The sequence below is a fragment of the Streptomyces sp. NBC_01217 genome (assembly GCF_035994185.1).
Taxonomy (GTDB): domain Bacteria; phylum Actinomycetota; class Actinomycetes; order Streptomycetales; family Streptomycetaceae; genus Streptomyces.
In genome coordinates this window covers 1,894,577-2,125,262 of the sequence record NZ_CP108538.1, presented here as the reverse complement: position 1 = coordinate 2,125,262, position 230,686 = coordinate 1,894,577, and the positions used below count along the sequence as shown (strand labels likewise).

The window sequence follows — 230,686 nt, the reverse complement described above, 5'->3', positions numbered from 1 at the left end:
GCGGCCTGGACCCGGACGAACTGGCCCTGGCCGTACGCCGGGCGCTGGAACCTGCCTGGTCGGGTTCCGGCTCCCCGGAGGCCGGTCCTGCGGGCATCGAGAAGCTCCTCGGCGCCGACCTCGCCGCCGCCACCCTCCAGTGGCGCGCCCGGATCGCCCGTACGCTCCAGGAGTCCGTGGTAGCCGCCGTGCGGGCGGCGGCGGAGCCGGGCTTCCAGGTGCTGCTGCACGTCGACCCGGCGCCGTACCACTGTGGTGCGAACGTCGGTGTCGACCCGGGTCACATCCTGTCCGTGGCGGACGGCGTGGTGCTGCCCTGCACCGGCGGCGACGCGGCGCGCGAGGCCGTGCTCGGGCCGTTCGCCGGGCGCGAGGGCGTGCTCGCGGCCAACCTCACCGTGGTCACGGGGATGGGCGGCAGCCCCGCCACGCTGGAGCGGGACGCCGCGCACGCGGCATCGCTCGGCGCGAACCAACTGCGCCTGTACCACGCCGGACTGGCCTCGGGCCCGGACCTCAAGGCCGTCACCGAAGCGCTGTCACGCCTCGGTCGATGAAGGAAGCGGGCCGGTGGGGGCGCCCGTCAGCCGCCCCCGCCGGCCCGTGACCAGCAGCACCGCGGTCAGCAGCGCCGCCGCGCCGACCACCGGCAGCAGCACCCGGATGTCCACCAGCGCGACCAGCCCCGCACCGAGCGCCAGCGCCACCGCGTTGGGCACCGTCATCAGCGTGCCGGCACTCGCGGCCGTACGGCCCAGCACGGCATCCGGCGTCTCCCGCTGCACCGCAGTCATCGCGGCGATCAGCACACACGGCAGCCCGATCCCGACAGCCGCGCTCGCCGCCAGCGCCACCGCGTCGTACGGCAGCGCCCGCGCCCCCACCGCCACCGCGAACAGCGCGATCCCGGCCGCCGTGAACACCCGCTCCGGCAGCCGCCGCAGCAACGGCCCGGCCAGCAGCCCGGCGGTGACGGACCCGGCGCCCTGCACCGCGTACAGCACACCCGCGTACGTGGGGGAGTGCCCGAGCCCCTCGCCGACGACGGCATAGACCGCGGCGCCGTTGAGCCCCGCGCACAGCATCGTCGCCGAGCCCGCCAGCACGAGCGGCCGCAGCACCGGCGACCCCCACACCTGCCGCATGCCCGCGGTGAGTTCGCCGCGCCCCGGGCCGCCCGGAGCCCTCCCGGCGGACTCCCGTACCGGCAGCAGCGCGTACACCCCGGCCGCCAGCACGAACGACACCGCGTCCAGCAGCGCCACCGCACCGCCCCCGAAGCGGGCGTACAGCCCGGCGCCGGTCAGCGGTGCGAGCAGCTTCATGCCCTCGTTCGCCGTCATCCGAAGCCCGTTGAAGTCGCTCAGCAGCCGCTTGTCGACCGCCCCGGCGACCAGCGCCGACTCCGCCGCGTCCGTCAGCACGGAACTCGTTCCGTACAGGACGAGCACGGTGAAGAGGATCCAGATCCGCCCCGCCGAACCGACCGCGAGCAGCGAGGCCAGCAGCCCCGCCATCACGAGATTCGTCCCGATGAGCAGCGGCTTGCGGGGCATCCGGTCGGCGAACGCGCCGAGCACGGGCCCGAACAGCACCGGCAGCCACATCGCGAACACGGCGAGCGCCGCCAGACTGTCCGACCCGGTCAGCGACTTGACCCAGATCCCGGCCGCGAGCCACATCGCGGACGTGCCGAAACCGGAGACGACGACCGCCGTCAGAAACAGCCCCGCCGTACGGTCCCGCAGCACCCGTACCGTCGCAGACCCCGCCCTCGCGCCCACCGCAACCCTCCTGACCCGTGCCTTCGTCACGCGTCCAGGCTGCCGACCGAGGACACCCGGCGGCATCGGGCGGATGCCCTACCCCGTGCGCTGCACGGACCGCCCGCCCCGAGACGGGTGTACGGCACATGCCGGATGTCCGCCAAGTTCTTCTGCCAGAAGCGTTGACGAAACATTCGGCTCCGCCCTAACTTCAACGCGTCGTACTTCGTACGTCATATATGAGACGCGATATGCGAGATGTGAGAGCCCTTCACCCATGACCTTTGCGACGCCCACCCCGATTCCGTCCCGCACCCAGTTCGTGCTGGAGGCGATCAAGCACGCGATCCTCACCGCGCAGCTGAGACCAGGGCAGGCGCTCGTCGAGACCGAGCTCGCCGCGCAGTTCGGGGTCTCCAAGACCCCGGTGCGCGAGGCGCTCAAGACCCTTGCCGGTACAGGGCTCGTCGTCATGAGCCAGTACAAGGGCGTCACCGTGCGATTGGTCGACGCGGCCATGGCCCGGGAGGTGTACGACGTACGCCTGCTCCTCGAACCGGAGGCGCTGCGGCGCTCCATCACCCGCAAGGCCTCGCTCGACGCCGCACAGGAGGCCCTGGAGCGCGCCGACTCCGCCGGTGACAAGGTGGACAGGTCGCTCGCCAACCGGGACTTCCACCGGGCGCTCTACCTGCCCTGCGGCAATCCGCTGCTGGCCCGGATGCTCGACGAGGTCCGCGACCAGGCCGCACTCGTGTCGACCGTGGCCTGGGCGGCCATTCCGTCCTGGGAGCGGGAGGCGGCCGAGCACCGCGAGATCCTGCGCCTCGCGCTCGCCGATGACGCGGACGCCGCGGCCCGGGCCCTGCACGAGCACATCGCGTCGTTCGTCAGCCGCGCGTTCCCCGAGGAAGCGGAGACCGAGGGGGATCCGGCATGAACCACCAGCACACCGACGAAAGGCCTGTCCGCATGGACTTCTCAGCGCTGAAGACGGCCCTCGCTGATGTCGTGGCGATCCCGGTGACCCCGTTCGCCGAGGACGGCACGATCGACACGGCCGCTCACCGCGGACTGCTGCGGCGGCTGCTCGACGGCGGGGTGCGTACCCTCACCCCGAACGGCAACACCGGGGAGTTCTACGCGCTCACCCCCGAAGAGCGCCGCACCGTCACCGAGTTGACCATCGACGAGGTGGGCGCACGCGCCACCGTCCTGGTCGGTGTCGGGCACGACGTGCCGACCGCCGTCGCCGCCGCCGAGCACGCACGCGACGCCGGTGCCGAGATGGTGATGGTGCACCAGCCCATCCACCCGTACGTCTCACAGGACGGCTGGGTCGACTACCACCGCGCCGTCGCCGAGGCCGTCCCCGGGCTCGGCGTCGTCCCCTACATCCGAAACCCGCAGCTCGCCGGTGAACACCTCGCCGCGCTCGCCGACAGCTGCCCCAACGTCATCGGCGTGAAGTACGCCGTCCCGGACGCCGCCCGGTTCGCCGCCTTCGCCCGCGACGCCGGCCTGGACCGGTTCGTCTGGGTCGCCGGCCTCGCCGAGCTGTACGCCCCCTCCTACTTCTCCGCCGGGGCCACCGGATTCACCTCCGGACTCGTCAATGTCGCCCCCGGCGTCTCGCTCGCCATGCTGGAGGCGCTGCGGGCCGGCGACCACCCGGCCGCGATGAAGGTCTGGGAGCAGATCCGCCGCTTCGAGGAACTGCGCGCCGACCGGCAGTCCGCCAACAACGTGACGGTCGTCAAGGAGGCCCTCGCCTCGCTGGGGCTCTGCCGCCGCGATGTCCGCCCGCCCATCCGCGTCCTGCCCCAGGAGCGGCGCGCCGAGGTCGCCGCCGAGGTCGCCGGGTGGTCGATATGACGGGCCGGGACGGCGGAACCGGCCCCGAGGAACTGCGCAGCCATCAGTGGTACGGGACGGACGGGCTGCGCTCCTTCAGCCACCGGGCCCGCACGAGACAGCTCGGCTACCTCCCCGAGGAGCACCTCGGCAAGCCCGTCATCGCGATCCTCAACACCTGGTCCGACATCAACCCCTGCCACGTCCATCTGCGCGACCGCGCACAGGCGGTCAAGCGGGGCGTCTGGCAGGCGGGCGGCTTCCCGCTCGAATTCCCCGTCTCCACCCTCTCGGAGACGTTCCAGAAGCCGACCCCGATGCTCTACCGCAACATGCTGGCGATGGAGACGGAGGAGCTGCTGCGCTCCTACCCGGTCGACGGGGCCGTGCTGATGGGCGGCTGCGACAAGTCGACGCCCGCGCTGCTGATGGGCGCCGCCTCCGTCGACCTGCCGACCGTCTTCGTACCGGCCGGGCCGATGCTGCCGGGGCACTGGCGCAACGAGGTCCTCGGCTCGGGCACCGACATGTGGAAGTACTGGGACGACAAGCGCGCCGGGCTCATCGGAGACTGCGAGATGGCCGAGCTGGAGAACGGCCTCGCGCGCTCACCCGGCCACTGCATGACGATGGGCACCGCCTCGACCCTGACGGCCGCCGCCGAAGCGCTCGGTGTCACCGTGCCCGGCGCCTCGTCCGTCCCGGCCGTCGACTCCGGACACGACCGGATGGCGGCGCAGTCCGGACTGCGGATCGTCGAACTCGTCCGGCAGCAGCGGAAGTTGTCACAGATCCTCACGGCGGAGGCGTACGAGGACGCCGTCGCCACCGTTCTCGCGCTCGGCGGCTCCACCAACGCCGTCATCCATCTGATCGCGATGGCGGGCCGCTCCGGGGTCAAGCTCACCCTCGACGACTTCGACCGGATCGCCCGTACCGTTCCGGTGCTCGCCAACCTGCGCCCCGGCGGGAAGTACCTCATGGAGGACTTCCACTTCGCCGGCGGGCTGCCCGGCTTCCTGGCCCGGCTGACCGACGTACTCCATCTGGACCGGCCCACCGTCTCCTGCGACACCCTGCGCGAACAGCTCGACGGGGCGCTCGTCCACAACAGCGACGTCATCCGGGAGCGCGACAACCCCCTGGCCGAGGAGGGCGGCGTGGCGGTGCTGCGCGGCAACCTCTGCCCGGACGGCGCGGTCATCAAGCACATCGCCGCCGAGCCCCACCTGCTGCGCCACACCGGCCCCGCGGTCGTCTTCGACGACTACAGGCAGATGCAGCGCACCATCAACGACCCGGCCCTGGCCCTCACCCCGGACCATGTGCTGGTCCTGCGCAACGCGGGCCCCAAGGGCGGTCCGGGGATGCCCGAGTACGGCATGCTGCCGATCCCCGACTACCTGCTGAAACAGGGTGTGCGGGACATGGTGCGGATCTCCGACGCCCGGATGAGCGGCACCAGTTACGGGGCGTGCGTGCTGCACATCGCGCCCGAGTCGTACGTCGGCGGGCCGCTCGCCCTCGTCCGCACCGGTGACCCGATCACCCTGGACGTCGAGGCGCGTCTGCTCCATCTCGACGTATCCGAGGAGGAGTTGGAGCGGCGCAGGGCCGCCTGGACGCCGCCGCCCGCCCGGTACGGGCGCGGTTACGGGGCGCTCTACCACGACCAGATCACCCAGGCCGACACCGGCTGCGACTTCGCCTTCCTGGCCCGGCAGGGAGAAGTGCCCGACCCGTACGCCGGCTGAGCGGCGCCGCCGGATCCCCTCCGCACCGCTCGTCCGGTATGCCGAACGCCGTACGGCAAGCGCTTGCTCGCTCCACGCACCACCCCAGCACTTGAGAGAGAACGGAGACGTGTCATGGCCCGAGCCGCCGCTGTGGCCACACCGCCCAAGGTGCCCCCGGCGTCGCTCCGCGAGCCCCCGCGGGGCTGCTGATGCCGGGCTTCATCGCCTACCCGGTGATCAGCGTCTTCTACTACAGCCTGCAGAACTACAACGTCACCAAGCCGTGGCGCAACGGCTTCGCGGGCCTCGACAACTTCACCCGGATCTTCACCGAGGACGACCAGTTCTGGTCGACGCTCGGCTTCAGCGCACAGTGGAACTCGGCGGCAGTGGCATCGTCGACGACTGAGCCCACGGGTACTCGGATCCCTGTACGCGCACTGCCGTGTTGTGTACGTTTCCCGTCACTACCCACGGGGTGCGGGCGGGGCGCGGGCGTACCAGCGCACCCCGGAAGCGCTTCGGCGCGGGTGTGTGATCCCAGTGAGGCGTAACACGGCGAAAACCTGAAGACCCCGCGTCCGAAGGAACAATGCAGCCACCCCATCGAGGGGCCTTTCACGTACCCAGGAGCACCCATGCCGGAAAGTCCGGAAAACCCGGAAAGCGCAGTGCAACGCAACGCCTTCGACCGCTACTTCGCCATCAGCGAGCGTGGCTCGACCTTCGGACGCGAGATACGCGGCGGCTTCGCCACCTTCTTCACCATGGCCTACATCCTGGTCCTCAACCCGATCATCCTCGGCTCGGCCGAGGACAAGTTCGGCGCACACCTCTCCGGCCCCCAACTCGTCACCGTCACCGCCCTGGTGGCCGCCGTGATGACCGCGATCATGGGGCTGGGCGGCAATCTGCCGCTCGCGATCGCCGCCGGACTCGGCCTCAACGCCGTCGTCGCGTACCAGATCGCCCCGCTGATGAGCTGGCCCGACGCGATGGGGCTGATCGTCCTCGAAGGCCTGCTGATCTGCGTACTGGTCGTCACCGGGCTGCGCGAGGCCGTCATGCGGGCCATCCCGTCCGCGCTCAAGCAGGCGATCAGCGTCGGCATCGGGCTCTTCATCGCGTTCATCGGGTTCATCGACGCGGGCTTCGTCACCCGCATCCCCGGCGACACCGGTTCCGTCCCCGTGCAGCTCGGCGCCACCGGGCAGCTCTCTGGCTGGCCGGTGCTGGTCTTCTGCCTCGGCGTCCTGCTGACCGTCGCGCTGCTGGCCCGCAGGGTGAAGGGCGCCATCCTCATCAGCATCGTCGTGATGACGGTCGTCGCGATCGTCATCAACGAGATCGCCGACATCGCCCCGGCCGCGTGGGGGCTGACCGTCCCGGCCGTCCCCGACGACATCGTGGCCGCCCCGGACTTCGGCCTCGTCGGCTCCTTCAGCCTCTTCGGGGCGTTCCAGCAGGTCGGTGTCATCACGATCGTCCTGCTGGTCTTCACCCTGGTCCTCAGCGACTTCTTCGACACGATGGGCACTGTCGTCGGCGTCTCCAACGAGGCCGGACTCCTCGACGAGCAGGGCAAGGTGCCGCACCTCGGCCGGGTCCTGCTGATCGACGGCGCCGCCGCCGTGGCGGGCGGCGCGGCCTCCGCCTCCTCCAACACGTCCTACATCGAGTCCGCGGCCGGTGTCGGCGAGGGCGCCCGCACCGGCTTCGCGTCCCTGGTCACCGGCGCGCTGTTCGCCGTCGCCCTGTTCCTCACCCCGCTCGCCACGGTCGTCCCCGCCCAGGCCGCCGCGCCCGCGCTGATCGCCGTCGGCTTCCTGCTGATGGCACAGGTCCGGCACATCGACTGGGAGCGTTACGAGATCGCCATCCCGGCCTTCCTCACGATCGCCGTGATGCCCTTCACGTACTCGATCACCAACGGGATCGGGGCGGGCTTCCTCGCGTACGTCGTCATCAAGACCGTCCTCGGCAGGGCGCGCGAGGTGCACTGGCTGCTCTGGGGAGCCTCGGCGCTGTTCGCCGTGTACTTCGCGATCGACCCGATCGAGCAACTGCTCGGAGTGAAGTAGCAGCGGTGGGGCGGTGCGGCACTCCCCGCCCCACCGCCCCCCTCAGTCCTCTCAGTCCTTGAGCGCCGCCTTCATCATCTTCTGGGCGATCGGCGCCGCCAGGCCGTTCCCGCTGACCTCCGAGCGGGCCGCGCCGGAGTCCTCGACGATTACCGCCACCGCGACCTCCTTGCCGTTGGAGTCGTCCTTCGCGTACGAGGTGAACCAGGCGTACGGGGTCTTGCTGTTGCCCACGCCGTTCTGCGCGGTGCCCGTCTTGCCGCCCACCTCGGCCCCGTCGATCCGGGCGTTGGTGCCGGTGCCCTCCTCGACGACGGTCACCATCGCGCTGCGCAGCTGCTCGGCGGTGGACTGCGAGACGATGCGCTCGGTGTCCCCGTCGGCGAACGACTGCAGGGTGTTGCCCTTGGAGTCCGTCACCTCGGACACCATGTGCGGTGCGGCCAGTTCGCCGTCGTTGGCGAGGGCGGCGGAGACCATGGCGATCTGCAGCGGCGTCGCGGTGACCTCGAACTGGCCGATGCCCGTCAGCGCCGTCTGGGGCTTGTCCATGCCGGACGGGTAGACGCTCTTGGCGGCCCGTACCGGCACATCGAGCTTCTCGGTGTTGAAGCCGAACTTCTCCGCCATCGCCCTGACCTTGTCCTGGCCGAGGTCGGCGGCCACCTTCGCGAAGACGTTGTTGCAGGAGTACTGGAGCGCGGTGCGCAGCGTGGCGTCCTCGCAGGGGGCCGAGGCGCTCTCGTTCCTCAGGACCGTGCTGGTACCGGGCAGGGTGTACGGATTGGGGCTGTCCGTGCGCTCGTCGACGGAGCCGTACAGTCCGTTCTCCAGCGCCGCGGCCGCCACCACCAGCTTGAACGTCGAACCGGGTGCGAGCGGCTGCCGCAGCGCACGGTTGACCAGCGGCTTCTCCTCGTTGTCGAGCAGCTTCTGCCAGGCGTCGCCGTCCGTGGTCCCGCTGATCGTCGAGGGGTCGTACGAAGGGGTGGAGACCATGCCCAGGATCTGCCCGGTCCTCGGGTCGATCGCGACCGCCGCGCCTTTGTCGTCGCCGAGCGCCTCGTACGCCGCCTTCTGCACGTCGGGGTCGATCGTCGTCAGGACGTTGCCGGGGGAGGCCTGCTTGCCCGTCAGCACGTCCGTCGGGCTCTTCAGCCGGTCGTCGGTGCCGTCCAGCACATGGCTGTAGATCCCTTCGAGCTGGGTCGCGCCGTACGCCTGCGAGCTGTAGCCGGTCACGGCCGCGTAGAGCTCGCCCTGCGTATAGGTGCGCTTGTACGCGAGGTCGCTGCCCACCGTCCTCTTCGATCCGGTGACTGGGTTCCCGGCCACGATGATGTCGCCGAGCGGCTGCGCGTACTGCGCGATGGTGTTCCGCCGGTTGTGGTCGTCGTCTGCGAGCGCCCGTGCCTGGTACGCCTGCACCCAGGTCGCCCGCCCCAGCAGGGCGAGGACCAGCAGCAGGCAGAAGACCGAGGCGCGCCTGATCGTCTTGTTCATCCCATGGAAGGGACGAGCGGGGCGCCGCGCGGCGTTCCCGCTTGTGCCGCTTCTCACCGATTCCTCATGATCGGCCGTTTCGCGCCGGGGTCACGCGCAGGGGTCACCCCGACGGTTCACCCCGGCAGGGTGAACAGCAGCTCGTCGGTGTCCTCGCCGCGGGCGTACGAGAACCCGTGGTCCTCGCCGGTGACGGTGAATCCGCATTTCTCCAGCACCCGGCGCGATCCGGTGTTGTCGGCCGCGGCCCGTGCGTACAGCGGGCGTTCCGGTACGACGTCGAGCAGGGCCCGCAACGCGGCCGTCGCGAGCCCGCGGCCCCAGTGCGCCCTGTCGATCCAGTAGGTGACCTGGCGGTCGTCCGGCGGCCCGTACGCCCCGGCGCTGCCGACCACCGCACCGTCCGCGACCACCGTCCGTGTCACGACGGACCCGTCGGCCAGGATCCGTCGCCAATGGGCGTCGAACGCGTGGCGGTCGGTCGGGTCCTCGCTGGTGAAGGCGGCCGTCCTGACCGACTCCGGATCGGACATGAACGCGAAGAACAACGGCAGATCGCTGTCGTGTACCTCTCGCAGGGCAACTCGCATGATCAGAGCCTCCGGGTGGCCAGCGTCAGCCGGTCCCGCGCGTCGAACAGCGCGTCCTTCACCATCTGCTCGTGCGCGGGCGTGAGCCGGGCGACCGGCACCGAGCAGCTGATGGCGTCGCGCGCCGGGGTGCGGTACGGGATGGCGACGCCGAAGCAGCGCAGACCCAGGGTGTTCTCCTCGCGGTCCACGGCGTATCCCTGCTCGCGGATGAGGTGCAGCTCCTCGATGAGCTTCTCGCGGTCGGTGATGGTGTGCTCGGTCAGCGCGGGCAGCGTCTCGGGGAGCATCTTGCGGACCTGCTCGTCGCTGTGGGTGGCGAGCAGCGCCTTGCCGAGCGAGGTGGAGTGGGCGGGCAGCCGGCGGCCGACGCGGGTGAAGGGGCGCAGATAGTGCTGGGACTGCCGGGTGGCGAGGTACACCACGTTCGTCCCGTCCAGGCGCGCCAGGTGGATGGTCTCCGTCGTGTCGTCGGAGAGCCGGTCCAGGGTCGGGCGGGCCGCCGCGACGACCTCGTCGCCGTCGATGTACGAGGTGCCGACGAGCAGGGCCCGTACACCGATCCCGTACCGCGTGCCCGTCGCGTCGGTCTCCACCCAGCCCAGCTCGACCAGCGTGCGCAGCAGCATGTAGAGGCTGGACTTGGGATAGCCGACGGCCTCCTGCACCGCGGCGAGCGAGTGCATGCCGGGCCGCCCGGCGAAGTACTCCAGCAGTTCCACCGTCCGCACCGCGGACTTGACCTGTGCCCCACCAGACTCGGCAGCCGACATCGCCCTACGCCCCTTCCAGCCCACTTACGAAACCCTGTTCACGAAAGCCTGCGACTTCTTGCCAACACGGAACGCCCGGAAATAGAGTCGCTTCATATTCACGATCAGGAACTCTGTTCAGAATACCGAACAACTCCTGATGTGTGGCAGTGGAGCGGAAGGAATCACGGTGGCAGCAGCACCAGTCTGGAGCGTCGACCCCCGCACCGGGAACCCGCGTGAGCAGGTTGCGGTGGAGGCTACAGCGCAGGAGGTCGACCACGCGGTCCGGGCCGCCCACGCGGTACGGGCCTCGCTCGCCGACCGCACCGTGCGCGCCGCGTTCCTGCGCACCGCGGCCGAGCTGCTCACCGAGGCCGGGGAGCACGTCATCGAGGCCGCCGACGCGGAGACCGCACTCGGCCCGGCCCGGCTCACCGGCGAACTCGCGCGCACCGCCGCCCAGTTGAGGGCCTTCGCCGAGGTCGTGGACGAGGGCGCCTTCCTCGACATCCACATCGACCACGAGGACGCCACCAGGACCCCGCCCTGGCCCGACCTGCGCCGCTACAAGATCCCGCTCGGGGTCGTCGCCGTCTACGCGGCCAGCAACTTCCCGCTGGCCTTCTCCGTCCCCGGCGGCGACACCGCGAGCGCCCTGGCCGCGGGCTGCCCGGTCGTCGTCAAGGCCCACCCCGACCACCCCGCCACCTCCGAGCTGTGCGCCTCCGTGCTGCGCAGGGCGGCGGCGCGGGTCGGTCTGCCCGAGGACGTACTGATCCTGGTGCACGGCTTCGAGGCCGGCATCGAGCTGATCAAACACCCGCTCGTCGCCGCAGCGGGCTTCACCGGCTCGATACGCGGCGGCCGCGCCCTGTTCGACGCGGCGGCGGCCCGCCCCGTGCCCATCCCCTTCCACGGCGAGCTGGGCTCCCTCAACCCCGTCGTCGTCACCGAGGCGGCAGCCGCCGAGCGCGGCGAGCAGATCGGCGCCGGGCTCGCGGGCTCGATGACCATGGGCGTCGGTCAGTTCTGCACCAAGCCCGGCTTCGTCCTGGCCCCCGCGGGCGAGACCGGCGACCGGCTGCTGAAGACCCTGACCGCCGCCGTCAGCGACACCGAGGCGGGCGTCCTGCTCGACCACCGGATGCGCGACGCCTTCGTCGCAGGGGTACGCGAACGGGCCGAACTCCCCGACGTGGAGGCCCCGGTCACCCCCGGCGCAGGCGGCGAGCACACCGTCTCGGCCGGCTTCCTCACCGTACCGGCGCACCTCCTCACCACCGAGGGCCCGCACGACGCGCTCCTGGAGGAATGCTTCGGCCCCGTCACCGTCGTGGCCCGTTACGCCTCCGAGGACGAGATCACCGCCGTCCTCTCCCGGCTCCCCGGCAACCTCACCGCCACCCTCCAGACCGCCACGGACGGCAACGACGCCGACGCCCCCGGACTCCTCGCGGCTCTCACCCCGCTGGCCGGCCGGGTCCTCGTCAACGGCTGGCCCACCGGCGTCGCGGTCGCCCCCGCCCAGCACCACGGCGGCCCCTACCCGGCCACCACCTCCACCTCCACCTCGGTCGGCGCCACCGCGATCGAACGCTGGCTGCGCCCCATCAGCTACCAGACGACCCCCGAGGCCCTGCTCCCCCCGGAACTCCGCGAGGACAACCCCCTGGGCCTGCCCCGCCGAGTGGACGGACGCCGCGCATGACCCCGCACCTCCCCGAACTCCCCTTTGGACTGCACCCCTTCGGCCCCGAGACCGACTGGACGTACGAGAACGGCGCACTGACCGCCCGCGCGGGCGCCCGCCAGGACCGCTTCGTCCCGCCGGGCGGCGAATCCCTCGACCCCACGAGCGACGCACCCCGCCTCCTCGGCGCGGCCCCCCGGGGCGACTTCCAGCTGCTCGCCCGCGTGAAGGTCGGCTTCGCCGCGGCCTTCGACGCCGGGGTGCTCTACCTCCACGTAGGGGAACGGGAGTGGGCCAAGCTCTGCCTGGAACTCTCCCCGGACCGCCCCACCATCTGCACGGTCGTCACCCGCGGCCACTCCGACGACACCAACTCCTTCGTCGTGGACGGCGACACCACCTGGCTCCGCCTCAGCCGCACAGGCAACGCGTTCGCCTTCCACGCCTCGGCCGACGGCGAGAAGTGGACCTTCGTCCGCGTCTTCACCCTGGGCGGGCCCGAGCAGGCCGCAGAAGCGTCGATCGGCTTCCTGGTCCAGTCCCCGACGGGCGAGGGCTGCGAGGCGACATTCGACCGGATCACGTTCCGTCCGACGGGCCTCGCCGACCTGCGCGACGGCACCTGACCGCCCCGGCGGCCTGAGCCGTGGGCCCCGCCCCCCTCGGCTCAGGCTCCGGCCGCGTACCGCAGGAAGTGCGTCCAGCCGGTGCGGGTGAGTGCCAGGTGGGGGAGGGACGTGTCCTTCGAGTCGCGGACGAGGACGGCCTGTCCGGTGGCGGCGACCTCGACGCATGCGCCGCCTTCCCCGCTGCTGTAACTGCTCTTGAACCAGGTGAGTTTGGCGTCGTCGACGTTCTGACGGTTGCTCATTGTTCTCCCAGGATCGTCTCGATCAGCGTCAGGGACTTGCGGGGGCTGAGCGCCTGACCTCGGATGCTGCCGTATCGCGCCGACAGCATACGTACTTCCTCCGGGTCCGTGACCAGCTTGCTGGTGTTCTGGATCTCCAGGTAGCCGACCTGGGCACGCCTCTTCGGGGTGAGCAGGATGAACGGGCCGCCGAGGCTCGGGTGTTCCTCAAGGTGGGTCGGCATGACCTGAAGTTCCACGCTGCGCAGCCCGGCGAACTTGATGAGCTGCTCCAGCTGTCGGCAGTGGACGTCCCGTCCTCCGATGGGCCGCCGGAGTACGGACTCCTCAATGGTGAACGTCGTCAGCGGCGGTGGCCAGCTTGTCAGGATTTCCTGGCGCTCCAGTCGCGCCAGTACTCGTTGCTCGACGACTTCTTCGGGCAGCAGTGGCTGCCGACTGGCGAAGACAGCACGAGCGTGCTCCTCGGTCTGGAGCAGTCCGGGGAGCGCGAGTGTGCTGAAGTCGTGCAGCTCGACGGCCTGGAGTTCCAGCTTCGCATAGTCCTTGAACCAAGCCGGATGCTTCACGCGGGCCCGCGCCTTCGCCCGGGCCACCTCCTCCTTCGTGGCCCGCAGGAGCCCGCCCGCGTCCAGCAGGTCGTCCGCCGCGTCCAGGAATTCCGGCTGCGGGGTTCTGCGGCCCCGCTCCAGTGAGCGGATCAGGTCCTCGCTGTAGCCGAGGCGGTCGCCCAGCTCCCGCTGGGTGAGGCCGGCCCGCTCCCGTAGCAGCCGGACCTGGCTGCCGATCACGCGGAACAGGTCCGCGGCCTCCTCCGAGTCCTCGTCGCCACCGATCGCGCCGTCCAGCTCCATTGCTGCCCGCTTTCGTTCAAATGGGCCGACCGTGCGCCTCCCGTTACGGCGGACAACCGGTACCGGTTGCCGTGCGTACCGGTACATGCACGCTACGTACCGCTGTCGTTGCTGGTCAGCGTACGGTCACTTGGCCACGCTGAGTGGCGTGACGAGCGAATCCGTAGAGATCGAGAATCCACAACCGGCAACCACCGCACCTCAGTTCACACAGTTACTGAGTGCCACCCGCCGTGGTGCCCGCCTTGCCCGCCTGCTGGCCGTGGAGCAACTCGCGGCATGGGGCTGGCCGCGCGACGGCGAACGCATCGACGCGGCGACGCTCGTCGTCGCCGAACTGGCGGCGAACGCGGCCACGCACGGGCGGCTGGACGGGCGCGGGTTCCGGCTCGGGCTCGCCCTGCTCCCGGGGGGACGGCTGCGGATCGAGGTCACGGACCCGCGCGGCGAACGTCTGCCCACCGTCTCCGGGGAGGCAGTTGAGGGAGGCCGGGGGCTGGTCATCGTCGATGCCCTTGCCGAGGAGTGGGGCGTACACCCGTACCCGCCGTTCGGAAAGACGGTCTGGGCCGAGGTGTCGGCGACGCGACCGGGCAGCCGTTAGCCGACTCGATACGGTCCGTACCCCCACCGCGTACCGTGCCTTCTTGCGGCGGAAGGGGCGTGACATGCGACGTGTGGTGCGGGGCTTCTGGGGGCCCCGGGAGGAGTCGGCAAAGGCGCTGGCCCGGCGGTGGAAGCTCACCCTGGACGCGCTCGCCGAGCTCCTTCAGGTCGGCGGCTCGGGTGAGGCGTGGACATGGCGGCAGATCCACTCGTCCGGGCCCGCCACCGATCTGTTGCCGGACGAGGATTCCCTTCTCGCCGCTCTGCGCGCGGCCAGGGATGCCGACGGCTGGTCGGACCGGGTCGGGTTCGGACTGCGGCTCGTCCTCGCGGCCGGGCCTGGCTGGAAGATCGAGGTCAGCGGGAACGCGGGCGGCGTCTCGGAGTTCCTCCTCCAGTCGATGGTGATCGGTGTCAGATCGCCGGACACCGCCGAGATCCCCGACGCGCAACTCCTCGCCGCCGTCGCCGAGGCGTGGGAACCCGACTTCGGCGATGTCACCGACGACGACGTGCTCGACGCCCTGGAGGGTGACGCCGGGTTCGTCGTCGGTGAGCCCTGCGTCGGCTGGATCGGCTATCTCTCCCGGGGACGCGCGGCCCTGCTGCCCGAGGGCCTGACGGCCGGGCGCACGGAGCTCGGCGCCGGAGGCGTACTCCTCGTCATCGCCCCGTACGGCCAGGTGGACGACGTACGCCGCGCCCATCTGCTGCTCCGGGACGCCGGTGCGCTGCGGCCGCTGCCGTGCCCGATGGACCGGTCCGCGCTGTGACAGTCGGGGGGACTTCGAGTACATCCCTTTCCGGCCGTCCACGCATGCGCTCGGCCGGAAACCCCGGCCGAGCGCATGCGTGGACTCTTCGCCGCCTGATCTTCCGGGTTGCTCGTCAGCTGTCCGCGGGGTGTTCCAGCGTCACCTTGGGCAGCCGCCGGGCGAGCGGGGCGGGCAGCCACCAGGCCCACTTGCCGAACAGCTGCATGATCGCCGGAACCATCAGGCAGCGGATGACCAGCGCGTCCATCAGGATCGCCACGGCGAGGCCCAGGCCGAACTCCTGGAGCATCCGGTCGGCGCTCAGCATGAAGGCACCGAACACCACGATCATGATGGCCCCGGCTGCCGTGATGACCTTGCCGGTGGAGGCCAGTCCTTCGCGCACCGCGAGGGAATGGTCCTTCGTGCGCTCCCACTCCTCGTGCATTCGCCCGACGAGGAACACCTCGTAGTCCATGGAGAGCCCGAACACGATCGCGAAGATCAGCACAGGGAGGAAGGCTTCGATCGGTCCCGGCTGCACCCCGAACAAACCGTGCTGGAACACCAGGGTCATCGCGCCGAGCGCAGCGGTGATCGAGATCAGGTTCAGCAGAGCTGCCTTGACAGGAATCAGGATCGACCTGAAGACCAGCATCAGCAGCAGTGACGAAAGCCCGACCACGACGGCGATGAAGAGCGGCATCCGCTCGGAGACGGTCTCCGAGAAGTCCTGGGAGGCCGCGATGGCGCCGCCGACCAGGACCTTGGCACCGGTGTCCTGCTCGAGTTCCGGGGCCACGTCGTCGCGCAGATGGTGTACGAGGTCGGCGGTGGCCTTGTCCTGCGGTGCTGTCTCGGGGTAGACGATCACGGTGGACAGGGCGCCGTCCTCGGAAGGCATCGCGGGGCTGGCCGCGGCCACGCCATCGGTCTTGGCCAGGGCGGACTGCACGGCCTTGCCGGCGGCCTCGTCTCCTTGCGCCAGGACGACCAGCGGACCGTTGAAGCCCGCGCCGAAGCCCTCGGCGAGCAGGTCGTACGCCTGCCGGGAGGTCGTGGTCCTCGGGTCGTTGCCCGCGTCGGCGAAGCCGAGGCGCATGCCCAGAGCCGGTGCGGACAACGCCAGCAGGGCGATGACGGCAGCCAACAGGGCCGCCAACGGCCGACGCTGTACCGCTGAGGCCAGGGCCCGCCAACGGCGGCCTTCGGCCTTGCCCTTGGCGGCGGTCCTGGCTGCGTTCTTGAGCACATGGCGCTGGATGCGCCTGCCGAAGAGCGCAAGCAGTGCCGGCAGCAGGATCAGTGAGGCGGCCATGGTGGTCAGCACGGTCAGTGCCAGGGCGAGGGCCACGCCCTGCAGCGAGCCGAGGCCGAGCGCGACCAGACCGAGCAGGGCGATGATCACCGTGCATCCGGCGAAGAAGACCGTACGGCCGGCGGCGTCCAGGGCCTTGCGACAGGCTTCGTCCGGATCGGCGCCGTCGGTGAGCTCCTGCCGGTAGCGGTAGAAGATCAACAGGGCGTAGTCGATGCCGACCCCGAGCCCGACGAGCATCGTGATGGGCGGGGTGAAGTCGGCGATGGTGAAGACGTGCGAGGCGAGCACGATCAGGCCGAGGGCGGAGCCGACCGCGAAGAGGGCGGTGATCAGCGGCACAGCGGCCGCCACCAGGGAGCCGAAGAGCAGTCCGAGGATGATGATCGCGGCCGCGATGCCGGCCAGCTCCGCCGTAGGGCTGCCCTTTTCCTCGGCGCCGCGCACGGCATCGCCGCCGAGCTCGACCTGGAGACCGTCCGCCTCGGAACCCTTGGCGGTGTCGATGATCTCGGTGATCTCCTCCTTGGGCATGGCCTCGGCCTTGCCGTCGAGAATCACGGTGGCATAGCCGATCGTGCCGTCCTTCGACACGGCGGAGGCATCGGCGTACGGGCTGCGTACGTCGGCGACGCCCGGCAGCCCCTTCACCTCGGCCAGCATCTTCTCGACGGCGGCCTTGCGGCCGTCGATGCCCCGGCCGTCCTTCAGCACGATGTCGACGCTGTCACCGGCCTGGGCGGAACCGTGCTTGGTGAAGAGGTCGGTGGCGGCCTGGGAGTCGGTGCCCGGCAGGGCGAAGTCGTTCTTGTACGCGGAGCCTGCGGCCTGCGAGCCCAGCGTGACAGCGGCCAGGACGGCCACCCAGAGCAGCAGGGCGGCCCAGCGGTGACGCTGCGCCCAGCCGGCCAGGGCGCCGAACCGGCCGCCGCGTGGCCGATCTGGCTTGCCCGGTGCGGGCGGGGCAATGGTCGCGGCTGCGCCGCGGGTGGGAGACATAAAGGTGACTACCTCGGATTCGAGCGGGAGTTGCCGGGCATGAGGAACGCGCCCACCACGGCGCCGCACAGCGTGGGCACGCCGATCCCCAGGGCGGCAAACATCCCGCCGACCTCCAGGGCCAGGGCCCCGGCGGCCGTGACCAGAAGAATTCCGGCGGCAGCCCCGACGAGCGCACCGACAAAAGCGGCGGTGGCCCGCGAGGGGAAGGTGGGTGGGTTCATGCCCTTGATCGTGCACGCGCGGCAGGGCCGGGGTCGTCAGCCTCCGGCTGACACCCGGCGTACCCCAGCGGATGCAGGCTGCCGCCGCGTCGTACCCCAGGAGTTGCGCGGGGCCTGCTGCCGACGCTTCACGGGGTGGGCCGACTGCCCGCCGACCGGTCTACTCCGCCAGCCAGCCCGGATTGACCATTCCGGACTCGTACGCCAGCACCACGACCTGCGACCTGTCCCGTGCCCCCAGCTTCGACATGATCCGGCTGACATGCGTCTTCGCCGTGGACGGTGACAGCACCAGCCGCGCCGCGATCTCGTCGTTCGTGAGCCCCGCGGCCACCAACTGCATGACCTCGCGCTCCCGGTCGGTGAGGACATCGAGCCGGGGATCCGGCTCCGGGCCCTTCACCCGGCCCGCGAACTCGGCGATGAGCCGCCGGGTGACCGACGGGCTGATCAGGGCATCGCCCCGGGCGGCGACCCGCACCGCCTGCAGCAGTTCCTCCGGCTCGGTGTCCTTCACCAGAAAGCCCGTCGCCCCGGCGCGCAGCGCCCCGTACACGTAGTCGTCCAGATCGAAGGTCGTCAGGATGACCACCTTCACCGACGCCAGCTGCTCATCACCGGCGATCAGCCGGGAGGCTTCCAGACCGTCCATTCCCGGCATCCGGATGTCCATCAGGACCACGTCCGGCCGGAGCTCGCGGCAGGCCGAGACCGCGGCTTCCCCGTCCCCGGCCTCCCCCACCACCTCGATGTCGTCCTCGTCCTCCAGGATCGACCGGAACCCGGCCCGGACGAGCCGCTGGTCATCCGCCAGCAGGACCCTGATCATCGGTCACTCCGCTCCATCGGCTCTCCTGTGATTCCGTACGGCAGCCGGGCCCGCACCGCGAATCCGCCCTCCGGCCGCGGGCCCGCGGTCAGCTCGCCACCCAGTGCCCGCGCCCGTTCCGTCATTCCGGCGATCCCGCTGCCGCCACCCGCACCTGCGGGGCGGGCCGCCGAGCCCCGGCCGTCGTCCTCGACGGTCAGGGTCAACTCCCTGTCCCCGTACACGAGCCGGATCGTGACCCGCCCCGCGCCGCTGTGCTTGGCGGCGTTGGTCAGCGACTCCTGCACGATCCGGTAGGCGGCCAGGTCGACCGGGGCGGGCAGCGGGCGTTCAGCCCCGGTCCGCTCGATCCGCACCGCGAGCCCCGCCGGCTTCGCCGAAGCCACCAGCTCGTCCGCCCTGGCCAGCCCCGGCGCGGGCGCCGTGGGCGCCTCCTCGTCGACCCGGCGGAGAACACCGAGGGTGGCGCGCAGCTCCCGCAGGGCGTCCCGGCTTCCCGCCTTGATCGCGCCGAGCGCCTCCTCGGCCTGGGCGGGGTCCTTCTTCAGCCGGTGCAGCGCCGCACTCGCCTGCACGTTGATCATCGAAATGTTGTGCCCGATCACATCGTGCAGCTCGCGGGCGATGCGCAGCCGCTCCTCGGTGGCCCGCAGCCGCGCCTCCTCCTCGGCGTATGCCACCCGGCCGTACCGCACGCTGCCGAGGGCCACGACGGCGACCAGCCAGCCGGTGAGCATGAACACCGCCGTGCCGTTGACATCGCTGTTGCCCGCGAGGGTGCCCGCACCCATGCCGATGACCATGGCCGCCGCCATGGCGATGGCCGCCTGCAGCCGGCCCTGGGCCGCGACGGCGTACAACGCCACGATCGGAACCACGATCAGCGGGCCGTCGATGTCGCTCAGCAGATAGTAGGCACCCGTGGCCAGCACCGTGAACCAGCCCACCGCCACCGGATACCGGCGCCGGAACAGCAGCGCTCCGCACACCGCCGCGATCAGCAGCCAGGACGCGATCTGCGAGGGCATCGAGTCCCCGCCATGTCTCAGCCGCTGCCCCTCGGCACCGAGCGCCACCAACACGAATACCCCGCCGGCCAGCACGGCATCGGCGCGGGCACCACGGGGCAGCCGGAAACGGGTCAGTTCGAAAGGCGGCACCGGTCCATTCTGCCCGCGATGCCGATCGGAGGCCGGGCTCCGCGCAGGGTCACTCCGAGCCCCCCTCGCCCGGTCCGCCCCCTGCGGCGCCAACTCCCGCAGCGCGCCCGTCGCTTCGTGGGCAGGGAAATCGGTCGCGCCCCGTGAGGTGGGTCGTTAACCTCCGCCGGAGCGCAGCGAGGTATGACACACGACCGCGAAGGGGAACCGTTCATGGAGATCGAGGGCGTACGGACCGACCGTCTGGGCCTGCTGCTGGACCAGTTCGACAAGGCCAGGGAGATGGCCGGGGTGCGGCTGGCGGGGCTCGGCGACGAGGAGTATCTGTGGGAACCGGTGCCCGGCTGCTGGTCGCTGCGGCGACGCGCCGAGGCGACGACGCCGCGGGCGTTCGGGCCGGGGGAGTGGCTGCTGGACCTGGGCGCCGCGGACATCCCGGCGAGCGAGTACGCGGAGGTCGCCCGGCAGGCGGCCGGCGGCATGTCGGTGGAGAAGATCGCCGAGGACTGGAGCGTGACTGTCGAGCGGGTCGAGCAGATCCTGGCCCACACCGGCGAGCCGGAGCCGGACGCGACATCGGTCACGACCATCGCGTGGCGGCTGGGCCACCTGCACTACGAGTTCGCGGGCAACTGGGAGTGGACCTTCGGCGAACGACGGCAGGACCCGAAGCGGATGATCGACTTCTCCCCCTCGGCGGCCTTGACCCTGGAGCGCTTCTGGCCGGTGATCGACCGCTGGCGCGCCGACGTCGGCGCCCTCACCGAGGACCAGCTCGACACGGTCGGCCTCTCGCAGTACCCGTACGGCTCCGCCCCCGGGGAACCGTTCATTTCCGTGCTGTGGGGCGCCAACCTCGAATTCATCCACCACATGGCCGAGATCGCGCTGCTCCGCGACCTGTGGCGGACCCGCTTCACCACTCCCCGCTAGGCCCGGGCGCGCCATGGCGCTTCCGGTCCACACACCGACGAGCGGCTCGTGACCGGCCACGGTCACCGACCGGCCGTACGCAGCGGGGAATGACGGTGTCCGTTCTCGTGTTGTGTACGGGAGCGGAGGGTGCCTCCGTGCTGCCCGGGCCGTACGTACGAGAACACGGAGAGAAGAAGAGACATGCGCGTCGAGATCTGGAGCGACATCGCCTGCCCTTGAACCACGGGAACCATAGGTTACCGCGAAGCCCTGACCAGGGGCTATGGGCAGGCAGCACGAAGCCCCGCCCATGCGCCACGGGGGACGGACGCACGGACGGGGCAGCCGACACGCTGAGACTTGATTCGCCGTCGCTCAGCGGGCCGGGGTCTTGTTGCGCGGGTCCTTCGGATGGCCGTGAATCATGTGGTTGTGCATGGCGATCACGACCAGTCGGCCCATTACAGAACTCCGCGTACTGAGTGCCGCTCTCAGGCTTTCGCGCAGTCTGCCGCAGACAGGGCACGTTTCAGGGTCGACCCTGTCAGCGCGCGGCGTTGTCAGGTCTCCACCCATGAACATCAGGGGCGGCTGAATCACTCGCCACTCACCCCCTGATGCCGGGGACATGCCAGCGGACAGGGAGGCGACTTCGGGCCGGGGAAGTAGACCACCCCTGAGCGGCTGTCGAGTGCTCCCCCGTATTGCGTCCACCAGCCGTCAGGAGAGTCCGCGTACGGCCCTGACGGGTCATCTATGAGGCTGACTAACTCCGGGTCCGGTAAGGCACTCACACGGGCGCTGATGCGCTTCGCTGGGGCAGTCATGCCGGGCACTCATGGTGTTCGTAGCGGTCAGCCGAAGAACCCCCCGAAGCCCGTTCGATGGCCACCCGGCGGCAGGTCTCCAACGACTTGAACGGCTTACGGCAGTTCCGGCACTTCTCACCATGAGGCGCGTACGTCGTGTACTCGTGCTGTCGCGCATCCGTGGCGTTCGTCTTCGTCTGACTGGCCATGTGCCCGCCGTCCCCTCACGTGGTCCGAATGACAACCACGCTAGGAACAGCGGCACCCCAACTCACAGCCGATTGCACGAGATTGCACGCCAATCACCCCAGCGAGGTGACAGCCGCCCGGATCAGAGCATGGGCCTTCGCGCCGTAGACAGCAACGTCAGCCAGTGCGGCGAACGTGTCGGCATACGTGGCCACCTCTCGCGGCTGAGTGATCGTAAGGTATCCAGAAACTAGCTCGACATTCACCTGTGCTGTGTCGAATATCCAGAACCCCTCAACCGGCATTCGGGCACGGCCGATCTTCGTACGGACCACGCCCAAGCTGACGTTGGGCAGCGCGGAGACCGTGAGCAAATGCTCAAGTTGCTCAACCTGAGTATCTGGCTCACCGAGTGCATTTCTAAGAACTGACTCCTCTACCAGAAATGCGAAACGGCGCTGACCCTCAAAGAGCACGCGCTGACGTTCCATGCGTGCGGCCACGGCATCAGCAACGTCATCAACCTCAACACGGCGACGCTGCACGGCACGCAATACGTCTTCGGTATAGCCGTAGGTCTGAATCAACCCTGGGACAAGCCCCGGCGAGTAGCAGCGGAACCAGCGCGTTCGTTCGTACAGCGGCAAACGGGCTTCCTGCGCCTGTCGCAGCCCCGCCCGCTCCATCCGCCGCCATTCCACCCACATGCCCTCAACGGCGCGCAGAGAGGCAATCAGGTCCTCTGTCTGGTCTTCTGCGCCACAAGCGCGACACCATGCGCGGATGTCCTCAGCGGAAGGCGACGTTTTCGCGGACGAGATCCGCGAGACCTTGGCAGGGTGCCACCCGCACGCCTCAGCGAGCCGCTTACCGTCCAACCCGGCGTCCTTGCACATCTCCCGAAGGCGATCGGCAAGGACTTTCCGGGCGGCTTGAACACTTGATGATCCTGATGCGGGCATGGCGCTGGACCGGTTAGACCGGCTTGTACTCCTCATGAGACGTGGCCCGTTCCCAGACCGATTCGAATGCTGTACTCACCAGCGCCACGACGGGCGGTTCAGTGCACCACTCGCGGTCAACTACCTCCCCAATTCCAGAGAAGTAGGTGAACAGCACTGAGGAATTGTCGAACATCCAAAGGTCTGTCCCGGGTAGGGGAATATCGGCTGCCTTGCGCCGGGGCAACCAGCGGACCAGTTCACCCGCTGCGACGTTCGGAAACGTCACGTCGTACTCGTACTTGATGTAGTCCGTCACTGGCTCCGAGACAATCCGAGCACGGCGCATCACGACACCACGCGCTGTTGTCTCGGTTACCACGTCCAGAAACGGACGCCACCACGCCGACCGGTCAGCGGCAGGGTCAAGGCGCTTCCCGTTCTGCCACGCGATGAAATCAGGGTCGTTCGGCTGGTACGCGTCGCGCATTTCCAAGTGAATGGCTGAGTGACGCGCCTTTGCCAGACCCTCAAGTACGGGGTTCGTCATCGTTGCTACTCACTGTCGGGGCGGGGGATGTACTGAAGCATGACCTTCGGAAGCCTGATGATCGTCTCGTGATCCGGCACGTCTGTGGAGTGGCCCGGAATCGAGCCGATCTCTTGGCACGCCTTCACCTCCTCCTCAGTGGCCTTGTACGACTGGATCAACAGGTCTCCCGTCTCTTCGTCCAGCCAGATGGTTGGGGAGTCCGTGTCAGGCGTGTTCGGGATGATCCCCAGGAACCGTAGCGGCATGTCATGTCCCTCCGTCGATGCGATTGCGCCCGATTGCACGACCATCACCCGCCTGACGGATCACGTCAAGAGGGCATGTTCACGGGCCACTTGACGACAGCAGAGGCGACCATCTGACGCCCCGTCAGTTTTCAGAAACGAGAGAAACCCCGTACCGGCCACCAGTAAGGCAGCGGGTACGGGGCCATTGGACGCGGAAAGACTAGGGCGCACTGCCTTCTGTAACTCGTTTACGCTTTAGCCTCTTGCTGGTAAAACGGCGCACTGTTCCGTCATCGTCCAGTGACGCGCTGGCGGCTGTACTGAATTGATCGGCGCTTTTGGTCAATGTTTGCGCGGCTTCGTATAGATGATCTACCGAAGAGCTGTATTTCTCTAGCTCTCCTTCAAGCGTGTCGTCCTCTTCGTCCATGTAACTAACCCGCTCTTGCAGGTGACGAGTAATCGCCATCAATTCAACAACTCCTAGAGCATCGTCGCGGAGTCGTGAAGCAGCAGAAATAACCGGTTGAGGTCCTAAGAGGCTCACGTCAATCCAGCTTTCATGCACCGCCTTGATTAGCGCTTCTTCCTCGCTGAAAGTTGTATCTTCGTATCCGTCGTAAGCAACTCGCTCCTTGACAAGGAGGACTTTCTGAATGAAAACCCGATAGGTGTCATGGCGCGGTTGCCGCCTTTCCCTTCGGTGATCAGCTCTTGCGGAGATACGCGCGGTTTCGTGCTGCGCAAAGGCTGCCGCAACGCTGCCCATTGAGGCCGCTATAGCTCCAAGTACCGCCGCCAAACCAGCATCCATGCCCCGAGTGTCGGCATCTCTGGGCTGTATGTCCAGTGCCCCTGGCCGCGCAAACGCTCCAAGCTGCGGCGCTAGCTTTTTCCCTCCCTGCCGCGCTCCTGTCAGGCCCGGAGGGGGTCACCCCCCAGGGGGCAGGCATCAGAACGGCGGCTCTTCGGCCTCAGCGTCACGCTTCTCTGTCCAGTGCTGCCATTCACGCTGAGCCTGTGACTGTCTCCGCCTCTCAGCGACTACACCACCAGCCTGGTTACGGCCGGTCTCACGGTTATGGCAGCGCACACAAAGGGCTCTCAGCCCGGATCCACCGGCTGACCTCTGTGGACAACTTCTCCGGGAACGAGGAAGAGCCTTGTGACCTGCGATGATGGGAGTTCTTGAGGCTTCCAGCACGCACGATGACAAGGCTCTTCCGAGATGCAATCTTCCCATGCCGCCGTCCATGTCTCCGCACTCTTCGACGAGCCGAATCTGATCGCGGATGCGGGGCTGCTTCCGCTGATCGCGCTCGCCGAACGGGTCGGCCTGCCCGGTCTGGCCGCCCAGGTCCGCATCGAGGCGGCCGACAACAGCGGCGGCGCCCATCCGGCGGCCAAGGTGATGTCGCTGCTGGGCGCGATGTGCTCGGGGGCCGACTCCATCGATGATGCCGACCGGCTGCGGCACGGCGCAATGGACCGGGCCTTCGCCGGGATACGCGCCCCGTCCACGCTGGGCACCTTCCTGCGCTCCTTCACCCACGGCCACAACCGGCAACTCCACCGTGTGCACCGGGAATTCCTGGCCCGCCTCGCGACCCGTACCCCGCTGCTGCCCGGCGCCGGGCAGCTGATGTTCATCGACATCGACCCCACCCACCGCCGGGTCTACGGACGGGCCAAGCAAGGCGCCGAGCACGGGCGCCTGAAGGGGCAGCGCACCCTGCACCCGATCATGGCCACCCTGTCCACCCCGCTCGCCCGGCCGGTGATCGGTGCGGTCCGCCTGCGCCGCGGCAAGGCCGCCGACGTCCGCGGCGCGAAAAGCTTCGTCGCCCAGGCCCTGGCCATCGCGAAGGACGCGGGCGGAACCGGAATCCGGATGGTGCGGGCGGACAGCAAGTTCTACACCGCCGATGTGGCCGCCGCCTGCCACAGGTCCGGTGCCCACTTCTCCCTCACCACGGGCATGAACCCCTCCATCGCCGCCGCGATCGGCCGCATCACCGAGGACGCCTGGATCCCGATCCGCTACCCCGAGGCGTTCGTGGATCCCGACACCGGCGAGATGGTCTCCGACGCCGAGGTCGCCGAGACCGAGTACACCGCGTTCACCGGACGCAAGAAGGCCGAGCAGGTCACCGCCCGTCTGATCGTGCGACGGGTGCGACGCCTGAACCCGCAAGCAGCCACCGGGCAGGGCGAGTTGTTCGACTCCTGGCGCTACCATCCCATCTTCACCAACAGCCCCTTCGGCATGCTTCAGGCCGAACTGCACCACCGGCAACACGCTGTCGTGGAACAGGCGATCGCGGACGGGAAGTCCTCCGCGCTCGCCCACCTGCCCTCGGGAAACTTCCAGGCGAACGCCGCCTGGCTGATCCTGTGGGCCATGTCGCACAACCTGCTGCGGGCCGCCGGCGCCCTGGCCTCGGCCTTCCACGCCAAGGCCACCACCGCCACACTCCGCGCCCACCTGATCCACGTCCCCGCCCGACTCGCCCGCACCGCGAGGACCAAGCTGACCGCCCACCTGCCCGCCAACTGGCCCTGGCAGGCCGCCTACCAGGACTTGTTCGAGGCCGTCCATCACCCACCGTCGACACCCTGACGGCCTCCATCGACACCGCACCCTGACGGCCGCACCGGCCACCGGCACCACCGCCCCAGCCCCGACTCGCAAAACACCTCGGACAGGCCGCGACCCGAGCGCGGCGGGCGCCGCCCGCCCTCGAACCCAAGCCCCACACCACCATCAGCCCTCGGCGAGAAATCGGACCTCGGAAACATCAGCCGGTGGATCCGGGCTCAGGTGCTCATGCGCGTTCGGATCAGCGACGCGACGCTTAACCAGTTCCTTGCGGCTCAGCGGGTAATGGTCGGCAACCTTCGACGGCTGACCACACAACACACACCATGCATTCGTGTAAAGGAATGACTCACGCTTGCGCGGCCAATCCTTGCCGTATGCGCTGGTCCCCTTCTCGGCGCGTCGGGCAGTCAGCATGGGCACATGATCAGGGCAGGCCCGTTCCTTACCGCTGATGGAGTTAGGGCAGTTGGGTACGACAGGGCAGGGACGCCGGGGGCGGTATGGCATAGGGGGCACCTACGGATTTCCGGATGTGGTGGGTTAGCACCAGCACAGGGGGTAGCAACGTCGCTGTGCGAGATAAGGGCAGGTCAGAGAATGTGGCCATTTTCGCCGGCTCGGGGTGTGATCTTGCAGGAGCGAACGGCCATAGATACAGGAATAGCCCGGTCTCTCCTCCGACACGAACCCCAGCGGGGAAAGGAGAGACCGGGCTAGATCATGTGGCTACGCCATTACGACGAAGCATTCGTGATGCGGACGTGAGCACCAGCAACAGGCATGCCGAAAGCAACCCGCATGGTGCCTCGCACGCCGACACGGTCAGACGAGAAGTACGCCGAACGGTCAACGTCAAGGCGCGTGTCCTCGCGGGTGACCACAAGGAAATCGTCCTTGCTGATTCCGTAGACCACATCCGCCGGAACGTGCGGGCTGACGATGATCGGGCGGCCAAGAATGGTACGCCGACCATCAGCGGTCAGGTCCGGGTTTAGGAGCGCCTTGTTGGAACCGGTCGCATCCTTGAGCTTCGCAATCTCAAGGGCAGTGGCAGCGCCGGTAACCCAAGAGGTGATCCGGCCCCCGGCAGCCTCGCTGAGCGAAACGGCCTCTTCGAACGGGTCAAGGTTGGTGTACGTCACCGGAGCCCCGACCGTGGAAATACCGGCCAGCGAAGCAAAGCCAGCGGGGTTAGGCGAAGCCAGCGCATTGAATAGTGCGTTATCCACGCTCTTGGCAATCTGCCGCGCGATGCTACGGCCGATCTGGTCAGTGGCAGACGGGTTGGAGTCGTCGGCAAGCTCACGGCTGACGATCGTCAGGCCAGCGAACTTAGCCGGGGTAACCACCAGCTCATCAAAGTCAGCGTCGGAAGGCGTGATCTCCGCGCCCTCAACCACAGCGCCAACGGTCACGTCAGACGCGAGAATCGGAATGCGGTAATCGTGCGCCTGAGTGGTGACCTTCGTACCGGTCAGGTAGGCGACGGATAGAGCCTCAACGGGCTTCGTGACAATCTCCCCGTACTCCGGGGGTAGAACGGCACCGTTGGCAGGCGTAAGCATGGTCATTGCGAAAGTCCTTGTGTTTGGGCATGGGCGCGGCTAATGGCCAGCGCGTGAAAGGAAGCCCGCTGCACCTGGCAGCACGGGAAAGCGGGCACCTGGCCCAGACAGCAAGAAATCCGCCGCCCACCCGGGGCACTAGCGGATTCTCAGAAAGCACCTACGGAAATCCGTAGGTCGATATGCAGTTGTGTGGGAAGGCCCGGGACCATGCACAGTCCCGGACCCTTGTTAGCGCCCCTTGTACCGAAGCGCGTCATGCATCGTCGGGGCGCGTTCCGCTACTTCGCGGTGACCCCCACCCACATCACCCCACGGGCGATTGGGATTACCGAGACCAGGGCGCGTCTTGAGAAGCACCTCAACGGCAGCGTCAATGGTCTCCGTGTCGGGATTGCCTTCGGAATCCAGAAGGTCAGTCACGGCCACTTCGCCCAGCGTGAAGAGATCAGCGCCAACGGCTAGGGACTTCCCGGCGTGCGCCTCAATCTCCTTGCGTAGGAGCGCCGTGATTCGACCTTCGGCAGCCTCTAGCTTGCTTTCGGCTTCCCGTAGCCTCGTGCGGTACTTGGCCGCTTCCTTGTTGGCGCTGTTGCCTTCGCTTGTGGGCTCAGGCGTGAAAGTCTCCGCGCCACCCTCAGCGGTGCTAGGCGTTTCCGTCGTGGGTTCAGCCATTCGCGCTCACCCCTTCGTCATGGATGAACGTGAGGAGGTGCGCGGCCGGACCCGTACGCACGTAGGTGACAGCCTGAGAAGCGGTCATGTGCGAGCCGAACAGCTCATGCAACTCCGCTTCGTCAAGGAACAGGAGTTGTGCCAGCGCAGAAACGGGCAGCGGCGTAGCCGACTTATCCCGTGCCAGCGCTGCAACCGTCTGGCAGGCGGCAAACTGATCGTCGGCAAGCTGTGCAAGAAGTGACTTCACGTGCTGTGTCCTTTTCGTTGAATCCCTGCCGCTCAACCGGACCAGGACACGGAACCCGGGAGCGGCAGGGAAGAATGTGAGCCCGCCCCCGGCAGGTATCGCACCTGAGCGACCCGGGGGCGGGGACATGCGGGGTAACCAATCCCGCTTCTAGGAGTGGGCCATAGCCCTAACCGCTGAAACTGTCAGCGGAGCCCTTGACCACTTCCGAAATTTCGGAGGTCGTTAGTTCAGTGACCACCAGCCGCGTAGGCGCGCACCAGGCGGGCGTGAGTTTCGCGCTCAGCGCTGATTGGTGGCCTGCCGTAGCGATTGCCTAGACCCTTGTCCTGAGCGTCTAGAAAGGCGTATGCAGCCTTCGTGCTGGCTTCACGGGCCTGAGCCTCAATGGCGCGGCGTTCGGGGCTCACAGCGGCATACGCGGCTTTGATGAGCGGGGCAATGGCTTCGGCCAGTCCCTCACGCCCGACACGCCGGTAAGCCTGATCGAACTTGCGATGACAAGAGCGGCAGAGAGCCACGTATGACCGGCTGTTCTCAGACCACACGAAGCCCTCTTCGTTGCGCTCATCCGGATCGTTGTGCAGGTACGCCCACTGATCAGCGGTCAGGAGACACCAGGCGCAATTGTGATACTTGGCTGGTAGCCGTATCTCGTCAATCCGCCTGTGAGCCGCCCGGTACTCGGACGCGATAGAAGTCATGGGAAAGGGTCGCTTTCGCTGGGGTGCATAAACGACTAAAGGCCCGTTCCGAGGCTCAGCACGATGGGCACCCCTGCCAGTCGTGCGAGTCAACCCGGAACGGGCCTTTAGCGTGTACGGATTAGAAGCCCCCGCACGGGCGTATATGGGCAGACCTCAGAAAGGGTGCGGTCCGCAGCAAGAGCATCACTGCCCTTACAGGTTGGATCTAGTGAGTCGAATGCCAATCGGGCATCGAAAAGGGCGCGGTTTCGCTGCACCCCATCATTCCGTTATCAAGCCGTGACAATAGGGTGTGTAGAAGTGTAGGACTGAAGGTAGGTCCCGGTATTGCTTAGGAACTCCTATAGCTAAACCTGAGAGACGTGCATTTCTACACTTCTACATTCATGCAGGTCAGAGAGGGTGTTCTGACGGAGTGTCAGAAACCTTTCTACATCAGGGCGGTTTTCGCTCCGTTTCCCGCTGCCCCCTCAAGGCTCTGAGCGGCCACGTGAGCCCCTGACTACATGCCGCCGGTAGCCGGGACAGCCCAGAGACCTGAAAGCCCCTCAGCGCGGCTCACAGGGCAGCAGAAAGCCCCGCCGGGCATTGCTGCCTGACGGGGCCTGGTGGTGCTACGCGCTGAGTGCTTCCGGGAAGCCCTGTAGTGCAGCCTGCAAGGCTTCCAGCCGCCGTATGCGCTGCCTGGTGTACTCGGTGCCTTCCCCGGCCCTCACAGCGTCGTACAGGGCTTCGAGCTGACGCGTGATGTGTCGCCACTCCAACTCACGCAAGAACGCTGCCTCTTCTGCCTCGCACTGCGCTTCGAACTCCGTGCGTGTCATATCCTGGTGCCTTCCCTTGAGAGGGACACCAGCCCGGTCTACTCGCCAAAGTCCGGCCGGGCTGGTGCCAATTCGATTCTTTGACTCAGACAGCCGCTTGCGTGCGGCGCACTTCCCATCTGTCCCATGCGGCTTCTTCCGCTGGGTTCACCCTGTCGTCCCGCCATTCGGGAATCAGCCGGTCAAGGATCGGCGTGCGATCACCCCGGTACTTCGACGGAAGTAGAGTGATTCCCTTTGTGGCTGCCTTGAGTAGTGCGCGCTGTCCGCCAATTCCGGCACCCTGCCAAAGAGCGGCAAGCGACTCCGGGTCCATCAAGGGCGTCAGGTCGGTTTCCTCTGAAAGTTCCGCCGCTTCGGCTTTCAGCTCCGCAATCTGAGCGGCCACCTGTTCCCGAAGTCGGTCGTACTTGTCTTCGTCCATCCGGCCCAAGACGAAGAACTCTTTTTCCAGCTTCATTTCCCGGCCTACTGCCGATTCCAGAGCAGCGTTGACGTGAACCTTGCGTGCGTCGCGCTCAGGGTCCTGGTAGGACAGCCAGTCACGGGCAATGGCCATAATGGTGGGGGAGTCCGGGGCAAGACTGAGAACGTGGTTAAGCCACATGATCTCTACGGCCGAATCAACGCGGGTGCGCTCAGTAGAGACACCCTTGCAAGAGGATGCCCCTTCCGTCTGGCGTGCGTAGCAGCGGTAATTCACTCCGCCGTTGGCCATCGGCCCGTTGCAGAGCCCACAGCGAAGCGTGCCGGAAAGAAGGGCGACGATTTCCCGCTTACCGCGTGTCCTGTCACCAATGCTTGTTCCCGGCTGTGCACGTTCGGCCAGAATGGCATTGATCTTTACGTGCTCAGCGAAGGTCACCACGCCCTCACCACACGAGATTGGGTGTCCCTTCTTGTCCAGCAAAGGGCTTCCGCCGCGGTGGTACTTGCCAGTGTCGTTGCCGTTTTCGTCCAGCATCTTTTCCCGCTTTACCACCAGTCCGGCCCATGCCACGGAATGAGCAAGGCTGATGATTCCGGGGCCGGTCCACTTCTTCCCGTGGCGCGTAGGAATTCCCTCGCTGTTCAGCTTCTCCGCGATCCAGTTAGGCGTTTTGCGGTCCAGAAGGTATTCAGCGATGCGCCGCGCAATGGGGTACTCCGTCAGGTGGCGCGCTAGCTTGCCGGAACCCTTGGGGGAGTAGAGGCCGAAGGGGGTTACTCCGCCGGTCCAGCGTCCGTCAGCCTTGTTGCCATCAATGCCGATCTTCGTGAATTCGGCAATGTCGCTCGCTTGCTCCCGCGCCTGTTCACTGAGGATGGCAAGAATCATGCGCGATTTGGTGGAGTCAAGGTTCTCGGCAACGACGAAGATTCGTGCCGTACGCTCTTCGAACTTGTCCAGCAAGAGGCCAACCTGACCCATACCACGGCGGGAAAGGCGGCTGGTTTTGAAGACGTACAGCGTCTTGGAAAGCCCGGCGTCAGTAATAGCCGCTGTGGCCTTCTCGAATTCCTCACGCCGGACGTATGCCTTGCTGGCGCTCTTCTGTTCAAACCAGACGTGCCGGATTCGCTTTCCCTCGTAGTTGGCATGGGCGCACATCCGGCGCACCTGTTCCCGCAGTGAGCTAAGGGTGTCTTTCTTCTTGCTTCGCCTGACGTACATCTCTGCCAAGTCAGCCGGGCTGCCCGTCACCACTTCCCAGAGTCCCAGCGCCATGAGTTCGTCGTCTTCGAAGCCCAGTGCACGCAGGTTGGGCAGGTCTTCCCGCTCCATCGGTGTCCATTCGCCGTGGGGTCATCCGTCTCGGGTCCCTGTGAGCGAGTGGAATGCCTAGATTCCGCGTTTTCGCAGGTCAGAGACGGTCTGGTTCCCGTGGTTCATGGGTGCCCCTGGTGTTACATCGGGAAGGCCCGCTTCGAGAAGGGCCTGGCGGGGTTCGCCCACCGCGATGAGGTCGAGGTCGTGCACCGGTCCTTCGAGCTGGATCCCTCTTACGTCAAGGGCGACACCATGCAGGTGATCGACCTGCTGGCGCAGAAGTACGGGCGCACCCGCGAGGAGGCGAAGGCCATGGAGGCCAACGTCGCGGCCAACGCGCAGGCCGAGGGGCTCGGCTACCTCACCGAGGGCCGCGACCACGGCAACACCTTCGACATCCACCGGCTGCTCCACCTCGCCAAGGCCCGCGGCCGTCAGGACGAGCTGCTGAGCCTCGCCTACCGGGCGAACTTCGCCGAGGAGCGGTCCGTCTTCGACGGTGACGTGCTGGTCGAGCTGGCCGTCGAGGCCGGGCTCGACGGCGACGAGGCGCGTGCCGTGCTCGCCGACCCGGAGGCGTACGCCGCCGAGGTGCGGGCCGATGAGCGCGAGGCGTCCGAGCTGGGGGCCAACGCGGTGCCGTTCTTCGTGCTCGACCGGCGGTACGGGATCTCCGGCGGCCAGCCCGCCGAGGTCTTCGCCCAGGCGCTCGAACAGGCGTGGAAGGACCGGCCGCTGACCGCGATCGGCGGGGACGCCGCGGCGTGCGACGCCGACGGCGCGTGTGAGGTTCCGCAGACCGGCGGCAGCAACGCCTGAGCCCGGAGCCCGGTGCCCCGCTGAGCTGCATCCATAAGCGTTGCTTGAGTGTACCCCTTAACTCTTGGTAATTGACGATGAGTTAAGGGGGCCCCAGGCTTGGCACATGGAGACTACTTCGCTCAGTCGCACGGTGGACGACGAGTTCGCGCCGGAGACCGCCTACCTCAACACCTCCACCTGCGGGCTGCTGCCCCGGCGCACCGTGGACGCGGTGAGGGCGCTCGCCGAGTCGATCGCCACGGGCAGCAGGGCCGGTTCCGGGGACTTCGAGGCGGTGGAGGCGGCGCGGGCCGGCTTCGCCAGGATCGTCGGCATCGGTGCCGACCGGGTCGCCACCGGCAGCTCGGTCTCCGTACACGTCGGACTGATCGCGGCCTCGCTGCCCGCGGGGGCCGAAGTCCTGGCGCCCGAGGGGGAGTTCAGCTCCGTCGTCAGTCCGTTCGCGCTCCGTGGCGATCTCAAGGTGCGCTATGTCCCGCTGGACGGTCTCGCCGATGCGGTACGGCCCGGCACCGCGCTCGTCGCCTTCTCCTCCGTGCAGTCCGCCGACGGCCGGATCGCCGATCTGGACGCGGTACGCGCGGCGGCCGCGGCCCATGGCGCCAGGACACTGCTCGACGCCACCCAGTCGGCCGGCTGGCTGCCGCTGGACGCCGGGGCGTACGACTACACCGTCACCGGCGGTTTCAAGTTCCTGCTCTGTCCGCGCGGCGCGTCCTTCCTCACCGTCACCGAGGAGGCGCAGCGCACCCTGCCGCCCGTCTTCGCCGCGTGGGTCGCCGCCGACGACCCCTGGAACAGCACGTACGGCCCGGTCGGGCGGCTCTCCCCGACGGCCCGGCGCTACGACGAACCGCCCGCCTTCCTCTCGTACCACGGCGCCGAGCACTCCCTCGCGCTGCTGGACGAGGTCGGCATCGACGCCATCCGCACCCATGCCACCGGGCTCGCCGCCCGCATGCGGGCGGGACTGGCGGGGCTGGGTCACGAGGCCGTGCCGGGGGATTCGGCGATCGTCGCCGTGCCCGGGCTCGGCGGGCGGGAGGCGGAGCTGGCGCGGGCCGGGGTGATGGTCTCGAACCGGGCGGGGAGCCTGCGCGCGGCCTTCCACCTGTACAACACACAGGCCGATGTGGACCGGGCCCTGGACGTGCTCTCCGGCTGAAACCGCCCGCAGGGCCGGGATCAGCAGCTCTCGGGGCAGCCCTCGGTCCCCTGACAGAGGTTCGCCTCGACCTTGGCGAGCAGCCGGGCCAGCTCCTGGCGTTCGGCCGCGTCGAGCCCGGCGAGGGTGTGCTCCTCCAGATCCGACCAGGCCCGGTCGACGTCGGAGTGCAGCGCGCAGCTGTCGTCGGTGGCCTCGACCAGGACGGCCCGTCGGTCGCCCGGGTCGGGGCAGCGGCGGACATGCCCGGTCTGCTCCAGGCGCTGGAGCATCTTGGTGACGGTGGAGGGGTCGAGGTCGACGGCCTTGATCAGCTCGGACTGACGCACCGCACCCGCGTCCCACAGGCGCATCATCAGGAACTCCTGGCCGGGGTAGAGCCCCGCTCCCTTGAGCAGCTTGCCCGCGGCGATCCGGTGCAGCCGGGCGACCCGTGAGAGCGCATGGCTCACGGGGCCTTTGTGGGCGGCGCCCGGCAGCTCGGTACAGGCGGGGTCGGCGGATTCGGCCTTCACGGATTCGGCCTTCATGGGGACTCCCTCGGGGCGGCTCCCGCCGGCTCCGATGCCGGGGCGGCGGCTTTCTGTGAACTTTACATTGGTCGGCCAAGCAATGGGTTACAGTGGCGCAAGCACAGGTAATTGGCCGACCACATATTTTTTTTGGGGCTCCCATGACCACCGCATTCGACCCGATCGATCTCTCCGGCACCCAGCTCGCCAACCGCGTCGCGATGGCTCCGATGACCCGCAGCCGGGCCGGTGAGGGCGGCACCGCCACGGATCTCGTCGCCGAGTACTACGCCCAGCGCGCCTCGGCGGGCCTCATCATCACGGAGGGCATCCAGCCGTCGGTGGTGGGCCAGGGCTACCCCTCCACCCCGGGGCTGCACAGCGCGGACCAGGTCGCGTCCTGGCGCAAGGTCACCGACGCGGTGCACGCGGCGGGCGGCCGGATCTTCGCCCAGCTCATGCACGCGGGCCGGATCGGCCACCCGGACCTGCTGCCGGACGGGCTGACCCCGGTCAGCGCCTCCCCGGTCAGGCCCGCCGGTCAGCTCTACACCGGTACGGGTCTTGAGGACTTCACCACACCGCGCGAACTGACCGGCGACGAAGTCCGCCAGACCGTGGCCGACTTCGCGGCCGCTGCCCGCAACGCCATCGACGCCGGTTTCGACGGGGTCGAGCTGCACGGCGCCAACGGCTACCTCATCCACCAGTTCCTCGCGCCCAACTCCAACCTGCGCAACGACGAGTGGGGCGGCTCCGATGAGACCCGCATCCGGTTCGCCGTCGAGGTGGTCAAGGCCGTCGCCGCCGAGATCGGCCCGGAGCGCACCGGGCTGCGCATCTCGCCCGGAAACTCGTACAACGACATCGACGAACCCGCGCCGGACGCCGTCTACACCGCGCTGGTACGGGAGATCGAGCCGCTCGGCCTCGCCTATCTGCACCTTCTGGAGGCGGGGGAGATCCGCGAGCTGACCCTCGCGCTGCGCAAGCAGTTCTCCGGCACCTTCATCCTCAACGCGCTGACGGACGGGCCGACCGGACCGGACGACCACTCGGTGATCGACGACGGGATCGCCGACATCATCTCCTACGGTGCGCTGTTCATCGCCAACCCGGACCTGCCCGCCCGGCTGAAGGCAGGCGGCCCGTTCAACACCCCGGACCCGTCGACCTTCTTCGGCGGGGACGCGAAGGGGTACGTCGACTACCCGGCGCTGGGAGCCTGACGGACGTGCGGGGACGCCGGGATCGGGGCCCGGCTCCCGTCACTCCCGGCCGGACTCGTCCAGCGGCGCGCTGTCCCACTTCCACGACGTGACGCGCGGATGACCGGGCAGCGCGGCGCGGCCGGTGGCCCAGAGCAGGACGGCCCAGCGGTCCTCGTCCTTCGGGGCGTCCGGGAACAGCCGGGCCAGCACCCGGTCGCAGAGGCCGGCGGGCGGGGCCCAGCGGACATCCAGGGTGCCGGCGAGGTCATGCACATGCACCAGGGTCTCCACGATGCCCATGGCGGCGAAGCCCTCCGGATCGGAGACCCCGTAGGGGTGGTAGGAGCGGACCTCGGGCGAGGCCGTCCGTACCATCGCCGCGAGCAGCGCGCCGCTCGCCTCCAGCGTCCGGAGCAGCCCGGCGGGTCCGGCCTCCCGGTCCGCGAAGACCGCGTTCGCCGGACCGCCCTCGCGGCCCGCGCCCCAGCGGTACGGGACGTACGCGTCCGGCGACGGCTGCTGCGGGCCCAGCTGGGCCGCGTACGAGAAGAGGTCGTCGCTCAGGTGTTCCGCGGTCTCCCAGCAGCTCCACTCCAACGACCCCGCCGGAGCGTCCCAGTCGCCCGCCGGGGACTCCCGGAGCGCGGCGACCGCGAGACGGACCGCGGTGGTCACGTCGTCCGCCGTGACCGGCAGCCGGGTCCCGGTCAGCGCGGCCCGTTCCGCCGCACCGCACTCGACACAGAACTCATTGCCCTCCGGATCGGCGAGTGTCGCCCAGCCCCGTCCGTTCGGCTTGCGGTGGTCGGCCACGAGGGTGGCGCCCAGGCCGAGCAGCCGCTCGACCTCCTCGTCCCGGGTGCGGTCCTGCGGCTGAATGTCCAGGTGCACACGGTTCTTGGTGCTCTTCGCCTCCGGCACCGAGATGAACAGCAGCGCGGCACCGGGGGCCTCGACGAGCGCCTCGGGATCGCCGGGGGCGTCCTCGGCGGAGAGCGGGGCGCCGAGCACCCCGGACCAGAATCCGGCGAGCCCGTAGGCGTCGGCGCAGTCGATCGTGATGTGACGTACGAGTGAAGTCATGGCAGTACTGTCGCCGTTCACATCCGCCGACGTACAGCCGTTTATGGGAGGGGGGACGGGCCGCCCGCCAGGCCGCTCCCATCGGGTTCGGGGGCCGGGCGCACCGCGGCGGGGCCGGCCGGGCGCTGGCCCGGCACCCGCACCGCTCGCACCGACCGGACCGAGCGGACACCGGCAATTCCCGACGAGGCGCGCAGCATGCGGCGTACGGGGAGGAACACGGCGGCTATCCCGACGGCGGCCAGCCCGATCAGGCTGCTGACGACACCGATCCGGGGTGCCAACGAGACATCGGGCAGAAGGAAGACGGCCACGTCGAGGCTGAAGGACGCCGCCGTGACCATGGCGAGTGCGGAAGCGACGCGGTTGAGCCGGGTGTCCAGCGCCTCGGTCCGCTGCGAAGCTGCGGCCAGCAGGGAATTGCCGACATAACCGAGCAGTTTGTCGGCCCGCTCCTGGGTGTTGTCCAGGCCGATCGACTCACGGGCGGCCAGATAGGTGGCCCTGGGACCCTGTGCCGACTCTATGCGGTAGCCGTCGAGGTGGTGGTAGTCGGACCAGACCCCGTCGAGGAAGCGCCGGAACGCGTGGACGTCGGTCGTGGGGTACTCGGCTCTGGCGAGGTCGACCAGGACCCGGCGGCCGCCCAGCAGGGCACCGACGAGCAGGGACTGCTGCGCCGTCGCGATGTCGGTGGGTTCCAGCATCGTTCGCAGCTCGTGCAGCGCGGTCGCCGGGTCCCGGTCCCAGGCGTAGGTGTACGGAAGCAGCACCTTGCAGAACGGTCCCGGACTGAGCGGTGGCAGCCGGGGGTCGGTCTCCCACGGCGGCGACTCGGTGACGAAGTGGCAGTTGTACCGGGCGGATTGACGGTCCACCGGCGTGTCTCCGCCGCTGCCCGCGAGGTCCGGCCGCAGAGCGAGTCCCTGGACCAGGCCGCCGGCCACCGCGGCTGCCAGTACCGCGGCGAGAATGGGTGCGTCCGCCTCACGGAGCGCGTGATTCACCCGGGCGTCCAGTGCGTCGAGGTCGGCGAGCGCGAGCCGCCGCAGATCCGCCTCGTGCCGAAGCGCGTACGTCACCAGGATGCTGCCCGCGCTGAGAATCCGGGCGTGACAGTCGACGATCTCCGTACCGGGAAGCGCGATGGCCCGGGTGACGATCTCCTTCAGGTCCAGCTCGATAGTGAAGTCCGGGTTGTACCCCAGCGTTCCGAGCTCTCCGGCGTTCGCGCGTAACTCGCCGTGCCCCGGTACGTGGAAGGACTCCACGGTGAGGGGAGGGGAACTGTGGTGCACCGGGTACGCCCTGCTCTGCAGGTGCAGCACCTCGGTCACCGAGCCCCCGCCTCGACCGGCGCAGGGGCGTTCCACGAGACGGCGACGTACTCGGGAATCAGGTCGGACTCGGGCACGACCACGCGGTCGAGATACCGCTGCTGGAGGTCCTCCGGACCGCAGTCCTCGATCTCCTTGCCGAGCAGTGACGTCAGGCCGTGATGGGTCAGATAGGCGGCCTCCTCGGGGACCGAACGGCTGCGGAACCACTGCCGCTGGTCGGCGAGGACCTGGCTCCCCGCGGCCGCGGCGGGCCAGTAACTGACGGCGGTGACCACGCACGTACCGAACCGGGCCCCGAGGCCGACGACCGCGCGCGCCGCATCCGACGGGAGGTAGAAGACCAGACCCTCGGCCACATAGGCCACGGGGCGCCCATCGGCCAAGGTGCGTACCAGGGCGACGAGTTCGTCGCGGGCGGCCGGGCTGCTGAGGTCGGCCGCATGATGGTGCACATCGCGTTCCGGCAGGACCCCGGACGCCACCAGCTGGGCCGTCCTGGCCCGCTTGGCCTCGGCCATGGCCGGGAGGTCCACTTCGAGAGCCGTCCGGAAGGGCAGGAGCCACGGGTACGACGAGAAACCGGCCCCGCACACGACGAGCACGGTGTCCGGATCCTTGCGCAGCGAACGGGCCAGGGTGTCCGCGATGTACCTGCCGCGCAGGGAGACCACCAGGTCGTCGTGCGGGTAGACGGTGCCCGCGAACTCGTCCCACAGCTCACGCACCGCGGGCCGGTCGCCGTCCGGAATCCATGCGGCCGCCAAGGGGTCCTCGGCGAGATCGGGCATCCGCGCACGCGACTCGTTGACGAGATAGGCGGTCAGTTCTACTCCACAGTGCATGGGTGAGTGCCCCCGCTGATCTTGGATGTGCGGATCCCTGATCCCTGGTCCTGATCCCCGCTCTCTGATTCCCTGTTTCCCAGTCCGGACAGAGATTGCCGACGGCCGTGATCAGGTCTCACATAGTACGCATCGGCCGTCGGCACCCGCCAGGGGACGCGGAGCCAACGAGCCGTCCGGAGCAGGCACTTCGGAGCGTCCGGCCCCGCACACCCGAAGAGGGGCGCGGGGGATCTACTCGCTCGGCCAGGCCTCTGAGACGGCCTTGCGGGCGGCTTCGAAGTCGACCTGCCGGCCCGCGTCGGCCAGCGCCGACCCCAGCGCCGCGAGCGAGGACCGCACCGCGCCGCGCGTCGCGTCCACCCCGTAGTGATTGACCCGGATCATCTCCTTGGACAGCGCCCCGCCGCCCGCGATCAGCGGCAGCGACGGGTCGGCCGCCAGCGCCCGCGCGACCAGCTCGGAGGCGTCGACGCCCGCCGGGGCGCGCAGCGTCGTCGCGACCGGTGCCGCGTCCTTCGCCTCGTGCACATACGGCGACAGACCTCCGCCGAGCGCCACCGCACCCGCGCGCGTCGCCGCGGCGGCCGAGGCGTGCCGGGCCATCAGCGCGTCCAGACCCTCGGCCTCGATCCGCTCCACGCAGGCTTCCAGCGCCAGCATCTCCAGCTGGGCGGGGGCGTGCAGCAGTGCCCGGCGGCCGCCGTCGATCCAGCGCTCCTTCCAGTCCAGGAGGGAGAGGTACGAGCGGCGCGGGGCCTGGGGGTTGGCGGCGATCCGCTCCCAGGCCCGCCCGCTCACCGACACCGCCGACACCCCGGCCGGGCCGCCCATCGCCTTCTGCGCGCCGATCACACACAGGTCGACGCCCCACACGTCCGGCAGCAGCGGCTCCGCGCCCACCGAGGCGACGGCGTCCAGCATGAACAGCGCCCCGTGCGAACGGACCACCTCACCGATCTCGGCGACCGGATTGGTGTTGCCCGTCGCCGCCTCGGCGTGGACCAGCGAGACGAAGTCGATCTCCGGGTGCTCGGCCAGCGCCCGCGCGACCTGGACGGCGGTGACCGCCGTGTGGAACGGAACCGCCAGATCGACGACATTGGCGCCGCAGTCCCGCAGCCAGTTGCCGAAGGTCTGCCCGTACGGACCCGTGACGACGTTCAGCGCGGTCGAACCGGGCCGCGCGCCGCCCCGGATGCAGCCTTCGAGGGGGAGCAGCGCCTCGCCCTGCGTGATGACGACGTCCTGCTCGGTGGCGAGGAGGCCGGCCACCCGCTTCTCGATGGCCGCGAAATGCGCGGCGGTCAGCGGGGCGAGGTCGAGGAAGGGGTGCGTCACGGTGGTGCTCTCTTCGGATCGGGTCGGTGTGCCGCGGTGCTGCGTACGGACAGGTGCTTGCGTCGAAGCGTAGCCGGGGCCTCGCGCGCCGCCTCGTACAGTGCTGCTCATGAGTGATCACAGGGCACCGCGGGTGCTGCACGTGAAGGGGCGGGTGCTCGTCGGACCCGAGGACGTCCGCGACGAGCTCTGGGCCGTCGACGGACGGATCTCGTACGGGAGGCCGCCCGGCGCGGACGAGGCGGTGACCGTCACCGGCTGGGCGCTGCCGGGCCTGGTCGACGCCCACTGTCACGTGGGGCTCGACCACCACGGCGCCGTCGACGCCGCGACCAGCGAGAAGCAGGCCGTCGCCGACCGGGAGGCGGGCGCGCTGCTGCTGCGGGACGCGGGTTCGCCGTCCGACACCCGGTGGATCGACGACCGCGAGGACCTGCCGAAGATCATCAGGGCCGGCCGCCACCTCGCCAGGCCCCGCAGGTACACCCGGAACTACGCCCATGAGATCGAGCCGGAGGAGCTGGTCGCGTACGTCGCCCAGGAGGCGCGCCGCGGCGACGGCTGGGTGAAGCTGGTCGGCGACTGGATCGACCGGGAGGTGGGTGACCTGACCGCCTGCTGGCCGCGCGAGGCGGTCGAGGCGGCCATCGCCGAGGCGCACCGGCTCGGCGCCCGGGTAACCGCGCACTGCTTCGCCGAGGACTCGTTGCGCGATCTCGTCGAGGCCGGGATCGACTGCGTCGAGCACGCCACCGGGCTGACCGAGGAGACCATTCCGCTCTTCGCCGAGCGCGGTGTCGCGATCGTTCCCACGCTGGTCAACATCGCCACGTTCCCGGCGCTCGCGGCGGGCGGCGACACGAAGTTCCCCCGCTGGTCGGCCCATATGCGGCGGCTGCACGAGCGGCGTTACGACACCGTGCGCGCCGCCTACGACGCCGGGGTGCCGGTCTTCGTCGGCACGGACGCGGGCGGGGTGCTCGCCCACGGTCTGGTGGCGGACGAGGTCGCCGAGCTGGTGAAGGCGGGCATCCCTGCCCTGGACGCGCTGTCGGCGACGACCTGGGGCGCGCGCCGGTGGCTCGGACGGCCGGTGCTGGAGGAGGGCGCACCGGCGGACCTGGTGGTGTACGACGAGGACCCGCGGGCGGACGTACGGGTGCTGGCGGCGCCGCGACGGGTGGTGCTGAACGGGCAGGTGATCAGCTGAGGGGCCCGGTGGCGGCTCGCGGGGCCCGCCCCTCCCGGACCGGGGTGTGCTGTGTTGACAGCCAGTTACCCAGCCCCTGCCGTGTCGTTGAATCACCTTTGCTCACCTCTGCGTACACCCCGGCGCAGTCGATCCCCGCGCCGTCCGCGCTCAGTGGATCGGGTGACTCCAGGGAACGAACGTACCGAGATAATCGAATACAGGCGCGGAAACCCCCCTTTGGAGTGAACTCACGTCAGGTGTCTGCCAGTTCACCCTCCGTGCGTAAAGCTTTCGGGGTCGAGGTCACCGGTGCCCGCGATGTCCCCCATTGGACGGCGCCGGTGGCTCCATGTCTCTTGTGGGGGTTCCACCATTTTGAACAGCAACACCTTCCGCCTGGCCGCCCTGGCGGTCGCTGCCGCTCCCGTCGCGCTGCTGGTCGCCGTCCCGGCGCAGGCCGCCACCACCACGACCACCGGCGACGGGAAGGCGAGCGCGGTCGTGCTCCGTACCGCACTCGACGTCTCGCTCCTGAACAAGACCGTCGACGTGCCGCTCAAGGCCACGCTCAACGAGGTGCAGGCACCCGCCAGTGCGGAGAAGACCGCGCTGAGCGTGCGGCTCGACGGGGTCGACCGCGGACGGCCGGTCAGGGTGCTGCGCGCCGATGTGGCCACCGCGAACGCGACCGTCGACAAGCACAGGGCCGAGGGCTACAGCAATGTGGCGAAGGCCCGGGTCCATGTGCCCGGACTGCCGTTGCTCTCGCTGATCGAGGTCGAGAAGGTGACCTCCAAGGCGGTCTGCGAGGTGGGCAGGAGGCCGGTCGCCGAGTCGAACGTGCTGGGGCATGTGTCGGTCCTCGGCAAGCGGATCACCCTCACCGCGGGCGGCACCACGCAGGTGCGGGTGCCGGGCGTCGGCAAGGTCACCCTCGACCTGTCGAAGACGCACACCACCTCGCGCACCGCGGCGGCGGCCGCGCTGCAGCTGAAGGTGTCGGTCAACCCGCTCGACCTGAACGTCGCCGATGTGCAGGGCGAGGTCACGCTCGCCGAGGCGACCTGCGAGACGCCGAAGCCGACCGGACCGGGCGGTGGCGACAACGGCGGTTCAAGTGACGGTGGTTCCGGCAACGGCGGCTCTGACAGCGGTGGTTCCGACAGTGGCGGTTCCGACAACGGCGGCAGCACGTCCGGCGGTGACGGCGGCAGCGACGGCGGCAATGTGAAGCCCCAGACCGGCACCGGCGATGCCCCCGCCGCCGACTCCAACCTCGCGGAGACGGGCGGCAGTTCCACGACGCCGTACATCGCGGGCGGCGCGGCCGTGCTGCTGGCTGTGGGGGCCGGGGCGATGGTCGTGGCCAGGCGCCGCGCCCAGGACTGACCCCTCAAGGCCCGAGGGGGGCAGGCAGAGCCAGGAGGGGAGCGGGGAGCGGTGTTCGAGTAACGGGAACGCCGCTCCCCGTCGGCGCGCCACCGAACGCGGTGAACGTACCGAACGCACTGAACGCGCCGAACGCGGCTGTCCCGTCAGCGTGTGACCGCGGTCAGCGTCTGCAGCGCCTGGTCGAACGCCTGCAGAAAGCGGTTGGTCGTCGCACGGTCGCGCACCGCCAGCCGCAGCCACTGCGGACCGAGCCCCGGAAACGTATCTCCGCGCCGCGCCGCGAACCCGAGCGCCCGCAACCGCTCCCGTACCTCGGCGGCCCCTTCCATCCGCACCAGGACGAACGACCCCTCGGCCGGCTCCGCCACCCGCACCTCGGTGAACTCCCGCAGCCCTGCCACCAGATGGGCCCGGTCCACCGCGATCCGCTCCGCCGCCGCAGCCGCCTCGGCCAGCGCCCGCGGCTCCATGCACGCCTCCGCCGCCGCCAGCGCCGGGGACGACACCGGCCACAGCGGCTGTGCCTCCTCCAGCGCGCGGATGGCCTCCGGTGCGGCGAGCACATAACCGATCCGCAGTCCCGCGAGCCCCCAGGTCTTGGTGAGGCTGCGCAGCACGACGAGCCCGGGGACGTCCGTACGCCCGCACAGCGCCTCGCGCTCGCCCGGTATCGCGTCCATGAACGCCTCGTCGACCACCAGCGTCCGCCCAGGGCGCGCCAGTTGCTCCAGCACGGCCGCCGGATGCAGGACCGACGTGGGGTTGGTCGGATTGCCGACCACCACCAGATCCGCGTCCTCGGGCACGGCCGCCGGGTCCAGCCGGAAACCGTCCCCGGCCCGCAGCAGCACCCGGCGCACCTCGTGTCCGGCCGCGCGCAGCGCCGACTCCGGCTCGGTGAACTGCGGATGGATCACGACCGGACGGCAGGCCGGCAGCGCCCGTGCGATCAGCACGAACGCCTCCGCCGCACCCGCCGTCAGCAGTACGCGCTCCACCGGCAGCCCGTGCCGTGCCGCGACCGCCGCCCGCGCCGGACGGCCGTCCGGGTACGCGGCGAGCGTGTCCAGCGACGCGGCGATCCGCGCCTTCAGCCAGGCCGGGGGAGTGCCGGCCCGTACGTTGACGGCGAGATCGGTCAGATCCCGGCCCCGTTCCCGTACTTCCGCGTCACCGTGGTGCCGCAGATCGTGCGTGCCCGCGCCAGTTGCGCCGGGTCTTTCAATGTGAGTGTGCATGACCGCCGTGGGGGTGGTGGTGATGGCCGTCGTCGTCGGGGTGGAAGTGCGGCTGCTGGGGCAGCCCCACCTTGTCCTCGAAGCCGGGCAGCGAGATCCGGTACACGCATGAGTCGCAGTTCATCCGCAGATCGCCCCTGACGGCCTCCCGGTAGCGCTCCATGACCAGGTCGTACAGTTCCTCGGCACCACCGATGACCTCGGCCGGGCGGACATCGAGCTCCGGGTGGGCGGCGGCCCACTCCTCGGTCTGATGACGCACCCGGTCCGGCAGGATGCCGGTGAAGAGGAAGTACGGCAGAACGACTATGCGCCCGGCACCCAGTTTCACGCAACGGTCAAGACCGGCCGGTACGTTCGGCGCCGCGAGCGAGACGAACGCCGTCTCCACCCCCGCGTAATCACGGCCCTCCCAGAACAGCCGCGCCGCCTTGTACACCTCGGCGTTGGCGTCCGGGTCGGTCGAACCGCGTCCGACCAGCAGTACCGTCACCTCGGACCGGTCGGTGTCGCCCAGCACCGCGTCGACCCGGCGCTCCAGCACCTTCAGCAGCGCCGGGTGCGGGCCGAGCGGACGGCCGTAGGTGTACGAGATGCCGGGGTGGCGCTCCTTCTCACGGGCCAGCGCCGCCGGAATGTCCCCCTTGGCGTGCCCGGCCGACACCAGCATCAGCGGCACGGCGGCGAAGCGCTCGACACCGCGCTCGACCAGCCCGGTCACGGCGTCGCCGAGCGGCGGCGGGGACAGTTCGATGAAGCCGCCCGCGACGGGCAGCCCCGGGTGGCGTCTGCCCAGCTCAGCCACGAAGTCACGGAAGGCGGCGGCCCCGCCCTCGTCCCTGGTGCCGTGGCCGGCGATGAGCAGTGCGGGCTGGGTGGACGCGGTGGTCACAGGTTCTCCTCGTGTTCGTGTGTGGGGCGAGAGGGCTTCGGGGCTTCGGGAGCGGCAGGTCATCCGCTCCGAGACGGCCGGGGCCGGCTCACCGCGGTCCGCCCACGGCCGGGGCCGTCGTGGCCGACTGCCAGCGGTAGCCGCGCGGTGTCACCATGCGGCCCGCGATCTCCCGGGTGGCCGTGTTGCCGACCGTCACGACCGTCATCATGTCCACCGTCGCCGGGTCCAGACCGGCGAGCGAGGTCACCCGGCTGCTCTCGTCGGGGCGCGAGGCATTGCGTACGACACCGACCGGAGTGGCCGGTTCCCGGTGCTCGGCCAGGATCGACAGGGCCTTCGGGAGCTGCCAGTCGCGGCCCCGGCTGCGCGGGTTGTAGAACGTCACGATGATGTCCGCCTCGGCCGCCGCCCGTACCCGGCGCTCGATGACCTCCCACGGGGTGTGCAGATCGGAGAGGCTGATCGACACATGGTCGTGGCCCAGCGGGGCGCCCAGGATCGCGGCGGCCGCCAGCGCGGCCGTCACTCCCGGCACACCCACCACATCGATGTCGGCGCCCGCCTCGGCGAGCGCGGGCGAGGCCATCGCGTACACCCCCGCGTCACCGCTGCCGATCAGCGCCACCGCATGCCCCTTGCGCGCCTCGGCGACCGCCGTACGGGCCCGCGCCTCCTCGGCGCCGAGCCCCGACTCCAGAATCGTGGTGCCGGGCCGCAGCAGGTCCCTGATCTGGTCGACGTACTGATCGAGCCCGACCAGCACCGAGGCCCGCCGCAGTTCCTCGCGGGCCCGCGGGGTCAGCAGATCGCGCGCCCCCGGACCGAGACCGACGACGGCCAGCCGCCCGCGCGGCGCACGGCGCACCACCGCGCACGTCGCCATCGCGGCCCGCCCATCAGGCGCCGACTTCCGCTTCGGTACGAGGAGTTCGCCCCCTGAGGCGAGCGCGGCGGCCTCCGCGACGGAGGGGGTTTTGACGGCGGCGAGCGGCGCGGCGGACGGGTTGGGCACCTCGATACGGGCCAGATCCTCGGCGGCGTACGCCCGCAGCGGCACGCCGAGCCGCGCGGCCGCGGCGACGATCCCGGGCTCGTCCGCCTTCGCCTCCACCGTCACCAACTCCGCGATGCTCAAGGGCGACAGCCCGGCCTCGCGCAGGGTGTCCCGGATCAGCCCGACGACCTCCTCGACCGGCGCGCCCCTGGACGCACCGACCCCGACGGCGAGCGAGACGGGCCGCAACACCACGGCCTTCGCCCCGAGTTCCACGATCCGGTCGGTGACATGCAGTACCGCCGGGCCCTTCGCGCCGCGGGAGACATTCGGCGGCAACGGAGCCAACGGCCACACCGCGTCCGCCCGCAGCTCCACCGGCGCCCCGTCGAGCATCGCGCGCGACACCCCCGCCACATCGCCCTCCACGGGCAGCCCCAGCATGTCGAGACCCACCACCCCCGCCGCGTCCGTCGCCGTCGTCACGACCGGCGCCGCGCCCAGCACCTCACCGACCGCCCCGGCCAGCGCGTTCGCCCCGCCACCGTGCCCGCCGAGCAGCGCCACCGCATGGCGGCCCGCCTCGTCGACACAGACGACACCCGGGTCCGAGACCTTGTCCGACAGCAGCGGCGCGAGCAGCCGTACCGTTGCCCCCGTCGCCAGGAAGCACACCAGCTGCTCGCACTCGGCGAACGCCCGCTGCACGGCCTCGCGCACCGGTCCCTCGTAGACCGCCGTACGGTCGGGCCAGGCCGCGGCCAGCCGGTCGCGGGCCACGGCGCCCGCCGCCGTGGCGGAGATCAGGCCGATCACTGGGTTACTCCTTCGCTTGCACGGATTGCAGGGCGAGTGCCCCACAGCAGAAAGAGGGCCGCCCGGACCCCGGGGGCGAACGGCGCGCCCGTCCCCGTACCGACGACCCGGATCACGAGCCGGACCGCTGGGCGCGCAGCTGGGCCCGCGCCGCCCTGTCGGCCTTGCGGAAACCGTGGAAGTGCCCCGGGTGGTAGAGGTGCGAACGCGTCCCCGAGGCCGAGAGCGCCGGGCCGACCAGGAAGAGCGTGTGCTTCCAGAGCCTGTGTTCCTTGACCGTCTCCTCCAGGGTCCCGATCGTGCAGTGCAGGATCAGCTCCTGCGGCCAGGTCGCCTGGTACGCGATCACGACCGGCGTCGACGTCGGATAGCCGCCCTCCAGCAGCTCCTGGGTGAGCTGCCCGGACCGCGCCGCCGACAGGAACAGCGCCATCGTCGTGCCGTGGCGCGCGAACTCCCGTACCTCCTCGCCCGGCGGCATCGGCGTCTTGCCGCCACCGAGACGGGTCAGGATCACGGACTGCGCGACCTCCGGAATCGTCAGCTCCCGCTGTGCGATCGCCGCGACCGCCGAGAACGACGACACCCCCGGCACGATCTCGACCGCGACCCCCAGCCCGGCACACCGGTCGACCTGCTCCTGCGTGCCGCCCCACAGCGCCGGATCGCCGGAGTGGATACGGGCCACCCTCAGCCCCTCCGCGGCCGCGCGCTCGTACACGGCGACGACCTGCTCCAGCGACATCTGCGCCGAATCGAGGATCTCCGCGCCCTCCCGGGCATGCTCCAGCACCTCCTCCTGCACCAGGCTCGCCGCCCAGATGACGACATCGGCATCCGCGATGGCCCGTGCCGCCCGGAAGGTCAGCAGATCGGCGGCGCCGGGGCCGGCACCGACGAACGTCACTTTGCCGTGGGTGGGCGCGGCGACCGCGCCGGCTGCGTCGACTGCTTCGGACATGGGACGGGGTCCTTTCGGAAAACGGAAAAACTGAACAGAAGGACGGGCGGGCGGCAGGGCGCGGTGAGATGCGCGCACCGGGGTCAATCGGCTAGCAAGAGCGCATGGCGGTGTTCGTCGCGCTCGGCGCGTTCCTGATGACCCTGGCCGGCGGCTGGGTGGCCCAGCGCGTCACCGACCGCCGCCACCTGGTGCTCGGATTCGCCGGCGGACTGATGCTCGGCGTGGTCGGCCTGGACCTGCTGCCGGAAGCGATCGACACCGCGGGCGACCCCGTCTTCGGCGTCCCGGCGGGCCTGCTGCTGTTCGTGGGCGGCTTCCTCGTCGCCCACCTGGTGGAGCGAGTGCTCGCCGTCAGCCGGGCGGCACACGGTGCGGGCGAGGAGCGGGTGCCGCAGGTCGGACTCACGGCAGCGGCGGCGATGGTCGGCCACAGCCTGATGGACGGCGTCGCGCTCGGCGCGGCCTTCCAGGTGAGCGCCGGCATGGGAGCCGCCGTGGCCCTCGCCGTCATCACGCACGACTTCGCCGACGGCTTCAACACCTACACGATCACCAGCCTGTACGGAAACGCCCGCCGCAAGGCCATGTTCATGCTCTTCGCGGACGCCATCGCACCGATCCTGGGCGCGGCGACGACGCTGCTGTTCACCCTTCCGGAGGAACCGCTCGGCTGCTACCTCGGCTTCTTCGGCGGCGCGCTGCTCTACCTCGCCGCCGCCGAGATCCTCCCCGAGGCGCACCACGAACACCCGGCCCACTCCACACTGCTGTGCACGGTGGCCGGCGTGGGCTTCATCTGGCTCGTGGTGGGCATCGCGGACTGACCACCGCGCCGCACCCGGGCGCCTCACAATTTCCCGCCCCGCCCGCCGTCGCGCGGCGCGGGCGCGATCAGCGTCGACAGATACGGCAACGGCCCCCCGGCCAGCTCCGCCGCCGGCCGGATCGACTCCTCGGGCAGCCCCAGCGCCGAACCCCACACCGCGTCCTCGGTACGCCCCGTCTCACGCAGCGCCGTGGCCACCTCCGCGGCCAGCCGCCCGAACTTGTACGCGACGACCGTCCCGGGCCCTTCGAGGGCCTGCTTCAGCACCGCGGCCCCGGCGGTCACCGGCACCAGCGTCAACGGCTCCGTGCCCTCCGTCAGCACCGCACCGCTGCGCGCGGCCAGATCCTGCATGGCCGTGATCCCCGGCACGGTCTCCACGGCCGTCCCCGGCAGCAGCTCTTCTATCGTGTGCGCGAGATAGGTGAACGTCGAGTACACATTGGGGTCGCCGATCGTCGCGAACGCCACCGAACCATGCGTACGCAGCAGCTCCGCGACCCGCTCACCCGCCGCGTCCCACGCCGCCTCCCGGCGTGCCCGGTCCGTCCGCTCATTGAGCGCGAACACCACCCGTACGACCTTCTCGGCCGCCACGTAGTGCAGCACGGTCGCCTCGGCCCGCCCCCGCTCACCGGTGTCCATCACCGGCACCACGACGACTTCGGCATCACGCAGCGCGTTCACACCCTTGACGGTCACCAGCTCCGGATCACCGGGCCCGACGCCGACGCCGACCAGCCTGCTCGTACCGTGACCGTGGTTCATCCCTTGCACCTTTCAACGAATCGGCGGGCCATACCGGGCGCCGAGGCCCAGTGCGTATGCAGATAACTCGCGTGCACGCCCTGCTGTACGAACCCCTCCACCCGCCGTTCCGGCTGATGCAGGCCCCACGCCGGTTCGGCCCCGGCACCCGGCTCCAGCACGGTCCGGTGGAACTCGTGCCCGCGCACCCGCGTCCCGGGCGCCGCCAGCACGCTGTCGCAGACCGCCACGGCCTCCCGGTAGCCGAGCGTCAGCCGCTCGGACATCCGCGCCTCGGCATCGAGCACCCCGCACATCGCCAGCCCGTCGAGCGAACGCGCCAGATACAGCAGCCCCGCACACTCGGCGGCCACCGGAGCCCGGGATTCCACCAGCTCGACAACGGCCTTGCGCAGCGCCGCGTTGGCGGACAGCTCCGAGGCGTACACCTCCGGAAACCCGCCACCGATGACCAGCCCCCGAGCGCCCTCGGGCAACGCCTCGTCCCGCAACGGATCGAACGGCACGACATCGGCTCCGGCAGCGGCCAGCAGCTCGCCGTGCTCGGCATAGGAGAACGTGAACGCGGCCCCGGCCGCGACGGCCACCACATTCAGCCCGTCCGGCGTCCGAGGACCGGGATCCACGGCGCAGTCCCGGTCGCGGCCCCCCACACCGCCCACCGCCTCCACCGCGTCCCACGCCTCACCCGGCACCGCGGGCGCAGACCGCGCCAACGCCATGACCGCGTCCAGGTCACACCCCGCCCGCACCCGATCCGCCATCGCCGCGACAGCGGCCACCGCATCGCCCCGCCGCTCGGCCACCGGCACCAGCCCCAGATGCCGCGACGGAACAGCCAGCTGCCCGGCCCGCCCCAACACCCCCAGCACCGGCACCCCGGACTCGTCCAACGCCTCCCGCAGCAGCGCCTCGTGGCGCTGGGAGCCGACCTTGTTCAGGATCACCCCGCCGATCCGCACCTGCGGATCCCACGAGGCGAAACCGTGCACCAGCGCCGCCACGGACCGCGACTGCGACGACGCGTCGACCACCAGCACCACAGGCGCCCGCAGCAGCTTCGCGACCTGCGCGGTCGAACCCAGCTCGCCCCGCCCCGACGCCCCGTCGTACAGCCCCATCACTCCCTCGACCACCGCCAGATCGCAGCCGCGCGCCCCGTGCGCGAACAGCGGGGCGATCAGCTCGGGCCCGCACATGTACGCGTCGAGATTGCGCCCGGGCCGTCCCGTGGCCAGCGTGTGATACCCGGGATCGATGTAGTCGGGCCCCACCTTGTGCGCGGACACGGCAAGCCCCCGCCCCGCGAAGGCCGCCATCAGCCCAGTGGCCACGGTCGTCTTGCCGCTCCCCGACGAGGGCGCGGCGATCACCAGACGCGGAACGTTCACCGCGGGCCCCTCACCATTCGATGCCCCGCTGGCCCTTCTGACCGGCATCCATCGGGTGCTTGACCTTCGACATGTCGGTCACCAGATCGGCGGCCTCCACCAGCTCCCGAGGCGCGTTGCGCCCGGTGACGACCACATGCTGCGTACCGGGCCGGCTCCGCAGCACCTCGATCACCTCGCCGGTGTCGACCCACCCCCAGTGCATCGGGTACGCGAACTCGTCGAGGACGTACAACCGGTACGTCTCGGCGGCCAGGTCGCGCTTGACCTGCTCCCAGCCCTCGCGCGCCGCCTCCTCGTTGTTCAGCTGCCTGTCGCGCTGCACCCACGACCAGCCCTCGCCCATCTTGTGCCAGGCGACGGACCCGCCCTCGCCGCTCGCCCCGAGGACCTTCAGCGCGTTCTCCTCGCCGACCTTCCACTTCGCCGACTTGACGAACTGGAAGACACCGATGGGCCACCCCTGATTCCAGGCGCGCAACGCGAGCCCGAAGGCCGCCGTCGACTTCCCCTTGCCGATGCCGGTATGCACCACCAGCAGCGGACGATTGCGGCGCTGACGGGTGGTGAGCCCGTCGTCCGGAACGGTGGTCGGCTGTCCCTGCGGCATTACGCGGCCCTCCTGCCGGCTGACTGAACGTCCTTGACGAGCCCTGCGATCGAGTCGGCCCGCAGCTCGTCGAGCGTGACCGCGGTGCCCCCGAGATCGCGCGCGAGACCTCCCGCGAGGCCGAGCCGCACGGGCCCCGACTCGCAGTCCACGACGACGGACGCGACGCCCTCGGCCTCGTGCAGCCGCGCCGCCCGCGAGGCCAGCGCCACCGGCTCGGGCCCCCCGGTCGCCCGCCCGTCGGTCACCACGACCAGCAACGGCCGCCGCGACGGATCACGCAGCCGCTCCACCCGCAGCACCTCATGGGCCTTCAACAGCCCGGCCGCGACGGGAGTGCGCCCACCGGTCGCCAGCAGCTCCAGCCGCGCCGCCGCCGCGTCCACCGACGACGTCGGCGGCAGCACCACTTCGGCGTCCTTGCCCCGGAAGGTGATCAGCCCGACCTTGTCCCGCCGCTGATACGCGTCCAGCAGCAGCGAGAGCACCGCACCCTTCACGGCACTCATCCGCTGCCGGGCAGCCATCGACCCGGAGGCGTCCACCACGAAGAGAACGAGGTTCCCCTCGCGCCCCTCCCGCGTCGCCTGCCGCAGATCGTCCCGCCGGACCACCAGCCCCCGCCCCGACCGGCCCCGCGCCCGCTGATGCGGGGCGGCGGCCTGCACGGTCGCGGCCAGATGCAGCTTGGTCAGGGCACCCCGCGGACGCCGCGCCCCGGTCGTACGCCCGTGCTCGGTACGCGCCCGGGACCGCCGCCCCGCCGCGCCCTCGCCCAGACCCGGCACGCTCAGCATCTTCGTACGGAACGGCTCGGCGGCGCGTACGGGCTGCTGCTCACCGGCCCCGGAGGACCGGCCCTGCTCCTGCTCCTGCTCCTGCCCCTGCTCGGGCACGGACTGCGCGGGCGTGTCGCCGGACTCGCCCTCGGGCTGCGGCGGCGTGTCGGGCCCGTCGCCCTGCGGGGGACGGCCGCCGCCACCGGGGCCGTCCGGGTCCGGATCCTCGTCCTCGCCGCTGTTCTGCTCCAGCGTGTCGTCGAGCTTGTCCTCGTCCAGGCCCGGCGCGTCGAAGGGATTGCGCCGACGCCGGTGGGGGAGCGCGAGCAGTGCGGCCTGCCGGACGTCCTCGGCCAGCACGTCCGTACGCCCCGCCCAGGCGGCCAGTGCGGTGGCCGTCCGCGCCATCACGATGTCCGCGCGCATCCCGTCGACCTCGAAGGCCGCACAGGTGGCCGCGATCTGCCGCAACGCCCCGTCGCCGAGCCGCACTTCGGGAAGCAGCGCACGCGCGGCGACGATCCGGGCCCGCAACGCGCCTTCCTCGTCGGCCCACTTGCCGGCGAATCCCGCGGGGTCGTCGTCGTACGCGAGACGCCGCCGCACGACCTCGACCCGCTGATCGGTCTCACGGGACGCGGCGACCTCGACGGTCAGCCCGAACCGGTCGAGCAACTGCGGCCGCAGCTCGCCCTCTTCGGGGTTCATGGTTCCCACGAGCAGGAAGCGCGCCGCATGCCGTACGGAGACGCCCTCGCGCTCCACGTACGAAGCACCCATGGCGGCCGCGTCCAGCAGCAGGTCCACGAGGTGGTCGTGGAGGAGATTGACCTCGTCGACGTAGAGAATCCCACGATGCGCATCGGCGAGCAGCCCGGGCTCGAAGGCCTTCACGCCCTCCGCGAGCGCCCGCTCGATGTCGAGCGCCCCGACGAGCCGGTCCTCGGAAGCGCCGACCGGAAGCTCCACCATCCGCGCATCCCGCGACACACCGGCCCCGGCCTCATGGGGGCCGTCGGGACACGCCGGATCGGGCGACACCGGGTCGCACGAGAACCGGCACCCGGAGACCACGTGCACCTTGGGCATCAGCGCTGTGAGCGCCCGCACGGCGGTGGACTTGGCGGTCCCCTTCTCGCCACGCACCAGCACACCGCCGACGGCGGGCGAGACGGCGTTGAGCAACAGCCCGAGCCGCAGATCGTCCTGCCCGACGATGGCGGTGAAGGGATACGGCGTACTCACGATGCCTCCTTGGGTGAACGGAGCGATGTCAGCCCCTCCGGCGTGAATTCCAGCCCCGCCGGCGTTTGAGGCGCGGGGGTCCGGGGGCGCAGCCCCCGATGAACAAGTGCACGCACCCCGCTCACTCGTCCCCCTCCAAGTCGCCTTCGAGCTCCAGATACGTGGCCCGCAGCCGCTCCAGCGTCTCCGCGTCCGGCTCCGCCCACAGCCCCCGCTCGGCCGCCTCCAGCAGCCGTTCCGAAATGCCGCGCAGCGCCCAGGGGTTGGACTTCTTCATGAAGTCCCGGTTGGTCTCGTCGAAGACGTACTGCGCCGACAACTTCTCGTACATCCAGTCGTCCACGACCCCCGCCGTCGCGTCGTACCCGAACAGGTAGTCCACGGTCGCGGCCATCTCGAAGGCGCCCTTGTACCCGTGGCGCCGCATCGCCGCCATCCACCGCGGGTTCACCACCCGGGCCCGGAACACCCGGTGCGTCTCCTCGCCCAGCGTCCGCGTCTTCACCTGGTCCGGCGTGGCGCTGTCGCCGACGTACGCCTCGGGCGACTCGCCGGTCAGATGCCGCACCATGGCGACCATGCCGCCGTGGTACTGGAAGTAGTCGTCGGCATCGACCAGATCGTGTTCACGGGTGTCGACGTTCTTCGCCGCCACCGCGATCCGCCGGAACGCCGTCTCCATGTCCCCGCGCGCCGCCCGCCCGTCGAGCCCGCGCCCGTACGCGTAACCGCCCCAGACCGCGTACACCTCGGCCAGGTCGGCGTCGCTGCGCCAGTTCCGGGCGTCGATCAGCGGCAGCAGCCCGGCGCCGTACGCGCCCGGCTTGGAGCCGAAGATCCGGGCCGTCGCGCGCCTTCGGTCGCCGTGCTCGGCGGTGTCCTGCTCCACGTGCGCCCGTACGTAGTTCGCGTCGGCCGGCTCGTCCAGCTCCGCCACCGTCCGTACCGCATCGTCGATCAGCCCCACCACATGCGGGAACGCGTCGCGGAAGAACCCGGAGATCCGCACCGTCACATCGATCCGCGGCCTGCCCAGCTCGCTCACCGGCACCACCTCGAACCCGGTCACCCGCCGCGACGCGTCGTCCCACACCGGACGGCAGCCGAGCAGCGCCAGGATCTCCGCGATGTCGTCGCCCTGCGTACGCATGGCCGAGGTGCCCCACACGGTCAGGCCGACCGACTTCGGGTAGTCGCCCGTGTCCGTGAGATAGCGGGCGATCAGGGAGTCGGCGAGCGACTGCCCGACCTCCCACGACAGCCGGGACGGAATCGCCTTCGGGTCCACCGAGTAGAAGTTGCGCCCGGTCGGCAGCACGTTGACGAGCCCGCGCGTGGGCGAACCCGACGGTCCCGCCGGTACGAATCCGCCGTCCAGCGCCCGCAGGATGTGGTCGATCTCGTCCGTCGTCCGGGCCAGCCGCGGTACGACCTCCTCGCACGCGAAGCCCAGCACGGCCACCGCGTCCGGGAGTTCGGAGCCCAGCACCTCCCGTACCAGCCCCGCCGCCGCCGCGATGTCCCAGCCGCGCTCCTCCATGCCCTCCGCGAGCCCGCGGCACAGCTGCTCCAGCAGATCGATCGCGTCCGCACCGGTGCGCGCCGGGCCCTCGACCAGCTCGGTCAGCTCGGCCGGGGCCTTCACCGGGGCGCCCGGCTCGGCCAGCAGCTTCTTCTCGCTCAGACCGAAGTGCTCGGCGATCGAGGCCCGCAGCCCGGGCAGCGCGTTCGCCGTTCCGCCCCACACCTGGGAGGCGCGCAGCACGGCCAGCACCAGGTTGACCCGCGCCTCGTCGACCGGACCGCCGCCGAGGATGTGCAGGCCGTCCCGGATCTGGACGTCCTTGATCTCGCAGAGATAGCCGTCGATGTGCATGACGAACGAGTCGAAGTCGTCGTCGCCGGGCTGCTCGTCGACATGGAGGTCGTGGTGCAGCTCGGCGGCCTTCACCAGCGTCCAGATCTGCGCCCGCACCGACGGAGCCTTCGTCGGGTCGAGATCGCTGACCAGCGCGTACTCGTCGAGCAACTGCTCCAGCTTGGCCAGGTCGCCATAGGTGTCGGCACGCGCCATCGGCGGCACCAGATGGTCCACCACCGTGGCGTGGCCGCGCCGCTTGGCCTGGGTGCCCTCGCCCGGGTCGTTGACGATGAACGGGTAGATCAGCGGAAGCTCACCGAGCACGGCGTCGGGGCCGCAGCCGGCGGACAGGCCGAGCCCCTTGCCCGGCAGCCACTCCATCGTGCCGTGCTTGCCCATGTGGACCACGGCGTCCGCGCCGAAGGAGCTCTCCAGCCAGCGATACGTCGCCAGGTAGTGGTGCGAAGGCGGCATGTCCGGGTCGTGGTAGATCGCGATCGGGTTCTCGCCGAAGCCGCGCGGTGGCTGGATCAGCACCACCACGTTCCCGAACTGCAGCGAGGCGAGGACGATCTCGTCCCCGTCCACGTACAGCGAGCCCGGCGGCTCGCCCCAGTGCTCCAGCATCGAGTCGCGCAGCCCCGGCTCCAGCTTCTCGAACCAGGCCCGGTAGTCGGCGAGCGGTACGCGGGCGGGGGCCGCCGCGAGCTGCTCCTCGGTCAGCCACTCCACGTCGTGGCCACCGGCGTTGATGAGCCGGTGGATGAGCTCGTCGCCGTTGTCGGGGTGCCCGTCGACCCCGTAACCGGCGTCGCGCAGCGCGTCCAGCACCCGTACCGCGGACGCGGGTGTGTCCAGGCCGACAGCGTTGCCGACGCGGGAGTGCTTGGTCGGGTAGGCGGTGAAGACGAGAGCGAGCTTCTTCTCCGCGTTCGCCTTGTGCTTGAGGACAGCGTGGCGCACCGCGATTCCGGCGACGCGCGCGGCCCGTTCCGGGTCGGCGCGGTAGACCGGTACGTCGTCGGGGCCCTGCTCCTTGAAGGAGAACGGGACGGTGATCAGCCGGCCGTCGAACTCGGGGATCGCGACCTGCATCGCCGCGTCCATGGGGGAGAGCGCGGCGTCCGAGGCGTCCCACGCGGCGCGTGAGGAGGTCAGGCACAGGCCCTGCAGCACCGGGACGTTCAGCTCGGCGAGCGCGCCGATGTCCCAGGCCTCGTCGTCACCCCCGGCGGAGGCGTCCGACGCGCGGGTGCCGCCCGCCGCGAGCACCGTGGCGACCAGGGCGTCCGCCCTGCCGAGCAGTTCGTACAGAGCGGCGTCCGCGCCGCGCAGCGAACCGCAGTACACGGGCAGGGCGTTGGCGCCGCGCGCCTCGACCGCGTCGCACAGGACGTCCACGAACGAGGTGTTCCCGGACAGCTGGTGCGCCCGGTAGAAGAGCACGCCGACGGTCGGGCGGCCCTCGACGAACGCGCGGCTGCCGTGCAGGCCCCACTCGGGCATCTTCTGCGGCCCGGCGAAGCCGTGGCCGGTCAGCAGGACGGTGTCGGAGAGGAAGCGGGCCAGTTCGACGAGGTTTCCGGGGCCGCCCTCCACGAGGTAGCGCAGCGCCTCGGCGACGACACCGGCGGGTGCGGACGACTCGGCCATCAGCTCCGCGTCCGGTACGGCCTCGCCGCCCAGCAGCACGGTCGGGATGCCGGACGTCCTGAGGACGGCGAGACCGTCCTCCCAGGCGCGCTTGCCGCCGAGGAGGCGGACGACGGCGACGCAGGAGCCCTCGATCAGTGCGGGGAGTTCCTCGCGGGGGTCGATGCGGGTGGGGTTGCCGATCCGGTACGGCGCGCCGGAGGCGCGGGCGGCGAGGAGGTCCGTGTCGGCGGTCGACAGCAACAGCACGGTGCTCGTGGCGGCGTTCATGCGCGTGCTCCAGGTGCTCCGGGGGCGATGAAGGGAAGTCCTGACGGCGCGCCCGACTCGATGAGCCGCAGCAGCGCGTCGGTGTCCGCGTGTTCTTCGATGAGGTCGCCGAGGCGGTCGAGCTGTTCCTCGCGCAGCGCGGCGAAGCAGGTGTCGGGGGCGGGGACGAAGCGCCGGCCGGCGGCACGGGCGACCTCGGTCAGGAAGCGGCGGCGGAATTCGTCGCTCTCCAGCGAGCCGTGCCAGTGGGTGCCGTGGACCGCGCCGACCCGGCAGCCGTCCAGGCCGTGTCCCCGGCCGTCGGAGAAGAAGGCTTCGCCGCCGCGTACGTCCGCGACGCCGTGGTGGATCTCGTACCCCTCGACGGGGGCGCCGAGCGCCTCGCCGACGGGGCGGGCGAGGGTCTTCTCGCGGTCGAAGCGGATGCGTACGGGCAGCAGGCCGAGTCCTTCGACGTGCCCGGCCCCGGACTCGACCTCGTCCTCGATGTGTTCGCCGAGGATCTGGAAGCCGCCGCAGATGCCGAGGACCGGCCGGCCCTCGGCGGCGCGCCGCACCAGTGCGTCGGCGAGGCCGCGCTCGCGCAGCCAGGCCAGCGCCCGCACGGTGCCGCGGGTGCCCGGGACGATGACGAGGTCGGCGTCGGCCAGTTCCTCCGCGCGGTCCACGAACCGGACGACGACGCCCGGTTCGGCGGCCAGCGCGTCCACATCGGTGAAGTTCGACATCAGGGGCACGGCGCACACCGCGACGCGCAGCACGTCCTCGCCGTGCGGCGGCGCGACGACCGATTCGCGTACGGCGCCGCGCAGCGAGACCCGCAGCCCGTCCTCCTCGTCGATGCCGAGGCCGTGGGCGAAGGGCAGCACCCCGTACGTCCGGCGCCCGGTGAGCCCGCGCAGCATCTCCAGGCCCGGTTCGAGCAGCGACACATCGCCGCGGAACTTGTTGACGAGGTAGCCCGCGATCAGCGACTGGTCCTCGGCGTCGAGCAGCGCCGTCGTACCGAAGAACGAGGCGAAGACGCCACCGCGGTCGATGTCGCCGACGACCACCACCGGGAAGCGCGCCGCCCGCGCGATGCCCATGTTCACGATGTCCGTGCGCCGCAGATTGATCTCGGCCGGACTGCCCGCGCCCTCGCAGATCACTGCGTCATATGTGCCCCGAAGCTGCTCCAGACAGTCCACGACCGTGGAGAGAAGCGCTTCCTGCCTGCCCCCGTGGTAGCCGCGTGCGCTCATCTCGCCGACCGGTCTGCCCATCAGGACGACCTGGCTGGAGCGGTCGCCGCCGGGCTTGAGCAGGACCGGGTTCATCAGCGCGGTCGGCTCCACCCGGGCGGCCTGGGCCTGCATGGCCTGGGCGCGCCCGATCTCGGCGCCCTCGCGGGTGACGAACGAATTCAGCGACATGTTCTGCGCCTTGAAGGGCGCCACCTTCACGCCCCGGCGCACGAGCCAGCGGCAGATACCCGCCGTGACGACGCTCTTGCCCGCGTCCGAGGTGGTTCCGGCGACCAGCAGCCCGCCGCTCATGTCCGTCTCCGTCCTGCGACTCGGTGTTCTGTGACCAGGTGTCCCGCGACCCGCTGTCCCGCGATCCGGCGTGCGACGAGGCCGGCACCCAGCCGTCCCGCCACACACACGCCGAGGGCCAGCGCACTCACCCGGCGCGACAGCCGTACCGCGCGTTCGATGTCCTCGGTCCCCACCGCCCGGCCCGTCTCCCCGCCCAGCACGGGGCGGTGCTCGACCCGGCCGCCGTACGCCAGCGTCCCGCCGAGCCGTACGCCGAGCGCACCCGCGAACGAGGCCTCCACCGGGCCCGCGTTGGGGCTCGGATGCTTCGCCGCGTCGGCCCGCCAGGCCCGTACCGCTCCACGCGGCTGCCCCCCGGCGGCCACGGCGAGCAGGGCGGTGAGCCGGGCCCCCGGCCAGCCCGCGAGGTCGTCGAGGCGGGCCGAGGCCCAGCCGTAGCGCCGGTGACGCTGCGACTTGTGGCCGACCATGGCGTCGAGGGTGTTGGCGGCCCGGAAGCCGATGAGCCCGGGCACACCGGCCAGCGCGCCCCACACCAGGGCGCCGACCACCGCGTCCGAGGTGTTCTCGGCCACGGACTCCACCACGGCACGGGCGATCTGCGGCCCGTCGAGGGAGTGGGGGTCGCGCCCGCACAGATGCGGCAGCCGCTCGCGGGCGCGCTCGATGTCGCAGGCGGCCAGGGCCTCGCCGATGGCACGGGCCTCACGCCCCAGCGACGTACCGCCGACGACGGACCAGGTGGCGGCCGCGGTCAGTGCGACGGAAGCGGCGGGGTGACGGCGTACGGCACGGGCGAGCAGCGCGGCACCACCCGCGGCGCCTCCGGCGCAGACGAGTGTGTGCAGCGCGCCCCACCCGCGGTGGTCGCGGTACAGGCGGCGCTCGACGCCCGCAGCGGCCCGCCCGAAAGCGGCGACCGGGTGCCCCCTGCGGGGGTCACCGAGCAGCAGGTCGCCGATCAGACCGGCCGTGGCGCCGTACGCGAAAATGCGGTCGGCACGCACGGCTCAACCGCTCGTTACGCCTCGAAGGACCTTCGTACGGGCGGCTCTCGTCGAGAGCGCCACAGCAATGGACGCACGGCTGCCAGGCATGGCGATATGTCCTCACTCAGGGTCCGCGCCCTGGTTCGACGTGACCGGCGACGAGAGTCTCCTGGCTCCCGGATCCGCAGTTCCCCCGGCCTTCCAGCCCGCTCGCGCGAGCCGTGACTTCCGGTGTGGGGGACTGCTCCCCGGTGACAGTGGCGGGACCGCGCCGGATTCGCACCGGCTTCCTCTGCTGTCGCCGTATTCGGCTCCGGCAGTCCACCACGCTCCGCGAACGCCCGTCAACTTGCCGTTGACCTGCGGCTGGACAGTGTGCTGAGCCCCACATCGGGCCGGGCACAGCCCAACGGGCCGGACACACGAGGTGTGTCCGGCCCGTTGGGGGTGAGTGCGCGGGGGAGGGCTCAGGCGACGATCAGATAGATGCCGTACGTGACCGCCGCAGCGCACAGCGCGAAGCAGACGTACGCGCCGGCGCGGGCCAGCAGCAGCGAGCCGCCGGAGCCGCCCTGCGCCGCGGGTTCGGGCTGCTTGGAGAGACCGACGATGCCCAGGGTGAAGAGACCCACCAGCGCGACGGTGACGGCGAGGGAGACGCCGAAGACGGAGCCGAGAGCTGCCCAGTCGATTTTCATGCTGATTCCTTAAGACGGCCGGCCCGGACGGCAGGCGGCTGGCCTAGACGGTGGCGGGTCGCGCCGGGTCCTGGGTGGTTCCGGCCGGGGCCGGAATGGTGGTCTTGAGGTCCTGGGCCGTCGCCTGGGCCACGGTGGGCGGCGGGCTGACGGCGGCGATGGCCGTGGTGACGACGCCCGCGGGCTCGGCCCCGGCGTCCACCGGCGCGACATCGCCGTGGCCGACGGGCTTGCGGCGCGACACCATCCAGATCGACCCGGAGCCCGCGATCAGCAGCGCCGCGACGACGACGACACCCCAGGTGCCCTGCTTGGTGAGGAGCTCCGCGCCCGCGCCGACCAGACCCGCGGCCGGCAGGGTCAGACCCCAGGCGACGAACATCCGGGTGGCGGTGGACCAGCGGACCACACCGCCCTGGCGGCCGAGGCCCGCGCCCATCACGGCGCCGGAGCAGGACTGGGTGGTGGAGAGGGAGAAGCCGAGGTGCGAGGAGGCCAGGATGACCGTGGCCGCGCTGGTCTGGGCGGCGAAGCCCTGCGGCGGCCGGAGGTCGGTGAGGCCGCTGCCCATGGTGCGGATGATGCGCCAGCCGCCCAGGTAGGTGCCGAGTGCGATGGCCGTACCGGCGCAGACGATGACCCAGACCGGCGGGTTGGAGCCGGGGCGCAGGACGCCGCCGGTGACCAGGGCGAGGGTGATGATGCCCATGGTCTTCTGTGCGTCGTTGGTGCCGTGGGCGAGGGAGACCAGTCCGGCCGAGGCGATCTGACCGGCGCGGTAGCCCTTGGCGGTGGCCTTCTCCTGGGCGTCGTTACGGATCTTCCCGCCGATCCGGTACGTCAGCCTGGTGGCCAGCAGAGCGGCCAGACCGGCGACGAGGGGGGCGGCGACCGCGGGGAGCAGCACCTTGGTGACCACGGTGCCGCCGTTGACCGACGACCAGCCCGCCGACATCACCGCGGCACCGATCAGACCGCCGAACAGGGCGTGCGAGGAGCTGGACGGCAGTCCGACCAGCCAGGTCAGCAGATTCCAGAGGATGGCGCCGACGAGTGCCGCGAAGATGACTTCTGTCCGCAGCCCGTCCTCGTTGATGATCCCGCCGGAGATCGTCTTGGCGACCTCCACGGACAGGAACGCGCCGACGAGGTTGAGAACGGCGGACATGGCCACCGCTGTCTTCGGTCTGAGAGCGCCGGTCGAGATGGTGGTCGCCATCGCGTTGGCGGTGTCATGGAAACCGTTCGTGAAATCGAACACTAGAGCTGTCACGATCACAATCGCGAGGAGCAGCGTGATGTGTTCCATTTACCCAGGCAATCGTTCGACGTCATTGGCAGGTGGACCGTAGGCAACCTGAGTGAACGGAAGATGAACTGAGCAGGGCGCTGTGGTGTCTCTCAGTGGAGTCAGGGCATTCCGCTTGTCCTCCGCGGGGCCGCAGGGGCCGGACGCAGGGCCCTGCCGGGCCCGATTCGCCCCACCGTCACCCTTGTGAGAACTTCTCCGGTTTGTGACCTTCTCCACCCGGCCGCAGGCCCGTTCGCCCCCGGGCTGACAGGATCTCCGCATGAGCGAGCAGCAGCGGGACGCGATCGGACGGGCCTGGGACGGTGTCGTCACCACCGCCCGCAGGACGGCGGCGGACGGCCTCGTCGTCGGGACCTCCGGCAACGTGTCGGCACGGGTCGGCGGGACGGTCCTGGTCACCCCGAGCGGAGTGCCCTACGACCGGCTGGGCCCCGAGGACGTCGTCGGCGTCGATCTGGAAGGCAACCGCGTCCTCGGCGAACTGGCCCCGACCAGTGAACTCCCGCTCCATCTCGCGGTCTACCGGAACAGCGACGCGGCCGCCGTCGTGCACACCCACGCGGTGCACGCCACGGCCGTCTCCACCCTGGTTCCCGAGGTCCCTCCGGTCCATTACGCGACCGCCGTGCTCGGGGGTCCCGTACGGGTCGCGGCCTATGCGCGCTACGGGACCGAGAAACTGGCCGAGAACATGCTCGCCGCCCTGCGGAACCGCACCGGCTGCCTCCTTCAGAACCACGGAACCATCACCTACGGAGCGAGCCTGGACGAGGCGTACGACAGGACCGCCCAGCTGGAATGGCTCTGCCGGCTCTGGCTCACCGCGAGCTCCGTCCCCGGACGCTCCCCGTCTCTGCTCTCCCCGGCCCAGCTGCGCGACGTACACGAGGCACTGAAGGGATACGGACAGCCGGGCTGACCCGGCGGGCCCCGTCGGGTCACCGCCGACGGGCACCGGACGGCCGCCGTCCGCTGGCAGGGTGCGGTGCGTCGCACGACACTGGAGCAGTGCGCCCGGCAACAGTTACGGCAGCAGCCGTCACCACGATCCTCGGCGTCGGCGCGGCAACGGTCGCGGCCGGCCGGTACGCCGGCGGCGCCGCCCTCAGGACGCCGCCAGGGCGACCGCTCCCCGCCGACCGCAGGCTCACCGTGCACGCCACGGCGGCCGGACAGGTCACCCTGACCCGCTCCTTCACCGCTCTGCGGCCCGGTACGTACGGACTGGTGGGCACCGACGTCCACGCCGTCGTCGGCCCCGTGATCGAAAACGCCCACCACGCCCCCGACACCGTCGTGCGCAGACTGGAGCGTGTCAGCCGCGGCAGCCTGGATACCGGCGCCAAGGTCCGCGTCACCCCGCAGCTGCACAGCGGCGACCCCTCGTCGGCCCTCGGCCTCGACCACGAGGAAGTCGAGATCCCCGGCGAACTCGGCGCCCTGCCCGCCTGGTTCCTGCCCGGCCCCCGCGGCACCTGGGTCATCACCGTGCACGGCATCGGCACCACCAGGGAACACCCCATGAACGTCATGGAGTTCCTGCACGGTCTGCGCCTGCCCGTGCTCGACCTGGCCTACCGGGGCGACGCCGGAGCCCCGCGCTCCCCGGACGGCCTCGCCCACCTCGGCGAGTCCGAATGGCGCGACCTGGACGCGGCGATCCGCTTCGCCGTGCGGTACGGGGCCGAGAAGGTCGTCCTGCACGGCTGGTCCACCGGCGCGTCGATGGCGCTGCACGCGGCCGTCAACTCCGGGCTCCGCAACCGGATCTGCGGCCTCGTCCTCGACTCCCCGGTCCTGGACTGGGTCACCACACTGCGCGCCCTGGCCGTCGCCCGCGGCGTCCCGACCGCACTGCTGCCGCTCGCCGTCCGTGCCGCCCAGGGACAGACCGGGCTGCGCGGCGCCCGGCTCCTGGACGCCTCCGTAGCACCGGCGCTGCATGTCCCGACCCTGATCTTCCACGGCCCGGACGACACCCTGGCCCCCTGGCAGCCGTCCCGCGATCTCGCCGCCCGCCGCCCGGACCTGGTCGCCCTGCACGCCGTACCGCAGGCTCCGCATGCGGCAATGTGGAATGCCGACCCGGTCCGCTACGAAGAGGCCTTGCGCCGCTTCCTCACGCCCCTGATGTGACCCGATGCGAGGGATCGGCCGATTGGTTCCGGACCCTCCAGCCGCCCCCTCCACAGCGAATCCGGGTTCCGTTTGGGCTTTCGGGCCGTCAGGAGCAAGACTGCTCCCCGTGACGTCCCGTACCCCGCGCGACTCCAGGCTGCGACTTGTCCGCCCGCGACCCCTTGTCACCGCTCGCAAGGCCGTGACCACCCGGCGCACCAGGCCGGCCCCCCGCCCCCCGGAGGGCACTCCGCCCAGGTCGGAACTGGCCCGCCAGGCCAGGGCGGCCCTCGCCGACGCCGTACGGATCGCCCACTGGGCGTCCGACGGCGCGATCCCCGGCGCGCCGCCCCTGGCCGCCCAGGCTCTCGAACGGGCTGCGACGGCCCTGGAACTGTCCCCGGCCCAGGTGCGCTCCGGCTGGGACCGGGCCAGGCTCGCCGGCCTCGTCGAACTGCACGGCGACACCGCACGCCCCGGCTGGCGGCTGCGCGCCTGGGACCGCGACGACTCCGCCGTGCTCCGCGGCTGGGTGGCGCTCTTCGACGCCTGGTCGCTCGTCCACCCCGCACCCGAGGGCATCGAGGCCACCGCCGTCGCCGAGGCCGTCGAGGCTGTGCCGCAGGTGCTCTCCCTCCTCCAGCTCTCGGCAGGACCGGTCACCGTGCCCGCCCTCCTGGACCTTCTCGGCCAGCGCGTCGCAGAACTCCACGAGGAGCGCTGCGAGGTGCCGTACGGACCGCAGCCGGTGCCCGCCCCCCGGGCCGGATCCGCCCCCGCGGCACACTCCGCCGCGCTGGTCGCCCTCCTCCTCGACTGGGCCCTCGAAGGACTCGCCGCCGTCGGCGCGCTCACCCTCGGCACCGGGCACGCCACCCTCACCCCGCTCGGCAACTGGGCGGTCTGGGTCAAGCTGGAGCAGATCTGCGTCGCGGCCCAGAGCCCGGCCGGGAACATCGAGCAGTCCGCCGCCGACATGCTGCTCGGCTGCGCCCGGCTCACCCCCGGACCGGCCCGCGACGAATACCGCGCCTGGCTCGCCGCGCGCCCCGTCGGCAGCGCCGTCGCCGAACTCCTCGCCGTCGCCCGCGGGGAGGACGCGCTGCTGCGCGGGCTCGCCTTCGAGGCGCTCCGGGTCGTCGGCGCCCCCGCCGAGCCCGAGGTGCGCTCCGTCGTGGAGGACCCCTCGCTGCGCCCCTACGCACTGCTCTGGCTGGCCGAGTACGACGGAGCCGACCCCGAGGACGCCCAGGACGTCCTCAGCCGGGAGGAATCCACCTGGCTCTGGGTCGACACGGCGGCGGCCGTCGCCGACCACGGCGAGACCGGGCTGCTGGTCCGCCATCTCGACTCGGCCGTCCAGGGCACTGTGCCCGCGCTGCTGGACGAGGTGCGGGCCGTCGGCCATCCGCGCACCGTGCAGGTACTGGTGGCCCTGGCCGCCGCGCACCCCGACCCGGCCCTCGCCAAAGCCGTGCGCCGGGCCGCTTTCCAGGTGCACACGGGCGGCGCGTAGTACGGGCGAGGCACCGGACGGGCTCGGCCCCGAGCTCGTCCGGTCCTACGGAGCCGTCAGTCCGCCGAGCCCGGTGCGTACGTCCCGAAGGTCCACACATTGCCCTCCGCGTCCCGCGCCATGTAGTCGCGCGAGCCGTAGTCCTGGTCCGTGGGCGGCAGAAGGATCTCCACCCCGTATTCCACGGCCCGGGCGTGGTGTTCGTCGACCTCGTCCACCACGACATAGACACCAGCCGGGCCCGCGCCCTGCATCGCCTTGGCGAACACACCCTCGCGGCCCTTGGAGCCCAGCATCACCCTCCCGTTGCCGCAGGACAGCTCCGCATGGAGCACCGTGCCGTTCTCGCCCTCGTACACCGCTTCCTCGGTGAAGCCGAGGCCCTCCGTCAACGCCCTGATCGCGGCCTTCGCGTCCTCGTACAGAATCGTCGGATAGATCGTCGGAACGCCGGCCGGTGCGCCTGCCATTGCGCTCACCCCTTTTCGTGCTTCCGTGGGCCATTTCTGTGATCTGTGTCTCAGTCTTCCACCGGCCACTGACAGCGGCCCGGTCCGGCCGGGAACGGTGCGGCTCAGCGGAAGGTGTTGCAGTCGGCCATGTCGCCGCTGCGGAAGCCGGTGGTGAACCACTGCTGGCGCTGCGCGGCCGAGCCGTGCGTCCAGGACTCCGGCGTGACACGGCCCTGGAACTTCTCCTGGATCCGGTCGTCGCCGACCGCGGCCGCCGCGTCGAGCCCGTCCCGGATGTCCGCCTGTGTCAGCGAGGTGATCAGTGGCCGCCCGGTCGATTCGTCGGGCGTGGACGTCGCATGATGCGCCCAGACCCCGGCGTAGCAGTCCGCCTGCAGCTCCACCTTGACGGCGTTGCTGTTCGCACCGGTCTGCCTGTCCTGCGCCCGGCCCAGCGTGCCCATCAGGTCCTGCACATGGTGCCCGTACTCATGGGCGACGACGTACGCCTGGGCGAACGGGCCACCGCTGGAGCCGAACTTCGTCCGCAGCTCGTCGAAGAACCCCAGGTCCAGATAGACCTTCCGGTCACCGGGGCAGTAGAACGGCCCGACCGCCGCGGTCGCGGTGCCGCACGCGGTTGCGACCCGGTCGGTGAACAGGACCGTCGGCGAGTCCGTGTATGTCCCGCCGCGCCGCCGGAACTCCTGCGTCCAGTAGTCCTGCACGCTGTTGACCACGGCGACGGTCCGGCAGTCGTCCCTGGTGTTCGCGTCCTGCCCGGTCCGGCAGGACTGCTGCACCTGAGCCGCCGAGGACGCGGTCGCCGTCGTGCCCGAGTCGCCGGACGACAGGCCGAGCTGATCGGGGCCGACACCGAAGAACAGCCCCAGGAGCAGAGCGATGAGACCGGCGATGCCACCGCCCACCGTGGCCTTGCCGCCGGGGATGCGGCTGCCGCGCACATCCTGGACCTCGGACGTGTCCAGATCGGCGTCGTCGTCGAACTGCATGGGGCACCACTCTCCGCTCCGCCCGTGGTGGTCTCACCACTTCCGCCGAGTATTAGGTAGTTCACACCGCAATGCCCTTTTTTGGTCGCGCGGTGGAGTGGAGTGGCAGCGCTGAGCGAGATTCCGGCAAGTGCCGTGAGTGCATGCGGAAAAGCAGTTGCACACCGCCAGTAGAATGACCCGTATGGCAATTCTCCTTGTGCATGAGTAACGGCGTCGAGTCGAACTCTGTAGTCGTCCCGTCCGCCGTCCACACCGCCCTGGAGTTTTACCCGTGATCACCGCTTCCGGCATCGAGCTGCGAGCCGGCGCCCGCATTCTCATCGAGTCCGCCTCCTTCCGCGTCGCCAAGGGCGACCGCATCGGCCTCGTCGGCCGCAACGGAGCGGGCAAGACCACCCTCACCAAGTGCCTGGCGGGCGAGGGCAACCCCGCCGGCGGCGCCATCACCCGCTCCGGCGAGGTCGGCTACCTCCCGCAGGACCCGCGCACCGGCGACCTCGACGTACTCGCCCGCGACCGCATCCTCTCCGCCCGCGGTCTCGACGAGATCCTGCGCAAGATGCGCGAGAACGAGGAGCGGATGGCGAACGGCAAGGGCGCCACCCGCGAGAAGGCGATGAAGAGGTACGAGCGCCTGGAGACGGAGTTCCTCACCAAGGGCGGTTACGCCGCCGAGGCCGAGGCCGCCACCATCGCCGCCGCGCTCAGCCTGCCCGACCGGGTGCTCGGACAGCCGCTCCACACACTCTCCGGCGGTCAGCGCCGCCGCGTCGAGCTGGCCCGCATCCTGTTCTCGGACGCCGACATCCTGCTGCTCGACGAGCCGACAAACCACCTCGACGCCGACTCGATCGTCTGGCTGCGCGACTACCTCAAGACCTACCGCGGCGGCTTCATCGTGATCTCCCACGATGTCGAGCTCGTCGAGACGGTCGTCAACAAGGTCTTCTATCTCGACGCCAACCGCTCGCAGATCGACATCTACAACATGGGCTGGAAGCTCTACCAGCAGCAGCGCGAGGCCGACGAGAAGCGCCGCAAGCGCGAGCGGCAGAACGCCGAGAAGAAGGCCGCGGCCCTCAACTCGCAGGCCGACAAGATGCGCGCCAAGGCCACCAAGACCGTCGCCGCGCAGAACATGGCCAAGCGTGCCGAGCGGCTGCTCTCCGGTCTGGAGGCCGTCCGGGTCTCCGACAAGGTCGCCAAGCTGCGCTTCCCCGAGCCCTCGCCGTGCGGCAAGACCCCTCTGATGGCGGAGGGGCTGTCCAAGTCCTACGGCTCGCTCGAAATCTTCACCGATGTGGACCTCGCCATCGACAAGGGTTCCCGGGTCGTCATCCTCGGCCTCAACGGCGCGGGCAAGACCACCCTGCTCCGGCTCCTCGGCGGCGCCGAGAAGCCCGACACCGGCCAGGTCATCGAGGGTCACGGACTCAAGCTCGGCTACTACGCCCAGGAGCACGAGACCCTCGACCCGGAGCGCTCCGTCCTGGAGAACATGCGCTCCGCGGCGCCCGACCTCGACCTCGTCGACGTCCGCAAGACGCTGGGCTCGTTCCTCTTCTCCGGCGACGACGTCGACAAGCCCGCGGGAGTCCTCTCCGGAGGCGAGAAGACCCGCCTCGCGCTGGCGACCCTGGTGGTCTCCTCCGCGAACGTGCTGCTCCTGGACGAGCCGACGAACAACCTCGACCCGGCCAGCCGCGAGGAGATCCTCGGCGCGCTGCGTACGTACAAGGGCGCCGTCGTCCTCGTCACCCACGACGAGGGGGCGGTCGAGGCCCTGCAGCCGGAGCGGATCATTCTGCTGCCGGACGGTGTCGAGGACCTGTGGGGCGCGGACTACCAGGACCTCGTCGCCCTGGCCTGATCCCGGCCCCGCCGCCGTCTGATCCACTTCGTCTGGATCTTTCGGCCCATGCGTGATCCATCATCTGTGTGAGTACGTCTCGTACCCGGGCGGTGCGCCCGGCAGATACCTGCCGGGCACACCCATTTGGGGCAGCCGTTCCCGTGTGGCCCTGACCTGGTGGTTCGTCCCGGGCCTGTCCCCACTCGCCCCCGCAACCCAGCGGAATGCAGGATTCCGGTCGTGTCGGCCCCTTTCCGGGGCGGGAATCCGCTTGCACGGACCTTGCCGAATGGGTGGCCAGGAAGCCTTCGAGGGGTGATCATGAGAGTCCAGAGCGCACTTCCCATGAGGAGGCACGGGTGGCCGAGACTCTGAAGAAGGGCAGCCGGGTTACCGGCGCCGCGCGCGACAAGCTCGCGGCAGACCTGAAGAAGAAGTACGACTCCGGTGCGAGCATCCGGGCGTTGGCCGAAGAGACCGGCCGCTCCTACGGATTCGTCCACCGGATGCTCAGCGAGTCCGGAGTCGCGCTGCGTGGACGCGGCGGAGCGACACGAGGCAAGAAGACCGCCACGGCCTGAGAGCCTGTCGGGTGGCCTCAGTGGTCGCCCGACAGGCTCTGACGGCCTTCGGCGGATCGGGGCAGGCTGTGCGGCCCGTCCCGGGGCTCACCGGTTTCGGCGGTGGCCACCCGGTCGATCGTGATGTCGGTCGGGTGGTTACTGTTCAGTCACTTAGCTCGAAATGCTGACTGACCCGATCCGGAGGCGCTCCATGACCTCGCTCGACTCTGTGCTCGACAAGGACGGCGTACGACTCACCGTCGATGACGCGGTTGCCACGGTGACCCTCACCAATCCGGCCAAGCGCAACGCTCAGTCCCCCGCTCTCTGGCGGGCGTTGACGGAGGCCGGACGGGCTCTGCCCGGCAGTGTGCGGGTCGTGGTGCTCCGCGGCGAGGGCAAGTCCTTCTCCGCGGGCCTCGACCGGCAGGCGTTCAGCCCTGAGGGGTTCGACGGTGAGCCGTCCTTCCTCGACATGGCGCGCGGCCCGGAGGCCGAACTCGACGCGACCATCGCCGAGTACCAGGAGGCGTTCACCTGGTGGCGCCGCAACGACATCGTGTCGATCGCGGCTGTCCAGGGGCATGCGATCGGTGCCGGCTTCCAACTCGCTCTCGCCTGCGATCTGCGGATCGTCGCCGAGGACGTGCAGTTCGCCATGCGCGAGACCAGCCTCGGCCTGGTCCCCGACCTCACCGGTACGCACCCCCTGGTCAACCTGGTGGGGTACGCCCGCGCGCTCGAAATCTGTGCCACGGGCCGCTTCGTGCACGCCGAGGAGGCCGAGCGCACCGGCCTGGCGAACCTCGTGGTCCCCGCCGACGAGCTGGACGCCGCGGCCCGCGACCTGGCCGGCGCACTGCTGGCCGCCCCGCGCGACGCGGTCGTGGAGACCAAGGCGCTGCTGAGCGGTGCCGTCTCCCGTGGTTACGAGGAGCAGCGCGTCGCCGAACGCGCCGCGCAGGGCCGCCGACTGCGCGACCTGGCGGGCATCACCGACTGAGAGCCCGTCGCAGGGACATCCCTCCGATCGCCGGGCGCGATCTCAAGCCCCGCCCGGCGGCCGGTCCCCCTCGACCACCGCGGTGATCAGCACCGCGACCGAGGGGCGCCCCTCCACCGCCTCCGCCACCGCGCCCCGCACCGCGCGCGCCACATCGAGCGCCCGGTGGCCCGTGTCCGTCGCCAGCTCGACGCGCACATGACCCGGGCCCGGATGCACCGCCTTGCCGAGCACCCGGGTCAGCGCCACGACCCCCGGAACACCCGCGGCGGCGAGGCCCGCCGCCCCCTCCGCCTCCGCCGGGCGCACCTCGGCCGGGGCGGGCGCCCGCCGTTCGGGCGGCGCCTCCAGCAGCTCCGTCACCCGCAGATCCACCTCGGCGACCTCCAGCCCCAGCCGCTGCCCGGCCGCCGTCAGCAACGCCGAGCGCAGCTGCGAGGCCGCGGCGGGCAACGGCTGGCCGGACAACGCCGACATGGTCGCCTCGATCCGCAGCGGCCCCGGCGCCAGCGCACTCGGCGGCGGCTCCACCTCCGCGTCCGGCGCCCGGTCCGGATCCGCCACACGGATCCTGAGCTCCCCGAGCACCGGACCGGGGCCGCGACCTTCCACCGCGTCGCGCAGCACCCGGACCGCGGCCCGCTCCGAGATCCAGGCCCCGTCCGCCGGACCGCCCAGCGGCAGCAGCCGGCCGAGGCCCAGCCGCCGGCGGACCGCCGCCGTCCATCCGTCGGCCCCGCGCGGGCTGTCAGCAGTCGTCATTACCCCAGCCTGCCGCATCCACGGCGCGGGACGGGGCAAGCACACTTAATGTGGGCAGCGAGGTCCAACCTGCCCCGAAGGGAAGAGTGGCGATGACCGACACCCCACAGCGGAACCGTCCCGAGAACCCCGACAAGGAATCGAGCCCGCTCACCAAGCGCGGCGGCGGAGACCCCGCGACCCGTGGCCGTACGACCATCGCCGACGGCGTGGTCGAGAAGATCGCGGGAATGGCGGCGCGCGACGTGGTCGGTGTCCATGCGATGGGCAGCGGCTTCTCACGTACGTTCGGAGCGGTGCGCGAACGGGTTCCCGGCGGCGGGAAGTCCGTCACCCGGGGGGTCAAGGCGGAGGTCGGCGAATCGCAGACCGCACTCGACCTGGAGATCGTCGTCGACTACGGCGTGTCGATCTCCGATGTCGCCCGTGACGTACGGGAGAACGTGGTCGCGGCGGTCGAGCGGATGACGGGCCTCGAAGTCGTCGAGGTCAATATCGCGGTCAGCGATGTGAAGCTGCCCGACGAGGAAGACGAAGAGTCCGAGCCACGTCTCCAGTAGGCCTCCCGGCCGCGGCAGTTGAGGAGCGCAGGATGAACATGGCTGTGGTCGGCATGGTGGCCGGCATGGCGCTCGGATTCGCCGGGTACTTCGGCGGATTCGGGGCCTTTCTGCTGGTGGCCGCACTGGGGGCGATCGGCTTCATCGCCGGCCGTTTCCTGGAGGGTGACCTGGAGCCCGGCGACTTCTTCCGGAGTCGCGAGCGCGGCGACAGACGGCGGTGACGGCGTTGTCGGGGGCGGGCGGCCGGGTCGCCGCCGGTGAGCGCGGGGAGACCCGGATCGCCGACCGGGTGGTCGCGAAGATCGCCGCACAGGCGGCGAAGGAGGCGATCGACGAGCCACCGGAGCAGGGAGCGTCGCCGCGCGCCACGGTCACGGTGCACCGTGACACCGCGCGGGTGCGGGTGAGCCTGGAGCTCGGATACCCCTCGGACATCGGCCGGCAGTGCGGCGGGGTGCGTCGGCATGTCGCCGAGCGGGTAAGGGCGTTGGCGGGGATGGAAGTGCCAGAGGTGGCTGTACAGGTGGAGCGCCTGCATCCGACGGGAGCGGGCATCGCGGCACAGGGGAGGATCCGATGACCGAACCCCACGACCCGGAACACCGTACGCAACGACTGCCCACCACCAAGCCCGTCGAACGGGGGGATGTCCTCGAACTCGACCAGTCCGCCTCGTCCGCGGCCTACGAACCGCTGCCCGCGCAGCAGGACGGCGACGGCAGGGCGGGCCGCTTCTGGTCCGCGCGCCGAATCCCCGCGGCGCTCCTCGCCCTGGTGGTCCTGGCCGCCGCCGGGCTGCTCCTCTACGACGTGGCGGCGGTACGGGCCGATCGCCCGGCGATGCGCTGGCGCCGCACACTGGCCCGTGAACTCGCCGAACGGCCGCTGGACAACGCCTGGGTGCTGGCCGGCACGGCGGCGGCCATGGCGATCGGGGTGTGGCTGCTCGTGCTCGCCCTCACCCCCGGACTCCGCGATCTGCTGCCGATGCGCCGGGACCGCCCCGGTGTTCGGGCCGGCCTCGACCGGACCGCGGCCGCGCTGGTCCTGCGCGACCGGGCCGTCGAGGTGTCCGGTGTGCAGTCCGTACGGGTCCGGATGGGCCGGAGCAAGGTCGGGGTCCGCGCGGTGTCGCACTTCCGTGAACTCGACGACGTACGGGCCGATCTGGACACCGTGCTCGGCACCGGTATCAGGGAACTGGGCCTGGCCAGACCACCGAGCCTGTCCGTACATGTCCGCCGTCCCGCGAAGAAGGGGTGAGTCCGTTGCTCAGGACCGTCAACCGGGTACTGCTGGGCCTGGCCGGCCTGGTGCTGGTCTGCGGCGGTGGTGCGGTGCTCGCGGCCGGGCTCGGCCTCTCCGTACCGTCCTGGTGGCCCTGGGACGGCAAGGGTGATGTCCTCCTCAGCGGGGCCGACCGGGATCGCTGGCGCGGCGAGGGCTGGTGGTGGCCGACGGTGATCGCGGCCCTCGCCGTCGTGGTCGTTCTTGCCCTGTGGTGGCTGCTGGCCCAGCTGCGCCGCGCCCGCCTGGCCGAGGTGCTGGTGGACAGCGGCGACGGCGAGGGCGCGCTGCTGCGGGGGCGGGCGCTGGAGGGGGTGCTCGCCCAGGAGGCGGGAACCTTGGACGGGGTGGCGCGCGCCCAGGTCGTGCTGACCGGCCGGCGCAGTTCGCCGCACGCCAGGATCCGGCTGCTGATGGAGCCGCACGCCGCTCCGGACGAGACGCTAGGCCGCCTCACCGACGAGGCGCTGGCCCATGCGCGGGATTCGGCGGGGCTGGCCGAGCTGCCGGCCGAGGTCCGGCTGAGGGCCGTCAAGCACCGTGCGGAAAGGGTGAGTTGACCGTCGCCGACGTCTGCCGGGCGGGCCCGGGCAACCGGACCCGCCCGGCAGACGAGGGCTGTGCGGGACGGCTCAGAAGCCGTGCCGGGAGCCGCCGTCGACCGGCAGCATGACGCCCGTCAGATACGAGGCCGCGGGCGAGAGCAGGAACGCCGCGGTGCGGCCGAACTCCTCCGGCCTGCCGTAGCGCCGCAGCGGAATGCTCGCCTCATTGGCCGCGCGAGACGCCTCCGCATCGCCCGAGAGCGTATCCAGCTCACGCATCCGGTCCGTGCCGATCCGGCCCGGCAGCACGCCCACGACGCGGATGCCCCGGGGGCCGAGCTCGTTCGCCAGGGACTTGGCGAAACCGGCCAGGCCGGGGCGCAGACCGTTGGAGATCGTCAGCCCGCTGATCGGCTCGTACACCGAGCCGGAGAGCACGAAGCCGATGACCCCGCCCTCGCCGAGCGTGGCCGCGGTGGCCCTGGCCAGACGTACCGCTCCCAGGAACACCGACTCGAACGCCGACTGCCACTGCTCGTCGGTGTTGTCGGCGACGAAGCCGGGCGCCGGCCCGCCGACGCTGATGAGAATGCCGTCGAGTCGGCCGAACCGCTCGCGTGCACTGTCCACCAGGCGCTGCGCGGACGCGGGGTCGGCGTTGTCCGCGGCGAGGCCGACGGCGTCCGGCCCCAGTTCGGCGGCGGCGGCCTCGACGCTCTTCTCGTCCCGGCCGGTGATGATCACCTTCGCGCCGTCCTCGGTCAGCGCCCGGGCGGTGGCGTTGCCCAGCCCCCGGGTCGCTCCGGTGAGGATGTACACACGGTCCTTCAGTCCAAGATCCATGGCCCTATCCTGCCGTGTCGCCCTCCAGCGTGTCCTCCCCGGCCAGGGCCATCGCGGTGCCCACCAGTCCGATGTGACTGAACGCCTGGGGGAAGTTGCCGAGCTGGCGGTGCCCGGCGGGGTCGTACTCCTCGGAGAGCAGCCCCACATCGTTGCGGAGCGCCAGGAGCCGCTCGAAGAGATCCCTGGCCTCATCGGCGCGCCCGGTGAGGATCAGGGCGTCGGCCAGCCAGAACGAGCATGCCAGGAAGGCCCCTTCGCTGCCGGGCAGCCCGTCGATCGAGGCGCCGTCCGTGCTGTAGCGGCGGACCAGACAGTCGTTGCCCAGCTCGGCCCGGACGGCGTCGACCGTCCCGATCACCCGCGGATCGTCCGGCGGCAGGAAACCGGTGCGGGGGATCAGCAGCGTCGCGGCGTCCAGGTTCCGGGAGCCGTAGGACTGTGTGAAGGTGTTCCGCACCGGGTCGTACCCCTTCTCGCACACCTCCCGGTGCACGGCTTCGCGCATCGTGCGCCACCGCTCGGCGTCGCCCGTCAGCGCGGGGTTCTTCTCCAGGGTGCGTACGGCACGGTCGGCGGCGACCCAGGCCATCACCTTGGAGTGCACGAAGTGGCGGCGCTGGCCGCGGATCTCCCACAGCCCCTCGTCCGGCTCGCGCCAGGTCGACTCCAGGAAGCCGAGCAGACTGAGCTGCAGATTCCAGGCGTGCGGCTTGTCGTCAAGACCCGCCTCGCGGGCGAGCCGCAACGAGTCGATGACCTCCCCGTACACATCGAGCTGACGCTGGCGGACCGCGGCGTTGCCGATCCTGACCGGGCTGGAGTTCTCGTAACCGCGCAGCCACGGCAGCTCCGACTCGGGCAGCCTGCGCTCGCCCGCCAGTCCGTACATGATCTGCAGATCGGCCGGGTCCCCGGCGACGGCCCGCAGCAGCCAGTCCCGCCACGCGGCGGCCTCCTCCAGATAGCCGGCCGAGATGAGGGAGCCGAGCGTCAGCGTGGAGTCCCGCAGCCAGCAGAAGCGGTAGTCCCAGTTCCGTACGCCGCCGATCTCCTCGGGCAGCGAGGTGGTGGGAGCGGCCACGATGCCGCCGGTCGGGCCGAAGGTGAGCGCCTTCAGCGTGATCAGCGACCGGATCACCGCCTCCCGGTACGGGCCCTGGTACCTGCACTGCGCCGACCACTCGGCCCAGTCGCCCAGGGTGTTCTCCAGCGCCTCGTACGGGTCGACGAGTTCGGGGCGGGGCGAGTGCGAGGGGTGCCAGGTCAGGACGAACGCCACCTGCTCGCCCGCGGCGACGGTGAACGACGAGCAGGTGGAGAACTGCTGGCCCCAGGTCTTGACCGGCGGCTCGCTGCGCAGCCAGGCCGAGTCCGGCCCCGCGACCGCCACCCGGTGCCCCTGCGAGCGGCGCACCCACGGCACGACCGAGCCGAAGTCGAAGCGCAGCCGGATCACGGAGCTCATGTCGACGGTGCCGCTGATGCCCTCGACGATCCGCATGACATCGGGTTCCTGGTCGCGCTGCGGCATGAAGTCGATGACCTTGACCGTGCCGGTACGGGTCTCCCAGAACGTCTCCAGGACGAGGGAGTCACCCGCATAGCCGCGTCGGGTGCAGGTCTCCGCACCCTTCGGGGCGATCCGCCAGTGCCCGTTGTCCTCGTCGCCGAGCAGGGCCGCGAAACAGGCGCCGGAGTCGAAGCGGGGCAGACAGAGCCAGTCGACAGAACCGTTCCTGCTGACCAGGGCGGCTGTCTGCAGATCGCCGATGAGGGCATAGTCCTCGATACGTGGGGTCACGTTCTGGCGTTTTCCCGAACCTGGGCCCTGTTAAGCAGTCCCGGGAGCGAGTCACCTCGCCATCCGGGCGGAAACGGCCTCAGGCGGTCGCGGGTTCCGCCTGCTCCGGCTTCTTCGGCCCGGGCGTCTCCTGCTCCTCGGCGGCCTTGGCCGCGGCCTGCGCCCGGTCGCGCTTCTCCCTGCGGACCAGGACCACGAAGCCGACCGGGACACCGGCGGCGAACAGCCACCACTGGACGGCGTACGCCATGTGCGGGCCGATCGAGCCGTCGTCGGGGGCCGCGATCAGCTCCGGGGAGTCCCCGGCCGGCTCGGGGCCGGTCTGCTCGATGTAGCCGCCCAGCACCGGCCGGGAGAGCCTCTTGGCCTCCTGGGAGCTGTTGATCAGCATCACCTGGCGGTCCGGCAGATCGGAGATGTCCTTGATGCCGCTGGCGCTCGTCGTCTCGTCGGCCTTGAGCCGTCCGGTGACGGTCACTTCGCCCTTGGGTACGGCCGGTACGTCGGGGAAGGCGCGCTGGCTGTCGGCGGAGGGCACCCAGCCGCGGTTGACCAGGACCGTGCCGCCGCCCTTGAGGTCGAGCGGGATCAGGACGTGGACGCCGATCCGGCCGTCGGTGGAGGTCCTGCGGCGTACGACCACCTCATGAGCGGTGTCGTACGTACCCGTGGCCGTCACCGCGCGCCAGTAGTCCGAGCGCGGGACCGTGTGACCCGGCGAGGTGAGCGAGGCGACCGGAACCGGGTGCGCCTTGAGGTTGCGGGAGATCAGGGCGTTCTGCGCGACCTTGTGCTCATGCCGGTGCAGCTGCCAGAAGCCCAGCTCGACCATCGTGGGGATCAGTACGAGGGCGAGGAGGGCGAGGATCAGCCACTGCCGGGTCAACAGGAAGCGGTACACCCCACGACGGTACAACTGCGTCATGGGGTGCATCGCGGAGGGGTGGGGGAAGGGGGGCCCGGCGGCCGGTGATCAGACTTTGTCGATGATGCCCACCTTCCCCTCGGCGCGGGCGCAGTGTCCGCCGCAGAACCAGTGCCCGTCGACCTCGACACCCTGGCCGATGATCTGGACCCTGCAGTGCTCACAGATGGGTGCCATGCGGTGGATGGCGCAGGAGAAGCAGTCGAAGACGTGCACCGCACCCTGCGCGTGCACCTCGAAGGACATGCCGTAGTCGTTTCCGCAAACCTCGCAACGTGCCATGCGCCACAGGGTGGGACGCCGGGGCGGCGGCGGGCGAGCGGCGGGCGGGCGAGTCGCCCCCGGTTCACTCCGATGACGGCGCGGCCCTCAGGGCCGACGACGGTGCCACATCGCGCAGCAGATGGGTGAACGCGCTCTCGTCCAGGACCGGTGTCCCGAACGACTTCGCCTTCAGCGTTTTCGACGTCGCCGAGTCCGGGTCATTGGTGACGAGCAGACTGGTCAGCCGGGACACGCTGGTCGCCACATGCAGCCCGGCCTCCACGGCCCGGTCCTCCAGCAGCTCGCGGTCGACGGAGGTGTCCCCGGAGAACGCCACCCGCATGCCCTGCATGAGAGGTTTGTCCTTCTCGTACCGCCCGGGGTTCGGATACGGGCACGCCGGACGCTTGCGCGAGGGACGCCAGCTGCCCTGACCGTACGAGGGCTGGTAGCCGATCCGCGGGGTCATGGGGGAGTCCGACCACTCGGTCAGCGGCCGGCACTCCAGCAACGGCAGCCGCACCCCTCCCCGCGCCGCCGCGTGCAGACTCGGCCGGAACGCCTCGGCCAGCACCCGGGCGTCGTCCAGCGCGTGGTGGGCGCGCTGCTGCACGACGCCGAAGTGTGCGGCCAGCGACTCCAGCTTGTGGTTGGGCAGCGGCAGCCGCAGCTCCTTGGAGAGCGCGATGGTGCACAGCCGCTGCTCGACGGGGGCGGTGACCGAAGCCCGTGCGTACTCCCGGGCCAGCATCGACCAGTCGAAGGCCGCGTTGTGCGCGACGAGCACCCGGCCCGCGAGCCGCTCGGAGAGCTGGGCGGCGACCTCCGGGAAGAGCGGAGCGCCTTCGAGGACATCGCTGGTCAGCCCGTGGATCCAGACCGGGCCGGGATCGCGTTCGGGGTTGACGAGGGTGTACCAGTGGTCCTCGACATTGCCCTGCGCGTCCAGGCGGTAGACGGCGGCGGACACTATCCGGTCGTCCCGTGCGAGTCCGGTGGTCTCCACGTCGACGACCGCGTACCCCTGCGGGTAGGCGGTCGGCCACGGTGCTGCGGTCTGGCGGTCGTCGAGCATGGTCACAGAGAATACGGGCCGCGACTGACAGTCTCCTATTCGGCCGTCTCCCGCAGCGGCCCTCCACCATGGCACGCACGGAATCCGCGAACGGCCGGTCCCGGTCCCGCCTTCGCGCCGGGTGGGTCGGTACGCGTGCGGTGACGGGGCGGGGTGAGACCATCCCCGGGTGACGGATTCCCAGGCGCACGACGAAGCGCACGGCAACGGGCTCGGCACGCGGCTGAACTGGCTGCGAGCCGCGGTCCTCGGTGCCAACGACGGCGTGGTCTCCACGGCCGGCCTGGTTGTCGGCGTTGCGGGCGCCACCGGCGACCGCGGCACCCTGCTCACCGCGGGCCTGGCTGGCCTGCTGGCCGGATCCATGTCGATGGCGGCGGGCGAGTACGTATCGGTCTCCACCCAGCGCGATTCGGAGAAGGCCGCGCTGGCGACGGAGAAGCGGGAGCTGGCGGAGACGCCCGAGGCCGAACTCATCGAACTCACCGGCCTGTTGGAGGGCAAGGGATTGAGCCGGGAGGTCGCCCGCGAGGCCGCCCTCCAGCTCACCGAACGCGATGCGCTGCGCGCCCACGCGGAGGTCGAGCTGGGCATCGACCCGGACGAGCTGACGAACCCGTGGCACGCGGCGGGCGCGAGCTGCCTGGCGTTCACGGCGGGCGCGCTGCTGCCCCTGCTGGCCATCGTGCTGCCCCCGTCGTCGCTGCGGCTCCCCGTGACCGTGCTCTCGGTACTGGCGGCGCTGGCCCTGACCGGCTGGTGGAGCGCCCGGCTGGGGGCGGCGGCACCGGCACCTGCGGTCCTGCGGAACATGGGCGGGGGAGCGGCGGCGATGGCGGTCACCTATGCGGTGGGGCAGTTGCTGGGGGCGGTGGGGGTCTAGGAGTGGCGCACGATGCGCTCGGGCGGGAAGTGTTCGATGCCGCTGGCCCGGGTGCCGTGCGAGAGCGTGATGGTCAGCTCGGTGCGGCCGCTCAGCGGGGCCAGGTCCACGGGGCCGGAGTGCGCGGCGAGTTCGAGCGACGTGAGGCCGGTCAGTTCGCGCAGCGGCGCCAGTCCGTCCTGTACCTCGCACTGGAAGAGGCAGAGCGTACGCAGCTCGGTGAGCGGTGCCAGCGGCCGGAGGTCGAGCGGCGACAGTTGATTCAGAGTGAGGGACTCCAGCCCGCCGAGCGGGGCCATGTCCGCCAGCTGCCGCACATGCGTGTGGCCGCTCAGGGTCAGTTGGCGCAGGGCCGGCCAGCGTTCGAGCCCGTTCAGGCTCATGTACCTGGTCTGCTGGGACAGGGTCAGGCTGGTGAGCCGGTGGAGTACGGGGAGTTCGCCGATGCTCTCGATGAGGAACGGATGGCCGAGCGTGAGATGCCGAAGGTCGGGCATGTCCCCGATCGGCCCCGGGTCCAGCAGTGGGTGCAGTTCGATCAGAAAGAGCCATTCGAGACCCGGCCGGGCCAGTGGTGCGAGATCCTCGGCCCACGGGCACAGACTGAGGCCGAGCCCGCGCAGCCGGGGCATGGCCGCGATGCGGCTCAGATCGTCGAGGTCCCGGTTGTGGTAGACGAAGAGCCGTTCCACGTCCGGCCGTGACGTCACCTGCGGGAAGTCCTCGTGGTCACCCTGGAGATGCACCCACCGGGCGCGCGGGATGTGGCGCAGCGCGGCCAGCTGGTCGCTGGTGCGGACGTAGGCGTATCTGTCGTCGTCCCAGGCATGGCCCGCCAGGATCTCGCGCGCGTACGGCTCCGCGTCGAAGGAGCTCCAGGCTTCGGAAAGGGCCAGCACGACCTGGCGCCGCTCGTCGTCCCTGAAGCGGGAGACGACTTCGTAGGCCGCGTCCCCCTTGATCTTCGCCGCCGTACGTACGATCGCGGCTGCTTCGCCCTCGTTCACCTCATCCGGGCCCGGCAGGAGGCCCAGCACCAGCTCGCCGACCTTCGCGAGCGCATCGGTGTCCTCTTCGGTGAGCGGCGGCAGCAGGTCCTCGGTGCGGTCCTCCACCCGCTGTCGAATCTCCGGGTCCAGCTCCGGAGCATGCTCCAGGCTCGCCGCGGCCAGCAGCACCAGCCGGTGCTCGTGGACGCGCTCCTGGTCCGCGCGGAGCAGCAACTTCCCCAGCAGCACCGCCCGTTCGTCCACCCGCGCATGCCCCACCGCCATCTGGACCACGTCGTCCCACCCGTCGTCGTGCGCGTTGCGCACCAGCACTCCGAAGTCCCGCGCCTCCACCGCGGCCTTGGCGCCCAGGTAGTCCAGGAACGTCCGGTGTACGAAGTCCACGGCGCCCGGCGCCGGTTCGCGCAGCAGTCCGCTCCTGATCAGCAGATGCGAGAACACCTGCTGCGCCGTGCCCCGCACCTGCGGCATCGCCCGCAGCCACTGCGTCACCATCGCGACAGCCTCGTCGCGGCCCGTCTCCACCTGCCCGTTACGGATCAGCCAGTACGCCAGTCGCTGGAGCAGCGCGGTCTGTTCCTCGCGGGTCAGGTCGACGCCCTCCACACCCGCTATCTCGCGCTCGGTGTCGCGGCGTACGAGCAGCATGTCCAGTGCCGCGTCGTACAACTCCTTGCGGGCACGCGGAAGTTGCATCCGCCGGTCCCGGTTCAACGCGCACAGCAGCGCGCACATCAGCGGGTTGGTCGCCAGCCGGCCCAGGTCCCGGCGCACCCCGACCGTCCGCCGCAGCGAGTCCTCGTACGTGTCGAGCAGCGCCCGCTCGTCGTCGGACAGGCACTCCGCCCTCGCCGCCTCGTGCCAGTGCCCGATGAACGCGCGGATGTCGTCCCGCTCCATCGGCAGCAGTGAGTGCGCGACGAAGTCCTGCTGTCCCAGCCATCCGTCCGGGACGGCGGACGGCCGGGTCGTGACCACGTAGCGGGCCTGGGGGTAGGCCGCGATCAGGTCCTTGAGCCAGCGCTCGGTACGGTTGCGCAGCCGCGTCGGGACCTCGTCCACCCCGTCGACCAGGACCAGCGCCCGGCCCTCGGTCAGCAGCCGGTCCGCCCACCCGGCGGGCGCCGCGCCGTGCAGCGGGACCCCGGTCGCGCGCAGGAAGTCGTCCGGGGCGGGCAGGTTCTCGTACGAGGTGAAGGCGCGCAGCCGCAGGACGAACGGCACACAGCGGTTCCAGTCCATCAGCTCGGCGGCGAACGTGCGGCGTGCGGCATTCAGCGCCAGCCACTGCACCAGCGTGCTCTTGCCGGAACCCGCCGGGCCGCGCAGCAGCAGCCGGTTGGACTCCATGATGGCCTGCTCGGCCCGGACCGTCACCCGGTCCGGTGCGGACAGCTCCCACCACTGCGGACCGGAGTCATGGGAACTCACCGTCAGACTGATGTAGGCCGTCTGAAGCGGCCACTCGCCCGCCGAGCGGCCCAGCGTCAGCCCGAACAGTCCCATCCGGCTGTTCGTCGCGGCCACGAACTGCGCGTACCGCTGCTCGAAGGCCGGCGCCGCCGCGTCCGGGTGCGGCCCCACCCGGGCCCGTACATCCTCCACCAGCTCCCGCGTCCGCCCCGCCGCACGGACCTGTTCCACCGCGGCCCGCGCCGCGAACGACGGCTGGGCGGTCAGCTGCTCCACGGCATGCGCACAGCACCGGCCGAGCAGTTCCTCGTACAGCTCGACCGCACGCTCCGAGAGGCCCGCGGCGGGCGCCGACAGCTCGGCGCGCAGCCGCTCGGGGTCAAGGTCCACGGCGAACAACCGCTCCGCCGTCAACTCCCCCGCCGCCGCGAAGGTGTCCCGTACCGCCTCCACGGCGGCCAGCCGCTCGTGCTCGGGCATCCCGGCGTACGACAGGGCCAGCCGCCCGCCGAGCACCTTCGCCAGGCGGTCCGGTTTCGCCGGGCGGGGGAGCGGGCGCACCGGGTCCGGCACCAGGCCCGCGCCGGGTTTCGGTGTCACCAGCGACTTGGCGACCGTACCGATCACCGTCGTGGCCAGCCGGACCATAGCAACTTCCAGACCCTGCACGGCAGTTCCTCCCCCACGGAAGCTCCAGTACCCGGGATCGTACGACGCCCGCATTGGCGGAAGTCACCAAAGACTGCTGACACCGCGTCTCGCATACTTGTTGGTAACAACGTCTAGTCCCCGGCCGACCTGCGGCCCTACGGTGCTCGCATGCCGCCGAACCTGCCCGATGTCGTGCTCTGGTCCATACCGGCCTTCGTCCTGCTCACTGTCCTCGAAATGGCCCTCCACCACTTCCATCCCGATGACGAAGCCGCCGGATACGAGGCCAAGGACGCCGCCACCAGCATCACCATGGGGCTCGGCAGCCTGGTCTTCGACCTGCTGTGGAAGGTGCCCGTCGTCGCCATCTACACCGCGGTCTACGAACTCACCCCGCTGCGCGTCCCCGTGCTGTGGTGGACCGTCCTGCTGATGCTGCTCGCGCAGGACTTCTTCTACTACTGGTCCCACCGCGGCCACCACGTCATCCGGATCCTGTGGGCCTGCCATGTCGTCCACCACTCCAGCCGGAAGTTCAACCTCTCCACCGCGCTGCGCCAGCCCTGGACGTCGCTGACCGTCTGGCCGTTCTATGTGCCGCTCATCGCCTGCGGTGTCCATCCGGCCGCGCTCGCCTTCTGTTCGTCGGCGAACCTCGTCTACCAGTTCTGGGTGCACACCGAGCGCATCGACAAGCTCCCCAGGCCCTTCGAGTACGTACTGAACACGCCCTCCCACCACCGGGTGCACCACGCCTCGCAGGGCGGCTATCTGGACCGGAACTTCGGCGGCATCCTGATCCTTTGGGACCGGCTCTTCGGATCGTTCACCGCCGAGACGCAGCGGCCCGTATACGGACTCACCAAGAACATCGACACCTTCAACCCGCTCCGGGTCGCCACCCATGAGTACGCCGCCATCGCCCGTGACGTACGGGCGGCGGGCAGCTGGAGCGAGCGGGCCGGCCGGATCTTCCGTAAGCCGGGCTGGCAGCCGGACACGGCGGCCGCCCATGAGGCCCTGCCCGCCCGGGAGCGCACCGGATGAGCGCCGCCGACGCCGTCTGGGACCGGCCGGAACGTCTCGTACGCCCGCTGCTCATCGCCTTCCTCGCCGCATGCGCGGTCGACCTCGTCGGCGTGCTCGCCGGCATCCCGGTCGCCCATCTCGTCGCCAAGCCCATGCTGATGCCGCTGCTGGCCGGGTACGCCGCAGCCCGGCGCGGCCCCCGGCCGCTCATCGCGGCGCTGCTGTTCGGCTGGGGCGGCGACACGCTCCTGCTGTTTGACGCCGATGCCGCCTTCCTCATCGGGATGGGCTCCTTCGCCGCGGGTCACGTCTGCTATCTGTGGCTCTTCGGACGGGCCCGCAGCCCGCTGTCCGCCGGGGTCGTGTACGCGGCCGTCCTGATCACCTTCGTCGCGCTGCTCTGGAGCGGGCTCCCGGCGGACCTGCGGATACCGTTGACCGGCTACAGCCTGCTGCTCACGGCTATGGCGTACCGTGCGGGCACCCTCGGCCGGTACGCGGCCGTCGGCGGGGCGCTCTTCCTGCTCTCCGACGCGCTGATCGCCACCGGCATCGCCGACTGGCCCCAGCTGCCCGCCCCCGACTTCTGGGTCATGCTCACCTATGTCGCGGCGCAGTTCCTGCTGACCGTCGGAGCGCTCGCGCCCGGTACCGGACGGATCGGTGTCACAGCCGGGGCGTACCGTGAAGGGAGTATCAATATCTGAGATCAGCAAGGATCCCCACGCATGCGCGCCACCGTCATCCAGGCCCCCCACGACATACGTGTGCAGGAAGTGCCGGACCCGTCGATCCAGCGGCCCACCGATGTGGTGCTGCGGGTCCTGCGGGCCTGTATCTGCGGCAGCGACCTGTGGGCGTACCGCGGCGAGGCCGCCCGGCAGCCCGGCCAGCGCATCGGGCACGAGTTCCTCGGGATCGTCGAGGAGGCGGGTTCCGAGGTGGCCGGCTTCGCCGTCGGCGACCTCGTCGTCGCGCCCTTCGTCTGGTCCGACGGCACCTGCGCGTACTGCGCCGAGGGCCTGACCACCTCCTGCGCACAGGGCGGTTTCTGGGGCTCGGTCGGCTCCGACGGCGGGCAGGGCGAGGCCGTGCGCGTCCCGTTCGCCGACGGCACGCTGGTCAAGCTCCCCGCCGCCGCAGCCTTCGACGACCACCTGCTCACCGCGCTCCTCGCCCTGTCCGACGTGCTCGGCACCGGCCACCACGCCGCCGTCGGCGCGGGCGTGAAGCCCGGCACCACGGTCGCCGTCGTCGGCGACGGAGCGGTCGGACTGTGCGGCGTCATGGCCGCCAAGCGGCTCGGCGCCGAGCGGATCATCGCGCTCGGCCGCCACCAGGTGCGCACCGACATCGCCCGCGCCTTCGGCGCCACGGACGTCGTCGCCGAGCGTGGCGAGGCGGCCGTCGAAGTCGTACGGGAACTGCTCGGCGGCGAGGGCGCACACGCCGTGATCGAGGCCGTCGGCACCGAGCAGTCGATGCGCACCGCCGTCGGGATCACCCGCGACGGCGGCTCCATCGGCTACGTCGGTGTGCCGCACGGCAGCGGCACCGGCCTGGACCTCGGCGTCATGTTCGACCGGAACATCGCCCTGCGCGGCGGCGTCGCCCCCGTGCGCACCTACATTCCGGAGCTGCTCCCCGACGTGCTGTCCGGCGCGATCGACCCGTCGCCCGTCTTCGACCTGACCGTCGGCCTCGACGACGTCCCCGCCGGTTACAAGGCGATGGACGAGCGCACGGCGCTGAAGGTGCTCATCAAGCCGTGAGCCAGGCGGTCGCGTCCGCCCCCAGCGGGCCGGGCGGGCGCGACCAGTTCGCGGGGGATCCGTCGAAGGAGACCGGCGGCAGGGCGTGACGCAGCCGGCCCAGCGGACTGTCCGTCTCCGTGAGCCACTTCTCCGGGTCGTACGACCCCACGGCCCCGGCTTCGGCCTCCCGCCGGGCGGGCAGCTCGTCGAGCAGCCAGGCCGCGGTACGGGCCAGCGAGAGCGTGGCCAGCCGGGAGCCGCCCTCCTCGTGCTGCTCGGTCAGCGCGCGCAGCACGGCGGCGGCCAGCAGATAACCCGTGCCGTGGTCGAGCGCCTGGGCGGGCAGCGCACCGGGCGGGTTCTCAGGTCCGGCCGTGGCCTCGGCCGAGGCGATGCCGGTGGCCACCTGCACCAGACTGTCGAAGCCGCGCCGCTCGGCCCACGGACCGTGCCCCCAGGCCGAGAGCCGCCCGATCACCAGCCCCGGCCTGCGCGCGGCCAGGGACTGCGGTGTCAGGCCGAACCGCTCGACCGCACCGGGCCGATAGCCGATGACGACCACGTCCGCCCCGGCCAGCAGCTCGTCGAACGCGGCCCTGCCGGGGCGCCCGGCGAGATCCAGGTCCACCGACCGCTTCCCGAATCCGGTGTCGCCGTGCGCGTCCGGGCTCTCCGGGAGCTGCGGGGCGTCGATCCGCAGGACGTCCGCGCCGAGCAGCGCGAGCGTACGGGTGGCGACGGGCCCCGCGATGACCCGGGTGAGGTCCAGCACCCGCAACCCGGCTGCGGGCAGCAGCGGTTCACCGGCGAGCGCCGCCGTCCGGCGGTCCGGTGCGCCGTCGAGGCGTTCCCCGGCCACCAGCGGCGTGCCCGCGACCGCGGCGCCCCGGGGGTCGGCCGCCCACTCCCCGGGCGTACGGGCGACGACGGCCAGGCCGCCCGCCGCGTACACCGACTGCTCGATCTCCGATCCGCGCCGCCCGGCGAACGAGGCGGCGACGGCGTCCACGGCGATGTCGTCCGGCACGTCCGCGGGCAACTCCAGCGCGGCGAGCAACCGGGCCCGGTGGTGCGGGTAGTTGGCGTGCGTACGGACCCAGCCGTCCGCCGTGCGCCAGAACCGGGACAGCGGGGCGAAGTTGGTCGGTGCACGCCCGTCGATCCGCAGATGGCGCTCGCTCGTGAACGCTGTGGCCACCGCGCCGTCGTCGACCCGGACCCGCGGGACGGGGCGCCCGGTGCGGCGGGCGGCCAGCTCGGCCGCGGCCAGCGAGCAGACCGCGACGGCGGAACGGGCCAGCTCCATGACGGGCAGCCGGGCGGGCAGCAGACCCTCGGGGCCGCCCGTCCCGATGTGCGCGAGAAGCGCGGGATCACCGCCGAGCGCCGCCCAGGCCTGCTCCGTGCCGGACCTTGGTGCATGAGTCATTCCCGCACTATGGCACTGAGTGCCACCCCTCGGAAAGAGGAGCGGGGGCGACCCGGAAAGAGACGGCGGGAGGGGCCGGCCGACGACTCCGGACCCTCCCGCCGCGCCGCAGTCCCTACCAGCGGACCGCGTTCAGCGCGTTCACCACACCGGCCCCGTAGAAGCCGTTGCGGTACTTGCCGCCCTCGCAGACGGCGTCGACCGTGCCGTCACCGTTGATGTCGTACGGTGCGCCGCACGCGGTGGCGTCGGCCTCGGCCGTCAGGAGCGCCTTCACCACGGCCGCCGAGGCGTGCGGGTGCGTCGACTTGATCAGGGCCACGACACCCGCGACATGCGGGGAGGCCATCGAAGTACCGGCCTTGTAGCCGTAGTTGCCGCCCGGCAGCGTGGACAGGATCAGACCGCTCGTGGCGGGCGGTGCGGGCGTCTGGTAGACCGTCGAGTCGCCGCCCGGGGCCGCCACGTCGATGACGCCGTTCCCGTAGTTCGAGTACGAGGCCTTCAGGCCCTTGGCGCCGGTCGCGGAGACCGTCACCACGCCCGGCAGCATCGTCGGGATGTCGAAGCACTCGCGCGGGTTGATCGTCCGGGTGACCGGGGTGGTGTCGTTCGGGCTGGTCGTGTCCACGAGCTCGTCGGCGGCCAGGTCCTCGGCCGAGTTGCCGGCCGCTGCGACATTGACCGTGCCCTTGTGCTCCGCGTACCGCGTGGCACGGGTGACGGCCTCGACCAGGGCGCCCTGGTCCGGGTCGTTCTTGCAGTTGTACAGCCAGGGGTCGGTGTAGTAGCTGTTGTTGGTGACATCGACGCCGTGCTCGGCGGCCCAGATGAAGCCGCAGACGACCGCCTCGGTGTAGAAGAACCCGCTCGGGGTCGACACCTTGATGCCGGCGACCTTCACACCCGGCGCGACCCCGGTCACGCCGATGCCGTTCTTCGCGGCGGCGATGGTGCCCGCGACATGCGTGCCGTGGTCGCTCTCACCGGTCTTCGGACGCCAGGAGCCGTCCGTCGTGTCCGGCGCCCCGGTCACACAGTTCGCCGAGGCCCCGCGGTCGAAGTTCGGCGCCAGGTCCGGGTGCGTGTCATCCACACCCGTGTCGATGACCGCGACCGTGACCTTCTTGCTGCCCAGCGACTTCTTGTGCGCCTGGTCCGCCTTGATGGCGGGCAGGTCCCACTGCAGCGGCTCCAGCGGATCCTGGTCCGCCGTCGCCTGCGCGGACGCGGCCCCGGCCTGCTCCGCGGTGAGCGGCTGCTCGACCCCGATGTCCTTGGTGGCCTGCGGAACGATGGGGTTGGTGCGGGTGGCACCCGCCGAATCGACACCCCGCACCCGGCGGATCGACTTCGCGAAGTCCGGGTTCTGCGAGTGGACGACGATGACGCCGATCTGCTCATAGGCGATCACCACCGTGCCGCCGGCCTTGGCTATCGCCTTCTTCACCTGCTTGACGGTGCCGTGACCGCCTCGCGTGTTGACCACGTACGACAACTTCGGGCCGTCCGTCGACACCGCCGCCGTGGGCTGCGCGTCCACCGGTGCGGCAGAGGCGGTCCCCGTCGGCAGGAAGCCGAGCGAGGCCGTGAGTGCCAATCCGACGGGCAGCGTCATTGCGCGCGTCCGTCTGGATCCCAGATGAGCCATGGGGTCTCCACATCATCCGTGCCGGTCGACCGGACACGGGGTGTGCCCAGTCGCGTACATGACGAGTGAAGTTATCGCTGATCATCCCTGCTCATCAATGAGTTCCGGGTATGTGTTCGGCCGGACGGCCGGGAAAAGGCGAGTTCGAGAAGTACGGGAACGCGGTGAACCGCTTCGCCGCGCTCTCCGTGCCGTTGTCAGGGGTAGGCGCACCTACCTTTCTGACATCGAGGTTCCCCCGTGAGTTCCACCGTCCCCAACACCACCGCACCCGCGTCGCGAGGAGATTCCGTGGCTACCGATGCACCGCCGCCCGAGGCCATTTCGCAGACCAGTCCTGCCGCGCCCACGACCGAGGCGTTCATCGCGACGCAGGAGAGCGGTGAGTTCGGCGAACTGCGCCACGCCTACCGCTCGTTCGCCTTCCCGCTGACCATCGCCTTCGTCCTCTGGTACCTGCTGTACGTGCTGCTGTCCAACTACGCGGGCGGCTTCATGGGCACCAAGGTGTACAGCAACATCAACGTGGCCTTCGTCTTCGGCCTCGCCCAGTTCGCCACCACCTTCCTCATCGCCTGGTTGTACTCGCGCCACGCGGCCGCGAAGCTCGACCCGAAGGCCGAGGCCATCAAGTCCCGTATGGAGGCCGACGCATGAGCGCCGTGTACCACTCGCACTCCGCCGTCCAGCTGGCCGCCTCCTCGACCACCGAGCACCGGCCGCTGATCATCACGCTCTTCGCCGTGTTCGTCGCCGCGACCCTGGGCATCACCGTCTGGGCCGGACGCCAGACCAAGAGCGCCTCCGACTTCTACGCGGGCGGCCGCCAGTTCACCGCGTTCCAGAACGGACTCGCGGTCTCCGGCGACTACATGTCCGCGGCCTCGTTCCTCGGGATCGCCGGGGCCATCGCCCTCTTCGGCTACGACGGCTTCCTGTACTCCATCGGCTTCCTCGTCGCCTGGCTGGTGGCCCTGCTGCTGGTCGCCGAACCGCTGCGCAACTCGGGCCGCTACACGATGGGCGACGTCCTCGCCTACCGGATGCGCCAGCGCCCGGTCCGTACCGCCTCCGGCGTCTCCACCATCGTCGTCTCGATCTTCTACCTGCTGGCGCAGATGGCGGGCGCGGGCGTCCTGGTCTCCCTGCTGCTCGGCATCACCAGCGACGCGGGCAAGATCCTCATCGTCGCGCTGGTCGGCGTACTGATGATCGTGTACGTCACCATCGGCGGCATGAAGGGCACCACCTGGGTCCAGATGGTCAAGGCCGTGCTGCTCATCGCCGGTGCCCTTCTGATGACCTTCCTGGTGCTGCTGAAGTTCGACTTCAACATCTCCGACCTGCTGGGCACGGCCGCCGAGAAGAGCGGCCACGGCGCGGCGTTCCTGGAGCCCGGCCTCAAGTACGGCGCCACCGGCACCTCGAAGCTGGACTTCCTCTCCCTGGGTATCGCACTGGTCCTCGGCACCGCCGGCCTGCCGCACATCCTGATCCGCTTCTACACGGTGCCGACCGCCAAGGCTGCCCGTAAGTCGGTCAACTGGGCCATCGGCATCATCGGCGCCTTCTACCTCATGACGATCGCGCTCGGCTTCGGCGCCGCGGCCCTGATCGGCCCGGACGAGATCAGGGCGAAGAACCCGGCAGGCAACGCGGCCGCCCCGCAGCTCGCCGAGTACCTCGGCGGGGTCGGTTCCACCGGCGGCGCCGTGCTGCTCGCGGTGATCTCGGCGGTCGCCTTCGCCACCATCCTCGCCGTCGTCGCGGGGCTCACCCTCGCCTCCTCGTCGTCCTTCGCGCACGACATCTACGCCAACGTCATCCGCAAGGGGAAGGCCACCGAGAAGGAGGAGATGCGGGCCGCCCGCTGGGCCACCGTCCTCATCGGCGCGGTCGCGATCGTCCTGGGAGCCTTCGCCCGCGACATGAACGTCGCCGGGCTGGTGGCGCTCGCCTTCGCCGTCGCCGCCTCCGCCAACCTGCCGACGATCCTCTACAGCCTCTTCTGGAAGCGGTTCACCACCCAGGGCGCGCTGTGGTCCATCTACGGCGGTCTGGCCAGCTCGGTGTTCCTGGTGCTGTTCTCGCCGGTCGTATCCGGCAACCCGAAGACGTCGATGTTCAAGGGCGTCGACTTCGCGTGGTTCCCGCTGGAGAACCCGGGCCTGATCTCCATCCCGCTGGGCTTCCTGCTCGGCTGGATCGGCTCCCTCCTCTCGAAGGAGGAGCCCGACAAGGGCAAGTACGCCGAGCTGGAGGTCAAGTCCCTCACGGGCGTCGGGGCGCACTGACACGACACCCCGGTCCGTGGCCGCGTCGTAGGACCCTACGACGCGGCCACGCCGCTCCTCGTGCCAAACGGGCCCCTCCGATGTCACAGGTCTCGCGTAGTCTCGAACAAGTCAGCCGGAATCAGCCGGAGGACTCGGCCGCACGACTCGGGCGGACGAGCCGGATCCGCAGCCGGGAAGTTGCTGAGGGAGGGGAGGGGGCCCACATGCTCATCGACACCTACGACCGGGTCGCCACGGACCTGCGTGTCTCGCTGACCGACCGGTGCAATCTGCGGTGTACGTACTGCATGCCGGAAGAGGGCCTGCAGTGGCTGGGCAAGCCCGATCTGCTCAGTGACGACGAGATCGTCCGGCTGGTCCACATCGCCGTCACCCGGCTCGGCATCACCGAGGTCCGCTTCACCGGCGGTGAACCCCTGCTGCGCCCCGGGCTCGTCTCCATCGTCGAGCGGTGCGCGGCCCTGAGCCCGCGCCCCAGGATGTCGCTCACCACCAACGGCATCGGACTGAAGCGCACGGCAGCCGCGCTCAAGGCCGCCGGTCTGGACCGGGTCAATGTCTCGCTGGACACCCTGCGCGCCGACGTCTTCAAGACACTCACCCGCCGCGACCGCCACCACGACGTGCTGGCCGGCCTCGAAGCCGCCCGCGACGCCGGTCTCACCCCGGTCAAGGTCAACACCGTCCTGATGCCCGGACTCAACGACGACGAGGCCCCCGACCTCCTCGCCTGGGCCGTCGAGCACCGTTACGAGCTCCGCTTCATCGAGCAGATGCCGCTCGACGCGCAGCACGGCTGGAAGCGCGACGGCATGATTACCGCAGGCGACATCCTCCAGTCGCTGCGCACCCGCTTCACCCTCACCGAGGAGGGCGACGGCGAGCGCGGCTCCGCCCCCGCCGAGCGCTGGCTCGTCGACGGCGGACCCCACCGCGTCGGTGTCATCGCCTCCGTCACGCGCCCCTTCTGCCGGGCCTGCGACCGGACCAGGCTCACCGCCGACGGCCAGGTGCGCACCTGCCTGTTCGCCCGCGAGGAGACCGATCTGCGCGGCGCCCTGCGCTCGGACGCGCCGGACGAGGAGATCGCCCGGATCTGGCGGCTCGCGATGTGGGGAAAGAAGGCCGGATCCGGACTGGACGACCCGTCCTTCCTGCAGCCCGACCGTCCGATGTCGGCGATCGGCGGTTAGCTCCGGCGTCCCTTCGCCCCCGGTGCGCGGGACTCCCACTCCGCCAGCGTCACGACATCCTTGAGGAAACCTCGCACGCCGAGGAACGAGGAGAGATGCTCCCGGTGTTCCTCGCAGGCCAGCCAGGTCTTACGACGCTCCGGGGTGTGCAGTTTCGGGTTGTTCCAGGCGAGTACCCATACGGCGTCGGCCCGGCAGCCCTTGGCGGAACAGATGGGTGCGGCGGCAGCGTTCTCGGCCGCGGATTCAGGGGAGTTCACGGACTCAACCCTAGGTCAGCGCTCATTGCGGTCTCACGGGCCGGTCTCACGGACCGGCCTTCGGGCCGACCGCCGGTCGCATCCCCTGCCGGAGAAAAAGCGACGCCGAGCAGCCACGGGGGGAGCTGCCCGGCGTCGGTCTGTCGCTCCGACGGGGGATGCGGAGCGCCTACGAAGTATGTCACGCGGACCGGGGTGCGGTGCACCGTAACTTCATGATTGATCTGAGGTTTTCTTGAGCCTTGGGTGCGGTGCGGCCCGAACTGTGCTTATGCCGATCCGCTCATGCTGATTCCCCGCCGCGCCCGGCCGCGTCGGCCTCCGGACCGGCTTCCGCGGCACCGGCCACGGGCGTGGCGTCGAGCATGGGCCGCATCGGCGCGGGGACGAAGGTCGAGGGGAGCGAAGGGGTGTTCTCCCGGCCCGCGTTGGCGATGACGACGGCCACGTACGGGAGCAGGACACCGAGTGCCAGCGCCACCATCGCGACGTACCGCTCGACGTTCCACAGCACGGCAGCCAGGATCACCGAGACAGTCCGTACGGACATAGAGATCACATAGCGCCGCTGTCTGCCGCGCACATCGTCCGCGAGCCCCTGACGGGCCCCCGTGATCCGGAAGACCTCGGCACCGCTCCGCTTCCGCATCACGTCTCCACCACCCTTACCCCGGCGCCGCGCGGGCCGGGGGGACCTCATTCCCGCGCCGGCCGCTCCCCGGACCGGACCGCATCCACGGTACGCCCGGCGTCGGCCGGCCACGAGACCGGGGCGCGCCGTGTTCGCGCGCACGGGCGGTGGCGCCGCACGTACGGACGCGTCCGACATGCGGCGTACGGCCCACGGGCCGAGACTGGGCGGACATGCGCGACATCGCGTCGCACGAGGAGGCGACATGGGCTGGTTGTGGGCAATCATCGTGGGCCTGGTGCTGGGTCTGATCGCGAAGGCGATCCTGCCCGGCAAACAGAGCATCCCACTCTGGCTGACGACGATCTTCGGCATCCTCGGCAGCGTCCTCGGCAACGCCGTCGCCACCTGGATCGGCGTCAACGACACCAGGGGCATCGACTGGACGCGCCATCTGTTCCAGTTGATCGGCGCGGTGGTCATCGTCGGTCTCGGCGACATGCTGTGGACCTCGCTCCGCGGTACGAAACAGAAGGCCTGAGCCACCGGACCACCACGCACTGCGGCCGGACACGCATCACGCGTGTCCGGCCGCAGTGGCGATCGTCCGGGATCAGCCGGTGACCTCGACGGCCGCGAGGTTCTTCTTGCCGCGGCGCAGCACCAGCCAGCGCCCGTGCAGCAGTTCCTCGCGGGCCGGTGCGCTCTCGCCGTCCGTGACCTTGACGTTGTTCACGTACGCACCGCCCTCCTTCACCGTGCGACGGGCGCCCGACTTGCTCGGCGCCAGACCGACCTCCACCAGGAGGTCCACCAGCGGGCCGAGCTCGGTGACCCGCGCGTGTGGCACCTCGGACAGCGCGGCGCTCAGCGTCGCCTCGTCCAGCTCGCCCAGCTCACCCTGACCGAAGAGCGCCTTCGACGCGGCGATGACCGCGGCGCACTGACCGGCGCCGTGCACCAGCGTCGTCAGCTCCTCGGCCAGCGCGCGCTGCGCCGTCCGGGCCTGCGGACGCTCCTCGGTGAGCTTCTCCAGCTCGGCCAGCTCCGCGGGGCTCTGGAAGCTGAGGATGCGCATGTACCGGGAGATGTCCCGGTCGTCCACGTTCAGCCAGAACTGGTAGAACGCGTACGGCGTCGTCATCGACGGGTCGAGCCAGACGGCCCCGCTCTCGGACTTGCCGAACTTGGTGCCGTCCGCCTTCGTCATCAGCGGGGTCGCCAGTGCGTGCACCTCGGCGCCCGGCTCCAGGCGGTGGATCAGGTCGAGGCCCGCGGTGAGGTTGCCCCACTGGTCGCTGCCGCCCTGCTGGAGGGTGCAGCCGTAGCGCCGGTACAGCTCCAGGTAGTCCATGCTCTGCAGCAGCTGGTAGCTGAACTCGGTGTAGCTGATGCCCTCGTCGGACTCCAGCCGCCGGGCGATGGACTCCTTCGTCAGCATCTTGTTGACGCGGAAGTGCTTGCCGATGTCCCGGAGGAACTCGATCGCGGACAGGCCCGCGGTCCAGTCCAGGTTGTTGACCATGACCGCCGCGTTCTCGCCCTCGAAGGACAGGAACGGCTCGATCTGGGACCGCAGCCGCGACACCCAGTTGGCGACCGTCTCCGGGTCGTTCAGCGTGCGCTCGGCGGTCGGCCTCGGGTCACCGATCTGACCGGTGGCCCCGCCCACCAGGGCGAGCGGCCGCAGACCGGCCTGCTGGAGCCGGCGCATGGTGAGCACCTGCACCAGATGGCCGACGTGCAGACTCGCGGCGGTGGGGTCGTAGCCGCAATAGAACGTGACGGGACCGTCCGCGAGAGCCTTGCGCAGTGCGTCCTCATCGGTGGACTGGGCGAACAGCCCACGCCACTTCAGCTCGTCGACGATGTCCGCCACGGTTCCGTGTCTCCTCAGCTACGTGTATCGAATTGCGACAGCCAGTCTAGGCGGGTCACACGCCCTGACTCACCGAGCTCATGTTGAAGTCGGGGATCCGCAGCGCGGGCATGGCCGCCCGGGTGAACCAGTCGCCCCACTCGCGCGGCAGCGTCTTCTCCGTACGGCCCGCTTCCGTGGCCCGCGACAGCAGGTCCACCGGCGACTCGTTGAACCGGAAGTTGTTCACCTCGCCGACGACCTCGCCGTCCTCGACGAGATACACCCCGTCGCGGGTCAGCCCGGTCAGCAGCAGCGTCGCCGGATCGACCTCCCGGATGTACCACATGCAGGTCAGCAGCAGCCCGCGGCCGGTCGTCGCGGCCACCATCTCCTCCAGGGACCGCTCACCGCCGCCTTCCAGCAGCAGGTTGTCGATCGCCGGCGCGACCGGCAGCCCGGTCAGACCCGCCGTGTGCCGGGTGGTCGTCAGATGCTCCAGCCGACCGTCCAGGATCCAGTCCGTCGACGTCAGCGGCAGACCGTTGTCGAAGACGGACGCGCCGTCCCCCGAGGCGTGCGCGATCACGAACGGCGCCGACTCCAGACCCGGTGCGTGCGGGTCGCTGCGCAGCGACAGCGGCAGCTCGGACAGGGTCTCGCCGATCCTCGTCCCGCCGCCCGGCCTGGAGAACACCGTCCGGCCCTCCGTGGCGTCCCGTGCCGTCGACGACCACAGCTGGTAGATCAGCAGATCGGCCACCGCGGTCGGCGGCAGCAGCGTCTCGTACCGTCCGGCGGGCAGTTCGATACGACGCTCCGCCCAGCGCAGCCGCTGCGCGAGCTCCGTGTCGAGCTCGGCCGGGTCGACGTCCTTGAAGTCGCGCGTGGAGCGGCCCGCCCAGGTCGAACGGGTCCGGTCGGGGGACTTGGCGTTGAGCTCCAGCGTCCCGTTCGGCTGGTCGTGGCGCAGCCGCAGCCCCGTCGACGTACCCAGGTACGTCGAGGTCAGCTGGTGGTGGGCGAAGCCGTACAGCTCACGGCCACCGGAGCGGGCACGGGCGAAGGCGTCGCCGAGCGCCGGGGCGAACTCCGAGAAGACGTCCGAGCCGGTCTCGGCCGGCGCGTCCGTGAAGTCGGGCGACGAGGGCACACCACTGACCAGCGGCTGCGCGTCCTCCGCCGGACCGGCCCCGCGCGCGGCGGCCTCGGCGGCCCGCACCAGCGGTTCCAGATCGTCGGCGGTCACCGCGGACCGCGACACGACCCCGGAAGCGGTGCCCTGCGCGCCGTCGACGGTCGCGATGACGGTCAGGGTCCGCCCCCGTGTCACCCCGTTCGTGGTGAGCGCGTTGCCGGCCCAGCGCAGATTCGCGGACGACTCCTCGTCGGCGATGACGACACAGCCGTCGGCGGTGGACAGTTCGAGCGCCCGCTCGACGATCTCGTACGGCTTGCTGACGCGGCTCATCGCCCGGCCTCCTGCGTCGTATTGAGGATGTTCACGCCCCGGAAGAGGGCGGAGGGGCAGCCGTGGGAGACGGCCGCGACCTGGCCCGGCTGGGCCTTGCCGCAGTTGAAGGCGCCGCCCAGTACATACGTCTGCGGGCCGCCGACCTTCTCCATCGAGCCCCAGAAGTCCGTCGTCGTGGCCTGGTACGCGACATCGCGCAGCTGACCGGCCAGCCTGCCGTTCTCGATGCGGAAGAACCGCTGCCCGGTGAACTGGAAGTTGTAGCGCTGCATGTCGATCGACCAGGACCGGTCGCCGACCACATAGATCCCGCGCTCCACCCCGCCGATCAGATCCTCCGTGGACAGCCCGCCCGGATCCGGCTGCAGCGACACGTTCGCCATCCGCTGTACGGGGACGTGCCCCGGCGAGTCCGCGTACGCGCAGCCGTTGGACCGGCCCAGACCCGTCAGCTTCGCGATCCGCCGGTCCAGCTGGTACCCGACCAGTGTCCCGTCCCTGACGAGGTCCCAGGACTGCGCCTCGACACCTTCGTCGTCGTACCCGATGGTCGCGAGCCCGTGCTCGGCGGTGCGGTCGCCCGTCACGTTCATCACGGGGGAGCCGTACGCCAGCTTCCCCAGCTGGTCGAAGGTGGCGAACGAGGTCCCGGCGTACGCCGCCTCGTACCCCAGCGCCCGGTCCAGCTCGGTGGCGTGGCCGATCGATTCATGGATCGTCAGCCAGAGATTGGACGGGTCGACGACCAGGTCGTACGTCCCCGCCTCGACGCTCGGCGCCCGCATCTTCTCGGCCAGCAGCCCGGGAATCCGCTCCAGCTCCTCGTCCCAGTCCCAGCCGGTCCCGGTCAGGTACTCCCAGCCGCGGCCCACCGGCGGCGCGATGGTCCGCATCGAGTCGAACTCACCGGTGTTCCCGTCCACGGCGACCGCGGTCAGCTGCGGATGCAGCCGCACCCGCTGCTGGGTGGTGACGGTGCCCGCCGTGTCCGCGTAGAACTTGTTCTCATGGACGGTCATGAGCGAGGCGTCCACATGTGCGACACCCTCCGCGCCGAGGAGCCGGCTGCTCCACTCGGCGAGCAGCCCCGCCTTCTCCTCGTCCGGTACGGAGAACGGGTCGACGTCGTACGCCGACACCCAGGTCCGCTCACCGTGCACCGGCTCGTCCGCCAGCTCCACCCGCTCGTCGGACCCGGCCGCCGCGATCACCTTGGCCGACAGCTTCGCCATGGCGACCGCTTGGGACGCCACCTTCGCCGCCGCGTCCATGGTCAGATCCACTCCCGACGCGAACCCCCACGCCCCGCCGTGCACCACACGCACCGCGTACCCGAGATCGGTGGTGTCCGAGCTCCCGGCGGGCCGGGCGTCCCGCAGCCGCCAGGACGCGCTGCGCACCCGCTCGAAACGGAAGTCGGCATGCGCGGCCCCCAGCGCACGGGCACGCGCGAGCGCCGCGTCGGCGAGGGCCCGCAGGGGCAGGGCCAGAAATGACTGATCTACCTCGTGGGGCACAGGGGATTCCCTTCTCGATACACCACGGAAGTGAACCACGCGGACGGTGACCGCACCCCGGGTTATCGGGCCTTGCCCGCCCGGCGACGGCTGCGGTGCGACTCGACGGGTGAACCTCTGTAGGAATCCCACAGTGCCCCGGGGGAGGTGCTGTCAGGGGCCGATTCTCCGCGGGGCGGGTGGTACCGATAGGTTTTCGAGGTACCAGACCGCTATCGAAAGGGTGATCCGTTGAGCCGCTCGGTTCTCGTCACCGGAGGAAACCGGGGCATCGGCCTCGCCATCGCCCGCGCTTTCGCCGAAAACGGCGACAAGGTCGCGATCACCTACCGCTCCGGCGAGCCGCCCAAGGAACTGACCGAGGCGGGCTGCCTCGCGGTCCGCTGCGACATCACGGACGCCGAACAGGTGGAGCAGGCCTACAAGGAGATCGAGGAGAAGCACGGTCCGGTCGAGGTACTGGTCGCCAACGCCGGTATCACCAAGGACCAGTTGCTGATGCGGATGTCCGAGGAGGACTTCACGTCCGTACTCGACACCAACCTCACCGGCACCTTCCGGGTCGTCAAGCGCGCCAATCGCGGCATGCTGCGCGCCAAGAAGGGCCGAGTCGTCCTCATCTCCTCGGTCGTCGGGCTCCTCGGCTCGGCGGGGCAGGCCAACTACGCCGCCTCCAAGGCCGGTCTGGTCGGTTTCGCCCGGTCGCTGGCGCGCGAGCTCGGCTCGCGGAACATCACTTTCAACGTCGTCGCGCCCGGTTTCGTCGACACCGACATGACCCAGGTGCTCACCGAGGAGCAGCGCAAGGGCATCGTCGCCCAGGTGCCGCTGGCCCGCTACGCGCAGCCCGAGGAGATCGCCGCCGCGGTGCGCTTCCTCGCCTCCGACGACGCGTCGTACATCACTGGAGCCGTCATCCCCGTTGACGGCGGATTGGGCATGGGTCACTGACCACCATGATCGGAATTCTCGACGGCAAGCGCATCCTCATCACCGGTGTGCTGATGGAGTCGTCCATCGCCTTCCACACCGCCAAGGTGGCCCAGGAGCAGGGTGCCGAAGTCATCCTGACCGCCTTCCCCCGGCCCACGCTGACGGAGCGCATCGCCAAGAAGCTGCCCAAGCCCGCCAAGGTCATCGAGCTGGACGTGACCAACACCGAGCACCTGGACCGGCTCGAAGGCCTGGTCCGTGAGGAGCTCGGTTCGCTGGACGGCGTCGTCCACTCCATCGGCTTCGCGCCGCAGGACGCGCTCGGCGGCAACTTCCTGAACACCCCGTTCGAGTCCGTCTCCACCGCGATGCACGTCTCGGCGTTCTCGCTGAAGTCGCTCGCCATGGCCTGCAAGCCGCTGATGAGCGAGGGCGGCTCGATCGTCGGCCTCACCTTCGACGCGCAGTTCGCCTGGCCGCAGTACGACTGGATGGGGCCGGCCAAGGCCGCGCTGGAGGCCACCTCCCGCTACCTCGCCCGTGACCTGGGCAAGGACGACATCCGCTGCAACCTGATCTCGGCGGGCCCGATCGGCTCGATGGCCGCGAAGTCCATCCCGGGCTTCTCGGAGCTCGCGGACGTCTGGAACACCCGCTCCCCGCTCTCCTGGAACATGGCCGACCCGGAGCCGGCCGGCCGCGGTGTCGTCGCCCTGCTCTCGGACTTCTTCCCGAAGACCACGGGCGAGATCATCCACGTCGACGGTGGCGTGCACATGATGGGTGCCTGACCCCGTACGACAGGCTGTGACACGGCCGCGTACCGCCTTTGAGCAGGCGGTACGCGGCCGTCGTGCGTCTGCGCCCGACGGCGGCCCGCCCAAGTCGAAAATACGGTCGATCCACCGCAGAATGTGGTGGAACCGGACTTCTGGTCAGGCTGCGGGGAGGAGGTCGCTGTGCGCTCCACACGTCGCCGAACCTGGGCTCTGCTGGCGGCCGCCGTCGCCCTGGCCGCACTGGTCGCCCCCGTGGGCATATCCATGGCGGGGCGGGCCGGAGCCGGGGCGTCCGCCCCCGTGGCTCCCACCCCCGACCCCGCCGGATCCGAATGCCGTACGTCGGTCCGGGGCTCCCGGGTCGTCGCCTACTGCCACAACCCGTACCCCTCCACCGACCGCGTGCAGCTGCACACCGAATGCCGCCGCTGGTGGGACATAGACGCGGACGCCGCCCCGGTCGACGTGGGACCGGGACAGACCGTGCGGATCGACGACCGCTGCTGGAAGGAGGTCGCCTCCGTCTGGGTCACGCACCGGGTGCAGGACTCACCTCGGTCATGACTGCCCGGACCCGGTCGGCACGACCGCCCTGGACCACGACCGCCCTAGACCCGGTCCACCAGACAGCTCAGCGCATGACTCGCGGCCTCGGCCGCCGCCGTCTCCGCGTCCCCCGCCCGGATCGCCTCGACCAGCCGGCCGTGGTCCATGTGGTTCTCCGGCCGAAGCTCATGGCCGACATCGACCCTGAGATAGTCGCGCAGCAGATCGCCCAGATCGGCGTAGAGGCCGGTCAGTACGTCATTGTGCGAGGCCGCGACCACGGCCAGATGCAGTGTCGCGTCCGCCTCGACGAACGCCTCGGCGTCCCCCGCGGCCCAGGTCTCCTCACGGCGCGCCATCAGCGCGTCCAGCTGCTTCAGATCCCGCTCGGTGCGCCGGGCGGCGGCCAGCCGTGCCGCCGACGACTCCAGGGTGGAGCGCAGCTCGGCGACATGGCGCGGATCGGCAGAGGCGAAACGGCGGTGCATCACCCCGGCCAGCTCGCTCGTGGCGACGACATAGGTGCCCGATCCCTGCCGGATGTCGAGCAGTCCGTTGTGCGCCAGCGCGCGCACGGCCTCGCGCACGGTGTTACGGGCCACCCCCAGCTGTTCCACCAGCTCGGGCTCGGTGGGAATCCGTGAACCCACGGGCCACTCGCCCGAGGTGATCTGATTCCTCAGCTGGGCAATCACCTGGTCGGCGAGTGCCGAACGCCGCGGAGACGTCAGCGCCATGGTGCTCCTTGCTCGGGTTGCTGGGGTGATGCGGGGGGACGGGGGCGACGGGGGCGATGCGGGGGCCGCTCCGCCCACAGCAAATGGTCTCAGAGGGATTCTCCGACGATTGGACAATCAATCATCCCATGATTCTATGATGGGCTTCATGCCCGACGACGAGACCCAGTCCCCGTTCCCGTCCCAGACCCGGACCCTGAGCCCCGCCACCCCCGCGGACGACCGCACGAGAACTCCGGCCGCGAAAACCACGGCCCCGAAATCCTCACGGGCCGCCGCGGGCCCCTCCCCATGGCTGCTCCGGCTGGTCACCCTCGGGCTCGTCCTCACCGCGCTCAACCTCCGCCCCGCCATCACCAGCCTCGGCGCCCTCCTCGAAGAGGTGCAGGACGGGTTGCACATGAGCGGCAGCGTCGCCGGTGTTCTCACTTCCGTACCGCCGCTCTGCTTCGCGGTCTTCGGCGTGATGGCGCCCCGCCTCGCCCGCCGCTTCGGCCCGGGCGCGGTCGTCTGCGCCGGCATGATCGCCATCACGGCCGGTCTGGCGATCCGCCCGTTCGCCGGCGGAGCGGCCGGCTTCCTCGCCGCGAGCGCCCTCGCCCTCATGGGCATCGCCGTCAGCAACGTCCTGATGCCGGTGATCGTCAAGCGCTGGTTCCCGGACCGTGTCGGCTCCATGACCGGGCTCTACTCGATGGCCCTGGCCCTCGGCACCTCGCTCGCCGCCGCCGTGACCGTGCCCATGACCAGCGCGCTGGGCGGCAGCTGGAAGACGGGCCTCGGCATCTGGGCCGTGCTCGCCGCCGCCGCGATCCTGCCCTGGATTCCACTGGTACGGGACCGGAGCGGAGCCTCCGGCCGGCCCGCAGCCCACCACCGGGACACCCCGGCGCTCCGGATCACCCGCAGCCGCACCGCGTGGGGCCTCGCCTGCTTCTTCGGACTGCAGGCCACCGCCGCGTACATCACCATGGGATGGATGCCGCAGATCTTCCGCGACGCGGGAGTCCCGGCCGGTACCGCGGGTGTCCTGCTCGCCGTGGCCATGGCGATGGGCGTGCCGCTCGCCTTCGTGATCCCGCGAGTCGCCACCCGGATGAAGAGCCAGGGCCCGATCGTCGTCCTCCTCGGCAGCTGCGGCCTCATCGGATACGTGGGCCTCTACCTCGCGCCGGCCGGCGGGGCCTGGGCCTGGGCGCTGCTCCTGGGCATCTCCAACTGCGCCTTCCCGCTCGCCCTGACGATGATCGGCCTGCGCTCCCGCACCGGCGCCGGAGTGGTCCGGCTGTCCGCGTTCGCCCAGTCCACCGGCTATCTGATCTCGATCCCCGGCCCGCTGCTCGTCGGCGTGCTCCACCAGCACAGCGGCGGCTGGGGGCTGCCGATCGCGCTGATGGCGGGCCTGACGGTGCCGCAGACGGTGGCCGGAATCCTGGCCGGGCGGGACCGGACGATCGAGGACGAATGCTGAGATGCGAGACTGAGCCCATGTCTCCTGTGCTCGACCCGAACCCTCAGAACGGTCAGAAGAAGTTCCTCCTCGTACTCGGGGCGATGCTGCTGGTCACCGTGATCATCGGAGTGATCGCCTCGGTCGCATCCCCCTGAGCCGCGCGGCCGTAGGCGGCCGATGGTGGGGCTGGCACCACCATCCCCTAGGGGGCCAGGGTCAGGGTCAAGTGGGTGGGTCACCGGATGGGACCGGCGCCCTCGCGTCCGTAGGTTCGAGATATCGGAACCGACGACCCACGGAGGCGGACATGCCGGCCCGTACGCACACCCGGTCCACCCACCCGGCCACGGGCGGCATCGAGGTCCGGCTGCCGTGGTGGGCCGTCGCGCTGCCCGCGGTCGCGTTCGCCGCCCTCCTGCTGTTCACCGTGGGATCCGGCGAGGCGCACGCGGCGGCGACCGACCCCGCGATCGGCCGGTTGCTCGAGCGAATCATGGCCCTGATGACCCGCTGAGGGCGTCCGGGTACACCTCGGGAGCCCTTCAACACCCTGCGCCGGGTGGCACATTTCGTGCGAAGCTGAGGTGTATGAGCGTCGATACACCTCGCAGGATCGTTCTTCTCAGGCATGCAAAAGCGGAATGGTCGCAGGACTCCGACCATGAGCGGCCGCTCGCGGAGCGCGGCCGCAAGGATGCGCCGGTAGCCGGCCGCAAACTCGTCGATTCCGGCATCACCATCGACCTGGCCCTCTGCTCGACCGCCACCAGGACGCGCGAGACGTGGAAGCTGGCGGTGCACGAGATGCCCCACCGTCCCAGGACCGTGTACGAGGAGCGACTGTACGAGGCGTCCACCGGTGAACTGATCGCGCTGATCAACGAGACCCCCGACGATGTACGCGACCTTCTGGTGATCGGCCACAACCCCGGTATGCACGCCGTCGCCGACGCCCTCGCGGAATCGGCCGAGGGCGACGCCCTGGCCAGGATGAACCGGGGCGGCTTCCCGACCGCGGCCTTCGCCGTCGTCCGGTTCACCGGCTCCTGGAAGGGCGTGGAGCACGGAGTGGGCAAGCTGGTCGAGTACTGGACGCCCAACGACTGATCTCACCGGCGGACCGATTTCGCTGTCGTACGAGCAGGGCCCCGGTGCGGAAACCACCGGGGCCCTGCTCGTGCGCGGGTACGCGTCAGTCGACGAGACCGTCGGCGGCCTCGACCTCCTCGCGGGTGATGCCGAGCAGATACAGCACGGTGTCCAGGAACGGCACGTTCACCGCGGTGTGCGCTGCCTCGCGGACCACCGGCTTGGCGTTGAAGGCCACCCCGAGCCCGGCGGTGTTCAGCATGTCCAGGTCGTTCGCACCGTCACCGATCGCGACGGTCTGCGCCAGCGGCACCCCGGCCTGCGCGGCGAAGCTGCGTAGCAGCCTGGCCTTGCCGGCCCGGTCGACGATGTCGCCGGTCACTCGTCCGGTGAGCTTTCCGTCGACCACTTCCAAGGTGTTGGCAGAGGCGAAGTCGAGCCCGAGCCGCTCCTTCAGATCGTCGGTCACCTGGGTGAACCCGCCCGATACCACGCCCACTTGGTAACCGAGCCGCTTCAGCGTACGGATCAGGGTGCGGGCGCCCGGCGTCAGCCGTACCTCGGCGCGGACCTTGTCCACCACCGACACATCGAGCCCCGCCAGCAGCGCCACCCGTGCGTGCAGGGACTGTTCGAAGTCCAGCTCGCCGCGCATCGCCTGTTCGGTCACCTCGGCGACCTTGTCCTCGCATCCGGCGTGGGCGGCGAAGAGCTCGATGACCTCGTCCTGGATGAGCGTCGAGTCGACGTCCATGACGACCAGCCGCTGCGCCCGGCGGCTCAGCCCGGCCGACACGACCGCCACATCGACACCGATCCCGGCGGACTCCGTCGCCAGCGCCGTCCGCAGCTCCTCGGTCGCGGTGCCGGAGACCGCGAACTCGACTGCCGTGACCGGGTACTTCGCGAGCCGGAAGATACGGTCGATGTTCCCGCCGGTCGAGGTGATCGTGGCCGCTATGGCGGCGGTGGACTCCGCGGTCAGCGGGTGCCCGAGTACCGTCACATGGGAACGCCCGTAGCCGCGCGGCCGGTTGTCACCCGTACCGGAGATGATCTCGGCCTGCAGCTTCAGTGAATCGGCCCAGCTGTGCACGGTCGCCCGCAGGTCGCCCTCGGTGGTGCCGCCCGCGGTCGGGGCGGTGACCAGCGCGCACAGGACGATGCGGCCACGGGTGACGACCTGCTCGATGTCGACGACATCGACGGAGTAGGCGGCGAGGGTGTCGAAGAGCCCGGCAGTGATTCCGGGCCGGTCCTTCCCGAAGATCTTCACGAGAAGGGTGGGTGCGTCGGTGCCCCGACGGGACTCAGGGGGCTCAGGAGAGGGGGAGGACTGAGGTGGCTGAGATGCGCTCATGGTGCTTCCACCGTATCGGTCCGCCCGAAGGCACCGGAGGCCCGTCCCGAGGACCGGACAACGCGTCGTCCTCGTACCCCCTGGCCGGAGCACACGGGCGACGACGGACGGCACGCGCGCGGGCACGCTCGGCGACCGGGGGCGGATCCCGGCAGGGTCTTCACCCCGCCCGACTTTCGTATCGGGGACTGCTCCTGGAATAGTTCCCCACGATGTTCAGCATCCCTAGACTCCCTGCGATGGGGGTAACTCGGGGGACAACTAGTGGGGCGCGGAGTGCCGGAACTCGTACTGGAATTGAATGGCAGGACCTGGACGCTCGATCCGTCCAGGTCGTACACCCTCGGGCGCGATCCGCAGGGCGACCTGACGATCGACGACGCCAGGGTGTCGTGGCGGCATGCCACGATCAGCTGGGGGGGCCACAGTTGGTTCATCGAGGACCACGGCAGCACCAACGGCACCTATGTGCAGGGCCGCCGGATCCATCAGCTGGAGATAGGACCCGGCTCCGCCGTGCACCTGGGCAACGCCACTGACGGTCCGCGACTGAGCATGAGCGCCGCAGCCGGCGCCGATGTGTACAGCGGCCAGGGCGCGGGTGCGCAGCAGCCCCCCGTCCAGCAGCCCCAGCAAGGCGGCGCCGACTGGCCCGGCCGGCAGGCCCCCGCTCCGCAAGAGCCGCAGCAGGGCTGGCCGCAGGCGCCTCAGGCCCAGTCGCAGCAGCCCCGACAGCCCCAGGTTCCGCACCAGCAGGGCGGCCCGGTGAAGACGCCCGACGCAGGCGGTCCCGGCGGTGTCGCGGGGGCCCCGCCGGTGTACGGCGACCGCAGCCCGACCACGTTCCACCAGCTTGCCCTCGGCCGCGTCATGCGCATCGGCCGTGCGCTGGAGAACGAACTGGTCGTCTCCGACCTCCAGGTCTCGCGCCACCACGCCGAGTTCCACGCGACGCCCGACGGCCGCTTCGAGATCCGTGACCTCGGATCCCACAACGGCACCTACGTCAACGGCCAGCCGCTCTCCAAGTCCGGCTCCGCGCTCATCGGCCCCAACGACATCGTCGGTGTCGGCCACTCGACCTTCCGCCTGGTCGGCGACCGGCTCGAAGAGTTCGTCGACACCGGTGAGGTCTCCTTCTCCGCCCGCCACCTCACGGTGACGGTCGACGGCGGGAAGCAGATCCTCAAGGACGTCTCCTTCGGCGTCCCGGAGAAGTCGCTCATCGCGGTCATCGGCCCGTCGGGGTCCGGCAAGTCCACCCTGCTCAAGGCGCTCACCGGCTACCGGCCCGCCAACGAGGGCGATGTCCTCTACGACAACCGGAACCTGTACAAGCAGTTCGCCGAGCTGCGCCAGCGCATCGGTCTGGTCCCGCAGGACGACATCCTGCACAAGGAACTCACCGTCACCAAGGCCCTCAAGTACGCGGCCAAGCTCCGCTTCCCCGCGGACACCACCGAGGCCGAACGCCAGGCCCGGATCCTCGAAGTCCTCGCCGAGCTGAAGCTCGACATCCACAAGGACAAGAAGGTCACCTCGCTCTCCGGCGGCCAGCGCAAGCGGGTCTCCGTGGCCCTGGAGCTGCTCACCAAGCCGTCGCTGATCTTCCTGGACGAGCCGACCTCCGGCCTCGACCCGGGCATGGACCGCGATGTCATGCAGCTGCTGCGCGGCCTGGCCGACGACGGCCGCACCGTCCTCGTCGTCACGCACTCGGTCGCCGAGCTGGCGATCTGCGACAAGCTGCTCGTCATGGCGCCGGGCGGTTCCGTCGCCTACTTCGGTCCGCCGGAGGAAGCGCTCAACTTCTTCGGCTACACCACCTGGGCCGACGTCTTCTCCGCGTTCGAGAACTACCGCGACTACGACTGGGCGGGCCGCTGGCGCGGTTCGCAGCACTACCAGATGTACGCCGCGGACATCGACGCCGTCGCCGCGCAGTCCGTACACATGCCGCCGCCGCAGCAGATGCGTCCGCCGAAGCCGCAGAGCTGGACGGCCCAGCTGTGGACGCTGATGCGCCGCTACGTCTCGGTGATCGCGTCCGACAAGGGCTTCATCGGCCTGATGGTGATCCTGCCCGCCGTGCTCGGTGTCGTCAGCGTCGTCATCCCGGCCGACTTCGGCCTGGCCCCGCCCAAGCCGCCGTCCCGGTTCAACGGAGCCGCCGGGACGATCATGCTGATCCTCGCGGTCGGCATGTGCTTCTCCGGTGCGGCCAACTCCGTACGAGAACTGATCAAGGAACGCGTCATCTACGAACGGGAACGGGCCACCGGCCTGTCCCGCTCCGCCTATCTGATGTCCAAGGTGATCGTCCTCGGCGTGATCACGGCCATCCAGGGCGTCATCATCTGCGGCATCGGCTTCGCCACCCGTGAGCTGCCCGCAGAGGGCCTGATCATGCCGCCGGCCGTCGAGCTCTGCCTGACGATCATCGCGCTCGGCTTCACCTCGATGATGTTCGGCCTGGTGATCTCCTCACTGGTGAAGACCGCCGAGAAGACCATGCCGCTGCTGGTCATGTTCGCGATCGTCCAGGTCGTCTTCACCGGCATCCTCTTCCAGGTGTACGGATCGCCCGGCCTGGAGCAGTTCGCCTGGCTGATGCCGTCGCGCTGGGCGATCGCCGGCGCGGGCACGACCCTCGACCTCTCGCACCTCATGGCGCCGTGGGACCCGAAGAACCCGACCGATCTGGACCCGCTGTGGGAGCACTCGGCCACGCAGTGGGGGATCGACATCTCGGTCCTGCTGATCCTCGGCATCATCTGCGGCGTCGCGGTCGCGCGACTGCTGCGCCGCCACGAGCCGGAGGTCATGCGCAAGTAGGCGCGGGCAACCGGCACGGAACGCCGAAGGGCGGCACCCCCTTGTACGGGGTGCCGCCCTTCGGCGCGTGCGCGGATCGTCCGGGGTCGTCCGGAGCCGATCAGTACGCGCTGTTGACGTTGTCGATCGAGCCGTAGCGGTCGGCGGCGTAGTTGGCCGCGGCCGTGATGTTGGCGACCGGGTCGTAGATGTTCATCGAGGTGCCCGGGACGTGGTACGCGTTGAACGTCGGCTGGATGACCTGCAGCAGGCCACAGGACGGGGTGCCGTTCTGGGCGTTGATGTCCCAGCCGTTCATCGCGTTCGGGTTACCGGTGGACTCCCGCATGATGTTGCGGTGCAGTCCGTTGTACGAGCCGGGGATGCCGTGGGCCTTCATGACGTCCAGGGCCTGCCTGATCCAGCCGTCCAGGTTGTTGGCGTAGGCGACCGGGGTACGGGACTGGGAGCGGCTGGCGGCCTGCGTCCCGGCGCGCTCGGCGGCGGCCTTGGCCTTCGCGGCGGCCTTGGCCTCGGCACGGGCCTTGGCCTCGGCGGCGGCCACGGCCTTGGCCTTGGCCACGGCCTTGGCCTTCGCCTCGACGGCGGCGGCCTTCTTGGCCCGGGCGAGGTCGGCGGCCTTCACCAGCTTCTCGGCGGTGGAGTGCTGCTCGATGATGCTGGCCTGCACGGCCTTGACCTGCGAAGAACCGGCGACCGATGCGAGGACCACGGGGGCGGCGGACACGGGTGCCTGCGCCTCGGGCTTGGACTCTGCATTGGCGGGGACGAGCGAGAACGAGAGCGAAGCGACGGCGCAGGCGGAGATGCCGGCGACGGTGAGCTTCTGGGTCTTGTTCAGACGACGACTGCGGCCGGGGATGCGGGACATGGTCATGGCAGGCATACCTCTTCGAATCGCGGGAGTCCTCACGGAGGACGAAGACGGGAAGCGTTGTTCTCTCAAGCTCCGTCGGGGACAAGGGCAATTCTTAGCGCCAGCAAAATCCCGTGGCAAAGGTGTGACGTACGAACCCGGATAGTGGATCACGGCCCCGCTCGAACGTGACGGCCCGCGCTCATACTCCTTGATGTGGCACTTACGTATCCACTACCCGGCTTCGTAAGTGACGTGGGTCCTATGCTCGGCCTCACATCGGCCGTGTAACAAGCTCACCAATCGTTGCTCAAGCAATTCGGAGTGTGATGCTCCGTATCTGTTCGCCGGTATATCGCGCCTCATGACCGACTCCCGCACGCCCCGCGCCGAAAGGACCTAGGCCCTGCGTCCTGGCCGGCACCGTCCACAGGCCGATACGGCCGCTCCGCCCCCGCCGGTACGGTGAGGCCATGAGCCATCGCCCACCGTCGGGTCTCGCAGCGGTGAGTGCCGCGCTGCTCGCCATGAGCCGGCACCTCGAAGTGCGTGATGTCCTGAAGACGATCGTCGCTTCGGCCCGCGGGCTGCTGGACGCCGAGTACGCGGCCCTGGGCGTCCCTGACGACCACGGCGGCTTCGCCCAGTTCGTCGTCGACGGTGTCAGCGACGAGCAGTGGAAGGCCATCGGCCCCCTGCCCCGGCAGCACGGCATCCTGGCCGCGATGCTCCACCAGGCCAAGCCCGAGCGTCTCGCCGATGTCCGCCAGGACCCCCGCTTCGAGGGCTGGCCGACCGCGCACCCCGACATGTCCGACTTCCTCGGCCTGCCCATCCGTGACGGCGACGAGATCATCGGCGCACTCTTCCTCGCCAACAAGCGCTGCCCCAAGCCCGAGGGCACCTGCGGCTTCACCGCGGAGGACGAGGAACTGCTGGCGATCCTCGCCCAGCACGCGGCGATCGCCCTCACCAATGCCCGTCTGTACGAGCGCAGCCGCGAGCTCACCATCGCCGAGGAGCGCTCCCGGCTCGCCCATGAGCTGCACGACGCGGTCAGCCAGAAGCTGTTCTCGCTGCGGCTGACGGCCCAGGCCGCCACCGCCCTCGTCGACCGCGACCCGGCCCGTGCCAAGGGCGAGCTCCAGCAGGTCGCCGCGCTCGCCGCGGAAGCCGTGGACGAGCTGCGCGCCGCCGTCGTCGAACTGCGCCCGGCCGCGCTCGACGAGGACGGCCTCATCGCCACGCTCCGTACCCAGGTCCAGGTCCTGGACCGGGCCCACACGGCCAGGGTCACCTTCGAGAGCCTGGGCGTACGGGCCCTGCCCGCCGCCCAGGAAGAAGCGCTGCTCCGGGTCTCCCAGGAGGCCCTGCACAACGCACTGCGCCACTCGGGCGCCGGGCAGGTCGACGTCACCCTGACCCGGCACCGCGGCGGCACCGTGCTGCGGATCACCGACGACGGCAGCGGCTTCGAGCCCACGGCGACCCGGCAGGCGGGCCGCCACCTCGGCCTGGTGTCGATGCGGGACCGCGCGAGCGGGGTCGGCGGAAGACTCACCGTTGAATCGGCGCCCGGCAAGGGCACCACGATCGAGATGGAGGTACCCGGTGGCTGACAAGATCATCAGGGTGCTGCTGGTCGACGACCACCAGGTGGTCCGCCGCGGTCTGCGTACGTTCCTGGAGATCCAGGACGACATAGAGGTCGTCGGCGAGGCGTCCGACGGCGCCGAGGGGGTGGCCAGGACCGAGGAGCTCCGTCCCGATGTCGTTCTGATGGACATCAAGATGCCCGGTACCGACGGGATCGAGGCCCTGCGCAAGCTCCGCGAGCTGGAGAACCCGGCCAAGGTCCTCATCGTCACCAGCTTCACCGAGCAGCGCACCGTGGTCCCCGCCCTGCGCGCCGGAGCTTCCGGTTACGTATACAAGGACGTCGACCCGGACGCCCTGGCCGGCGCCATCCGCTCGGTGTACGCGGGCCACGTCCTGCTCCAGCCGGAGGTCGCGGGGGCCCTGCTCGCCCAGGACGACGCGGGCGGCGGCACCGGCCGGGGGAGCACCCTCACCGAACGGGAGCGGGAAGTGCTGGGCCTGATCGCCGACGGCCGCTCCAACCGCGAGATCGCGCGGGCGCTGGTCCTCTCCGAGAAGACCGTCAAGACCCACGTCTCGAACATCCTGATGAAGCTGGACCTCTCGGACCGGACCCAGGCAGCCCTCTGGGCCGTCCGACATGGGGCTGCGGGCTGACCCGACCCCGAAGCGGACCGTCCTCCTCCGGACCGAGATTCATACTGTCGGGTGTATGTCACTCGGACGGCGCAACCTGTCCGACCCCGAGGCGTTCTCCAGGGTGCTGCGGCGGCTGGCCGCAGCCACGCTAGGAGGATCCTGAAGTGAAGAACCTGAAGAAGGCCGCAGCCGTCACCCTGCTCGCAGGCGGAATCATCGCCGCCGGTGCCGGCGCGGCCTCCGCCACCGGCCACGGCGCGGGCGCCCACGGTGCCGCGACCCACTCCCCGGGCGTAGCCAGTGGCAACGTCGTCCAGGTCCCGGTGCACATCCCGGTGAACGTGGTCGGCAACACCGTCAACGTGATCGGCCTGCTCAACCCGGCCTTCGGCAACTTCGGCCTGAACCGCTGACCGACCTGACGGTCCGACGTCGCCGGCCGGGCACACAGCCCGTCCGGCGATCGAGGGCCAAACAGCACCCCGCGACGCCCGGGCACAACCGCCGACCGCTCAGGGACTACCGCTCGCGCTCCTCCACATACGCGTTGTACGCGGCAACCTGCGCCCGCCGAGCCACCCGCTCCACCGGCCTCAGCGCCTCCCCCCGGGCCGCGATCTCCGAGGCGCTCACCGCCCCGCCGTGCCCGTTCTCGTACGCCACCGAGATCAGCAGTCCGACCCGCTGCGCCAGCTCCAGCACCCGCACCGCCCGCGGCGGATACCCCGGAGCCAGCACCTCGCGCCCCCGCTCCGTACGCGCCCGGTACGCATCCACCGCCGCCTCCGCCACCGGTCCGGAACCGGCCACGTCCAGGCGCGACAGCGCCGCCGTCGCATCCCGCAAGGCCTCCGCGAGCTCCCGCTCGGCCTCACTCAGGGACGGCACATCGGCAGGCGGCGCCTCCCGCACCGGCAGACAACGCCACACCACCTCGATGTGCAGATCCCCCTCCGGCCCCACCTCGTGCACCTCGGGAACAAGCCCGTACGGCGCACCGAACGCGACCACCGCCTCCTCGGCCTCCAACGCCCGCGCATTGAAGTCCGGCGGACCGCTCAGCCCCAGCGGATGCCCGGGCGCAGGCAGCGCGACCCGGAAACCGGTCACCCCCAACCCCCGCATCCGCCCGAGCGCCAGCGTGAGCCCGACCGGCCCCGCTTCACCCGGCAGTCCCTCGACGCGGTGCACCGCGTCCTCCCTGACAATGGCGAGCGCCGCGTCGTCAGGCGACACGAGTCCGGCCAGAAGTGCGTTTCCCCAGGCGGCCAGCAGCCCTGAGCGTGGTTCCGAAAGCATGGCAACAGCCTAGGGAACGGACCGCGGGCCTGTCCGTCACACGGGCCCAGCGCCGGGAGCTCTCCCGAGGTGGCGTAGATTTCCCTGGAAGCTGTGCCCACAGGCACGCGACGATCTCGACACTGCATGGGGAGACAACGCGCCATGAGCGATGTACTGGAGCTGGTGGACGTATCCGTGGTCCGCGACGGACGCGCTCTGGTGGACGACGTCTCCTGGCAGGTCAAGGAGGGAGAGCGCTGGGTCATCCTCGGACCGAACGGCGCCGGCAAGACCACCCTCCTCAACATCGCGTCCAGCTACCTCTTCCCCACCAAGGGCACCGCCAAGATCCTTGGCGAGCAGCTCGGCGGCGTCGGCACCGATGTCTTCGAACTGCGCCCCCGCATCGGAATCGCGGGCGTCGCCATGGCCGAGAAGCTGCCCAGGCGCCAGACCGTTCTGCAGACGGTGCTCACCGCCGCGTACGGCATGACCGCCACCTGGCACGAGAACTACGAAGCCGTCGACGAGGAGCGCGCCCGCGCCTTCCTCGACCGGCTCGGCATGACCGAGTACCTCGACCGCAAGTTCGGCACCCTGTCCGAGGGCGAGCGCAAGCGCACCCTGATCGCCCGCGCCATGATGACCGACCCCGAGCTCCTCCTCCTCGACGAACCCGCCGCGGGACTCGACCTCGGCGGCCGCGAGGATCTGGTCCGCCGCCTCGGCCGGCTGGCCCGGGATCCGTTCGCGCCCTCCATGATCATGGTCACACACCATGTCGAGGAGATCGCCCCCGGCTTCACCCACGTCCTGATGATCCGCCAGGGCAAGGTGCTCGCCGCGGGCCCCATGGAGACCGAGCTCAGCTCCCGCAACCTCTCCCTCTGCTTCGGCCTGCCGCTCGTCGTCGAGCACGCCGCCGACCGCTACACCGCCCACGGACTGCCGCTCGCGTAAGCGCAACCCGACGACAGTCCCCGGACACAAGCTCCGCAGCCGCAGCCGCAGCCGCAGCCGCAGCCGTCCGCCCGCGCCCTGTCCGTGAGGGCACCCGCGGTCCTACCATGACCACGTGGACATCGACGCGTGGGTGTGGTGGCTGATCGGCGCGGTGGGACTGGGCATTCCGCTCGTCCTGACCGCGATGCCCGAGTTCGGCATGTTCGCCGTCGGAGCGGTGTGCGCGGCAGTGGTCGCGGCACTCGGCGGCGGCATCGTGGCCCAAGTACTGGTATTCGTCGTGGTCTCCGTGGCGCTCATCGCCGTGGTCCGCCCGATCGCCGCCAGGCACCGTGCCGACCGGCCTCAACTCGCCACCGGCATCGATGCGCTGAAGGGCCGTCAGGCGGTCGTCCTGGAACGGGTCGACGGCAGCGGCGGCCGGATCAAGCTGGCCGGAGAGGTCTGGTCCGCCCGCGCACTCGACGAGCACCAGAGCTTCGATCCGGGCCAACAGGTCGATGTTGTCGACATCGACGGAGCTACGGCCGTCGTCATGTGACCGAACCACCCACACAGCAGCGCGCGTTCTGTCAGACTCGAAGTCGATCTTCATTGGATCGGGGCCGTCAAGGCATGCGGCCCCTCCGCGAATTCGACCTCGACCTCGATCATCGCGATCCGTCGGCAACCGAAGGGCACGAGGAACACGATGCAACCGATCATCATCGTCCTGATCATTCTGGTGGTGCTCGTCTTCATCGCCCTGATCAAGACGATCCAGGTCATCCCGCAGGCCAGCGCCGCCATCGTGGAGCGCTTCGGCCGCTACACCCGCACGCTCAACGCAGGCCTGAACATCGTCGTTCCGTTCATCGACACCATCAGGAACCGCATCGACCTCCGTGAACAGGTCGTGCCCTTCCCGCCCCAGCCGGTGATCACCCAGGACAACCTGGTCGTCAACATCGACACCGTCATCTACTACCAGGTGACCGACGCGAGGGCCGCGACCTACGAAGTCGCCAGCTACATCCAGGCGATCGAGCAGCTCACCGTCACCACCCTCCGCAACATCATCGGCGGCATGGACCTGGAGCGGACCCTGACCTCCCGCGAGGAGATCAACGCCGCCCTGCGCGGAGTCCTCGACGAGGCGACCGGCAAGTGGGGCATCCGCGTCAACCGCGTCGAACTCAAGGCGATCGAACCGCCCACCTCCATCCAGGACTCGATGGAGAAGCAGATGCGCGCCGACCGTGACAAGCGCGCCGCGATCCTCCAGGCCGAAGGAACCCGGCAGTCCGCGATCCTCACCGCGGAGGGCGAGAAGCAGTCCGCGATCCTGCGCGCCGAAGGTGAGGCCAAGGCATCGGCCCTGCGCGCGGAGGGCGAGGCCCAGGCCATCCGTACGGTCTTCGAGTCCATCCACGCGGGCGACCCGGACCAGAAGCTGCTCTCGTACCAGTACCTCCAGATGCTCCCGAAGATCGCCGAGGGAGACGCCAACAAGCTCTGGATCGTGCCCAGCGAGATCGGAGACGCCCTCAAGGGCCTCAGCGGGGCCTTCGGCAACCTCGGCTCCGGCGTCCCCGGCTTCGACACCGGCAAGGAGCGGGAACGCCGGGAGCAGCCCCCCGTCGACTGACGAGTACACGCCCTCGTGCATGATCAGTGCATCAAGCACCGATCATGCACGGGGGATGCACCATGACCATGTGGGAGATGCTCGCCGTCTTCGCCGCGGGCAGCAGCGCAGGAACGATCAACACGATCGTCGGCTCGGGAACGCTGATCACCTTCCCGGTGCTGCTCGCCACCGGCCTGCCCCCGGTCACCGCCACCGTCTCCAACGCCCTCGGCCTGATCCCCGGCTCCATCAGCGGCGCCATCGGCTACCGCAAGGAACTCGCGGGACAGGGCCACCGCGTCCGCAGGCTCGCCGTCGGCGCCATGATCGGCGGCCTCACCGGCGCCACCCTGCTGCTGGCCCTGCCCTCCACGGCCTTCGAGACGATCGTGCCGATCCTGGTGGCCCTGGCCCTCGTCCTGGTCATCCTGCAACCCCGCATCAGCAAAGCCGTCCAGCGCCGCCGAGAACACAACGGCACCTCCGCCCGCCCCGACGGCGGCCCGCTCCTCTTCGCCGGACTGATGCTCGCCAGCGTCTACGGCGGCTACTTCACCGCCGCCCAGGGGATCATCTACCTCTCCCTGATGGGCATGCTGCTCGACGACACGATGCAGCGCCTCAATGCCGTCAAGAACGTCCTGGCCGCGGTCGTCAACAGCGTTGCCGCGCTCTTCTTCCTCTTCGTCGCGCACTTCGACTGGACGGCCGTCGTACTGATCGCGGTCGGCTCCACGCTGGGCGGCCAGATCGGCGCCAGGATCGGCCGCCACCTCAGCCCCACCGTCCTGCGCGTCCTCATCGTCGCGGTCGGCACGCTCGCCATCGTCCAACTGCTGAGCCGCTGACGCGCGGATGCCCGTCTCCACAAGAAGACGGGCATCCAACACGACAACATGCGTACGCCGACTACGTCGCCCACACCGCCTACGCCGCGGTGCGGTCCAGCCACTCCGGCAGCGCCGACCGCTCACCGGCCCCCATCGCCAGCAGCATCGCCTCCGCCGGAGACGGTACGAACGGCTGCCGCAGCAGCGGCATGCCCGCCTGCTCCGGCGTCCGGGCCGCCTTGCGGTGATTGTCCTCGGCGCAGGACGCCACCGTGTTCAGCCAGGTGTCCTGACCGCCCTGGGCACGCGGCACCACATGGTCGACGGTGCTCGCCCGCCGCCCGCAGTACGCGCACCGGTGCTGGTCCCGTATCAGCACGCCCCTTCTGGACCACGGAGCCTGTCTTCGGAACGGCACCCGTACGTACCGGCAGAGCCTGATCACCCGAGGCACCGGAATGTCCACGGCGGCGCCACGCATACGGAGATCGGGGTGCGACTGCTCGACGACGGCCTTGTCCTGCAGAATCAGCACCACCGCACGGTTCAGTGTCACTGTCGACAGCGGCTCGAAGCTCGCGTTCAGCACCAGCGTGTCCCGCATCTCGCCCACCTCCCGTGTGCCGCCCGCCCCCTGGCAGGCCCGGATCAACTCTGGCTGGGCAGGCCGTGATGGACAACGCAATAAAAAATGCCCTGCCCTGATCTCTCCAAGACCAGGGCAGGGCAAACAGCGGGAGAACTCTCGGTTCACCAGGTACTAGGCAGGACCCGTGTACTCACCGATCAGCTGAGCACGGCCCAGCGTGTGGAACCGCAGATTGAATCCGACGACCGCGGGCGATACATCGCTGTCGACACCCAGCTTCTCGCTGTCCACCGCGTACACGGTGAAGACATAGCGGTGGCTCTCCCCGGCCGGCGGCGCGGCACCGCCGAAGTCCTTCGACCCGTAGTCGTTACGGACCTGTACGGCACCGGGCGGCAGCCCCTCGAACTTCCCGCTGCCCGCACCGGCCGGCAGCTCCGTGACGGAGGCCGGGATGTCGAAGAGCACCCAGTGCCAGAACCCGCTGCCCGTCGGAGCATCGGGATCGAAGCAGGTCACGGCGAAACTCTTGGTCTCAGCGGGGAACCCCTCCCACCGCAACTGCGGCGAGGTGTTCCCGGCCGCGAACACCTGGGCATCCGCCAGCACGGCCCCGGGCGCCAGATCCTCGCTCACCACCGTGAACGACGGCACCTCGGGATGGAAGTCGTGCGGCAGCGGCGCCTTCTTCGGCTCGGTCACGTCTGCACCTCTCCTGATCGCTCTACTGCTGTCAGCAGGTCTCCACCGACCCTAGAGCCAGTTGCGCCGACCGCCGACCTGGGAGATCCACTGATTGAGATACGCAGCCCAGTCGGTCCCCTGGAAGTCGTTGAGCCCGACCTTGAACGCCCGGTACGAGTCACTGCCCTCACTGAAGAGCCCCGGCTTCTTGTCCATCTCCACGATGACGTCCATCTCGCGGTCGTCCGCGACGAACGTCAGCTCCACCTGGTTCAGCCCGCGGTACTGCTGCGGCGGGACGAACTCGATCTCCTGGTAGAACGGCAGCCGCTGACGCGTGCCGCGAATGTGGCCGCGCTCCATGTCCGCACTGCGGAAACCGAAGCCGAGCTGCCCGAAGGCATCGAGAATGGCCTGCTGCGCCGGGAGCGGGTGCACATTGATCGGGTCCAGGTCGCCCGAGTCCAGCGCCCGCGCGATCTCCAGCTCCGTGGTCACACCGATGTTCATGCCGTGCAGATGCTGACCGGCGAACATCGTGATCGGCGTCTCCCACGGAATTTCGAGCCCGAACGGCACGACGTGCACGGCACCGGCCCGCACCTCGAACGCGCCACCGAGCCGGAGCTTGGTGAACTCGATGTCCTGCTTGGACTCCGTGTCCTGGCCCTCGACCTCGACGCGGGCCTGCAGCCCGACGGAGAGCCCCTCGATCTGCTGATCCACGGATCCGCCCTGGATCCGCACCTCGCCCTGTACGACCCCGCCCGGTACGACATTGAGTTCGGTCAGCTCGGTCTCCACCGAAGCACCACCGGCACCCAGACTTGCGAGCAGCCGCTTGAAGCCCATGTTTACTCCTCCTTGGTCCCTGACCCCTACATACGCGCCAAGACGGTAGTCGGTTCCCGGTAGCCTCGAACGCCATGACCGAGGGCCCGGACCGTACGCCACTGACACGCGACTTCTTCGACCGCCCCGTACTGGATGTGGCACCCGACCTCCTGGGCCGGATCCTGGTACGCGCCACCCCCGACGGCCCGATCGAGCTACGCCTCACCGAGGTGGAGGCCTACGCCGGCGAGATCGATCCCGGATCGCATGCCTTCAGGGGGCGCACCCCGCGCAACAGCGTCATGTACGGACCACCCGGCCACGCATACGTCTACTTCACCTACGGCATGTGGCACTGCCTCAACCTGGTGTGCGGGCCGGAGGGCGAGGCGAGCGGTGCCCTGCTCCGCGCCGGCGCCATCCAGACCGGCGCCGACCTCACCCGCAAGCGTCGAATCTCGGCCCGCAATGACAAGGAACTGGCCAAAGGCCCGGCCCGACTGGCCACCGCCCTGGACATCGACCGCGGACTGAACGGCACCGACGCCATCGCCCACCCCGGCGCCCCGCTGTCCGTACTGCACGGCACCCCACCACCCCGTGACCAGGTACGCAACGGTCCGCGTACCGGAGTGGGAGGTGACGGAGCAACACATCCGTGGCGCTTCTGGATCGATGGAGACCCCACGGTGAGCCCCTACAGGGCTCATGTGCCACGCCGCCGCGCAACTTGACTCGCCCTTGGGCGCCGCCTAATGTAGTCCGAGCCGCTTGAAACGGGTACTGCTGTCGGTACGGTCCATCGGACCGCCCCGAGCACCCGGAAGCGGCCAACCACTACCTACGACTCACCCTGGCGGGTGCGAATTCGGCATGCCGTAATTCGACCCCATCGACTCGATTATGAGTCGCCAAGGAAATCGGTTAACGTAGCGGATGCGCCGAAAGGCAAAGGCCACTCCAACGGCCACCGGAATTCAAATTCGGACCGGAAACGGAACGAAAAGGTTCTGGTAAGGTTGGAACCGCCGGAAAGGGAAACGCGAAAGCGAAGAACTGGAAAGCGGAACCCGCTTCGACCGGGAATCGGACACGAAAGAGTCTGATAGAGTCGGAAACGCAAGACCGAAGGGAAAAGCCCGGAGGAAAGCCCGAGAGGGTGAGTACGAAGGAAGCGTCCGTTCCTTGAGAACTCAACAGCGTGCCAAAAGTCAACGCCAGATATGTTGATACCCCGGCCTGCTTCGGCAGGTTGGTGGTTCCTTTGAAAGTCCTGCCGGATCACTGATCTGGTGGGCAATGTACACAGCGAGGACGCTGTGAATGACCGGTCTTATTCCGACCGGTTGTTCCGCTCTCGTGTTGTGTTGTCCCGATTACGGGAAAACATTCACGGAGAGTTTGATCCTGGCTCAGGACGAACGCTGGCGGCGTGCTTAACACATGCAAGTCGAACGATGAAGCCTTTCGGGGTGGATTAGTGGCGAACGGGTGAGTAACACGTGGGCAATCTGCCCTTCACTCTGGGACAAGCCCTGGAAACGGGGTCTAATACCGGATAACACTCTGTCCCGCATGGGACGGGGTTGAAAGCTCCGGCGGTGAAGGATGAGCCCGCGGCCTATCAGCTTGTTGGTGGGGTGATGGCCTACCAAGGCGACGACGGGTAGCCGGCCTGAGAGGGCGACCGGCCACACTGGGACTGAGACACGGCCCAGACTCCTACGGGAGGCAGCAGTGGGGAATATTGCACAATGGGCGAAAGCCTGATGCAGCGACGCCGCGTGAGGGATGACGGCCTTCGGGTTGTAAACCTCTTTCAGCAGGGAAGAAGCGAGAGTGACGGTACCTGCAGAAGAAGCGCCGGCTAACTACGTGCCAGCAGCCGCGGTAATACGTAGGGCGCAAGCGTTGTCCGGAATTATTGGGCGTAAAGAGCTCGTAGGCGGCTTGTTGCGTCGGTTGTGAAAGCCCGGGGCTTAACCCCGGGTCTGCAGTCGATACGGGCAGGCTAGAGTGTGGTAGGGGAGATCGGAATTCCTGGTGTAGCGGTGAAATGCGCAGATATCAGGAGGAACACCGGTGGCGAAGGCGGATCTCTGGGCCATTACTGACGCTGAGGAGCGAAAGCGTGGGGAGCGAACAGGATTAGATACCCTGGTAGTCCACGCCGTAAACGTTGGGAACTAGGTGTTGGCGACATTCCACGTCGTCGGTGCCGCAGCTAACGCATTAAGTTCCCCGCCTGGGGAGTACGGCCGCAAGGCTAAAACTCAAAGGAATTGACGGGGGCCCGCACAAGCAGCGGAGCATGTGGCTTAATTCGACGCAACGCGAAGAACCTTACCAAGGCTTGACATACACCGGAAAGCATCAGAGATGGTGCCCCCCTTGTGGTCGGTGTACAGGTGGTGCATGGCTGTCGTCAGCTCGTGTCGTGAGATGTTGGGTTAAGTCCCGCAACGAGCGCAACCCTTGTTCTGTGTTGCCAGCATGCCCTTCGGGGTGATGGGGACTCACAGGAGACTGCCGGGGTCAACTCGGAGGAAGGTGGGGACGACGTCAAGTCATCATGCCCCTTATGTCTTGGGCTGCACACGTGCTACAATGGCCGGTACAATGAGCTGCGATGCCGTGAGGCGGAGCGAATCTCAAAAAGCCGGTCTCAGTTCGGATTGGGGTCTGCAACTCGACCCCATGAAGTCGGAGTTGCTAGTAATCGCAGATCAGCATTGCTGCGGTGAATACGTTCCCGGGCCTTGTACACACCGCCCGTCACGTCACGAAAGTCGGTAACACCCGAAGCCGGTGGCCCAACCCCTTGTGGGAGGGAGCTGTCGAAGGTGGGACTGGCGATTGGGACGAAGTCGTAACAAGGTAGCCGTACCGGAAGGTGCGGCTGGATCACCTCCTTTCTAAGGAGCACTTCTTACCAGGCCTGGCCTGGTCAGAGGCCATTACGCCGGCAAATGTCCGGCGGTGGTTGCTCATGGGTGGAACGTTGACTATTCAGTACCTGGTGGTTCAGCCGGGTCGTAAGTACTGCTCCTCGGAGCGTGGAAAGCGAACCGGGTGAATTCCGGGTACTGGGCGCGCTGTTGGGTGTCTGAAGGTATGGCCGCAAGGTTGCCTTCAAACGCCGGCCCCGGTGAAGCATCGTTTCTGCGATGTGTGACGGGTGGCTGGTCGTTGCTTGAGAACTGCACAGTGGACGCGAGCATCTGTGGCCAAGTTTTTAAGGGCGCACGGTGGATGCCTTGGCACCAGGAACCGATGAAGGACGTGGGAGGCCACGATAGGCCCCGGGGAGCTGTCAACCGAGCTTTGATCCGGGGGTGTCCGAATGGGGAAACCCGGCAGTCGTCATGGGCTGTCACCCGCTGCTGAACACATAGGCAGTGTGGAGGGAACGAGGGGAAGTGAAACATCTCAGTACCCTCAGGAAGAGAAAACAACCGTGATTCCGGGAGTAGTGGCGAGCGAAACCGGATGAGGCCAAACCGTATGTGTGTGATACCCGGCAGGGGTTGCGCATGCGGGGTTGTGGGATCTCTTTTTCACGGTCTGCCGGCTGTGAGACGAGTCAGAAACCGTTGATGTAGGCGAAGGACATGCGAAAGGTCCGGCGTAGAGGGTAAGACCCCCGTAGCTGAAACATCAACGGCTCGTTTAAGAGACACCCAAGTAGCACGGGGCCCGAGAAATCCCGTGTGAATCTGGCGGGACCACCCGCTAAGCCTAAATATTCCCTGGTGACCGATAGCGGATAGTACCGTGAGGGAATGGTGAAAAGTACCGCGGGAGCGGAGTGAAATAGTACCTGAAACCGTGTGCCTACAAGCCGTGGGAGCGTCGCATGCGAGCTTGCTTGCATGTCGTGACTGCGTGCCTTTTGAAGAATGAGCCTGCGAGTTTGCGGTGTGTTGCGAGGTTAACCCGTGTGGGGAAGCCGTAGCGAAAGCGAGTCCGAATAGGGCGTTTTAGTAGCACGCTCAAGACCCGAAGCGGAGTGATCTAGCCATGGGCAGGTTGAAGCGGAGGTAAGACTTCGTGGAGGACCGAACCCACCAGGGTTGAAAACCTGGGGGATGACCTGTGGTTAGGGGTGAAAGGCCAATCAAACTCCGTGATAGCTGGTTCTCCCCGAAATGCATTTAGGTGCAGCGTCGTGTGTTTCTTGCCGGAGGTAGAGCACTGGATAGGCGATGGGCCCTACCGGGTTACTGACCTTAGCCAAACTCCGAATGCCGGTAAGTGAGAGCGCGGCAGTGAGACTGTGGGGGATAAGCTCCATGGTCGAGAGGGAAACAGCCCAGAGCATCGACTAAGGCCCCTAAGCGTACGCTAAGTGGGAAAGGATGTGGAGTCGCAGAGACAACCAGGAGGTTGGCTTAGAAGCAGCCACCCTTGAAAGAGTGCGTAATAGCTCACTGGTCAAGTGATTCCGCGCCGACAATGTAGCGGGGCTCAAGCGTACCGCCGAAGTCGTGTCATTCACATATATCCCCAACGGGAGTGTGGATGGGTAGGGGAGCGTCGTGTGCCGGGTGAAGCAGCCGCGGAAGCGAGTTGTGGACGGTTCACGAGTGAGAATGCAGGCATGAGTAGCGATACACACGTGAGAAACGTGTGCGCCGATTGACTAAGGGTTCCTGGGTCAAGCTGATCTGCCCAGGGTAAGTCGGGACCTAAGGCGAGGCCGACAGGCGTAGTCGATGGACAACCGGTTGATATTCCGGTACCCGCTTTGAAACGCCCAGTACTGAATCAGGCGATGCTAAGTCCGTGAAGCCGGCCCGATCTCTTCGGAGTTGAGGGTAGTGGTGGAGCCGACGGACCAGACTTGTATTAGGTAAGCGATGGGGTGACGCAGGAAGGTAGTCCAGCCCGGGCGGTGGTTGTCCCGGGGTAAGGGTGTAGGGCGTGTGATAGGCAAATCCGTCACACATTAAGTCTGAGACCTGATGCCGAGCCGATTGTGGTGAAGTGGATGATCCTATGCTGTCGAGAAAAGCCTCTAGCGAGTTTCATGGCGGCCCGTACCCTAAACCGACTCAGGTGGTCAGGTAGAGAATACCGAGGCGTTCGGGTGAACTATGGTTAAGGAACTCGGCAAAATGCCCCCGTAACTTCGGGAGAAGGGGGGCCATCACTGGTGATCCGATTTACTCGGTGAGCTGGGGGTGGCCGCAGAGACCAGCGAGAAGCGACTGTTTACTAAAAACACAGGTCCGTGCGAAGCCGTAAGGCGATGTATACGGACTGACGCCTGCCCGGTGCTGGAACGTTAAGGGGACCGGTTAGCTGACTTTCGGGTCGGCGAAGCTGAGAACTTAAGCGCCAGTAAACGGCGGTGGTAACTATAACCATCCTAAGGTAGCGAAATTCCTTGTCGGGTAAGTTCCGACCTGCACGAATGGCGTAACGACTTCTCGACTGTCTCAACCATAGGCCCGGTGAAATTGCACTACGAGTAAAGATGCTCGTTTCGCGCAGCAGGACGGAAAGACCCCGGGACCTTTACTACAGTTTGATATTGGTGTTCGGTTCGGCTTGTGTAGGATAGGTGGGAGACTTTGAAGCGGCCACGCCAGTGGTTGTGGAGTCGTCGTTGAAATACCACTCTGGTCGTGCTGGATGTCTAACCTGGGTCCGTGATCCGGATCAGGGACAGTGTCTGATGGGTAGTTTAACTGGGGCGGTTGCCTCCTAAAGAGTAACGGAGGCGCCCAAAGGTTCCCTCAGCCTGGTTGGCAATCAGGTGTTGAGTGTAAGTGCACAAGGGAGCTTGACTGTGAGACCGACGGGTCGAGCAGGGACGAAAGTCGGGACTAGTGATCCGGCAGTGGCTTGTGGAAGCGCTGTCGCTCAACGGATAAAAGGTACCCCGGGGATAACAGGCTGATCTTCCCCAAGAGTCCATATCGACGGGATGGTTTGGCACCTCGATGTCGGCTCGTCGCATCCTGGGGCTGGAGTCGGTCCCAAGGGTTGGGCTGTTCGCCCATTAAAGCGGTACGCGAGCTGGGTTTAGAACGTCGTGAGACAGTTCGGTCCCTATCCGCTGTGCGCGTAGGAATATTGAGAAGGGCTGTCCCTAGTACGAGAGGACCGGGACGGACGAACCTCTGGTGTGCCAGTTGTTCTGCCAAGGGCATGGCTGGTTGGCTACGTTCGGAAAGGATAACCGCTGAAAGCATCTAAGCGGGAAGCCTGCTTCGAGATGAGTATTCCCACCAACTTGATTGGTTAAGGCTCCCAGTAGACGACTGGGTTGATAGGCCAGATGTGGAAGCCTGGTAACGGGTGGAGCTGACTGGTACTAATAGGCCGAGGGCTTGTCCTCAGTTGCTCGCGTCCACTGTGTTGTTCCCGGGTTGCGAACAGTCGCACCGGTTGAACAGCTTCACTACTTAATTGAAAAGTGTGCTTGTTCGCTAGAACCCGATAGGGTTTCGGTGGTCATTGCGTTAGGGAAACGCCCGGTTACATTCCGAACCCGGAAGCTAAGCCTTTCAGCGCCGATGGTACTGCAGGGGGGACCCTGTGGGAGAGTAGGACGCCGCCGAACAATCTTTCAGGACCCTTGGTCCCAGCGTTCATGCTGGGACCAAGGGTCTTTTTGTTTTGCCGAAGCGCGTCGGATGTCCGACTGCGCGAGAATGTCTTGTAGTACCCGATGACAGGAGTCACGCCGATGTCCACCAACTCTCCCGACGATCGTTCGGAGCGCGAGCCGCGTCGCCGGGACGGTGGTGACCGGGGCGGCTTCAGCGGCCGCCGTGACGACCGCTCAGGCGGACCGAGCCGGGACAACGACCGTGGTGGCTACCGGCGTGACGACAGCCGGCCCACCGGCGGAAGCGGCGGCGGTTTCCGCCGCGACGACCGCGACCGGGACCGTGGGCCGCGTCGCGACGACAATCGCGGTGGTGGCTCCGGTGGTGGTTTCCGTCGGGATGACAGCCGGGGCGGTTCCGGTGGTGGATTCCGCCGTGATGACAACCGTGGCGGTTCCGGTGGCGGTTTCCGTCGCGATGACCGGGATCGGGACCGTGGGCCGCGTCGCGACGACGACCGCGGTGGGTACCGTGGGCCGCGTCGGGATGATGACCGTGGTGGGCGTTCTGGTGGTGGGTTCGAGCGGCGTGATGATCGTCCGCGTGGGCCTCGCCGTGATGACGACAGCCGTGGCGGTACCGGTGGTGGGTTCCGCCGGGACGACAGCCGCGGTGGTGGCTCCGGTGGTGGCTCCGGTGGTGGGTTCCGTCGGGATGACAGCCGGGGCGGTTCCGGTGGTGGATTCCGCCGTGATGACAACCGTGGCGGTTCCGGTGGCGGTTTCCGTCGCGATGACCGCGATCGGGACCGTGGGCCGCGTCGCGACGACGACCGCGGTGGGTACCGTGGGCCGCGTCGGGATGATGACCGTGGTGGGCGTTCTGGTGGTGGGTTCGAGCGGCGTGATGATCGTCCGCGTGGGCCTCGCCGTGACGACGACGGCCGCGGTGGTACCGGTGGCGGGTTCCGCCGCGACGACAACCGTGGCGGTACCGGTGGTGGGTTCCGTCGGGATGACCGGCGTGATGACCGTCCGGGTGGGTTCCGTCGGGATGACAGCCGGGGTGGTACGGGTGGTGGGTTCCGTCGCGATGACCGCGGTGGGTACCGTGGGCCGCGTCGGGATGATGACCGTGGTGGGCGTTCTGGTGGTGGGTTCGAGCGGCGTGATGATCGTCCGCGTGGGCCTCGCCGTGACGACGACGGCCGCGGTGGTACCGGTGGCGGGTTCCGCCGCGACGACAACCGTGGCGGGGGTTACCGCGGGCAGCGGGACGATCGTGGTGGCCGTGGTGGGGGTTACCGGGGGCGCGACGACCGTGGTGGGTACGAGCGGCGTGACGACCGGGACCGTGAGCCCATCAAGCGGCTTCCGATTCCTGACGACGTCACCGGCGACGAGATCGACAAGGATGTCCGGCAGGAGCTGATGAGCCTGCCGAAGACCCTGGCCGAGGATGTCGCCAGGAACCTCGTCATGGTCGCCCGGCTGATCGACGAGGACCCCGAGCAGGCGTACGCGTACTCGCGGATCGCGCTGCGGCTGGCCTCGCGGGTCGCTGCTGTGCGTGAGGCGGCCGGGTTCGCGGCGTACGCGACGCAGAAGTACGCGGAGGCGCTGGCGGAGTTCCGGGCGGCCAAGCGGATGACCGGCTCCGTGGAACTGTGGCCCGTCATGGCCGACTGCGAGCGTGGGCTCGGGCGGCCCGAGCGGGCGATGGCCATGGCCGGCGAGCCCGAGGTGCAGAAGCTGGACAAGGCCGGTCAGGTCGAGATGCGTCTGGTGGCTGCCGGGGCCCGCAGGGACATGGGGCAGATCGATGCCGCCATCGTCACCTTGCAGAGCTCCGAGCTCGCCTCGAACGCCGTGCACCCGTGGACGCCGCGACTGCGCTACGCGTACGCGGACGCGCTGCTGGCGGCGGGGCGCGAGGACGAGGCGCGCGAGTGGTTCGGGAAGGCGCTGGAGGCCGACAAGGACGGCGCCACCGATGCCTCGGACCGGCTTGCCGAGCTGGACGGTGTCGAGTTCGTCGACGCCCTCGATGAGGACGAGGACGACGCTGCTCAGGCGCCGGCCGCCGCTGCGGACGACGACAGGGGCGACGGTAAGAGCAAGGACGAGGACGAAGACGAGGACGAGGACGGCACGTCCGAGTCGTAAGGCATGAGAGAAGGGCGGCACCCGATCCGGGTGCCGCCCTTTTTTGTTGCCGTGGGGTCAGTCGAGAGTGAGGCTTCGCAGGACCAGGCCCGAGGCCGGCTTGGGGCCGAACGAGGTCGACTTGCGGGGCATGGTGACGCCCTGTCGGGCGAGCTCCCGGACGACTTCCTCACGTACCGGATGCATCAGGACCGCCGTGGCGTTGTGCCGTTCGGCCTGTTCGACGGCGGCCTCGGTGTCGTGTATGTACGCGATGTGTTCCGGGGTGTCGGGGATCTGCCAGACGTGGTCGAGCAGGGCCGAGTGCAGAACCGTGGCGTCGAGGTTCCGCCAGGCGGCCGGGCGGTCGGCCGGAATCGTACGGGACAGCAGGTCCGCGTCGGGGCGGTCGATGAGGTGGAAGGCGCCGTCGCCCGCGAGGAGGAACGCGTTGCCCTCGGCGGCCGCCTCGGCGAGTGCGTCCAGGGCCCGGGGCAGCGGGCCCTGGACGGTGCGGACACGGAAGACACCGTCCAGCGCGGCGAGCGCGTCGGCGACCGGGAGGCGGTGCAGCAGCCGGTGGATGGCGCGGACCCGGAGCGGGTAGCGGGCCGTGTCGACGAGGAGGACCAGGCCGAAGTCCCAGGGGCCGGGGGCGGTGTGTTCCTGCTGGAGGCGGAGGTAGGTGGCCCAGCGGTGGTGACCGTCGGCGATCAGGGCCTGGTGGCGGGCGAGATCGGCCTCGATCTCGGACCGGTCGGCCGGGTCGGTGACCGCCCACAGCCGGTGGCTGTAGCCGTCCTCGGTGGTGGTGGCGAGCAGCGGTGGATGCTCGATGGTCCGCTCGATGACCGCCGTCGCGCCCGAGGCGTCTTCGTTGCCGTCGCCGCGGTAGGTGAGCAGCAGCGGTTCGAGGTGGGCGGCCGTGGTGCGCATCAGGTCGGCCCGGTCCTCGACGACATGGGCCATCACGTCCTCGTGCGGCAGCACGATGCCGTCGGCAGGGGCGGAGAGCGCCAGCGCCCCGACGATGCCGCGCTGCAGGATCTCGGCGTTGCGCTGCTCGTAGACGTACAGCGCGGGCTCGGAATCGGGAGCGAGTATGCCCTCGGCCAGCCAGCGGTCCAGGGTCTCGGCGGCCTGTGCGTGGCGTGCGGCGGCCGTGTCGGCCTGCGGCAGTATCAGCCGGACGATGTTGTACGGATCCGCCGACTCCAGGTGGTGCAGCCCGTCGGGGCGCACGACGACGTCGTACGGCGGCGAGGTCACCGCGGCGAGGCTGCCGACCCGCTCGGGGACGTAGCGCAGTCCACGGAACGGGATCAGACGCAGTCCCTGCCCGGCCGGACCTGATGTGTTCATTTCTGCATCGTATGTGTGCGGCCGGGATGCGCGATGATCGGGACAGAAGCATGGAATGAGGAGCGCAAAGAATGAGTCAGGCGAGCAGGACCGGGCCGAGCGGCAGCAGCACCGCGTTGAACGAGGCGTACGACACGGCGCTGCTCGATCTCGACGGGGTGGTGTACGCGGGCGGCCGGGCGATCGTCCATGCCGTCGACTCGCTCGGAGCGGCGCGGGACGGAGGGATGCACCTGGCGTATGTGACCAACAACGCCCTGCGGACCCCGGCCGCGGTGGCCGCGCACCTGACCGAGCTGGGGGTTCCGGCCGAGCCCGCCGATGTGATCACCTCGGCGCAGGCGGTAGCCAGGCTGATGGCCGATCAACTGCCGGCCGGGGCGCGAGTGCTCGTGGTCGGGGGCGAGGGGCTGAGGGTCGCGCTGGCCGAGCGCGGTCTGGTGCCGGTGGAGTCGGCGGACGACGAGCCGGTCGCGGTGGCGCAGGGGTACGGCGGGCCCGACATGGCGTGGGGGCGGTTCGCCGAGGCCGCGTATGCGATTGCCCGTGGGGTGCCGTGGTTCGCGTCCAATACCGATCTGACGATTCCCAGCGCCCGCGGGATCGCGCCGGGCAACGGCGCGGCGGTGGAGGTCGTACGGATCGCGACCGGGGCCGAGCCGCAGGTCGCCGGGAAGCCGTTGCCGCCGATGCACCGGGAGACGGTGCTGCGGACCGGGGCCCGGCGCCCGCTGGTGGTCGGGGACCGGCTGGACACGGACATCGAGGGCGCGTCCAACGGTGGTGTGGACTCGCTGCTGGTGCTCACCGGGGTGACGGACGCGGCGCAGCTGGTGGCGGCCTCGCCGGAGCACCGGCCGACGTACGTGGACGCGGATCTGCGGGGGCTGCTGACCGGGCAGCCCGAGGTGACGCGTACGGGTGACGGGTTCGGCTGCGGCGGCTGGACGGCCTCGGTGCGTGGTGGCGACCTGGCGCTGGAAGGCGACGGGGATGTGCTCGACGGGCTGCGCGCGCTCTGCGGTGCGGCCTGGTCGTACGCCGGAGACGGCTCCTGCGGGCTGGACGCGGGGAAGGCGGTCGCCAGGCTGGGGCTGTGAGGGGCGGCTCCCGGTGATTCGGGCGCAAAGGAGGGTAGGCTAACCTAACTTTGTCCTGGTCGGCGTGTCGCCGTCCGGATGGCCGAAACGCCGGGCCGGCGGTGCCGGGCTCGGACCCGGCCTCCGCTCGTGGCGGGGGACGACCCCTCGCACCCCGATCACCTCAGACTCCGGGAGTACGACCATGCAGCGCCTCACCGCGGAATCGGTGACCCTCGGCTACGACCGGCGGGTCATTGCGGAGAATCTCTCGGTCGAGATCCCCGACAACTCGTTCACGGTGATCGTCGGCCCCAACGCTTGTGGCAAGTCGACGCTGTTGCGCGCGCTCTCGCGGATGCTGAAGCCGGAGAGCGGGCGGGTGCTCCTGGACGGGCAGACCATCCACGGGATGCCGGCGAAGAAGGTCGCCAGGACGCTGGGGCTGCTGCCGCAGTCCTCCATAGCGCCGGACGGCATCACCGTCGCCGATCTCGTCGGGCGCGGCCGGTATCCGCACCAGGGGCTGCTGCGTCAGTGGTCGCCCGACGACGAACGCATTGTCGAGGAATCGATGGCGGCGACCGGCGTCGGTGCACTGGCTGATCGCTATGTCGATGAATTGTCCGGCGGGCAGCGGCAGCGTGTCTGGATCGCCATGGCGCTCGCCCAGCAGACGCCGCTGCTGCTGCTCGACGAGCCGACGACGTATCTCGACATCCAGCACCAGATCGATGTCCTCGACCTCTGCGCGGAGCTGCACGAGACGCAGGGACGCACTCTGGTGGCCGTCCTGCACGATCTGAATCACGCCGCCCGGTACGCCACCCACCTCATCGCGATGAGGGAGGGTGAGGTGATCGCCGAGGGGGCGCCCGGTGACGTCGTCACCGCGGAACTGGCGGAGCGGGTCTTCGGGCTGCGCTGCCAGGTCATCGACGATCCGGAGACCGGAACGCCGTTGGTGGTGCCTGCCGCGCGCAAGCCCCGCGGTGGCGGAGTGGGCGTGGGCGTACAGGGCAAGGAGTCCGCCGGGGCGCAAGCGGCAGGCTGACCGGACAGGAAACCCGCTCCCGGCCGCTGGACGGGCCGGGAGAGGCGGCTACAGCAGCGCCCTGAGCCTCAGCAGATCGCGGAAACCGGCCTCCAGACGGACCCGGCCCGCACCCCACGCCCTCGCGAAGTGCAACTCGCCGTTCACCATGGCCACCAGGTCGTCGCCGGTCATGGCGAGCCGGATCTCGGCTCTCTCCCGTGGCGGGCCGTCGGCCGTGTCCAGGACCTGGATCCGGCCATTGGTCAGCCGGCCGGTGAAGGTGATGTCGAGATCCTTGATGTGGCAGCTCAGCGAGCGGTCGAGGGCAGCCGCGCTGCGCACGTCGCCGTCGGCCCCCGCGAGGTTGTCGGAAAGTTTGTCGAGTGCGCTGCGGCACTCTGCCATGGTCGCCATCGTGACCGACGGTACCGCAGCCCTTCGCGGTAGCGTTTCCCGCATGAGCGACTCGATGCCGGAGCCCGGGACGGCGGCCGGGACAGCGCCCGGAGCGACGCCCGGGGGCGCTGCGGAAGACCCGTTGTACGAGGCTGCGGCCCTGGCCGCCGCGACCCCTCTCGACCCCGCCGCGCCCCGGCCCCTCGGCGTCGGGCGCACCCCCACCGGCAACGCCGACGTCGACGCGCGGCTGGAGCGCCTCGCCGACGCGGACCACCTCCCGGCGGACGGACACATCGAGGTGTACGAGGATGTACACCGTGGGCTGCGTGACGCGCTGACCGCGCTGGACGCCAGGCCCGCACCCGCACCGGTACCCGCACCGATGCCCTCGTACAACAACAGGAGCTGAACCGAACGTGGCAGGAGTGGCACGTCGCCGCCTCGACGCCGAGCTGGTGCGCCGTAATCTCGCCCGCTCACGCGAACATGCGAGCCAGCTGATCGCCGCGGGGCGGGTGACCGTCGGCGGAAACACCGCGACCAAGCCTGCCACCCAGGTCGAGACCAGCGCGGCCGTCGTCGTGATCAAGGACGACAGCGACCCCGAGTACGTCTCGCGCGGCGGGCACAAGCTCGCCGGCGCCCTCGCCGCTTTCGTGCCCCTCGGGCTGAAGGTCGAGGGGCGGCGGGCGCTGGACGCCGGGGCGTCGACCGGCGGCTTCACCGACGTACTGCTGCGGGCCGGCGCCGGTCATGTCCTCGCCGTCGACGTCGGTTACGGGCAGCTCGCCTGGTCGCTGCAGTCCGATGAACGCGTCACCGTCAAGGACCGTACCAACGTACGGGAATTGACGCTGGAGGACATCGACGGGAAGGCGGTGGACCTGGTGGTCGGCGATCTGTCGTTCATCCCGCTGGGGCTCGTCCTGCCCGCTCTGGCGCGCTGCGCCGCACCCGACGCGGACCTGGTCCTCATGGTCAAGCCGCAGTTCGAGGTGGGCAAGGAACGGCTCGGCAGCGGTGGCGTGGTGCGCAGCCCCGAGCTGCGGGCCGAGGCGGTACGGGAGGTGGCGCGCCGGGCCTGGGCGCTGGGCCTCGGAGTGCGAGGGGTGACGGCGAGCCCGCTGCCGGGGCCCTCGGGAAATGTCGAGTACTTTCTGTGGCTGCGGGCCGGCGCACCTGAGCTGGATCCCGCGGATGTCGACCGTGCAGTGGCGGAGGGGCCTCGTTGACGACGAATGCGGCACGAACTGTCTTTCTTTTGGCACACACCGGCCGTCCGGCCGCGATCCGCAGCGCCGAGCTGGTCGTACAGGGACTGCTGCGCAGCGGCCTCGGCGTACGGGTGCTGGCCACCGAGGCGGCCGATCTGCCGCTGCCACCGTCCGTGGAGACGGTCACGGACACCACGTCCAAGGCGGTGGACGGCTGTGAGCTGCTGATCGTGCTCGGCGGGGACGGGACGCTGCTGCGCGGCGCCGAACTCGCCCGCGCCTCCGGGGTGCCGATGCTCGGCGTCAACCTCGGCCGGGTCGGCTTTCTCGCCGAGGCCGAGCGGGACGACCTGGACAAGGTCGTCGACCGCGTCGTCACCCGGGCGTACCAGGTCGAGGAGCGCATGACGCTCGACGTCGTCGTGCACAGCAACGGCGACATCGTCCACACCGACTGGGCGCTCAACGAAGCCGCCGTGCAGAAGGTGTCGCCCGAGCGGATGCTGGAGGTCGTCCTGGAGATCGACGGCCGGCCTGTCACCGGGTTCGGCTGCGACGGGATCGTCTGCGCGACCCCGACCGGATCCACCGCCTATGCCTTCTCGGCGGGCGGACCCGTCGTCTGGCCCGAGGTCGAGGCACTGCTGATGGTGCCGATCAGCGCCCACGCGCTGTTCGCCAAGCCGCTGGTGACCTCGCCGACCTCGGTGCTCGCCGTCGAGGTCCAGCAGCACACCCCGCACGGGGTGCTGTGGTGCGACGGGCGCAGGACCGTGGAGCTGCCCGCCGGCGCGCGGGTCGAGGTGCGGCGCGGTGCGGTGCCAGTACGGCTCGCGCGGCTGCACCACGCCTCGTTCACCGACCGGCTGGTGGCGAAGTTCGCCCTGCCCGTCTCGGGATGGCGGGGCGCACCGCACTGACCGGCGGACATTCCCCCGGAGGCGGTGCGAATGCTCCAGGTGCACACGGGAGAGTGAACACCGGCAGGCGGGGTCCGTCGCACATCGGGGCCCGGACCTCGTAAGGTCATGTCCGTGTTGGAGGAGATGCGGATACGGTCGCTCGGAGTCATCGACGACGCGGTGGTGGAGCTGTCACCCGGTTTCACCGCGGTGACGGGCGAGACCGGCGCGGGCAAGACCATGGTCGTCACCAGCCTGGGGCTGCTGCTCGGCGGGCGCGCCGACCCCGCCCTGGTACGGATCGGGGCCAAGGCCGCGGTCGTCGAGGGGCGGATCACGGTGTCCGCGGGCGATGCCGTGGCCCTGCGGGCCGAGGAGGCGGGGGCCGAATTCGACGACGGTGCGCTGTTGATCAGCCGTACCGTCTCCGCGGAGGGGCGCTCCCGGGCGCACCTGGGCGGCAGATCCGTGCCGGTGGGGGTGCTCGCCGAGCTCGCCGACGAACTCGTCGCCGTGCACGGCCAGACCGACCAGCAGGGGCTGCTCAAGCCGGCGCGGCAGCGGCAGGCACTCGACCGGTACGCGGGCGACGGCGTCGCCGCGCCGCATGCCAAGTACGCGGCGGCGTACCGGCGGCTGCGGGCCGTCGTCACGGAGCTGGACGAGCTGACGACGCGTGCCCGTGAACGCGCCCAGGAAGCGGATCTGCTGCGCTTCGGGCTGGGCGAGATCGCCGCCGTCGAACCCCTGGCGGGGGAGGACGCCGACCTGGCCGCCGAGGCCGAACGGCTCGGCCACGCCGAAGCGCTCGCTTCCGCGGCGGCCCTCGCGCACACCGCGCTCGCGGGCAACCCGGAGGACCCGGAGGGCGTCGACGCGACGACCGTGGTCGCGGCCGCCGGACGGTCCCTGGACGCGGTACGTGCCCACGATCCGGCGCTGGCCGCGCTTGCCGACCGGATCGGCGAGATCTCGATCCTGCTCGCCGATGTGGCGGGCGAACTGGCCGGGTACGCCGACCAGCTGGACGCCGATCCGCTGCGGCTCGCCGCCGTGGAGGAGCGCCGCGCCGCGCTCACCGGACTCACCCGCAAGTACGGCGAGGACATCGCCGCCGTCCTCGCCTGGGCCGAGGAAGGAGCCGCCCGGCTCACCGAGCTGGAGGGCGACGACGACCGCATCGGCGAGCTGACCGCGGAGCGCGATGCGCTGCGCGCCGAACTCTCCGGTCTCGGGCAGGCGTTGACCGATGCACGCACGGGGGCGGCGGAGCGCTTCGCCGAGGCGGTGACGGCGGAGCTGGCGTCCCTGGCGATGCCGCACGCCCGGGTCTCCTTCGACATCCGGCAGACCGAGGCTGCCGACGAGGCGTCCGGCATCGAGATCGGCGGCCGGAGCGTGCTCTACGGGCCGTCCGGCGCCGACGAGGTCGAACTGCTGCTGGCCCCGCACCCCGGCGCCCAGCCGCGGGCGATCGCCAAGGGCGCGTCGGGCGGTGAGCTGTCCCGGGTGATGCTGGCCGTCGAGGTGGTCTTCGCCGGCTCCGATCCCGTACCCACGTACCTCTTCGACGAGGTCGACGCGGGCGTCGGCGGCAAGGCGGCCGTGGAGGTCGGGCGGCGGCTCGCGAAGCTCGCCAGGTCCGCGCAGGTGGTCGTCGTCACGCACCTGCCTCAGGTGGCGGCCTTCGCCGACCGGCAGCTGCTCGTCGAGAAGACCGTCGACGGGGCGGTGACCAGCAGTGGGGTCACGGTCCTGGAGGGCGAGGACCGGGTACGGGAACTGTCCCGGATGCTCGCGGGCCAGGAGGACTCGCAGACGGCCCGGGCCCACGCGGAGGAGCTGCTGGCCGCGGCACGGGCGGACGGGTAGCGGGGGTTCGGGGGCGCCCGGCTCGTGATTCTTGTCCAGGTGCCGGGTGGGCTTGCCGTCCAGGTCCGCCCGCCCCCCGGACGGCCCCGGTGGGCCGCTGCGTAGCCTGGCGCGTATGGGAGCAACGTTCAGCAGGGCCGCCGTGTCCGGTGCCGTCGCCGCCGCCGTCGCGGGGGGTGTGTACCGGGCGCTGCGGACCCGTCCGCACCGGCGCTGGCAGCGCACCAACTACGCGGGCCGCACCGTCGACCTGTACGCGGGACCGGCCGCCGCCCTCGGAGCCGCGGCCGGGGCCGCCGTCCTCCCGCTGCCCGCCCGCACCCGGTACGCCGCCGCGCTCGCCGTACTCGCGGCCGGTGGCTGCGGTGCGTACGACGACCTCGTCGGGGCGGACGATCCGCGCCGCGGGTTCCGGGCACACCTGGGCGCGCTGCGGGACGGCGAGGTGACCAGCGGGGCCGTGAAGCTCTTCGGGATCGGGGCCGCCGGGCTCGCGGCCGGTGCGCTGCTCAAGGAGCGTCCCGCCGACCGGATTCTCGCCGGGGCCGTGATCGCCGCGACCGCGCACCTGGTCAATCTGACGGACGTACGGCCCGCCGCGGCCGCCGTCACCGTGCTCGCCCTCGGGGCCCCCGGCCTGCCACGGGGCGCGCTCGCCGCCGCACCGATGGGGGCCGTGGCGGCCCTCGTCGCCGACGACCTGGGGCAGCGCACCATGATCGGGGACACCGGGGCCCACGCCCTGGGCGCCGCACTCGGCGTCGCCATCGTCGCGGGCAGCGGCCGGGCCGGGCTCGTCGCCCATGCGGCGGGGCTTGTCGCGGCGACGGTGTACGGGGACAGGGTCAGCCGGCTCGCCCAGGCGCTGTCGGACCGCTGACGGGGGAGGCCAGGCGCACGAGCGCGGCAACATCGCGCCACGCTCTCACCCGTACGAGTGGTACGTCATGGCCGGTTGCTGTTGTATGCAGCGGGACAGCGGCCCGACTGTGCCGGAACGTGCGTACGGACTGGCATCCTTGACGGTGCCCATCACCGCCCACTCGGGACCCCCGGGAGCCATTCAACGTGTCACAGCTGCGTACGGTCCAAGTCCTGGGCGGAGGCAGCGCGGGCAGCAGCGCCCACGTCGGTTCGCTGGCCGCGGGGCTGGTGGCGAGGGGCGTGCACGTCACCGTCTGCGCCCCGGCCGAACTGGACCGCGCCCACGACTTCTCCGGTACGGGGGCCCGGTTCGCCCTCGTACCGCGGCGCAGCGATCCCGCGGCCGTCGCCACGCTGCGTACCGTCTGCCTGACGGCGGACGTGGTCCACGCGCACGGTCTGCACGCCGCCGTGCGCACCGCTCTCGCACTCGGCGGCTGCCGTATCCCGCTGGTCGTCACCTGGCACGCCCGCGCCCATGCCGAAGGCGGAGCCCGCAGCCGGCTGCTTCATCTGATGGAACGAAGGGCCGTCCGCGCGGCGGCAGTTGTGCTCGGTACGACATCCGACCTGGTCGACCGGGCACGGCACCGGGGGGCGCGCGACGCCCGGCTCTCGCAGGTCTCCGCCCCCGTCACGCACGTGTCCCCCGTCGTCCACGAAGGCAAGGTCCGGGCCGAACTCGGCGCCGTGGGGCGGCCGTTGATCGTCTCGTACGGGAGTCTCGTGCCGCATCACGGGTACGACATGCTTCTCGATGCCGCACGGGCATGGCGCCAACTCGACCCGGTACCGCTGCTGGTCGTCGTGGGGGAGGGGCGTGAGCGTGCCGCTCTGCAGCGCCGGATCAGGAGCGAGGAGCTGCCCGTCCGGCTCATCGGCAGCCGCGACGATGTCGCCGAAATCCTCGCCGTCGCCGATCTGGCCGTGCTGTCCAGCCGCTGGGAGGCGCGCTCGGTGCTCGCCCAGGAGGCGCTGCGGCTCGGAGTTCCGCTGGTCGCCACCGCGGTCGGAGGGGTGCCCGAACTCGTGGGCGACGGGGCGGAGCTCGTACCGTACGGAAACGCGGAGGCGCTCGCGCGGGTGGTGGTCAGACTGCTCGGTGATCCGGAGCGGCGCGCCGAGCTGGTGGCGGCGGGGCTCGCGCAGGCCGCGAGTTGGCCGACGGAGGACGACACGATCACTCAAGTGCTCAGCATCTACGATGAGTTGACTCAACCGCTGGTGCGGGCACGGTAGCTGACTGCTTGTCGGACGGGTCCAGGGGCTACGAGATGTGGCGGCGGGCCCGCAGAGCCAGGCTCAGGGCCAGGACCGCCTGGGGGTCGTCCAGGTCGGTGCCGAGCAGCTCGCCGATGCGGGCCAGCCGGTTGTACAGCGTCTGACGGTTCAGATGCAGCTCGCGTGCCGTCTCCGCCTTGCGGCCCGCGTGGGCCAGATACGTCTCCAGCGTCGGCAGCAGCGCGGGGCGCGAGGTGCGGTCGTGATCGAGCAGCGGACCGATCGCCCGGTCCACGAACGCAGCCAGATCCGGGTGGTCGCGCAGCCGCCAGAGCAGCAGATCGATGTCCAGGCGCCGGGCGTCGTACCAGGGCCGGTCGCTGAGACCGTGCGCGGCCGTCGCCGTCTCCGCCGCGTGCCGCAGCCCCGCCCCGGCCGCCGCCCAGCCGCCCGCCACACCCACCACCACGACCGGCGGATGCGATCCGGCACGCTCCAGACCGGCCCGCTCCACGCCCGCCCGCAGCGCCGCCGCGACCCGGTCCGCGACCACCGTGCGCTCCGACTCGGACCGCAGTCCCAGGAGCACCGGAACGCGGCCCTCCACTGGCCGTACGCCGAGGAGCACCGGCACCCCCACCGACGAGAGCTCCTCCAGCACAGCCCGCGCCAGCAGCGCCCAGTTCCCCGACACGGACAGCTCGGGGGCCAGGCGCATCACCACCGGCAGCAGCGGCATCTCACCCGCCCTGAAGCCCAGTACGCGGGCCTGCGCCGGCGCGTCCTCCGGCGTGATCCGGCCCTCCGCGAGATCTGTCAGGAAGTCGCCCCGGCCGCGCGCGGCGAGCTCCTCCTCCTGGCGGGCCTGCATCAGCACGACGGCGAGAATGCCCGCCGCCCGCTCCGCCGCCATCCGGTGCACCGTGACCAGCGGCCCGGCCACGGCCAGCAGCACCAGCCTGGCCCGTACCGCCCCGGTCCCCGGCCCGCCGCCCGGCACATCCACCAGCACCGAACCGGTGGGCGGTGTCTCGCGGGCCGCCCGGTCTCCGCGCATCCCGCCCCACACCTGGAGCGGGTCGGCGGACACCGGGCCGGACGCGGGGCCCGCCGCGTACAGCAGCTGGCCGTCCGCCGTCTCCAGGAACACCGGGTTGGCCGCGAAGTCCGCCAGGATGCCCAGCACCTGCGGCACCCCACCGCCGCCGAGCAGCGCCTGCGTACACCGCCGGTGCACGTCCTCGGCCCGCCGCAGCAGCGCGTAGTGGCCGTTGACGATCTCGGTGTGGATCTCCTCGGTCACCGTCACGAACGGCACCTCGCGGTGCAGCTGAACCAGCGGCAGACCGGCCGCGCGGGCGGCGTCCACGATCGACGCGGGCAGCCTGCTGAAGCGCGGTCCGAGCTCCACCACCAGGGCGGCGATCTTGCGGTCGGCGAGCCTGCGGACGAAGGCGCGCTGCTCGGCGGGGCGGGTACCGAGCCCCAGGCCGGTGGTGAGCAGCAGCTCACCGCCCTTGAGCAGCGAAGCGATGTTGGGGACCTCGCCCGCGTGTACCCAGCGCACCGTACGGTTCAGCCGGTCCGCGCCGGTCACCACCTCCGGGAGCCCGCTGCGCAGCCCCGGCAGCTCAAGGGCCCGCTGCACGGTGATTCCGCCTTGCGTCTCCACTGGCTCTGGCCTCGCGCTTCCACTCGGGTCGGACGGGCGGTAGCCCCTGATCCAGGAAGGTACCGGCCCCGGGCGCGGGAGGCGGTGTCGGGGAGTCCGCCGCGGGAGTCGTACGGTTCGCTCGGACCGGCCTCATCACTGGACCTGGACCCGGACCTGGGCCTGGGCCTGGACCCGGACTTGGAGCAGACGTGAGCGACGACGTATCGGCGTGTGCAGCTGGGAAAGACATTCCGGGCCCGCTTCCCGGCCCGGTGGTCGGGGTCGACTGGCTCGCGTCGCGGCTGGGCGGGCGCGGGCTGGTGGTTCTCGATGCCTCGGTGGGCGCGCACCGGGATTGCGAGCAGCGGATTGCGGGAGCGCGGGCCTTCGACATCGACGGGGCGCTGTCCGATCACTCCGGACCGCTGCCGCACACGATGCCCGACGCCGACCGGTTCACCGAGGAACTGCGCTCCCTCGGCGTCGACGACACGGACACCGTCGTCGTCTACGACTGCGCGGGCGTCTACTCCAGCGCGCGTGCCTGGTGGATGCTGCGGGCGATGGGCTTCGACCGGGCGGCGGTGCTCGACGGCGGCCTGCCCGCCTGGACCGGTGCCGGGCTGCCGCTGGAGAGCGATCGGCCCGCGCCAGCCGTGGTGCGCGGTGACTTCAAGGCCCGGCCGCGCCCGGGGCTGATCGTCGGCAGCGACGAGGTGGTTGCGGCGCTGGCCGACCCCGCCGCGGCCGTCTTCGACGCCCGCTCCCGGGAGCGGTTCGCCGGCGCGGTCGCCGAGCCACGGCCGGGGCTGCGCGCCGGCCATATGCCGGGGGCGGTCAATCTGCCCTTCGCCGAGACCCAGCGCGACGGCCGGATGCGCCCGGCGGACGAGCTGCGCGCCGCGTTCACCGACCTCGCGGGGGAGCGGGAGCGACTCTTCTTCAGCTGCGGATCGGGCGTCACCGCCTGCATCCTGGCACTGGGGGCCGAGCTTGCGGGCTACCGCGAGCTGGCCGTATACGACGGATCCTGGAGCGAATGGGGACAGCCGTCCGCCCTGCCCGTCGTGACGGGGGTGTGAGGTCGGCACTGCTGTGGTGTGCGGTGACGGCAGAGGTCTGCCGCGCGGTGGTGCGGGCCGCCCGTGAGCAGCCCGCACCACCGAGAACCGGGTCAGCCTACGTACGCTCCGCTTGCTGTCAGGCGTAGTGCCGTGTCGATCAGCGGGACATGACTGAACGCCTGGGGGAAGTTCCCCACCTGGCGTTGCAGCCGGGGGTCCCACTCCTCCGCGAGCAGGCCCAGGTCGTTGCGCAGGGACAGGAGTCGCTCGAAGAGCTGGCGTGCCTCGTCGACGCGGCCGATCATCGCCAGGTCGTCCGCCAGCCAGAACGAGCAGGCCAGGAACGCGCCCTCGTCGCCCTCCAGACCGTCGACGCCCGCGTCCTCGCCCTTGGTGGGGTAGCGCAGCACGAAGCCGTCCTCCGTGGACAGCTCGCGCTGGATCGCCTCGATCGTGCCGATCACGCGCTTGTCGTCCGGCGGCAGGAAGCCCATCTGCGGGATCAGGAGGAGAGAGGCGTCCAGCTCCTTCGATCCGTAGGACTGGGTGAAGGTGTTGCGGTCCTTGTCGTAGCCCCGGTCGCAGACATCACGGTGGATGTCGTCACGCAGCTCGCGCAGCCGCTCCAGCGGCCCCTCAGCGTCCCCGGACTCGATCAGCTTGATGGTGCGGTCGACGGCGACCCAGGCCATCACCTTCGAGTGGACGAAGTGGCGGCGCGGGCCGCGCACCTCCCAGATGCCCTCGTCCGGCTCGTCCCAGTGCTTCTCCAGGTACTCGATCAGCTTGAGCTGGAGGCCCGTCGCGTAGTCGTTGCGGGTCAGGCCCGTCATATGGGCGAGGTGCAGGGCCTCGGTGACCTCGCCGTACACATCCAGCTGGAGCTGGCCCGCGGCGCCGTTGCCGACCCGGACAGGGCCGGAGTTCTCGTAACCCGGCAGCCAGTCCAGCTCCGCCTCGCCCAGCTCGCGCTCGCCCGCGATGCCGTACATGATCTGCAGGTTCTCCGGGTCGCCCGCGACCGCCCGCAGCAGCCACTCGCGCCAGGCGCGGGCCTCCTCGCGGTAGCCGGTGCGCAGCAGCGAGGAGAGGGTGATCGCGGCGTCGCGCAGCCAGGTGTAGCGGTAGTCCCAGTTCCGGGAGCCGCCGATGTCCTCGGGCAGCGAGGTGGTCGGCGCGGCGACGATGCCGCCGGTCGGCGCGTACGTCAGGGCCTTGAGGGTGATCAGGGAACGGACCACGGCCTCGCGGTAGGGCCCGTGGTAGGTGCACTGCTCGACCCATTCACGCCAGAAGTCCGCGGTCGCGTCCAGCGAGCCGTCGGGGTCCGGCAGGCCGGGCGACTCGTGGTGCGAGGGCTGCCAGCTGATCGTGAACGCGATCCGGTCGCCGGGCGCGACCGTGAAATCGGAATACGTCGTCAGTTTCTCGCCATATGTGTCGGCGGGGGTGTCCAGCCAGACGGAATCCGGTCCTGCGACGGCGACCGTACGGCCGTCGACCTTGTGGACCCACGGCGTGACCCGCCCGTAGCTGAACCGCATCCGCAGCTCGGAGCGCATGTCCACCCGGCCGCTGATCCCCTCCACGATCCGGATCACCTGCGGTGCACCGTCACGAGGCGGCATGAAATCGGTCACCCTGACCGTTCCGCGTGGTGTGTCCCATTCCGATTCCAGGATGAGGGAGTCCCCGCGGTAGCGGCGGCGGTCCGCACAGAGCGGCTCCGCCCCGTCCTCCCGCGCCGGTCCCAGGCGCCAGAAGCCATGCTCCTCGGTACCCAGCAGTCCAGCGAAAACGGCGTGTGAATCGAAGCGGGGAAGGCACAGCCAGTCCACTGTGCCGTCCCGGCAGACCAGGGCGGCGGTCTGCATGTCTCCGATGAGTGCGTAATCCTCGATGCGCCCGGCCACGTGCATCTCCAGTCGAACGGCCATGTCGCCCCGTAGGGCATTACTGCGGGTCAAGAGGTCGTCGCAAGGGGGCGTTGTGGGGGAACCTATGAGCTCGGTACCTCGCCCGGAGCGAGTGTCCGAGCAGGATACGACGCACCCGGATGATCTGCGCGACGGTCTCAGCAACGAATCTGAGCCGAACGGGTGGGGCGGGTGCGGTCGGCGTTGATCATGGGAGGTCAGCGAGCGGGGCGTGGCCGGAAGCAGGCTCCCTTTGTCGCTGATACCCTGGTAGCCCGTGGACCGGTGGTCGTCCGCAACAGCAGACGAGGCCCCCGAACCGCAGCGACGGCGCCTCCGGAATCTCCGGACGGCAACGCCGGTACGCACCTCACGATCGCGACCACGGGAGCCCCCTTTGGCTATGCAGCCCACATCCACGACGACCAAGCACATCTTCGTCACCGGGGGTGTCGCCTCATCCCTCGGCAAGGGTCTGACTGCCTCCAGCCTCGGTGCCCTGCTCAAGGCGCGCGGCCTCCGGGTCACCATGCAGAAGCTCGACCCGTATCTGAACGTCGACCCGGGCACGATGAACCCCTTCCAGCACGGTGAGGTGTTCGTCACCAACGACGGCGCCGAGACCGACCTGGACATCGGCCACTACGAGCGCTTCCTCGACGTCGACCTCGACGGCTCCGCCAACGTCACCACCGGCCAGGTCTACTCCCAGGTGATCGCCAAGGAGCGGCGCGGCGAGTACCTCGGCGACACCGTGCAGGTCATCCCGCACATCACCAACGAGATCAAGCACCGCATCCGCCGCATGGCCACCGACGATGTCGACGTCGTCATCACCGAGGTCGGCGGCACGGTCGGCGACATCGAGTCGCTGCCGTTCCTGGAGACCGTCCGCCAGGTCCGCCACGAGGTCGGCCGGGACAACGTCTTCGTCGTGCACATCTCGCTGCTGCCCTACATCGGCCCGTCCGGCGAACTCAAGACCAAGCCGACCCAGCACTCCGTCGCAGCGCTGCGCAACATCGGTATCCAGCCCGACGCGATCGTGCTGCGCGCCGACCGCGACGTACCGACCGCCATCAAGCGCAAGATCTCGCTGATGTGCGACGTCGACGAGACCGCCGTGGTGGCCTGCGTGGACGCCAAGTCGATCTACGACATCCCGAAGGTGCTGCACACCGAGGGCCTGGACGCGTACGTCGTGCGCAAGCTCGACCTGCCGTTCCGCGACGTCGACTGGACCACGTGGGACGACCTGCTTGACCGCGTCCACAACCCCGACCACGAGGTCACCGTCGCGCTCGTCGGCAAGTACATCGACCTGCCCGACGCCTATCTCTCGGTCACCGAGGCCATCCGGGCCGGCGGCTTCGCGAACAAGGCCCGCGTCAAGGTCAAGTGGGTCGCCTCCGACGACTGCAAGACCCCGGCCGGTGCCGCCAGGCAGCTCTCCGACGTCGACGCGATCTGCGTCCCCGGCGGCTTCGGCGACCGCGGTGTCAACGGCAAGATCGGCGCCATCCAGTACGCCCGTGAGAACAAGGTGCCGCTGCTCGGCCTCTGCCTCGGCCTGCAGTGCATCGTGATCGAGGCGGCGCGCAACCTCGCCGAGATCCCCGACGCCAACTCCACCGAGTTCGACGCCGCCACCTCGCACCCCGTCATCTCGACGATGGAGGAACAGCTCGCGTACGTCGAGGGCGCGGGCGACCTGGGCGGCACCATGCGGCTCGGCCTGTACCCCGCGAAGCTCGCCGAGGGCTCGCTGGTCCGCGAGGCGTACGACGACCAGCCGTACGTGGAGGAGCGCCACCGCCACCGCTACGAGGTCAACAACGCCTACCGCGCCGAGCTGGAGAAGAAGGCCGGTCTGGTCTTCTCCGGCACCTCCCCGGACAACAAGCTCGTCGAGTACGTCGAGTACCCGCGCGAGATCCACCCCTACCTGGTCGCCACCCAGGCGCACCCGGAGCTCCGCTCCCGCCCGACCCGCCCGCACCCGCTCTTCGCGGGCCTGGTGAAGGCGGCCGTCGAGCGCAAGACGGGTGCGAAGGCCGGTGGCAAGCAGACCACCACGTCGGGCAAGTAGTCCGGCGGTACACAGGCATTAACGTTGACCGGGGTACGCATCCACTGAGGATGCGTGCCCCGGTTTCTGTTTTTTTGTGGGAGGACGTAGATGGGTTTCCAGGACACGCCCGAGGAGTGGCAGGTCACCGCGACCGAGACGCCCTTCACCGGCAACAAGACCAGCGTCCGCACCGATGAAGTGGTGATGCCCGACGGCAAGGTCGTACGCCGCGACTACCAGGTCCACCCGGGCTCGGTCGCCGTGCTCGCGCTCGACGAGGAGGACCGGGTCGTCGTGCTGCGGCAGTACCGCCACCCGGTGCGCCACAAGCTCTGGGAGATCCCGGCCGGGCTGCTCGACATCCCCGGTGAGAACCCGCTGCACGCGGCCCAGCGCGAGCTCTACGAGGAGGCGTACGTCAAGGCCGAGGACTGGCGGGTGCTGACCGACGTCTACACCACGCCCGGCGGGTGCGACGAGGCCGTACGGATCTTCCTGGCCCGGAACCTCTCCGAGGCCGACGGGGAGCGCTTCGAGGTCTCCGAGGAGGAGGCCGACATGGAGCTGGCCCGGGTGCCGCTCCAGGAGCTGGTACGGGGGGTGCTCGCCGGGGACCTGCACAACAACTGCCTGGTGGTGGGCGTCCTTTCGCTCACGACGGTGCTCGCCGGTGACGGGATCGAGTCGCTGCGTCCGGCCGAGGCGCCGTGGCCGGCCCGCCCGTTCGAGGTCTGACGGTTCGGCGGTTCTGCCGGGTTCGAGGGCTGACGGTTCGTAAAGATGTCCTCCGATCGGAAAAGATGCTGATCCGATCGGGGGACCTCCACGCCGCGCTCCACGGAAATCGCCCACACGCCTGAACTACGCTCACAATGCCCTGACCGGAGTCCCGGCGGGCAACGCGTGCAGTGAAAGTGGAGCGTGGCCCGTGACGGATCAGGCGGTGGACACCAGCGGTCCGGCCAAAGCGGCGGGAACCGAGGAGCCGTCCGGCACCGCCCCGCCCCAATTCTTCGGCCGCGAACGCGAGTTGAAAGCGCTGCGGGCCGACATCGAGCGGGCCGGACTGGACACCCTGGCCGGCCGTAAGGCCGCCCGCGCCCGGGTCCTGCTGATCGCCGGACGCCCGGGCTCCGGACGCACCGCACTCGCCGCCGAACTCACCCGCCGACTGCTCTCCAGCGGTGACCACCCCGACGGCCTGCTCCGGGCCCGGCTCACCGAACCCGGCGGCGTACCCGTCCCCACCGAGCGCACCGCCCGGGAGCTGCTCGACCAGCTGGGTGTGACCGGGCCGCCCGGCGCGGACGGGGACGAACTCTCCGAGATGGTCCGCGAGGCGCTCGCCGGGCGCCGCGCCCTGCTGCTCCTGGACGACGCCGTGGACGCGGAACAGGTCGACCCGCTGCTGCCGGACGACCCCGACTGCCTGGTCGTCGCCACCTCCGGGGGCCCGCTCACCGGCATCCCCGGCGTCCGTCCCTGCACCATCGGCGGCCTGGACTCCGCCTCCGCGGTCCGGCTGCTCGCCCGCCTCATCGGCCAGGTCAGGATCACCGTCGACCCGCGGACCGCCGAGACCCTCGCCGAGGAGTGCGCCGGACTGCCCGCAGCCCTGGTCATGGTCGGCGGCTGGCTCGCCGCCCACCCCATGGCCTCCGTCGCCGACGTCACCAAGCAGCTGCGCGAGCTGCCGGACGACACCGAGCAGTCCACCGGCGCCCGTCCGCTGGCCCGCGCCTTCCGGCTGGTCCACGACTCCCTGCCGCAGACCGCCGCCCGGATACTGCGGCTGCTCGCCCTCGCACCCGCCGGGCTCGTCGACGCCCACACCGCCTCCGCGCTGGCCGGCTGCTCCGTCTCCGCCGCGCAGGAGAACCTCGAAGACTTCGTGGCCCTGGGGCTGCTGCGCACCAATGGCGCGGATCAGCCGCAGTACGAGGTGCCGGGCTGCCTCGCCCCGCTGCTGCGGGCGCTGCTGGAGAGCAGGGACCGGCCGGCGGAGATCCAGCTCGCCAGGGCCCGGATGCTGGAGCGGACCGTACGGCTGCTGCAGTCGTGCCGGGCGGTCACCGACCCGGAGGGTTCCGCGGCCCGCGGCAAGCTCGCCGGGCTGCCGCGCTCGCTGCGCTTCCCCGGCCCCGACGCGGCCGCCGAATGGCTGCGGATCCGCAGACCCGCCCTGCTGGCCTCGGCCAGGATCGCCGTCGAGGACGGCGAACTCGACACTCTGGCAAGGCGTTTGGTGGCCGCGCTGGTGCGGGCGCTGGCGGTGCACCAGGGCACCGAGGCGGCCGCGCCCGAGCTGTACGGACTGCACGGCCTGGTGCTGGCCGTCGCCGAGCGGCGCGAGCTGCCGCGCGAGCGGGCCGCCGCGCTGCTGAACCTCGCCGACCTCGATGCCAGGACCGGGCGCACGAGGGAGGCGCTGACCCGCTACCGGGCCGCGCTGGACGCCGGACGGGACGCGAAGGATCCGTACGCCACCGGGCGCGCGATGGAATCCGTAGGTGGCGCCTATGCCGAGCTGGGGGACTTCCAGCGGGCCTCCGACTGGTACGGCCGGGCGCTGGCGCAGCGGCTCACCCAGGGCGAGCGGGCCGACGAGGCGCGGCTGTACGGGCGGCTCGGCGCCGTACACACCTATGCCGGGCGGTACGGAGAGGCGCTGCGGAACTGGCGGGCCGCCGCGGCCGGGTACCGCAGGCTCGGCGATGTGCCGGCCCAGGCGCGGGCGCTGAGCGAGGCGGCCCGGGTGCAGGAGTACGCGGGCCGCCCGCACGAGTCGCTGCACACCTGCCAGGAGGCCGTTCACTGGGCCAGGCAGGCCGGGGACGCGCGGCTGCAGGCGGCGCTGGAGCTGCGGCTGGCCGACACGCTCGACCGGCTCGGCGACTCGGCTGCGGCCCGGCTGCACCGGGGTCTGGCCGACAGATTGCTGGGCAAGGAGGGTGCGGCCTACGAAATCCGTAGTGCAGTGACTGAAAATTAATGCTTTGTAAGGCTGGACAGCGCGAAGCCCTTCATTAGACTGGCTCTGCCGCGTGTGTTCGCGGTGTCTCCATTTACGCTGTGTCTATCCGGGTATGTGTAGCTATGCCTCGGATAACCCTCTGAGCCAAGGACCGTGATCGACGTGAAGGTCGGCATCCCCCGCGAAGTCAAGAACAACGAGTTCCGCGTGGCGATCACGCCCGCCGGTGTGAACGAGCTCGTGCGCCACGGCCACCAGGTCGTCGTCGAGGAGAACGCCGGGGCCGGCTCCTCCATCACGGACGAGGAGTACATCGCCGCCGGGGCGCAGATCCTGCCCACCGCCGACGAGGTCTGGGCCACCGCCGACCTGCTGCTCAAGGTCAAGGAGCCGGTCGCCGAGGAGTACCACCGCCTGCGCAAGGACCAGACGCTCTTCACCTATCTGCACCTCGCCGCCTCCCGCGAGTGCACGGACGCGCTGCTGGAGTCCGGCACCACGGCCATCGCGTACGAGACGGTCGAGACCGCGAACCGCGCGCTGCCGCTGCTCGCCCCGATGTCCGAGGTCGCGGGCCGGCTGGCCCCGCAGGTCGGCGCGTACCACCTGATGCGCTCGGTCGGCGGCCGCGGCGTGCTGCCGGGCGGCGTCCCGGGCACGGCGGCCGGCAAGGCCGTCGTCATCGGCGGTGGCGTCTCCGGCTGGAACGCCACGCAGATCGCCGTCGGCCTCGGCTTCCACGTCACGCTGCTCGACAGGGACATCAACAAGCTGCGCGAGGCCGACAAGATCTTCGGTACCAAGGTGCAGACGGTCGTCTCCAACGCCTTCGAACTGGAGAAGGCCGTCGTCGAGGCCGACCTCGTCATCGGTGCCGTGCTCATCCCGGGCGCGAAGGCTCCGAAGCTGGTCACCAACGAGCTCGTCGCCAAGATGAAGCCCGGAAGTGTACTTGTCGACATTGCGATCGATCAGGGCGGCTGCTTCGAGGACTCGCACCCGACGACGCACGCCGAGCCGACCTTCACGGTCCACGACTCGGTCTTCTACTGCGTCGCCAACATGCCGGGCGCGGTCCCGAACACCTCCACGTACGCCCTCACCAACGCCACGCTGCCGTACATCGTGGAGCTCGCCAACCGCGGCTGGGTCGAGGCGCTGCGCCGCGACGCCGCGCTCGCCAAGGGCCTCAACACCCATGACGGGCAGGTCGTTTACCGCGAGGTCGCCGAGGCCCACGGCCTGGACCACGTCGAGCTGAGCTCGCTTCTCGGCTGACGGTCAACCTCTTCCGTCAACCTCATGCGTCCGGCCGGACCTTGCTCAGCGAGGTCCGGCCGGACGCATTCCGGGCCCCGGTGAGGCCCCCCTCCAACTCGTCTCGAACGTAACCCTTTAACCGATTCGTGCACCCGTGAAAAGTGCGCCCCGGTGGCTGCGTGCCCTTGACAGGGAGGTGTTCGATTGCCGACACATCGGGCCGGGTCCGGCGGATTGTGTTGCTGCGGACCGGTGACACGCCATAGAGTCGCCAATCGTCGGCATGGTGCCACGCTGACCTATCGATAAGTTTCCTGGTCACGTCCAAGGAGGTAAGACGACTTGTGAATGAGTCGACATTTACTCCCGGGGGTGTTCAACCAGGGATGCCTGCACGGGGCCAGGGCCCGAACGGGCTGGAGGCTGTCGGCTCCGTCGCTGTCCGCACCTTCGCCACCCACCAGCACATGACGACAGCCCCCCAGATGATGGACGGCCTACACGTGAACGCCATGGCCGGCAACGAGAGTGGCCGAGAGACCGCCCACTTCGCCGACTTCGACGAGGTGCCCCAGGGGCACTTCTACGACCCCGACGCCGAGTACGAGCCCGATCCGGAGTACGCGGCCACCCTCGCGCCCGACGCTGCCCGCCAGCGCCGCGAGCGGATCGGCCCGACCGGTCGGCCCCTGCCCTACTTCCCGATCCCGGGCCCGCTGACCGATCACGGTCCCGCGAAGATCATCGCGATGTGCAACCAGAAGGGCGGCGTCGGCAAGACCACGTCGACCATCAACCTGGGTGCCGCGCTCGCGGAGTACGGGCGGCGTGTCCTGCTCGTCGACTTCGACCCGCAGGGAGCCCTGTCGGTCGGGCTCGGCGTCAACCCGATGGAGCTCGACCTCACGGTCTACAACCTGCTCATGGAGCGGGGCATGTCGGCCGACGAGGTCCTGCTGAAGACCGCGGTCCCGAACATGGACCTGCTGCCCAGCAACATCGACCTGTCGGCTGCCGAGGTGCAGCTGGTCAGCGAGGTGGCCCGGGAGTCCACGCTGCAGCGCGCCCTGAAGCCGCTGATGGCCGACTACGACTACATCGTGATCGACTGTCAGCCCTCGCTGGGCCTGCTCACGGTGAACGCCCTGACGGCGGCCCACAAGGTGATAGTGCCGCTCGAGTGCGAGTTCTTCGCGCTGCGAGGTGTGGCGCTGCTCACCGAGACCATCGAGAAGGTCCAGGAACGGCTCAACCCGGATCTGGAGCTCGACGGCATCCTCGCCACGATGTACGACTCCCGTACGGTGCACAGCCGCGAGGTCCTCGCGCGTGTCGTCGAGGCGTTCGACGATCACGTCTACCACACGGTCATCGGGCGCACCGTGCGCTTCCCGGAGACCACGGTCGCCGGTGAGCCCATCACCACGTACGCCTCCAACTCGGTCGGTGCCGCCGCCTATCGCCAGCTCGCCAGGGAGGTGCTCGCCCGGTGTCACGCCGAGTGAGTCTGCCCGGGGCCGACGAACTGTTCCGCACCACCGGGGGGATGGGGCTGCAGGCCTCGTCCCCCGCGGACCGGCGGCGCAAGGCGAACGGCGAGGCCCGGGTGCCCGGTCCGGCCGGTGAGAGCGATCCCACGGCGGACGGTCCGGGCGCGGCGGAGACCGCCGACGGCGCGACCCCTTCGCGGGGCGAGGAACACTCCGCGGCGGACGCCGACGCGGGGGAATCACGCAGCCGCGACGGCGACCGGATCGCGGTGGCGGGACAGCAGGGACGCAGATCCCAGCAGTCCTCGCCGTCCGCGCAGTCGTCCTCGTCCGCGCAGGAGGCGGCTCCGGCCCCCGCCGTGCAGCAGCAGGGCAGGCGCGGAGGCGGGCGCGGGGCGAACCGGCGGCCCAGCGGCCGGGAGCGCCACGACGAGAAGATCACCGTCTATGTCTCGGCCGAGGAACTGATGGACCTCGAACACGCCCGACTGGTGCTCCGCGGGGAGCACGGGCTCGCGGTCGACCGCGGGCGGATCGTCCGCGAGGCGGTCGCGGTGGTGCTCGCGGACCTGGAGTCGCGGGGCGACGCGAGCATCCTCGTACGGCGGCTGCGCGGCCGCTGACCGGTGGGGCGCCGGTAGCCTGCCCGCAGTGCCGACGCCGGCCGAGTGGTCCGGTCCCTTCCGCGCGGGCCACTGCCCGCCGCCCGTATCCCGCTTGCCCCTGGACCCTCATGCCGACGACCGACGAGCCCACCCGTACCCCTCGCCGCCCCTTGGGCCGCGGCCCGGGCGGTCGGCCTGCGCCGGGCCCGGTGGGGGGCGCGGAAGCCGACGTACCCGTAACACCTCTTGGGCCTGCCGCCCCCGACGTACCCGTGGCGCCCCCCGAGCCCGTCGCAGAGACACCGCCCGGGCCGTCCCCCGGGCCGGCCGCCGGCGACGGGCGGTTCACTGTCCGGCTGGCCAACTTCGAGGGACCGTTCGACCTGCTTCTGCAGCTCATCTCCAAGCACAAGCTGGATGTGACCGAAGTCGCACTGTCCAAGGTCACCGACGAGTTCATGGCGCACATCCACGCCATGGGGCCGGACTGGGACCTTGACCAGACCACCGAGTTCCTCGTCGTCGCCGCGACCCTGCTCGATCTGAAGGCCGCCCGGCTGTTGCCCGCCGCCGAGGTGGAGGACGAGGCGGACCTGGCGCTGCTCGAAGCGCGGGACCTGCTCTTCGCCCGGCTCCTGCAGTACCGCGCGTACAAACGCATCGCGGAGATCTTCAGCGAGCGGCTGGAGTCGGAGGGGCGGCGCTTCCCGCGGACCGTGGGGCTGGAGCCGCACCATGCCGAGCTGCTGCCCGAGGTCGTCATCAGCATCGGGGCCGAGGGCTTCGCCAGGCTGGCCGTGAAGGCGATGCAGCCGAAGCCCAGGCCGCAGGTGTACATCGACCACATCCACGCACCGCTGGTCAGCGTGCGGGAACAGGCCGAGATCGTGGTGGCGCGGCTGCGGGAGGCGGGCGAGATCAGTTTCCGGGTGCTCACCGAGGACGCCCAGGACACCCTCACCGTCGTCGCCAGGTTCCTCGCGCTGCTGGAGCTGTACCGGGAGAAGGCCGTCGCGCTCGACCAGGACGAGGCGCTCGGGGAGCTCATGGTGCGCTGGGCCGGGGGAGAGGGGGCCGAGCCCGTCGTGACCGACGAGTTCGACACCGAGGCGCAGGACGTCCAGGAGGATGTGAAGGCATGAGTCAGCAGGACACCACCGGCTCCACCGTCGCGGATCTTGATCTCAAGCCCGCCCTGGAGGCCGTCCTCATGGTCGTCGACGAGCCCGCCACCGAGGAGCACCTCGCCAAGGTGCTGGAGCGGCCCCGCAGAGCCGTCGCGGACGCGCTGCGCGAGCTGGCCGACGAGTACACCGTGCAGCGCCGCGGTTTCGATCTGAGGCTGGTCGCGGGCGGCTGGCGCTTCTACACGCGCCCGGAGTACGCGGCGGCCGTCGAGGGCTTCGTCCTGGACGGTCAGCAGGCCCGGCTCACACAGGCGGCCCTGGAGACCCTGGCGGTGGTCGCGTACCGCCAGCCGGTCAGCCGGTCGAGGGTCTCCGCGGTCCGCGGGGTGAACTGTGACGGGGTCATGCGGACCCTGCTGCAGAGGGGCCTCGTCGAGGAAGCGGGCGCGGAACCCGAAACAGGTGCGATCCTGTACAGGACGACGAATTACTTTCTGGAGCGGATGGGCCTGCGTGGCCTGGATGAGCTCCCGGAGCTCGCGCCCTTCCTTCCCGAGGCGGACGCGATCGAGGCTGAGACGCTAGAGGGTGTGCCGTCGTTCGATCCGGACGCACCGGACACCCCGGATACTCACGCAGACGACAAGACGGAATTTTGATGCGAAGCAGTGGCAGGAACAGCGGAAGCGGCAGCGGCAAGAGCGGCGGCAACCGGAATCCCCGGGAGGCCGGCGCCGGGCGCGACGACAGGCAGGACAAGCGTCCCCGCCGGCCCCGCCCCGAGGAGCGCCGCTACGACGTGGGCGGCACCGGGGCCGGTGAGAAGAGCGGCGAGGGCCCCCGCAAGGGCCGCGGCGCGGCGGCCCGCGGCGGCGCCAAGGGTGGACCCAAGCCCGCGCAGGCCGGCAGCGGCAGGAGCGGCGGCCCGCGCCGCCAGGGCGCCCCGTCCCGTCCGCGTGAGCTCGACGCCAAGATCGAGCAGCGCAACCGGGACAGGTACGCGAACAAGCCCGAGATCAGGACGCCCAAGACCCACCCGGGCGCCGAGCAGGAGGGCGAGCGGCTGCAGAAGGTCCTCGCCCGGGCCGGCATGGGCTCGCGCCGGGCGTGCGAGGAGCTGATCGAGCAGGCCCGTGTCGAGGTCAACGGCGAGATCGTCGTCGAGCAGGGCATGCGCGTCGATGTGCACAAGGACGAGATCAAGGTCGACGGCCTGACCGTCGCCGCCCAGTCGTACCTCTTCTTCGCGCTGAACAAGCCCGCCGGTGTCGTCTCCTCCATGGAGGACCCGGACGGCCGCCAGTGCCTCGGCGACTACGTCACCAACCGTGAGACGCGGCTCTTCCACGTCGGCCGGCTGGACACGGAGACCGAGGGCATCATCATGCTCACCAACCACGGTGAGCTGGCCCACCGTCTGACCCACCCCAAGTACGGGGTGAAGAAGACCTACCTGGCCGCCATCCAGGGGCCGCTCCCGCGCGACCTGGGCAAGCGGCTCAAGGACGGCATCCAGCTGGAGGACGGGTACGCCCGCGCCGACCACTTCCGGGTCGTCGAGAACACCGGCAAGAACTACCTGGTCGAGGTGACCCTCCACGAGGGCCGCAAGCACATCGTCCGCCGGATGCTGGCCGAGGCCGGCTTCCCGGTCGAGCGGCTCGTACGGACGTCCTTCGGGCCGATCCCGCTGGGCGACCAGAAGTCCGGCTGGCTGCGCCGCCTCACCAACACCGAGGTGGGCATGCTGATGCGCGAGGTCGGTCTGTAGGGGCGTCCGGCTCCGTCCGCTCCACGGCCCGCGGCCGGTTCCTGTTTTCGATTTTCGAACAGGAATCGGCCGCGGGCCTTTTGCTGTGCCCGTTCCGCCTTTATAGTCAGAGTGACTATTAAGGAGGCGGGAGTGAGTCTCGCGGATGTCCTCGATCCCCTGCAGCAGCCCCTGGTGACGGTCCTTGACACCCCGGTCAGCTGGACCGAGGTGCTCGGCTTCGGCAGCGGAGCGCTGTGCGTCTGGCTCGTGGCCCGCCAGCATCTCGCCAACTGGCCGATCGGCATCGCCAACAACCTCTTCTTCATCCTGCTGTTCGCCCAGTCCGGTCTGTACGCCGACGCCGGCCTCCAGATCGTCTTCATCGCCCTTGCCGCGTACGGCTGGTGGACCTGGACCCACGGGGGTGGACCGGGGCTGCCGGGCCTTCCGGTGCGGCGCACCACGCGCACCGAATGGGCCGGGCTGCTCGCGGCAGGGGCGGTGGGGACCCTCGCCCTCACCGTCCTGCTCGACCGCGCCACCGACTCGACCGTGCCCTTCTTGGACGCCCTGACGACCGCGCTGTCCCTGGCGGCGACGTACGGGCAGTGCCGCAAGCTCGTCGAGTCGTGGTGGCTCTGGATAGCCGCCGACGTGGTGTACATCCCGCTGTACGCATACAAGGAGCTCTATCTGACCTCCCTGCTGTACGTAGGCTTCCTGACGCTGTGCCTGATCGGTCTGCGCAACTGGCAGCGCGATCTCGCCGTGCAGCGGCACCGGCCCGTGGAGGTGGCCGCATGAAGCGCTTCGCGCACGGGCTCGTCCTCGGCAAGTTCTATCCGCCGCACGCCGGTCACCACCACCTCGTCCGCACCGCGCAGGACCGCTGCGAGCGGCTGACCGTCCTGGTCTGTGCCGCCTCCGTCGAGTCCGTACCGCTCGCCCACCGGGTGGCCTGGATGCGGGAGGTGCACCCGGAGGCAACGGTCGTGGGCGCTGTCGACGACATCCGCATGGACCTGCACGACCCGGCGATCTGGGACGCGCACATGGCCGTCTTCACCGGGGCCGTGCCCGGACCGGTGGACGCCGTCTTCACATCGGAGTCGTACGGGGACGAACTGGCCCGCCGGTTCGGCGCCGAATCCGTCTGCGTCGACCCCGACCGCACGGTCTTCCCGGTCTCCGGCACCGCCGTCCGCAAGGACCCCGTGGGCTGCTGGGACTTCCTCGAACCACCCGTACGGGCCGCGCTCACCCGCCGGATCGTCGTTCTCGGCGCGGAATCCACCGGCACCACGACGATGGCCCGCGCCCTCACCGACCACTACCGGCGGCGCGGCGGCGTCTGGGCGCAGACCCGCTACGTCGCCGAGTACGGGCGGGAGTTCAGCGAACGGAAACTGACCGGGCTGCGCGCCCGGTGGCCCGGGGCCCAGTGGGAGGACGTCGCCTTCACCACCGACGACTTCCCGCTCATCGCCGCGGCCCAGAACGCCCAGGAGGAGGCGGCCGCGCGCGCCGGGTCGCCGGTGCTCTTCTGCGACACCGACTCCTTCGCCACCACCGTCTGGCACGAGCGGTACATGGGCGGCCGCAACCCGCTCGTCGAGGAGACCGCCGACCGGGTCGCCCACCATCTGTGGCTGCTCACCGACCACGAGGGCGTCGCCTTCGAGGACGACGGGCTGCGCGACGGCGAGGAGCTTCGGCCCTGGATGACCGACCGCTTCCGGGCCGAACTCACCCGTACGGGAAGGGGGTTCATCGAACTCACCGGAACCCACCAGGAACGTCTTGAGACCGCGGTCGCCGCCGTCGACACCCTGCTCGCCGACGGCTGGAACTTCGCAGCCCCCCTCCCGGAGGACCGATGAGCGCCGGTGTCCCCGCGGGCTACGACCCGTACGCCTTCGAACCCTTCGCGGTCACCGTCGACCTCGCCGTCTTCACGGTCCGCGACACCCGGCTGCACGTCCTGCTCGTCGAACGGGGCGAGGACCCGTACAAGGGCCGCTGGGCGCTGCCCGGCGGCTTCGTCCTGCCCCGCGAGTCCGCCGAGGACGCCGCCCGCCGGGAGCTCGCAGAGGAGACCGGGCTGACCGAGGGCACCGTCGGCGCCCTCCATCTGGAACAGCTGCGCACCTACAGCGCGCCGGACCGCGACCCGAGGATGCGGGTCGTCTCCGTCGCCTACGCCGCACTCGTACCCGACCTGCCCGAACCCCGCGGCGGCGGCGACGCGGTCAGCGCCCGGTGGTGGGACGCCGCAGCCCCCGGGCCGCTCGCCTTCGACCACGACCGCATCCTCGCCGACGCGCACGACCGGATCGGCGCCAAACTCGAATACAGCTGCCTGGCCACGGCCTTCTGCCCGCCCGAATTCACGCTGGGGGAACTCCAGCAGGTGTACGAGACGGTCTGGGGCGTCGAGCTGGACCGGCCGAACTTCCGGCGCAAGGTCCTCACCACGCCCGGCTTCGTCCAGGCCGTTGAGGGATCGCCGCGCCGCACCGGCGGACGGGGCAAACCGGCCGCGCTCTACCGGGCGGGTGCCGCCACCGCCCTGCATCCTCCACTTCTGAGACCGGAAGGAAGAACCACGTGATCGTGACCAGGACCATCACCAAACAGGCCGCCACCGGCGCACTGACCGGGCTCGCGCTCGGCGATGCACTGGGCTTCCCGACCGAGTTCAACAACGTGCCCTCGATCCTCGCCAAGTGCGGGCCCTGGCGCCAGATGCGGCTGCCGAAACCGGCCGTCGTCACCGACGACACCCAGATGACGCTGGCCCTGGGGCGGGGCATCCGCACCGCCATGGACCGCGGACTGCTCACCCCGCTGCGGCTGGTCCGCCCGGTGCGCGAGGAGTTCGTCGACTGGTACCACTCGCCCGACAACAACCGCGCCCCCGGCCGCACCTGTATGACCGCCTGCCGTCTGCTCGACAGCGACCGGCTCTGGCAGGAGGCCAGCCAGACCGGGTCCAAGGGCTGCGGCGCCAACATGCGGGTCGCACCGATCGGACTCGTGCCCGGGCTGAGCGACGAACAGCGCTCCGGCGCAGCCCAGTTGCAGGCGGCCCTCACCCACGGCCACCCCACCGCGCTCGCCGCCTCCGACCTGACGGCCCGCGCGGTGTACCTGCTGGCGCAGGGCACGGAGCCGATGGGCCTGATCGGGCAGCTGCGCAGTTACGCGTACGAGAACAGCGGCCGCTACCTCACGCGCTGGCTCGGCGACCTCTGGCGGTACGCGGGCGACTCCTCACCGGAGCAGTACATCCAGCGGGGCTGGGACGAATGCCTCACCGTCCTGGCCCGCGTCCAGGACGCCCTGCGCACCCCGTCCCCGGAGGCCGACCCCTGCGAGACGACCGGCGACGGCTGGATCGCAGAGGAGGCCCTCGCCACGGCCCTGCACTGCTTCCTGCTCTTTCCGGAAGACCCCGTCACCGCCCTGCGCCGCGCCGCCTGCACCCGGGGCGACTCGGACTCGCTCGGCTGCCTGACCGGCGCGTTCGCCGGCGCGCACCTGGGGGCGGGGGCCTGGCCCAAGGAGTGGTCGGAGCGGATCGAGTACCGGAGCGATCTGCTGTCGCTGGGGGCGCTCTGGGATGCTTGATCCATGAGTACGGAAACGACGCACCTGCGGGAGGCCGGGCTGCCGGTCACGGACTTCGGCCCGGTGCTTGCCGAAGAACGCGACCCGCTGGTGTTCGCCACGGTCTCCGGAGCGCATCTGTACGGATTCCCGTCCAGGGACTCGGATGTGGACCTTCGGGGGGTCCATCTCCTGACTGCGGACGAACTCCTCGGGCTGCGCAAGCCCGAGGAGACGCGCTCGCGGATGTGGGACAGGGACGGAGTCGAGATGGACCTGGTCACCCATGATCTGCGGAAGTTCGTCCGGCTGATGCTGAAGCCGAACGGCTATGTGCTGGAGCAGCTGCTCTCTCCGCTCGTTGTGCACACCAGTGCGTTGCACGCGGAACTGGTGGATCTGGCGCCCGATGTGCTCACCCGCAATCACGCGCACCACTACCGGGGGTTCGCCGGCACTCAGTGGCGGCTCTTCCAGAAGACGGGCGAACTGAAGCCGCTGCTGTACACGTTCCGGGCGCTGCTCACCGGTATCCACCTGATGCGCAGCGGTGAGGTGCGGGCGCATCTGCCGACGCTCCTCGGGGAGGTGGCCGCTCCGGCGTATCTGCCCGAGCTGATCGCCGCGAAGGCCGAGGCCGAGCACAAGGGAGCAGAGGATGCGGACGGCGCAGCGGTGTCCCGGGACGTCGAGATGCTGCACGGGGCGCTTGACGAGGCGCAGGCGGGATCCAGGCTTCCCGAGGTGGCCGGTGGGCTCGACGGGCTGCACGATCTTGTGGTGCGTGCGCGGTTGAAGGGGTGGGTGTCGTCGTCCTCAATCGCCGCACGGGCTTGAACGTCCACTCGTCCGCGGGGTGCCCCGCCGGCGGGGCGGGGCCGTTCACCCCTGTTCGGGCCATGACACGGACGCCCGGCGGGTGCGGATCAGGAAGTCCTCCACGCGGGACCGGTCCGGCCCGGGCGGGAGCGGGGAGCTCCTCGCAGCCTCGTCGTTCTCCTCGGCCAGGCGGGTCATGCGGCGTTCGACCTCCGGCCAGGAAACCTCGCCGCGCTTCACCGCGAGCAGCTCCTCCCGGGCCGGGCCCACCTCGATCCTGAGCTCGCCCGTGCGCAGCAGATCACGGCCGCTGGTCAGCAGCCGCAGCAGATGCATGGCGTGCTTCCAGCGCGGCGCCCCGTACTGCCGTACGTCCGCCTCCAGCTTCTTGCGCTGGCCCAACGCGTAGCGCACGAAGGTCTGATGGGCCAGCCGGGAAAGGAACGCCCCGCGCAGGGAGAGGAGTTCTCGCCCCACGGCGTCGGTGTGTTCCACCAGCGGCGAATGCAGGCACTCCAGCACATTGGGGTTGGCGCGCAGCGCCAGCTCGCAGAAGCGCTCCAGCTCCCAGGAGAACTGCTCCTGCGCCGGGCCCTCGACATGCGTCGGTGGCTTGTCGAACCGCCAGAACAGCGGAGTCGGTGCGAGGAAGACGCCGCGCCGGTCGGTGTCGCTGCCGTCCGTGGCGAGCCCGAAGGCGCGTGAGCCCATCACACAGGAGTAGACCGTGTGGTCGCGTACCAGAGCCTCGGCCTCAGGGGTGATCATGCCGGCGAGGGTACGTGAGCGAAAACGTGTTGCACCGGAGGATCCCGCAGGGGCCGCAGCCGGTACTGCCGATCGTGGCTGTCGGCACGGTGGTGGCCGCGCTGCGGGGCAGCGAACATCCGGAATGTCGCGGGGGCGGCGCTGCCGGCCGACATCCGCCGGGACCGTCCGACGGCCGGCGGCTGACGACGGGCCGCCCCGCTCAAGTGGCAGAAGCCCGGGTTCTGATCGACATTGTCGATAAATCATCCCCTCTGGAAAGGCAGAACCATGGCGGGAAACGACCTCGGCAGCCTGCTGGGCAGTTTGCTGGGCGGTGGCGGCCAGGGCGGCGCCCCCGGCGGCGCCGGGAACATCCTCGGCGCGCTGCTGGGCGCACTGGGCAACGGCCAAAGCGGTACGGGCGGCAGTGGCAACGCACTCGAAGGGCTGATCGGGATGCTCACCAAGTCCGGCCTCGTCGACCAGGCGCAGTCCTGGGTCGGCACCGGTGAGAACCAGGCGGTCAGCGGCGCCCAGATCGCCGAGGCGCTGCCGAACGAGACCCTGCAGAAGGTCGCCCAGGAGGCCGGGGTCTCCACGCAACAGGCGGCCGACGAGATCGCCCGGTCGCTGCCGACGGCGGTCGACAAGCTGACCCCGTCGGGAGAGGTCCCGGAGGGCCGCTCGATCGAGGACCTGGTCAAGGAACAGCAGCTCTGAGGCCGCGGCGGCCGCAAGGGCCGCCCACCGTCCGGAACGAGCCGCTCCTTCGCAGCGCACGCGCGGCCGGAGGGTCCTCGCCACCACGGCGGGCCCTCCGGCCGACGCGTTCCGCCCCGTCTCACTGGGAGAGCATCCCGGCCGCGCGCCGCGTCGTCCCTCTAGGCTGATCCCGCAGAAAGATCACGCAGGCGGACAGCAGGCGCGACACGTACGAAAGAGCGAGGAGCACGACGTGGCGGTACGAGCGGTCCGTGGAGCCGTCCAGCTGGATCAGGACGAGGCCGGGCACATGGACGAGCGGGTCGGCGCCCTGCTCACCGCCGTCCTGGAGCGCAACAACCTCGTCGCGGACGATCTGATCAGCATCTGGTTCACGGCCACCCCCGATCTGCACAGTGACTTCCCGGCCGCTGCGGCGCGCGGGCTCGGTATCGTCGACGTACCGCTGATCTGCGCCCAGGAGCTGGACATCCAGGGCGCCATGCCCCGCGTGGTACGCATCCTCGCGCACGTCGAGACGTACCTTCCCAAGTCCGAGATCGCGCACGTGTACCTCGGCGCCACCGCCGCCCTCCGCAAGGACATCGCCCAGTGAGAACCGCCCTCGTCATCGGAACGGGCCTCGTCGGCACCTCCGCAGCCCTCGCCCTGGCCGGGCGCGGCATCCATGTCCACCTCGTCGACCACGACCCCGAATCGGTCCGCACCGCGGCCGCGCTCGGCGCCGGTACGGACGAGGCACCCGAGGGCCGCGTCGACCTGGCGATCATTGCCGTGCCGCCCGCCCATGTGGCCCCGGTGCTGGCCGCCGCCATGCGGGACGGCGTGGCCCGCGGCTACCTCGACGTCGCCAGCGTCAAGGGCGGCCCGCGCCGCGAGCTGGAGGCCCTCGGCGTCGACCTCACGTCGTACATCGGTACGCACCCCATGGCAGGCAAGGAGCGATCGGGCCCCCTCGCCGCCACCGCGGACCTCTTCGAGGGCCGCCCCTGGGTCCTCACCCCGACCCGTGACACCGACACCGAGGTCCTCAACCTCGCCCTGGAACTGGTCGCGCTCTGTCGCGCCGTCCCGGTCGTCATGGACGCCGACGCCCACGACCGGGCCGTCGCCCTGGTCTCCCACACCCCGCAGCTGATCTCGTCCATGGTCGCCGCCCGGCTGGAGGAGGCCGACGAGACCGCCGTACGTCTCTGCGGCCAGGGCATCAGGGACGTCACCCGGATCGCCGCCTCCGACCCCCGGATGTGGGTGGAGATCCTCTCCGCCAACCCCGGCCCGGTCGCCGACGTGCTCGCCGGGGTCGCCGCCGACCTGGACGAGACGGTACGGGCGCTGCGGGGACTGCAGTCCGGTGACGACGACAAGCGCCGCGAAGGCACCGAGGGCATCGAGGACGTATTGCGCCGTGGCAACGCGGGCCGGGTCCGGGTGCCGGGCAAGCACGGGACGGCCCCCGCCTCCTACGAGATCGTGTCGGTGCTCATCAGCGACCGGCCGGGCGAGCTGGCCGGGATCTTCGCCGACGCCGGCCGGGCCGGGGTCAACGTCGAGGACGTCCGTATCGAGCACGCCACCGGGCAGCAGGCGGGCCTGGTCCAGCTGATGGTCGAGCCGAGCGCGGTGCCCGAGCTGAGCGCGGCGCTGCGCGAGCGGGGCTGGTCGCTGCGGCAGTAGGCCCGGGGCGACGGGGCGGGAGGCAGTTGTCCACAGGGGTGCAGAGGACCGCTCCGACACTCGGTAACCTTGTGCGGGGCGGATTCGCGCGCCCTCGTCCCGCCCACCCCGTGAACCAGGAAGGTGTCCACCACCGTGGAAACCGCAAGCGCCGCCGCCCGGACGGCCCCGGCCGCAGTGATCGTCGCCATCGACGGGCCCTCCGGCACCGGCAAGTCGAGCACGTCCAAGGCCGTCGCCGCCCAGCTCGGCCTGAGCTACCTGGACACCGGCGCCCAGTACCGGGCGATCACCTGGTGGATGCTGAACAACGGCATCGACGTGCAGGACGCGATGGAGGTGGCGACCGCCGCCGCCAAGCCGGTCATCGTCTCCGGTACGGACCCGGCCGCCCCGACGATCACCGTCGACGGAGAGGACGCCTCCGGACCGATCCGTACCCAGGAGGTCACCTCCAGGGTCAGCGCCGTCAGCGCGGTCCCCGAGGTGCGCGCCCGGATCACCGAGCTGCAGCGCACCATCGCCGCCGCGGCCGGGCGGGGCATAGTCGTCGAGGGCCGCGACATCGGCACCACGGTGCTGCCCGACGCCGACCTGAAGATCTTCCTCACCGCGTCGCCGGAGGCGCGTGCCGCCCGCCGCAGCGGGGAGGTCAAGGGCTCCGATCTCGCCGCCACCAAGGAGGCGCTGATCAAGCGGGACGCGGCCGACTCCGGCCGCAAGACCTCCCCGCTGGCCAAGGCGGACGACGCCGTCGAGGTGGACACCACCCAGCTGACCCTTCAGCAGGTCATCGAGTGCGTCGTCACCCTCGTCGAGGAGAAGCGGGCCGCGAAGTGAGCGCAGCCCCGGGCACGCCCACGCTGCGCGGAGCGGCGGTCGGGCGCGGGATCGGCATCGGGCTGATGCATGGGCTGTGGAAGCCCCGCGTCCTCGGCGCGTGGCGGGTTCCCGCCTCCGGACCCGTCATACTCGCGGTGAACCACTCACACAACATCGACGGTCCGATGCTGATGGGCACCGCGCCCCGGCCCGTCCACTTCCTGATCAAGAAAGAGGCGTTCGTCGGCCCGCTCGACCCGTTCCTGCGCGGAATCGGTCAGCTGAAGGTGGACCGTACGACCGCCGACCGCACTGCCATCACCCACGCCCTGGGCGTGCTGGAGAACGGCGGGGTGCTCGGGATCTTTCCCGAGGGCACCAGGGGCGAGGGCGACTTCGCCTCCCTGCGCGCCGGGCTCGCGTATTTCGCGGTACGCAGCGGGGCGCCGATCGTGCCCGTGGCCGTACTGGGAAGCACCGAGCGCCGTGGACGGTTGATATCGGCACTGCCGCCGTTGCGCAGCCGGGTCGACGTCGTCTTCGGCGACGCCTTCGACGCGGGCGACGGAAGTGGCCGGCGCACTCGCAAGGCGCTGGACGAGGCGACGGTACGGATTCAGGGGCGGCTGACCGCCCATCTGGACGAGGCCATGCGTTTCACCGCGCGCCAGGTAAGACTTGAGTAGTGGGCCGCGTGGTCGTGGCCCATCGATGATGATGCAAAGAGGAACGGACTTCATGAACGACCAGATTCACTCCGACGGCTCGGACCACGAGCACGGAGCGCTTGGCGACGCCGAGTACGCGGAGTTCATGGAGCTCGCCGCGGAGGAGGGCTTCGACGCCGAAGAGGTCGAGGGCGCTATCGGTGAGGCCGGTCACGGACCGCTTCCCGTGCTCGCTGTCGTCGGCCGCCCCAACGTCGGCAAGTCGACGCTGGTGAACCGGATCATCGGCCGCCGCGAGGCCGTCGTCGAGGACAAGCCCGGCGTCACCCGCGACCGCGTCACCTACGAGGCCGAGTGGGCGGGCCGCCGCTTCAAGGTCGTCGACACCGGCGGCTGGGAGCAGGACGTGCTGGGCATCGACGCCTCCGTCGCCGCCCAGGCCGAGTACGCGATCGAGGCCGCCGACGCGGTCGTCTTCGTCGTCGACTCGACCGTCGGCGCGACCGACACCGACGAGGCCGTCGTCAAGCTGCTGCGCCGGGCCGGCAAGCCCGTCGTGCTGTGCGCCAACAAGGTCGACGGCCAGAGCGGCGAGGCGGACGCCACCGCGCTCTGGTCCCTGGGCCTCGGCGAGCCGCACCCGGTCTCCTCCCTGCACGGCCGCGGCACCGGCGACCTGCTCGACGCCGTACTCGAAGCCCTTCCCGAGGCCCCGGCGCAGCGCTTCGGCACCGCGCTCGGCGGACCGCGCCGGATCGCGCTCATCGGCCGCCCCAACGTCGGCAAGTCCTCGCTGCTGAACAAGGTGGCGAACGAGGACCGCGTCGTCGTCAACGAGCTCGCGGGCACCACCCGTGACCCGGTCGACGAGCTGATCGAGCTCGGCGGCATCACCTGGAAGTTCATCGACACGGCCGGTATCCGGCGCCGGGTCCACCTCCAGGAGGGCGCGGACTACTACGCCTCGCTGCGAACCGCCGCCGCCGTGGAGAAGGCCGAGGTCGCCGTCGTCCTGATCGACGCCAGCGAGTCCATCAGCGTCCAGGACCAGCGCATCATCACCATGGCCGTGGAGGCCGGGCGCGCCCTGGTGATCGCGTACAACAAGTGGGACACCCTCGACGAGGAGCGCCGCTACTACCTGGAGCGCGAGATCGAGACGGAACTCGCTCAGATCGCGTGGGCCCCGCGGGTCAATGTCTCGGCCGTCACCGGCCGGCACATGGAGAAGCTGGTCCCGGCGATCGAGACCGCCCTCGCCGGCTGGGAGACCCGCGTCCCCACCGGCCGGCTGAACGCCTTCCTCGGTGAGATCGTCGCCTCCCACCCGCACCCCGTCCGCGGCGGCAAGCAGCCCCGCATCCTCTTCGGCACCCAGGCGGGCACCAAGCCGCCGCGCTTCGTGCTGTTCTCCTCGGGCTTCCTGGAGCACGGCTACCGGCGCTTCGTCGAGCGCCGGCTGCGCGAGGAGTTCGGCTTCGAGGGCACCCCGCTCCACATCTCGGTGCGGGTCCGCGAGAAGCGCGGCCGTAACAAGTAGCACGCAGGCCCCATGGTGGAGCCCCGGACCGTTTCGCGTCATACGAAACGGTCCGGGGCTCCGTCGTACGGGGTCAGGCCCCGCGCGATCCCGGGGGCAGCGCCGCGGGCTGGGTCCGCCCGGAGTGCCGGCCCACCCGCTGCCAGGAACCGAGGCCGCTGGTGTGCGTGCTCGGGCCGCTCGTGTGTCCGGTGGTCCCGTTGTGTACGGAGAGACCGGTGGAGAGGCCGGAGAAACCGGAGCGGCCGCTCAGCGGCACGCGGCTGCCGAAGGCCACGAAGCCGAGATTCTCCTCGCCGCTACGATCACCCGGCAGCGCCCGGAACGACCGGCGGTACTCGGAGTACAGTGCGTCGTAGATCGGGGTCTGGGACTGACCGCCCGAGAGGTCCTGCGAGGGACGCATGGAAGGGATCGGGCTCGGGCGCTGGTGGGAGGAGGAGTCGTATGAGTGCACGTATGTGCCAACGACCCCACTGTCCGTCGGATGCGGGCCCGGCGGAGAAATAGCTGTTCGCCGCAGGTGCGAGGAGCCGCTGGCCACGATCAGGTCCCGGCCAGCGGCATCGCGGCGGCGACCAGGAGCCCGCCGGCGGCGGCCCTGTCCAGAGCGTCGCGCAGCAGGTCCTCGCGGGGCTGCTGGCCGATCGCCCCCGCCGGGGCCGCGAAGACGAGCACGGTCTGCGACTTGTTGGCCGCGGTCCGCCAGCCCTCGGTGACCTGGAGCGGTGCGTGCGCCTGCCACCAGGCGACCGGGGCGCCGCCGCCGGTGCCCGGCTGGAGCACGGCGTGCAGCTGGCCCATGGCGAGCAGGATCGACCAGCCGTGCAGCACCGGGGGCAGCTGGTCCACTCGGTGGACCGGGTGGAAGCCCTGCTCCAGCAGCAGCGGGAGGAATTCGTCGCCCCGGCTGCCGTCCGTGCCCGGGCGGGCGATGGCGCCGGTCGGCTCGACGACGAGGGCCGGGTGGAGCTCGTCGTCGATCAGGACGAGACCGCTGGTGATGCCGAGGACGGCCTGCTCGGGGCTGAGAGCGGCCGGGTGCTCCAGCTGCTCGGGGTGGACCGCGTCGCTGCCGGTGATGCTGCGCACGGCGCCCTGCAGCTGCTCCTCGGCGACCTGGACGACCTGCGAGGGGATGCAGGTCGCGTGGGCGAAGGCGAGCACAGCGGTTTCCTCACCGACGAAGAGCACCGTGCTGGTGCGTTCCTGTTCGGAGTCGCCGGGGGTGCGGCAGGAGGTGCAGTCGTAACTGCCTGGGGCGTTGTCGCCGACGAGCAGCCGGTCGGCTTCGGCGTCGCCGATCTCGGCGCGTACGTCCTCGCTGACGTCGAGCATGCGCGGCACGGGTGGCTCCTCGAACTCGGTGCGTGCGCCGGGCGGTTCCCGGCTCATGAAGAAGACAACGGGCGATCCGCGGCCGGGGTCACGCGAGAAAGGGAACGTAATCGAACCATCCGACGCAGAGGGTGAATCTCGGAAATCGAGGTGCCGATTGCTCCCCATTTCTCCGGATCGGCCATGCGGGGGTGTGGTCGACTCGACCAGGACCGGTTCACCGATACATCGACAAATCGGGAGAAGGGGTGGGTGTGAAGGTGGCTGAAACTGGCCGATGTCCGGAGTGAACCGCCGGCCGGTCTTCGTCGTCCTGGCAAGTGTCGCTCGCCAATGGCCAGTCAAACCGGGAGATATGGCGTTTCATGCACATTTCTTTCCTGCTCCACAACGCCTACGGAGTCGGGGGAACGATCCGTACGACGTTCAATCTCGCCGGGGCGCTGGCCGGACACCACGACATCGAGATCGTGTCCGTCTTCCGGCACCGTGACGTCCCCGTGCTGGGCGCCCCCGAGGGCGTGCGACTGAGCCACCTCGTCGACCTGCGGAAGAAGAGCCCGGACTACGACGGCGACGCGGCCGAACACGCCCGTCCCGCGAGCGTTTTCCCGCGCGGCGACAGCAGGTACCGGCAGTACAGCAGGCTGACCGACGCGCGGGTGGCGGACCATCTGCGTTCCCTGGACGCCGATGTCGTGGTCGGGACCCGGCCGGGGCTCAATGTGCAGATCAGCAGGCAGGTCCGGCGCGGCCCGGTCCGGATCGGGCAGGAGCACCTCACCCTCGACAGCCACAGCTACCGGCTGCGCCGTGAGATAGGGCATCGCTACGCCCTGCTCGACGCGATCACCACCGTCACCGAGGCCGATGCCCGCGCCTACCGGACCGGGCTCAAGCTGCCCGGCGTACGGATCGAGGCCATCGCCAACAGCGTGCCCGCGCCGAGGATCGCGCCCGCCGACGGCAACGGCAAGTGGGTGATCGCCGCGGGCCGCCTGCACAAGGTCAAGCGGTACGACCTGCTCGTGCGGGCGTTCGCCGATGTGGTCGCCGTACGCCCGGACTGGCGGCTGCGCATCTACGGCGGCGGCGACGCGACGGGGAACGAACGCCCGGCGCTGCTCGCGCTCATCGGTGAACTCGGCCTGCACAACCATGTGTTCCTGATGGGCTCGGTCAGCCCGCTGGAGGCCGAGTGGCCCAAGGGGGCGATCGCGGCGGTCACTTCGGACCGCGAGTCCTTCGGCATGACCATCGTCGAGGCGATGCGCTGCGGCCTGCCGGTCGTCGCCACCGACTGCCCGCACGGCCCCCGCGAGATCATCGAGGACGGCACCGACGGACGGCTGGTGCCGGTCGGTGACACGGTGGCGGTGGCGGACGCGCTGCTCGGCCTGATCGGTGACGACGAGGCACGCCACCGTGCGGGACGCGCCGCGCTGGCCGCCTCGCAGCGGTTCGACCCGTCGCGGATCGCCGAACTCCATGAGCGGCTCTTCACCGAACTCGCCTCCAGGGCCCCGCGCGACCGCTCGCACGGCGCTCTGCGCACCACACTGCACCGTGCCCGCGGCACCGTGCTGGACGGGGCGTACGCCCTGCGCTACAAGGCCGCAGACGTCATCCGCAAGGGGAAGCCCGCATGACCGACTCCGCAGAGCGACGCACACCGCGGGCCGACTGCACCGCGGGCCCCGACGGCCGGATCACCTTCGACCTCGGCCCCGGCCCCGACGGCCGTGCGGACGGGGAGACGCCCGAGCTGCTGCTCCGGCTGCGCGGCGCCGAGGGGGCGGGCGACGGCGACACCGTACGGCTGCCCCTGAGCCCGCTCGGCGAGGGACGGCTGCGCGCGGTACTGCCCGGCACCGCGGCGCCCGCCGAAGGCCGCTGGGACGTCTATGTGCGTGAACCGGGCGCGGACGACGAAGGTGCGGTGGCCGTCGAACCCGGGATCAGGGACGTACGCCACCTCATGGACCGCACACCGCAGACCGGACGGATCGCGGTCCGCATCCCGTACCCGACCGTCGAGGGCCGGCTCGCCGTGCGCTGCTGGGTCCGCTCACCGCACGCCGAGGCCGGGCCGGTCACCTTCGGCCGGGGCGGGATGACCGTCGAGGGCGCGCTGTACGGGGCCCGCCTCGGCGACGACGCCCGCGTCGAGGCACGGCTGACCGGCGCCTCCGACCGGGTCTGCCGGGTGCCGGTCACCGGGAAGGGCGGCACGTTCTCCTTCACGCTCCCGTTCGACCGGCTGGCCGCCGGGCCGGTCACCGGACAGCAGCTGTGGACACTCTGGCTGCTCCCCGGGACGGGCAACGGGATGCAGGCCGACGGGATGCAGGCCGATGGGAAGTCGGCCGACGGGAAACCAACCGACGGCGTACGGATCTCCCGCATCCTCGACGACGTCTGGGACCGCAGGAACAGCTTCGTCTACCCGGGCCGCAGCGCAGGGGAGGGCGCCCGCGCCACCCCCTGCTACTCGACCGGCAACGACCTCTGCGTACGGCTCGAACCGGATCCGGCGCAGGCCGGGTAGACCACCGCCACGGGTTGCGGACGCGGCCTGTCCGCAACCCCTGGCAGACTCGCCCCATGTTGGAGACCTCGGCACGACTGCTGCGCCTGCTCTCACTGCTCCAGACCCACCGGGACTGGTCGGGCGCCGACCTCGCCGAACGGCTCGGGGTCACCCCGCGCACCGTCCGCCGTGACATCGACAAGCTGCGCGAACTGGGCTACCCGGTCCACGCCAGCCCCGGCACCGGCGGCGGATACCAGCTCGGCGCCGGTGCCCGGCTGCCGCCGCTCCTCCTCGACGACGAGGAGGCCGTCGCCGTCGCCGTCGGGCTGCGCACCGCGGCGGGCAACGGAGTCGAGGGCATCGGCGAGACCTCCGTACGCGCCCTGGCCAAGCTCGAACAGGTGCTGCCGGACCGGCTCCGGCGCCGGGTGAGCGCGCTGAACACCTTTACCGTGCCGCTGTTCCGCGGTTCCGGCGCCTCCACCGCGGATCCGGACGTCCTCACCGAACTGGCCGGAGCCTGCCGGGACAGCGAGCGGCTGCGCTTCGCGTACCGGGACCACTCCGGCTCCGTATCGCGCCGGACCGTCGAACCGCACCGGCTGGTGTGCACCGAGCGCCACTGGTATCTCGTCGCCTGGGACGTGGACCGCGCGGACTGGCGTACGTTCCGCGCGGACCGCATCACGCCCACGCCGCCGCACGGCCCGGGATTCGTCCCCCGCGAACCACCGGCCGAGGATCTGGCCGCCTATGTCTCGAAGGGGATCTCGACCACCGTGTACGCGACGCACGCGGTGATCCGGCTGAGGACAGGGATCGAGCACGCGGCCGAACGGATCTCACCGGCCTCCGGGGTACTGGAGGCGGAGGGGCCGGACAGTTGTCTGCTGCGCACCGGGGCGGCCAGTCTCGACGTGCTGGTCCTGCACGCCATGATGCTGGGCATCGACTTCGAGGTCGTCGAACCGCCCGAGCTCAATGACGCGATCGGGGCGGCGAGGGACCGGCTGTCGCGGGCCCTGGACTGAGCGCTTCCATCGGCGCCCCCCATACGGGGACGGTTCGGGTTGTCCGCTATACGGGCGGCAGCGGGCGGCCGCTCGCACTCGTGGTGCGGATTTTGTGACCAAAGGATAAGGCTGCCATAAGGAAGCGTGAATTCCCGGTGGCCTGCTCATTTACGCAGGTTATTCGGCGCGGGAATTCAAGCTGCTCGATACGGGATATTCCGATTCGTTTTCGGGCCTTCCGCATGATCATTTCCCGGCCTGCGTGATTACTGTGTGTCGGATCCTCGGACGCATGTCCGGGTGGCGTGATCCGAGCGGCACGCGTGTCGTGATCCTGTGACACAAGCGTGACGGCCCAGGGATGTGGGGATGCCGTGCGGCCCCCGGCCCCGGCTTCCTTCGCGGTCCGAGGGAGCCTACGGTGAGAGACATGGCACCCCTACCGAATCCTTCCGCCCAGCCCGAGGACACACCCGGTGCGTATGTCGGCCTCGCTGTCGAGACGGCCGAACAGCGGGCCCGCAGGCGTGGCTGGAGCACCGTCAGATCCCTGCCGCCGGGTGCGATCATCACCATGGAGTTCCGCAGCGGACGGATCAACTTCGAGGTCGCCGACGGCGTCGTCACGCGCTGCTGGGTGGGCTGAGGACCTCGGCGGCCCGTAACCGGGCCCGGACACGACCGAAGGCCCCGACCGGAGTCGGGGCCTTCGCTGTGCGGGGGAGCGGCTGTGCGTACCGGCCCCGCGGCTCCTGGGGCGGTCAGCCGCCGGTCATCGGACGGGCCGGGGCGGTGCCGCCGCGCGGCGCACGGTCCGCGTGCGGCGGGCGGCGGCTGCCGGCCGGGGTGACCGGGGTCCGCTCCGAGCGCACCAGATGCGAGGGGGGCACCAGGTGCGAAGGAGGCGCCGGGTGTGCACGCGCGCGGGCGCCGGTGACCGCGGTGGCCGTCGGGTGTCCTCCCGCGGCGACCGGCTCCAGCACCGGGCCCTCCACTGCGTCGCCGCCGTCCTGTTGCGGGACCAGCACCGTCCGGGGTCCTCCGGCCGCGACGGGCACGGAAGGAACAGGACGGGCGCGGCCGCGGAAGTTGTCGCGCTGGGCGAAGATCCAGGCCTCGGCCCGGGTGATCAGCGGCTCGACCCACGGCAGGCCCAACAGGATCAGCAGCCCCGCGGCCCAGCCCAGCAGCACATCGCTGAGCCAGTGCGTGCCGAGGTAGACGGTGGTGAGCCCGACGCCGAGCGAGACGATGGCCGACACGGCCGACAGATAGCGCCTGGCCCGCGGAGTGGTGGCCAGATAGGCGAGGATTCCCCAGGTGACAACCGCGTTGGCGGTGTGGCCCGAGGGAAATATATCGCCGCCGGCGAAGAGCTCCGCGGAGCCGATCTGGGTCGCGTAGTGCGGGCCGAGCCGCCCCAGGCCGATCTTGACCGCGCCGACCGTCGCATTGAGCAGCAGCAGTGAGGCGCCCAGCGTCAGCAGAGGCCGAAGTGTCTGCTGCCGCCAGGAACGCCAGCCGAGCCAGCAGGCGACCATGGTGGCTGTGGGGCCGCGCTGGCCGAGCACGATGTAGTAGTCGAGGAACGCATGGATTTCCGGCCACTGTTGATAGGGCCGGAAGAGCATGACCTTCCAGTCCAGGGTCACCAGCCAGGAAGAGACCAGCACGGCAACGACGATGGCGAGATAGAACGCCAACGTCCCGCCGAAGAGAGCGATGCGGTGACGGCTCATCCGCGGTGGCTCTATCTTCGGCGGCTCCGGCTCCCGGTCCAGCCGGGCAAAGATGTCGGTACGCACCCAATCGACGTTACAGCGAGTTAGTGCGCGAACAGGTCGATCAGGTCTCTTTGTGATGACGATGTGATGTGGACTATGTCTCAGCCGGTCCTTAATTCGTGACCCGGAGAAGCATATCGTCGGGTCTCCACGCTATTGATTTCGCACTTATTTCGGAAGGGTGTTTGGGTGCGGACGTAAAAGCGCAGGAGGTGCCGGTATGAATTTCTCCGGCCTCCCGGGCGGCGGGACGGACGGTGCCCGTGTGGTCACCGAACGCTCCCGGGGCGGGCCCGGCGCATGCTCCGGGTGTCACGCCGAGTACCTTCTGTGCCGGGTGCGGAGGCTGTGCGCGCGGGTCCGGGCGGGTCCCGGGCGGCGGCTCGGCGTGGCGTACGCCACACTCCACGGTCCGCCGAGGTATGAGGTGGACCACGTGTGGGTGCTCCGAACTCGCGTACGCTGACGGCTCACTCGCCCGTCGATGCCGGGCCCCGAGGGACCGCGAACCGCTGCATCCCCGGCTGGCCTGCCGAGCGCGAGGGACCTTTTGGGAGGTACATGCATGTCCGGGACGACCACAGCCCGATTCCGGCTGCGCGCAGCCGCCGACGGTGCCAATCGATGGGTCGTCCTGGTCGTTCTCTGCCTGAGTCTGCTGCTCGTCGCACTCGATGCGACCGTGCTCCATGTCGCAGTCCCCGCCGTCACCGAGGATCTGCGGCCCAGTGCCGTCGGTCTGCTCTGGATCGTGGACGCGTATCCGCTCGTCTGTGCCTCGCTGCTGATCCTCTTCGGCACCCTCGGTGACCGGGTCGGCCGGCGCCGCATCCTGCTCCTCGGCTACGCCCTCTTCGGTGTCGCCTCCGCGATAGCCGCGATGGCCGACAGCCCCGGCGTACTCATAGCGGCGCGCGCCCTGCTCGGGGTCGGCGGCGCGATGATCATGCCGGCGACGCTGTCGATCCTCCGGCAGGTCTTCCCCGACCGGCGCGAGAGGGCCGTGGCCATCGGCGTCTGGACCGCGGTCGCCGCCGTCGGCGCCGCCACCGGACCCGTCATAGGCGGCTTCCTCGTCGAGCACTTCTGGTGGGGCTCGGTCTTCCTCATCAACATTCCGCTGATGGCCCTGGTCCTGCCGGTCGGCCGTCTGCTGCTCCCCGAGTCGCGTGGCAGCAGCGACGGACCGTGGGATGTGCTGGGCGCGCTGATGGCCGCGGCCGGGGTGCTCGGCGTGGTTCTCGGGGTGAAGCGGGCAGGCACCGGCGAGGGACTGCTGAGCCCGGCCACACTGGCCCCGCTGCTGGTCGGGGCCGTACTGCTCATAGCCTTCGTGCGCCGCCAGAAGCGTCGTACGCATCCGCTGATCGACATCGGGATGTTCGCCAGGCCCGCCTTCTCCACCGCGGTGGGCTGCATCGTCCTCGCCATGCTGGCCCTTGTCGGGCTGGAACTGATAGCCGTGCAGTACCTCCAGCTCGTCCTCGGCCTGAGCCCGCTTCAGACCGGTCTGCGGCTGCTGCCGCTCACCTTCGCGGCCATGGCCGCGGGCGCCACCGGCTCGTACACCCTGCGCCGCATCGGGCCGCGCCGGATGGTCGGCTGGGGCTTCGTGCTCACGGCCGTCTCCGTGCTGATCCTGACCGCGATGGGGCAGCACGACCGGCCCGGACTGCTGACCGCGGCCTTCGTCGCACTCGGCTTCGGGCTGCAGTCCACGCTCTTCGGGGCGTACGAATCCATGCTCAGCGAGGCCCCGGCCGACCGGGCGGGCGGTGCCGCGGCGATCGGCGAGACCTCCTACCAGCTGGGCGCGGGCATGGGGATCGCCCTGCTCGGCAGCGTCATGAACGCCGCCTACACCCCCGGACTGGCGAAGCTTCCCGCGGAGGGCGTGCCCGCCGGGGACGGTGCGGCCGCCGCCCATTCGCTGGGCGAGGCCTACCAGGTGGCGGACCGGCTGGGCGGACCGCTGGGCGAGGTGCTGCGCTCCACGGCCCGTCATTCCTTCATCAACGGGCTGCATGTCACCCTGCTGGTCAGCGCGGCTCTGCTGCTGGCCGGAGCGGTCGCCGCGCTGCGGCTGCCGCGCGTGATGGAGTGCCCGGCTCCGGACGGCCGCGAATGCCGGGAGCCCGACGGCGCCCGGGAGCCCGGCCCGTTCCAAGAGGTCCCCGCCGCGGGCCGTGCGCAGCGGCCGCACCCGCTGCCCGCCCGGCGCCGACCCGCCGAGGCCACCGGCTCTGGACGAGCGGGACACTGAGCCGTAACGTCGGCACGACGCCATAACTAACACTGCTAGTTTCAGAGGGCCGGGCCCTCTCAGTATCGTGCGAGCCGCCGGAGGCACCCTCATGTCGTCCACCACCGCGTCCTCGAAGCTCCCGCCCTTCGACCCCGCCGACCCGATCGGCATCGACGATCTGCTCAGCGCCGAGGACCTCGCCATCCGCGACACCGTCCGCGACTGGGCCGCCGACCGCGTCCTGCCGCACATCGCCGAGTGGTACGAGAACGGCGAACTGCCCGGCATCCGCGAACTGGCCCGCGAGCTCGGTTCGCTCGGCGCCCTCGGCATGTCCCTGCAGGGATACGGCTGCGCGGGCGCCACCGCCGTCCAGTACGGACTGGCCTGCCTGGAACTCGAAGCGGCGGACTCGGGAATCCGCTCCCTCGTCTCCGTACAGGGGTCGCTCGCCATGTACGCCATCCACCGCTTCGGCTCCGAGGAGCAGCGCCGGCAGTGGCTGCCGGGCATGGCGGCCGGCGAGATCATCGGCTGCTTCGGCCTCACCGAGCCGGACCACGGCTCCGACCCGGCCGGGATGCGGACGTACGCCAAGCGCGACGGCGAGGACTGGGTGCTCACCGGCCGCAAGATGTGGATCACCAACGGCTCGGTCGCCGGGGTCGCCGTCGTCTGGGCGCAGACCGACGAGGGCGACGGCGGCAGCGGCATCCGGGGCTTCGTCGTGCCGACCGACGCCCCGGGCTTCTCGGCGCCCGAGATCAAGCACAAGTGGTCCCTGCGCGCCTCGGTCACCAGCGAGCTGGTCCTGGACGGGGTGCGGCTGCCGGCCGATGCCGTACTCCCCGGGGTCACCGGTCTGCGCGGCCCGCTGAGCTGTCTCGGCCATGCCCGCTACGGCATCGTCTGGGGAGCCATGGGCGCGGCGCGCGCCAGCTTCGAGTCGGCCCTCGACTACGCGAGGACCCGGGAGCAGTTCGGCAGGCCGATCGGTGGTTTCCAGCTCACCCAGGCCAAGCTCGCGGACATGGCCGTGGAACTGCACAAGGGCATCCTGCTCGCCCACCATCTGGGCCGGCGGATGGACGCGGGCAGGCTCCGTCCGGAACAGGTCAGTTTCGGAAAGCTCAACAATGTGCGGGAGGCGATCGAGATCTGCCGTACCTCGCGCACGATCCTCGGCGCCAACGGGATCTCGCTGGAGTACCCGGTGATGCGCCATGCGACGAATCTGGAGTCGGTGCTCACCTACGAAGGAACCGTGGAGATGCACCAGCTGGTGCTGGGCAAGGCGCTCACCGGTCTCGACGCGTTCCGGTAGACCGGTCCGGCGAGCGCCCTGCTCAGCTCTGGTTGAAGAAGCCGTCGGCCCGCCGGCCGGCGGCTTCGCCGCTGACCACCTGGGTGTCGGCCGGGGTCAGCAGGAAGACCCGGGTGGCCACCCGCTCGATCGAGCCGCGCAGCCCGAAGGTCAGCCCCGCGGCGAAGTCCACGACGCGCTTGGCGTCGGTGGGGTCCATGGTCGTGAGATTGACGATCACCGGGACGCCGTCCCGGAAGAGCTCGCCGATGGCCCGCGCGTCCCGGAAGCTGTCCGGGGTGACGGTGGCGATCCGGCGGCCCGTCTCCTCGGCGGCCTCGGAGGCCACCTGCACCCGGGGGTCGGTCACCCAGGCCTGCCCCGTCCCGGTCTGTGCACCACCGGCGTACTCGTCGTCGTCGTAGTACCGCTCGTCGTTGTCCTCTACGAGGCCCAGCCAGGCACTCGCCTTGCGCACCGATCCCATGGACGCCTCCTCTCAACGCGGTTCCGTGGTGTTCCACATCTCTTTCGTATCCCTATGGTCGTCCATGATGCGGATCGTGCGCCAAGTGGATAGTCGGCGCGCAGGGGATTCGTGACGGTACTGGTGCAGAAGATGTGGCGATTCGTCAAGGTTCCTCCTGCATCAGGGGCGTGAAAGAAAGAAAATACGATCGACCAGTCCGTACGGGTGACATGGGGGACGTACGGGTGAACGGGACGCTCGATACGATGCGCCCCGAGCATGCGCACGAGCGCGGCACACAGGTGAACGACTCTCGGGGGATCGTCGTGTTCGGAATAGTCAGGCCCTGCGCCCACCGGTTGTCCGAAGGGCTCAGGACCGAGTGGATGGCCCATCTCTGCGGGCTCTGCCTCGCACTCCGCTCCGACCACGGGCAGTTCGCCCGGATCGTCACGAACTATGACGGCCTGATCGTCTCGGTCCTGACGGAGGCTCAGGCCGAGCGCACCACCGGATGGCGACGCACCGCGGGGCCCTGCCCGCTACGGGCCATGCGCACCGCCCCGGTCGCCCGCGGCGAGGGAGCCAGGCTGGCCGCCGCCGTCTCCCTGGTGCTGGCATCGGCGAAGGTGCGCGACCACGTCGCCGACCGGGACGGCCTGTTGAGGCGCCGCCCGGTCGCCGCCGCGGCACGCCGGGTCGCCGCGGGGTGGGACCGTGCGGGCGCCCGCACCGGCGCACAGCTAGGCTTCGACACGGCACTGCTCGTCGACGCCGTCGACCGGCAGACCGGCATCGAACTGCTCGCCGGGCCCGGCACCCCGCTGCTCACGGTCACCGAGCCCACCGAGACCGCCACCGCCGCCGCCTTCGCCCACACCGCGGTACTCGCGGGCAGGGCGCACAACGCGGAGCCGCTGGCCGAGGCGGGCCGCCTCTTCGGACGCCTGGCGCATCTGCTGGACGCCGTGGAGGACCAGGAGGCTGACGCCGCGTCGGGTGCCTGGAACCCGCTCACCGCGACCGGCACTTCGCGGGCCGAGGCCCGACGGCTCTGCGACGACGCGCTGCGCGGCGTACGGCTGGCGCTGCGCGACGCGGAATTCACCGACGACAAGCTGACCCATGTGCTGCTGGTGCACGAACTGCGGCAGTCGGTGGACCGGGCGTTCGGCACCACGGCGTGCTCGCACCAGGCGGGCGGCGGCGTCGTCCTCGACGGAGCTGCCCCTCCGTCAGGAGTGCGGCAGACCGGCTCATTCGGGCCGCCGCCCGGTAATCCCTACGCGCCGAGCCCCGGCAGCCCGTTCGGCCCGCCGCAGCCCCCGCCCGAGCCCCCGCGCGACCGGCGCGGTCTGATCGCGGGCTGTCTGGTGTGGGCGGGGCTGGCCTGCACCTGCCAGATGTGCTGCGGCACCTTCAACGACCCGTGGAGCCATCAGCGCCGCGAGGGACTGTGCAGCCAGTGCGACTGCGGCGACTGCTGCGAGGCGTGTGACTGCTGCAGCAACTGCGGGGACTGCTGCGAGTCGTGCGACTGCTGCGACTGCGGATGCGACTGCAGTTGCTGAGCCGCCGGGCCGGGCTCCGGGGCGCTGCCCGGATCACTTGATCTCGGGCGGCGAGATCTGCGAGGTCTCGATCGCCGACGCGCCGATGCCCCACTTCTTCAGGATCCGGTCGTAGGTGCCGTCCGCCTTGAGGCTGTTCACCGCGGCCTGGAAAGCGGGCGCCAGCGGGGTGCCCTTCTTGAAGGCGAAGCCGACGTCCAGGCGCTTGAACTCATTGAGGAAGCGCACGCCCTCCTGCTGCTCCACGGCGTACCGCAGCCCGTTGATGGTCGACATCACCACATCGCTGCGGCCCTGCTGGAGCGAACCCCAGATCGCGCCCTGGTCGCTGTAGGTCTTCACCTCGTACGGCTTCTTGCCCGCGTCGGTGCACAGGTGCCGGTTCTCCTCCAGCGTCACCTCGAAGGTGGTGCCCGCGCCGGTGCCCACGGTCAGGCCGCAGAGCTGGGTGAGATCGGTGACCTTCGTCAGCTTGCTGTCGTCGCGGACCGCGAAGCCCTGGCCGTCGTTGATGTACGTGACGAAGTCGATCGTCTCGCGGCGCTCCTCGGTCACCCCGAAGTTCCCGGTGCCCACGTCGTACTTCCCGCTGCCCAGCGCCGGCAGGATCGCCTCGAAGGAGGCCACCTCGCGCCTGAGCTTCAGCCCGAGCTTTCTCGCCACCGCATCCGCGAAGTCGATGTCCGTACCGGCCACCGTCCTCCCGTCCTCCAGGTAGGTGGCGCCGGGCGGATTGCCGATGCTGGAGGCGATGGTGAAGGTGCCGGAGGTGCGGACACCGGCGGGCAGCAGCTTCGCGGCGGCCTCGTCCTTGTGCACCGACGACACGACATCGGTCGTCGGGACCTTCCCCTTGGCGGCCGCGGTCCCGGCGGCGCCGGCCGGTGCGGCCGCCGGATCGCCGGACCCGCACGCGGTGAGGGCGAGAGCGGCGACGGTGATCAGCGCGAAGGCGGCGGAGTGCCGGGTGCGGGGCATGAGGTGTGGTTCTCCAGGGTCGTCGGCCGTGAAAGGGCGCGAAGGCGCGGCAGCAGGGCAGCGCGCAGCTGCACCACGGCCGTGGTGAGGGAAAGGCGAGGGAAAACGACGGAGCGAGGGGAGGGTGAAGCGATGTTGTGAACGCGAAGACACGCGGGGAACAGTGCTCAGGCGCCGCATATGGCGCGAGGCGAAGACGCGAGGAAAAGCAGGGGGTCAGCTCAACAGGATGCGGACCACACGCGACCGAAGTCGATGTGGGAGCGCTTGACCAGCCACTGCTGCGAATACATGGCCCAAGTGGAACAGGCATCGAGTGGTCCGTCAACTGATCCGAGATGTACGACTCACAGTGTGGACAAGCTTGACAACATGCGGTGAACAGCGCTTTCCTCGGAAGCGGACCGGCGCTGAGGGGCCCGGTCCACGTTGTGTTTCTGCTGAAGGCACGCCCCGTGTTCGATCTCTGCATCCACGGAGCCTTCGCATGTCCGCGCAGACAGACACTCTCCCTCCGTCTCCTCAAGCCCCGCTCTCGAAGAGCAACGATGCCGACCGGCTCCGTATCGTCCCCGTACGCCGGACAGGGCAGTGGGCGGCTGCCGTTGCCGTCCTGGCGCTCCTCGTCCTGGCGCTGAACTCCGTCATACGCAACGAAGCCTTCCAATGGGACGTCGTCGCCGACTACTTCACCACCACCGCGGTCCTGCGCGGCCTCGGTCTCACCCTCTGGCTCACGGCGCTGGTGATGGCCCTCGGCTTCGCCCTCGGCACCCTGCTCGCCGTCCTCAGACTGTCCGCCAACCACGTTCTGCAGGCGGTCAGTTGGGGATACGTCTGGCTCTTCAGATCCACCCCGATCCTGGTCCAGCTGCTGTTCTGGTTCAACATCGGCGCGCTCTACCCGGAGATCCTCGGCGTCCGTACGGTGAACCTCCTCGGTCCCGTCACGGTCGCCGTCATCGGGCTCACCCTGCACGAGGCCGCGTACGCCGCCGAAGTCGTGCGCGGCGGCATCCTCTCCGTCGAACGCGGACAGATCGAGGCCGCCCAGTCGCTCGGCCTCGGACCCTGGCGCCGGTTCCACCGGATCGTGCTGCCGCAGGCCATGCGCTCCATCGTGCCGCCCGCCGGGAACATGCTCATCGGCACACTCAAGGGCACCTCGATCGTCAGCATCATCGCCGTGCAGGACCTGCTGTACTCGGTGCAGCTCGTGTACCACCGCACCTACCAGGTCATCCCGCTGCTGCTGGTCGCCACCATCTGGTACGCCGTCGTCACCTCACTGCTCAGCATCGGCCAGCACTACATCGAGCGGCACTACGCGCGCGGCACGGCGGGCACCCGATGAGCCGGGCACCGGTGCTCGTCGTCATCGGCGCGGGACCGCGCGGCACCGGCCTGATCGAGCGCATCGCCGCCAACGCCCCCGGCCTGTACGAGGGCCGCCCGCTGGACATCCACCTCGTCGACCCCTACCCGCCGGGCGGCGGACGGATCTGGCGGCACGACCAGTCGCCGCTGCTCTGGATGAACTCCATGGCCGAGGACGTCACCATGTTCACCGACGACACGGTCCGGCAGGAGGGCCCGATACGTCCGGGGCCCGCGCTCCACACCTGGGCGGCGGACATCCGCGACGGGCGCGTGGCACTCCCGGACGAGTCCGGTGTCGAGCCCGAACTCCTCGCCGAGATAAAGGCGTTGGAAGGAAGTGACTTCCCGAGCAGGCGACTGCAGAGCGTCTATCTGCGCTGGGTGTACGAGCAGGCCGTGGCCGCACTCCCGGACGGCATCACCGTCCACTGGCACCGGGGCAGGGCCGTGCGCGTCACCGGACCGCGCGAAGGCCGTCAGCGTGTCTGGCTGGAGGGGAGTGACAAGCCGGTCCTCGCCGATCTCGTCGCCGTCACCATCGGCCACCTCGACGCCGAACCAGAGCCCGAACAGATTGAGTTGGCGGACTTCGCGGACCGGCACGGGCTCGTCCACCTGCCGCCCGACTTCACCGCCGACACCGATCTGACCGAGCTGCCCGCGGGCGAACCCGTCATAGTCCGGGGCTTCGGACTCGCCTTCATCGATCTGATGGTGCTGCTCACCGAGGGCAGGGGCGGACGGTACGAGAACGGCGAGTACGTGCCGTCCGGCAGGGAGCCCGTGCTCCACGTCGGATCGCGCCGGGGCGTCCCGTACCACTCCAAGATCGGCTACGGCTGGCAGGGCGAACGGCCGCCGCTGCCGCGCTTCCTCGGCCCGGACCGGGCCGAGGTGCTGCTGAAGGCGGACGGGCCGGTCGACTTCCGGCGCGATGTATGGCCATATGTCGACAAGGAGCTCGGCTACGCCCACTACCACCGGCTCTTCACCGCCCATCCCGAGCGCACCACGGGCGACTGGGCCGGATTCGAGGCGAAGTACACCGCCGCCGACCCGGCAGGACCCGAGCTGCGCGCCCTCGTGTCGGCCGCCGTCCCCGACCCCGCCGACCGGCTCGATCTCGACGCGCTCGACCACCCCCTCGACGGGGTGCGCCACCCCTCGTACGACGCACTGCAGGAGGGGCTGCGCGACTACATCACCGCCGACCTGGAACGCCGGCACGACCCCGCGCACAGCCAGGACCTGGCCGTCTTCCTCGGACTGCTGTCCGTCTACGGGCAGTTGATCCGGCTCGGCGACATCGGCGGCTGGTGGCACGGCTTCTTCAGCTACCTCGCCTCCGGCCCGCCGGGGCCCCGGCTGCACCAGCTCCTCGCGCTCTCCCGGGCCGGCGTCGTCCGCTTCCTCGGCGCCGGTATGACTGTCGAGACCGATGAACACCAGGGCGTCTTCCTGGCCGGCAGCGCCACCGTGCCGGGGGAGCGGATAGCGGCCCGCGCACTGGTCGAGGCCAGGCTGCCGGACCCCTCGCTGGAACGCACCCGCAGCCCGCTGCTCCAGGAGCTGTACGAGGACGGGGCCGCCGCCACCGACACCGGACTGCTCTCGGTCGACCCCGGCGAAGGCCGCATCCTGGGCCGCGACGGCCGTGCGCACCCGCGCCGCTTCGCGCTCGGCCCGTTCACCACCGCGCGCGCCGGCGGAGCCTTCACCCGGCCGCGCACCGGCGGCCCGGCCTTCCGGCAGAACGACGCCACCGCACGCACGGCGCTCACCTTCCTGAGGGACCTCGCCTGTACCGACGGCCCCCCGGCGCCCGTCCGGCCCCGATCGACCGGTCGGGCACCGGGCGCCTGACCCCGGCTCCACCACGCACAGCCCCGTCCCACTCCCGTACACCCGCGGCTCAAGGACCCCTCATGTCCCTCACCAGCGATCCACCCATCGGCAAGGCGACAGGACCACAGACCGACGCGCCCGCCGCCGACCACGACACGCTCACCGTCGTCCCCGTACGCCACCCGTGGCGCTGGGTCGCCGTCGCCGCCACCGTCGTCGTACTCGCCCAGTTCCTGCACGGCCTGGTCACCAACCCCGGCTGGGAGTGGGACGTCTTCGCCCAGTTCTTCACCGCCGAGACCATCCTCAAGGCCGTCTGGGTCACCCTCCAGCTGACCTTCTACGGCACGGTCCTCGGCTTCGCGCTCGGCATCGTGCTCGCCTTCATGCGTCTGTCGGCCAGCCCGTTCCTCAGCGCGGTCGCCTACGCGTACATCTGGGCGTTCCGCTCCATCCCGCTCATCGTCCAGCTGCTCTTCTGGTTCAACCTCGCCTATCTCTACAAGGAGTTGCAGTTCGGCATCCCGTTCGGGCCCGGCTTCTTCTCCTTCGACACGATGAACCTGGTCAGCGCGATGAGCGCCGCCGTCCTCGGACTGGCGCTGCACCAGGCCGCCTACGCGGCGGAGATCGTCCGCGGCGGTGTGCTGGCCGTGGACAGCGGCCAGTTGGAGGCCGCGGCCGCCCTCGGCATCCCCCGGCACCGGCAGCTGCGGCGGATCGTGCTCCCGCAGGCGATGCGCTCCATCCTGCCGAACGCCGCCAACGAGATCATCTCGCTCTTCAAGGGCACCTCGATCGTGTCCGTGATGGCGATCGGCGAACTCTTCTACCAGGTCCAGGTCGTCTACGGACGCAACGGCAGGGTCGTGCCCCTGCTGATGGTCGCCACCGTCTGGTACATCCTCCTGACCACCGTGCTCTCCGTCCTCCAGCACTACGTCGAACGTCACTACGCCAAGGGGGCCGCGCGATGAGCACCACCGACACCACCGACACCACCGGATCCACGGACGCCATGGTCGAGATCCGCTCCGTCCACAAGAGCTTCGGCAGCCTCGAAGTGCTGCGCGGCATCGACCTGTCCGTGCGCACCGGAGAGGTGACCGTCGTCCTCGGCCCGTCCGGCTCCGGCAAGTCCACGCTCCTGCGCACCATCAACCACCTGGAGAAGGTGGACAACGGCTGGATCAGCGTCGACGGCACCCTGGTCGGCTACCGCAGGGACGGCAACAAGCTGTACGAGCTCCGCGAGCGCGAGGTCCTGCGCCAGCGCACCCGGATCGGCTTCGTCTTCCAGAACTTCAATCTCTTCCCGCACCTGACCGTGCTGGAGAACATCATCGAGGCCCCGGTCGCCGCCCTCGGCCGCCCGAAGAAGGAAGCCGTCGCCGCCGCGGAGAAGCTCCTGGCCCGGGTCGGCCTCGCCGACAAGGCGGGGGCGTACCCCAGGCAGCTCTCCGGCGGGCAGCAGCAGCGCGTCGCCATCGCCCGGGCCCTGGCCCTCGAACCGAAGCTGCTGCTCTTCGACGAGCCGACCTCGGCGCTCGACCCCGAGCTGGTCGGCGAGGTACTCGACGTCATCAAGGACCTGGCGCTCCAGGGCACCACGATGATCGTCGTCACACACGAGATCGGCTTCGCCCGCGAGGTCGCCGACACCGTCGTCTTCATGGACGAGGGGCGGATCGTCGAGCAGGGCGCTCCCGGCGACGTACTCGACGACCCGAAGCACGAGCGCACCCGCGCCTTCCTCTCCAAGGTCCTGTGATCCCACCCATGTTCTCTTCGAGGAGTACACACGTGTCCACCCATCGCACCCTTTCCGTCGCGCTCGCCACCCTCACCGCCGCAGGACTTCTCACGGCCTGCGGCAGCGGTGACACCGCCACCACCGAGGTGAAGCCGAAGGGGCAGCAGGACACGGGTATCAACATCGGCCCCGACCAGCACCGGATCAGAGGCACGAAGGTCGACGCCATCGCGGCGAAGGTGCCCGCGGCCATCCGTGAGCGCGGCACGCTGCGGCTGGGCGCGAGCGCCGACGCCTCGCCGCCGCTGGGCTTCTACGCGACCGACGACAAGACCCGGATCGGCTCCGAGATCGACATAGCGACCCTGATCGCCGACACGCTCGGTCTGAAACCGCAGTTCGAGGAGGTCTCCTGGGAGAACCTCTTCGTCGGCCTCGACAGCTCCAAGTTCGACGGTGTGCTCTCGAACGTCACGGTCACCGAGGAGCGCAAGGAGAAGTACGACTTCGCGACCTACCGGCTCGACAACATCGCCTTCGAGGCCAAGAAGGGCTCCGGCTGGAAGGTGAAGGAGCCGAAGGACGTGGCGGGGAAGACGATCTCCGTGGCATCCGGGACCAACCAGGAGAAGATCCTCGTCGACTGGAGCGAGCAGAACGTCGAGGCCGGGCGCAAGCCGGTGGACATCAAGTACTTCCAGAAGGACACCGACTACTACCTGGCCCTCCAGTCCGGCCGGATCGACGCCTACCTCGGCCCCAGCCCGTCCGCCAACTACCACGTCGCATCGGCCGGCCAGTCCGAGATCGTCGGCACGCTGTCGGGCGCGGGCGACGGGCTCCAGGGCAAGATCGCCGTCACCACGAAGAAGGGCAGCGGCCTTGTCGAGGCGTACGCCGCCGCCGTCGACCACATCGTGCAGGACGGCTCCTACGCCAAGGTGCTGAAGCGCTGGGGGCTCTCGGGTGAGGCCGTCACGAAGTCCGAGATCAACCCGCCCGGCCTGCCCAAGACCGAGAACTGAGCCCCGAGAGGCAAGACCGATGTCCACAACCGCACCACTTCACCTGGCCGCCGAGATCGGAGGTCCGCCCCGCTACGACCCCGAGCACTACATCGGTCTCGCCCGGCTCGCCGAGCGCGGCGCCCTCGACTTCGTCACCCTCGGCGACTCCTTCACCAGACCCGGACTCGACGCGCTCGCCGTGCTCTCCCGGGTCGCGCCCGCCACCGACCGGATCGGTCTGGTGCCGACCGTGACCACCACCCACACCGAGCCGTTCCATGTGTCGTCCGCCGTGGCCACCCTGGACTGGGTGAGCCGCGGCCGGGCGGGCTGGCACGTCGATGTGTCCACGACCGAGGCCGAGGCCCGGCTCTTCGGCCGGCGCCCGGCAGTGCCCGCCGAAGCCCTGTGGCGCGAGGCCGGTGAGGTTGCCGATGTGAGCGCCCGGCTCTGGGACAGCTGGGAGGACGACGCCGAGATCCGCGACGCCGCCACCGGACGCTTCATCGACCGCGACAAGCTGCACTACGTCGACTTCGAGGGCGCCTCCGTCACCGTCCGCGGCCCGGCCATCGTGCCCCGGCCCCCGCAGGGACACCCGGTCACCGTCGTCGACGGCACGGCCGGCCCGGCCGGACGGGCCGCGGCCCGCCACGCCGATGTCGTCCTCGTACGGGCCACCACCCCCGAGCGGGCTGCCACGATCCGCACCGATCTGCGCCGCCGCATACGGCCGCGACCCCGACACCCTGCGGGTCCTGGTCGCGCTCACCGTCGACATCGGCGACGCGGAGACCGCCCCGGAGCCCGGACTGGCGAGCGGACCCCCGCTCGCCGCCGGGGGCTCCTGCTACCGGGGCGGCCCGGTCGACCTCGCCGAACTGATCACCCGGTGGCACCGCGGCGGAGCGGCGGACGGCTTCCACCTCACGCCCATCACCCCGGGGCGCGACCTCGAACAGATCGTCAACGGCACCGTGGCCCTGCTCCAGCACCGCAGCCTCTTCCGCACCTTCTATCCCGGGGGCACCCTGCGCGAGCACCTCGGGCTGGCCCGCCCCGCCAACCGGTACGCCCTCCAAGGGGGACGAACATGAGCAGCGCGACGAGGCAGATGCATCTCGCCGCCCACTTCCCGGGTGTGAACAACACCACCGTCTGGGCGGACCCCCGCTCCAGGAGCCAGATCGACTTCTCCTCCTTCGAGCACCTGGCCCGCACGGCGGAGCGCGGCAGGTTCGACTTCCTCTTCCTGGCCGAGGGGCTGCGGCTGCGCGAGCACAACGGCCTGATCCACGACCTGGACGTGGTCGGCCGCCCCGAATCCCTCACCGTGCTGGCCGCGCTGGCGACCGTCACCGACCGGCTGGGCCTCGCAGCCACCGTCAACGCCACCTTCAACGAGCCGTACGAACTGGCCCGCCGCCTCGCCACCCTCGACCACCTCAGCGGCGGCCGGGCCGCCTGGAACGTCGTCACCTCCTCGGACGCCTTCACCGGGGAGAACTTCCGGCGCGGCGGCTACCTCGACCGGGCCGACCGGTACACCCGGGCCGCCGAGTTCGTCGCCACCGCCCGCGAGCTGTGGGACACCTGGACCCCCGACGGCACCCCGCGCCCGTTTTGTCACCAGGGTCAGCACTTCACCATCGAGGGCGAGTTCACCGTCCCGCGCTCCCCGCAGGGCCACCCGATCGTGATCCAGGCCGGGGACTCCCCGGAGGGCCGCGAGTTCGCCGCGTCCGCCGCCGATGTCATCTTCACCCGGCACGGCACCCTGGAGGCCGGCCGCACCTTCTACGCAGACGTCAAGGCGCGGCTGGCGAAGTACGGCAGGCAACCCGGCGAGCTGAAGATCATGCCCGGGGTCACCTTCGTCCTCGGCGACAACGATGCCGAGGCCCAGGAGAGGGTGGCCGAGATCCGCCTCCAGCAGGTCTCCCCGCAGAACGCGCTGCTGGCCCTGGAACAGGTCTGGGGCCGTGACCTCTCCTCCTACGACCCCGACGGACCGCTGCCCGGGATCGACCCGGACCCCGAGTCCGCGCTGGTCCAGGGCCGGGTCAGGCACGGCGACCCCCTTGCCGTCGCGGCCCGCTGGCGTGCGCTGGCCCAGGAGAAGGGGCTCTCGATCCGGCAGACCGTCATCGAGACGACCGGGCGGCAGTCCTTCATCGGCAGCCCGCAGACGGTCGCGGCGCGGCTGACGGAGTTCGTGGCCGCCGACGCCGCCGACGGATTCATTCTCGTACCGCATCTCACCCCGGGCGGCCTGGACGGCTTCGTCGACCGGGTCGTCCCGCTCCTCCAGGAGCGCGGTGTGTTCCGCTCCGAATACACCGGTCCCACACTGCGGTCGCATCTCGGGCTCGCCGAGCCGGTATGGAAAGGTTGATCGCATGAGCACGGACGCACAGCAGCCGCACGGTCCGGGGCAGGCGGCACAGGACTGGAACCACTGGCACGAGGAGCGCACCGTCACGGTCTCCGCTCCGTACGGACCGCTCTCCCTCACCGGCACCCACTGGCTCTCCGACCATCTGGAAGGCAGCCTTCCGGGGGTGCCCGGGCAGTGGCGGGAGGACGGTGAGGAGCTGGTGCTCAGCGCCGTCGAAGCGGACGGTCTGACCGTCGACGGCAAGCCGTTCACCGGCGAGGTCCGGCTCACCGCCGACCGCGGCCCGATCGACGGGTCCCGCGTCGCGCACGGCGAGCGGCGGCTGGTCGTACTGAGCCGCGAAGGGCTCTGGGCGGTACGGGACTTCGACCCCGCGTCCGCGGCGCGGCGCGCCTTCGGGACGATAGAGGCCACGCCGTACGACGCCCGCTGGGTGCTGCCGGGCACCTTCCGCCCGTACGACACCGCCCGTACGGTCCGGGTCGAGAACGCCGACGGTGTCGAGCGCGGGCTCGGCCTCGGCGGCGAGATCGCCTTCGAGGTGGACGGCACCGAGCACACCCTCCAGGCCGCGGTCGAGCCCGACGGCTCGCTCTGGGCGGTCTTCGCAGATGCCACCAGTGGGAACAGCAGCTACCGCTTCCGGTTCCTGCGGCCCTCGGCCCCGTCCGAGGACGGCAGCGTGACGGTCGACCTCAACCGTGCGCTGCTGCCGCCCTGCGCCTTCGCGGATCACTTCATCTGTCCCTTCCCGCCGCCGGGCAACACCCTTCCCGTCGCCGTCGAGGCGGGGGAGCGCAACCGCGTCGACGGCTGACGCGCCGTCATATTGCCCCGAGACAAAGGCCCCGGCAGCCCGCGCGCTGCCGGGGCAGCTCCGTGTTGCGGGAAAGGTTCGGGCCAGGGGCCCTCTTGCGCCAGAAGTTGACGCCTTGAATACTCCCGAGCAGCGCTTGTCAGGAACACGGCATTCCCGCACCGCCGGGCATGCCGTGCGAACGACTGCGCCTCACGGGTCCGACCACCCCACAGGCGGACCCCCGACTTCCCTCGGGAGGAATGACAAGTGAGGATCAAGCGCACCACCCCCCTCAGCGGCACCGCGAAGCGCACCAGAGCGGTCGCCATCGCCGCAGGTCTCGTCGCCGTCGCCGCACTCGCCGTCCCCAGCGCCCAGGCCACCCCCACGACGACCTTCAGTGCCAACCAGCTCTCCGACGCGAGCGACGCCGTGCTCGGCGCCGATGTGGCGGGTACCGCCTGGCGTGTCGACCCGGCGACCGGCACCCTCGTGGTCACCGCGGACAGCACGGTCTCGCAGGCCGAGATCAAGCAGATCAAGCAGTCCGCCGGAGCCAACGCCGGCGCCCTGCGGATCGAGCGCACCTCCGGAAAGTTCAGCAAGCTGCTCGCCGGCGGCGACGCCATCTACGCCCCCGGCTGGCGCTGTTCCCTCGGCTTCAACGTCCGCAGCGGCAGCACCTACTACTTCCTGACCGCCGGTCACTGCACCGACGGCAACCCGCCCTGGTACACCAACTCCTCCAACTCGACCAGCATCGGCCCGACGGTCGGATCCAGCTTCCCGACCAACGACTACGGCATCGTGCGCTACGACAACACCTCGCTCGCCCACCCGGGCACGGTCGGCAGCGTCGACATCACCAGCGCGGCCAACGCCACGGTGGGCATGTCGGTCACCCGCCGGGGCTCCACCACAGGCATCCACAGCGGCACCGTCACGGGTCTCAACGCCACGGTCAACTACGGCGGCGGAGACATCGTCTACGGCATGATCCAGACCAACGTCTGTGCGGAGCCCGGCGACTCCGGCGGTCCCCTCTACTCCGGCTCCAGGGCGATCGGTCTGACCTCGGGCGGCAGCGGCAACTGCTCCTCCGGCGGTACGACCTTCTTCCAGCCGGTCACCGAGGCGCTCAGCGCGTACGGGGTCAGCGTCTACTGAGGCCACGCCACCCCGGTCCGGCCCTCGAACAAGCACTCGGCCGAGACGGAGCCCCCGCCCGAATCCCGGGCGGGGGCTCCCGTTCACCCCGCGGCTTTTGAGAAGATGCGGGGCAGGTCGGTCATGCAGGGAGCAAACGGGGGCGGATGCTGTGCCTTCCGGAGGGATGCCCTCCGGGAACCCCCGGCAGACACCTCAGGGGGTTCCAGGTCCGTGAAACGCATCGGAGTGACCGGCCATCGCAGCATTCCGCAGGAGGCCCACGCCCATGTGCTGGCCGGGTTACGGGCGGCGCTCTGCGGCTTCGAGGGCTCGCTGGAGGCCCTCTCCAGCCTGGCGGTGGGAGCGGACCAGCTCTTCGCCGACCTCGCCCTGGCCCGCGGCGCGGACCTGACCGTGGTCATCCCGAGCGGAGACTACGAATCCTGCTTCGCCGACGCGGCCGAACTCGCCCGCTACCGGGCCCTCAAGGACCGGGCGGTCCGGGAGGTCCGGCTGGACTACCCGCACTCCACCGACGAGGCGTACTACGCGGCGGGCGCGTACATCGCCGACCACTGCGACCGGCTGCTCGCCGTGTGGGACGGAAGGCCGGCCCGAGGCCTCGGCGGCACGGGCGACATCGTGACGTACGCCCGCAGCCTGGGCCGCCCGGTCACCGTGATCTGGCGCGAGGGCGTGGAACGCACCTGACCGCTTCCCCGGGTCCTCTCCGTATACAACATCGCCATTGACTGTCCGTCACATCTGGTGCCGTGCAAGCCAGTCGGTGTGCTGCGGGGAGACGATGCGCTCGGTCTCGAAGACCGCCCGCGGCCACTGACGCTCGGTCAGAGTGGTCTCCATCGCCACCTGCATCGCCTCCAGATCCTGCTCCACCAGGGAGTGGGCCGATATCAGCGGATGGTGGCGGCGCATCTCGCTCCACGCCAGACAGGCCGCCGCGGCGGCGGACAGCACCCCCGTCAGGGCGAAGGACTGGGTGACGGAGAACGTTCTCAGCAGCGCGAACACCAGGGCGAGCGCCGTCAGTACGGCAATGGTGGTCGACCAGGCGAGCGTGGCCCGCCGGGACACCTCCTGGCGCCTGCGATACCAACTGCGCTGCTCTATCAGCCGATCGCGTACATACGTCTCCTTGCGCACGGTGAATGCCTTGTTCCGCAACTCCCGCATGGAGTCCGTGATCAGTCCGCCCGAATCCGCGGTCAGATCGCGGGGGTCGGACCACCCCACCTTCCGGAGCTCCTGGAGGCCCTCCTCAAGGCGGTTCGCGAACACCGCCTCGGGGTGCTGGGTCGTGGTGTCGAACGGTGAGCCGTGCACCGAGTAACGCCAGCACATCGACTTGATGAACTCCGCCGCCGAGCGGTTGAGTTGCCATTGCGACTTTGCTTTGCGCTGGGCGGTGAGGTACGTCGTGATCAGGACACCCGCATAGGCCAACACGCCGATGGCATCGGTGAGTTGAAACGTGTCAGCCAGCTCCGCATGCCAGGGAACCGCGGCCGGCAGGGTGCCCACGACCAGTAGGATCAGCTGGACGCGGGTGGTGTTCACGGCCTCCCGCTGGCTTGCGATGGCGATCGCGTCCGTGTGGTGGAAGAGTGCCGGCAGGTCGGCGTTCCTGAACACCATGCTCTGCAGCGGTCCGGGAATCGCCGTCATGTTCGCTCCCGTCTGCGGTTATGTCGTCACCTCAATGGTGGAATCGGTCGTTCCGTTCGATCCGGGACGGTCCCACATGACGCTCTTGTTCCAAGTGGGCGTCCTCAGTTGCCAACCGAGGCCATGAGAGTAAAGTCGTGCCGCCGGACACTGCAATGGTGCAGATATCGTTGCTGTATTCCTGTCCGGAACCAATCCATCGGAACAAATCCCCTCAAGGACGGCCGTGAAGACCACTGAATCCTCCCTCTCCTTCGCCGTTGCGAAGAAGAACCGTGTGCCGCTCACCGAGATCGATGCGCGCGGCACCGACGCCGCCCGCAAGCTCGGTCGCGTGCACGCCGCGTCAGCCGGTCGCCCCACCCAGGCATCGACCTTCAACTCGGCACTCTGAACCGACGCCTCGGCACTCCCGGCCAATGCCCCGAGCACCCCTTCGGGCTGGCTAGACTGGTGGAATGACAGGACCCCTGGTCCCTTTCCGCGAAGTCGTTCTCAAGGTCCACAGCAGATGCGATCTTGCCTGTGACCATTGCTATGTCTATGAACATGCAGATCAGAGCTGGCGAACCCGGCCGAGAACAATCTCTGATGATGTCATCTTCCGGACTGCTCAGCGCTTGGCCGAGCATGCCAAGACACATGCACTGCCCTCCGTGTCAGTGATCCTGCACGGAGGGGAGCCCCTACTGGCGGGCCCCGCCCGGCTGCGGCGCGTCTGCGAAGAGCTCACCTCGGCCTTCGAGGGCATCGCGGAGCTCGACCTCCGTATCCACACCAACGGAATCCAGCTCAGCCCGCGCTATCTCGACCTCTTCGACGAGTTCGGCGTCAAGGTCGGCATCTCCCTCGACGGAGACCGGGCCGCCAACGACCGGCACCGCCGCTACGCCGACGGACGCAGCAGCCACCCCCTGGTCCTCAAGGCCGTCGAGCTGCTCCGGCAGGAGCGCTACCGCCATCTCAACCTCGGGCTCCTGTGCACCGTCGACATCGAGAACGACCCGCGCGCGGTCCTCGACGCACTCACCGAGCTCGACCCGCCGCTCATCGACTTCCTGCTTCCGCACGCCACCTGGGACGAGCCGCCGCCCCGCCCGGACGGATCACCCACCGCCTACGCCGACTGGCTCCTCGCGGTCTTCGACCGCTGGCAGGAGCAGGCGCGCCCGGTGCCGGTCCGGCTCTTCTCCTCGGTGCTGTCCACGCTGAGCGGCGGCCCCAGCCTCACCGAGTCCCTGGGGCTCGCCCCCACCGACCTCGTCGTCGTCGAGACCGACGGCCAGCTGGAGCAGGTCGACTCGCTCAAGAGCGCCTACGAAGGCGCCGCGGCCACCGGATTCGACGTCTTCACCCACACCTTCGACGAGGTCGCGGCCCACCCCGGGGTGCAGGCCCGCCAGCTCGGGCTGGCCGGGGTCAGCGAGACCTGCCGCAGCTGCCCCGTCGTACGTTCGTGCGGGGGCGGCCTGTACACCCACCGGTACCGCTCCACAGGGCCGTCCGGCGCATTCGACAACCCGTCCGTGTACTGCGCCGATCTGGCCGCCCTGGTGCGCGGCATCGAGGCGCGCACCGCTGCCTCCCTCGTCGCGACCGCGGTGACCGGGGCCGACGAGCTGGCCGCCGCCCAGCAGGACCTCACCCGCACCCTGCTCGCCCGGCTGAACGCCGACATCGGGCGCCGCGGCGGCGAGCGGTGGGCGGCCGTCTGGGAGCTTGCCGCCACCGTCGACGCGTCCGACGAGGGAGCCCGCGGTCTGGACGAGGTGCTGGCGCACCCGTACACCCGCAGCTGGCTGCTGCGCGCGTTGGAGGTGGTCCACGAGCGGCACGGGGCCGAGCGGGCGGCGCGCCGGATGGCGGCGTACCTCGCGGCCGCTGCTGTACGGGCGGGCCTCGATCTGCCCGTAGGGGTGACCTTCTCGGGCGGCAGGATCTTCCTGCCCGGTCTCGGGGAGTTGCGGATCGGGGACGCGCAGGAGTACGGCACGGCACTGGTGCGGGCCACCGAGGACGGCTTCCTGGTCCGGCGGGAGGGGAGCGGCGCGGCCGAGCGGCGGGTCGTACGGCCTCGGGCGGCCGGTCCCGGCTGGCGGCCGCTGCGCCGGCTCGCGACGCCCGGTTCGGCGCCCGGTCTCGTACTCGACGACCTCGACCCGTACCGCGCGTGCTTCCCCCTGCCTCCCGCGGACGCCCTCGGCGACCGGGCGGCCGCCGGTCTGGCGGCCAGGATCGGCGAGGCCTGGACGCTGATCGAGACGAAGGCACCGGGGCGCACCGAGGAGATGGCGGGCCGCCTCACCACCCTCACGCCGCTGACCGGCCTGGCCCCGGCCGAGCCCTCCGTCGGGCAGCACGGATACGGCGCACTGGGGATCTCCCCGGACGGCAGCTCCGAGGAGCTGGCGTCCGCACTGCTGCGGGGCTTCCGGCGGGCCGAATTGAGGGCGCTTCGCGATGTCACGGATCTTTACGCGGCAGACGGCTCCTGGGAACATCGGATGCCCTGGCAGGAAGAACCAGTTCCGTTTTCCCGGTTGCTGGCCGACACCTATGAGCGGATGGCGCTCGGGGCTTTCGATCCGAGCTGTCTGGAGGGTGTACCGCAGGCCCTCGACACGCTGGAGGGTGCCGCCGAACTGACCGTCAGTGGAAAACGGCTGCTGGATCAGATGCGGAAAGAAATCTGAGGCTCGTATTCCGGTTTAGTGGGGGTCATGGATACGCACAGGACAACGGGGAGGAACGGGAGCAGACCGAATTCGATCAAGGAACGATCGGCTGAACCCGGGAACGTATGACTGAAAACCGGCGTTGAATGACCGAACGCCATGGGGGTGGAGCAACGTCCGCTCCGGAATGATGAATTCGCTCGCATTCACTTCAATCCTCGGGTGCGGGTGCTCACACAGGACGGGGGTCGTGTGCACGCAACAACGCAGCAGCGAGCGGCGGACCATCGGCCGTACTTCTTCTTGAGTTATGCACATACACCGGGGTACGGCGGTGGAACGGACCCCGATATGTGGGTCGAACGGCTCTTCCAGGACCTCTGCGGTCATGTGATGGCGATGACCGATCTGCCCGCGGGCGCGCCCGCCGGGTTCATCGACCGCGAGATACGTTCCGGCGAGGGCTGGTCCGAGCGGCTCGGCGAGGTGCTCGCCACCTGCCGGGTGTTCGTCCCGCTGTTCTCGCCGCGCTATTTCGCCAGCGAGATGTGCGGCAAGGAGTGGTACGCCTTCGCGCAGCGCGCCATTCACTACCGGGCCCGCTCCAACCAGCCCGCCGAGGCGATCGTCCCGGCGCTCTGGGTTCCGGTGCCGCCGAGTCAACTCCCGGGCCCCGCCGAGCGATTACAGTTCAACCACCGCGACTTCGGAGACCGTTACGTCAGCGACGGACTCTACGGGCTGATCAAACTCAGGCTCTTCGCCGAGGAGTACGAGCGCGCGGTGTACGAACTCGCCAAGCGCATCGTCAGCGTCGCGGACACCATACGGATCGGCACCGGCCGCCCCGTCGACTACCGGCTGGCCCCCAGTGCCTTCGGCCCGCCGAACAGCTCAGTCGGCGGCCCCCGCCCCATGCAGGTCACCATCGCCGCCCCCACCCGGCACGACCTGCCCGAGGGACGCAATGCCGAGTACTACGGCGACAACCCGCAGGACTGGAACCCCTACCACCCGACCGCCGCCCGCCCCCTGGCCTATGTCGCCGAGGATCTGGTGCGCTCCCTCAACTACCAGGCCACCATCTCCTCCTTCGACGAGGAGTCCGGGCACCCGGAGGGCAAACAGCCGCCCAGCAGGCCGGAGATCCTGCTGGTCGACCGCTGGGCCCTGCAGGACGAGGACCGGCGCAGGCGGCTCGCCGCCTTCGACGCCGAGAACCGCCCCTGGGTGACGATGGTCGTGCCGTGGAACCGCGAGGACCACGAGAGCAGGGCGGCCGAGGCCGAACTGACCGAGAAACTCGAACAGACCATGCCGACCAAGATGCGCCAGGGGCGGGCCTACTGCCGGGCCGCCGCCAAGGGCGTACCCAGCATGGATGCCTTCGGGCAGATCCTGCCGCAGGTGGTCGAGGTGGCGGCCCAGCAGTACCTGAGACACGCGGCGGTCTACCCACCCGCCACCGGCGGCGTACACACCGAACGGACCCGGCTGATGGGGCCGATGGCGCAGACGTACTACACCCCCGAGACACACGACCCTGCGACGGATGCGGAGGACACGGATGACGGCCAGTCGTGACGGGCGCATCGTCACCTTCTACTCGTACAAGGGCGGAACCGGGCGCACCATGGCCCTGGCCAACACCGCCTGGATACTCGCCGCCAACGGAAAACGGGTACTGGCCCTCGACTGGGACCTGGAGGCACCCGGGCTCCACCGGTTCTTCCACCCGTTCCTCGACCCGTCGACGCTCGGCGCCACCACCGGCGTCATCGATCTGATCACCGAGTACGCCTGGGCCGCGACCAGCCCCGTCCAGCGCGCCGACGACTGGCACCGCGACTACGCCCGCATCCAGCCGCACGCCGTGTCCCTCACGCCCGAGGCGCTCGGCTGGGAGTTCCCGCACGGCGGCACCCTCGACTTCGTCTCCGCCGGACGGCAGAACCGCGAGTACTCCGCGACCGTCTCCACCTTCGACTGGGACAACTTCTACGACCGGCTCGGCGGCGGCCACTTCTTCGACGCCCTGCGCGACGACATGAAGGCCAACTACGACTACGTCCTCATCGACAGCCGCACCGGTCTCAGCGACATCGCCGACATCTGCACCGTCCACCTGCCCGACGTCCTCGTCGACTGCTTCACGCTCAGCGACCAGTCCATCGACGGCGCCGCCTCCGTCGCCCGCCAGATCTCCGAGCGCTACACCGGCCGCCCCATCTCCATCTTCCCCGTCCCGATGCGCATCGACGAGGGCGAGAAGGAGAAGGCCGACGCCGGACGGGCGCTGGCCCGGCTGAAGTTCGACCGGCTGCCGCGCGATCTGTCCGGCGACGAACTCACCGCCTACTGGGGCGCGGTGGAGATTCCGTACCGCCCCTACTACGCCTACGAGGAGACCCTCGCCACCTTCGGTGACGAGGCCGGTCTCACCAACTCCCTGCTCTCTGCCTTCGAACGGCTCACCTCCGTCATCACCGACCAGCAGATCACCTCGATGCCACCGGTCGGCGAAGAGGTACGGCTGCGCATCCGCGACGCGTTCACCCGGCGCAGGCCCGCGCTGCCCGCGGATCTCTTCCTCAGCTATGTGGCGGAGAACCGGATGTGGGCCGACTGGATCGAATCCGTGCTCACCCGGGCCGGGTTCCGCGTCGTACCGCGCGATGTGTCCGCCGAGCGGCAGACCCCGGAGCCGGCGGCCGCCGCCGCGGAGAACGCGGCCCGTACCGTCGTGCTGCTCTCCAACGCCTACCTCAAGTCGCAGCGTGCGGTGAACCTCTGGGAGCGGGCCGTGGCGGAGGACCCCGGCGGCGGCCGGCGCCAGCTGCTGCCGCTCAGGGTCGGTGACGTACGGCTGTCCGCGCCCTACATCGACCGCAACCCCGTCGATCTCTTCCGGCTCGACGAGGTGCATGCCACCGGCGCCCTGTTACGCGCCCTGGACCGGCCCGTACAGCTCACCGACGGTGTGTCGCCCGGACCGCGCTTCCCTGGCACCGTCCCCAGGATCTGGAACGCACCGCCGCGCAACCCCGGCTTCACCGGCCGCTCCCTGGTCCTGGAGCGGATGCGCGACCAGCTCGGCGGCGGCATGGCCGTCGTGCTGCCGCAGCCGCAGACCCTGTACGGACTCGGGGGCGTAGGCAAGACCCAGGTCGCGCTGGAGTACGTACACCGCTTCATGGCCGACTACGACCTGGTCTGGTGGATATCCTCCGAGCAGACCGACGACGTGGTGGCCGGGCTCGCCGAGCTCGCCGTCCGGCTCGGCGCCCAGGGCGGCGACGACATGGCGGCCGCCTCCCAGGAGGCCGTGGACCTGCTGCGACGCGGTGTGCCCTCGGACCGCTGGCTGCTGGTCTTCGACAACGCCGACGATCCCGAACGGCTCAGGCGCTACTTCCCGCAGGGCGGCTCCGGACACATCCTGGTCACCTCCCGGAACCAGGCCTGGTCCCAGCACGGCGACGCACTGCCCGTCGACGTCTTCCTGCGCGAGGAGTCCATCGAGCACCTTCAGCGCCGGGCCCCTGGGCTGAGCGACGAGGACGCCTCCCAGGTGGCCACCGCGGTCGGTGACCTGCCGCTCGCCGTCGAACAGGCGGCGGCCTGGATCGCGGAGACCGCCACCCCGATCGACACCTATCTGGAACAGCTGGCGCAGCAGGCCCCCGAGGTCCTGGCGCTCAACCAGCCGGCCGGTTACCCGGAACCGGTCGCGGCGACCTGGAACATCTCCATCGAACGGCTCAAGGAGCGCTCGCCCGCCGCGGTGCGGCTGCTCCAGCTCTGCGCCTTCTTCGCGCCCGAGCCGATCTCGGGCAACCTCCTGTACAGCAAGGAGATGATCGAGGCACTGAAGCCGTACGACGCCTCGCTCCAGGAGAAGCTGGTGCTGGGCCGGGTCATCCGGGAGATCGGCCGGTTCGCCCTCGCCAAGGTCGACCAGGTCTCCAACTCCATCCAGGTGCACCGCCTCGTCCAGGCCGTCATCCGGGCACAGCTCAGCGAGGAGGAGCAGCGGGACGCCCGGCATGCCGTCCACCGCATCCTGGCGGGCGCCCGGCCCGATGACGACGAGCCGATCGACAACCCCTCGACCTGGCCGCAGTTCGCCACCATCTGGCCGCACCTCGTCCCGTCCGACGCCCGCAACTGCAAGGAGCCCGAGGCCCGCAGGCTGCTGATCGACCGGGTCCGCTATCTCTGGAAGCGAGGCGACTTCAGGACCGCGGCCGCCCTCGGCGAGGAATTGCGCGCCATCTGGAAGGAGACGCTGGGGGAGCGGGACATCCAGTACCTCTACCTCTGCTTCCACCTCGCCAACATCTACCGCTCGCGCGGCCGTTACGTGGAGGCGAGGGAGCTCGACGAGATCACCCTGGCGACGCAGCGGGAGGTCCTGGGCCCGGAGCATCCGCACACGTACATGAGCACCAGCAGTCTGGCGACGGACCTCGGCACGCTCGGTGAGTACACCATGGCGATCGAGCTGGCGACCGAGGCCACCGACGGGTTCAACCAGATCTTCCACGATTCGCATCCGAGGACCCTGGCAGCGGCCAACAACCTGGCGTTCACCCTGCGGTCCATCGGGCAGTACGCCAGGGCCAGGGAGATCGACCAGGACGTCCTCGACCGGCGGGTCGAGGTGCTCGGCCCGGAACACCCGTACAGCCTGTCCTCGGCCATGAACCTGGCCCGCGACCTGCGTGACGTCGGGCGGTACGAGGACTCCGTCGCCATCCTCAGCCGTACGTACGACAGCTACAAGGCCACGCTCGGCCGGGCCTTCCCCGGCACGCTGAGCGCGGCGAAGAGCCTGGCGGTCTCGCTGCGCAGGGCGGGCAGACTGGAGGACGCCCGCAGGCTCACGGTGGCCACCCGCGCCCGGTACCGGGCCAAGTACACCTCCGCCAACCCGGAATGGCTGGCCTGTGACCTCAATCTGGCGGCCGACCTGTTCGCGGCGGGCGAGGCGGCCGAGGCCAGGGACACCGCACAGGAGGTCGTCGACCAGTACATGAAGGTGCCGGGGGAGAAGCACCCGTACACCCTGGCCGCCCTGAACAACCTCGGCGTCTACCTGCTGGGGGCCGGCGCGGTGGAGGAGTCGGAGCAGGTACTGACCCGGGTGCTCGCGTCGATGAGGGACGTGTACGGGCAGGAGCACCCCAACACCCTGTTCTGCGTCATGAATCTGGCCAACGCGACGGCCGAGGGGGGCGATCTCGAACTCGTGCTGGAGACCGAACGGAAGGTGGCGGGACAGCTCAAGCACGTCCTCGGGGCGCACCACCCGGAGACCCTGGCCATGATGTCGAACACCGCGGTCACGCTCGACGCGATGGGGCGCAAGGACGAGGCCCTGCGGCTGCGGACGGAGATGACCGACGAGCTGACCCGGCAGCTCGGTGACGACCATCCGATGACCCGGATCGCCCGGGACGAGCGCCGGTTCGAGCGCGAACTGGAACCGACGGCGGTATGAGAGCGACCGGCACCGATTGCCGGTCCCTCTGAGCCGCGGGAGCGTCCGGCCGCCACCGGACGCTCCCGCCCTCCCGGGGCCGTGCCTCAGCCTGCGGTCGGCTCCAGCAGCCAGTTGAGGATCCTGGGCAGGGCGTGCAGCGCGTCGAAGTGCGCGGCCGTCGGTTCCACCACGACGGTGGAGTTCGGGATGCGCTCGGCCAGCCAGCGGGAGTGGCCCACCGGCGAGAAGACGTCCTTCTCGCCGTGCCACAGCATCACCGGACCCGTGATGTCCGCAGGATCGAACCCCCATGGATGGCTGAACGCGATCGCGTCGTCGATCCAGCCCCATGCCGAAGTGCGCAGCCCCTCACGGAAGTTGCGCAGCAGCATGGTGCGGACCCCGGCGTCGTTGACCACCATCCGGTCGGAGTCGGTCAGTTCCCGGCGCAGATCGTCGATGAGCCGGACCGGGTTCTTCCTGATCACCGCGGACCGTGAGATGAACGACTCCGCGAGCCCGTCCGGGTCGGCCACGGCGGTGGAGTACGCCAGCACATTGGAGGCGGCCATCCCGTCGAACCAGTCGAGACCGTCCGCGTCCCGGGGGGCAAGCCCGACCAGCGCGGCGGTACGCGTGACCCGCTCGGGCATCAGCGCGGCGCAGGCCAGGGCGTGCGGGGCGCCACCGGACCGGCCCACCACGGCGAACCGGTCGAGGCCGAGGTGGTCCGCGATGGCCCGTACGTCCTGAACGACATCGGCGACACAGCGGCCCGGCAGCCGGTCCGAGTCGCCGTAGCCCGGCCGGTCGTAGGTGATCAGCTGTGTCTTGCGCTGGTACAGCACCATGCCGCGCGGAGCCGGACCGAGCCTGCTGCCGGGCATTCCGTGCAGCAGGAAGACCGGTCTGCCGCGTGGATCCCCCAGACGCTCCACCACCAGCTGCCGCCCGTCCGTTGCGCGCACCCGACTACGCACTTGACGCCTCCTCCGTGTGGTGCGGGCACCGCGTGCCCAACTTTTCCCGCCCGGTTCGATGATGGCCCATCAGAGCACTTACCGGGACTGTGCGTCGGGAAACGGTGAGGACCGGGCTGGGGGCGCGGAGCCGTCCTTCCAGTGGGTGCCGGATCCGGGGAGGGTGGGTTCACGCCCGTTCTTGGGATGCGGCTCAGCGATACGGGTGGCATGCGCTCATCATCTCGGGATGTCTCGGTGTTCACACCCTGTCAATTCGTCACTCCTACCTTCCGGAAGCGTGCGACCCCGCCGCCGACCGGTGCCGGGCAAGTCACCACCTCCCCTGGAGTGACAAGTGGAACGTCGCAATTTCCTTCGTGGAGCAGTCATCGGCGGTTCGGCCGTGGCCTTCGGCGGAACCCTGATGCACGGGGCCGCCTACGCGGCCCCGGCCCAGCCCGGTTCCGGCCCCTACGGGGCACTGGGTGCCGCGGATGCCAACGGCGTACAGTTGCCTGCCGGGTTCGCCAGCAGGGTCATCGCCCGGTCCGGCCAGAAGGTCGGCTCCACCAACTACACCTGGCACAACGCCCCTGACGGCGGTGCCTGCTTCGCCGACGGCACCGGCTGGATCTACGTCTCCAACTCGGAGATCAATCCCTCCGGCGGCGCGAGCGCGGTCAAGTTCTCGTCGACCGGCGCGATCACCGGCGCGTACCGGATCCTCTCCAGCACCCGGCAGAACTGTGCGGGTGGCGCCACACCGTGGAACACCTGGCTCTCCTGCGAGGAGGTCAGCCTCGGGTACGTGTACGAGAGCGACCCGTGGGGTGTGAACGCGGCCGTCCGCCGGGACGCGATGGGCAGGTTCAAGCACGAGGCGGCCGCGGCCGACCCGGTCCGCAAGGTGATCTACCTGACCGAGGACGAGACCAGCGGCTGCTTCTACCGCTTCATCCCGGCGACCTGGGGCAACCTGTCCTCCGGCACGCTCCAGGTGCTGAAGGCCGGCACCGCCACCTCCGGCTCGTTCACCTGGGCGACCGTGCCGGACCCGGATGGCGCCCCGACCGTGACCCGTGACCAGGTCTCCGGCGCCAAGCGGTTCAACGGCGGTGAGGGCTGCCACTACTCGAACGACACCGTCTGGTTCACCACCAAGGGCGACAACCGGGTCTGGCAGGTCAACCTGGCCACGGACACCTACGAACTCGCCTACGACGACTCGCTGGTGGTGGGCGGCGGTGCCCCGCTGACCGGTGTCGACAACGTCACCGGCTCCGCCTCCGGTGACCTGTTCGTCGCCGAGGACGGCGGCAACATGGAGATCTGCATCATCACGCCCGACGACGTGGTGGCTCCCTTCCTGCGGATCACCGGCCAGTCCGCCTCCGAGATCACCGGACCGGCCTTCTCGCCCGACGGCAAGCGGCTGTACTTCTCCAGCCAGCGCGGTACGACCGGCAGCTCGTCCGCCGGCATCACGTACGAGGTGACCGGCCCCTTCCGGGCGTAGGCACCGCCCTGCTGGGCGCCGCCTCTGGACGGGGCGGTGCCCAGCGGCGTCCTGACCGCTGGGCCGTGGCACTCCGGTGTCCCCGCCGTCCGGCAGGAGCCCGGCTGTACGGCGTGATCCGACCGGGTCAGCCGGCCCAGACCTCGGCCTGGTCGGCCGGGACGGTGGTGGCGAGCTTCAGCTCCTTGCGGGCGGCGACCGTCTTGTCCGGGTCGATGCCGGTGAAGGCCCGGTCGTAGGAGAGGTAGAAGGCGTCCGTGTCACTGGCCGAGGCGGCCTTTTCCCACGCATCGGCGGTCTCCTCCAGCCGTGCACGGAGCTTGACGGTCTCCGGCTGCTGCATGCTCTTCAGAGCCTTGAGGTGGGTGCGGAGCGCGGCGGCAACGGCTTTGGCCTGCTTCTTGTAGCCGGTGAAGTCGCTCTCGACGTCATCCGCTTCGGGCTGGTTCATCCACAGGGCGTCGTAGACGGCGTTCGAACCCTTCAGGTACGCGAGCTGGTCGGCGTTCAGGGAATCGCTCTTCAGTGAACCGGAGAACGTGCCCGCTTCCTTGGAGTACGTGCAGCTCACGGCCCGATCGCCGGTCGCCCAGCTCCCCTTGGTGGGGTAGTAGTAGTAGACATCGACGCCCTTGGGCAGGGCCCAGGTGTCGGGGGTGAACCTCTGCGCCTCGACCGGGCATCGTTCGTCGGCGATCTGCGCGGTTCGGTTCGGTCCGCACCGGGGTACGCCGACTGCCCGTCGATCTTGAACTCACCGACGACCTGGCCCTCGTGCGGTTCCTTGCACGGCACGATCTCGACGCTGATCTCCTCGCTCTCGGGCGCGCCACTGTTCGGGTTGCAGCAGTCGCCGGTCGCGAGCGAGAAGACCGATCGCTGGCGAACCACCTTCTTGGCACCGGCCTTCGCGTCGTCGAGCGCTTCGGAGCACCCCACTGCTCCGACCGAGAGCAGGGCTATGGCAGCGGATATACCGCGCAGGGAACGGGACGTGACACCGAGAACCATGACGTGAGCATCCTCAAACGGAAGGGTTGTGAACAGATGTGCGCATCGTATGGCACGTCGGTGACAGTGCCGTGTGCAGACGCTTCGCCGCACTTCGCGGAGCCCGCTGCCCGGCGCGGCATCGAGGCGGGAGTCCTGGTCCCGGGAGTCCTGGTCCGTGGAGGAGGCGCACCGCGGCGGACCGCCGGGCACATCGTGGAGTGTCGGCGCCGAGGAGTGCTCCGGCGTCGTCCGCGCTTCGGGTATCGCACGAATGTTCGAAACTTGGTCTATGGTGGGGAGCGAGGGGGGGTGAGTGCGGATCGGTCCAGGAGGTGCGGATGCCAGGGTTCACGCATCTGCATACCGTTTCCGGGTTCTCCCTGCGATACGGGGCCTCGCACCCGGAGCGGCTGGCGGAGCGCGCCGCGGAGCGGGGGATGGACGCCCTCGCGCTGACCGATCGCGACACGCTCGCGGGTGCGGTCCGCTTTGCCAAGGCCTGCGAGAGGGCCGGGGTGCGGCCGCTCTTCGGAGTGGGGCTCGCGGTGGGGCCTGCGGCGGCGGAGCGTACGGGAGGGGACGGGCGTACGCATCGACTGCGCACCCCGGTCCGCGGGGGTGCCTTTGTCGATGAATCCGCACCCCGGGTCACCTTCCTCGCCCGGGACGGTGCGCAGGGCTGGGCGGAGCTGTGCTGTCTTGTCACCGCCGCCCATGCCTCCGCACCCGTGTCCGCCGGTGCCGGACAGCCCATGGTCGGCAGGGCCGAGCTGCCCGCCGAAGGGCTCACCGTGCTGCTCGGCCCCGATTCCGACGTCGGCAGGGCGCTGGCCGCGGGCCGCCCGGACCGGGCCGCCGTGCTGCTCGCGCCCTGGCGGGAGATCTACGGCGAGGACCTGCGCCTGGAAGCCGTCCACCACGGACGCGAAGGCACCGGCCCCGGATCGCTGCGGCTCGCCGCCCGTACCGTCGGCTTCGCCGCCGAGCAGGGGGTGCGGGCCGTGCTGACCAATGCCGTCCGGTACGCCGATGCCGGTCAGGGCCCGGTCGCCGATGTGCTCGACGCCGCCCGCAGGCTCGTCCCCGTCGATCCGCGCCGCGCCCCGCTCGACAGCGGTGAGCGCTGGCTCAAGGACGACCGTGCGATGCGGGAGACCGCCGAGCGGATCACTTTTGCCGCCGGACTCGGCCGCGATGCCGGAGCACGGCTGCTCGCGGAGACCCGGCGCACCGCCGACGCCTGCGTCGTCGACCCCGAGGGCGACCTCGGCCTCGGCACCGTCCACTTCCCCGAGCCGCACCTCGTCGGTGCGGGCCGCCGCACCGCCCAGCGCGTACTGGCCTCCCGCGCCGCCGCCGGAATGGTGCTGCGCGGCTACGACCGCAGGCGCGACTACTGGGAGCGGATGCACCAGGAACTGGACATCATCGCCTATCACGGCTTCGCCTCCTACTTCCTGACGGTCGCCCAGGTCGTCGATGACGTGAGGGAGATGAAGGTCAGGGTGGCTGCGCGCGGCTCCGGAGCCGGCTCGCTGGTCAACCACCTCCTGGGCATCGCCCACGCCGACCCCGTCGAGCACGGGCTGCTGATGGAGCGCTTCCTCTCCAAGCGCCGCTTCGTGCTGCCCGACATCGACATCGACGTCGAATCCGCCCGCCGGCTCGACGTCTACCGCACGATCATCGGGCGCTTCGGCGCCGAGCGGGTCGCGACCGTCGCCATGCCCGAGACCTACCGGGTGCGCCACGCCATCCGGGACGTCGGTGCCGCGCTCTCCATGAACCCGGCCGAGATCGACCGGCTCGCCAAGGCCTTCCCGCACATCAGGGCCCGCGACGCCCGCGCGGCCATGGAGGAGCTGCCCGAACTGCGCGAGGTGGCGCGGGAGAAGGAGAAGTACGGGCGGCTCTGGGAGCTGGTGGAGGCGTTGGACGCCCTGCCGCGCGGCATCGCCATGCACCCGTGCGGGGTGCTCCTCTCGGACGCCTCGCTGCTGCGCCGTACGCCTGTCGTGCCCACCAGCGGCGAAGGCCCCCATAGCCTTAAGGGCATGGGAGGTGCCCCCCTCCCGATGGCGCAGTTCGACAAGGAGGACGTGGAGGACCTCGGGCTGCTCAAGCTCGATGTGCTCGGCGTGCGGATGCAGTCGGCGATGGCGCACGCGATCACGGAGGTCAAGAGGGCCTCCGGCCAGGACGTGGACCTGGACGCCGTACCGCAGGGCGACCCGGAGACGTACCGGCTGATCAGGAGCGCCGAGACGCTGGGCTGCTTCCAGATCGAGTCGCCGGGGCAGCGCGATCTGATCGGCAGGCTCCAGCCCGCCACCTTCGACGATCTGGTGGTCGACATCTCGCTGTTTCGCCCCGGGCCGGTCGCCGCCGACATGGTGCGGCCGTTCATCGAGGCCCGGCACGGCCGTGCGCCCGTGCGCTATCCGCATCCCGATCTGGAAGGGCCGCTGCGCGAGACGTACGGGGTGGTCGTCTTCCATGAGCAGATCATCGAGATGATCGACATCATGACCGGCTGCGGCCGGGACGAGGCCGACCGGGTGCGGCGCGGGCTCTCCGACCCCGAACTGCAGGGCCGGATCAAGGCCGAGTTCGCCCAGCGGGCGGCGAGGAAGGGGTACGGAGCCGAAGTGATCGCCCGGACGTGGGAGATCATCGAGGCGTTCGGCTCGTACGGCTTCTGCAAGGCGCACGCGGTCGCCTTCGCCGTACCGACGTACCAGTCGGCGTGGCTCAAGGCGCACCACCCGGCAGCCTTCTACGCCGGGCTGCTCACCCATGACCCGGGGATGTATCCCAAGCGGCTGCTGCTCGCGGACGCGCGGCGGCGTGGTGTTCCGGTGCTGCCGTTGGATGTGAACCGGTCGGCGGCCACTCATCGAATCGAACTGGTGTCCGGTAAGGGGGAGGGCTCCAGGACGTGGGGGGTGCGGCTCGCGCTCTCGGACGTCCATGGCATCAGCGGGGCCGAGGTCGCCCGGATCGAGGCCGGGCAGCCCTACGCCTCGCTGCTGGACTTCTGGCAGCGGGCCAGGCCGGCGAAGCCGGTCGCCGAACGGCTGGCCCAGGTCGGCGCGCTGGACGCGTTCGGCGCCAACCGGCGCGATCTGCTGCTTCATCTGTCCGAACTGCACCGCGCCCAGCGGGGTGCGCGTTCCGGCGCCGCCGGTGCGCAGCTCCCGCTCGGCGACGGACACCGGACCGGCTCCATCGGGCTGCCCGACCTCAACGAGGCCGAACGCCTCAGCGCCGAGCTGGGCGTGCTGAGCATGGACGTCTCCCGCCATCTGATGGGTGATCACCACGCGTTCCTGAAGGAGCTCGGCGCGGTCTCCGCCAAGCGGCTGCGCGAGGCACGGCACGGGGAGACCGTGCTGGTCGCAGGCGCCAAGGCGGCCACGCAGACCCCGCCGATCCGCTCCGGCCGCCGGGTCGTCTTCACCACCCTGGACGACGGCACGGGCCTGGTCGACCTGGCCTTCTTCGACGACAGCCACGCCGCCTGCGCGCACACCGTCTTCCACTCCTGGCTGCTGCTGGTGCGCGGAGTGGTGCAACGGCGCGGACCGCGGAGTCTCAGCGTGGTCGGCGAGGCCGCCTGGAATCTGGCGGAACTGGCCGAGCTGCGGCGTACCGGCGGACTCGACGCGGTCGCGGCGCGACTGGCGCAGGCTCCGGCCGAAGAGGCTCCCGGGGGTGGTGACGGCGGTCGGCGCATCCAGATGCCCACGGGGTACGAGATGAACCCCTGGTCCGACCTCCAGCCGCCCGGCGAAGGAGTCGCCACCGGAAGGAAACTGTGGCACCAGAGCCCGGGGAGTGCGGGATGAGTGACGCCTACGAGGAGCCGGGCCTCCTGTATCTGCGGTTCCGCAAGGTCGGCGGCGGCCTCCCGGACAGTGCCGGTTACGCCGGGCTGCTCGCCCTGCTCGGTGCGTTCACCCCGATCGTGGAGGCGGTCGAGCCGGACGCCGCGCTCGTCGATGTGCGCGGTGCGCTGCGCTACTTCGGGCGGGATGTGAAGGGGCTGGCCTCGGTGATCCGGGTCCGTGCGCTCGCCCTGCACGGTGTGGACTGCGTGATCGGGGCGGCCGAGAACCCGATGCTGGCCCGGATGGCGGCGCGGCGGGCCGCGCCCGGTGCGACCTTCGTGGTGCCCGGAGGCGGGGGCGCCGCGTTCCTCGCGGCCGAGCCGGCCGCCGCGCTGGACGGCGTCGGGGCGGCGACCGCCCGCACCCTGTGCGGATACGGGCTCGACTCCGTCGGCCGGATCGCGGCGGCCCCGCTCGGCACCCTGCAGCGGATCACCGGCGTACGGACCGGGCGCGAACTGTGGGAGCGGGCGCACGGCATCGACCGTACGAGGGTCGAGCCGAACGCCGCCGCCCGGTCGGTCGCCGCCGAGCGGTCCTTCCCGCGCGACGAGCTGGACCGGGAGCGGCAGCGCCGCGCGCTCATGTCGCTCGCCGAGGAGCTGGGGGCCAGGATGCGCGGGGACGGGCAGGTGTGCCGGGGGCTCGTGGTCTCCGTGCGCAGTGCCGACCGGACCGGATACTCGACGCTGACCCGCAGCCGTACGCTCACGGAACCCACCGCCCACTCCGCGGCGCTCACCGGACTCGCGTACCGGATCCATGACTCGTTCGGGTTGCAGCGGGCCCGGGTGCGGGGGATCGGGCTGCGTGCGGAGGGGCTCATGGACCGCGAACGGGCCGCGCACCAGCTGTCGTTCGATCCGGTGGACGAGCGGGCGCGGCGGATCGAGGCGGTGGCGGACCGGTTGCGGGCCAGGTTCGGTCCGCAGGCGGTGATACCGGGCCGGCTCGCCGCCTGACCCATCGCCATATGGGGTGATCTGGAACTGGAGTGATGCCACGTCAGTTTTTACCGACGCGTAACTTCCCCCGTCACCTTACTCGCGCGTAATTTGGCATGAGCACATAGAACGTCGGTACAGAACTTGTGGTCCGGGCCGCAGGGCGCACAGACATCGCAACTCCCTTGAGCCGCAAGGAGACCACACGATGCTGCCCTGGACACGTGCGCCGCGCACCCCACGTGCGCGGAGAACCCTCGCCGCGCTGCTCCTCGCCGTCGCCGCAGTCGCCACCCCCACGGCCACTGCCGCTGCAGCCACCCCCACCGCCGTCACGGCCACCTCCCGTGGCTGGAACGACTACTCCTGCAAGCCCTCCGCAGCCCACCCCCGCCCCGTCGTCCTGGTCCACGGAACCTTCGGGAACTCGATCGACAACTGGCTGGTCCTCGCCCCCTACCTGGTCAACCGGGGCTACTGCGTCTACTCGCTCGACTACGGGCAACTGCCCGGCGTGCCGTTCTTCCACGGTCTCGGCCCGATCGACGAATCGGCCGGACAGCTCGCCGCCTTCGTCGACACGGTGCTCGCGTCCACCGGAGCGCCCAAGGCCGACATCGTCGGCCACTCCCAGGGCGGCATGATGCCGAACTACTACCTGAAGTTCCTCGGCGGGGCCCCCAAGGTGAACGCCATGATCGGGCTCGCACCCGACAACCACGGCACCACCCTCCTCGGCCTGACGAAACTGCTGCCGTACTTCCCGGGCGCGGAGGACCTGCTGAACGCCAACACACCCGGCCTCGCCGACCAGGTGGCGGGCTCCCCCTTCATCACCGAGCTCAACGCGGGCGGCGACACCGTGCCCGGAGTGCGCTACACCGTCATCGCGACCAGGTACGACGAGGTCGTGACCCCGTACCGCAGCCAGTACCTGGACGGGCCGAACGTACGCAACGTCCTGCTCCAGGACCTGTGCCCGATCGACCTCTCCGAGCATGTGGCGATCGGGACCATCGACCGGATCGCCTACCACGAGGTGGCGAACGCCCTGGACCCGGCGCACGCCACCCCGACCACCTGCGCCTCCGTCATCGGCTGAGGCTCTTCGTCCGGATCAGGCCTGACCGCCTCTCGTCCGGATCAGGCCTGAACCGCCTCTCAGCGTCCGTGCCGGGCCGCACTGCCGGACCGGCGACGGACCGAGGCGAACAGGGTGGCCGCGCCCACGGCGAGCGCGGTCGCACCGCCGATCGCGAGGTACGGGGTGCTGCCGTCGCCACCCGTCTCGGCGAGGCTCTCGCCCGCCGGGGCGGGGGTGGTGACGCTGTCCGGCTCGGGTGCGTTCGCCCCGGAAGGAGCGGCCCCGGATCCGGCCGCCGGAGCGGCCTCGGTGACCTTCGCACCCGTACCGGCGTCGTCGTCACCATGGCCGCCGTGCTCCACCGACGACTTCTCGGCGCCCCCGGCGATCTCCCGCTCGGTCGGCGCCGACGCGGCCGGCGCCGGGACCGCGCCGACCGATCCACTGCCGCTCGCGCCGCCGAACACCACATCGGAGCAGGCGTAGAACGCTTCGGGAGAGTCCGAACGCTGCCAGACGGTGTAGATCAGCTGCCGCCCCGAACGCTTCGGCACGGCGGCGTCGAAGACGTACGACCCGTTCTCCAGCTTCGGATCGGTGGCCGTGGCGAAGGGCTCGGCCTCCAGGTCCGACCACTTCAGGGGCTGCGTCGGGTCATAGCCGGCCTTGGTCAGATACAGCTCGAAGGAGCCCTTGTGCGGTGCGGTGGCCCGGAAGCGGAAGGTGTGGCTGCCCGCCGTCATCTGTGTCGACGGCCAGTCGGCGCGCGGCAGATCGAGCCCCTTGAACTTGTCGTTGGCCGCGCTGCACAGCTTGCCGTCCGGGATCAACTGCCGGTGATTTCCCGCCGCATTGGCGATGTTGACCCCGTTCCAGTCGTACAGCGCCTGCGTGCCGCCCGCCGCGACCGCGGCCACGCACGCCGCCGACTTCGGATGCTCGGGTCCCTCGGCGAAACAGGCCGAGACCCGGCTGACCGGATCCGTCAGCGAGCCGTGGGCGGCGGCCGGAGCCGCGGCGAGCGCGGTCAGCGCGAGCGGCGCCGCACCGAGCGCGACGATGGCGAAGGCCTTGCGGCGGGCGGTCCTGATGACGGACATGGTGGCGTTTCTCCTTCGGCGGTCCACGTCTGGGCGGGACAGAAGCTAGCCGCTCCCGGACCCGAAAACGGCTGCTGAGCGCGGTGACGGCGATCGTTATGACCGCCTTAAGGAACCGCTCAGCGGCGATTAAGAACAACGGGCCGTGGGGCGTGCCGGCCGCTGATCGACGTTGTCAGTGGCGGATGGCACGATCGGTTCATGACGACGATCGACTGGGATTCCGCAGCCGACTCCTTCGACGAGGAGCCCGACCACGGGCTGCTCGATCCGGTGGTGCGGCACGCCTGGGCGCAGCGGCTGGAGAGCTGGCTGCCCGGCGGGCGCTCCGAGGTGCTCGACCTGGGGTGCGGCACCGGAAGCCTCGCGCTGCTCGTCTCCGGGCAGGGGCACCGGGTCACCGCCGTCGACCGCTCGCCGCGCATGGTGGAGCAGGCGCGGGCCAAGCTCGCCGGGACGGGTACCGCGGTGATTCTCGGGGACGCGGCCCGACCACCGGTCGGCAAGCAGCAGTTCGATGTGATCATGGCGAGACACGTGGTGTTCCTGCTGCCCGATCCGGCGGCGGTTCTGCGCCACTGGTTCACCCTGCTGCGGCCCGGCGGGCGGCTGATCCTGATCGAAGGCGTCTGGGGCGGCGTCGGGCTCTCCGCCGAGCGGCTGACCGGACTGCTCTCGGATCTCACCGAACGCATCCACCACGAGCGGCTCTCCGGCGATCCGGCCCTGTGGGGCAAGCAGGTCGACGACGAGCGTTACGCCCTGGTGGCCCGCGCCGAGCCGCCGCACCGGCACACCGAGGTCGTCGATGTGCATCTGATCCTCCGCCGCGGCCCCGAGGTCCTGCTCGCCCGCCGGGCCGGTACGGGGTATGCGGACGGGCTGTTCAACGGCCCGTCCGGACACGTCGAGGACGGTGAGGACGTCCGCGAGGCGATGATCCGCGAGGCCGCCGAGGAGATCGGTGTCGAGCTGGGTCCGGACGAGCTGCGGGTCGCCCTGGTCATGCAGCACCGCGGCCCCGGCGCCAGCCCCAGGACCGGCTGGTTCTTCGAGGCGGAGTACGACCCGGCCCGCCCGCCGTACAACCGCGAACCGGACAAGTGCTCCGAGCTGGCGTGGTTCCCGCTGGACGCCCTTCCGGACGACATCGTCGCCTACTGCCGGGCGGGGCTCGACGGCTACCGCGCGGGGCAGCAGTTCCTGATCCACTGGCATGAGGACGGCGACACCGTGGCGTACCAGCCGCACGGCATCCACCGCGCCGTACCGCTGCCGGCCGGCGGGGCCCGCACCGGCGGGGTGCACCACATCGAGCTGTGGGTGCCCGATCTGCCGACGGCCGAGCAGGGGTGGGGCTGGCTGCTCGGCGAGCTGGGCCATCTCCCGTACCAGCGCTGGGAGAACGGGCGGAGCTGGCGGCGCGGCGACAGCTATGTGGTGGTCGAGCAGTCACCCGACCTGACGGCCGGGGCGCACGACCGCCGCCGCCCCGGCCTCAACCACCTGGCGTTCCACGTCCGGGACCGGGCCACCCTCGACGCACTGGTGGCCAGGGCCCCGGAGCACGGCTGGCGGCCGCTCTTCGCGGACCGCTACCCGCACGCGGGCGGCGACGGGCACATCGCCGCCTACCTGGAGGACGCGGCGGGGTACGAGGTGGAGCTGGTCGCCGGAATCCTTCAGGACCGCCCGGCGCCGGAGGAGACGGCGCCGCACACCGATGTATGGGCGCGGCGCCGCGACTAGGGCCTGTCCGGCCGTGATCCGGTGGACAGGCCCCCGGGCCGTGATCCGGCGGGCAGGCGCCGGGAGTTGTGGCTCTCGCTCACAGGGTGCGCTCAAGGCGGTCGGCCATCAGCCTGACGAAGCGCGACGGGTCGCCCAGTTCGCCGCCCTCGGCCAGCAGCGCCAGGTCGTGGAGGAGTTCGGCCGTCTCCTCCAGCCCGGTGCCGGTATCCTCACCGCGTCCGGCGTGCGCCTGCTTGAGGCCGCTGACCAGCGGGTGCTCGGGGTTGAGTTCGAGGATGCGCTTCACGTGCGGGACGGGCTGGCCCATCGCGCGGTACATGTTCTCCAGGGCCGGTGTCACATCGTGCGTGTCCGAGACGATGCAGGCGGGGGAGACGGTGAGGCGTGAGGAGAGCCGTACCTCCTTGACGGTCTCGCTCAGCCGGTCCGTCATCCAGGCGAGCAGATCCGCGTACTCCTGCTGGCGGTTCTCCCGCTCGGTCGCGGCCTCCTTCTTCTCCTCCTCGGTGCCGAGGTCGACCTCGCCCTTGGCGACGGACCGCAGCTTCTTGCCGTCGAACTCCGGCTCCGCCTCGACCCACACCTCGTCGACCGGATCGGTCAGCAGCAGCACCTCGACGCCCTTGGCCCGGAACGCCTCCATGTGCGGGGAGTTCTCGATGGACTGCCTGGACTCACCCGTGAGGTAGTAGATGTGCTCCTGGCCGTCCTTCATCCGCTCCACGTACTGCCGCAGAGTGGCCGGCTCGTCCTTGTCGTGGGTCGTGGCGAAGGAGGCGACCCCGAGGATGGCGTCGCGGTTCTCGAAGTCGCTCAGCAGCCCCTCCTTGAGGACGCGGCCGAACTCCCGCCAGAACGTGGCGTAGCGCTCCGGGTCGGCGGACATCATGTCCTTGACCGTCGACAGCACCTTCTTCGCCAGGCGCCGGTGCATCAGCTGGATCTGGCGGTCCTGCTGGAGGATCTCGCGCGACACATTGAGCGACAGGTCCTGCGCGTCGACGACGCCCTTGACGAAGCGCAGGTACGGCGGCATCAGCGCTTCGCAGTCGTCCATGATGAAGACGCGCTTCACATAGAGCTGGATGCCGCGCTTGTACCCCTGCATGAACAGGTCCTGGGGCGCGTGCGACGGGATGAAGAGCAGCGCCTGGTACTCGAACGTGCCCTCCGCCTGCAGCCGGATGGTTTCGAGCGGGGCGATCCAGTCGTGGCTGATGTGCTTGTACAGCTCGTGGTACTCGTCGTCCGTGACCTCGTCGCGCGAGCGCGCCCAGAGGGCCTTCATCGAGTTGAGGGTCTCGGGCTCGCGCGGGGCGTCGTCGGACGCCGCGTCCGTGCCCGCGGCGTCCGCGTCCGGGGTCTCCGGGACCATCCTGACGGGCCAGGTGATGAAGTCCGAGTACCGCTTGACGATCTCCCTGATCTTCCAGGGAGAGGTGTAGTCGTAGAGCCGGTCATCGGTGTCCTCCGGCTTGAGCCGGAGCGTGACCGCGGTGCCCTGGGGAGCGCCGTCGACGGTCTCGATCGTGTACGTGCCCTCGCCGCTCGACGTCCAGCGGGTGCCCCGGCTCTCGCCCGCGCGCCGGGTCACCAGCGTGACCTCGTCGGCCACCATGAAGCTGGAGTAGAACCCGACTCCGAACTGGCCGATCAGTCCTTCGGCCGCGGCGCTGTCCTCGGCATCCTTGAGTTCCCGCAGGAACTTCGCGGTGCCCGAGTTCGCGATGGTCCCGATGAGCTGGACCACTTCTTCGTGCGACATCCCGATGCCGTTGTCCCGCACGGTCAGCGTACGGGCCTGCCGGTCGGTCTCGATGTCGATGTGCAGGTCGGACACGTCCGCGCCGAGAGAGTCGTCGCGGAGCGCTTCGAGCCGCAACTTGTCGAGGGCGTCGGAGGCGTTGGAGACGAGTTCGCGCAGGAACACGTCCTTGTTCGAGTAGATCGAGTGGATCATCATCTGCAGAAGCTGGCGGGCTTCCACCTGAAACTCGAACGTCTCAGTGGGCATAATCCGTGATTCCTTCTCAGGTCACCGGGTGAGGAACTGGCCTGAGAACTCTAGATCAGCCGGGCTCCGGCGGGAGGGCCGACGCTGTCGGCCGGGGCGCGCCTCTGCCTCCGTCAGGCCAGCAGCGACGCCAGGCCCTCCGCGCGGGCCAGGAGCTCCAGCTCGTCCAGCGCCCGCAGGGCCGCCCCGGCCGCCGCCGGATCGCGTGCGGCGAGACCGCTCTCCTCGAACTCGTCCTCGTCCAGCCGGAGTACGGACGAGCCGTCCGCCGACACCCACAGATCGAGATCCAGGTCCTCGACCAGAAGCCCGCCGTCCCGCAGCACGGCGGGACGGGTGATGTCGCAGTACCAGCCCTTGAGCTCGCCCGCGCCGGTATGGACCTCCTTGACGGCGAACCAGCGGTCGCGCCAGTAGTGCTCGGTGAACACATCGCCGGGCTCGAACCGTACGAAGCCGAAGTCACGCACGCCCGGAGCGGCCCACGGGGCCGTCACCGTCAGCCGGACGCCGTCGTCGCGTACCACCGTCGCCGGGTAGCTGATCTTCGTCCGGCCTGCCTTGACCAGGGTGACCTCAACCGAGCTCGCGGACATACCGCACCTCCGTGGCGCAGACCTCGTAGCCGAACCATCGGTTGACCGCCAGCATCGGGCCGTTGTCCGCGTCATTGCCGGTGTACGCGTCCGTGTACCCGGCGGCGCGCGCCCGGTGCAGCGAGTCGTTCTTCGCGAGCCTGGCAAGGCCCCGGTTGCGGTAGGCCCGGCGGGTTCCGGTCATCCCCGACATGTAGCGGGTCAGACCGTCGGTCCGTGCCGCGCTGAACGCCGCCACCTCCCCGTCGACCAGCACGACCGACGTCAGCTCGTGGTCGAGTGCCGGATGGCGCCAGGTCTCACCCAGCCAGTCCTCGTAGTCGGACAGCTCGGCCGGGATGTCGCTCGGCTCGTCCGCCGTGGTCTCGGCGTCCGCCTCGAACACCGGGCGCGGGTCGTCCGCGAAATCCGCCGCGGTACGCAGCTCGACGCCCGCGGGGAGCTGCTGACGGGGCGGCAGCGTGCCGCCCGCGAGATCGAGGTGGAGGAAGTGCGCCGAGCGGCTCGGCGCATAGCCGCGCTTCTCGGCGAAGGCACGGTTCGACGCTGTGTCGAGCACCCAGGTGTAGAGCGCGAGCGCGCCCTCCCGCGCCAGATACTCCTCGGCCGTGCCCAGCAGCAGCCCGCCCGCCCCGCGCCCCGTGCGGTCCGGATGTGTGTACGGATTGCAGAATGCCTGGCCGGGCTCGGTGCTGTCGTGGGCGAGACCGACCTGAGCGGTCCCGATGAGCTCCCCGTCCTCCTCGGCGACCAGCAGCCGGTAGCGCTTGGCGGGATGAGCGGAGGCCAGGTCGAAGGCGACCTGCTCGGGAGTCGTCACCATGAAGGGCAGTGCGGCACGCCGGACCCGTACCCAGGCCTCCGCGTCGGCGGGCAGGAAGTCGCGAACCAGGACAGTCATGGGCCGGACGTTACGCGTAGGACCGCACGGGGCGCCCCTGATTTTCCGGCGGTGGGGGACAATCGGCGCGTGACCTTGAAGATCGCCATTGACCCGGACGCCGGTGCCGCCCCGTACGAGCAGCTGCGCACGCAGATCTCCGAACTGGCCCGCTCCGGCGCGCTCCCCGTCGGTTTCAGACTTCCGACCGTACGCGGCTTCGCCGAGGAGCTCGGCCTCGCCGCGAACACCGTCGCCAAGGCGTACCGGGCGCTGGAGACCGACGGGGTGATCGAGACCCGTGGCCGCAACGGCACGTTCATCGCCGCTGCCGGTGATGCGGCGGACCGTCACGCGGCGGCCGCGGCGCAGGAGTACGCGGAGCAGGCCCGGCGGCTGGGCCTGTCCCGGGCCGAGGCGCTGTCCCTGGCCGAGGACGCGGTGCGGGCGGCGTACGGGGTGCGGTGAGCGGGGGCCGGACCGTCCGGCGTGCGGGTTGCCTCAAGCGCTGGGCGGACTGGAATTCCGGCCCGTACGGCACTTGAGGACACACTTGAGGACACAACTGCCGGGATCAGAGATACAGCCCCGCGTCCGCGCCGGAATCCTGTTTCGGCACCGATGCGGGACCGCTGCCGCGCCGCAGCGCGTACAGCTCGGCGAGCGTGGCGCCCTCGCGGCCGACCCCCTGCTCCGTGCCCAGCCAGGACACCGCCTCCCTGCGGGTCAGTGAGCCCACCTCGATCCTGGCGAGGCAGCGGCCGGGCCTGACCACGGCCGGGTGGAGCCGCTCCAGGTCCTCGTTGGTGGTGACGCCCACCAGCACATTGCGGCCCTGGCCCAGCAGCCCGTCGGTGAGGTTCAGCAGCCGCGACAGGGCCTGGCCCGCCGTGTGCTTGGCCTCGCCGCGGATCAACTCGTCGCAGTCCTCCAGGAGCAGCAGCCGCCAGCGGCCCTTCGCCGTGCCGTCGTCCTCGCCGATCGCGATGTCCATCAGATAGCCGACGTCGTTGAAGAGCCGCTCCGGATCGAGCACGCAGTCGACCTGGCACCAGTCCCGCCACGAGCGCGCGAGCGTGCGCAGTGCGGAGGTCTTGCCGGTGCCGGGCGGGCCGTGCAGCAGGAGCAGCCGGCCGGCGATGTCGTCGGGTGTGACCTTCATCAGCCGGCCCATGGCATCGGCCACCGGTGCCGTGTAGTTGCTTCGGACCTCGTCCCAGGTGCCGGCGGCGATCTGCCGGGTGGTGCGGTACGGGCCGCGGCGCGGGGACACGTACCAGAAGCCCATCGTCACGTTCTCGGGCTGTGGTTCGGGTTCGTCCTGGGCGCCGTCCGTCGCCTGGCCGAGGATCTTCTGCGCCAGCTCCGGGCTGGTCGCGGTGACCGTGACATCGGCGCCGCGGTTCCACCGCGAGACGAGCAGCGTCCAGCCCTCGCCCTCGGCGAGCGTGGCGCTGCGGTCGTCGTCGCGGGCGGCGCGCAGCACCTTGGCGGCCGGGGGAAGCAGCGTGGCCCCGGCCTTGACGCGGTCGAGCGAGGAGCTGTGCGAATACGGCTGCTCGCCCGTCGCGAAGCGGCCGAGGAACAGCGCGTCGACGACGTCGGACGGGGAATCGCTGTCGTCGACGGTGAGCCGGATCGGCAGAGCGGACTCAGGGTTGGCAGACATGGTGCCCATGATCCGGCAAGGGGGCATCCGGTGCACCCAGGTTTCGACACCTTCCTCCCGCTCCCGGCGGGCGCACTACGGACATGACACGACTTCAGGGGGGCGCACAGGAGAACTCATTGGAGCATTTTGGCATGGACACTTCCGGTGGTGGGGCCGGTGCTGCTACCACGGACACGGCAGACCGGGCGGAGATCCCGCCGGTCGGTCCAAGGGAGGTTCCATGAAAATGTCCAGACTCGTGGCGTTCTCGTCCTCGCTCCTGCTCGGTGCCGTGCTCGCTCTGACCGGAGCGGCCACCGCCAACGCCGCGTCGTCCGTCCAGGCCGTCGACTATGTCGCTCTCGGCGACTCGTACTCCTCGGGGGTCGGATCCGGCAGCTACGACAGCGCCAGCGGTGACTGCAAGCGCAGCACCAAGGCCTATCCCAAGCTCTGGGCCGCCGCCAACGCCCCCTCTTCCTTCGCCTTCACCGCCTGCTCGGGCGCCCGTACGGGTGATGTCACGGCCGGTCAGCTCGGCCCCCTCAGCTCCTCGACCGACCTCGTCTCCATCTCCATCGGCGGCAACGACGCGGGCTTCGCCGACGTCATGACCACCTGTGTCATCTCGTCGGAGGCCACCTGCCTCAGTCGGATCGCCACGGCCCGCAGTTATGTCGACACCACCCTGCCCGGCAACCTCGACTCGGTGTACTCGGCGATCCGTGCCAAGGCGCCGTCCGCGCGTGTCGTCGTCATCGGCTACCCGCGCTTCTACAAGATCGGCGGCAGCTGCATCGTCGGTCTGAGCGACAAGGTGCGCACCGCGATCAACGGTGCCGCCGACTACCTCAACACGGCGACCGCCAAGCGCGCCGCCGACCACGGCTTCACCTTCGCCGACGTCACGGGCCGGTTCACCGGCCACGAGATCTGCTCCGGCGACGCCTGGCTGCACAGCGTCAACTGGCTCAACATCGGTGAGTCCTACCACCCCACCGCCGCCGGACAGTCGGGCGGCTACCTGCCCGCCTTCGCCTCGGCCGCCTGACCCCCCACCCCGTACATGAGCCGGGCCCGTTCAGCCGTCTGACGGGTAGGAGGCCCCGTACGCAGGGGTCTCCGTCCGGCAGTCCACCGCTCCATTGCGGGCGAACCACTTCCGATCTGTCCAACTCGCCCTGGAATCGGGTGGATTCAGGGAGTGGTCGTCAACCTCCGTATGTGTGTGCTGAATCCTGCGACCGGGATACACGAGTGTCGTCGCGGGGTGATAGGGTTAACCTGCCCGGGCCGGGTGCCCTCGTACGGGTGGGGAGTGACATGGAACAGATAGCGATGCGCAGCAGGCCGCGAGTGCCTGCCATTACTTGTGGGAGCAGTGCGACCAGTTCGCGCCTCGACCGCCATCTCGCGGTGCTCGGCGGCCCTGCCGTCCCGCAGCGGGAGGCCGCGGAGGCGACGCTGCTGATGCGCGAGCTCACCTCGCGCGATGCCGCCCACAGCCGGCGGAGCAAGAGCGCGCGGGTCTCCCTCTTCGCGCCGCTGCGGCGACTGCGACGCTCGCTCTTCGGCAGCCGCCACTGACCCGACGGCCCGTCACGACCGTATATCGGTCCACCGCCCGGGCTCCCCGGCCAGGGTCCGTCGCCCAGGTCCCCCCGCTCGGGACCGATCGGGCGATCACACCGTCCCGGCGCCGCGCTGCTGTCTGCTCTCCCCTCCCCCCCCCCAGGGCCCGCAGCAGCGCTTCGGTGTGTTCGCCGGGCGCGGCACACGGTGATGGTCACTCACCGCCGCGCGCATAACGGCGTATGGCCAGCGGCACGAACACCGCGAGGAGCGCCGCCGACCAGGCGAGCGTCCCCGCCACCGGGTGGGCGACCGGCCAGGCGGCGTCGGCGGCCGGGGACGCGTTGCCGAACAGTTCACGGGTGGCCGAGGCCATGGCGCTGATCGGGTTCCACTCCGCGACCGTCCGCAGCCAGCCCGGCAGATTGTCGGTCGGGATGTACGCACTCGACAGCAGCGGCAGGACGAACGTGGCGCTGCCCAGCTGGCCGGCCACCTCCTCGTTGCGGATCAGCAGCCCCAGCCAGCACCCCAGCCACGACGTGGCGAACCGGAGGAGCAGCAGCAGTCCGAGGGCTCCCAGGGCGGCGAGCGGGCTGCCCTCGATCCGCCAGCCGACCGCGAGTCCTACCAGGATCAGCGGAATCATGCCGACGGCCGTGGTCAGCAGATCGGCGGCGGTCTGGCCGAACGGCACGGCGAACCGGCTCATCGGCAGCGTACGGAACCGGTCCATCACCCCGCGGTCGCAGTCCTGCGAGGCCTGGAACATCCCGGTCATGATGCCGCCCGCCGCCGTCGCCGCCAGCAGGCCCGGCACCAGGAACGCGCGGTACTCGCGGCCGGGCACGGCCAGGGCGCTGCCGAACACGTAGCCGAAGAACAGCAGCATCGTGATCGGCATGGTCTGGGTCAGGATCACCACGCCCGGCGCTGTTTTGATCCGCAGCAGATGGCGGCCCAGCACGGCCAGGGCGTCGGTGACCGGGGTGCTCGCGGCGGCCGCGGCGGGCCGCTCGTGGATCAAAGTGGTACCGCTCATGCTGCCGTCTCCTTCAGGGGCGGGGAGGTGCGGCCGTCGCCGCGGTCGGTCAGGCGGAGGAAGACCTCGTCGAGCGTCGGCGGGCGCAGGCTCGCGTCGATCAGCGGTATGCCCGCCGCGTCGAGTTCGCGGACGATACGGGGGAGGGTGAGCGTGGTGTCGGTCGTGACGGCGCCCACGGCGCGGCGCTCGTGGTCGAACACCGGTTCCGCGCCGGTGAGCCGGTCGAGCACGCCTGCTGCCGGGACCAGCGACGACTCGTGGGCGACGACCACTTCGGCGTAACTGCCGATGCGGGCCTTCAGCTCGGCGGGGGTGCCGCGGTGGGCGGCCCGGCCCCGGTCGATCAGCACGATGTCGTCGGCCAGTTGGTCCGCCTCCTCCAGATACTGCGTGGTGAGCAGGACGGTCGTGCCCCGGCCGGCCAGTTCGCGCACCGCCGCCCAGATCTGGTTGCGGCTGTGCGGGTCGAGTCCGGTGGTCGGCTCGTCCAGGAAGAGCACCCTCGGCCGGGTCAGCAGGCTGGCGGCGAGGTCGAGGCGGCGGTGCATGCCGCCGGAGTAGGTGCGGGTCGGGCGGTCGGCGACGTCGGTCAGCTCGAAGCGTTCCAGGAGCTCGTCGGCGCGTGTGCGCGCGGCCTCGCCGCGGAACCGGAGCAGCTTGGCGAAGAGCCGCAGGTTCTGCCGGCCGGACAGCTCGCCGTCGACCGAGGCGTTCTGCCCGGTGACGCCGATCGCCGCGCGCACCGCGGCCGCCTCGCGCACCACGTCGTGGCCCGCGATCCGGGCGCTGCCGCCGTCCGGGGCCGTCAGTGTGGTGAGCACCCGGACAGCGGTGGTCTTGCCCGCGCCGTTCGGACCCAGCACTCCGCAGACGGTGCCCTCGGCAACCGCGAGATCGAGCCCGCGCAGCGCGTGGACATCGCCGTATCGCTTCTCCAGACCTTCACTAAGTACAGCGTACGTAGTTTCCATGCAGCCCACCGTACCGCACTACGTACGGTGTACGTAACTAGGATGGAGGAAGAGGTGATGATCAATGGTGGGGCGACCCGCTGTACCCGAAGTGATCTGGGCGCGCCCCGAGCGCGCGGGCCGCGGCCCCAGGCCCGCGTTCAGCCGCGCCGACATCGCGGCAGCCGCCGTCCGCATCGCCGATGCGGAGGGCTTCGACGCGGTGTCCATGCGGAAGGTCGCGGCGGAGCTCGGCTGCGGCACGATGTCGCTCTACAACTACGTGCCACGCAAGGAAGACCTGTACGAGCTGATGCTCGACGCGGTCAGCGGTGGCTACGAGTTCCCGGAGCCGTCCGGCGACTGGCGTGCCGATCTCATCGCGCTGGCCCATCAGGCCCGCGCGATGATGCACCGCCACACCTGGGTGCCGCGGCTCATGTCACCCGTGTACGGCTTCAGTCCGAACGCGCTGCGGTATCTGGAGTACACACTCAGCTGCCTGGACGGGGTCGACGCACGGTTCGGCGAGAAGATGGAACTCATCGCCATGGTCAACGGCGTGGTGACCACCTATGTCGCCAACGAGATCGCCACGGCGGAGCGCAGCCGGTCGCTGCCCTGGTCCGAGGAGCAGGAGCACGCCGCGCGCACCGGCTATCTGATCAGCCAGATCGCGACCGGGAAGTATCCGCGGATGGCGGCGGGATTCGCCGAGGACCCCGGGCCGATCGATCTGGACGGGGTCTTCGACCGGGCACTGCACCGGGTACTGGACTCGTTCGACCGGTAGCGCGGATGCGCCCCGATGCCGTCACAGCAGCGCGAACTGCCCGTCCGGGCCCTCCTCCTGGTGGTCGAGCACCGACGCGGGCCGCCGGGCCGTCGCCGCGACCGGCAGGACACCGGCCGCCCGCAGATCACCGGTGGTGAGCTGGGATCCGTCGGCCAACGCCTGTTGTCGGGGCCGCAGTTCGGCGAGCAGTGCCAGCACGGTGATCAGTTCCAGCAGCTCCGAGGTCCACTCCTGGGGCCAGTCCCGGGGCCGTATCGCTTCCAGCCCGTCCGCCCCGACCGCCGCTGTCCGCCGCTCGAACCACAGCTCCAGCATCCCTGTCCCGCCCACCCGGAACTCCCAGGCCCCCGCCGGTACCGGCGAAATGCGTCCCGTACCCAGCAGGAGCGCCTCGTCATCGGAGTCGTACTCCAGCGTCCCCGGCGCGGCCGGTACCGCGGCCCGCACATAGGGGCGCCGCCCGCCGGGCAGCCGCGGGCGCTCCCCGCCACGGGCGCCGCGCAGCTGCAGCCGCAACAGTTCCCGGCCCAGCTCCACCCCGGCCCACCATCGTTCGGTGTCGGCGGGCAGCGGCACGACACACCCTGCGGGGGAGTGTCGGGCCGCCGTGACGATCCACGCCAGCACGGACTCCGCGGTGACCGCGTCCCCGTGCCGGGCGCGCAGCAGCCCGAGCAGACCGGGCGCCAGATTGGGTTCCAGTCCACCGGGCCGCCGGAAAAGCGGCCGGATCCGGCCGGGGCGGCCGGCCGGGGAGTGGCCGTCGGGCAGCAGCGCCGTCACGGAGAGGGCGGGACCGGCGTCCTGCGGTACGTACCCGTGCTCGACGGCGAACAGTTGGTGGCTGTCGGCGACCCGCCACAGCTCCGGGCGGGCGGCGTCGATCAGCCGGTGGTCGGGGATCAGCCACTGCTCGTCGAACGGGCCGTGCAGGATCCGTACCGGCTCGGGGCACGGGCCGGACTCCCGGGCGAACCGGGCCGTGGAGGTGGACTGTCCGGGCAGCGCCGCGACCGGAGTCTGCGGGGTACGGGAACGGGTGGGCCGGAAGAGCAGTTCGCGCTCGGCGGCCTCCGCCCGCACCAGCCGCTCCCAACGGGCCCTGAGCGAACCGGAATCCGGGGCGGTCACCCAGGCGCGCCCGGTCCGCAGAGGCCGCACCGACCACGGCATGAGGTCGTCGAGCAGCGGGATGTCCTCGTCCCCGCCGGTTCCGGCCGCCGCCCGTGCTGCCACCGTGTCGTCCTCCCCGTCGCCACGCCGCCCCCGGCATCGTAACGGCGCCGCAGGGCGGCCGTCAGTGCGCTTCCACCGTCACCGAGAAGGAGAAGCGGTCGCCCCGGTAGCGGATCTGCGCCACATCCACCACCCGGCCGCTCTCGTCGTACGTCACGCCCGTGTAGAACAGGATCGGGCTCAGCAGCGGCACCTGTAGGAGTTCGGCGGTGGCCGGGTCGGCGAGGCGCGCCTCGACCGTGTCGGTGATGCGCGCGATCCGGACGCCGACCCGGTCGCGCAGCACCTTGGTCATCGGCCAGCGTTCGAGATCGGCCACGTCGAGCCGGGCCGCGACCTCGGGATGCACCGCGTTCTCCGCCCAGTTGGTGGGCTCGTCGCCGTCCCCGTCATGGCGCAGCCTGCGGTAGCTGACGACCTCGGCGCAGTCGGGGAAGTACTCGGTGAGATCGCCGGGCACGGCGACCGGGCCGTGGCCGAGGACCGAGGTCCGCTCGCCCGACTGCTGGGCCACGATCGCATCGATCGAGCCCAGCAGCCGGACCGGTGAGACCCGGCGGGCGCGCGGCTCGATGAACGTGCCGCGCCGCCGGTGCCTGCTGATCAGCCCCTCCGTCTCCAGCTCCTTGAGCGCCTGGCGCATCGTCAGGACGCTGACGCCGTAGTGCGCGGCGAGCTGCTCCTCGGTCGGCAGCCGCGCCGAGGCGTCCTTGGCGCGGCCCAGTATCGAGGCGCGCAACGACTGCGAGACCTGATACCACAGCGGCAGTTTGCGGTTCAGGACCAGCGAATCGGGGGCGAAGGCATGCCCCTGGGACATCTTGGGCATCTGAGGCACCTGGGTCACCTGGTCTCTCCGTACTGCGGCACAGCGGACGCGACGACGCGGGGCCGAGAATCGGCGTCGTTGCCTACGGCCTGAAGTTGCGGCTCAGACCCTGCCACACGTCGTCGTAGCCACGCTGCAGATGGCCGGCGCCCGCCGCCTGTCCGGTCGCCGTCACCGGCCAGCGGGTCTCGAACATGAAGGCCAGACCGTCGTCGATCTTCTGCGGCTTCAGCTCGGCCTCGCTCGCCCGGTCGAAGGTCTCCCGGTCCGGGCCGTGCGCCGACATCATGTTGTGCAGCGAGCCGCCGCCGGGGACGAAGCCGCCCTTGCCGGCCGTCTTCGCGTCGTACGCGCCCTCGATCAGGCCCATGTACTCGCTCATCACATTGCGGTGGAAGTACGGCGGCCGGAAGGTGTCCTCGCCGACCAGCCAGCGCGGCGCGAAGACAACGAAGTCGACACCGGCCAGGCCGGGGGTGTCGGACGGCGAGGTCAGCACCGTGAAGATCGACGGGTCGGGGTGGTCGTAGCTGATCGAGCCGATGACATTGAAACGGCGCAGGTCGTAGACGTACGGAGTGTGGTTGCCGTGCCAGGCGACCACATCGAGGGGCGAGTGGTCGTAGGTCGCGGACCAGAGGTTCCCGCAGAACTTGTTGACCACCTCCACCGGGCGGTCCTCGTCCTCGTACGCGGCGACGGGGGCGAGGAAGTCCCGGGCGTTGGCGAGGCCGTTGGCGCCGATCGGGCCGAGGTCGGGGAGGGTGAACGGCTGTCCGTAGTTCTCGCAGACATAGCCGCGGGCGGTGTCGTCGAGCAGCTCCACGCGGAAGCGGACGCCGCGCGGGATCAGCGCGATGTGCCCGGGTTCGGCGCGCAGCAGGCCCAGTTCGGTACGGAGCAGCAGGCCGCCCCGCTCGGGGACGATCAGCAGCTCGCCGTCGGAGTCGCTGAACACCCGGTCGGTCATGGACGCGTCGGCGTGGTAGAGGTGCACGGCCATGCCGGTGCGCTGGGTGGCGTCGCCGTTGCCGCCGAGGGTCCACAGGCCGGCCAGGAAGTCCGTACCGGCCGCGGGCTCGGGGAGCGGGTCCCAGCGCAGCCGGTTGGGGTCGGGCACGGATTCGGTGAAGGGGGCGGTCCGGATCGTGCCGTTGTCGATACGGGTGAACGGCGGGTGAGCGGCCGACGGGCGGATCCGGTAGAGCCAGGAACGGTGGTTGTGTGCCCGCGGTTCGGTGAAGGCCGAGCCGCTCAGCTGCTCCGCGTAGAGCCCGAGGGGGGCGCGCTGAGGTGAGTTGCGGCCGTGCGGCAGGGCCCCCGGCACCGCCTCCGAGCTGTGCTGATTGCCGAACCCGGCGGAATGCTCAAGCCCTTCCGCCGTCTTCCTCGCCTGCTCGATGCCGCTCATGTGCGCTCCCGGTGCCGAAGGAATCCTATGGGCAACCGTAGGAATCGGAGCCGGGCGCGTCAACGGCATTCGTGGCGCATAGGGGGTTCCAAAAGTTGAACAATGCTCTACTCTCCCGCTCATGTCGTGGACACGAAGACTTCTGGTGGTCCTGGCGGCGCTCGCCGTCGCCCTCCTCGCGGCTCCGGCCGCCCAGGCGCACGAGGAACGTCCGGTCACTTTGCCCGACGGAACCGGCAGCGTTCCCGTGTACCGCACCGGCGAACCGGATCTGCTGGTCTGCAAGAGCGACCGGGCGGACTTCGAGCGCCGGATATCCGGATTCCCGGACGCGCTGCGGGACCGGAACCTGAAGCTCTTCGAGCGCTGCCTCAAATCCGGCTACCGCCACCTGCAGCAGGCCGTCGACGCGGTCGGCAGGCCCGGCATGAACATCGCGATCCTGCCCGGCCTGTACGAGGAGGAGCCCTCGCGGCCGAGGCCGGCGGGGGAGTGCGCCAGGCTGAAGGCACCCGATTCGAAGCTCGGCTACCAGATCCTGACCTACGCGCAGCAGAAGCGGTGCCCGCACAACCAGAACCTGGTGGCGATCCTCGGCAAGAAGAACCTCCAGATCGAGGGAACGGGCGCCGAACGCACGGATGTCGTCATCGACGCCACGTACCAGAAGCTCAACGCGATCCGCGCGGACGGCTCCGACGGCATCTACTTCAGGAACTTCACCGCCCAGCGCACCACGTTCAACTCCCTCTACGTGCTGGCCCAGGACGGCTTCGTCATCGACGACGTACTCACCCGGTGGAACGACGAGTACGGCTTCCTGACCTTCGCGAGCGACCACGGGCTCTACAAGAACTGCGAGTCGTACGGAAACGGCGACTCCGGCATCTACCCCGGCAGTGCGTCCGACATCAACGACGGATACGGCTACGAGGTACCGCGCTACTCGATCGAGATCACCGGCTGCCGCAGCCACCACAACATGGTCGGCTACTCCGGCACCGCGGGCGACTCCGTTTATGTCCACGACAACGAGTTCGACCACAACATGGGCGGCGCCTCGATGGACAGCGCCTTCCCCGGCCACCCCGGACTGCCGCAGAACCACGCCCGCTTCGAACGCAACCTGATCCACGACAACAACGCCGACTACTACCCGTACGTCGCCGACGGCACCTGCGCCAAGCCGCCCGTGGACCGCGGCTACGAGAACGGGGTCGTCTGCCCGCAGATCTCCATGCCGCCGGGCACCGGCATCATCACCGCGGGCGGCAACTGGAACCTGTACGAGAACAACTGGATCTACGGACAGCAGCGCGCCGCATTCTTCCTGACCGCCGTCCCCGCCTTCATCCGCGGTGAGAACGCACTGTCCGAGCAGACCGACACCTCCCACCACAACCGCTACGCGGACAACCACCTCGGCACGGACAAGGCGGGCAACTCCCGGCCCAACCGCACCGACGTGTGGTGGGACGGGCAGGGCGAGGGCAACTGCTGGCAGTCCGACACCGGGCCGTCCTCGCCGCGCGCCCTGCCCACCTGCGGGTCCGAGCGCGGCGCCGTGTCCGGACGCACCGACCGGCTCGTCGGCGAACCGGTCAAACTCGCCCAACTGCTGGTCTGCGCCGACTACAACGTGCAGGCGCGACGGCTGCCGGCCGGCTGCGACTGGTACGGGGCACGAGGCATCGAGCGCATCGAGGTACAGGTGGCGCTGGCGGTGGCGGTGGTGCTCGCGCTGGTCGGCGGGGTGCTGTGGTGGCGCAGGCTGCGCGGCAGCGGGCTCGCCACCGCGGCCACGGTGCTGGGCGCGATCGGCCTCGGACTGGATGTGGCCGGATCGACGACGGGGCTGACCTCCTCCTGTCTCCCCGCGCTGGCGCTGCTGCTGATGGGGGTCTGGTGGACCGTGACCGGGCTGGTGCTGCGGGGCGAGCGGCCCTGGCTGGGCTGGACCACGGTGGTCCTGGGTGCGCTCACCCTCCTCGACGCCGTCGACAAGGCCGTGTTCATGATCCCGTGGATTCCGCTCAGCCCGGCCTGGGTGCGTGGACTCCTCGGTGTGATCTGGGTGGTCTGGGCCGTGGTGGCCGCCGCCCGGCACGGCGAGCGGGGTGAGGTCTCGGGCGTGGACACGGCCGCCTACCCGGCCCCGGGCCCGCGGCCCTCCCCGGAACCGGCTCCCGGATCCCGCCCCGCCCCGGAAGGAGGCGCGTCGTGAAGCGTCTTCGCAGGCGGCCGCGGTCCGCCCGGGCCGCCGTCGCAGCCCTCGGCGTACTTACCGCAGGCGCCCTCGTGTTCGGTGCGAGCGCCTGCGGCGGGCGGGCCACCACCCACCACAAACCGGGCACCAGCCACGAGCAGGCCAGCGGTGGTGCCGGCCGGCTCCTCGCCGCCGACGACGGCTCCGGCCACCGGCTGCGCCAGGTCGACACCAACGGCGCTCCCGCGGTGACGGTCGCCGTACGGCCGGACTCCGAGGACGGGTGGAACGTCCATCTCTCCGTACGGAACTTCCGGTTCACCCCGGACAGCGTGGGCGGCGCCGCTCTCCTCGGCCGCGGCCACGCCCGCCTGTTCCTCGACGGCCGCCCCCTCGCCCGCGTCTACGGCTCCTGGTACCACCTCCCCGTCTCGCTCGTCCGCAGCGCCGGTGGCGGCACCGGCCTCACCGCCCGGCTCTACGCCGACGACCACACCGCCTGGGCCGTGAACGCCACCCCGATCCAGGCCACCACCTCCCTCGCCACCGCCTCCGCGCAGCCCACCGCCTCCGGGGAGGACCGGTCCGAGACGCCGCGGCCCGACACGACGCTCGACATCGTCGTCTCCCACGGCAAGGTCCGCCCCGCCCCCGGCCGCACCGAGATCAAGAAGGGCAGGGTCATCGAACTCCGGGTCCGCAGCGACCGCGCCGACACCCTCCACGTCCACGGCTACGACAAAGAGGCACGGCTGCCCGCCGGAAAGGCCGTCACCCTCGCCTTCACCGCCGACCGCACCGGGCTCTTCGAGGTCGAGACACACGAGTCCGGCCTGCTCCTGACCCAGCTCGTCGTACGGTGAATGTCCTCGCCCATGGCATCGGCGCCCAGCACGACCTTCCGCTGTCCCCCTTCTATGCCTTCGCCGGTGCCTTCGCCGCGCTCTTCGTCTCCTTCCTGGCGCTCGGCCTGCTCTGGTCCACCTCCCGATTTTGTGGCGACCGGGCGGGCCGCCCGCTCCCGGCCGCCGTCCAGCACCTCGCCGACGCCCGCCCCGCCCGTATCGCCGTACGCGCACTCGGACTGGCCGCCGGCCTGTTCGTCACGCTCCACCTCCTACTCGGTCCGGACAACCCGGAACGCAACCCGGCCCCCGGCGCCGTCTACGTACTCCTCTGGGTCGGGCTCGTGCCGGCCTCACTCCTCCTCGGGCCCGTGTGGCGGCTGCTCAACCCGCTCCGTACCGCCCACCTCCTCGGCTGTCGCGTACTCGGCCGCGATCCCGCCGCGGGCCGGCCCCTTCCCGTACGCCTCGGTCTGTGGCCCGCCGCGGCCGGGCTCCTGGCCTTCACCTGGCTCGAACTCGTCGCCCCCGACCCCGCGTCGAGCACCGCCCTCCTCCTCTTCCTCTCCCTCTACGCCGCCGTCCACCTCGCGGGCGCCGCCCGATACGGCGCCGGGTGGTTCGACCGGGCGGACGCCTTCGAGGTCTACTCGGGGCTGCTCGCCCGGCTCTCCCCGCTCGGCCGCCGCCCCGCCGACCGCCGTCTCGTACTCCGCTCCCCGTTCAACGGACTCGACGCCACCCCGCAGATCCCCGGACTCGTCGCCACCGTCTGCGTCATGCTCGGCTCCACCGCCTACGACGGCTTCTTTGACGCCCCTTCCTGGATCACCGCCGTCCAGACCTCGGCCCTGGGCCGCACCACCACGGCCACGCTCGGACTCCTCGCAGCCATCGCCCTCGTCGCCACCCTCTATGGCCTCTGCACCGGCGCCACCCGGTTGGTCTCCGGTCAACTCCGCCACCCCCTCATCTCCTTCGCGCACTCGCTCGTCCCGATCGCCCTCGGCTACCTCATCGCCCACTACTTCACACTCTTCGTCACAGAAGGACCACGCACGGTCATGGTGGCATCCGGCACTGACAATCCCGTCCCGCCCGAACCGCCCCTGGGTCCGGGCGGCGTCGCCACGCTCCAGGTCGCCGCGATCGTCCTCGGCCACGTACTCGGTGTCATCGCCGCCCACGACCGGGCCGTACGCCTCTTCCCGCCGGGCCGCGCCATCGCGGGGCAACTCCCGCTGCTGGTCCTGATGATCACCTACACCATCGGCGGGCTGTCCCTGCTCATCGCATGACGGCCGCATCCGCACCGACCGGCCGGCCCGCAGAGGAGGCCCACGGCATCATGGAGTCCGTGCCCCATGCGAACACGAACCTCCGCCGCGCCCCCGTGCAGCAGCGCAGCGCCGAACGCCTCGCGCGGATACTCGACGCCTGCGCCGAACTCCTCGACGAGACCGGCTACGAGCAGTTGTCCACCCGGGCCGTCGCCGTCCGCGCCGAGGTCCCCATCGGCTCCGTCTACCGGTTCTTCTCCAACAAGCGCGCGCTGACCGACGCGCTCGCCCGACGTAATCTGGACAGCTACGCCGAGCGCATCACCGCCCGCCTCGCCGACATCCAGGCCGCCGACTGGCGCAGCGCCATCGATGCCGTCCTGGACGAGTACCTGGCGATGAAGCGTTCCGTGGCCGGCTTCGCCCTCGTCGACTTCGGTACGCCGGCCCCCGACGACGACCCGGCCGGTGACGCCAACCACCGGGTCGCCGGCCGGCTCACCGAACTGCTCTGCGGACATCTCGGCCGCGAACCCGACGAGGACCTCCTCCGGATGGTCCTGGTCTGTGTCGAGGCAGCCGACGCCCTTCTCCAACTCGCCTTCCGTACCGACCCGTCGGGCGACCGGGCCATCGTCGCCGAGACCCGCGTCCTGCTCCGGGCCTACCTCGCGCAGGTCCTGGACTGATCCGGCCGGCCCCGTACAGGGGCCCGGCGATATCCGTCACGACAACACCTCGCCGCCATGCCTACCGGTCGGTATGCTCGACCGTGCTCGGCCGCGCATGCCCTCGGTCACGCACAAGCCCGGTCACGCACAAGCCCGGCCGGGCACGCGCTCGGCCACGCACGCGCGCCACCGTTGTCGCCGCCCCGGGGAGGGCCCATGCCGCACGACCCCAGCAACTCCCGTACCGCCCTTCGCATCTGCCCCCTCTGCGAGGCCACCTGCGGACTCACCCTCACCATCGAGGGGGCCAGGATCACCGGCGCCCGGGGCGACCGGGACGATGTCTTCAGCCGGGGCTTCATCTGCCCCAAGGGCGCGTCCATCGGCGGGCTCGACGCCGACCCCGACCGGCTGCGCACCCCGCTCGTCCGCAAGGACGGCGTCCTGACGGAGGCGAGCTGGAGCGAGGCGTTCGACGCGATCGCCCGCGCCCTGCCCGCGCTGACCGAGGAGCACGGGCAGCAGGCCGTCGGTGTCGTCCTCGGCAACCCGAACGTGCACACCATGGCCGGCGCGCTCTACCCCTCCGTGCTGCTGTCCGCCCTGCGCACCCGCGCCCTGTTCACCGCGAGCACCCTCGACCAGATGCCCAAGCACGTCTCCAGCGGACTGCTCTTCGGCGACCCGAACGCCATCCCGGTGCCCGACCTCGACCGCACCGACCACCTGCTGCTCCTCGGCGCCAACCCCCTCGAATCCAACGGCAGCCTCTGCACCGCCCCCGACTTCCCCGGCAAGCTGAAGGCGCTGCGCCGCCGCGGCGGCACCCTCACCGTCGTCGACCCGCGCCGCACCCGCACCGCCCGCCTCGCCGACCGGCACGTCGCCGTCCGCCCCGGCACCGACGCCCTCCTTCTTGCCGCGCTCACCCACGTACTCTTCGAGGAGAAGCTCACCGACCCCGGAGCACTCACAGGACATATCGAGGGGCTCGACGAAGTAGCGGAAGCCGTACGGGAGTTCACGCCCGAAGCCGTCGCCGGAGCGTGCGACGTGGACGCCGCCACCATCCGTACGATCGCCCGCGAACTGGCCGCCGCCCCCACTGCTGCCGTCTACGGTCGCATCGGCAGCTGCACCGTCGAACACGGCACCCTCGCCAGCTGGCTCGTCGACGTCCTCAACATCCTCACCGGCAACCTCGACCGCCCCGGCGGCGCCCTCTTCCCACTCTCCGCCACCGCCCGCGCCCCCCGCCCCGCCGCCCCCGGCAAGGGCTTCGCCCTCGGGCGCTGGACGAGCCGGGTCTCCGGGCACCCCGAGGCCAACGGCGAACTGCCCGTCTCCGCGCTCGCCGAGGAGATCGAGACGCCGGGGGAGGACCGGATCCGCGCCCTGATCGTCCTCGCCGCCAACCCCGTGCTCTCCGCACCCGACGGCGACCGGCTCGACCGGGCCCTCGGCGGGCTCGACTTCATGGTCAGCGTCGACCCGTACCTCAACGAGACCTCACGCCACGCACACGTGGTGCTGCCCCCGCCGCCGCCCTCGCAGAGCGCCCACTTCGACTTCGCGTTCAACGCCCTCGCCGTGCGCAACCAGGTCCGCTACACCCGCCCCGCCGTCCCTCTGGACGACGGGCTGCTCGACGAGAGCGAGATCCTCGCCCGGCTCGTCCTCGCCGTCTCCGGGATGCGCGGGGCCGACAGGTCCGCCGTGGATGCCGTCGACGCCATGGTCGTCGACCGGCTGCTGACCAAGGCCGTCGCCGATCCGCACTCGCCCGTGCACGGCCGAAGCCCCGCCGAACTCACCGCCGACCTCACCGGCCGCACCGGACCCGAGCGCCGCCTCGACCTGATGCTCCGCCTCGGCCCGTACGGCGAAGGCTTCGGCGCCGCCCCCGAGGGCCTCACCCTGCAACGGCTGCTCGCCCACCCGCACGGCATCGACCTCGGCCCGCTCCGGCCCCGTGTCCCGGAGGTCCTCACCACCCGCAGCGGACGCATCGAACTCCTCCCCGGACCGGTCGCCGCCGATCTGCCGAGGCTCCGCCACGCCCTGGCCGAGCGGCGCGGCCCCGACGCGCTCCTCCTCATCGGCCGTCGCCATCTGCGCTCCAACAACAGCTGGCTGCACAACATCGCCGAGCTGAGCGGCGGCTCGAACGTCTGCACCCTGCAGATCCACCCCACCGACGCGGCCCGGCTCGGACTGGCCGACGGCGGCCTGGCCACGGTCGCATCGGACGGCGGCGCGGTGACCGCCCCGGTCGAACTCACGGAGGGCATACGGGCCGGAGTGGTGAGCCTCCCGCACGGGTGGGGGCACAGCCGGCCCGGCACCCGGCTGTCCGTCGCCGCCGCGCACCCCGGCGTCAACGTCAACCAGCTCCTGGACGGCAGCCGGCTCGACCCGCTCTCCGGTACGGCCGTGCTCAACGGCATCCCGGTGACGGTGACGGTGACGGTGGCAGTGACGCCCGACGGCATCGTCCCGGAGGTGCCAAAAGCTGCGCCGCCTGTTGTGCCCACTGCATGATCACCCCATTGACCTGGTGTTTTGCTCGTATTGCTCGCATGTCAACATCTTGTTAACGCTGCGAGGCGCGCCCTAACGTCATCCGCACCGCCGACTCCGGTGGGAGTTCAAGGGTGAGCGAATAGGTATCCCATATGCTGACAATCCTCGGCTTTGCCATGATTGCGACCTTCCTGGTCCTGATCATGATGAAGAAGATGTCGCCGATCGCGGCGCTGGTCCTGATCCCCGCACTGTTCTGCGTCGCCGTCGGGAAGGGCGCGAAGCTCGGCGACTACGTCATCGAGGGCGTCGGCAATCTGGCCCCGACCGCCGCGATGCTGATGTTCGCCATCGTCTACTTCGGCGTGATGATCGACGTCGGCCTCTTCGACCCGATCGTCCGGGGCATCCTGCGCTTCTGCAAGGCCGACCCGATGCGGATCGTCGTCGGTACGGCGGTACTCGCCGCGATCGTCTCGCTCGACGGGGACGGCTCCACCACCTTCATGATCACCGTCTCGGCGATGTATCCGCTCTACAAGCGCCTCAAGATGAGCCTGGTCGTGATGACCGGCGTCGCCGCCACGGCGAACGGCGTCATGAACACCCTGCCCTGGGGCGGCCCCACCGCCCGCGCCGCCACCGCGCTCAAGCTGGACGCGGGCGACATCTTCGTTCCGATGATCCCGGCGCTCGGCGTCGGACTGGTCGCGGTGCTGCTCCTGGCCGTCGTGCTGGGCCGGCGCGAGCGCAAGCGGCTCGGCACGCTCACCCTCGACGAAGTGCTGGCCACCGAGACGGTCACGGAGCCGGAGACGGTGCTCGTCGGATCGGGCGGCGGCAGCGACCGTACCCGCAAGAACTCCGGCGGAGCCGGTACGGGCGGCGACACGGGCGCGGAGGCGGACGCGGGTCACGACGCGGGCTTCAAGGGCCTCGACCCGAACCGTGCCACCCTGCGCCCCAAGCTCTACTGGTTCAACGCGGGTCTCACCGTCGCCCTGCTCACCGCGATGATCATGGAACTGATGCCGATCCCGGTGCTCTTCCTGCTCGGCGCGGCCCTCGCCCTCACCGTCAACTTCCCCCACATGCCCGACCAGCGGGCCCGCATCGCCGCCCACGCGGACAACGTCCTCAATGTCTCCGGCATGGTCTTCGCGGCCGCCGTCTTCACCGGTGTCCTCACCGGCACCGGCATGGTCGACCACATGGCCGACTGGCTCGTCGGCGCGATCCCCGACGGCATGGGCCCGCACATGGCGATCGTCACCGGCATCCTCAGCATCCCGTTGACGTACTTCATGTCCAACGACGGCTTCTACTTCGGTGTCGTCCCCGTGCTCGCCGAAGCCGGTGCCGCCCACGGTGTCTCCCCGCTGGAGATCGCCCGCGCCTCCCTGGTCGGCCAGCCCCTGCACATGTCGTCCCCGCTGGTCCCGGCCGTCTACGTCCTCGTCGGCATGGCGAAGGTCGAATTCGGCGACCACACCAGGTTCACCGTCAAGTGGGCCGCGCTCACCTCACTGGTGGTGCTCTGCGCCGGACTCCTGTTCGGCATCATCTGACCGTGCCCCGTACACCTCGTACCCAAGAGCCCGGCAGGAGCTGGCTGCTGCGCCTCGTCATCGCCTTCGCCTTCGCGCAGGGGGCGGTGTCGATGGCGCGGCCCGCCGTCTCCTACCGGGCCCTCTCGCTCGGTGCGGACGAGCGCGCCATCGGTGTGATCACGGGGGTGTACGCGCTCCTCCCGCTCTTCGCCGCCGTACCGCTCGGGCGCAGGACCGACCACGGCCGGTGCGCGCCCCTGCTGCCGCTCGGCGTCGTCCTGATCGCGGGCGGCTGCGCCTTCAGCGGCCGGGCGGGCTCGCTGACGGCGATGGCGGCCTGGAGCGGGGTCATGGGGCTCGGCCATCTCTGCTTCGTCATCGGCGCCCAGTCGATCGTCGCCCGGCAGTCCGCCCCGGCCGAACAGGACCGTAACTTCGGCCACTTCACCATCGGCGCCTCCCTCGGCCAGCTCATCGGACCGATCGCCGCCGGATATGTGATCTCCGAGCGGGACGGCGCCATGGGCCGTACGAGCGCGCTCGCCCTGACCGTCTCGGCGGCCGTCGCCGCCGTCTCCTTCGTCTCGCTCTGGCGCATCGAGCACCGGACCGCACCCGCGGCCCGCCGCACGGATGCGGCCGCCAAGGTCCCCGTCGGCCGCATCCTGCGGGCCCGTGGGGTCCCGGCCGGGATCTTCATCAGCCTCGCCGTGCTCTCCGCGACCGACATCCTCACCGCGTACCTGCCCGTCGTCGGCGAGCACCGCGGGATCGCCCCCGCCACCATCGGTCTCCTGCTCAGCCTCCGTGCCGCCGCCACCATCGCCTGCCGCCTGGTGATGACCCCGATGCTCCGGCTCCTCGGCCGCACGGCGCTGCTCACCACGACCTGTCTGCTGGCGGGAATGCTCTGCGCGGGCATCGCTTTGCCCGTCCCCGTGGCGGCGCTGGCCGTGATGCTCGCCGTGCTCGGCTTCTGTCTCGGGGTCGGCCAGCCGCTGTCGATGACCACCGTCGTACAGGCCGCCCCGCCCGAGGCCCGCTCCACCGCGCTCGCCCTCCGGCTGACCGGAAACCGGCTGGGGCAGGTCGCAGCCCCCGCGTCCGCCGGTCTGATCGCCGGGGTGGCGGGCACCGCGGCG

General features: G+C 70.2%; 201 protein-coding genes, 3 rRNA genes, 4 pseudogenes and 1 riboswitch (2 of these 209 cut by a window edge). Of the genes and pseudogenes, 124 read left to right on the top strand and 84 right to left on the bottom strand.

The features are described 5' to 3' along the window. Positions 1–557, top strand: the 3' end of a protein-coding gene (locus tag OG507_RS09260) for a hypothetical protein (RefSeq protein ID WP_327366672.1). 622 nt of this gene lie to the left of the window's left edge; the window shows 557 of its 1,179 coding nt (coding positions 623–1,179); the start codon falls outside the window, past its left edge; the stop codon is at positions 555–557. On the opposite strand, the gene OG507_RS09255 is transcribed toward OG507_RS09260, so the two are convergent. Then, positions 540–1,784, bottom strand: coding sequence for an MFS transporter (locus OG507_RS09255; protein WP_327366671.1), 1,245 nt, complete (start codon positions 1,782–1,784; stop codon positions 540–542). The genes OG507_RS09260 and OG507_RS09255 overlap by 18 nt on opposite strands. A gap of 259 nt (positions 1,785–2,043) precedes the next feature. Here OG507_RS09255 and OG507_RS09250 point away from each other — a divergent pair, with 259 nt between their 5' ends. From OG507_RS09250 to OG507_RS09230, 5 genes and pseudogenes are all read left to right on the top strand, one after another. Further along, entirely contained in the window at positions 2,044–2,706 is a 663-nt protein-coding gene (locus tag OG507_RS09250) for a GntR family transcriptional regulator (RefSeq protein ID WP_327366669.1), read from the top strand. A gap of 32 nt (positions 2,707–2,738) precedes the next feature. Beyond that, positions 2,739–3,641: a dihydrodipicolinate synthase family protein gene (locus OG507_RS09245; protein ID WP_327366668.1), complete on the top strand. Its 903-nt coding sequence runs from the start codon at positions 2,739–2,741 to the stop codon at positions 3,639–3,641. Then, positions 3,638–5,374 (top strand): L-arabinonate dehydratase, encoded by a 1,737-nt coding sequence (gene araD, locus OG507_RS09240; protein ID WP_327371912.1) that lies wholly within the window; start codon positions 3,638–3,640, stop codon positions 5,372–5,374. The genes OG507_RS09245 and araD overlap by 4 nt, the downstream gene beginning before the upstream one ends. 114 nt (positions 5,375–5,488) lie before the next feature. After that, positions 5,489–5,733 (top strand): annotated as a pseudogene (locus tag OG507_RS09235) (carbohydrate ABC transporter permease); the annotation flags it as partial. 261 nt (positions 5,734–5,994) lie between these two features. Beyond that, positions 5,995–7,437 carry an NCS2 family permease gene (locus OG507_RS09230; protein ID WP_327366667.1) on the top strand — a complete coding sequence of 481 codons (1,443 nt, stop codon included), beginning with the start codon at positions 5,995–5,997 and terminating at the stop codon, positions 7,435–7,437. A gap of 51 nt (positions 7,438–7,488) precedes the next feature. Here the strand turns inward: OG507_RS09230 and OG507_RS09225 are convergent, their stop codons facing one another. From OG507_RS09225 to OG507_RS09215, 3 genes are all read right to left on the bottom strand, one after another. After that, entirely contained in the window at positions 7,489–8,940 is a 1,452-nt protein-coding gene (locus OG507_RS09225; protein WP_327366666.1) for a peptidoglycan D,D-transpeptidase FtsI family protein, read from the bottom strand. A 116-nt stretch (positions 8,941–9,056) separates the two neighbouring features. Further along, positions 9,057–9,530, bottom strand: coding sequence for a GNAT family N-acetyltransferase (locus tag OG507_RS09220; protein WP_327366665.1), 474 nt, complete (start codon positions 9,528–9,530; stop codon positions 9,057–9,059). A 2-nt stretch (positions 9,531–9,532) separates the two neighbouring features. Then, a complete protein-coding gene (locus OG507_RS09215) occupies positions 9,533–10,303 on the bottom strand; it encodes an IclR family transcriptional regulator (RefSeq protein WP_327366664.1) in 771 nt (256 codons plus the stop codon). 169 nt (positions 10,304–10,472) lie between these two features. On the opposite strand from OG507_RS09215, the gene OG507_RS09210 reads away from it, so the two are divergent. Both OG507_RS09210 and OG507_RS09205 read left to right on the top strand, forming a co-directional pair. Then, a complete protein-coding gene (locus tag OG507_RS09210; RefSeq protein ID WP_327366663.1) occupies positions 10,473–11,993 on the top strand; it encodes an aldehyde dehydrogenase (NADP(+)) in 1,521 nt (506 codons plus the stop codon). After that, on the top strand, positions 11,990–12,601 hold the full coding sequence (locus OG507_RS09205; protein ID WP_327366662.1) for a DUF1349 domain-containing protein: 612 nt from the start codon (positions 11,990–11,992) through the stop codon (positions 12,599–12,601). The genes OG507_RS09210 and OG507_RS09205 overlap by 4 nt, the downstream gene beginning before the upstream one ends. A gap of 41 nt (positions 12,602–12,642) precedes the next feature. On the opposite strand, the gene OG507_RS09200 is transcribed toward OG507_RS09205, so the two are convergent. Together OG507_RS09200 and OG507_RS09195 are read right to left on the bottom strand one after the other, a co-directional pair. Next, a complete protein-coding gene (locus OG507_RS09200) occupies positions 12,643–12,846 on the bottom strand; it encodes a DUF397 domain-containing protein (RefSeq protein WP_327366661.1) in 204 nt (67 codons plus the stop codon). Further along, positions 12,843–13,700, bottom strand: coding sequence for a helix-turn-helix domain-containing protein (locus tag OG507_RS09195; protein ID WP_327366660.1), 858 nt, complete (start codon positions 13,698–13,700; stop codon positions 12,843–12,845). Before OG507_RS09195 ends, OG507_RS09200 begins: the two co-directional genes overlap by 4 nt. Positions 13,701–13,839: 139 nt before the next feature. Here OG507_RS09195 and OG507_RS09190 point away from each other — a divergent pair, with 139 nt between their 5' ends. Both OG507_RS09190 and OG507_RS09185 read left to right on the top strand, forming a co-directional pair. Continuing rightward, a complete protein-coding gene (locus OG507_RS09190; RefSeq protein ID WP_442811093.1) occupies positions 13,840–14,304 on the top strand; it encodes an ATP-binding protein in 465 nt (154 codons plus the stop codon). Between the two features lie 64 nt (positions 14,305–14,368). Next, positions 14,369–15,079: an Imm52 family immunity protein gene (locus OG507_RS09185; protein WP_327366658.1), complete on the top strand. Its 711-nt coding sequence runs from the start codon at positions 14,369–14,371 to the stop codon at positions 15,077–15,079. 115 nt (positions 15,080–15,194) lie between these two features. Here OG507_RS09185 and OG507_RS09180 read toward each other — a convergent pair whose 3' ends face one another. From OG507_RS09180 to OG507_RS09165, 4 genes are all read right to left on the bottom strand, one after another. Further along, positions 15,195–17,378 (bottom strand): MMPL family transporter, encoded by a 2,184-nt coding sequence (locus tag OG507_RS09180; protein WP_327366657.1) that lies wholly within the window; start codon positions 17,376–17,378, stop codon positions 15,195–15,197. Between the two features lie 8 nt (positions 17,379–17,386). Continuing rightward, entirely contained in the window at positions 17,387–17,602 is a 216-nt protein-coding gene (locus OG507_RS09175; protein WP_327366656.1) for a hypothetical protein, read from the bottom strand. Between the two features lie 160 nt (positions 17,603–17,762). Next, positions 17,763–18,431 carry a response regulator transcription factor gene (locus OG507_RS09170; RefSeq protein ID WP_327366655.1) on the bottom strand — a complete coding sequence of 223 codons (669 nt, stop codon included), beginning with the start codon at positions 18,429–18,431 and terminating at the stop codon, positions 17,763–17,765. Then, positions 18,428–19,591, bottom strand: coding sequence for a sensor histidine kinase (locus tag OG507_RS09165; RefSeq protein ID WP_327366654.1), 1,164 nt, complete (start codon positions 19,589–19,591; stop codon positions 18,428–18,430). Before OG507_RS09165 ends, OG507_RS09170 begins: the two co-directional genes overlap by 4 nt. A gap of 213 nt (positions 19,592–19,804) precedes the next feature. Here OG507_RS09165 and OG507_RS09160 point away from each other — a divergent pair, with 213 nt between their 5' ends. Then, positions 19,805–20,524, top strand: coding sequence for a DinB family protein (locus tag OG507_RS09160; RefSeq protein WP_327371911.1), 720 nt, complete (start codon positions 19,805–19,807; stop codon positions 20,522–20,524). A gap of 1,093 nt (positions 20,525–21,617) precedes the next feature. On the opposite strand, the gene OG507_RS09155 is transcribed toward OG507_RS09160, so the two are convergent. From OG507_RS09155 to OG507_RS09140, 4 genes are all read right to left on the bottom strand, one after another. Further along, complete coding sequence (locus OG507_RS09155; RefSeq protein WP_327366653.1) at positions 21,618–22,466, bottom strand: helix-turn-helix domain-containing protein; 849 nt, start codon at positions 22,464–22,466, stop codon at positions 21,618–21,620. Positions 22,467–22,479: 13 nt separating this feature from the next. Further along, positions 22,480–22,995, bottom strand: coding sequence for a DUF6879 family protein (locus OG507_RS09150; protein ID WP_327366652.1), 516 nt, complete (start codon positions 22,993–22,995; stop codon positions 22,480–22,482). 5 nt (positions 22,996–23,000) lie between these two features. Next, a complete protein-coding gene (locus tag OG507_RS09145; protein WP_327366651.1) occupies positions 23,001–23,243 on the bottom strand; it encodes a hypothetical protein in 243 nt (80 codons plus the stop codon). A gap of 202 nt (positions 23,244–23,445) precedes the next feature. Beyond that, positions 23,446–24,039, bottom strand: a complete 594-nt coding sequence (locus OG507_RS09140; RefSeq protein ID WP_327366650.1) for a hypothetical protein — start codon at positions 24,037–24,039, stop codon at positions 23,446–23,448. 414 nt (positions 24,040–24,453) lie between these two features. On the opposite strand from OG507_RS09140, the gene OG507_RS09135 reads away from it, so the two are divergent. After that, positions 24,454–25,845 carry an IS1380 family transposase gene (locus OG507_RS09135; protein WP_327366649.1) on the top strand — a complete coding sequence of 464 codons (1,392 nt, stop codon included), beginning with the start codon at positions 24,454–24,456 and terminating at the stop codon, positions 25,843–25,845. A gap of 144 nt (positions 25,846–25,989) precedes the next feature. Here OG507_RS09135 and OG507_RS09130 read toward each other — a convergent pair whose 3' ends face one another. The 6 genes from OG507_RS09130 to OG507_RS09105 form a co-directional block, all read right to left on the bottom strand. Further along, positions 25,990–26,241 carry a hypothetical protein gene (locus OG507_RS09130; RefSeq protein ID WP_327366648.1) on the bottom strand — a complete coding sequence of 84 codons (252 nt, stop codon included), beginning with the start codon at positions 26,239–26,241 and terminating at the stop codon, positions 25,990–25,992. A gap of 320 nt (positions 26,242–26,561) precedes the next feature. Beyond that, the gene (locus tag OG507_RS09125; RefSeq protein ID WP_327366647.1) at positions 26,562–27,398 is read right to left on the bottom strand and encodes a phage major capsid protein; all 837 of its coding nucleotides are present in this window, start codon (positions 27,396–27,398) and stop codon (positions 26,562–26,564) included. Positions 27,399–27,623: 225 nt separating this feature from the next. Further along, positions 27,624–28,067: a hypothetical protein gene (locus OG507_RS09120; protein WP_327366646.1), complete on the bottom strand. Its 444-nt coding sequence runs from the start codon at positions 28,065–28,067 to the stop codon at positions 27,624–27,626. Further along, on the bottom strand, positions 28,060–28,317 hold the full coding sequence (locus tag OG507_RS09115; protein WP_327366645.1) for a hypothetical protein: 258 nt from the start codon (positions 28,315–28,317) through the stop codon (positions 28,060–28,062). Before OG507_RS09115 ends, OG507_RS09120 begins: the two co-directional genes overlap by 8 nt. A 230-nt stretch (positions 28,318–28,547) precedes the next feature. After that, positions 28,548–29,021 carry a hypothetical protein gene (locus tag OG507_RS09110; protein WP_327366644.1) on the bottom strand — a complete coding sequence of 158 codons (474 nt, stop codon included), beginning with the start codon at positions 29,019–29,021 and terminating at the stop codon, positions 28,548–28,550. Positions 29,022–29,933: 912 nt separating this feature from the next. Beyond that, a complete protein-coding gene (locus tag OG507_RS09105) occupies positions 29,934–31,613 on the bottom strand; it encodes a recombinase family protein (RefSeq protein WP_327366643.1) in 1,680 nt (559 codons plus the stop codon). A 99-nt stretch (positions 31,614–31,712) separates the two neighbouring features. On the opposite strand from OG507_RS09105, the gene OG507_RS09100 reads away from it, so the two are divergent. Then, complete coding sequence (locus OG507_RS09100) at positions 31,713–32,417, top strand: DsbA family oxidoreductase (RefSeq protein WP_327366642.1); 705 nt, start codon at positions 31,713–31,715, stop codon at positions 32,415–32,417. A gap of 106 nt (positions 32,418–32,523) precedes the next feature. Further along, positions 32,524–33,585, top strand: coding sequence for an aminotransferase class V-fold PLP-dependent enzyme (locus OG507_RS09095; RefSeq protein WP_327366641.1), 1,062 nt, complete (start codon positions 32,524–32,526; stop codon positions 33,583–33,585). A gap of 20 nt (positions 33,586–33,605) precedes the next feature. On the opposite strand, the gene OG507_RS09090 is transcribed toward OG507_RS09095, so the two are convergent. Continuing rightward, positions 33,606–34,115, bottom strand: a complete 510-nt coding sequence (locus OG507_RS09090; RefSeq protein WP_327366640.1) for a MarR family winged helix-turn-helix transcriptional regulator — start codon at positions 34,113–34,115, stop codon at positions 33,606–33,608. A 143-nt stretch (positions 34,116–34,258) separates the two neighbouring features. Between OG507_RS09090 and OG507_RS09085 the strand changes: the two genes are divergently transcribed. Beyond that, complete coding sequence (locus OG507_RS09085; protein ID WP_327366639.1) at positions 34,259–35,326, top strand: alkene reductase; 1,068 nt, start codon at positions 34,259–34,261, stop codon at positions 35,324–35,326. Between the two features lie 39 nt (positions 35,327–35,365). Here OG507_RS09085 and OG507_RS09080 read toward each other — a convergent pair whose 3' ends face one another. The 4 genes from OG507_RS09080 to OG507_RS09065 form a co-directional block, all read right to left on the bottom strand. Next, positions 35,366–36,391, bottom strand: a complete 1,026-nt coding sequence (locus OG507_RS09080; protein ID WP_327366638.1) for a VOC family protein — start codon at positions 36,389–36,391, stop codon at positions 35,366–35,368. Between the two features lie 41 nt (positions 36,392–36,432). Continuing rightward, the gene (locus OG507_RS09075; RefSeq protein ID WP_327366637.1) at positions 36,433–37,728 is read right to left on the bottom strand and encodes a hypothetical protein; all 1,296 of its coding nucleotides are present in this window, start codon (positions 37,726–37,728) and stop codon (positions 36,433–36,435) included. Further along, positions 37,725–38,573, bottom strand: coding sequence for a class I SAM-dependent methyltransferase (locus OG507_RS09070; RefSeq protein WP_327366636.1), 849 nt, complete (start codon positions 38,571–38,573; stop codon positions 37,725–37,727). The genes OG507_RS09075 and OG507_RS09070 overlap by 4 nt, the downstream gene beginning before the upstream one ends. A 234-nt stretch (positions 38,574–38,807) precedes the next feature. After that, positions 38,808–40,025 (bottom strand): pyridoxal-phosphate-dependent aminotransferase family protein, encoded by a 1,218-nt coding sequence (locus OG507_RS09065; protein WP_327366635.1) that lies wholly within the window; start codon positions 40,023–40,025, stop codon positions 38,808–38,810. Between the two features lie 22 nt (positions 40,026–40,047). Between OG507_RS09065 and OG507_RS09060 the strand changes: the two genes are divergently transcribed. Further along, positions 40,048–41,124 carry an amidohydrolase family protein gene (locus OG507_RS09060; RefSeq protein ID WP_327371910.1) on the top strand — a complete coding sequence of 359 codons (1,077 nt, stop codon included), beginning with the start codon at positions 40,048–40,050 and terminating at the stop codon, positions 41,122–41,124. Positions 41,125–41,481: 357 nt separating this feature from the next. After that, complete coding sequence (locus OG507_RS09055; RefSeq protein ID WP_327366634.1) at positions 41,482–42,495, top strand: SCO1860 family LAETG-anchored protein; 1,014 nt, start codon at positions 41,482–41,484, stop codon at positions 42,493–42,495. A 146-nt stretch (positions 42,496–42,641) separates the two neighbouring features. Here the strand turns inward: OG507_RS09055 and cobC are convergent. The 4 genes and pseudogenes from cobC to cobM form a co-directional block, all read right to left on the bottom strand. Continuing rightward, a pseudogene (gene cobC / locus OG507_RS09050) lies at positions 42,642–43,796 on the bottom strand (Rv2231c family pyridoxal phosphate-dependent protein CobC); the annotation flags it as partial. Beyond that, the gene (locus OG507_RS09045; protein ID WP_327366633.1) at positions 43,720–44,628 is read right to left on the bottom strand and encodes a sirohydrochlorin chelatase; all 909 of its coding nucleotides are present in this window, start codon (positions 44,626–44,628) and stop codon (positions 43,720–43,722) included. The gene OG507_RS09045 and the pseudogene cobC, both read right to left, overlap by 77 nt. 88 nt (positions 44,629–44,716) lie before the next feature. Continuing rightward, positions 44,717–46,441, bottom strand: a complete 1,725-nt coding sequence (gene cobJ, locus OG507_RS09040; protein WP_327366632.1) for a precorrin-3B C(17)-methyltransferase — start codon at positions 46,439–46,441, stop codon at positions 44,717–44,719. 112 nt (positions 46,442–46,553) lie between these two features. Beyond that, positions 46,554–47,402: a precorrin-4 C(11)-methyltransferase gene (gene cobM / locus OG507_RS09035; protein ID WP_327366631.1), complete on the bottom strand. Its 849-nt coding sequence runs from the start codon at positions 47,400–47,402 to the stop codon at positions 46,554–46,556. A 104-nt stretch (positions 47,403–47,506) separates the two neighbouring features. Here cobM and OG507_RS09030 point away from each other — a divergent pair, with 104 nt between their 5' ends. After that, the gene (locus OG507_RS09030; RefSeq protein WP_327366630.1) at positions 47,507–48,229 is read left to right on the top strand and encodes a ZIP family metal transporter; all 723 of its coding nucleotides are present in this window, start codon (positions 47,507–47,509) and stop codon (positions 48,227–48,229) included. Positions 48,230–48,252: 23 nt separating this feature from the next. On the opposite strand, the gene cobI is transcribed toward OG507_RS09030, so the two are convergent. From cobI to OG507_RS08985, 9 genes are all read right to left on the bottom strand, one after another. Further along, positions 48,253–48,999 (bottom strand): precorrin-2 C(20)-methyltransferase, encoded by a 747-nt coding sequence (cobI, locus tag OG507_RS09025; protein ID WP_327366629.1) that lies wholly within the window; start codon positions 48,997–48,999, stop codon positions 48,253–48,255. Beyond that, positions 48,996–50,438 (bottom strand): cobyrinate a,c-diamide synthase, encoded by a 1,443-nt coding sequence (locus OG507_RS09020; protein WP_327366628.1) that lies wholly within the window; start codon positions 50,436–50,438, stop codon positions 48,996–48,998. Before OG507_RS09020 ends, cobI begins: the two co-directional genes overlap by 4 nt. Further along, on the bottom strand, positions 50,401–51,000 hold the full coding sequence (cobO, locus tag OG507_RS09015) for a cob(I)yrinic acid a,c-diamide adenosyltransferase (protein WP_327366627.1): 600 nt from the start codon (positions 50,998–51,000) through the stop codon (positions 50,401–50,403). The genes OG507_RS09020 and cobO overlap by 38 nt, the downstream gene beginning before the upstream one ends. Further along, positions 51,000–53,024: a putative cobaltochelatase gene (locus OG507_RS09010; RefSeq protein WP_327366626.1), complete on the bottom strand. Its 2,025-nt coding sequence runs from the start codon at positions 53,022–53,024 to the stop codon at positions 51,000–51,002. The genes cobO and OG507_RS09010 overlap by 1 nt, the downstream gene beginning before the upstream one ends. 121 nt (positions 53,025–53,145) lie before the next feature. Then, positions 53,146–56,808: a cobaltochelatase subunit CobN gene (gene cobN, locus OG507_RS09005; RefSeq protein ID WP_327366625.1), complete on the bottom strand. Its 3,663-nt coding sequence runs from the start codon at positions 56,806–56,808 to the stop codon at positions 53,146–53,148. Beyond that, positions 56,805–58,346 (bottom strand): cobyric acid synthase, encoded by a 1,542-nt coding sequence (locus tag OG507_RS09000; RefSeq protein ID WP_327366624.1) that lies wholly within the window; start codon positions 58,344–58,346, stop codon positions 56,805–56,807. Before OG507_RS09000 ends, cobN begins: the two co-directional genes overlap by 4 nt. Beyond that, a complete protein-coding gene (locus tag OG507_RS08995; protein WP_327366623.1) occupies positions 58,343–59,356 on the bottom strand; it encodes a cobalamin biosynthesis protein in 1,014 nt (337 codons plus the stop codon). Before OG507_RS08995 ends, OG507_RS09000 begins: the two co-directional genes overlap by 4 nt. Before the next feature lie 145 nt (positions 59,357–59,501). Next, positions 59,502–59,630, bottom strand: a riboswitch (cobalamin riboswitch). Between the two features lie 175 nt (positions 59,631–59,805). Beyond that, entirely contained in the window at positions 59,806–60,036 is a 231-nt protein-coding gene (locus OG507_RS08990; protein WP_327366622.1) for a hypothetical protein, read from the bottom strand. A gap of 43 nt (positions 60,037–60,079) precedes the next feature. Then, positions 60,080–61,345, bottom strand: coding sequence for an inorganic phosphate transporter (locus OG507_RS08985; RefSeq protein WP_327366621.1), 1,266 nt, complete (start codon positions 61,343–61,345; stop codon positions 60,080–60,082). A 262-nt stretch (positions 61,346–61,607) separates the two neighbouring features. On the opposite strand from OG507_RS08985, the gene OG507_RS08980 reads away from it, so the two are divergent. From OG507_RS08980 to OG507_RS08970, 3 genes are all read left to right on the top strand, one after another. Then, entirely contained in the window at positions 61,608–62,267 is a 660-nt protein-coding gene (locus OG507_RS08980; protein ID WP_327366620.1) for a class II aldolase/adducin family protein, read from the top strand. 89 nt (positions 62,268–62,356) lie between these two features. Then, the gene (locus OG507_RS08975; protein WP_327366619.1) at positions 62,357–63,484 is read left to right on the top strand and encodes an alpha/beta hydrolase; all 1,128 of its coding nucleotides are present in this window, start codon (positions 62,357–62,359) and stop codon (positions 63,482–63,484) included. Positions 63,485–63,668: 184 nt separating this feature from the next. Then, positions 63,669–64,982, top strand: coding sequence for a hypothetical protein (locus OG507_RS08970; RefSeq protein ID WP_327371909.1), 1,314 nt, complete (start codon positions 63,669–63,671; stop codon positions 64,980–64,982). Positions 64,983–65,038: 56 nt separating this feature from the next. Here the strand turns inward: OG507_RS08970 and OG507_RS08965 are convergent, their stop codons facing one another. Both OG507_RS08965 and ypfJ read right to left on the bottom strand, forming a co-directional pair. Beyond that, positions 65,039–65,452, bottom strand: coding sequence for a VOC family protein (locus OG507_RS08965; protein ID WP_327366618.1), 414 nt, complete (start codon positions 65,450–65,452; stop codon positions 65,039–65,041). Between the two features lie 104 nt (positions 65,453–65,556). Then, positions 65,557–66,447, bottom strand: coding sequence for a KPN_02809 family neutral zinc metallopeptidase (ypfJ, locus tag OG507_RS08960; protein ID WP_327366617.1), 891 nt, complete (start codon positions 66,445–66,447; stop codon positions 65,557–65,559). Positions 66,448–66,721: 274 nt separating this feature from the next. On the opposite strand from ypfJ, the gene OG507_RS08955 reads away from it, so the two are divergent. The 3 genes from OG507_RS08955 to OG507_RS08945 all read left to right on the top strand — a co-directional run bounded on the left by OG507_RS08955 (position 66,722) and on the right by OG507_RS08945 (position 69,868). Beyond that, entirely contained in the window at positions 66,722–68,320 is a 1,599-nt protein-coding gene (locus OG507_RS08955; protein ID WP_327366616.1) for an ABC-F family ATP-binding cassette domain-containing protein, read from the top strand. A 341-nt stretch (positions 68,321–68,661) separates the two neighbouring features. Continuing rightward, a complete protein-coding gene (locus OG507_RS08950) occupies positions 68,662–68,883 on the top strand; it encodes a helix-turn-helix domain-containing protein (RefSeq protein WP_327366615.1) in 222 nt (73 codons plus the stop codon). A 193-nt stretch (positions 68,884–69,076) separates the two neighbouring features. Further along, the gene (locus OG507_RS08945; RefSeq protein ID WP_327366614.1) at positions 69,077–69,868 is read left to right on the top strand and encodes an enoyl-CoA hydratase/isomerase family protein; all 792 of its coding nucleotides are present in this window, start codon (positions 69,077–69,079) and stop codon (positions 69,866–69,868) included. A 42-nt stretch (positions 69,869–69,910) separates the two neighbouring features. Here OG507_RS08945 and OG507_RS08940 read toward each other — a convergent pair whose 3' ends face one another. Continuing rightward, complete coding sequence (locus OG507_RS08940; protein ID WP_327366613.1) at positions 69,911–70,630, bottom strand: hypothetical protein; 720 nt, start codon at positions 70,628–70,630, stop codon at positions 69,911–69,913. A gap of 92 nt (positions 70,631–70,722) precedes the next feature. On the opposite strand from OG507_RS08940, the gene OG507_RS08935 reads away from it, so the two are divergent. Genes OG507_RS08935 through amaP form a run of 5 tightly spaced genes read left to right on the top strand, consistent with a single transcriptional unit; the run spans position 70,723 to position 73,040 of the window. After that, positions 70,723–71,190: an Asp23/Gls24 family envelope stress response protein gene (locus OG507_RS08935; RefSeq protein WP_327366612.1), complete on the top strand. Its 468-nt coding sequence runs from the start codon at positions 70,723–70,725 to the stop codon at positions 71,188–71,190. Positions 71,191–71,222: 32 nt separating this feature from the next. Next, positions 71,223–71,414 carry a hypothetical protein gene (locus OG507_RS08930; protein WP_327366611.1) on the top strand — a complete coding sequence of 64 codons (192 nt, stop codon included), beginning with the start codon at positions 71,223–71,225 and terminating at the stop codon, positions 71,412–71,414. Next, complete coding sequence (locus OG507_RS08925) at positions 71,411–71,773, top strand: hypothetical protein (protein WP_327366610.1); 363 nt, start codon at positions 71,411–71,413, stop codon at positions 71,771–71,773. Before OG507_RS08930 ends, OG507_RS08925 begins: the two co-directional genes overlap by 4 nt. Next, complete coding sequence (locus OG507_RS08920) at positions 71,770–72,456, top strand: DUF6286 domain-containing protein (protein WP_327366609.1); 687 nt, start codon at positions 71,770–71,772, stop codon at positions 72,454–72,456. Before OG507_RS08925 ends, OG507_RS08920 begins: the two co-directional genes overlap by 4 nt. 5 nt (positions 72,457–72,461) lie before the next feature. After that, positions 72,462–73,040, top strand: a complete 579-nt coding sequence (amaP, locus tag OG507_RS08915; protein ID WP_442811092.1) for an alkaline shock response membrane anchor protein AmaP — start codon at positions 72,462–72,464, stop codon at positions 73,038–73,040. Between the two features lie 72 nt (positions 73,041–73,112). Here the strand turns inward: amaP and OG507_RS08910 are convergent, their stop codons facing one another. From OG507_RS08910 to OG507_RS08890, 5 genes are all read right to left on the bottom strand, one after another. After that, a complete protein-coding gene (locus tag OG507_RS08910) occupies positions 73,113–73,868 on the bottom strand; it encodes an SDR family oxidoreductase (RefSeq protein WP_327366607.1) in 756 nt (251 codons plus the stop codon). 4 nt (positions 73,869–73,872) lie between these two features. Further along, positions 73,873–75,672: a glycoside hydrolase family 15 protein gene (locus OG507_RS08905; protein ID WP_327366606.1), complete on the bottom strand. Its 1,800-nt coding sequence runs from the start codon at positions 75,670–75,672 to the stop codon at positions 73,873–73,875. 79 nt (positions 75,673–75,751) lie between these two features. Then, positions 75,752–76,573: an SURF1 family cytochrome oxidase biogenesis protein gene (locus OG507_RS08900; RefSeq protein WP_327371908.1), complete on the bottom strand. Its 822-nt coding sequence runs from the start codon at positions 76,571–76,573 to the stop codon at positions 75,752–75,754. Positions 76,574–76,645: 72 nt separating this feature from the next. Further along, complete coding sequence (locus tag OG507_RS08895) at positions 76,646–76,879, bottom strand: hypothetical protein (protein WP_072482991.1); 234 nt, start codon at positions 76,877–76,879, stop codon at positions 76,646–76,648. Between the two features lie 64 nt (positions 76,880–76,943). Beyond that, positions 76,944–77,942 carry a DEDDh family exonuclease gene (locus OG507_RS08890; protein WP_327366605.1) on the bottom strand — a complete coding sequence of 333 codons (999 nt, stop codon included), beginning with the start codon at positions 77,940–77,942 and terminating at the stop codon, positions 76,944–76,946. A gap of 163 nt (positions 77,943–78,105) precedes the next feature. Here OG507_RS08890 and OG507_RS08885 point away from each other — a divergent pair, with 163 nt between their 5' ends. After that, on the top strand, positions 78,106–78,819 hold the full coding sequence (locus tag OG507_RS08885) for a VIT1/CCC1 transporter family protein (RefSeq protein WP_327366604.1): 714 nt from the start codon (positions 78,106–78,108) through the stop codon (positions 78,817–78,819). Here the strand turns inward: OG507_RS08885 and OG507_RS08880 are convergent. Next, a complete protein-coding gene (locus OG507_RS08880; RefSeq protein WP_327366603.1) occupies positions 78,816–81,911 on the bottom strand; it encodes an NACHT domain-containing protein in 3,096 nt (1,031 codons plus the stop codon). The genes OG507_RS08885 and OG507_RS08880 overlap by 4 nt on opposite strands. A gap of 150 nt (positions 81,912–82,061) precedes the next feature. Between OG507_RS08880 and OG507_RS08875 the strand changes: the two genes are divergently transcribed. The 3 genes from OG507_RS08875 to OG507_RS08865 are packed head-to-tail and all read left to right on the top strand — an operon-like array spanning position 82,062 to position 84,694. After that, positions 82,062–82,940 (top strand): sterol desaturase family protein, encoded by an 879-nt coding sequence (locus OG507_RS08875; protein WP_327366602.1) that lies wholly within the window; start codon positions 82,062–82,064, stop codon positions 82,938–82,940. Continuing rightward, the gene (locus OG507_RS08870; RefSeq protein WP_327366601.1) at positions 82,937–83,629 is read left to right on the top strand and encodes a lysoplasmalogenase; all 693 of its coding nucleotides are present in this window, start codon (positions 82,937–82,939) and stop codon (positions 83,627–83,629) included. The genes OG507_RS08875 and OG507_RS08870 overlap by 4 nt, the downstream gene beginning before the upstream one ends. Positions 83,630–83,650: 21 nt before the next feature. Next, the gene (locus OG507_RS08865) at positions 83,651–84,694 is read left to right on the top strand and encodes a zinc-dependent alcohol dehydrogenase family protein (protein ID WP_327366600.1); all 1,044 of its coding nucleotides are present in this window, start codon (positions 83,651–83,653) and stop codon (positions 84,692–84,694) included. On the opposite strand, the gene OG507_RS08860 is transcribed toward OG507_RS08865, so the two are convergent. Beyond that, entirely contained in the window at positions 84,684–86,105 is a 1,422-nt protein-coding gene (locus OG507_RS08860; protein WP_327366599.1) for a CoA transferase, read from the bottom strand. The genes OG507_RS08865 and OG507_RS08860 overlap by 11 nt on opposite strands. Positions 86,106–86,220: 115 nt before the next feature. Beyond that, on the bottom strand, positions 86,221–87,756 hold the full coding sequence (locus tag OG507_RS08855) for a S8 family peptidase (RefSeq protein ID WP_327366598.1): 1,536 nt from the start codon (positions 87,754–87,756) through the stop codon (positions 86,221–86,223). 291 nt (positions 87,757–88,047) lie between these two features. Between OG507_RS08855 and OG507_RS08850 the strand changes: the two genes are divergently transcribed. The 3 genes from OG507_RS08850 (at position 88,048) to moaA (ending at position 91,246) form a co-directional block, all read left to right on the top strand. Further along, positions 88,048–88,413 carry a DUF485 domain-containing protein gene (locus OG507_RS08850; protein WP_327366597.1) on the top strand — a complete coding sequence of 122 codons (366 nt, stop codon included), beginning with the start codon at positions 88,048–88,050 and terminating at the stop codon, positions 88,411–88,413. Beyond that, positions 88,410–90,050 (top strand): solute symporter family protein, encoded by a 1,641-nt coding sequence (locus OG507_RS08845; RefSeq protein WP_327366596.1) that lies wholly within the window; start codon positions 88,410–88,412, stop codon positions 90,048–90,050. Before OG507_RS08850 ends, OG507_RS08845 begins: the two co-directional genes overlap by 4 nt. Before the next feature lie 206 nt (positions 90,051–90,256). Further along, positions 90,257–91,246 carry a GTP 3',8-cyclase MoaA gene (gene moaA / locus OG507_RS08840; RefSeq protein WP_327366595.1) on the top strand — a complete coding sequence of 330 codons (990 nt, stop codon included), beginning with the start codon at positions 90,257–90,259 and terminating at the stop codon, positions 91,244–91,246. On the opposite strand, the gene OG507_RS08835 is transcribed toward moaA, so the two are convergent. Both OG507_RS08835 and OG507_RS08830 read right to left on the bottom strand, forming a co-directional pair. Continuing rightward, positions 91,243–91,506 (bottom strand): hypothetical protein, encoded by a 264-nt coding sequence (locus tag OG507_RS08835; protein WP_327366594.1) that lies wholly within the window; start codon positions 91,504–91,506, stop codon positions 91,243–91,245. The genes moaA and OG507_RS08835 overlap by 4 nt on opposite strands. Before the next feature lie 283 nt (positions 91,507–91,789). Next, on the bottom strand, positions 91,790–92,155 hold the full coding sequence (locus tag OG507_RS08830; protein WP_327366593.1) for a DUF3099 domain-containing protein: 366 nt from the start codon (positions 92,153–92,155) through the stop codon (positions 91,790–91,792). Between the two features lie 247 nt (positions 92,156–92,402). On the opposite strand from OG507_RS08830, the gene OG507_RS08825 reads away from it, so the two are divergent. Continuing rightward, a complete protein-coding gene (locus OG507_RS08825; RefSeq protein ID WP_327366592.1) occupies positions 92,403–92,678 on the top strand; it encodes a GlsB/YeaQ/YmgE family stress response membrane protein in 276 nt (91 codons plus the stop codon). Positions 92,679–92,750: 72 nt separating this feature from the next. Here OG507_RS08825 and tyrS read toward each other — a convergent pair whose 3' ends face one another. The 3 genes from tyrS to OG507_RS08810 are packed head-to-tail and all read right to left on the bottom strand — an operon-like array spanning position 92,751 to position 96,986. Next, positions 92,751–94,016, bottom strand: a complete 1,266-nt coding sequence (gene tyrS / locus OG507_RS08820) for a tyrosine--tRNA ligase (RefSeq protein ID WP_327366591.1) — start codon at positions 94,014–94,016, stop codon at positions 92,751–92,753. A gap of 55 nt (positions 94,017–94,071) precedes the next feature. Continuing rightward, entirely contained in the window at positions 94,072–95,466 is a 1,395-nt protein-coding gene (locus OG507_RS08815) for a metallopeptidase TldD-related protein (protein ID WP_327366590.1), read from the bottom strand. Then, positions 95,463–96,986 carry a TldD/PmbA family protein gene (locus OG507_RS08810; protein ID WP_327366589.1) on the bottom strand — a complete coding sequence of 508 codons (1,524 nt, stop codon included), beginning with the start codon at positions 96,984–96,986 and terminating at the stop codon, positions 95,463–95,465. Before OG507_RS08810 ends, OG507_RS08815 begins: the two co-directional genes overlap by 4 nt. A gap of 231 nt (positions 96,987–97,217) precedes the next feature. On the opposite strand from OG507_RS08810, the gene fabG reads away from it, so the two are divergent. From fabG to OG507_RS08795, 3 genes are all read left to right on the top strand, one after another. Next, positions 97,218–97,937, top strand: coding sequence for a 3-oxoacyl-[acyl-carrier-protein] reductase (fabG, locus tag OG507_RS08805; protein WP_327366588.1), 720 nt, complete (start codon positions 97,218–97,220; stop codon positions 97,935–97,937). A gap of 5 nt (positions 97,938–97,942) precedes the next feature. Continuing rightward, positions 97,943–98,710, top strand: coding sequence for an enoyl-ACP reductase FabI (fabI, locus tag OG507_RS08800; protein WP_266987197.1), 768 nt, complete (start codon positions 97,943–97,945; stop codon positions 98,708–98,710). 168 nt (positions 98,711–98,878) lie between these two features. Next, positions 98,879–99,262, top strand: coding sequence for a hypothetical protein (locus OG507_RS08795; RefSeq protein WP_327366587.1), 384 nt, complete (start codon positions 98,879–98,881; stop codon positions 99,260–99,262). A 44-nt stretch (positions 99,263–99,306) separates the two neighbouring features. Here OG507_RS08795 and OG507_RS08790 read toward each other — a convergent pair whose 3' ends face one another. Beyond that, positions 99,307–99,981 carry a FadR/GntR family transcriptional regulator gene (locus tag OG507_RS08790; RefSeq protein WP_327366586.1) on the bottom strand — a complete coding sequence of 225 codons (675 nt, stop codon included), beginning with the start codon at positions 99,979–99,981 and terminating at the stop codon, positions 99,307–99,309. A 148-nt stretch (positions 99,982–100,129) separates the two neighbouring features. Between OG507_RS08790 and OG507_RS08785 the strand changes: the two genes are divergently transcribed. From OG507_RS08785 to OG507_RS08770, 4 genes are all read left to right on the top strand, one after another. Beyond that, a complete protein-coding gene (locus OG507_RS08785; protein ID WP_327366585.1) occupies positions 100,130–101,452 on the top strand; it encodes a CynX/NimT family MFS transporter in 1,323 nt (440 codons plus the stop codon). A 26-nt stretch (positions 101,453–101,478) separates the two neighbouring features. Next, the gene (locus tag OG507_RS08780) at positions 101,479–101,589 is read left to right on the top strand and encodes an SGM_5486 family transporter-associated protein (protein WP_327371907.1); all 111 of its coding nucleotides are present in this window, start codon (positions 101,479–101,481) and stop codon (positions 101,587–101,589) included. A 152-nt stretch (positions 101,590–101,741) separates the two neighbouring features. After that, positions 101,742–101,948 carry a hypothetical protein gene (locus OG507_RS08775; protein ID WP_327366584.1) on the top strand — a complete coding sequence of 69 codons (207 nt, stop codon included), beginning with the start codon at positions 101,742–101,744 and terminating at the stop codon, positions 101,946–101,948. Positions 101,949–102,022: 74 nt separating this feature from the next. Continuing rightward, complete coding sequence (locus tag OG507_RS08770) at positions 102,023–102,541, top strand: SixA phosphatase family protein (RefSeq protein WP_327366583.1); 519 nt, start codon at positions 102,023–102,025, stop codon at positions 102,539–102,541. An 85-nt stretch (positions 102,542–102,626) separates the two neighbouring features. Here OG507_RS08770 and serB read toward each other — a convergent pair whose 3' ends face one another. Continuing rightward, complete coding sequence (gene serB / locus OG507_RS08765) at positions 102,627–103,883, bottom strand: phosphoserine phosphatase SerB (RefSeq protein WP_327366582.1); 1,257 nt, start codon at positions 103,881–103,883, stop codon at positions 102,627–102,629. Positions 103,884–104,147: 264 nt separating this feature from the next. Between serB and OG507_RS08760 the strand changes: the two genes are divergently transcribed. Beyond that, complete coding sequence (locus OG507_RS08760; RefSeq protein ID WP_327366581.1) at positions 104,148–106,718, top strand: ABC transporter ATP-binding protein/permease; 2,571 nt, start codon at positions 104,148–104,150, stop codon at positions 106,716–106,718. Positions 106,719–106,818: 100 nt separating this feature from the next. Here the strand turns inward: OG507_RS08760 and OG507_RS08755 are convergent, their stop codons facing one another. Further along, complete coding sequence (locus tag OG507_RS08755) at positions 106,819–107,595, bottom strand: transglycosylase SLT domain-containing protein (RefSeq protein WP_327366579.1); 777 nt, start codon at positions 107,593–107,595, stop codon at positions 106,819–106,821. 452 nt (positions 107,596–108,047) lie between these two features. Here OG507_RS08755 and OG507_RS08750 point away from each other — a divergent pair, with 452 nt between their 5' ends. From OG507_RS08750 to OG507_RS08740, 3 genes are all read left to right on the top strand, one after another. Continuing rightward, positions 108,048–109,193: a GAF domain-containing sensor histidine kinase gene (locus OG507_RS08750; RefSeq protein WP_327366578.1), complete on the top strand. Its 1,146-nt coding sequence runs from the start codon at positions 108,048–108,050 to the stop codon at positions 109,191–109,193. After that, the gene (locus OG507_RS08745) at positions 109,186–109,830 is read left to right on the top strand and encodes a response regulator transcription factor (RefSeq protein WP_327275980.1); all 645 of its coding nucleotides are present in this window, start codon (positions 109,186–109,188) and stop codon (positions 109,828–109,830) included. The genes OG507_RS08750 and OG507_RS08745 overlap by 8 nt, the downstream gene beginning before the upstream one ends. 146 nt (positions 109,831–109,976) lie before the next feature. After that, positions 109,977–110,225: a chaplin gene (locus tag OG507_RS08740; RefSeq protein ID WP_327366577.1), complete on the top strand. Its 249-nt coding sequence runs from the start codon at positions 109,977–109,979 to the stop codon at positions 110,223–110,225. Positions 110,226–110,331: 106 nt separating this feature from the next. On the opposite strand, the gene OG507_RS08735 is transcribed toward OG507_RS08740, so the two are convergent. Further along, positions 110,332–111,111, bottom strand: coding sequence for a hypothetical protein (locus tag OG507_RS08735; RefSeq protein ID WP_327366576.1), 780 nt, complete (start codon positions 111,109–111,111; stop codon positions 110,332–110,334). Positions 111,112–111,255: 144 nt separating this feature from the next. On the opposite strand from OG507_RS08735, the gene OG507_RS08730 reads away from it, so the two are divergent. From OG507_RS08730 to OG507_RS08715, 4 genes are all read left to right on the top strand, one after another. Further along, entirely contained in the window at positions 111,256–112,053 is a 798-nt protein-coding gene (locus OG507_RS08730; RefSeq protein ID WP_327366575.1) for an ABC transporter ATP-binding protein, read from the top strand. A gap of 115 nt (positions 112,054–112,168) precedes the next feature. After that, complete coding sequence (locus OG507_RS08725) at positions 112,169–112,597, top strand: NfeD family protein (protein ID WP_327366574.1); 429 nt, start codon at positions 112,169–112,171, stop codon at positions 112,595–112,597. A 150-nt stretch (positions 112,598–112,747) separates the two neighbouring features. Then, complete coding sequence (locus OG507_RS08720; protein WP_327366573.1) at positions 112,748–113,683, top strand: SPFH domain-containing protein; 936 nt, start codon at positions 112,748–112,750, stop codon at positions 113,681–113,683. Between the two features lie 62 nt (positions 113,684–113,745). Further along, positions 113,746–114,513 carry a sulfite exporter TauE/SafE family protein gene (locus tag OG507_RS08715; protein WP_327366572.1) on the top strand — a complete coding sequence of 256 codons (768 nt, stop codon included), beginning with the start codon at positions 113,746–113,748 and terminating at the stop codon, positions 114,511–114,513. Between the two features lie 79 nt (positions 114,514–114,592). Here OG507_RS08715 and OG507_RS08710 read toward each other — a convergent pair whose 3' ends face one another. The 3 genes from OG507_RS08710 to OG507_RS08700 form a co-directional block, all read right to left on the bottom strand. Continuing rightward, positions 114,593–115,099 carry an HNH endonuclease gene (locus tag OG507_RS08710; protein WP_327366571.1) on the bottom strand — a complete coding sequence of 169 codons (507 nt, stop codon included), beginning with the start codon at positions 115,097–115,099 and terminating at the stop codon, positions 114,593–114,595. A gap of 156 nt (positions 115,100–115,255) precedes the next feature. After that, positions 115,256–115,786 (bottom strand): YbhB/YbcL family Raf kinase inhibitor-like protein, encoded by a 531-nt coding sequence (locus tag OG507_RS08705; RefSeq protein WP_327366570.1) that lies wholly within the window; start codon positions 115,784–115,786, stop codon positions 115,256–115,258. A 51-nt stretch (positions 115,787–115,837) separates the two neighbouring features. Continuing rightward, positions 115,838–116,620, bottom strand: coding sequence for a sporulation protein (locus OG507_RS08700; protein ID WP_327366569.1), 783 nt, complete (start codon positions 116,618–116,620; stop codon positions 115,838–115,840). A gap of 74 nt (positions 116,621–116,694) precedes the next feature. On the opposite strand from OG507_RS08700, the gene OG507_RS08695 reads away from it, so the two are divergent. The 6 genes from OG507_RS08695 to OG507_RS08670 all read left to right on the top strand — a co-directional run bounded on the left by OG507_RS08695 (position 116,695) and on the right by OG507_RS08670 (position 125,327). Beyond that, positions 116,695–117,336 carry a DNA-3-methyladenine glycosylase gene (locus OG507_RS08695; RefSeq protein WP_327366568.1) on the top strand — a complete coding sequence of 214 codons (642 nt, stop codon included), beginning with the start codon at positions 116,695–116,697 and terminating at the stop codon, positions 117,334–117,336. A gap of 655 nt (positions 117,337–117,991) precedes the next feature. Then, positions 117,992–119,517, top strand: a 16S ribosomal RNA gene (locus OG507_RS08690). Between the two features lie 310 nt (positions 119,518–119,827). Continuing rightward, a 23S ribosomal RNA gene (locus tag OG507_RS08685) occupies positions 119,828–122,948 on the top strand. Positions 122,949–123,056: 108 nt separating this feature from the next. Next, positions 123,057–123,173: ribosomal RNA gene (rrf, locus tag OG507_RS08680) — 5S ribosomal RNA — on the top strand. Together the 16S, 23S and 5S rRNA genes form the textbook arrangement of a ribosomal RNA operon. 265 nt (positions 123,174–123,438) lie before the next feature. Next, positions 123,439–124,593 (top strand): hypothetical protein, encoded by a 1,155-nt coding sequence (locus tag OG507_RS08675; protein WP_327366567.1) that lies wholly within the window; start codon positions 123,439–123,441, stop codon positions 124,591–124,593. Next, positions 124,593–125,327: a tetratricopeptide repeat protein gene (locus OG507_RS08670; protein ID WP_327366566.1), complete on the top strand. Its 735-nt coding sequence runs from the start codon at positions 124,593–124,595 to the stop codon at positions 125,325–125,327. The genes OG507_RS08675 and OG507_RS08670 overlap by 1 nt, the downstream gene beginning before the upstream one ends. A gap of 57 nt (positions 125,328–125,384) precedes the next feature. Here the strand turns inward: OG507_RS08670 and OG507_RS08665 are convergent, their stop codons facing one another. Further along, positions 125,385–126,668 (bottom strand): DUF1015 domain-containing protein, encoded by a 1,284-nt coding sequence (locus tag OG507_RS08665; protein WP_327366565.1) that lies wholly within the window; start codon positions 126,666–126,668, stop codon positions 125,385–125,387. Between the two features lie 71 nt (positions 126,669–126,739). Here OG507_RS08665 and OG507_RS08660 point away from each other — a divergent pair, with 71 nt between their 5' ends. Further along, complete coding sequence (locus OG507_RS08660) at positions 126,740–127,768, top strand: HAD hydrolase-like protein (protein ID WP_327366564.1); 1,029 nt, start codon at positions 126,740–126,742, stop codon at positions 127,766–127,768. A gap of 184 nt (positions 127,769–127,952) precedes the next feature. Beyond that, positions 127,953–128,801, top strand: a complete 849-nt coding sequence (locus OG507_RS08655) for an ABC transporter ATP-binding protein (protein ID WP_327366563.1) — start codon at positions 127,953–127,955, stop codon at positions 128,799–128,801. Positions 128,802–128,849: 48 nt separating this feature from the next. Here the strand turns inward: OG507_RS08655 and OG507_RS08650 are convergent, their stop codons facing one another. Beyond that, positions 128,850–129,197: a sterol-binding protein gene (locus OG507_RS08650; RefSeq protein WP_327366562.1), complete on the bottom strand. Its 348-nt coding sequence runs from the start codon at positions 129,195–129,197 to the stop codon at positions 128,850–128,852. A 43-nt stretch (positions 129,198–129,240) separates the two neighbouring features. Here OG507_RS08650 and OG507_RS08645 point away from each other — a divergent pair, with 43 nt between their 5' ends. The 6 genes from OG507_RS08645 to OG507_RS08620 all read left to right on the top strand — a co-directional run bounded on the left by OG507_RS08645 (position 129,241) and on the right by OG507_RS08620 (position 135,333). Continuing rightward, complete coding sequence (locus OG507_RS08645; RefSeq protein WP_327366561.1) at positions 129,241–129,591, top strand: hypothetical protein; 351 nt, start codon at positions 129,241–129,243, stop codon at positions 129,589–129,591. Between the two features lie 7 nt (positions 129,592–129,598). Beyond that, on the top strand, positions 129,599–130,414 hold the full coding sequence (locus tag OG507_RS08640) for a TlyA family RNA methyltransferase (protein ID WP_327366560.1): 816 nt from the start codon (positions 129,599–129,601) through the stop codon (positions 130,412–130,414). Beyond that, positions 130,411–131,316 carry an NAD kinase gene (locus OG507_RS08635; protein WP_327366559.1) on the top strand — a complete coding sequence of 302 codons (906 nt, stop codon included), beginning with the start codon at positions 130,411–130,413 and terminating at the stop codon, positions 131,314–131,316. Before OG507_RS08640 ends, OG507_RS08635 begins: the two co-directional genes overlap by 4 nt. Positions 131,317–131,424: 108 nt before the next feature. After that, positions 131,425–133,170: a DNA repair protein RecN gene (gene recN, locus OG507_RS08630; RefSeq protein WP_327366558.1), complete on the top strand. Its 1,746-nt coding sequence runs from the start codon at positions 131,425–131,427 to the stop codon at positions 133,168–133,170. 115 nt (positions 133,171–133,285) lie between these two features. Further along, the gene (locus tag OG507_RS08625; RefSeq protein WP_327366557.1) at positions 133,286–134,050 is read left to right on the top strand and encodes a hypothetical protein; all 765 of its coding nucleotides are present in this window, start codon (positions 133,286–133,288) and stop codon (positions 134,048–134,050) included. Between the two features lie 188 nt (positions 134,051–134,238). Beyond that, a complete protein-coding gene (locus OG507_RS08620; RefSeq protein WP_327366556.1) occupies positions 134,239–135,333 on the top strand; it encodes a glycosyltransferase family 4 protein in 1,095 nt (364 codons plus the stop codon). Between the two features lie 28 nt (positions 135,334–135,361). On the opposite strand, the gene OG507_RS08615 is transcribed toward OG507_RS08620, so the two are convergent. Next, the gene (locus tag OG507_RS08615) at positions 135,362–136,987 is read right to left on the bottom strand and encodes a PucR family transcriptional regulator (RefSeq protein ID WP_327366555.1); all 1,626 of its coding nucleotides are present in this window, start codon (positions 136,985–136,987) and stop codon (positions 135,362–135,364) included. Positions 136,988–137,178: 191 nt separating this feature from the next. Between OG507_RS08615 and OG507_RS08610 the strand changes: the two genes are divergently transcribed. Then, the gene (locus OG507_RS08610; protein WP_327366554.1) at positions 137,179–138,051 is read left to right on the top strand and encodes a sulfurtransferase; all 873 of its coding nucleotides are present in this window, start codon (positions 137,179–137,181) and stop codon (positions 138,049–138,051) included. Positions 138,052–138,143: 92 nt separating this feature from the next. Here the strand turns inward: OG507_RS08610 and OG507_RS08605 are convergent, their stop codons facing one another. Beyond that, positions 138,144–139,946: a glycoside hydrolase family 15 protein gene (locus tag OG507_RS08605; RefSeq protein WP_327371906.1), complete on the bottom strand. Its 1,803-nt coding sequence runs from the start codon at positions 139,944–139,946 to the stop codon at positions 138,144–138,146. A 406-nt stretch (positions 139,947–140,352) separates the two neighbouring features. Here OG507_RS08605 and OG507_RS08600 point away from each other — a divergent pair, with 406 nt between their 5' ends. The 14 genes from OG507_RS08600 (at position 140,353) to OG507_RS08535 (ending at position 155,675) form a co-directional block, all read left to right on the top strand. Then, a complete protein-coding gene (locus tag OG507_RS08600; protein ID WP_327366553.1) occupies positions 140,353–142,038 on the top strand; it encodes a CTP synthase in 1,686 nt (561 codons plus the stop codon). Positions 142,039–142,128: 90 nt separating this feature from the next. Next, entirely contained in the window at positions 142,129–142,755 is a 627-nt protein-coding gene (locus OG507_RS08595; RefSeq protein ID WP_327366552.1) for an NUDIX hydrolase, read from the top strand. A gap of 193 nt (positions 142,756–142,948) precedes the next feature. Then, positions 142,949–145,012 carry a tetratricopeptide repeat protein gene (locus OG507_RS08590; RefSeq protein WP_327366551.1) on the top strand — a complete coding sequence of 688 codons (2,064 nt, stop codon included), beginning with the start codon at positions 142,949–142,951 and terminating at the stop codon, positions 145,010–145,012. A 144-nt stretch (positions 145,013–145,156) separates the two neighbouring features. Beyond that, positions 145,157–146,272, top strand: a complete 1,116-nt coding sequence (gene ald / locus OG507_RS08585; protein WP_327371905.1) for an alanine dehydrogenase — start codon at positions 145,157–145,159, stop codon at positions 146,270–146,272. A 368-nt stretch (positions 146,273–146,640) separates the two neighbouring features. Further along, complete coding sequence (locus OG507_RS08580) at positions 146,641–147,759, top strand: ParA family protein (RefSeq protein WP_327366550.1); 1,119 nt, start codon at positions 146,641–146,643, stop codon at positions 147,757–147,759. Continuing rightward, positions 147,756–148,367 (top strand): hypothetical protein, encoded by a 612-nt coding sequence (locus OG507_RS08575; RefSeq protein ID WP_327371904.1) that lies wholly within the window; start codon positions 147,756–147,758, stop codon positions 148,365–148,367. Before OG507_RS08580 ends, OG507_RS08575 begins: the two co-directional genes overlap by 4 nt. Before the next feature lie 110 nt (positions 148,368–148,477). Then, the gene (locus OG507_RS08570; protein ID WP_327366549.1) at positions 148,478–149,491 is read left to right on the top strand and encodes a segregation and condensation protein A; all 1,014 of its coding nucleotides are present in this window, start codon (positions 148,478–148,480) and stop codon (positions 149,489–149,491) included. After that, complete coding sequence (gene scpB / locus OG507_RS08565) at positions 149,488–150,135, top strand: SMC-Scp complex subunit ScpB (RefSeq protein ID WP_093893771.1); 648 nt, start codon at positions 149,488–149,490, stop codon at positions 150,133–150,135. Before OG507_RS08570 ends, scpB begins: the two co-directional genes overlap by 4 nt. Next, on the top strand, positions 150,135–151,247 hold the full coding sequence (locus OG507_RS08560) for a pseudouridine synthase (RefSeq protein WP_327366548.1): 1,113 nt from the start codon (positions 150,135–150,137) through the stop codon (positions 151,245–151,247). Before scpB ends, OG507_RS08560 begins: the two co-directional genes overlap by 1 nt. A 132-nt stretch (positions 151,248–151,379) precedes the next feature. After that, complete coding sequence (gene pnuC / locus OG507_RS08555; protein ID WP_327366547.1) at positions 151,380–152,033, top strand: nicotinamide riboside transporter PnuC; 654 nt, start codon at positions 151,380–151,382, stop codon at positions 152,031–152,033. Continuing rightward, positions 152,030–153,109, top strand: coding sequence for an AAA family ATPase (locus OG507_RS08550; RefSeq protein ID WP_327366546.1), 1,080 nt, complete (start codon positions 152,030–152,032; stop codon positions 153,107–153,109). Before pnuC ends, OG507_RS08550 begins: the two co-directional genes overlap by 4 nt. Further along, positions 153,106–153,840 carry an NUDIX hydrolase gene (locus OG507_RS08545; protein ID WP_327366545.1) on the top strand — a complete coding sequence of 245 codons (735 nt, stop codon included), beginning with the start codon at positions 153,106–153,108 and terminating at the stop codon, positions 153,838–153,840. The genes OG507_RS08550 and OG507_RS08545 overlap by 4 nt, the downstream gene beginning before the upstream one ends. Next, positions 153,837–154,859 (top strand): ADP-ribosylglycohydrolase family protein, encoded by a 1,023-nt coding sequence (locus OG507_RS08540; protein ID WP_327366544.1) that lies wholly within the window; start codon positions 153,837–153,839, stop codon positions 154,857–154,859. Before OG507_RS08545 ends, OG507_RS08540 begins: the two co-directional genes overlap by 4 nt. A 3-nt stretch (positions 154,860–154,862) precedes the next feature. Continuing rightward, positions 154,863–155,675, top strand: a complete 813-nt coding sequence (locus OG507_RS08535; RefSeq protein ID WP_327366543.1) for a nucleotidyltransferase domain-containing protein — start codon at positions 154,863–154,865, stop codon at positions 155,673–155,675. Positions 155,676–155,720: 45 nt separating this feature from the next. Here the strand turns inward: OG507_RS08535 and OG507_RS08530 are convergent, their stop codons facing one another. Next, positions 155,721–156,425 carry a nucleotidyltransferase domain-containing protein gene (locus OG507_RS08530; protein WP_327366542.1) on the bottom strand — a complete coding sequence of 235 codons (705 nt, stop codon included), beginning with the start codon at positions 156,423–156,425 and terminating at the stop codon, positions 155,721–155,723. Positions 156,426–156,695: 270 nt separating this feature from the next. Between OG507_RS08530 and OG507_RS08525 the strand changes: the two genes are divergently transcribed. The 6 genes from OG507_RS08525 to der all read left to right on the top strand — a co-directional run bounded on the left by OG507_RS08525 (position 156,696) and on the right by der (position 161,837). Beyond that, a complete protein-coding gene (locus tag OG507_RS08525; RefSeq protein ID WP_327366541.1) occupies positions 156,696–157,127 on the top strand; it encodes a YidB family protein in 432 nt (143 codons plus the stop codon). A gap of 235 nt (positions 157,128–157,362) precedes the next feature. Beyond that, a complete protein-coding gene (gene aroH / locus OG507_RS08520; protein WP_327366540.1) occupies positions 157,363–157,725 on the top strand; it encodes a chorismate mutase in 363 nt (120 codons plus the stop codon). Then, the gene (locus tag OG507_RS08515) at positions 157,722–158,807 is read left to right on the top strand and encodes a prephenate dehydrogenase (RefSeq protein ID WP_327366539.1); all 1,086 of its coding nucleotides are present in this window, start codon (positions 157,722–157,724) and stop codon (positions 158,805–158,807) included. The genes aroH and OG507_RS08515 overlap by 4 nt, the downstream gene beginning before the upstream one ends. Before the next feature lie 123 nt (positions 158,808–158,930). After that, the gene (cmk, locus tag OG507_RS08510) at positions 158,931–159,647 is read left to right on the top strand and encodes a (d)CMP kinase (protein WP_327366538.1); all 717 of its coding nucleotides are present in this window, start codon (positions 158,931–158,933) and stop codon (positions 159,645–159,647) included. Continuing rightward, entirely contained in the window at positions 159,644–160,315 is a 672-nt protein-coding gene (locus tag OG507_RS08505) for a lysophospholipid acyltransferase family protein (RefSeq protein WP_327366537.1), read from the top strand. The genes cmk and OG507_RS08505 overlap by 4 nt, the downstream gene beginning before the upstream one ends. 52 nt (positions 160,316–160,367) lie before the next feature. Beyond that, the gene (gene der, locus OG507_RS08500) at positions 160,368–161,837 is read left to right on the top strand and encodes a ribosome biogenesis GTPase Der (RefSeq protein ID WP_327366536.1); all 1,470 of its coding nucleotides are present in this window, start codon (positions 160,368–160,370) and stop codon (positions 161,835–161,837) included. A gap of 73 nt (positions 161,838–161,910) precedes the next feature. Here the strand turns inward: der and OG507_RS08495 are convergent, their stop codons facing one another. Beyond that, a complete protein-coding gene (locus OG507_RS08495; protein ID WP_327366535.1) occupies positions 161,911–162,243 on the bottom strand; it encodes a hypothetical protein in 333 nt (110 codons plus the stop codon). 140 nt (positions 162,244–162,383) lie between these two features. Next, positions 162,384–163,184, bottom strand: coding sequence for a hypothetical protein (locus OG507_RS08490; RefSeq protein ID WP_327371903.1), 801 nt, complete (start codon positions 163,182–163,184; stop codon positions 162,384–162,386). A 356-nt stretch (positions 163,185–163,540) separates the two neighbouring features. Here OG507_RS08490 and OG507_RS08485 point away from each other — a divergent pair, with 356 nt between their 5' ends. From OG507_RS08485 to OG507_RS08470, 4 genes are all read left to right on the top strand, one after another. Then, on the top strand, positions 163,541–164,824 hold the full coding sequence (locus tag OG507_RS08485; RefSeq protein WP_327366534.1) for a glycosyltransferase family 4 protein: 1,284 nt from the start codon (positions 163,541–163,543) through the stop codon (positions 164,822–164,824). Further along, entirely contained in the window at positions 164,821–165,723 is a 903-nt protein-coding gene (locus tag OG507_RS08480; RefSeq protein WP_327366533.1) for a transferase, read from the top strand. Before OG507_RS08485 ends, OG507_RS08480 begins: the two co-directional genes overlap by 4 nt. A gap of 56 nt (positions 165,724–165,779) precedes the next feature. Beyond that, a complete protein-coding gene (locus OG507_RS08475; RefSeq protein ID WP_327366532.1) occupies positions 165,780–166,739 on the top strand; it encodes a helix-turn-helix transcriptional regulator in 960 nt (319 codons plus the stop codon). A 412-nt stretch (positions 166,740–167,151) separates the two neighbouring features. Next, positions 167,152–167,367, top strand: coding sequence for an I78 family peptidase inhibitor (locus tag OG507_RS08470; RefSeq protein ID WP_327366531.1), 216 nt, complete (start codon positions 167,152–167,154; stop codon positions 167,365–167,367). Positions 167,368–167,482: 115 nt separating this feature from the next. On the opposite strand, the gene OG507_RS08465 is transcribed toward OG507_RS08470, so the two are convergent. Beyond that, positions 167,483–168,526 (bottom strand): phosphatase PAP2 family protein, encoded by a 1,044-nt coding sequence (locus OG507_RS08465; RefSeq protein ID WP_327366530.1) that lies wholly within the window; start codon positions 168,524–168,526, stop codon positions 167,483–167,485. A 544-nt stretch (positions 168,527–169,070) separates the two neighbouring features. Between OG507_RS08465 and OG507_RS08460 the strand changes: the two genes are divergently transcribed. Next, the gene (locus OG507_RS08460; RefSeq protein ID WP_327366529.1) at positions 169,071–170,768 is read left to right on the top strand and encodes an MFS transporter; all 1,698 of its coding nucleotides are present in this window, start codon (positions 169,071–169,073) and stop codon (positions 170,766–170,768) included. A 91-nt stretch (positions 170,769–170,859) separates the two neighbouring features. Then, complete coding sequence (locus OG507_RS08455; RefSeq protein WP_327366528.1) at positions 170,860–172,074, top strand: acyl-CoA dehydrogenase family protein; 1,215 nt, start codon at positions 170,860–170,862, stop codon at positions 172,072–172,074. Between the two features lie 22 nt (positions 172,075–172,096). Here OG507_RS08455 and OG507_RS08450 read toward each other — a convergent pair whose 3' ends face one another. After that, positions 172,097–172,540 carry a cell division protein SepF gene (locus OG507_RS08450; protein ID WP_327366527.1) on the bottom strand — a complete coding sequence of 148 codons (444 nt, stop codon included), beginning with the start codon at positions 172,538–172,540 and terminating at the stop codon, positions 172,097–172,099. Positions 172,541–172,848: 308 nt separating this feature from the next. On the opposite strand from OG507_RS08450, the gene OG507_RS08445 reads away from it, so the two are divergent. Continuing rightward, the gene (locus OG507_RS08445) at positions 172,849–174,093 is read left to right on the top strand and encodes a DUF5685 family protein (RefSeq protein WP_442811091.1); all 1,245 of its coding nucleotides are present in this window, start codon (positions 172,849–172,851) and stop codon (positions 174,091–174,093) included. A gap of 33 nt (positions 174,094–174,126) precedes the next feature. On the opposite strand, the gene OG507_RS08440 is transcribed toward OG507_RS08445, so the two are convergent. Further along, positions 174,127–175,071 (bottom strand): ABC transporter substrate-binding protein, encoded by a 945-nt coding sequence (locus OG507_RS08440; RefSeq protein WP_327366525.1) that lies wholly within the window; start codon positions 175,069–175,071, stop codon positions 174,127–174,129. 487 nt (positions 175,072–175,558) lie between these two features. On the opposite strand from OG507_RS08440, the gene OG507_RS08435 reads away from it, so the two are divergent. From OG507_RS08435 to OG507_RS08390, 10 genes and pseudogenes are all read left to right on the top strand, one after another. Further along, positions 175,559–176,425, top strand: a complete 867-nt coding sequence (locus OG507_RS08435; RefSeq protein ID WP_327366524.1) for an amino acid ABC transporter permease — start codon at positions 175,559–175,561, stop codon at positions 176,423–176,425. Continuing rightward, positions 176,422–178,314 (top strand): FAD/NAD(P)-binding protein, encoded by a 1,893-nt coding sequence (locus tag OG507_RS08430; protein WP_327366523.1) that lies wholly within the window; start codon positions 176,422–176,424, stop codon positions 178,312–178,314. The genes OG507_RS08435 and OG507_RS08430 overlap by 4 nt, the downstream gene beginning before the upstream one ends. A gap of 62 nt (positions 178,315–178,376) precedes the next feature. Continuing rightward, the gene (locus tag OG507_RS08425) at positions 178,377–179,273 is read left to right on the top strand and encodes an amino acid ABC transporter permease (protein ID WP_327366522.1); all 897 of its coding nucleotides are present in this window, start codon (positions 178,377–178,379) and stop codon (positions 179,271–179,273) included. Between the two features lie 41 nt (positions 179,274–179,314). Beyond that, complete coding sequence (locus OG507_RS08420; protein ID WP_327371902.1) at positions 179,315–180,067, top strand: amino acid ABC transporter ATP-binding protein; 753 nt, start codon at positions 179,315–179,317, stop codon at positions 180,065–180,067. Positions 180,068–180,099: 32 nt separating this feature from the next. Beyond that, positions 180,100–181,074 (top strand): ABC transporter substrate-binding protein, encoded by a 975-nt coding sequence (locus OG507_RS08415; RefSeq protein WP_327366521.1) that lies wholly within the window; start codon positions 180,100–180,102, stop codon positions 181,072–181,074. Positions 181,075–181,093: 19 nt separating this feature from the next. Next, positions 181,094–182,153 (top strand): annotated as a pseudogene (locus tag OG507_RS08410) (LLM class flavin-dependent oxidoreductase). 17 nt (positions 182,154–182,170) lie between these two features. After that, a complete protein-coding gene (locus tag OG507_RS08405; protein WP_442811090.1) occupies positions 182,171–183,451 on the top strand; it encodes an NtaA/DmoA family FMN-dependent monooxygenase in 1,281 nt (426 codons plus the stop codon). 4 nt (positions 183,452–183,455) lie between these two features. Further along, on the top strand, positions 183,456–184,271 hold the full coding sequence (locus tag OG507_RS08400) for a DUF1684 domain-containing protein (RefSeq protein ID WP_327366519.1): 816 nt from the start codon (positions 183,456–183,458) through the stop codon (positions 184,269–184,271). Between the two features lie 249 nt (positions 184,272–184,520). Continuing rightward, a complete protein-coding gene (locus tag OG507_RS08395; protein WP_327366518.1) occupies positions 184,521–185,420 on the top strand; it encodes a S1 family peptidase in 900 nt (299 codons plus the stop codon). Between the two features lie 213 nt (positions 185,421–185,633). Continuing rightward, complete coding sequence (locus tag OG507_RS08390; RefSeq protein ID WP_327366517.1) at positions 185,634–186,113, top strand: hypothetical protein; 480 nt, start codon at positions 185,634–185,636, stop codon at positions 186,111–186,113. 48 nt (positions 186,114–186,161) lie between these two features. On the opposite strand, the gene OG507_RS08385 is transcribed toward OG507_RS08390, so the two are convergent. Continuing rightward, positions 186,162–187,088, bottom strand: coding sequence for a DUF4231 domain-containing protein (locus tag OG507_RS08385; protein ID WP_327366516.1), 927 nt, complete (start codon positions 187,086–187,088; stop codon positions 186,162–186,164). A 226-nt stretch (positions 187,089–187,314) separates the two neighbouring features. Here OG507_RS08385 and fxsA point away from each other — a divergent pair, with 226 nt between their 5' ends. The 4 genes from fxsA (at position 187,315) to fxsT (ending at position 195,266) form a co-directional block, all read left to right on the top strand. Beyond that, on the top strand, positions 187,315–187,482 hold the full coding sequence (gene fxsA / locus OG507_RS08380) for an FxSxx-COOH cyclophane-containing RiPP peptide (RefSeq protein WP_327366515.1): 168 nt from the start codon (positions 187,315–187,317) through the stop codon (positions 187,480–187,482). A 64-nt stretch (positions 187,483–187,546) separates the two neighbouring features. Then, positions 187,547–189,781, top strand: coding sequence for a radical SAM/SPASM protein FxsBH, inactivated beta-hydroxylase extension form (fxsBH, locus tag OG507_RS08375; RefSeq protein WP_327366514.1), 2,235 nt, complete (start codon positions 187,547–187,549; stop codon positions 189,779–189,781). A 210-nt stretch (positions 189,782–189,991) separates the two neighbouring features. Further along, the gene (fsxC, locus tag OG507_RS08370) at positions 189,992–191,347 is read left to right on the top strand and encodes an FxsC protein (protein WP_327371901.1); all 1,356 of its coding nucleotides are present in this window, start codon (positions 189,992–189,994) and stop codon (positions 191,345–191,347) included. After that, entirely contained in the window at positions 191,331–195,266 is a 3,936-nt protein-coding gene (gene fxsT / locus OG507_RS08365) for an FxSxx-COOH system tetratricopeptide repeat protein (RefSeq protein WP_327366513.1), read from the top strand. Before fsxC ends, fxsT begins: the two co-directional genes overlap by 17 nt. Positions 195,267–195,352: 86 nt before the next feature. Here fxsT and OG507_RS08360 read toward each other — a convergent pair whose 3' ends face one another. Next, the gene (locus OG507_RS08360) at positions 195,353–196,228 is read right to left on the bottom strand and encodes an alpha/beta fold hydrolase (RefSeq protein ID WP_327366512.1); all 876 of its coding nucleotides are present in this window, start codon (positions 196,226–196,228) and stop codon (positions 195,353–195,355) included. Positions 196,229–196,565: 337 nt separating this feature from the next. Between OG507_RS08360 and OG507_RS08355 the strand changes: the two genes are divergently transcribed. Beyond that, positions 196,566–197,726, top strand: a complete 1,161-nt coding sequence (locus tag OG507_RS08355; RefSeq protein ID WP_327366511.1) for an alkaline phosphatase PhoX — start codon at positions 196,566–196,568, stop codon at positions 197,724–197,726. 127 nt (positions 197,727–197,853) lie between these two features. Here OG507_RS08355 and OG507_RS08350 read toward each other — a convergent pair. Further along, positions 197,854–198,737 (bottom strand): annotated as a pseudogene (locus OG507_RS08350) (septum formation family protein). A gap of 320 nt (positions 198,738–199,057) precedes the next feature. Between OG507_RS08350 and OG507_RS08345 the strand changes: the two are divergent. The 3 genes from OG507_RS08345 (at position 199,058) to OG507_RS08335 (ending at position 204,655) form a co-directional block, all read left to right on the top strand. Then, positions 199,058–202,567 (top strand): DNA polymerase III subunit alpha, encoded by a 3,510-nt coding sequence (locus OG507_RS08345; protein WP_327366510.1) that lies wholly within the window; start codon positions 199,058–199,060, stop codon positions 202,565–202,567. Next, positions 202,564–203,571, top strand: coding sequence for a DNA polymerase Y family protein (locus tag OG507_RS08340; RefSeq protein WP_327366508.1), 1,008 nt, complete (start codon positions 202,564–202,566; stop codon positions 203,569–203,571). The genes OG507_RS08345 and OG507_RS08340 overlap by 4 nt, the downstream gene beginning before the upstream one ends. Before the next feature lie 190 nt (positions 203,572–203,761). Next, entirely contained in the window at positions 203,762–204,655 is an 894-nt protein-coding gene (locus tag OG507_RS08335; RefSeq protein WP_327366507.1) for an esterase/lipase family protein, read from the top strand. 59 nt (positions 204,656–204,714) lie between these two features. Here OG507_RS08335 and OG507_RS08330 read toward each other — a convergent pair whose 3' ends face one another. Continuing rightward, positions 204,715–205,737 carry a lytic polysaccharide monooxygenase gene (locus OG507_RS08330; RefSeq protein WP_327366506.1) on the bottom strand — a complete coding sequence of 341 codons (1,023 nt, stop codon included), beginning with the start codon at positions 205,735–205,737 and terminating at the stop codon, positions 204,715–204,717. Between the two features lie 201 nt (positions 205,738–205,938). Here OG507_RS08330 and OG507_RS08325 point away from each other — a divergent pair, with 201 nt between their 5' ends. Next, positions 205,939–207,486 (top strand): trifunctional class I SAM-dependent methyltransferase/NUDIX hydrolase/VOC family protein, encoded by a 1,548-nt coding sequence (locus OG507_RS08325; protein ID WP_327366505.1) that lies wholly within the window; start codon positions 205,939–205,941, stop codon positions 207,484–207,486. Between the two features lie 79 nt (positions 207,487–207,565). Here the strand turns inward: OG507_RS08325 and htpG are convergent, their stop codons facing one another. The 3 genes from htpG to OG507_RS08310 form a co-directional block, all read right to left on the bottom strand. Further along, positions 207,566–209,503: a molecular chaperone HtpG gene (htpG, locus tag OG507_RS08320; protein WP_327366504.1), complete on the bottom strand. Its 1,938-nt coding sequence runs from the start codon at positions 209,501–209,503 to the stop codon at positions 207,566–207,568. A gap of 113 nt (positions 209,504–209,616) precedes the next feature. Next, positions 209,617–210,099, bottom strand: coding sequence for a DUF402 domain-containing protein (locus OG507_RS08315; protein WP_327366503.1), 483 nt, complete (start codon positions 210,097–210,099; stop codon positions 209,617–209,619). Then, complete coding sequence (locus OG507_RS08310) at positions 210,080–211,000, bottom strand: GNAT family N-acetyltransferase (protein ID WP_327366502.1); 921 nt, start codon at positions 210,998–211,000, stop codon at positions 210,080–210,082. Before OG507_RS08310 ends, OG507_RS08315 begins: the two co-directional genes overlap by 20 nt. A 69-nt stretch (positions 211,001–211,069) precedes the next feature. Here OG507_RS08310 and OG507_RS08305 point away from each other — a divergent pair, with 69 nt between their 5' ends. Then, positions 211,070–211,447: a GntR family transcriptional regulator gene (locus OG507_RS08305; protein WP_327366501.1), complete on the top strand. Its 378-nt coding sequence runs from the start codon at positions 211,070–211,072 to the stop codon at positions 211,445–211,447. Between the two features lie 106 nt (positions 211,448–211,553). Here the strand turns inward: OG507_RS08305 and OG507_RS08300 are convergent, their stop codons facing one another. Further along, the gene (locus OG507_RS08300) at positions 211,554–212,675 is read right to left on the bottom strand and encodes a DUF5925 domain-containing protein (protein ID WP_327371900.1); all 1,122 of its coding nucleotides are present in this window, start codon (positions 212,673–212,675) and stop codon (positions 211,554–211,556) included. Between the two features lie 196 nt (positions 212,676–212,871). On the opposite strand from OG507_RS08300, the gene OG507_RS08295 reads away from it, so the two are divergent. Both OG507_RS08295 and OG507_RS08290 read left to right on the top strand, forming a co-directional pair. After that, complete coding sequence (locus OG507_RS08295) at positions 212,872–213,681, top strand: SGNH/GDSL hydrolase family protein (RefSeq protein WP_327366500.1); 810 nt, start codon at positions 212,872–212,874, stop codon at positions 213,679–213,681. A gap of 272 nt (positions 213,682–213,953) precedes the next feature. Further along, positions 213,954–214,217 carry a hypothetical protein gene (locus OG507_RS08290; RefSeq protein ID WP_327366499.1) on the top strand — a complete coding sequence of 88 codons (264 nt, stop codon included), beginning with the start codon at positions 213,954–213,956 and terminating at the stop codon, positions 214,215–214,217. 199 nt (positions 214,218–214,416) lie between these two features. On the opposite strand, the gene OG507_RS08285 is transcribed toward OG507_RS08290, so the two are convergent. Next, positions 214,417–215,244 carry an ABC transporter permease gene (locus tag OG507_RS08285; protein WP_327366498.1) on the bottom strand — a complete coding sequence of 276 codons (828 nt, stop codon included), beginning with the start codon at positions 215,242–215,244 and terminating at the stop codon, positions 214,417–214,419. Beyond that, the gene (locus OG507_RS08280; protein WP_327366497.1) at positions 215,241–216,218 is read right to left on the bottom strand and encodes an ATP-binding cassette domain-containing protein; all 978 of its coding nucleotides are present in this window, start codon (positions 216,216–216,218) and stop codon (positions 215,241–215,243) included. Before OG507_RS08280 ends, OG507_RS08285 begins: the two co-directional genes overlap by 4 nt. A 64-nt stretch (positions 216,219–216,282) precedes the next feature. Here OG507_RS08280 and OG507_RS08275 point away from each other — a divergent pair, with 64 nt between their 5' ends. Continuing rightward, entirely contained in the window at positions 216,283–216,990 is a 708-nt protein-coding gene (locus OG507_RS08275; RefSeq protein ID WP_327366496.1) for a TetR/AcrR family transcriptional regulator, read from the top strand. Positions 216,991–217,011: 21 nt separating this feature from the next. Here OG507_RS08275 and OG507_RS08270 read toward each other — a convergent pair whose 3' ends face one another. From OG507_RS08270 to hmgA, 3 genes are all read right to left on the bottom strand, one after another. Further along, positions 217,012–218,229: a type ISP restriction/modification enzyme gene (locus OG507_RS08270; protein ID WP_327366495.1), complete on the bottom strand. Its 1,218-nt coding sequence runs from the start codon at positions 218,227–218,229 to the stop codon at positions 217,012–217,014. A gap of 61 nt (positions 218,230–218,290) precedes the next feature. After that, complete coding sequence (locus OG507_RS08265) at positions 218,291–219,058, bottom strand: GntR family transcriptional regulator (protein ID WP_327366494.1); 768 nt, start codon at positions 219,056–219,058, stop codon at positions 218,291–218,293. Between the two features lie 82 nt (positions 219,059–219,140). Further along, complete coding sequence (gene hmgA, locus OG507_RS08260) at positions 219,141–220,469, bottom strand: homogentisate 1,2-dioxygenase (protein WP_327366493.1); 1,329 nt, start codon at positions 220,467–220,469, stop codon at positions 219,141–219,143. Positions 220,470–220,590: 121 nt separating this feature from the next. On the opposite strand from hmgA, the gene OG507_RS08255 reads away from it, so the two are divergent. The 7 genes from OG507_RS08255 to OG507_RS08225 form a co-directional block, all read left to right on the top strand. Beyond that, positions 220,591–222,693 carry a right-handed parallel beta-helix repeat-containing protein gene (locus OG507_RS08255; protein WP_327366492.1) on the top strand — a complete coding sequence of 701 codons (2,103 nt, stop codon included), beginning with the start codon at positions 220,591–220,593 and terminating at the stop codon, positions 222,691–222,693. Further along, positions 222,690–223,538, top strand: a complete 849-nt coding sequence (locus OG507_RS08250; RefSeq protein ID WP_327366491.1) for a hypothetical protein — start codon at positions 222,690–222,692, stop codon at positions 223,536–223,538. Before OG507_RS08255 ends, OG507_RS08250 begins: the two co-directional genes overlap by 4 nt. After that, positions 223,535–224,818: a hypothetical protein gene (locus tag OG507_RS08245; RefSeq protein ID WP_327366490.1), complete on the top strand. Its 1,284-nt coding sequence runs from the start codon at positions 223,535–223,537 to the stop codon at positions 224,816–224,818. Before OG507_RS08250 ends, OG507_RS08245 begins: the two co-directional genes overlap by 4 nt. A 50-nt stretch (positions 224,819–224,868) precedes the next feature. Beyond that, a complete protein-coding gene (locus tag OG507_RS08240; protein WP_327371899.1) occupies positions 224,869–225,489 on the top strand; it encodes a TetR/AcrR family transcriptional regulator in 621 nt (206 codons plus the stop codon). Positions 225,490–225,687: 198 nt separating this feature from the next. After that, a complete protein-coding gene (locus OG507_RS08235) occupies positions 225,688–228,012 on the top strand; it encodes a molybdopterin-dependent oxidoreductase (protein ID WP_327366489.1) in 2,325 nt (774 codons plus the stop codon). 134 nt (positions 228,013–228,146) lie between these two features. Next, positions 228,147–229,562: a CitMHS family transporter gene (locus OG507_RS08230; protein ID WP_327366488.1), complete on the top strand. Its 1,416-nt coding sequence runs from the start codon at positions 228,147–228,149 to the stop codon at positions 229,560–229,562. Positions 229,563–229,564: 2 nt separating this feature from the next. Then, positions 229,565–230,686 carry the 5' portion of an MFS transporter gene (locus tag OG507_RS08225; RefSeq protein WP_327366487.1) on the top strand. The gene runs 141 nt beyond the window's last position, so 1,122 of the gene's 1,263 nt are visible here — the first part of the coding sequence; it begins with the start codon at positions 229,565–229,567; its stop codon lies off the right edge, out of view.

Excerpts from the sequence above, each read along its gene's own strand:
- OG507_RS09250 (WP_327366669.1), top strand. The coding sequence starts at position 2,044 with ATGACCTTTGCGACGCCCACCCCGATTCCGTCCCGCACCCAGTTCGTG.
- OG507_RS09245 (WP_327366668.1), top strand. The coding sequence starts at position 2,739 with ATGGACTTCTCAGCGCTGAAGACGGCCCTCGCTGATGTCGTGGCGATC.
- araD (WP_327371912.1), top strand. The coding sequence starts at position 3,638 with ATGACGGGCCGGGACGGCGGAACCGGCCCCGAGGAACTGCGCAGCCAT.
- OG507_RS09230 (WP_327366667.1), top strand. The coding sequence starts at position 5,995 with ATGCCGGAAAGTCCGGAAAACCCGGAAAGCGCAGTGCAACGCAACGCC.
- OG507_RS09225 (WP_327366666.1), bottom strand. The coding sequence starts at position 8,940 with ATGAACAAGACGATCAGGCGCGCCTCGGTCTTCTGCCTGCTGCTGGTC.
- OG507_RS09220 (WP_327366665.1), bottom strand. The coding sequence starts at position 9,530 with ATGCGAGTTGCCCTGCGAGAGGTACACGACAGCGATCTGCCGTTGTTC.
- OG507_RS09215 (WP_327366664.1), bottom strand. The coding sequence starts at position 10,303 with ATGTCGGCTGCCGAGTCTGGTGGGGCACAGGTCAAGTCCGCGGTGCGG.
- OG507_RS09205 (WP_327366662.1), top strand. The coding sequence starts at position 11,990 with ATGACCCCGCACCTCCCCGAACTCCCCTTTGGACTGCACCCCTTCGGC.
- OG507_RS09200 (WP_327366661.1), bottom strand. The coding sequence starts at position 12,846 with ATGAGCAACCGTCAGAACGTCGACGACGCCAAACTCACCTGGTTCAAG.
- OG507_RS09195 (WP_327366660.1), bottom strand. The coding sequence starts at position 13,700 with ATGGAGCTGGACGGCGCGATCGGTGGCGACGAGGACTCGGAGGAGGCC.
- OG507_RS09185 (WP_327366658.1), top strand. The coding sequence starts at position 14,369 with ATGCGACGTGTGGTGCGGGGCTTCTGGGGGCCCCGGGAGGAGTCGGCA.
- OG507_RS09180 (WP_327366657.1), bottom strand. The coding sequence starts at position 17,378 with ATGTCTCCCACCCGCGGCGCAGCCGCGACCATTGCCCCGCCCGCACCG.
- OG507_RS09175 (WP_327366656.1), bottom strand. The coding sequence starts at position 17,602 with ATGAACCCACCCACCTTCCCCTCGCGGGCCACCGCCGCTTTTGTCGGT.
- OG507_RS09170 (WP_327366655.1), bottom strand. The coding sequence starts at position 18,431 with ATGATCAGGGTCCTGCTGGCGGATGACCAGCGGCTCGTCCGGGCCGGG.
- OG507_RS09160 (WP_327371911.1), top strand. The coding sequence starts at position 19,805 with ATGGAGATCGAGGGCGTACGGACCGACCGTCTGGGCCTGCTGCTGGAC.
- OG507_RS09155 (WP_327366653.1), bottom strand. The coding sequence starts at position 22,466 with ATGCCCGCATCAGGATCATCAAGTGTTCAAGCCGCCCGGAAAGTCCTT.
- OG507_RS09150 (WP_327366652.1), bottom strand. The coding sequence starts at position 22,995 with ATGACGAACCCCGTACTTGAGGGTCTGGCAAAGGCGCGTCACTCAGCC.
- OG507_RS09145 (WP_327366651.1), bottom strand. The coding sequence starts at position 23,243 with ATGCCGCTACGGTTCCTGGGGATCATCCCGAACACGCCTGACACGGAC.
- OG507_RS09140 (WP_327366650.1), bottom strand. The coding sequence starts at position 24,039 with ATGGATGCTGGTTTGGCGGCGGTACTTGGAGCTATAGCGGCCTCAATG.
- OG507_RS09135 (WP_327366649.1), top strand. The coding sequence starts at position 24,454 with ATGCAATCTTCCCATGCCGCCGTCCATGTCTCCGCACTCTTCGACGAG.
- OG507_RS09130 (WP_327366648.1), bottom strand. The coding sequence starts at position 26,241 with ATGCTGACTGCCCGACGCGCCGAGAAGGGGACCAGCGCATACGGCAAG.
- OG507_RS09125 (WP_327366647.1), bottom strand. The coding sequence starts at position 27,398 with ATGACCATGCTTACGCCTGCCAACGGTGCCGTTCTACCCCCGGAGTAC.
- OG507_RS09120 (WP_327366646.1), bottom strand. The coding sequence starts at position 28,067 with ATGGCTGAACCCACGACGGAAACGCCTAGCACCGCTGAGGGTGGCGCG.
- OG507_RS09110 (WP_327366644.1), bottom strand. The coding sequence starts at position 29,021 with ATGACTTCTATCGCGTCCGAGTACCGGGCGGCTCACAGGCGGATTGAC.
- OG507_RS09105 (WP_327366643.1), bottom strand. The coding sequence starts at position 31,613 with ATGGAGCGGGAAGACCTGCCCAACCTGCGTGCACTGGGCTTCGAAGAC.
- OG507_RS09095 (WP_327366641.1), top strand. The coding sequence starts at position 32,524 with ATGGAGACTACTTCGCTCAGTCGCACGGTGGACGACGAGTTCGCGCCG.
- OG507_RS09090 (WP_327366640.1), bottom strand. The coding sequence starts at position 34,115 with ATGAAGGCCGAATCCGTGAAGGCCGAATCCGCCGACCCCGCCTGTACC.
- OG507_RS09085 (WP_327366639.1), top strand. The coding sequence starts at position 34,259 with ATGACCACCGCATTCGACCCGATCGATCTCTCCGGCACCCAGCTCGCC.
- OG507_RS09080 (WP_327366638.1), bottom strand. The coding sequence starts at position 36,391 with ATGACTTCACTCGTACGTCACATCACGATCGACTGCGCCGACGCCTAC.
- OG507_RS09070 (WP_327366636.1), bottom strand. The coding sequence starts at position 38,573 with ATGCACTGTGGAGTAGAACTGACCGCCTATCTCGTCAACGAGTCGCGT.
- OG507_RS09065 (WP_327366635.1), bottom strand. The coding sequence starts at position 40,025 with ATGAGCAGCACTGTACGAGGCGGCGCGCGAGGCCCCGGCTACGCTTCG.
- cobM (WP_327366631.1), bottom strand. The coding sequence starts at position 47,402 with ATGTCCGAAGCAGTCGACGCAGCCGGCGCGGTCGCCGCGCCCACCCAC.
- OG507_RS09030 (WP_327366630.1), top strand. The coding sequence starts at position 47,507 with ATGGCGGTGTTCGTCGCGCTCGGCGCGTTCCTGATGACCCTGGCCGGC.
- cobI (WP_327366629.1), bottom strand. The coding sequence starts at position 48,999 with ATGAACCACGGTCACGGTACGAGCAGGCTGGTCGGCGTCGGCGTCGGG.
- OG507_RS09020 (WP_327366628.1), bottom strand. The coding sequence starts at position 50,438 with ATGCCGGTCAGAAGGGCCAGCGGGGCATCGAATGGTGAGGGGCCCGCG.
- cobO (WP_327366627.1), bottom strand. The coding sequence starts at position 51,000 with ATGCCGCAGGGACAGCCGACCACCGTTCCGGACGACGGGCTCACCACC.
- cobN (WP_327366625.1), bottom strand. The coding sequence starts at position 56,808 with ATGAACGCCGCCACGAGCACCGTGCTGTTGCTGTCGACCGCCGACACG.
- OG507_RS09000 (WP_327366624.1), bottom strand. The coding sequence starts at position 58,346 with ATGAGCGGCGGGCTGCTGGTCGCCGGAACCACCTCGGACGCGGGCAAG.
- OG507_RS08990 (WP_327366622.1), bottom strand. The coding sequence starts at position 60,036 with ATGAAAATCGACTGGGCAGCTCTCGGCTCCGTCTTCGGCGTCTCCCTC.
- OG507_RS08985 (WP_327366621.1), bottom strand. The coding sequence starts at position 61,345 with ATGGAACACATCACGCTGCTCCTCGCGATTGTGATCGTGACAGCTCTA.
- OG507_RS08980 (WP_327366620.1), top strand. The coding sequence starts at position 61,608 with ATGAGCGAGCAGCAGCGGGACGCGATCGGACGGGCCTGGGACGGTGTC.
- OG507_RS08965 (WP_327366618.1), bottom strand. The coding sequence starts at position 65,452 with ATGGCAGGCGCACCGGCCGGCGTTCCGACGATCTATCCGACGATTCTG.
- ypfJ (WP_327366617.1), bottom strand. The coding sequence starts at position 66,447 with ATGCAGTTCGACGACGACGCCGATCTGGACACGTCCGAGGTCCAGGAT.
- OG507_RS08945 (WP_327366614.1), top strand. The coding sequence starts at position 69,077 with ATGACCTCGCTCGACTCTGTGCTCGACAAGGACGGCGTACGACTCACC.
- OG507_RS08940 (WP_327366613.1), bottom strand. The coding sequence starts at position 70,630 with ATGACGACTGCTGACAGCCCGCGCGGGGCCGACGGATGGACGGCGGCG.
- OG507_RS08935 (WP_327366612.1), top strand. The coding sequence starts at position 70,723 with ATGACCGACACCCCACAGCGGAACCGTCCCGAGAACCCCGACAAGGAA.
- OG507_RS08930 (WP_327366611.1), top strand. The coding sequence starts at position 71,223 with ATGAACATGGCTGTGGTCGGCATGGTGGCCGGCATGGCGCTCGGATTC.
- OG507_RS08920 (WP_327366609.1), top strand. The coding sequence starts at position 71,770 with ATGACCGAACCCCACGACCCGGAACACCGTACGCAACGACTGCCCACC.
- OG507_RS08910 (WP_327366607.1), bottom strand. The coding sequence starts at position 73,868 with ATGGATCTTGGACTGAAGGACCGTGTGTACATCCTCACCGGAGCGACC.
- OG507_RS08895 (WP_072482991.1), bottom strand. The coding sequence starts at position 76,879 with ATGGCACGTTGCGAGGTTTGCGGAAACGACTACGGCATGTCCTTCGAG.
- OG507_RS08875 (WP_327366602.1), top strand. The coding sequence starts at position 82,062 with ATGCCGCCGAACCTGCCCGATGTCGTGCTCTGGTCCATACCGGCCTTC.
- OG507_RS08870 (WP_327366601.1), top strand. The coding sequence starts at position 82,937 with ATGAGCGCCGCCGACGCCGTCTGGGACCGGCCGGAACGTCTCGTACGC.
- OG507_RS08865 (WP_327366600.1), top strand. The coding sequence starts at position 83,651 with ATGCGCGCCACCGTCATCCAGGCCCCCCACGACATACGTGTGCAGGAA.
- OG507_RS08860 (WP_327366599.1), bottom strand. The coding sequence starts at position 86,105 with ATGACTCATGCACCAAGGTCCGGCACGGAGCAGGCCTGGGCGGCGCTC.
- OG507_RS08855 (WP_327366598.1), bottom strand. The coding sequence starts at position 87,756 with ATGGCTCATCTGGGATCCAGACGGACGCGCGCAATGACGCTGCCCGTC.
- OG507_RS08845 (WP_327366596.1), top strand. The coding sequence starts at position 88,410 with ATGAGCGCCGTGTACCACTCGCACTCCGCCGTCCAGCTGGCCGCCTCC.
- moaA (WP_327366595.1), top strand. The coding sequence starts at position 90,257 with ATGCTCATCGACACCTACGACCGGGTCGCCACGGACCTGCGTGTCTCG.
- OG507_RS08830 (WP_327366593.1), bottom strand. The coding sequence starts at position 92,155 with ATGCGGAAGCGGAGCGGTGCCGAGGTCTTCCGGATCACGGGGGCCCGT.
- OG507_RS08825 (WP_327366592.1), top strand. The coding sequence starts at position 92,403 with ATGGGCTGGTTGTGGGCAATCATCGTGGGCCTGGTGCTGGGTCTGATC.
- OG507_RS08815 (WP_327366590.1), bottom strand. The coding sequence starts at position 95,466 with ATGAGCCGCGTCAGCAAGCCGTACGAGATCGTCGAGCGGGCGCTCGAA.
- fabI (WP_266987197.1), top strand. The coding sequence starts at position 97,943 with ATGATCGGAATTCTCGACGGCAAGCGCATCCTCATCACCGGTGTGCTG.
- OG507_RS08790 (WP_327366586.1), bottom strand. The coding sequence starts at position 99,981 with ATGGCGCTGACGTCTCCGCGGCGTTCGGCACTCGCCGACCAGGTGATT.
- OG507_RS08785 (WP_327366585.1), top strand. The coding sequence starts at position 100,130 with ATGCCCGACGACGAGACCCAGTCCCCGTTCCCGTCCCAGACCCGGACC.
- OG507_RS08775 (WP_327366584.1), top strand. The coding sequence starts at position 101,742 with ATGCCGGCCCGTACGCACACCCGGTCCACCCACCCGGCCACGGGCGGC.
- OG507_RS08770 (WP_327366583.1), top strand. The coding sequence starts at position 102,023 with ATGAGCGTCGATACACCTCGCAGGATCGTTCTTCTCAGGCATGCAAAA.
- serB (WP_327366582.1), bottom strand. The coding sequence starts at position 103,883 with ATGAGCGCATCTCAGCCACCTCAGTCCTCCCCCTCTCCTGAGCCCCCT.
- OG507_RS08755 (WP_327366579.1), bottom strand. The coding sequence starts at position 107,595 with ATGACCATGTCCCGCATCCCCGGCCGCAGTCGTCGTCTGAACAAGACC.
- OG507_RS08750 (WP_327366578.1), top strand. The coding sequence starts at position 108,048 with ATGAGCCATCGCCCACCGTCGGGTCTCGCAGCGGTGAGTGCCGCGCTG.
- OG507_RS08735 (WP_327366576.1), bottom strand. The coding sequence starts at position 111,111 with ATGCTTTCGGAACCACGCTCAGGGCTGCTGGCCGCCTGGGGAAACGCA.
- OG507_RS08730 (WP_327366575.1), top strand. The coding sequence starts at position 111,256 with ATGAGCGATGTACTGGAGCTGGTGGACGTATCCGTGGTCCGCGACGGA.
- OG507_RS08720 (WP_327366573.1), top strand. The coding sequence starts at position 112,748 with ATGCAACCGATCATCATCGTCCTGATCATTCTGGTGGTGCTCGTCTTC.
- OG507_RS08715 (WP_327366572.1), top strand. The coding sequence starts at position 113,746 with ATGACCATGTGGGAGATGCTCGCCGTCTTCGCCGCGGGCAGCAGCGCA.
- OG507_RS08710 (WP_327366571.1), bottom strand. The coding sequence starts at position 115,099 with ATGCGGGACACGCTGGTGCTGAACGCGAGCTTCGAGCCGCTGTCGACA.
- OG507_RS08700 (WP_327366569.1), bottom strand. The coding sequence starts at position 116,620 with ATGGGCTTCAAGCGGCTGCTCGCAAGTCTGGGTGCCGGTGGTGCTTCG.
- OG507_RS08695 (WP_327366568.1), top strand. The coding sequence starts at position 116,695 with ATGACCGAGGGCCCGGACCGTACGCCACTGACACGCGACTTCTTCGAC.
- OG507_RS08670 (WP_327366566.1), top strand. The coding sequence starts at position 124,593 with ATGAGCCTGCCGAAGACCCTGGCCGAGGATGTCGCCAGGAACCTCGTC.
- OG507_RS08665 (WP_327366565.1), bottom strand. The coding sequence starts at position 126,668 with ATGAACACATCAGGTCCGGCCGGGCAGGGACTGCGTCTGATCCCGTTC.
- OG507_RS08660 (WP_327366564.1), top strand. The coding sequence starts at position 126,740 with ATGAGTCAGGCGAGCAGGACCGGGCCGAGCGGCAGCAGCACCGCGTTG.
- OG507_RS08655 (WP_327366563.1), top strand. The coding sequence starts at position 127,953 with ATGCAGCGCCTCACCGCGGAATCGGTGACCCTCGGCTACGACCGGCGG.
- OG507_RS08650 (WP_327366562.1), bottom strand. The coding sequence starts at position 129,197 with ATGGCGACCATGGCAGAGTGCCGCAGCGCACTCGACAAACTTTCCGAC.
- OG507_RS08645 (WP_327366561.1), top strand. The coding sequence starts at position 129,241 with ATGAGCGACTCGATGCCGGAGCCCGGGACGGCGGCCGGGACAGCGCCC.
- recN (WP_327366558.1), top strand. The coding sequence starts at position 131,425 with ATGTCCGTGTTGGAGGAGATGCGGATACGGTCGCTCGGAGTCATCGAC.
- OG507_RS08625 (WP_327366557.1), top strand. The coding sequence starts at position 133,286 with ATGGGAGCAACGTTCAGCAGGGCCGCCGTGTCCGGTGCCGTCGCCGCC.
- OG507_RS08600 (WP_327366553.1), top strand. The coding sequence starts at position 140,353 with ATGCAGCCCACATCCACGACGACCAAGCACATCTTCGTCACCGGGGGT.
- OG507_RS08595 (WP_327366552.1), top strand. The coding sequence starts at position 142,129 with ATGGGTTTCCAGGACACGCCCGAGGAGTGGCAGGTCACCGCGACCGAG.
- OG507_RS08580 (WP_327366550.1), top strand. The coding sequence starts at position 146,641 with ATGCCTGCACGGGGCCAGGGCCCGAACGGGCTGGAGGCTGTCGGCTCC.
- OG507_RS08570 (WP_327366549.1), top strand. The coding sequence starts at position 148,478 with ATGCCGACGACCGACGAGCCCACCCGTACCCCTCGCCGCCCCTTGGGC.
- scpB (WP_093893771.1), top strand. The coding sequence starts at position 149,488 with ATGAGTCAGCAGGACACCACCGGCTCCACCGTCGCGGATCTTGATCTC.
- OG507_RS08560 (WP_327366548.1), top strand. The coding sequence starts at position 150,135 with ATGCGAAGCAGTGGCAGGAACAGCGGAAGCGGCAGCGGCAAGAGCGGC.
- OG507_RS08550 (WP_327366546.1), top strand. The coding sequence starts at position 152,030 with ATGAAGCGCTTCGCGCACGGGCTCGTCCTCGGCAAGTTCTATCCGCCG.
- OG507_RS08545 (WP_327366545.1), top strand. The coding sequence starts at position 153,106 with ATGAGCGCCGGTGTCCCCGCGGGCTACGACCCGTACGCCTTCGAACCC.
- OG507_RS08535 (WP_327366543.1), top strand. The coding sequence starts at position 154,863 with ATGAGTACGGAAACGACGCACCTGCGGGAGGCCGGGCTGCCGGTCACG.
- OG507_RS08530 (WP_327366542.1), bottom strand. The coding sequence starts at position 156,425 with ATGATCACCCCTGAGGCCGAGGCTCTGGTACGCGACCACACGGTCTAC.
- OG507_RS08525 (WP_327366541.1), top strand. The coding sequence starts at position 156,696 with ATGGCGGGAAACGACCTCGGCAGCCTGCTGGGCAGTTTGCTGGGCGGT.
- der (WP_327366536.1), top strand. The coding sequence starts at position 160,368 with ATGAACGACCAGATTCACTCCGACGGCTCGGACCACGAGCACGGAGCG.
- OG507_RS08495 (WP_327366535.1), bottom strand. The coding sequence starts at position 162,243 with ATGCGTCCCTCGCAGGACCTCTCGGGCGGTCAGTCCCAGACCCCGATC.
- OG507_RS08485 (WP_327366534.1), top strand. The coding sequence starts at position 163,541 with ATGCACATTTCTTTCCTGCTCCACAACGCCTACGGAGTCGGGGGAACG.
- OG507_RS08480 (WP_327366533.1), top strand. The coding sequence starts at position 164,821 with ATGACCGACTCCGCAGAGCGACGCACACCGCGGGCCGACTGCACCGCG.
- OG507_RS08475 (WP_327366532.1), top strand. The coding sequence starts at position 165,780 with ATGTTGGAGACCTCGGCACGACTGCTGCGCCTGCTCTCACTGCTCCAG.
- OG507_RS08470 (WP_327366531.1), top strand. The coding sequence starts at position 167,152 with ATGGCACCCCTACCGAATCCTTCCGCCCAGCCCGAGGACACACCCGGT.
- OG507_RS08460 (WP_327366529.1), top strand. The coding sequence starts at position 169,071 with ATGTCCGGGACGACCACAGCCCGATTCCGGCTGCGCGCAGCCGCCGAC.
- OG507_RS08455 (WP_327366528.1), top strand. The coding sequence starts at position 170,860 with ATGTCGTCCACCACCGCGTCCTCGAAGCTCCCGCCCTTCGACCCCGCC.
- OG507_RS08450 (WP_327366527.1), bottom strand. The coding sequence starts at position 172,540 with ATGGGATCGGTGCGCAAGGCGAGTGCCTGGCTGGGCCTCGTAGAGGAC.
- OG507_RS08440 (WP_327366525.1), bottom strand. The coding sequence starts at position 175,071 with ATGCCCCGCACCCGGCACTCCGCCGCCTTCGCGCTGATCACCGTCGCC.
- OG507_RS08435 (WP_327366524.1), top strand. The coding sequence starts at position 175,559 with ATGTCCGCGCAGACAGACACTCTCCCTCCGTCTCCTCAAGCCCCGCTC.
- OG507_RS08430 (WP_327366523.1), top strand. The coding sequence starts at position 176,422 with ATGAGCCGGGCACCGGTGCTCGTCGTCATCGGCGCGGGACCGCGCGGC.
- OG507_RS08425 (WP_327366522.1), top strand. The coding sequence starts at position 178,377 with ATGTCCCTCACCAGCGATCCACCCATCGGCAAGGCGACAGGACCACAG.
- OG507_RS08420 (WP_327371902.1), top strand. The coding sequence starts at position 179,315 with ATGGTCGAGATCCGCTCCGTCCACAAGAGCTTCGGCAGCCTCGAAGTG.
- OG507_RS08405 (WP_442811090.1), top strand. The coding sequence starts at position 182,171 with ATGCATCTCGCCGCCCACTTCCCGGGTGTGAACAACACCACCGTCTGG.
- OG507_RS08400 (WP_327366519.1), top strand. The coding sequence starts at position 183,456 with ATGAGCACGGACGCACAGCAGCCGCACGGTCCGGGGCAGGCGGCACAG.
- OG507_RS08385 (WP_327366516.1), bottom strand. The coding sequence starts at position 187,088 with ATGACGGCGATTCCCGGACCGCTGCAGAGCATGGTGTTCAGGAACGCC.
- fxsBH (WP_327366514.1), top strand. The coding sequence starts at position 187,547 with ATGACAGGACCCCTGGTCCCTTTCCGCGAAGTCGTTCTCAAGGTCCAC.
- fxsT (WP_327366513.1), top strand. The coding sequence starts at position 191,331 with ATGACGGCCAGTCGTGACGGGCGCATCGTCACCTTCTACTCGTACAAG.
- OG507_RS08345 (WP_327366510.1), top strand. The coding sequence starts at position 199,058 with ATGCCAGGGTTCACGCATCTGCATACCGTTTCCGGGTTCTCCCTGCGA.
- OG507_RS08340 (WP_327366508.1), top strand. The coding sequence starts at position 202,564 with ATGAGTGACGCCTACGAGGAGCCGGGCCTCCTGTATCTGCGGTTCCGC.
- OG507_RS08335 (WP_327366507.1), top strand. The coding sequence starts at position 203,762 with ATGCTGCCCTGGACACGTGCGCCGCGCACCCCACGTGCGCGGAGAACC.
- OG507_RS08330 (WP_327366506.1), bottom strand. The coding sequence starts at position 205,737 with ATGTCCGTCATCAGGACCGCCCGCCGCAAGGCCTTCGCCATCGTCGCG.
- OG507_RS08325 (WP_327366505.1), top strand. The coding sequence starts at position 205,939 with ATGACGACGATCGACTGGGATTCCGCAGCCGACTCCTTCGACGAGGAG.
- htpG (WP_327366504.1), bottom strand. The coding sequence starts at position 209,503 with ATGCCCACTGAGACGTTCGAGTTTCAGGTGGAAGCCCGCCAGCTTCTG.
- OG507_RS08315 (WP_327366503.1), bottom strand. The coding sequence starts at position 210,099 with ATGTCCGCGAGCTCGGTTGAGGTCACCCTGGTCAAGGCAGGCCGGACG.
- OG507_RS08310 (WP_327366502.1), bottom strand. The coding sequence starts at position 211,000 with ATGACTGTCCTGGTTCGCGACTTCCTGCCCGCCGACGCGGAGGCCTGG.
- OG507_RS08300 (WP_327371900.1), bottom strand. The coding sequence starts at position 212,675 with ATGCCCCCTTGCCGGATCATGGGCACCATGTCTGCCAACCCTGAGTCC.
- OG507_RS08295 (WP_327366500.1), top strand. The coding sequence starts at position 212,872 with ATGAAAATGTCCAGACTCGTGGCGTTCTCGTCCTCGCTCCTGCTCGGT.
- OG507_RS08290 (WP_327366499.1), top strand. The coding sequence starts at position 213,954 with ATGGAACAGATAGCGATGCGCAGCAGGCCGCGAGTGCCTGCCATTACT.
- OG507_RS08285 (WP_327366498.1), bottom strand. The coding sequence starts at position 215,244 with ATGAGCGGTACCACTTTGATCCACGAGCGGCCCGCCGCGGCCGCCGCG.
- OG507_RS08280 (WP_327366497.1), bottom strand. The coding sequence starts at position 216,218 with ATGGAAACTACGTACGCTGTACTTAGTGAAGGTCTGGAGAAGCGATAC.
- OG507_RS08275 (WP_327366496.1), top strand. The coding sequence starts at position 216,283 with ATGGTGGGGCGACCCGCTGTACCCGAAGTGATCTGGGCGCGCCCCGAG.
- OG507_RS08265 (WP_327366494.1), bottom strand. The coding sequence starts at position 219,058 with ATGCCCAAGATGTCCCAGGGGCATGCCTTCGCCCCCGATTCGCTGGTC.
- hmgA (WP_327366493.1), bottom strand. The coding sequence starts at position 220,469 with ATGAGCGGCATCGAGCAGGCGAGGAAGACGGCGGAAGGGCTTGAGCAT.
- OG507_RS08255 (WP_327366492.1), top strand. The coding sequence starts at position 220,591 with ATGTCGTGGACACGAAGACTTCTGGTGGTCCTGGCGGCGCTCGCCGTC.
- OG507_RS08240 (WP_327371899.1), top strand. The coding sequence starts at position 224,869 with ATGGAGTCCGTGCCCCATGCGAACACGAACCTCCGCCGCGCCCCCGTG.
- OG507_RS08235 (WP_327366489.1), top strand. The coding sequence starts at position 225,688 with ATGCCGCACGACCCCAGCAACTCCCGTACCGCCCTTCGCATCTGCCCC.
- OG507_RS08230 (WP_327366488.1), top strand. The coding sequence starts at position 228,147 with ATGCTGACAATCCTCGGCTTTGCCATGATTGCGACCTTCCTGGTCCTG.